This window comes from Pseudomonas sp. GW822-FHT03F08, assembly GCF_058801265.1.
In genome coordinates, this window is record NZ_JBXANC010000008.1 from 1 (window position 1) to 230,021 (window position 230,021).

The following is a 230,021-nucleotide window of genomic DNA, read 5'->3' on the forward strand; positions in this document are numbered from 1 at the left end:
CGGCGGTGAAGGCGCCGGCAGTGATCAGGCCTTGTTTTTCGCCGGTAACCGACATGTACGCTGGTGTTGCCATGGGATGCTCTCCTTGCGGATAAAGTTAGGGTGCCCGGGAGGCGAAATCGCCCGGTGGGTGCCTGACTGTTATCAAGGAGCGTGCCAACATTTTCGAAGCCTCGTAAAACCGGGAGGATGGCGCTGGCAGTCATTGATTTTCGTGAAAAACGGCAGCGTTTCAGGCGAAAAGTGCGCAAGAAGTTGCGCAGTACTGCGCAACTTCTTGCGCACTTGGCTGGAGGCCAAGAGCTGCGTGGCTTGCAGCGGTTTTAAGGGGTGTTTTATTACGTACAACTGCGCAACTTCTTGCGCAGTATGGCCAAACGCCGCTTCGTCGCCTTACCGAGTCAGCACGGTGAGGCATTCTTCTATCGAACGCTGCTGCGTCTCGGCATACAACCTCAATTCATCGATGGTCGAACGCCCCAAGGCCTGTTCGAACGCCTGACGATTGGAGTGCTCGCCATAGTGCGTCTGCGCCGCATCCCCCAGGTTTGACTGAAAAATCCCCGCCGCACTGACCGGCAGGAAATCTTCGTACACCAGCGGCTCGGCTTTCACGTACCCATCGCGTAACAACGCTCGCAGCGAAACATCAGCGGGACGACTCGCCTCAAGCCCTTTGTCTGTCACGAAATAACGGAAGTACGCCAACTCCTGCTCGCGCATGCCCTCGAGGCTGTCAGGGAATTCGCCGAAGTGCTGAGTCATCAGCGCGTTGTAGCGTGAGGCGTTGGCTTCGTTGGGGAAATCGCCCAATTCATCGCGTGCCGCATTCAGCAGGCGGTCGTACAGCGCCCGGCCCTTGGGGGTCAGCGCCGCACCCCGTTGTTCGATTTCGCCGAACCGGGCGCTGTGGCTGCCGCGAGTTTGCGTCTGGTCGGTGAAGGCGATCGGCTCGTCCAGCGCCTTGAAACTGGTCTGACGCAGCAGGATCGGATGCTGCCGGCGCGGTGGCCCTTCGATCACCGCTTTGGGTGTGATGCCGTGCAGTGGCATCTGTGCCTGAACGATGTCGATGTCCAACGTACGCGGTGTCAGGTGGTTGATGTGCGGGCCCTTGAACGCGACGACATCGGCGATCAAACGATGCTGGGCGCTGAGGGTCTGGTATTGCGCGGCGGTGACGGTGGCGCTGTGGTGCCAGCGAAAAGTCTCCAGCGCCTGCAGGACAAATTCCCCGGCTTCGGATTCATTCAACCCGCCAGCGGCTTCGGCCTGCTCTATCAGACGCAACGCGGTTGGGGTGAAGATCGAACGCTGATCCAGCACCGATTGCGCGAAGGCCCGCAGCTCGGGGTCTTCAATCAACTCAAGTCGCAGCAACGAAGTGAACACCCGGAACGGGCTGACCTGTAGCGCATCTTCATGCACCGCGCGGAACGCCGTGGAGTGCACAGGCACTCCGGCAGGGGTCAGGTCGTAATAACCCACGGGTTGCATGCCCATCACCGCAAACAGGCGGGCGAGGGTGGCCAGTTCGGTCGCGGTGCCAACGCGGATTGCGCCATGGCGCTCCATGTCCAGCCGTTCGATTTCGCCGGTGCTGTGCAGTTGACGGGCGATCTGCGGCTCGCGCGACAGCACGTCGAGGTTGGTCTGTTCCACCAGTTCCATCAAGGCGCCATACAGCGGCACTTCTTCGCGGTACATGTCGGACATCGCTTTGGAGAAGCGTTGGCGGATCAGGTCGGGGCTGACGAAAGGCTGCACGGTCATGAAAAAAATTCCTGGCACGGTCACGTAAAGGATGGGGGAAAAGATCGCAGCCTTCGCCGACGCGGGCAAACGAAGAATCCTACGAACTTCATTCTGCCAACGACTGATCGTTTACCTGTCCTGACGCGAGTTCTCCCCCAGAAACTCCCGATACAAACGCGCCGTGTTCGATGGCTGCTCGACCATCGGCATGTGACCGACGCCGTCCCACACATCGACCCGCAGATTGGCGATGCCCTTGCTCCAGACCGGCACGCTGCTGACATCGATCAACCGGTCCTTGCGGCCCCAGAGCAACAGCCCCGGGCATTTGATGTCCGGGAGTTTCGGCTCCATTGGCGGACTGGCGCGGAAATCCCGGAAGATCTCTTCCAGTTCATCCCGGCGTTGTTCATAGCGCTGGGCGATGGCATCCAGCACCAGCCCCGGTACCCAGGGCGGCGAGGCCATGGTCATCGCATAGAAGCGTCGGAATTCTTCCCGGGAATTGATCAAAAACGGATTGTGCCCACGTGCCAGATGGCGCTCCATGTCGCTGGGCTCCGGCGCGGTGACGCCGGCCGGGTCGATCAAGGCCACCGAAGCGATGCGGTCCGGGTAGGTCGCCGCCAGCCACGCGGCGATGTAACCGCCCATGGAGTTGCCGATCACATGGACTTTCTCGACCCCGCAGACGTCGAGCAACTGGATCATGCGCTTGGCCTGCACCGCGATGTCGTAGCCACCGCCCGCCTTGAAGCCGGTTTCGCCGTGGCCGGCCAGGTCCGGAATGATCACTCGATACTGACTGACGAAATGCCGGGCGAAGCGCAGCCACAGGTTCTTTTCCGCGCTGTAGCCATGCAGCATCAGAATGCTGCTCGACGCTTCATAGGGCCCGCCTTGCCAGGTCGACACGGTCATTTCGGCAATCGGCACTTCAATTTTGTGCAACCGGTACAGCTTGGCCTCCAGGGCCGCGCTCAGGTCGTAGAGCCAGTGGCCGACCGCCGGGTAGCTCAACCAGCTCCAGGCCACGAAAACTGCGAGGGCGACAAACAGCAAGAGCATCGGACGTCTTCCTTGTTCAAGACAGAATGTGGTCGGCCGGTTTCAGCGCCCGGGTCAACCGGTGATAGCTGAAACTGAAGCCCGGGAACATTGCGATCACATGACCGCTCTTGCTTTGATACCAACTGTGGCAGCCGCCGGTTTTCCAGACCGTGCGCTCCATCTCCCGGTGAATCATCTGAGTGTAGGTACGTTCTGCTTCGGGGCGAACTTCGATGCTGCGCAGACCTTTGGCCTGCACGGTGCGGATGCAGTCGAGGATGTAGTTCATCTGCGATTCGATGATGAACAGCGCCGAGGTGTGGCCTATGCCGGTGTTCGGCCCGGTGACGATAAACAGGTTGGGAAAGTCCGGCAGGCTGGTGCCGAGGTAGGCGCGCGGGTATTGCGCCCAGACGTCGCGCAGTTGCACGGCGTTTTTTCCGCTGACCGGGTAGGAAATCACTCCGTCGGTGGCGTCGTAACCGGTCGACCACACGATCAGATCAACGTCGATGTGCTGGCCGTCCGTGGTGACGATGCCGGTTTCGTCGAGGCTGGCGATGCCTTGCTCGCGGCTGTGCAGCGTGACGTTGGGCCGGGTCAGCGCCGGGTAATAAGTGCTGGAGACCAGTACCCGTTTGCAACCGATGGTGAAGTCCGGCGTCAGTTTTCGCTGGAGTTCGGGATCCGTTATCTGGTGTTTGAGGAATTTCAGGGCCTGGTGCTGCACCATGTGAATCGCTGGTTTCGAATATTTGAAGGCGATGACCCGGGTTTCGAACTGCCAGTAGATCATCCAGCGCAACAGCTTGTAGGCCGGTTTCAGACCCAGCAGCCAGCGCTGGAAAGGCCCGAATTTGCGGTCGGGTCGGGGCAGCACCCAATGCGGCGTACGTTGAAAGACGTGCAGTTGCTCGACCTGCGGCGCAATGGTCGGAATCACCTGCGCCGCACTGGCGCCGCTGCCGACGATGGCCACGCGTTTACCGCGATAGTCGTAGCTGTGATCCCAATTGTTTGTATGAAAGGTCTTGCCCTGAAAGCGATCCTGTCCCGGGAAGTGTGGGACGACCGGTTGGCTCAATGGCCCGGTGGCGTTGATCAGGAACTGTGCGTAGAACGTGCCTTTGGTGCCGGTGTGTACGGCCCAACGTTTCTCGGTTTCGTCCCATTCGATGCGTTCGACGTTGGCTTGCAGTTCCACCCGGTCGCGCAGGCCGAAACGCTCGATCACATGTTCGGTGTAGTGATGCAGCTCGGCCTGTTCGGCGAACATCTGCGTCCAGGGGTAGGGCGCGAACGACAATGAATACAGGGGCGACGGCACATCGACCGCCGCGCCGGGGTAAGTGTTCTGGCACCAGGTACCGCCGAAAAAGTCCCGCCGCTCCAGCAAGCGAAAATCGTCGATGCCGGCCTTGAGCAAATTGATGGCCGCGCACTGGCCGCCAAACCCGCTGCCGATGATCAACACTTGATAGGTCTGCATGGTCCTCCTTCTTAGAGTCTTTTTTCCATTTTCTTCCTTTCATGTATAGCCAATCATTTGCCTGCCGTGTGATGGAAATGGCGGGGTATTCGGCCGCTGGCCGGTGATGGCTATTTAACGTCTCCCTGTTAGACTCCGAGCACATCCTTTTGCGGTGTACTCGAGGCCCTTATGGGAAGAACGGGAGGAAAGGGACTTTCACTGGCCAGGAGGCTTTACACATCGCGAACCCTCGGGTTGGTCCTGGGGCTTCTATGCGTGAGCGTTGCGATGTACCCGCTCGATCCGCCGACCTGGGTCTGGGCGCTGATGCTGTTCAACGGCCTGGTCTGGCCGCACCTCGCGTATCAATGGGCCCGACGGGCCAAGGTTCCGTACCACGCCGAACACCGCAACCTGCTGCTCGACGCCTTTCTCGGCGGCTTCTGGGTCGCCGCCATGCACTTCAATCCCTTGCCCAGTGCCACGACTATTTCAATGATGGCGATGAACAATGTCGCCATCGGTGGCCTGCGTTTTCTGCTGGCCGGGGCTGCTGCGCAGTTGCTTGGCGTCGGTGTCGGGCTGGTAGTGTTTGCCCCGGCCTTCATCCCCGCGACCTCTCCGGCGCAGCTCTATGCGTGCCTGCCGTTGTTGATGCTGTATCCGCTGGCGCTGGGCTGGATCTGCTTCCGCCAGGCCTACACCCTTGGCCTGCACAAGCGTGAATTGCTGGCGTTGAGCCGTACCGACAGCCTGACCGGTTTGCTCAATCACGGCGCCTGGAAGGATCAACTGGACATCGAATTCGAACGCAGCAAACGCCAGCAGACTGGCGCGGCGATTGCGCTGATCGACATCGACCACTTCAAGGCAATCAACGACACCTACGGCCATGTGGCCGGCGATATCGTCCTGCGTCAGTTAAGCAAGATGCTCAAGCAGAATCTGCGCATGGCCGATGTGGCGGGGCGTTATGGCGGCGACGAGTTTTGCGTGATCCTTCCGGACCTGCCGCTGTTCAATGCAGCGCAGGCCATGGAAGCCTTGCGCGAGCGTTTTTCCTTTCTGGTCTACGAACAGAACCCGGCGCTGAAAGTCAGCCTGAGCATTGGCCTGGCGGCACTCGATCCGGCTCACGGCGATGCAACGCGCTGGCTGAACGATGCCGATGAAGCGCTCTACGAAGCCAAGGCCAGCGGGCGCAACCGGGTGATCTGCTGCAACGATGACAAGCCGCGGCGCGAGGTATTCGATTCGGTTTGAACGGATTGGGTGTCGCATCCGGGATAGAGCCTTGGGGCGATGTCAGGTACGGTTCAGTACCCGACACGAAACAAGGATTGATTCATGACGTTCAAATTCCCTCGTTCTCTGCTGGCCGCCGGTCTCGGCCTGACCCTCTCTTTCGCAGCCGCTGGCGCGTTCGCCGAACCGCACAAACAGGTGCTGGCCGACGCCGAGCAATACAAACCCGAAGCCCTGAAATTGCTCGAACGCCTGGTCAATATCGACTCGGGCTCGGGCTATGAGCCAGGGCTCAAGCAAGTCAGCGACATCGCCATCGATGAGCTGAAAAAGCTTGGCGCAACCATTGAACTGGTGCCCAACACTCCGGAAAAAACCAACCACGTACTCGCCACGCTCAAAGGCACCGGCAAGGCGAAAATCCTGCTGATGGCGCACATGGACACGGTGTTCAAGGAAGGTTCTGCTGCCGAGCGTCCGTTCCACATCAAGGACGGCCGTGCCTACGGGCCGGGGGTGATGGACGACAAGGGCGGGATTGTCGCCGGCATTTATGCGCTGAAAATTCTCAAGAACCTCGACTTCAAGGACTACGCGCAAATCACTTTCCTGCTCGATGCCAGCGAAGAAACCGGCTCGGACGTCGCCACTGACCTGATCAAGAAAACCGCCAAACTTCACGACGTGACCCTCAATCTTGAGCCGGGCCGTCCGGCCGATGGTCTGGTGGTGTGGCGCAAGGGCAGTGCCACCGCACTGGTCGAGGTCAAGGGCAAGGCCGCCCACGCCGGCGTCGCGCCGGAACTGGGGCGCAACGCGGCGATGGAGGCGGCACACCAGATCCTGCAACTGGGCAAGCTCGGCGACGAAGCCAAGAAAACCACCATCAACTTCACTGTGCTCAAGGCCGGTGATCGCACCAACGTGATCCCGGATCAGGCCATGGCCAAGGCTGACGTACGGGCGGCGGTGCCGGAGGAATTCGACCGGATCGAGAAGGATCTGGCGCGGGTGTCGCAGGACAAGTTGATTCCCGATACCGAAGTGAAGACTTCGCTGCAACGCGGCTTGCCACCGATGCCGCAGACGCCGGAGTCGGATCGTTTGATGGCAATGGCCCAGGGGATTTACGGCGAAATCGGCCGCAAGTTGACCGAAGAAGGCAGTGGCGGGGCGGCGGATGCGAGTCTGTCAGCCGGGGTGGGCACGCCGACGCTGGATGGGTTCGGGATTGTTGGCGGCAACATTCATACGCCGGAGGAGTATGCGGAAGTGGAGAGTGTGGCGCCGCGGATTTATCTGTTGTCGCGGATGATTATGGAGCTGGCGAAGCAGTAACGGCAGCTAGCGGTTTCGCGGCGGGCGCCATGCGAGTGGACTCGTAATGGCGTCGGGCCGCTCTGCCTCTTTGTAGCGGGGTGTGAGGTTACTCTTTGACGCTCATGTATTCCTTGGCCCAGAGGATGTATTCCTCAGGCTGGGTGTAGGTGTGGGTCAGTTCGGTGGCGCTCAGGTCCGAAGCCTGGGTGAAGATCTGGCGCTGTTCGCGCAGGCTGTCGTAAGTGGCCTTGATCGCCGCGAAGTAAGCGCCGTGGCCGTCGATGGTCACGCGTACACCCAGTTCGGCCAGGCGTTTGTCGTCGCGCAGCGCCGGGTTGCCGTAGGTGACCAGCATCAACGGGACGGTCAGGTGTTCGGCGATTTGCTCGAGCTGATCGAAGTCCTGGATGCCGACCATGCAGATACCGTCGGCGCCAGCGGCCTGGTATTGGCGGGTGCGGCTGATGATTTCCTGATTCGGCAGGATGCCGGCGTTGGTCCGGGCGATGATCGCCATTTCCGAGTCGACTCGGGCTTCCAGTGCCGCGCGGATCTTGCCGACGCCTTCGGCGACCGAGATCAGATCGGTGGATTTACGGCCGAATTGTGCCGGCAGCAGGGTGTCTTCGATGGTCAGCGCGGCGACGCCGGCGCGTTCCAGTTCGACGATGGTGCGCATCACGTTCAGGGCGTTGCCGTAGCCGTGGTCGGCGTCGGCGATCACCGGCAATTGGGCGACGCGGCCGATTCGGGTGGCCTGTTCAGCGAATTCGCTGAGGGTGATCAGGGCAAAGTCCGGAGCACCCAGGACCTGCAACGAGGCGACCGAACCGCCAAGAATCCCTACTTCAAAACCCAGGTCAGCGGCGATGCGGGCGGACATCGGATCGAACACCGATGCGGTGTGATAGCAGGTGTCGGAAGCCAGCAGCTGACGGAAGTTACGGCGCAAATCTTGATGAGAAAGCCTGGTCATACGAGTTCCACCAATACAAAGGAATGGAAAGGCTTGAGCAAAGGTGTCAACGCCGAAGGTGAAAAGGCTATCACGCCAATGGGTCAAGGATCATGACGAATTAACGAGGAAGTTAACCAGGAAAACCTGTTCAGGCTTTCTTGCTGCAGGCAGAGGCGCTCAGGCCGCCACCGCCTGCTGCTGTTGATTGGGCAGCGGCACTGCCCGCACCGAGTTGCCCGGCTGCAATTGCAGGCGTTTGGCGGTGAGGCGGTCGATTACCAGAGTGCTGCCGACCCGGCGTCCCGGAGCGACTGTGATGCGGCAGTTTTCCAGACGGCGGTTGTGAATCAGCCACAGCGGCGCCTGATCGTCCGGCGCGCCAATGCTCAGGGTCAGTTCCAGGCTGTCGCGTACCGTGCGGATACTGCGGATCGGCGCCTCGATGACCGGGCCGCCGTCGAAGATGTCGATGTAGCCTTTGTGGGCGAAACCCTCGGACTGGAGAATTTTCAGTGCCGGCTCGGTGTTGGGGTGGGCCTGACCGATCACGGCCTGAGCCTGTTCGGTGAGCAGGCAGGTGTACAGCGGCTGGCGCGGCATCAGTTCGGCGATGAAGGCCTTGTTGCCCAGCCCGGACAGGTGGTCGGCGTGGCTGAAGTCCATCTGAAAGAAGTGCCGGCCGAGGCTGTCCCAGAATGGCGAACAGCCTTGCTCGTCGGCACTGCCGCGCAGTTCGGCGATCATCTTCTCGCCGAACAGGTGCGGGAATTCAGCGACAAACAGCAAGCGCCCCAATGACAGCAGGCGTCCATTGCTGCCGTGGCGCTGATCGTGGCGCAAGAACAGCGAGCACAGTTCCGATTGGCCGGTCAGTTCATTGTTGAGGAACAGCGTCGGGATCTGCCGCTGAATGCCCAGGTCCGGCGCCGAGCTGACAGTCAGCCCGACCCGATAGTTGTACCAGGGCTCACGCAGGCCGACAGCCCCGGCCAGGGCGCTGACCCCGACCACCCGCTGCTCGTCGTCCTCGAGCACAAACAGATAGTCGGCATCGGCCCGCTCGACCTGCTCGGCGAAGGCGCGTTGCGCCCAGCGTACCCGGTGGGCCAGGCGATCTTCGTTGGCAGGCAGGGTGGTGAACCCCGGCCCGGCCTGTTGCACCAGCGTCATCAACGCTGGCAGGTCGCTGACTTGGACCGGACGGACAATCATGCTGCAACTCCTTTTGCGCGCCTGCTCGGGCACTGTCGTTGGGTGAGGGCGCGGTTCACAGGGCAATCACCCGGATCGTGCTGCCAGCGCTGACATTCAGTGCTGCACAAATCGCCGGCGTAAGCGCCAAGGGCTGACCGGGCTGGTAATCCAACTCGGCGACCACCGCCCGAAAGCCATGCAGTGCATCGTTACTCACCAGATAACGACCGCGGGCATCGATCAGTGGTTCCGTTTGAACCGTGGCGGTCTGGCTCTGGGCGATCGAACGGATGTTGGCGGTGCGTGCATACAAGGTCGGGCCGGCATCGAACAGGTCGATGTAGCTGTTGGTTTCAAAACCCTCGCGCTCAAGGATGTCGAAGGCTTCCTGACCGTCCGGGTGGATGCGACCGATGCACTCCTGTGCCGCCAGCGGCAGCATCGGCACGTAGATCGGGTATTGCGGCATCAGTTCGGCAAGAAACGTACGGCTCTGCAAGCCGCACAGGCGTTCGGCCTCGACGTAGGGCAGATCGAAGAAGTGCTTACCCAGCGCATCCCAGAACGGCGAGTTGCCTTGCTCGTCGCTGTAGCCGACGATTTCGGTGATCACCGCTTCGGCAAAACGTGTCCCGTGGGCGGCGATGAACAGCAGTCGTGCCCGCGACAGCAATTCCGAGAAGGGTGTGCGTACCAGCGCCGTGTTGATGTGAAAACCGCGCAGCAGCGTGTGGCCGCTGAGGTCGTGGCACAGCGACAGTGCCGGAACGCCATGTTCGATGTTCAGTTCCCGCGAAGCGCTGGTGAAATGGCGATTGCGCAGACTGTAGAACGGCTCGTTATGGCCGGCAGTGGCGAGAATCTCCGAGCAGCCGACCAGGCGTCTGCTGTCGAGATCTTCCAGCACGAAAAAGTAATTCTCCGGGCCCTGAGCCGCTGCCTCGCTGTCGAACGAGGCGCAGGACGCGGCGATTTTTTCGCTCAGGCGCTGGCTGTCGTCCGGCAGGGACGTGACGCCCACCAGGCTGTCGCGAGCCAATTGTTGCAATTGAGGCAGGTCGTTTGGCTCGACTGGGCGTAAGACCAGCATGGATGCACTCCTGTATCAAAAGATTCGGCCCATTCGCCGAACCTGACTATCACTGTCGGTTTCCACGCGTTAAAGCGGCGGACGCCTGATTTGTTGTCAGACGCCGCTCTTTTTCTTGTCAGCCATTGCTCGGGTCAGGCAGCGCGGTACTGGCGCCGAGCTTGTTCAGGAAGAACAGGTACACCAGACCCAGGGCGATCCAGATCAGGCCGAGTTTCTGTGCATCGACGCCCATGTTGTACATGATGGCCGCGACGATGATGAAGCCGATCACCGGGCAGATCAGGTGACGGATCACCTGGCCGGACTTCTGCCGGCGCCAGTAGTAATTGATCACGGTCAGGTGCAACAGCATGAAGCCGCTCAAGGCGCCGAAGTTGACCAGCGAGGTCAGGGTGTCCACCGAGTTGATGAACAGGTAGCAGATCACCAGCGACAGCACGGCCACCAGATAGATGCTCAGGTACGGCGTGTTGTGTTTCGGGTGGACCTTGGCCAGCACTTTCGGCAGCTTGCCGTCGCGGGCCATGCCGAACAGCAGGCGCGAGACCGCCGCTTGCGAAGTGATTGCCACCGCCACGCCCCAGGCCAGGGCCGTGGCAACGCCGGTCAGGGTCGCGAGCCAGCTGCCGGCGGCAATTTCGGCGATTTCATAGAACGCGGTGTCGGCGGACTTGAAGCCCATGCCGGCGGCCAGGTCGGTGGCGATCCAGGTCTGTACGACGAAAATCGCGCCCATCACTACCAGGGTGATCAACGCCGCTTTGCCGACGCTGCGGCCCGGATCGCCCTTGATCTCTTCGGCGAGCGTGGAGATCGCATCGAAACCGAGGAATGACAGCACCGCAATCGACACTGCTTGCATCAGCAGAGCGAAGTTGAAGGTTTCCGGGTGATACAGCGGCGCCAGGGTCAACTGGCCGTTGCCGCCACCGTTGTGCAGGGCGTTCCAGGCGTAGAACAGGAAAATCCCCAGCACAACGAGTTGTGCCAGCAGGAACACGATGTTCATGCGGGCGGTGAAAGTGATGCCGCGCAGGTTGACGAACGTGGCGCTGACCAGGAACGCCAGGATGAAGCCGACCTTCGGAATGTCCGGGTACAAATGGTTGAGCGCCATCGCCGCGTAGACGTAGAGCAGTGGCGGAATCAGCAGATAGTCGAGCAGCATCAGCCAGCCGGCGATGAAGCCGACGTGTTGATTCAGGCCTCGTTGTGCGTAGGAATACACCGAGCCGGCAATCGGAAAGGCCCGGGCCATGCTGCCGTAGCTCAGTGCGGTGAAGACCATCGCCACCATGCCGATGATGTACGCCAAGGGCACCATCCCCGGTGCCTCCGCGTTGACGTAGCCATACACGCCAAACGGGGCGATGGGGATCATGAAGATCATCCCGTACACCACCAGGTCGGTCAGTGTCAGGCTACGTTTCAACTCCTGTTTGTAGCCGAACTCTTCTATTTCCATGAAGCGCAACTCCTTGTCAGCCAATCGGTCGTTTTAGTTGTTATATCGGTCCGTCGTTTACAGCGTCAGCAGTGGTTACAACAATCTTTACAGCAGGGGTGCCAGATAATTTGCCCAGCGGGAAACCGCTTCCGGGTTGCGCAGCAGGTCGTTGCGCACTTCGATCAAGACCGACTCCAGACCACGGGCATCGCCGTGCACCGGCACGGTCATGTCGCCCAGCGGGTCGATCTTGTACGGCTGGTTGCCGGCGACTTTCAGCGGATGCCGGTCGAGACCGTCGAGCAGGCGCTGGGCGTATGCCTTGGACTGACCGAACAGCACGCCGACTTCCAGTTCCCGTGGCTGGCCGTAGTACACCGGGGTGAAACTGTGAATCCCCACCACCCGCACTGGCCGGCCATCGGCCAGGCGCTCGTCGATCAGTTGTTGCAACCGGGTGTGAAACGGCTTGAACAGGCACTGGCGACGGTATTCGCGGGTGGCTTCATCGAGCTCGCGGTTGCCCGGCACCTGATAGATCTCGCTCTGCGCCGGAATGCTGTCCGGGGCATGTCGGGGCCGGTTGAGGTCGATCAACAGTCGCGAATAATTGGCGCTCAGCAGCGTGGCGCCGATCTTTTCCGACAGTTGCTCGGCCAGCTCCAGCGCACCGATGTCCCAGGCAATGTGTTCACGCGCAGCCGTGTCATCCAGGCCCAGGTTGTTCAGGGCGTCGGGGATGTAACGGCTGGCGTGCTCGCACACCAGGATCAGTGGATGCGACGAGTTTTCGCGGATCAGGTTGTAGACCGGTCGGGTGTACAACCCAAGCTCGGCGGATTCAGTACAGGCGTGCATAGTGCTCACACAGGTCAGCGGGCGAGAGCTGTTCCGTCAGCGCCAGTTCCTCGGTTTTAAGGGCGAAATACGTGTCGAGCAACGGTGCGGGCAGCGCTGCCATCAGCGCTTCGCTGCGACGCAGGCATTCCAGTGCCTGAGCCAAAGAGGCAGGCAGGGCAACGATGCCCCGCGCCTCGCGTTGTTCGTCGTTGAGTGAATCGGGGATTTCATCGGTGATCGCGTTCAGCGCCAGACGCTGTTCGATGCCCAGGCGTCCGGCGATCAGCAGCGCAGCCATCGCCAGGTGCGGCGAAGCGGTGGCGTCCATGGCGCGGAATTCCAGGTTGTACTGCTTTGCCACGGGTTTGTTGCCCAGGCTCACGGTCGGGCAGATGCGCAGCGCCGCTTCGCGGTTCTGTTGCCCGAGGCAGGCGTAGGACGCGCTCCAGTGGTGCGGCTGCAAACGTTCATATGAGACCGGCGTCGGTGCGGTGAACGCACACAGCGCCGGCAAGTAATGCAGCACGCCCGCCGCCCAGTGCTGGCCCAGGGTCGACAAGCCATTGCTGGTGCCGGCGTCGTACAGCATCGGCTGACCGGCCAGGTCGAGCAGGCTGACATGCAGGTGCACGCCGTTGCACACCGCTTCAGCAGCGGTCTTCGGTGCGAAGCTCAGGTCCAGGCCCATCTGCCGGGCGATTTCACGGGTGATCTCGCGTACGTTCACCGCGCGATCCGCCGCCGCCACGCCGAAGGTCGGGCGGCAGGTGATTTCGTATTGATGCTTGCCGTATTCGGGCAGGAACATTTCCGGCTCGACGCCGCCGGCTCGCAACGCGCTGAGCAGCCAGCCGCCGAACTCGGCGCCCTGGCGTTGTGCTTCGAGAGAGAAGGCCAGGTGTTCGGCAAACCCTGCGTGCAGATTGAATTCGTGTTCGAACGCGGCGTTGACCTGCAACCCGAGCTGGTCGCGATACCGCTCGATTTCATCGCGCAGCAGCGTGCGCGGGCAGGCGCCCCACGGGCGGCCGTCGGTTTCGCGGATGTCACCGTGGATGAAATCCAGCGCCGGGGCGGCGGCGTCCGGACCATTGCCGACCGTGACGCGGCTGGCCAGGTCGGGAATCAACCGCAGATCGCCATAGGCGCCCCACGGATTGCTCGACGCGATGATGTCCTGCGGCGTCAACGCGCTGTTGGCCGGCACCCAGCCGCAACCGGCCGCTTGATAGTGCTCCAGCTCATCGCTGGGAAACGAGCGGCCACGGGTGATACCGATCAGGTCGGTGGTGACGATGGTGGTCATCGGCAACGGCGACAAGCGTTCGCTCATGGCTGCATCTCCTGCAACCGACCGAGTACGGTGTCAGTGTCGGTGATCCAGCAGTAGCCCTTGATCGCGTTCAGGCACGCGTCGTGGCGTGCTTCGGTGTAGGTCGCGCAGGCGTCCGCCACCAGTGTCACCAGATAACCCCGGTCGGCGGCGTCGCGCACGGCCATGTCCACGCACTGGTCGGTGACGATGCCGGCGATGATCAGGTGCCGGGTTTCCAGATTGCGCAGCACGTAGTCGATGTTGGTCGAGTTGAAGACACCGGAAGAAGTCTTTGGCAGCACGATTTCGTTTTCCGCCGGGGTCAGTTCGGCGATGACCTGTGCCTGCGGGCTGCCCTTGGGCAGGTGCATGTCCGACAGTTTGTGGTCCAGCGAGCGGTCGCGACCGTCGGCGGTGAGGCTTTCGATCAGGGTGTGCAGCACGTTCTGCCGTGCGTCGCGGAAGGCGTTGAGCAAGCGCACCTGATTCGGCACCACTTGCGAGCGCGTACGATTGAGGAAGTAGGCGGCGTCCGGGCCTTCGAGGTGCGGGTCGAACTGCGGCTCAAGCCAGGCACGCTGCATGTCCACCAGCAACAGCGCAGTGTGGTCGGTGACAAACGGCAGGTCCCGCGGCGAGCGGTGGGGAAGGCTGAACATCCTTATTTATCCTCCAGCAGGTGGGTGTCGAAGTCGTTGCGCAGGGCATCGATGCCTTCCAGGCGATCGGCCAGGTCCGGGCTGCGCAGGGTCAGGCAAGCGATCAACGCTTCAACCTGGGCCAGCGCCGGGACCATGGTGTCGAACGGCGATGCCGACTCCACCGGGGCGCTGATGATCATGTCGGCCAGCTCGCGCAGCGGCGAGGCATAGATGTCGGTGAACAGCACGACGCGAGCGTTGTTGTTCTTGGCTGCATTGGCTACGCGCAGGGCCTGGGTCTGGTAGCGGCGATAGTCGAACACCAGCACCACGTCCTGGCGCTGCAGGTCGAACAGACGATCCGGCAGTTGCGCGTTGTCCTCCAGCGCAAAGCAACCGGGGCGCAGCAGACGCAAATGATTGAGCAGGTAAGTGGCCATCAGGCTGCTGAAACGCCCGCCGAAGCAGTAGACCTGATGGCGCGTGTCGAGCAGCCACTGCGCGAGAATCCGCACGTCTTCGGGTTGGGTCAGGGCCTGGGTTTCAGCCAGCAGGTTGTGGCTGTGGGCCAGATAGTGGCTCCAGGCATCGTCCTGATTCAGGTTCGAACGCGGTTGCAACAGCGTGCGCGGCGAGCGCAGGCGATGGTCCATGTCGCTGAGCAGGGCGTCCTGGAATTCGGCGTAACCGCCAAAACCGAGTTTTTTTACCAGACGCACGATGGTCGGATCGCTGACGCCGGCGTGTTCGGCCAGACGCGCCATCGGGCCGAGCCCGTTGCGCGGGTACTGATCGAGCAGGGCCCGGACGACTTTGCGCTCTGAAGGCGTAAGGTCCAGGCCGGGATCAGTAATCAGGTCTCTGAGAGGGGGCATCCGGGCTCCTGCTGGATGGGGTGTTGGATTCGCTTCACAATCCGTTAAAACAGTATTTATGTAACTCACGCTACATGTCTAGTGAATTTTCCAGGCAATTATTTCAGCCCCAAAATGGGGCGAGATGCCCGTGTAACAAGGGCTACACGTCTATCGATCGATCTTGTAGTCCATTGCCCATTGTTGTGTCAGACATTGCCGCTTTGTTTTGACAGGGCGATTGAAGGGCTTCCCCGGAACCGCCCGGTTTACGGCACAATTGCCGTCCTGTCGGCACGTTGCCGGGTGTTTTTTACCTTCTGACCGAGTGACTCATTGTGCAAGCCACCCGTTTGACCTTGATCTGTCACGCCAGAACCGTCGCACAAAAATTGGCGCGTTTTCCTACGAACGAAGCTGTTGAAGAAAGCGCTGTTGCGTCTGACTCGCTGGCCACTCGATTCGCTACGCCGCGTCGTTTGATCTGCGGCCCGGAATTGCGCACGCGTCAGACTGCCGCATGGTTCGGTCACGATGCCCAGGTGGATGAAGCATTGCGCGATTGCGACTGGGGCCGTTGGCAGGGGCAGTCGATCAAAGACTTGCAGCGAGATGAACCGGAAGCTCTGCAAGCCTGGCTCGAAGATCCCGGCGCCGCGCCCCATGGCGGGGAGTCGGTGGTGCAACTCGGCGAACGAGTGGTCGCATGGCTGGCGACCCTGCAAACCACGCCGGGTCATGTGGTGGCCGTCACGCATCCGTTCATCATGCGTGCGGCGCTGATGCAGGTCATGCAAGGCCAGGCTTTCCATAGCATCGATGTCGAGCCGCTGGCGGTGGTCGAGTTGAGTTTCTTCGGGCGCTGGCGGCTACGCTTGTCCGGCATCGACCTTGAAGGAGACCGTTCATGAAACGCTTGCTGGTCATCGGCATTGGCGCCGGCAACCCCGACTACATCACGATGCAGGCGGTGAAGGCGCTGAATCAGGTGGACGTGTTTTTCCTCATGGACAAGGGCCAGAGCAAGGACAAGCTGATCGACCTGCGTCGCGAAATCTGCGAACGCTACATCACCGATCGTACCTACCGTTTCGCCGAAGCCCACAGCCCGGAGCGCGAGCGCGGCGATGTGGACTACAGCGCCAGCGTCGATGATCTGAACCGCGCCAAGCGGCAAACCTTCGAGCGCCTGATCAATGACGAATTGGCTGACGGGCAGTGCGGCGGTTTTCTGGTATGGGGCGATCCGGCGTTGTACGACAGCACCCTTCGCATTCTCCAGGCGATTCTGGCTTCGGGGCGATGCACATTTGAATTCGACGTGATCCCGGGCATCACCAGCGTTCAGGCCCTGGCGGCGCAGCACAAGGTACCGCTGAACACCATCGGCCACTCGATTGAAATCACCACCGGCCGACGCCTGGCGGCGGGGCAGGTGAGTGATACCGACAGCCTGGTGGTGATGCTCGACGCCGAAGACTCCTACCATCAAGTGGCGGATCAGCAGACGGAGATCTACTGGGGCGCCTACCTCGGCACGCCGGACGAAATCCTCATCAGCGGCCGGCTCAAGGATGTCGCGGATGAAATCGAGCGGGTGCGCAAGGCTGCGCGGGCCGAGCATGGCTGGATCATGGACACTTATCTGTTGCGCAAGCCTTGACCTCACGACCAAAGCGCTCGCGATACACCGACGGCGGCACCCCGACCACGCTGCGAAACGCCACACGAAAGCTTTCTACCGAACGATAACCGCAGCGCTGGGCGATCTGATCAGTGTTTTGCGGTGTGCTTTCCAGCAGCTCTCGGGCTCGGGCCAGGCGCTCGTGTTGCAGCCAGGCCTTGGGGGACTGGCCGCTGGCTTCCGTGAATTTGCGCAGGAAGGTGCGTTCGCTCATCGCCGCTTCGCTGGCCAGATCACGCACTTCCAGCGGTTCGTGCAGGCGTTCGCGGGCCCACTGCATCACGCGCGACAGATCGCTGCGCGGGGTCGGGCTGACCGGGGTGGGAATGAATTGCGCCTGACCGCCGGTGCGTTGCGGCGACATCACCAGCCGTCGCGCTACCGAATTGGCCACCTGAGTGCCGAAGTCCCGCGCCACCAGATGCAGGCAGGCGTCGATCCCGGCCGCGCTGCCAGCCGAAGTAATCAATTGGCCTGAATCGACGTAAAGCACGTCCGGGTCGACATCAATGGCCGGGAAGCGCTCGGCCAGCTCCGAGGTGTAGCGCCAGTGGGTGGTCGCGCCATGCCCGTCGAGCAATCCGCTGGCTGCCAGCACAAAGACACCCGAGCAGATCGACAGCAACCGTGCGCCGCGCGAATGGGCATTGCGCAATGCTTCGAGCAAGGCTTCCGGCACCGGCGCACTGCGGTCGCGCCAGCCGGGAATGATGATGGTGCGCGCATCCGCCAACAATTCCAGACCACCATCGGCCAGCACCTGGATCCCGCCCATGGCACGCATCGGGCCTTGATCCACCGCTGCAATGCAGTGCGCGTACCACGGGAAATCGAACTCCGGCCGGGCCAGGCCGAAGATCTCCACGGCGATGCCGAACTCGAACGTACAGAGGCCGTCGTAGGCCAGGATCGCGACCAATCCAGGTGATTCAGGCATTTGGCGGAAACTTCCCGGTGAGTGTCTTGTGCGCCACTGTAGCGGCAAGCGGCGGCTCGATAAAGTCTGTTCATCCCTTCACAGACGTAGGAGCAACACAACATGCCCAGCCTGGTTCGCGAAATTCCTGCCGCCCCGTCGGCGATTGCCCTGATGCACTTCAGCAACCGTCTGACCTTCGAAACCGATTGTTCCGACGTCTTCAGCAGCCAGGAAGCCGGTGAGATCGATTTCGTGCTGGTGGACGTGCGCGGGCCGCTGGCCTTCGAGCGCGGCCACGTACCGGGGGCGATCAATATTCCGGGGCGTTTGCTGACGGCTGAACGGCTGGCGGATTACCCGACATCCACGCTGTTCGTGGTGTATTGCGCCGGTCCCCACTGCAACGGCGCCAACAAGGCAGCGGTGAAACTGGCGGCGCTGGGTTATCCGGTCAAGGAGATGATCGGCGGGGTCACCGGCTGGCTCGATGAAGGCTTCGAATTGAGTGTCGCGGCACCGCGAGCGGCAACCCATCCGATTGCCTGTGATTGCTGATATTCAGTGAGTTGCCGCCCTCGGCGGCAACTTTTATCGGCTTTGTCCTACAACCCTTGCACCGCTCTGGCGCACACTTTTCCCATGTGATGGCACTCGCCGATTTTCTATAAGTATTTGTCGCTTAAACACAATTTGCCCCGTGCGCACCGCCATAGACTGCCGGCCACTTCGGTTTCTTTGCGCTCCATAGCCCAAGGCCGAACCTGACAATCGAAAGCTGCCAATAAAAGCCTCCGCACACGGGAGTAATAAATGAAAAAGCTGGTTATGTTCGGTGCCCTGGCACTGTCGATGTTGTCCCTGACCGCCGTGGCCGAAGACGCCAAACCGATCCGTATCGGTATCGAAGCCGGTTACCCGCCATTCTCGATGAAAACCCCTGACGGCAAACTGGCCGGTTTCGACGTGGACATCGGCGATGCGCTGTGTGAGCAGATGAAAGTCAAATGCACCTGGGTCGAGCAAGAGTTCGACGGCCTGATCCCGGCGCTGAAAGTGAAGAAGATCGACGCGATCCTGTCCTCGATGACCATCACTGACGATCGCAAGAAAAACGTCGATTTCACCATCAAGTACTACCACACCCCGGCGCGCTTCGTGATGAAGGCAGGCTCCGGCGTGAAAGATCCGCTGACCGAACTCAAAGGCAAGAAAGTCGGCGTGCTGCGCGCCAGTACCCACGACCGCTACGCCACCGAAGTGCTGGTGCCGGCCGGGATCGAACTGGTGCGTTACGGCTCGCAGCAGGAAGCTAACCTCGACATGGTCTCCGGTCGTATCGACGCGATGCTGGCCGACTCGGTCAACCTGAGCGACGGCTTCCTGAAAACCGACGCCGGCAAAGGCTTCGAATTCGTCGGCCCGACCTACGAAGACGCCAAATACTTCGGCGGCGGCGCCGGTATTGCCGTGCGTAAAGGCGATACCGAGCTGGCGGAAAAATTCAACACTGCCATCAACGAAATCCGCGCCAACGGCAAGTACAAGCAAGTGCAGGACAAGTACTTCGACTTTGACGTGTACGGCCATTAATACGCCGTAGAAAAAAGTGGCCCCGTTGACGCGGTGGCCACTTTTTTTTCGCCTGTGATTTATCCTGTCAGCACATTTTCAATGCAGTCACTGTGCAGCAGCGACTACAGAATTTCCGGAGTTCCCCATGCAACGCATCGATCATGTACTGCCCTGGAGCCACTTGGGCAGCGAACGCTCCCTCAGCGTCTTTCGTTACGGCGCCGGCCCGCGCAAGGTCTACATCCAGGCCAGCCTGCACGCCGATGAGCTGCCGGGCATGCGCACCGCGTGGGAACTCAAGCAGCGCCTGAACGAGCTGGAACAGCAAGGCCGTCTACAGGGCGTGATCGAACTGGTGCCGGTGGCCAACCCCATCGGCCTCGATCAGCACCTGCAAGGCAGTCACATGGGCCGTTTCGAACTGGCGAGCGGCAAGAATTTCAACCGCTCCTTCGTCGAACTCAGCGCCCCGGTGGCCGAGCGCATCGGCGATCAGTTGGGCAGCGATGCCCTGGCCAACATCGGCTTGATTCGCCAGAGCATGGGCCAGGTACTCGACGAGCTGCCGGCCCCGGCCTCGCAACTGGAAGCGTTGCACCGTCTGCTGCTGCGCCACGCGTGCGATGCCGATGTCACGCTGGACCTGCATTGCGATTTCGACGCCGCGATCCACATTTACGCGCTGCCGCAACACTGGCCGCAATGGCAATCCCTCGCTGCACGTCTGAAGGCTGGCGTGGCGCTGTTGTGTGAAGACTCCGGCGGCAGTTCGTTCGATGAATCGTGCTCCACGCCGTGGTTGCGCCTGGCGCGGATGTTCCCGGCGGCGGCGATCCCGCCGGCCAACCTCGCCACCACCCTGGAACTGGGCAGCATGGGCGACACCCGCGTCGATCAGGCCCAGGCCAATTGCGAAGCGATTCTGGGTTTCCTCGCCGAACAGGGCTTCATCAGCGGCGAATGGCCGAAGGCACCCGATGAATGCTGTGAAGGCATGCCGTTCGAAGGCACCGAATACCTGTTCGCCCCGCACCATGGCGTGGTGAGTTTCCTGCGTAATGCCGGTGAATGGGTCGAGCGCGGTGATGCGTTGTTCGAAGTGGTCGATCCGTTGAAAGATCGCGTGACCACCGTGCGTGCCGGCACCAGCGGCGTGTTGTTTGCCATCGACCGTGGACGCTACACCCAGCCGGGTACCTGGCAGGCGAAAGTGGCGGGGCGAGAGCCGATTCGGGCGGGCAAGCTGATCAACGACTGACGACCCCCATCTTCCGGATCACAGTGTTAGGCTCTGCCCCGAACCCTGCACTGTGTGAAGGAAGGCTTATGTTGAAGGTGTTTGCTCTGTTGACCCTGCTGGCGTCCAGCGCTGTCCATGCTCAAACCTCGCTGCAAACCGATTTGCCGCTCAACTACCTGGCCCAGGCTCACCCGGATGCCGAACAGCGTCCGCTGGTGCTTTTCCTGCACGGCTACGGCAGTAACGAGGCCGATCTGATCGGTATGAAATTTCAGCTGCCCAAGCAGTACAACTACCTGTCGGTGCAGGCGCCGATGGCGTTGGGGGAAGGGCGTTTCCAGTGGTTTCGCAAGAAAGGCGACGGTGCCTACAACGGCGAGACCGATGATCTGAAGATCGCCAGCCAGAAGCTGCGAGCCTTTATCGCCGCAGCCGCGCAGAAATATCACGCCCGACCGGACAAGGTGTACCTGATCGGTTTCAGCCAGGGCGCGATGATGACGTATGAGGTGGGGCTGCGGCAGCCAGCGGTGGTCGGTGGCATCGCCGCGTTGAGCGGGCGAGTGTTGCCGGTGCTCAAGAGTGAGCTGACGTCAGAGCAACAACATCCGCCGCTGGAAATCTTCATCGGCCACGGCACGGCGGATGACCAGGTGCCTTACAGTGGCGCCACCGCAGCCAAAGAGCTGCTGGAGAAGCTGGATTACAAACCGGCGTTCCATGCCTATCCCGGCGTCGGCCACAGCATCAGCGCGGCCGAGCTTCGGGACTTGAACGACTGGTTGCAGCAACTCAACCCTTGAGGATCATTTTTCGCTGAGGATGGTTTTTACCAGCGCATCGTGACCGCTCTTGTCGCTGGCCCGGGAAATCACCTGAACCAGCGCCATGTGCGTGCCGGAACCTGCGATCAGCGTGGTATTGAGGGTCTGGCCGCCACCCTGGGTCGCGGTGCTGTCGACCTGACGCAGGCCCAGGCCGTTGCCTTTCTGGGTCAGGCTCTTTTCGCTGAGTTTGTTGAAGTCCGGCAGCGCCTTGCGCTGGGCTTCGATGAAATCGGACACGGTGCCGTCGAGGAACGCGCTGTCGTTATCCTTGACGTTGTTGCCTTCGGGAATCTGGTTTTCGGCGGTAATGACCACCGTCTTGGTCGCGTCGTTGGTGAACATCGTGCCCTTGGCACCGGTCGGGCCGGCCGGCAGCGGGTCACCGACAAAGCCTTTGGGCAGGACAAAACGGAGCTTGCCTTCGAGCATCGAGACTTTCTCGGTGACAGCCTTCTCTTTGGCCTTGGCTGCCTGAGCATTGAGGGCGCCGAAACCGGCCACCGCCGCCAGCAACAGGACGACGGCTTTCTTGCTAAGCAATGACATTCGAATCTCCGAGGGATGGTCGCGCTTGGGCGGCGATCATCCCACGGAGCATGCCCGGCACTCCAGAGCGGTTTGTCCGGGCGGGTTCAGTTCGTCGACGGCGCAGGCGCAGGTTTGGCCAGCAACTGCCGGGTGACCCCGAGCATCGCCACTGAAACGGCCACCGCCACCACGAAGCCGCCGAAGCCCAGACGTGGGACTGTCAGCGCCAACACCAGACAAAACGCCGAAAACGAATACATCCCCGTCGCCGTCGCTCGCAACAACGCAGCGGTAAACGCCGGGCCACGGGTCTGCTGGGAAAACACCGCCATCACACTGCCCAACACCGGAAACACAGCGAGCAATCCGCTCCAACGCTCGCCGACCGTGCTGGCCAGCATCGTCACCACCAGCGTCAACGCCGCGCCGGCAATCATCCGCCAGATCAGTTTGTCCGACTTCGGTGCCGGCCCACTGACCACCGGTTGAACCTTGGGAAACAGGTACGGCGCAGCAAGAAGGGCGGTTGCAGCCGCAGCCACCGAGAACGCTAGCGACGCCGGAATCAGCGACAGGATCAATGCCAGCACGGCCCAGACCGACAAAGACACAACCAGCGCCAACGGCCAGTTCGCCCGCTGCGCCACCTGCGCATACGTGACGCAAAACGCGATCATCGCAAACATGGCCGACAACGCCGCGACCGCCGATTGCGCGGCAAACGCCGGCCCTTGCTCGATGGCGAGGAAGAATAGAATCGGCCCGACCACCACCGGCAACCCCGACAGCCACCCGGCCACACTGGGCCCCCAACGCTTGCCGGCCAGGGAAATCAGCAGCAGGAAACCGGGAATCAGCAGCAGTTTGAGGATCAGCACGCAGGTGTCTCCATCGGGTCAATGAGGGCCACGTTAGCATTGTCGTTAGCGGATTGCTGCATGTGTATGCAAAACATGTATACAAAATGCTGGGCGGGATAGCCAACTATGCTCTGACTATCAGGGTTTACCGGAGTCGATGCCGCGATGAGCAGAACACCGAAGGTGTTGCGTGGGTGCTGCGGAATCGGTTTGTGGGCGCTGTTGCTGACGCCGACCTGGGCCAGTTGGCAGGACGCGGTGCCCGGCGCACAGATCATTGGCACCGGCGATTTCAGTGTGTTCGGTTTCGACATTTATAACGCCCGGTTGTGGAGTGCCGCGCGCCCGCTGGCCGATGGACAGCCCTTCGCCCTGGAATTGATCTACCGGCGCAATGTGTCTCGCGAAGATCTGGTGAAGGCCAGCGTCGATGAGATCAAGCGCCTGGCCGGATCCTCCATCAGTCCTGCGCAACTGGCGTTGTGGCAGGCCCAGATGCAGCAATCGTTCGTCGACGTTCAGGCCGGTACGCGGATAACCGGGGTGTACTTGCCGGGGCAGGGTGCACGGTTCTTCGTGGGGCAGCAGTTGCAGCACGAGATCGACGATCCGCTGTTCGCCCGGGCGTTTTTCGACATCTGGCTTGATCCCCGCACACGCAGTCCCGAGTTGCGTCAGCAATTGCTCGGCACTGCCAAACCCTGAGCGCAGCACGTCTGCTCTTGGGCACGCCGACTGAAACGTCTAAGCTGCGCCTTTCGACTTGTTTCTGGATGTGTGCGTGAAATTCAGCTTGCCCAAAATCGCCACCGCGCCGTTCTGCCCGCCGGAAGTGGCCGGCAGCGTCCCGGTGGATCCGAATGCCTCGTTCTTCAAACGCGTACTGCGTTTTGCCGGCCCGGGTTTGCTGGTGTCGATCGGCTACATGGATCCGGGCAACTGGGCCACCGCCATCGAGGCCGGTTCGCGCTTCGGTTACAGCCTGTTGTTCGTGGTGTTGCTGGCGAGTCTGGCGGGCATGGTCGTGCAATGCCTGTGTTCGCGGCTGGGCATCGCCACCGGGCGCGACTTGGCGCAACTCTCCCGCGAGCGCTACAGCACCCCGACGGCGCGGCTGCAATGGGTGCTGGCGGAAATATCGATCATTGCCACCGACCTTGCGGAAGTGCTTGGCTGCGCGCTGGCGTTCCACCTGCTGCTGGGTTGTTCACTGACGTTCGGCATCGCCCTGACCGCATTCGATACGTTGCTCGTGCTGGCCTTGCAAAATCGCGGTTTCCGGCGGCTGGAAGCGATCATGCTGGTGCTGGTGGGCACCATCGGCGTGTGCTTTTTTGTCGAACTGTTACTGATCAAACCGTACTGGCCGGACGTCGCCCAAGGCTTCAAACCGTCGTTGTCGGCCATCAGCGATGCGGCGCCGCTGTACCTGGCCATCGGCATCCTTGGCGCCACGGTGATGCCGCACAACTTGTACCTGCACACCTCGATCGTACAAACGCGGCTGATCGGCCAGGACCTAGCGAGCAAGCAGGATGCAGTGAACCTGGCGCGCATCGACACCATCGGTTCATTGGCGCTGGCGTTGCTGGTCAACGCGGCGATCCTGATTCTCGCGGCGGCAGCCTTTCATCAAACCGGGCATTCCGACGTGGTGGACATTCAGGACGCCTATCACTTGCTCGATCCGCTGGTGGGCGGCGCGCTGGCCAGTGTGTTGTTCGGCGTGGCGCTGCTGGCGTCGGGGCAGAGTTCGACCTTCACCGGCACCATCGCCGGGCAAGTGATCATGGAAGGCTACCTGAACCTGCGGATTCCCTGCTGGCAGCGGCGCCTCATTACCCGTGGGCTGGCGCTGATTCCGGCGTTCATCGGCGTGTGGCTGATGGGCGATGGCGCGGTGGGCAAGTTGCTGGTGCTGAGCCAGGTGGTGTTGAGCCTGCAACTGCCGTTTGCCCTGTATCCGCTGATTCGCATGACTAACGACAAACAGCTGATGGGGCCGTTTGTGAATCGCTTGCCGACGCGGGTTCTGGCGTGGGGACTGTTTGTGGTGATCAGCGGCGCCAATGCCTGGCTGATCCTGCAGCTGGCCGGCTAGCGGCCGAAGGCATCCACCACAAAATCAATGAACACCCGGGTCTTGGCCGGCATCAAGGTGCGGCTCGGGTAGTACAGCGATATCGCCCCGGCGTCGCACTGCCAGTCGGGCAACAGCCGCACCAGTTCACCGCGTTCTATCTGCACGCTGACATCGGGCAGCACCACCATTGTTATCCCGAGTCCCAGCAGCGCAGCCTTGCGCATGGCCATCGGGTCGTTGAGCACGATGTTCGGGTTGAGCAGGGCGCTGGCCTGTTCGCCGGCGCCGTTGTGCATCTGCCATTGGCGAATGCGCCCGGTGCGCAGGCCGCGCATGACAATGCCCTGGTGGTCGGCGAGGTCTGTCGGATGCTGGGGCAGGGCGCGTCCGGCCAGATAGGCCGGAGAGGCCACTGCCAGTATTTCAGCGGACGCCAGTCGCCGGGAAACCACGCCGGGCGTCAGCTCGAACCCGCCACCAATCGCCACGTCATAACCCTCGGCGATCAAGTCCACCTGACGATTCTCGAAATGCCATTCCGGGCGAATCAAGGGATATCGCGCCAGAAACTCCGGCAGCAGCGGCAGCATGTGATCGATGCCGAACGTCGGCGGCAGGCTGATCTTGAGCACACCCGCCGGCTCGCCGCGCTCGGTCGCCACCGTCGCAATCGCTGCCTGCAAGGCGTCGAGGTTGCCGCCGATGCTCGCCAGAAAACCTTCACCGGCCTCGGTCAGCGACAGCTTGCGGGTCGAGCGCTGAAACAGCCGAACGCCGAGGTTGCGTTCAAGAATCGCCACGTTGCGGCTGACCGCTGCCGGGGTCAGCGCCAGCAACCGTGCGGCGGCGGAGAAGCTGCCGGTCTCGGCGCTGCGGACGAAGGATTCAAGATTGGCGAGGGTTTCCATGGTTTCGACCTGATAGCGATGCTTGAAGATCATTCAAGGCATTACCGGCTAATCAAGTGGGAATGGCAAGCGCAAGATTGGTTTCGAGTCTTACCAATCTTTCTGGAGAACACCATGAGCACTATCGGAATCATCGGCGCTGGCGCCATCGGTTCAGCGTTTGCCAAAGCCTTGTCGCGTCAGGGCATCCCGTTGGTCATCGCCAACAGTCGCGGGCCGGAGACCTTGTCCGGACTGGTCGCGGAACTCGGCCCGACCGCCCGCGCCGTTACCCGTGAAGAAGCCGCTACCCAGGACATCGTGCTGGTCGCAGTGAACTGGTCGAAACTGCCGACGGCGCTGGCCGGGCTGCCGGATTTCGGCGGGCGGATCGTGATCGACGCCAACAACTCGATTGAAGCGCCGTCGTTCAAACCGGTGGATTTGCAGGGGCGGCCGTCCAGCGAAGTCTTCGCTGAGTGGGTGCCTGGGGCGCGGGTGGTCAAGGCGTTCAACCATCTGCTGGCGCGTTTGCTGGAAGCGGATCCGGCGTCGGAGGGTGGCAAGCGCGTGTTGTTTCTGTCCGGGGATGATGCGCAGGCCAAGGCTGAAGTGGGCGCGCTGATCGATCAGCTTGGTTTCTTCGGGATCGACCTGGGCGAGTTGAGCGTGGGCGCGCGACTGGTGCAGTTCCCGGGCGGGCCGTTGCCGGTGCTGAATCTGGTGAAGTTCGCCTGACGGCCGGGCAAAAAAATACCCGGTGCGACGTGAGTCGTACCGGGTTTGTTGCCAACAGGCAGTGGATGTCGTGGATCCGCCGCCCGCTGTTGAACCTCTCTTGCGCTTACGCGCGTTCCAGCGCCAGGGCCACGCCTTGACCGCCGCCGATGCACAGGGTCGCCAGACCCTTTTTCGCATCACGCTTGATCATTTCGTGCAGCAGGGTCACCAGCACACGGCAGCCTGATGCACCGATCGGGTGACCGAGGGCAATGGCGCCGCCATTGACGTTGACCTTGTCCAGATCCCATTGCAGATCTTTGGCCACTGCCAGCGATTGCGCGGCGAAGGCTTCGTTGGCTTCGATCAGATCGAGCTGGCCGATGCTCCAGCCCGCCTTGTCCAGGCAGCGGCGGGTGGCCGACACCGGGCCGATGCCCATGATCGCCGGGTCGACGCCGGCATTGGCGTAAGCGGCGATTTTCGCCAGTACCGGCAGGCCCAGGGCCTTGGCTTTTTCGGCGCTCATCAGAATGACCGCAGCCGCGCCGTCGTTCAGCGACGAAGCGTTGCCGGCGGTGACGCTGCCGTCCTTCTTGAAGGCCGGACGCAGTTTGGCCAGGGATTCGGCGGTGGTGTCGCCGCGTGGCTGCTCGTCGACCTTGAACGCCACCGGATCGCCTTTGCGCTGCGGGATCAGGATCGGGGTGATTTCATCGACAAAACGGCCGGCCTCGATGGCGGCGGCTGCTTTCTGCTGCGAGGCGGCGGCGAAGGCGTCCTGCTGCTCGCGGCTGATCTCGTATTTCTCGACCAGGTTTTCGGCGGTGATGCCCATGTGGTAATCGTTGAACGCATCCCACAGGCCGTCGCTGATCATGGTGTCGACGATTTGCGCGTGACCCATGCGCAGGCCGGTGCGCGCGCCGGGCATGACGTAGTTGGCCAGGCTCATGTTTTCCTGGCCGCCGGCGATGATCACGTCAGCGTCGCCGCAACGGATCGCCTGGGCGCCGAGGTGCAGGGCCTTGAGGCCCGAGCCGCAGACCTTGTTCAGGGTCATGGCGGGTACGGCGTGGGGCAGGCCGGCCTTGATCGCCGACTGGCGCGCCGGGTTCTGGCCGGCGCCGGCGGTCAGCACCTGGCCCATGATCACTTCATCGACCTGAGCACCGTCCAGACCGGTCTGCTCAAGCAACTGGCGGATGACCGCTGCGCCCAGATCCACGGCGGAGACGGTGGCCAGCGATCCCTGGAAACTGCCGATCGCGGTACGCGTGGCGGCAACAATGACGACGTCTTGCATTTTCGAATTCCTCACTCGGCAGCGAACTGCATTTCCGGTACGTGATCCGGGACGATCAGTTTACCAGCGGTTTTGGCGACGATTTCCTCGACGCTGACGCCAGGTGCGCGTTCCTTGAGGACAAAAGCGCCATTTTCGATTTCCAGGTACGCCAGGTCAGTCAGCACGCGCTTGATGCAACCGGCGCCGGTCAGCGGCAGGCTGCACTGGCTCAGCAACTTGGACTCACCGTCCTTGGACGCGTGGGTCATGATGACGATGATGTTGTCGGCACCGGCCACCAGGTCCATCGCACCGCCCATGCCCTTGACCAGTTTGCCGGGGATCATCCACGAGGCGATGTTGCCTTGCACGTCCACCTCGAAGGCGCCGAGCACGGTCAGGTCGACGTGACCGCCGCGGATCATCGCGAAGGACTCGGCCGAGGAAAAGATCGATGCGCCGATACGCGCAGTCACGGTTTGTTTGCCGGCGTTGATCATGTCGGCGTCGATGGTGTCTTCAGTCGGAAACGGGCCCATGCCGAGCAGGCCGTTTTCCGATTGCAGCATGACTTCCATGCCTTCGGGGATGTAGTTGGCGACCAGGGTCGGGATGCCGATGCCGAGGTTCACGTAGTAGCCGTCCTGCATTTCGCGGGCGACGCGTTGAGCCATTTGTTCGCGGGAAAGTGCCATGTTCTTGTTCTCCGTCAGCCTGGATTATTTGCGGATGGTGCGTTGTTCGATACGTTTTTCGAACGTGCCGCAAATGACCCGGTCGACGTAGATACCGGGCGTGTGGATGTGTGCCGGATCCAGTTCGCCGGGTTCGACGATTTCTTCGACTTCGACCACGGTGATCTTGCCGGCGGTGGCGGCCAGCGGGTTGAAGTTCTGGGCGGTGTGGCGGTAGATGACGTTGCCGAAGTGGTCGGCTTTCCAGCCTTTGACGATGGCGAAGTCACCGGTGATGGACTCTTCCATCAGGTACTTGCGACCGTGGAATTCACGCACTTCCTTGCCTTCGGCGACCGGGGTGCCGACGCCGGTGGCGGTGAAAAACGCAGGGATGCCGGCACCGCCTGCGCGCATTTTTTCGGCGAGGGTGCCTTGCGGGGTCAGGACGACTTCGATGTCGCCTTTGAGCAGTTGCTCTTCGAACAGTTTGTTTTCGCCCACGTAGGAGGCGACCACTTTTCTGATCTGGCGATCGGTCAGCAGCACGCCGAGGCCGAAGCCATCAACGCCGCAGTTGTTGGAGACGACGGTGAGGTCGCGGGTGCCTTTGCGCTTGATCTCGGCGATCAGGTTTTCTGGAATGCCGCACAGGCCGAAGCCGCCGGCGATCACGGTCATGCCGTCTTCAAGGCCTGCCATGGCTTCCTCGTAGGAATACACGCGCTTGTCGAAACCTGCCATATGCACCTCTTTTATTGTTTGTCGGGCGGCTGGCTAGCCGAATGGTTGGAGTGTCTCGCCGGGGGATATATTTGTTAAGTTGATTTTTAAGGTTGATTGATTGATAAAGCTCAACAATGGACTTGGTTCTCTGTTCCCACGCAGGAGCGTTGGAGCGATCAAGAAATGCTCGCCGTCGTCGGCGGGCGGATGTACAGCTTAGCCGTTGGAGCGACACGACCATGACCATCAAGCAGATGCGCGCCTTTCTCGCCGTGGCCCAGAGCCTGAGCTTTGCCGTGGCCTGTGAGCGTCTGCACCTGTCGCAATCGGCGCTGAGCCTGACCATCAAGGCGCTGGAGGAGGGGCTGGGCGGGCGTCTGTTCAGCCGCAATACGCGCAACGTGGCGCTGACCCCTGAAGGGGAATCGCTGCTGCCGCTGGCCCGGCGCCTGATCGCCGACTGGGACAACGCCGAAGACGAAATGCGCCAGCGCTTCAGCCTGCAACGGGGGCGAGTGACGCTGGCGGCGATGCCATCGTTTGCCGGCAACCTGCTGCCGCCGATCCTCAAGACCTTCCGTGCGCGCTATCCGAACGTCAACGTGACGGTCAACGACGTGATCAACGAGCAAGTGCTGGAAATGGTCCGAGATCGTCAGGTCGAACTCGGCGTGGCGTTCGAGCCGATGCAGAACACGTCGCTGACCTTCACGCCGCTTTACAGGGATCGCTTCGTCGCGGTGGTGCCACAGGATTCGCCGCTGGCCCAGCGCACCGACATCGACTGGCAGACCTTGCTGCAGGAACCGTTCATTACCCTGCAACGACCGTCCACGGTGCGGGTGATGCTTGAGGAACACTTGCAGGCCCGGGGCATGAAACTGCCGGTGGAGTTTGAAAGCCATCAACTGGCGACGGTCGGGCGAATGGTCGCCAGCGGGCTGGGCGTCAGCGCGGTGCCAGCGTTGTGCGCCGAGCAGATGCGTGAGCTGGGCGCGCGGTGTCTCACGTTGCATGAGCCGGTGGTGGAGCGGGCGATTGGCGTGTTGACGGATTCCGGGAATGAATTGTCGGCGGCGGCGCAGGCGCTTTTTGACATTCTCAAGGCTGAACACTGACCCTCGGAGGTCACGAAGTCAGGCGTTGTGTCAGAAGTGGCAATAGCTGTTCGCAGGACGCTTCAATCTTCAAATCCAGCAACTCATCCGCCCGCGTCTTGCCCAGATTGATCGCAATCAGCGGCTTGCCCCGATCCGCAATCACCCGGCACAGACGAAACGCCGAATACGCCATCAACGACGAGCCGACCACCAGCATCCCGGCCGCATTTTCCGCTGCCGCCATGGCCCGAGCCGCCGTCGGCTGCGCCACGTTCTCACCAAAAAACACCACGTCCGGTTTCATCCGTTCGCCTTCGCAATGCGGACAATGCGGCACCTGGAAACGTGCCTCGAAGGCCGGGTCGAGCAGGGTATCGCCGTCCGGCGCCTGCACGGCGTCGACACCCGCCAGATACGGGTTCTGCGTTTCCATCAATTGCTGAATCGAATCCCGCTCGCTGCGCTGACCACAATCCAGGCACAACACCCGATGCAGGCTGCCGTGCAGTTCAATGACGTCGTGGCTGCCGGCCTGATCGTGCAAGGTGTCGACATTCTGGGTGATCAGGCCGCCGATCCGGCCGTGGCTTTGCAGGCTGGCCAGCGCTTCATGAGCCGCGTTCGGTTGCGCCTGACGCACACGGGGCCAGCCGAGCATCGCTCGGGCCCAGTAGCGGCGGCGCGACTCGGGCGCCGACAGAAACTCCTGATACATCATCGGCTGTCGGCCCCGGCGCACGCCGTTGGTATCGCGGTAGTCCGGGATGCCCGACGGCGTGCTGATCCCGGCGCCGGTCAGCACCACGAAATCGCCGTCGGCCATGGCCTGTTGCAGGTAATCGAGATGTTCGTGGAGGGGGCGGTCGAGCATGGTCAGCGCTCCGCAGGCTGTGAGTGCCTTGCAGGTTAGCACTGTCAGGCGCCTCTTAAAGAGGCGCCCGGTGCCGACGTTTACTTGCGAGCCTCCAGAATCAGGTTGAACGGCGTCTGCGTCGCCCGCCGGAACTGCTTGAACCCGGCTTCACTGAACACTTTGCGCAGGCGCATCTCGCCAGCCTGCGCACCGAGCCCCAGGCCCACTTCCTGGGACAGCGAGTTCGGCGTGCAAATGAACGTCGATGCTGCATAGAACAGCCGCCCGACCGGGTTGATATTGTCGTCCAGCGTGTCGTTGGCAAAGGGCTCAACCAGTAACACCGTGCCGTCGTCCTTCAGGCAATCGTAGGCATGTCGCGCCGCGCCGACCGGGTCGCCCATGTCGTGCAGGCAGTCGAAATAGCAGATCAGGTCGTAGTCGTCGCCGGGAAAGCTTTTCGCCGTGCCCTGGAAAAACTTCGCGCGGCTGCTGACGCCGCCTTCTTCAGCACGCTGGGTGGCAACGGTGACCGAAGGTGCGTGGTAGTCGAATCCGACGAAACGCGAGTTGGGATAGGCCTGGGCCATGATCACCGTGGAAGCGCCATGACCACAGCCGACATCGGCGACCTTGGCGCCTTCTTCGAGTTTGGCCACAACGCCCTCCAGCGCCGGCAGCCATTCGGCAATCAAATGTCCTTTGTAGCCGGGGCGGAAGAACCGTTCAGTGCCGGTGAACATGCACGGATGGTGATCACCCCAGGGCAGGGCGCCATTGCCGCGCATGGCTTTGACCAGTTTGTCCTTGTCGTGGAAAAACGATGCCACCACGCCGAGGCCGCCGGCCACGTAGACCGGCGAATCTTCCTTGGCCAGGGCCATCGCCTGTTCTTCCGGCAGGCGGAATTTGCCGTCCAGGTGTTCCATGTAGCCGGACGCCGCGTGGGCGCTCAGCCATTCGCGGACCAGCCGGGAGTTGCAGGCGGTTTTTTCGGCGAGGGTTTCCGGGGAGATCGGTTGGCTGTCGGCCATGGCTTTGTACAAGCCAAGTTCTTCGCCGACGATGACATTGGCCAGCATCGCCGCGCCGCCCATGTCGTTGACCAGTTTGCCCATGAACTCGTTGAGTCTGGCCTCGTCCATGTCATGTGCTCCTGTTAAGGATCACAGTCCGGTGGTGTTGGGGGTCGAGGCATTCACCACCGGGCGGTGGTCGTGGAAACGGGCAGGGCGCCGATAGCGGCCTGCGTCCCCCTCGACTGGGTAATGATTGAGTCTAGCCGCTGTTGGCGCCGGTGGGAGCGGGCTGCGTGGATTTCGAGGCTTGTATCGTTGTATGTCGCGACGGTGCGTGGATACGGTTTAACAAGGCCCAGCAGATCGGAAGCCTGTTCCAGCGCTTTTTTGACAGGGACGCCAGCGCTGAAAGAGAGGCCAGCAAGACGACGCCTGCTGAAAAGCACGATAGGCGCACTTCCTCACGCAACACGCAGATTTTGCCTACAACTTCGACGTGACTCTATCCCATATTCTTAATCGACTCGGTCGAGGCAAGGACTTTTGAGTGCTGAAGTCTTTGTTTATCTGTGAAGTCCGAAGTCACTTCCTCGCACAGGCTGATCGAATCCGCCGAGAAATCATCCCCGCTAAAAGCCATGAACTCTGTCGTCTGCCGGGTTACTCACCGATGGTGCACGCGAGCCGAAGCGCAGAAATGAAATGATGCATTGGATGCAACGGAGAGCGAATTGACCGCCTACTTTCCACCGCTGTGCATAGACGGATCAACGTACAACTTTTCTCATCTCGAACCCTTTACGTTCACGATTCAGAGTCAATTGGCGAAGCGTGATTTACGCGTGCATGTCACTTTTTCGAATCATTGTTTCAGCAAGGGATACGATCAAGACTTACATCCGGCTGGGGAGCCAATCCTGTTCGACCATGCCCAGCGGCAGCGTAGCTTTTGCATGACCCGTTACCGCCTTTCACTGTCACTGACGCCAGTGATCAAGGGATTGAATCATCCCCAGGCGAAAGTTAGTGAAACGGCGGCGATGCGAAACTGGGCGTACTCCATCATGATTGAGGATCCGAGCGGGCCCTACCATGTCTTTTTTGAGTTGCGTCGCGCTGCCGAAGAGAAGCAGCAAGATCTCAATCTGGTCGTGGAAAGCGCTTACCACCAGACTGAAAAGCCGCCCAGGCTGTTCGGGAAAATGGGATTTATGCTGCTGTGCGGTAAGGTCTACCTTCGTCAACCGACCTCCACCAAACGCTGACACCAGAAACGAAAAAAGGCGCCAAAGGCGCCTTTTTCGATTCGGTAAAGCAGATCCAGACACCACTTACGAACCGCCTTGCGCGGTTACAGCTCTCGCTGCTGGGAAGCGCTCAATCTCATCTGGTCAGTCGCTTCGATGGGGGCAAAGCTAACGAAAACTGGCGGATACGTCAATGAATTAGTAACTCGCCGTTCACGAAGAAGTCAGCGGGTTCTGTATCACATTGTGTACAGGCTCGCCGCCGATACAAAACTCGCCATTTCCCGCGCATTGCTCACACAGCGGCGATACACCCACCGGTTTAACTGAGTCTGTCAGTCGCCACGTCCGGCGGCTCTTTTGCAGAGATCTTGCCCATGCAGATTCCCCAACCCACCTTGCAGGCCAGCGTCGGGCTCGGCCTGCGTCGCGGCTTGATGAAGGATCTTCAAGCCGCCCGCACCGGCGATTTCGACTTTCTCGAAGTCGCCCCGGAAAACTGGATCGGCGTCGGTGGTGCCCACGGTGCCGCGCTGCGTGAACTGGCCGAGCGTTATCCGTTGTCCTGCCACGGTTTGTCGTTGTCGCTCGGCGGTTCGGCGCCGCTGGACGTCGACTTCCTTCGGGAAGTCCGGGTGTTTCTCGATCATTACAACGTGCCGCTGTACAGCGAACACTTGAGCTATTGCAGCGACGACGGCCATCTCTATGATCTGCTGCCATTGCCGTTTACCGAAGAAGCCGTGCGCTACGTGGCTGCGCGGATTCGTCAGGCCCAGGACATTCTGGGCCGGCGTCTGGCAGTGGAAAACGTTTCCTATTACGCCGCGCCCCGGCAGGACATGGACGAGGTGACCTTCACCAACGCTGTGCTGCGCGAGGCCGATTGCGACCTGCTGCTGGACGTCAATAACGTCTACGTCAACTCGATCAACCACGGTTTCGATCCGCAGGCGTTTCTGACCGGGATCGAGTCGGGGCGAGTGGTCGGGATGCACGTGGCCGGGCATTTCGACGAGTCCGATACGCTGAAGATCGACACCCACGGCGCGTCGGTGAAACCTGTGGTCTGGTCGCTGCTGGCAGACGCCTACGCACGCTTTGGTGCCCAGCCGACCTTGCTCGAACGCGATTTCAACTTCCCGGCCTTCTCCGAGTTGGTGGCGGAGTTGCAGACCATTCGCCGCTTGCAGAATCAGGGAGGCCAACGTGGATAACCTTGAGCAGCAACAACGGGCCCTGACTCGCTACCTGCGCGATCCCGAGAACGAGACGCCCCCGGCCGCCATGAACGCGGCGCGGGTCAACGTTTATCGCGACCTGGTGTTCAACAATGTCTCGCAATTGTTGGGTGGGACCTTTCCCGTGCTGATCCGGATCATCGGCGATCAGCGCTGGCGCACCCTGATTCGCGGCTTTCTGCGGGACTACCGCGCGCAGACGCCGAAATTCGGTGAGATCGCCGAGGAGTTTGTCGGTTATCTCGCCTCGGAACCCGCCGTATTGAGCGCGGGCGAGTGGCCGGCGTTTCTGGTGGAGCTGGCGCATTACGAGTGGGTGGAAATGGTGTTGCAGCAGTCCGACGCCGAGCCATTGTCGGCAAGTGATCCCGCGTTGCTGGTCGAGCGGCCATTGCGGGTTTCGGCGCTGGCGTGGCCATTGGCGTATGCGTGGCCGGTGCAAATACTCAGCCCTGAACATCAGCCGTCTACACCACCGGCCCAGCCAACCTTGTTGCTGGTACGGCGTGCGGTGGATTTCAGTGTGAAGTTTTCCGAGCTGAGTCCGTTGGCGTGGCGGTTGTTGCAGCGGATTGGCGAATTTCCTGCGCTGAGCGGGCGGGCGCAGCTGGAAGGGTTGGCGATGGAGGCCGGGTTGCCGGGAACTGCGTCATTCATGGACAGCGGATTGGCGTTGCTGCGGCAGATGCATGCAGACGGTGTGATCGGAATCCACTGATCCCACAAACAAAAAAAGACCCGGGGAGCCATCGTGCTCCCCGGGTCTTTTTGTTTGTTTCAGGCCTGAAGCGGTAACTTCAGCTCCGCACACAACCCGCCACCGTCACGGTTGCTCAAATTCAGCGACCCACCGAGTGCCATCGCCAATTGTTGTGCGATGGCCAGGCCCAGCCCCGTGCCGCCAGTGCTGCGGTTGCGCGAATTTTCCACGCGGTAGAACGGCTCCATCACCTGGGCCAGTTCGTCTTCGGCGATGCCCGGCCCGCGATCCATGACTTTGATCGACAGTTCGGTGTGTTTGCGCTCGACGTGCAGTTCGGCAGCGCCGGCGAATTTCAGTGCGTTGTCGGTCAGGTTGACCAGCACGCGGCGCAGGGCGTGGGGGCGGGTGTCGATGACGGCATCGCTCTTGCCGCTCAATTGCACTTCTTTGCCCATGTCCTGATAGTCGAACACCAGGCTGTCGAGGAATGAATCCAGATTGGTGCGCCGACTTTCTTCGGTCGAGCCGTGGATGCTGCGCGCATAGGCCACGCCTTCACGCACCAGATGCTCCATCTCGCCAAGGTCGTTCCACAGTTTGTCCTTTTCCGCCGAATCGTCCATGAACTCCGCGCGCAGTTTCATCCGGGTGATCGGGGTTTGCAGGTCGTGGGAAATCGCCGCCAGCAATTGCATGCGTTCCTTCAGGTACGCGGCGATGCGCGCCTGCATGGTGTTGAACGCACGGGCGGCGTAGGCCACTTCGTTCGGGCCTTTTTCGTCGAGATTGATCGGGTGGGCGTTGGGGTCGAGGGTTTCCACCGCGTTGGCCAGGCGGGTGAGCGGGCGAATGGCGATGCGAACTGCCAGCCAGGTGCAGGCGATCATCAGCGCCAGTTGTCCGAGCAGCACCACGGGTAACCACGGCGACAGCGGCACCATCGAAGGTCGCACATCGATGGTCACCGGGCTGCCGTCGCTCAAGCGCAGGTGGCCCTGAAAGTGCTTTTTCGGCCCGGGAATGTCGGTGAAGGTCAGCGGGTAGGCTTCGCCGATGGCATCGGTGATCGAGGTGACGGCAATCGGCACGTCGCCCGGGCCGATCGGCGTGCCCGGTTCGCCTTCGCTCAGCAGGTAACCGTAGTTGTTCCGGGCCAGGCGTTCGAGCCACATCGGGCGTTCGTCGGCGGGCAGGCGGTCGAGGATCGCGATCGAGGTCGAGACGTCGGTTTCCAGGTTGCCGAGCATGGTGTTCTTCGCGCTTTCATAGCGCTCGTAATACTGCGCACCGAACGACAGCGCCTGCGCCAACAGCAAACCGATCAGGAAAATCAGCGACAACCGTGAGGCCAGGGTACGCGGCCAGTGCAGGGCAAACGTCATGCGGGGGCTCCGAGGATTTCGACCGGTAGCGAGAACACATAACCTTCACTGCGCACGGTCTTGATGTAGGCCGGTTCGCGGGCATCGTCCAGCAGGCGCTGGCGCAAACGGCTGACCAGCAGATCGATGGAGCGGTCGAACAGATCGGCGTCGCGGCCCTGGGTCAGGTTGAGCAACTGATCGCGGCTCAACACCCGTTGCGGATGATCGAGGAACACCCGCAGCAAGCGATATTCCGCACCGCTCAGGGCGACCATGGTGCCGTCGGTGTCCAGCAGATGCCGGGCCGAGGTGTCGAGCTGCCAGCGACCGAACGCCAGCAAGCGGCCGCTTTCGGTAACCACCAGGTTGGGCGGCAGCATCCGTGTACGGCGCAGTACCGCGTTGATCCGCGCCAGCAGTTCACGGGCGGCGAAAGGCTTGGTCAGGTAATCGTCGGCGCCCATTTCCAGGCCGATGATGCGGTCGGTTTCGTCATTGCGGGCGGTGAGCATCAGGACCGGCGTGGCCTTGTGTTTGCCGGCGCGCAATTCGCGGCACAGCAGCAGGCCGTCATCGCCCGGCATCATGATGTCGAGCACGATCAGGTCGACGGTGTTGGCTTCCAGGAAACTGCGCATCTGCCGGCCATCGGCGACCACGGTGGTGCGCAGGCCATTCTTCTTCAGGTAATTGCCAACCAGTTCGCGAATCTCGCGGTCGTCGTCGACGATGAGAATGTGATCGACATGATCCATGGAGCCAAACCTCTATCAAGTGGGGGAATGCCTCGCAGTCTATAGAGCCCGCGCGGGCTCGCCTGCCTGCCTTTGTATTGCAGTGTATCCGGCGCAACGACGGATACACGGGGACGCAAAATCACGATCTTTTCAGGGTTTTGTATCGCTGTGTATCCCTCGGCGGCAGAGATACGTAGCGATTTATACCCGCCATTTCCCGACACAGACGGGATACCTCGCGAGCCTTAAATGAGCTCCATCGAGGCACACCACAGCGCCTCGGCTCAATCAACGACCTACCCATTGAAGCCTTGAGGAAATCGCCATGAACAACAAATCCGTTATCGCCGCCTGCCTGTTTGCGGCCCTGAACATCTGCACCCTGTCGGCCCGCGCCGAAGCGGTTGCCGCTCCGCAAACCTACACCTACGGCACGCATCTGGACATCCAGAAAGTGATCTCGATGAAAGAGGACAAATCGATGACCTGCGGCATCGTCGACGCCCGCATGACTTACCTCGATTCGGCCGGTCAGACCCGCGTTCTCGACTACAGCAAATTTGCCGACGGCTGCGACAACCAGAACTGATCCGCCCCCAGTTAAAGGAAGACCGCCATGAACAACGTATCGCGTTTCTTGACCGCCATTGCCTTCTCGTTTGCTGGTGTTGCGGCGCACGCCAACAGTGCCGTCGAACAGAATAGCTGCGCCGGCAGCACCTGCTTTCAACTGAGCCCGTTGGCCAAGCAGGGCAGCGATGCCTTGATCGCCGCCGACGGCGCCAGCCACACGCCGCAAGGACAGATGGTTGCAGCGGACGGCTCCAGTCATACCCCGCAAGGCCAGACGGTGGCCGAAAACGGCGCCAGCCGAACCCCGCAGAGCCAATGGCTGGACAGCCAGACCGCTTAAGCCCCCGAGCGTGTCTGTCGGTCATTGGTAGACACCTGTTTTATCGGCAGACCGCCCATCCTTCAAGAGGTGAACCTCATGTTCCTTATCGCTTTCCTGGGCGGTCTGTTGACTGTCCTCAGCCCCTGCATCCTGCCGGTGGTGCCGTTCCTGTTTGCGGGCGTTGACCGCAGCCGTTCCTCGATCCTGCTGACCCTCGGCGGCATGGCCCTGACCTTCGCGGCGATTTCCAGCCTGGCGGTGGTCAGCAGCGAGTGGGTGATTCAGGCCAACAACACCGGTCGTCACATCGCGTTGGTGGTGATGGTGCTGTTCGCGCTGTCGCTGATTTCCGCGCGCATTGGTGACTGGTTGGCACGGCCATTTGTACTGCTGGGTAATCGTCTCGATCCGGATACCCGCCAGAAGGCTGGCCCCTTGGGCTCGATCATGATCGGCGTCGCCACGGGCCTGCTGTGGGCGCCGTGTGCCGGCCCGATCCTCGGCGTGATCCTCACCGGCGCCATGCTGCAAGGTGCCAATGCGCAGACCAGCCTGTTGCTGCTGGCCTACGGTGCGGGCAGTGCGTTGTCGCTGGGGACGCTGATCTTCGCCGGTCGCGGCCTGGTCAACCGGTTGAAACCGTCGATCCCGTTCACCGGCTGGTTCCGGCGCGGGGCGGGTGTTGCGGTGTTGGCGGCCGCTGCCGTGATTTCCACCGGCGCGGATAAAACCCTGCTGGCCGGCACCTCGTCCGAAGGCGTCGCCAGCGTCGAGAAAAACGTCTTGGAAAACGCGCCGAAAGTGGTCGACTACTTCATCAGCAAAGTGCGGGCGGACTCGACGGCGGAGGAGCAGGGCAAAGGCGCGATGCCGTCTCTGACCGGCGCAGTGCAATGGCTGAACTCTCCGGAACTGAGCGCCGAATCCCTGCGTGGCAAAGTGGTGCTGGTGGACTTCTGGACCTACGACTGCATCAACTGCCAGCACACGCTGCCATACGTGAAGGACTGGGAGAAAAAGTATGGCAAGGACGGCCTTGTGGTGATTGGCGTGCACACCCCGGAATACGGTTACGAGCGGATCATCGACAACGTCAAGGATCAGGTGAAGAAACTCGGCATCACCTACCCGGTGGCCATCGACAACAACTACGCGATCTGGCGCAACTTCGACAATCAGTACTGGCCGGCGCACTACCTGATCGACGCCAAGGGCCAGGTGCGTTACACCCACTTTGGCGAGGGGCGTTATGAAGCGCAGGAGCAGATGATTCAACAGCTGCTGAAAGAGGCCAAGGCACCTGCGGCCTGAACCGCGAACATCAATGGCTCACAGGTCGCGCACCATGAGCCATTGTTCGTTGTCCCAGGCCTGAAAGCGCTCCAGCACTGTCCAGCCGCGTTTTGCGTAGTAGTCCTGTTTGTTTTGCGTATGCAGGTAGAAACGCGGTAGGCCTCGCTTCTTGGCTTCCTCGGCAATTCCTTCGATCAACTTTTCTGCCAGCCCCTGACCACGAGATTCGGGACTGACCAGCACACAGGCCAGCCAAGGCTCCAGATCCGGTCGTTGCGCAAGATCTGCACGAGCCAGTGCCGCGCCACCGAGCAAGCGCTCGCCGTCCAGTGCGATCAGGCAGCGCCAATCACCATTGGTTTGCCCTTCGGCAAATTCCCGCTGCCATTCGGCCAATGGTTGATGGGCATATTCGTAGTGAAACTGGCGGTGGATCCACTCGGCGTAAGTGTCGCTGTGCTGCATGTGGTCGGCGAGCCATTCGAGGCGCAAGGACATGGTCGGATTCCGTTCTCGGGTCGGGAGCGCATGAGAGCCGATCCGCTCGCGCATTGGCAACCCCCGGCAGTGTTTCGGGACCTTTACAAAATCCCGCCATTCATCGGCGAAAGCCCGGTTTACGGGCTCTTTAGACGATTGGAGGGGACGCCGGGCGGCCTCGGCGCGATAGTGGTGGAGCAGGGTGATGTGAACCCTGTCACACATAAGAAAAGCGAGGTTGCCATGCCGAAATTCGTGATTGAACGCGAGATTCCAGGGGCCGGAAAGCTGTCGGAGCAAGAACTCAAAGCAGTGTCGAAAACGTCCTGCAACGTGCTGCGTGAACTCGGGCCGGAGGTGCAGTGGCTGCAGAGTTACGTCACTGCCGACAAGATTTACTGCGTGTACATCGCACCCAACGAAGAGCTGGTGCGCGAACACGCCCGGCAAGGGGGATTCCCGGCCAACAGCGTGTCCCGGGTGACGACCATCATCGACCCGACGACCGCCGAGTGACGCCTGATCCAACCTGTCGTGGAGCACCTGTTCATGAGTACCCCCGTTGATCTCACTGCCCTGAAGGAACGCCAGAAAGTCGCCTGGGCCAGCGGCGACTACGCCGTGATCGGCACCACCCTGCAGATCGTCGGCGAAACCCTTGCCGAAGCCTGCGACCTGCGTTGCGACGAAGAAGTGCTGGACGTCGCCGCCGGCAATGGCAATGCCACGCTGGCGGCGGCACGCCGTGGTTGTCTGGTGACGTCCACCGACTATGTCGCGGCGCTGCTGGAACGCGGCCAGGACCGGGCGCGAGCCGAACACCTGGACGTGACCTTTCAGGTGGCCGACGCCGAAGCGCTGCCGTTCGCCGATTCCAGTTTCGATGCGGTGCTGTCGACTTTCGGTGTGATGTTCGCACCGGATCAGACCAAGGCTGCGAAGGAGTTGGCGCGCGTCTGTCGCCGTGGCGGGCGGATCGGTCTGGCCAACTGGACGCCGGAAGGCTTCGTCGGCCAGATGTTCAAGACCCTCGGCCGTCATCTGCCACCGCCACCCGGTGCCCAGCCCCCGTCGAACTGGGGCGCGGAAGCCTGGTTGCATTCGCAGTTCGATGATCGCCAGTTCCAGGTGCAGGTGACTCGTCGTCACTTCAACTTCCGCTATCGCTCGGCGGCGCACTTCATCGACATCTTCCGCCACTGGTACGGGCCGGTACACAAGGCGTTCGCGGCGTTGCCGCCGGAGAGCGGGCAGGCGCTGGAAGGCGATCTGACGCAATTGATCGACGGGCTGAACCGGGCAGGACCGGAATCGATGGTGGTGCCCAGTGAGTATCTGGAGGTGGTGATTACCAAACGCTGAGCGCAAACCCGTGTGGGAGCGAGCCTGCTCGCTCCCACGGGATTTCTATTTCAGGTGCGAAGCATCAAACCACTCCAGCGCCGTGCGCCAGATGCAGATGCCGAGAAAGTACGCCGACGCCAGCAACCACAGGCCCATCACCAGTGGATTGATCACCGGGTGGTTGATCACCAGCGACAGACTGCACAGCAACCAGATCGCCGTCACCGCGATATTGATCGGCATGAAGCGGCGTACGCGGAACGGGTGCAGGAATTTCATCCGGGTGATGGTCAGCAAGGCCAGGCCGATCACGGTCAGGAAGGTGATCCACGGCCCCGGGCCGATGATGTACAGGCACAGCGCAACCACGTTCCACGCGGCGGGGAAGCCGACGAAGTAGTTGTCCTTGCTCTTCATGTTGACGTTGCAGAAGCAGAACAGCGACGACACCAGAATCAGCGACACCGTCAGCAGCAGCGTGTAGTCGGGCAGCGGAATGTAGCGATAGATGAACAGCGCCGGAATGAACACATAAGTCAGGTAATCGATCACCAGATCGAGGATCGATCCGTCGAAACTCGGCAGCACCGACTGCACGTTGACCTTGCGCGCCAGCGCGCCGTCGAGGCCGTCGACGATCAGCGCCACACCCAGCCACATCAGGCAGTGGGTCGGCTGGTTTTCCAGCAGGGCGAGGGTGGCCAGAAAGGCAGTGACCACGCCAGTCGCGGTGAAACCATGGGCGCCCCAGGCCTTGAGCCTGGCGATGTGGACGGTCGATATCACAGGGGCGTTCTCCAGAAAGTGAAGCGAGCCGGGTATCACGCTTGATTGACAAGGGTGGCGGCCAACCGGGTCGGGTTTGCAGCTATCGACCGGTCGGGCCGGGATAAGGTTCACCCTTCATGAATCTTAGCTGGCCGGGAAATTTTTTCGACGCCGAAATCGCTTCCCCTCAGCAGCGTCAGCCAAACGGTGCTGGCGCAACGCGTGCGGAGGTCTATCGTTGCCTGACGCTGTTACGCCTTTGCCTGAGGACGATGTCATGAACACCAGTGATCTGCTCGAACAACTGCTGCGAGGCCAGGCCTCGGCGGGACAACAAAGTGGCGCTTCGGCCGGCGATGGCCTGGGCGGGCTCGGCGGTTTGCTGGGTGGCCTGCTGGGCGGCGGCGGTAACAGCGGCGGTGGTTCGCCTGCCGGCGGATTGGGCGGCCTGGGTGGGCTGCTCGGCGGATTGCTCGGTGGCGGAGCCTTGGGTGGCGGGGCGCTTGGCGGCGGTACGCAGAGTCGTTCCGGCGGCACCAACTACGCGGCACTGGCTTCGCTGGGCATGATGGCGTTCCAGGCGTATCAGGCCTGGCAGCGCAGTCAGGCATCGGCGGCGCCGCAACAAACGCCACAAACCGCAGACCTGTTGGCCGGCCCGCAAGTCGAGGAACACAGTCACGCCGTGCTGCGCGCACTGATCGCGGCGGCCAAGGCAGACGGCCGGATCGACGATTCGGAAAAACACCTGATCAGCAGCGAAATCGGCCGCCACACCGACGATCCGAACCTGCAGCAATGGCTCGACGCTGAAGTCGCCAAACCGCTGGATGCCAGCGAAGTCGCGCAAGCCGCCAACAACGATCCGGCGGTGGCCGCCGAAATGTATATCGCCAGCGTGATGCTGGTGGACGACCAGCAGGACGCCGAGCGCAATTACCTGGATGAGCTGGCGGCGGCATTGCAGATCGATCCCGAATTGCAGGTGCATCTGGAGCAGCAGGCTAAAGGCACAGCCTGAAACACGTCATCACCCAAGCCCCGGGCGTTTCCATCCGTCCGGGGCTTTTTTATGCCGATTGAATTTTTCTCCGCCAGCGTCGCTCTTCTGCATAACAGGACCCGATTGCAGCCGGAGCCGCCATGAACAGGAACCTCGACGACTACAACCGCATGCGCGACTTCTCGGCAACCTCTGAACCGGCGGCGGTCAAGCGGCGGGGCAAGAAGGCTGATGCTGATCATGCGTTGCAGTTCTGCATCCAGAAGCACGACGCGTCGCACCTGCATTATGACTTTCGCCTGGAACTCGACGGTGCGCTCAAAAGCTGGGCGGTGCCCAAAGGCCCGTCGCTGGACCCCACGGTCAAGCGGCTGGCGGTGCATGTCGAAGACCATCCGCTGGATTACGCGACCTTCGAAGGCAATATTCCCGAGGGCCATTACGGCGCCGGGGACGTAATCGTTTGGGATCGCGGCGTGTGGATCCCGCTGGAAGACCCGCAGAAGGCCTATGCCGAGGGCAAGCTCAAATTCGAGCTGCAAGGCGAGAAGCTTGGCGGGGTGTGGAATCTGGTGCGCACCCACATGCCGGGCAAGCAGGAGCAATGGTTTCTGATCAAACATCAGGACAGCGCCGCCCGGCCGCAAAGCGATTACGACGTGCTGGTCGCCGAGCCGGACAGCGTGCTCAGCGAGCGTACCTTGGTCGACAAACCCAGGCTCGACGCCAGACAAGTCAAACCGCTCAAAAAGCCAGCGCGCAAGCCGGCCTCGGGAAAACTTGTTGGCGCACACAAGGCCCGGATTCCCGCGCAGTTGAAACCGCAACTGGCCACGTTGGTGGACAGTGCGCCGGCGGGAGACTGGAGCTACGAAATCAAGTTCGACGGCTACCGGATCATGGCGCGCATCGATCATGACGACGTGCAGTTGTTCACCCGTAACGGTCATGACTGGACGCACAAACTGCCGGAGCAGGCCCGGGCACTCGCCGCGCTGGGGCTGGAATCGGCCTGGCTTGACGGTGAAATGGTCGTCGCCGACGAGGCGGGTGTTCCGGATTTTCAGGCGCTGCAGAATGCGTTCGAATCCAACCGCAGCGCGAACATCATTTATTACCTGTTCGACCTGCCTTACCTCAACGGCGTCGATCTTCGCGAAGTACCGGTCGAAGAGCGGCGCGCGGCGCTGGCTACGGTGTTGAAGGCGCACAAGGATCCACTATTGCGCTTCTCCGAAGCCTTCGACGAAACCCCGGAAGCGTTGCTCAACAGCGCCTGCCAGATGCAGATGGAAGGCCTGATCGGCAAGCGTCTCGGCTCACCCTACGTGTCACGGCGCAGCAGCGACTGGATCAAGCTCAAGTGCAAGCATCGTCAGGAATTCGTGATTGTCGGCTACACCGATCCGAAGGGTTCGCGCAGTGCGTTTGGTGCGTTGTTGCTGGGTCTGCATGATCGTGACAGCGGTGAATTGCGTTATGCCGGCAAGGTCGGCACCGGTTTCAATGAGGCCACGTTGAAAAGCCTGCTTGCGCAGTTGAAGGCATTGCGGGCGAAGAAACCGGCCGTGGTCAACCCGCCGAGTGGCTTCGAGGCCCAAGGTGTGCACTGGCTGAAACCGAGCCTGTTGGCGGAAGTCGCGTTTGCCGAGATGACTCAGGACGGTTCGGTGCGCCATGCGGTGTTTCATGGCGTGCGTGAGGACAAATCGGCCCGGGACATCACTCAAGAGAGGGCCAAAACGGTGAAACAGTCTGAATCAGGACCCGGCCTGGCCAGCGGCAAGGTGCGCATCACTCACCCCGACCGGGTGATCGACGCCAGCAGCGGCACCACCAAGATGCAACTCGCCGAGTATTACGCCAGCGTCGCCGAGTGGATCCTGCCGCAACTCAAGGATCGCCCCGTGGCACTGGTGCGGGCGCCGGATGGCATTGCCGGTGAACTGTTCTTCCAGAAAAACGCCGAACACCTTGCGATCCCGGGCATCCGCACGCTGGACAAGGACGTCACCGGGCAACCGGTCATGTTGATCAACAATGCCGAAGCGCTGGTCGGCGCGGTGCAGATGAGCACCGTCGAACTGCACACCTGGAACGCCACCACGGTGGACCTGGAGAAGCCCGACCGCTTTGTTCTCGACCTCGACCCGGACCCCGCGCTGCCCTGGAAAAGCATGGTCGAAGCCACCGCCCTGACCCTGACCGTGCTGGATGAACTGGGTTTGCGGGCATTCCTCAAGACCAGCGGTGGCAAAGGCATTCATCTGGTGGTGCCGCTGATCCGCAAGCACGGCTGGGACGAGGTCAAGGATTTCAGCCATGCCATCGTCAGCCACATGGCCAAGCTGTTGCCGGAACGGTTTTCAGCGGTGTCCGGGCCGAAGAACCGGGTGGGGCGGATCTTTATCGATTACCTGCGCAACGGTCTCGGTGCCACCACCATTTGCGCCTACGCGGTGCGCACCCGCGAAGGGTTGCCGGTGTCGGTGCCGCTGTTTATCGATGAAGTGAAGACGATCAAGGGCGGCAATCAGTGGAATATTCATAACGTCCACGAACGACTGGCGGATGTCGGCGATGAGCCTTGGGCGGACATGAAGAAAACCCGGCAAAGCATCACGGCCGAGATGCGCAGGCGGGTCGGCATGAAAAAATGATCAGGTGTCGCGCAGCAAGTCGTGGGCGTTGAGCAATTGGTAGGCGACTTCCGGATGTTTTTTCAGACCACGGCGGATGGCAGCCGGAATCGATTGTTTTGTCTTGCGGCAGAGGCCCGGCAGCTCGTCGATCCTGATATCGATCCCGAGCATGGTCTTGACCACGTTGTCACCGGGGGCGATTTCCACGCGAATACCCAACTGCTCGAACATCCTGCCTTGCAGGCGTTCGAGATCGGCCAGGCTTTGCAGGTTTTCCAGCCGATCGAGCAGGCGTTTTTCCTCCTGCCGGGTCAGCAACAGGATGCGTATATCTGCGCCAGGATTTTCCAGCAGCGGATCGCGCCCGCAGTCGCAGACACCGGGAGGGCAGGGGGAGCGGATCGGGGCGGAAATCGTCATGGCCTCCATCATAGAGGCCGTTCGACGGTTTTGCCCATGGTCGCCCGGCTGCCGTCCATCGGCAGAGTGCAGAGCTGGCGACGTCGAGCGTACGGCTTACTGTGACAGGCCTTCGTAATGAACCAGGATGGCGTTGGCCAGCTCTTCATCGCTGGCATTCAGGCCGGGGTTGTCCTGGCGAACCTGTTGCAGCACCGACTCCAGATACACGCCACGAATGGCACCGCCGCTGGCGACGAAGGCGGACAGGTCGTCACGGGCCGGAATCACCATTTTGTGATCCTTGAAGGTGGAGTACAGCGACGCTGAAACACCCGCCGATGTGGCGACATCTCCCGCATCCACACGGGCGAAGGCCGATCCAAAGGGCAGGCACAGCACAAGAGACGAAACGAGTAATAAACGACGCATGACGGTGTTCCTCCAGCAGCGTAAAGCGAAAAGGAAGTTCCACATAATGTGAGAGGTGCCGCGTGGCTCGGGAGTTCCATGGGCCGGAACAAGTTGTCGGGGCTGCAAACCGAGAACTGCCGCACAGTGTTCTTTTTTACCGGATGTGACGACACACGTTGAGACGCTCTAACCCGGCGGGTTCGCGGAAATAGGCTTAACTGAAGCTTTGAAAGCGCTGTGCGGCGCGACCAGGGAGAAAATTACCGTGTCGATCAAACTGCGTTTGGTGTTGCTGATTGCGACCAGTCTGCTGACGGCGCTGATCGTGAGCCTGGTCAGTTACGTCGGCAACCAGCGGATGGCTTCGGCGGTCAGTGACAACGCGGTCAGCATGAGCGCGCTGCGCAACCACATGGAAGCCGACATGATGCACGACGCCCTGCGCGCCGACGTCTATTCGGCGATGCTCGTAGGGCTGGGCAAAAGCACCAGCACGGCGGACGAGGTGCGCAGTTCCGTCGAAGAACACGCCGCGCATTTTCGTGAGGTACTGGGCGAGAACCTGAAACTGCCGCTCGACGCCACGATCCGGGCCGCGCTGGAGCAGATCCGGCCAAGTCTCGACACTTACATCAACGCCGGCGAGCGGATTGTCGGGCTGGCGCTGGACAATCCGGACACGGCGCAACACGAACTCGGCACGTTCAGCGCCGCGTTCAGCCAGCTCGAAGAGCAGATGGCGTCCTTGAGCGAGCTGATCGAAACCAATACCCGGCAGACCAGCCAGGGCACCGAAGCGGCGATCCGCAACGCCAATATCGCCCTTGGTGTCGTGTTGATTGCCAGCCTGTTGCTGCTGTTGGTGCAGGGGCGCTGGGTGATCCTGAGCATCACCGGGCCATTGAAAGCCGCCAGCCGCATTGCTGAAAGCATTGCCCATGGCAACCTCAGCGAGCCGATCGCCGAGCCTGCGGGCAAGGACGAGGCCAGCGTGCTGATCCGCACGCTGGCGACCATGCAGCGGGATCTGCGCGACATGATCGACGTGGTACGCCGCAATGCCCACGGCGTCAGCGGCATGAGCGAGCAACTGAGCCACGGCTGCCATCAGGTGGCCGACAGCAGCCAGCAGCAAAGTACCGCCGCCGGCACCATGGCCGCTGCTGCGAGCCAGATGACCGCCAGCATCGAGGAAATCACCCGCCACGCAGAACGGGCGCTGAACATGGCCAGCCAGGCCGAGTCACTGGCGAAAAACGGCGGGCAGGTAATCCATCAAGTGGTCAGCGACATGGACGACATCGCCCGTTCCGCCCAGCAATCGGCGCAGGTGATCCGCACGCTGGATCAGGAGTCCGAAGGCATCTTCAACATCATTCAGGTGATCAAGAGCATCGCCGACCAGACCAACCTGCTGGCGCTCAACGCGGCCATCGAAGCAGCCCGGGCGGGCGAACAGGGCAGGGGGTTTGCAGTGGTCGCCGATGAAGTGCGCAGCCTGGCCGCCCGCACCAGCGCTTCAACCCAGGAAATCGCCGCAATGGTCGCGCGGATCCAGAACAGCACCCGCGAGGCGGTCAGCAGCATGGAAGCAGGTGTGGCTCAGGTCGACAAGGGCATGGCGGTCACCGCCGACGTCGAACGCGCTATCCGCGAAATCCTCGAAGCTACCCTGAACACCACGCAACTGGTCAACGACATCACCCGCACCATCGGCGAACAGAGCCAGGCCAGCAACGAAATTGCCCATCAGGTTGAGATGATCGCGGGCATGTCGGAAGGCAATAGCAAAGTGATCGGCGAGACGGCGAATACGACAGATGAGTTGTCGAGCCTGGCGGGTAGGCTGGCGCAGTCGGTGGATCGGTTTCGGTTGTGAAGGTTTTGGAGAACTCAGTCGAGCGGTGCCGGGAACCCTATTTGTAACAAGGGAGCGTCAGGATTCTGGATTGGAAGGGGCGGTCAAACGGCTGAAAGGCTCAAGCCAGAGCTGCTGATGGGGGTCATGTTCGGCCGCTGGCGGCCGATAAGTCCTTGAACAGATAAAGACTATCGAGTCGGGAACAGACGCGCGGGTTTGTCCTGACGTGATATTCTTCGCCCCACTTGGTTTGACCTAATTCAGTCTGGCGCGCTTTTCGGCGGGCCGACCGAACCCCTGTCGCTCAAGTAGCTGAAGCCAATAATGATAAGAAGTCAGTTCAGAAGGGACATATAACTGAGGTCGACGCAGCCTGTCGGCCTTGTGTGCCCACCCGTCAAAATTGAAGTGTGCCGGAACCCGCGACGCTGGCCTGAGTGTCGCGAACAAGGGGAACTCATACGTACAACAGCGGCGGGCGGAAGGCGTTTTATCATAGGTGCAACAGATGTTTAAAAAAGTGAACACAGCCTTGCTGGGGCTGGCTTTGGCGATGGGGATGTCGTCTGCCAATGCCGAAGAAGCAAAGAAAGTCGACGTTCTGCTGATCGGCGGCGGCATCATGAGCACCACCCTGGGTGTGTGGATCAATGAGCTGGAACCGACCTGGTCGATGGAAATGGTCGAGCGCCTCGACGGCGTTGCCCTGGAGAGCTCCAACGGCTGGAACAACGCCGGTACTGGTCACTCCGCACTGGCCGAACTGAACTACACCCCGGAAGACGAGAACGGCAAAGTGTCGATCCCGAAAGCCGTCGAGATCAACGAAGCGTTCCAGGTCTCGCGTCAGTTCTGGGCCTGGCAGGTTCAGCAGGGCGTCCTGAAGGACCCTCGCTCGTTCATCAACACCACTCCGCACATGAGCTTCGTGTGGGGCGATGACAACATCAAGTTCCTGAAAAAGCGCTACGAAGCCCTGCAAGCGAGCCCGCTGTTCGCCGGCATGCAGTACTCCGAAGACCCGGCTGTGATCAAGAAGTGGGTTCCGCTGATGATGGAAGGGCGTGACCCGAACCAGAAAATCGCGGCCACCTGGAGCCCGCTGGGTACCGACATGAACTTCGGCGAAATCACCCGCCAGTTCGCCGGTTACCTGCAGACCAAGCCTAACTTCAGCATGAAGCTGTCGAGCGAAGTACAGGACATCACCAAGAACGCCGATGGCACCTGGCGCGTCAGCTACAAGAACCTGAAAGACGGCACCAAGACTGAAACCGACGCCAAGTTCGTGTTCATCGGCGCCGGCGGCGGTGCTCTGCACCTGCTGCAGAAGTCCGGTATCGAAGAAGCCAAGGAATACGCTGGCTTCCCGGTAGGCGGCTCGTTCCTGGTGACCGATAACCCGGCCATCGCCGAGCAGCACCTGGCCAAGGCCTACGGTAAGGCTTCGGTTGGCGCGCCTCCGATGTCCGTTCCGCACCTGGACACCCGTGTCCTGGACGGCAAGCGCGTCATTCTGTTTGGCCCGTTCGCAACCTTCAGCACCAAGTTCCTGAAGGAAGGTTCGTACCTGGACCTGCTGACCAGCACCACCACCCACAACATCTGGCCTATGACCAAGGTCGGCATCAAGGAATACCCGCTGGTCGAGTACCTGGCCGGTCAACTGATGCTGTCGGATGAAGACCGTCTGAACGCGCTGAAGGAATACTTCCCGAACGCCAAAGCCGAAGACTGGCGCCTGTGGCAAGCCGGCCAGCGCGTGCAAATCATCAAGCGTGATGAAGCCGCTGGCGGCGTGCTGAAACTGGGCACCGAAATCGTTGCTTCGAAAGACGGCTCCATCGCCGGTCTGCTGGGCGCATCGCCAGGCGCATCGACCGCTGCACCGATCATGCTGAGCGTGCTGCAGAAAGTCTTCAAAGACAAAGTCGCTACCCCTGAGTGGCAAGCCAAGCTGCACCAGATCGTTCCAAGCTACGGCACCCAGCTGAACAACGATCCAGCCAAAGTGGCTGAAGAGTGGGCTTACACCGCCAAGATCCTGCAACTGCCAACCCCACCGGTGATTGGCCAGGCCGCAGCTCCGGCGGCAGAAGCGGCTGACAAGGCTAAAGCTCCGAAAGAAAACGCTGCACGTGACATGGCTCTGTAATTCAGACACCTGACACACAAAGCCCACTGAACCGGCGACGGTCAGTGGGCTTTTTTGTGTCCGGGTTTCAGGCCTTGGCAGCGGCCAGATAGGCCCCCAACCGCCGCCCCATTTCCTCACCCAACGCCTGCAACCCACTCAACGGCCGCACCATCACCTCGAACTCGACAATCTTCCCCTGTTCATCGAAGCGGATCATGTCGATACCCTTGAGCTCTTTCGACCCAACCTTGGCACTGAACTCCAGCACCACATTCAAACCATCAGCCGTCGCCAGTTCACGGTGATATTTGAAGTCTTCAAACACCTCGAACACGGTGTTGAGGATCATCGCGACCACCGGCGCGCCGGGGTAGGGTGTGTGGGCCATCGGCGAACGGAATACGGCTTTGGGGTCGAGCAGGTCGGGCAGGGCTTTCAAGTTGCCGGTACGGATCATCTCGTGCCAGCGGTTCAGGGATTCGGCGGCGTTGGGGTGCAGGTTCAGCTCGGACATGGTTTCACTCCTGTATTTTTGTTGTTCTTTGCGCGGCGCCCATGACTCTAGATCAAAGCGGCGTAATGGAAACCTTCTGTACCGAGCTGAATGACGACACATGAGTGGGCCAAATCCATCTGATCCGCTTTTTCCTGTTGAATCTGCATCTGTAACCATCTCAGCCATAGGCCCAAAATACCCTTGCCGTTCGGCCACACGCGACGAGCTTCATTCCGAAGCGCCCGGTGCGCCGGACATTCAGTATTCAGGAGGCCTTCATGGCTAAGATGGCGTTTTTCCTCGGCGGCTTTCTCGTGTTGACCATCATGATCGGCGTTCTGGCCACGATTTCTCCGGTCTGACGATCAGCAGTTGAGTACCGGCATGTAACGTTCTTCATGCTTTTTGAAATGGATCGGCGCTGTCGGGATTTTCTCTCCGTTCAGGAAGAGCTCCGGCAGCGTCAGGATGAAATCGTCCATTTCGCCGCTGCCCAGGGGTGTTCCGGGGGAATATAGATCCAGCTCTTTTTCACGCGCGTCGAAACCGGTTTTCAAGCGTTCGATGCTGACCTGGTACGACTTGCCATTGGCCAGTTGCACGGTGGCCATCGGCGAAGCCGCGCTGATCCACAGGGTCGGTTCGGGCGTGCTGTAGGCGGTTTTCCACTGTTCCGGTGTATTCAGGTTACGCATGTACGGGGGCGTATAAAGATACGCGTACAGGCGCACTTCGGTATCGGTGCTGTGATGATAATCAGGCCTGGTCGGCGTCCCCGGCAGCGCTGCATAGACCAACAGATGCACCCAATCGAGCTCTTCTGACTTGGTCGTGTAGCTCATTGCCTGGTGAGGGCCGGGGCACGTTCTGATCAGCAACGCGTTCTGACCGACAGTCGATTGCGGATTCAGGTAAGGGCCCGAGCTACAGGCCGAGAGCAGGGGTAGAAGCAGATAGCAGGCTAGACGTTTCAAATAATCGACTCCGTGATTGGCTGTATTCCCTTTCAAACCACCGCAGATTACCTGAAGCAGCGCCTCTGTTGCGTGTGATCTAATGCCGGGCTTTTCATCCAGCAAACGGACTTCACCCCATGGCCGAACCGCGTATCCGCGCACTTGCACTGTGTGTCTTTCAGCACAATGGCAAAATTCTGGTTAACCGCTTCCACGACCCGGTCGCAGACCAAACCTTCTACCGTCCCATCGGCGGTGGCATCGAATTTGGCGAAACCAGTCGCGAGGCCATCGTGCGCGAAGTGCAGGAAGAGTTGGGCCTTTCAATGAAAGACCTGCGCCTGCTCGGCACACTTGAAAGCCTCTTCGTCTACAACGGCAAACCGGGGCATGAGATGGTTCAGGTGTATGACGCCCGTTTCGAAGACGCGCAGGTCTACGAGCAATTGCAGATCGTCGGTCACGAAAGCGACGGCGCCCCGTTTACCGCCAGTTGGCAGGACAACTCAAGTTTCACTGAGCAATCACCGCTGGTGCCCGTCGGTTTGCAGGCGTTGCTCAAGAACGCCGCCATCCTCGATTGAGCACGCAGTCACACGATCACCCAGACAAAACCGCATTCGGTATTAGACTCCACCCACGATCTGATACCGGAAACCGTGACATGCCGGACTCCCCATGGACTCGCTGATCAACGCTGCCGGTCGCGCACTGGCGGCGGGTGATCCGTTGGCCGCGCTGAATTTTGTGGCGCTGCGCGAAGACCCTCCGGCCCTGGCCCTGCGCGGGATCGCCATGGCCCAGCTCGGCGATTTGGCGCGGGCCAAGGCATTGCTGCAGCGGGCGGTGAAAGCATTCGGCGCCAATGAGCCGTTGTCTCGGGCACGCTGCGTGGTGGCCGAGGCCGAAGTGGCACTGGCGGCGCGGGATCTGGGCTGGCCGGTGAAGGCGCTGGAGGCGGCACGGCGGGCCTTGCACGATCACGGCGACTGGCTCAATGCGGCGCACGCGCGCTATCTGCAGATTCGTCGGTTGCTGCTGATCGGGCAGTTGGACGACGCAGATGTGCTGCTCGCTGAACTCGATCCAGCACCGTTGCCGCCAGCCCTGCGCGCCGTTCATGAACTGATGACTGCCGGGATCGCGTTGCGCCGGGTGCAGGCGCACAAGGCGCAAATGGCGTTGGAACGTGCGCAACGGGCGGCTCAGTCGGCTGCCATTCCGGCATTGTCGGCGGAGATCGAGCACGCTCGGCAAATCCTCGAAGCGCCCGCTGCCCGATTGATCGTTGCGGGTCAGGTGCAAGCGGTGACATTGGCGCAGATTGAAGCGTTGTTTGCCTCGCCGACGCTGGTGGTCGATGCCTGTCGCTATAACGTTCGCGGTGCAGGAATGACGGTGGCGCTGGCCACGCGGCCGGTGCTGTTTCACCTCGTTCGGCTGCTCGCTGAAGCCTGGCCCGGGGATGTGCCCCGAGAGACACTGGTCGCCAAAGCCTTTCGATTGAAACTCGATGATGAATCCCACCGCGCCCGTTTGCGGGTCGAGATCGGCCGGTTGCGTGCAGCACTGCAACCGCTGGCCGGAATCACGGCGACTTCCCGTGGCTATGCGCTGGTTGCGCAAGACGTGGCGCTGCTGACGTTACCGCTCGAAGACAAACACGCCGCACTGCTGGCCCTGCTCGCCGACGGCGAGGCGTGGTCGAGTTCGGCGCTGGCGCTTGCGTTGGGCAGCAGCCAGCGTCAGATACAACGGGCACTGGAAACGTTGGCGGCGCAAGACAAGGTCCAGGCGTTCGGTGTCGGCCGTGCGCGGCGATGGCTGACCCCGCCCGTGCCAGGTTTCGCGACGATCTTGTTACTCCCGGTGTCGTTGGGCAATGGCTAGGCTGGACTCACCCACTCAACGAGGAAGCCAGCATGAAACACGCAAACGCAGAAATCCTTCGTGAATACGGCCCGTTCGACGGCATCGACGGTGTCCACGGCGTGACCTTCGACGGTCGGCAAGTCTGGTTCGCCAGTGACGGCCAGCTCAATGCGCTGGACCCGGCCAGCGGCGAAACCGTGCGCACGATCAAGGTCGGTGCCGATGGCGGGACCGCGTTCGACGGCAAGCACCTGTTTCAGATTGCCGACCGCCGAATCCACAAGATCGACCCGGCCACCGGGCGTGTGCTCCACACCATTCCGGCCCCCGGCGACGGCGGCGATTCGGGCATGGCCTGGGCCGAGGGCACGTTGTGGGTGGGGCAGTATCGCGATCGCAAGATTCATCAGATCGATCCGGAAACCGGGAAAATCCTCCGCACCCTCGAATCAAACCGCTTTGTCACCGGCGTGACCTGGGTCGACGGTGCGCTGTGGCATGGCACCTGGGAAGGTGATGAGAGCGAGATCCGGCGGATCGATCCAGGCAGCGGCGAGGTTCTGGAAAGCCTGACGTTGCCCGCCGGGATCGGCGTCTCCGGACTGGAGGCCGATGGCGGGGATCGCTTCTACTGTGGTGGCGGCAACAGCAGCAAGGTGCGGGCCGTGCGTCGGCCGAAGTGAGGCGCTCAAGGCGCCCCGAACAGCATCGTCCAGTACACACCGTTATCGCTGCGGGCCTCACTGGCAAAACCGGCGCCGACCTGGGTGAACATCGGGTTCATCAGGTTGGCGCAATGTCCGGGGCTGGCCAGCCAGCCGGCCATGGCCTTGCTCGGAGAACTCTGCCCGGCAGCGATGTTTTCGCCGATCTGCCGGCCACGGTAGCCGGCAGACCGGGCGCGGTCGGCTGGCATGTCGCCGTCCGGGTCCTGGTGAGCGAAGTAGTTGCCGTAGGCCATGGCCTTGCTGTGACCCTGGGCGGCGGCGCCGAGGGCCGGGTTCCAGCTCAAGGGGCGGGCGGCGGCAAAGCGCTGGCGACCGCACATTCGTGGTCGGGCACGGGCGGCGTTGACCTCGGCCAGCAAGGCTTTGCCGACGCTGCGGTTATCGCCCATGCGGCTGTCGATCACCGGACGCGCCAGTACCACTTGCCATTCACTGCGGGCGCGGCTGATGCCGATGTCGGCGTACTGCGCATCCAGCAATGCGCCGCAATGTTCATTCTGCAATTGATCAAACGCCTCTTCGGCATCCTCGGCCCCGACGATCCGGATGCTGCGCACCGCGACCGCTGCATAACCGGAGGCCTTCAGTTGCTCGCGCATCCCGCCGCCGTAGCCATAGCCGATGGGCAACGCAATGTTCTGCTTCAGCGCCAGTGGCGCCAGGCGTTGTGCCGGACGTCGGTCGCAGCGTTGCGGATGGGCACGGAGGTCATTGATGGCGGCTGCCAGTTGCCGCTCTGCGCCAGCGTGGACAGAGGGGGCGAGCAGGGGAGAAAGGATCAGCAGGCACAGCGAAACGAAGCGAGACGAACGGACGGCGTGGCGCATGGGACGCAAGGCTCTGAAAAAAGATAGCGCTGATAGGGAGTTAGCCGCGAAAGCGGCGCGAGTAGGACTGGCCTTTTTGCACTTGGTTCAGGAGGCGCCTCAGGCTTTCGCTGGTCGCCGACGAAGTGCGCAGGTGTCACTCACCGGTTCAACACATCCTTCATCCATTGCAGGTATTGCGGCCGTTCAGATATCGAGTTGTGCGCCGAGTCCTTCACCACTTTGAGCATCGCCACCCCGTCGGGGAAACTGTGCAGCAGGCGTTCGGTGCTGGCCCGTGAAACCACCTCGTCATCGCTGGCCGCCAGCAGCAGCGTCGGCACGCTGATGTGCGCCGCATATTTGCCGGACTCGTAACGATCCTTGAGCAACCACTTCACCGGCACCCACGGGTAATGCTGGACGGCGAGTTCAACGAGGCTGTTGTAAGGCGTGACCAGAATCAGCTGGGCCACCGGCCGCTGGCTGGCCAGCCGCACCGCGACACCGGAGCCGAGGCTGCGTCCAACCAGTGCAATCTGTGGATGCCGGGCATACACCTGATCGAACAGCGCCAGCGCATCTTCGGCGATCGCCGCTTCGGACGGGGAGCCGCCGCTGCCGCCAAACCCCCGATAGTGCAGCAGATACACCGCGTAGTCGGGAAACGCCTCGGCAAACGCCGGCAGATTGCGCGACACGTCCTCGGCATTGCCGCCGAAATAGATCAGCGCTTTCGCCCCGGAATGCTCACGAACACTGACGCGAATATCGGCGTCGGGCATCGCCAGCGTCATTCGCGATTCCGCCGTATCCATGGAGCCGGGCTGCGGGAAATAGATCAGCGAGCGCTGAAAAACGAACAGCGCCGCGCACAGGATCAGGTACACGGCAACGATCAAGGCGACGAGCGACATCAGGGTTCTGGACATTCGGCTAACTTTAACGGGGCGTGAAGGTGCTCAGTCGCAGTGTAGTTGAGCCTTCCCGAGTGACCGCCGCCGAACACAAGGCGCAACAGATCCATCAAGCAGAGACGCGAGCATGAGCCACACTGAGGGTTGTTCCCGCCGCCGCCTGCTCACGCTGGCTGCCGGGGTTTCGGCGGTTTTCACGTTTGACCGGGCGTTGGCCGCTGCCACGTCGCCGAGCGCCTCAGGAGGCCAGACCATGCAGACCCGCGCCATTCCTTCCAGCTCCGAGCGGCTGCCCCTGGTCGGGCTGGGTACGTATCGCGGTTTCGATGTCGCGCCCGGCGATCCGGCCTACCGGCCCTTGGCGGCAGTGCTCGACGAGTTGTTCAGAAAGGGTGGCACGCTGATCGACAGCTCACCGATGTATGGCCGCGCCGAAGAAACCACCGGCGAGCTGTTGTCGATCCACGTACCCCGTTCACCGGCCTTTCTGGCGACCAAGGTGTGGACGCGCGGGCGCGAGGAGGGCATCGCGCAGATGGAAAATTCCTTCCGTCTGCTGCGCACCGAGCGCATCGACCTGATGCAGATCCACAACCTGCTGGACTGGCAGACGCATCTGCCGACCCTGCGTGAATGGAAAGAGCAGGGCCGCATCCGTTACATCGGCATCACCCATTACACGCCCTCGGCGTACGAGGAAGTGGAAGCGGTACTGAAGGCCGAACAGCTCGACTTCCTGCAGATCAACTACGCCCTTGATGACCGGGGCGTGGAGAAACGCATCCTGCCGTTGTGCCGCGAGCGTGGAGTGGCGGTGATCTGCAATCGCCCGTTTGGCGGCGGCGAGCTGCTGGCACGGCTAAAGGGCAAACCGCTGCCGGGCTGGGTGTCGGATGTGCAGGTCAACAGCTGGCCGCAACTGGCGCTGAAGTTTTTGCTGTCGAACACGGCGGTCACCTGTGTGATTCCCGGCACCGGCAATCCGCGCTACATGGCCGACAACGCCGGCGCCGGGTTCGGGCCGATGTTGACCGATGCGCAGCGCCAGCAGTTGATTGCGCTGGTGGGTTAGCAGCGCTCGCGTCAGTCTTGCAGGTGGGGCGATGAACGGTCGCTGTCGCCCTGTGAATCATCGTTCGTTTCCCCGGTCGTATCTGCGGCTGCGCGCACCTCGCCATTTCGGTGTGGGCTGCGTTGACCGTTTCCGTCGTCAAGACCTTGGTTTTAGGGAAATTCTGAATGATGCGTGCAACAACGCTGCTGCTGACTGTTTCCGCTGCCGTATTGCTGGGCGGCTGTGTGGCGGACTTTGATGATGACTACCGACATGGCCGCCATTACGATCGTGATCATGGCCGTTACTACGATCATGATCGGCGTTGGGACGACCGCGATTACGATCGCCGCGACGGGCGTCGCTACCACCGTGACCGGGATGATGATTGATCAACGCTGGACAGGCAGGTTTTGACGGGATGGACGCAGTAGTGGCTATTCAGTAGCATCGCGGCTTTTCCCGGCCTTTCCCTCAAGGATGAACATGCCAGTCACTTCGCTCCTTCGCCGTTCTTCGGCGCTTTTCGGCTTGATGGTGTCCCTCTCGGGGCTTGGTGGTTGCGCACTGACGGGGACCTATCAGGACGCCACCGGGCCAGACGCTGCCAAGATGCGTTTCGTGGCCAACACTGACAATGCCACCGTCAATTACTTCGACGCCGAGCATTGCGACGGCCTGACCACTGGCATCCTGAACAATTTATTTGTCAGAGACAGTCCGCGGCGGGTGGGCATGACCGTGGCGCCTCCGGAAAAGGCCCGTGGTTATCTTGAAGTGAAGTTGCCGCCCGAAAAGGAAGTGTTCCTGCAGGTCAATACCCAGGTGGGCTATGGCGTGTGTGGCGCGGTATTCGGTTTCAGACCCGAGCGCGCAATGGAGTATGAACTCACCTTCGAACTCAAGGGCAACCAATGCTTGACCTTGATGCAGCGCCTGCAACGGGTTGATGGCAAGGATGTACGTACGCCCGTCACCATCAGGCGCGATGGATTTGCCGCTTGTGAGGGCCGCAGCCCGATCTTTCCGAAACCACCCGCGCTGCTGCCCGATACGCCGGAACGCACGGCGATGATGGATCGCATCATTGCCGGCAGTACGTTCGTCCGGATGACCTCCGACACGACCAGGGACAAGGTCGCAGGCAACTCGCCGGAAAAAATCGACTCACTGATCAGCGAGCGCAAGGCCAAGCTGGGCTTCAATCTGCCGGACGAATACTGGACGTTGTATCGCCAGAATCTTGAGGCGTTCGATCAGGATTTCGCCGCCAAGAAGACGCAGGTGATGCAACGCTCGACCGACGAATACCGCAAACGCCTGAGTAGCGCGGACGACAAGCAATTGAAGGCGTGGACAGGAACCGGCGAAGCCGCCAACCCCATGAACTCGGCGCCGGCGGAGCTGGAAAAAACCATGGTCATGTTCTATTTCCAGACCGACAGAGCGGTGACGGTCGAAACCATCAATCGCCACCTCGACCGTATGGCGAAAATGGAGCAGCAGTACGACGTCTGCTCGCGCTACGCCGATTGCTGGAAGCGTTGATAGTCCGTCTGCGCTGACAAAAAAAGCCCACTGAGCCTAATCGGCCAGTGGGCTTTTTCATGGCCGTTCCTCAAGGGAACAGCAGGTACAGCGATTAAAAATGAGCGTTCGCCCGGACGCTGGATCGCGCAGGCACGGAGGCCTCGATGTCCAGCAAATGGGTGGCGAGTATGTCGCTCAGAAAGCGGAACTGATCGTTGAGGCCCACCACTTCATTGCTGAAATGATTACTCGCGGCGGGCATCAGCAGATCTTCGAAATCTTCGTTGAACACCAGCGGCTGTGTCTTCAGCGACACCACGTGCTGGTCGTAATAGTTGTTGCCGAAGACCGGGAAACTCACGGCGAGGGTGACGGTATGACTCATGATGTGAACTCCTCGTGGTGTTTGTCTCGGATGGGTAAATCCTGCGCCAGACGCGTTTGATGCGGAAGGCAATCGTCGTAATGGTGAACATCGACGTCAGTGATGGTTGGGAAGAATGTTGAAATCGCCCGCCAGAATTGCAGCCCCCTACAACCGGACAAACGGCTAAAACCCGCACCTATACTCAAACCATTACCTCCAGATCTGATCCACAAAAGGACACCGCCACCGTGAACCTGCGTGCGCTGATCGTCGCCGCACTGATGTTGCTGGCCGGCTGCGCGACGACGGCGCGGGGCCCGGCGAGCGCGCCGCCGGTGGTGGTTTCACCGGCCACCTGGCAGCAGATCGACCGGGACATCGTTACGGCTTCCCGACAGTCCACCGAGCAGGTCAAGGTTTTCGCTCGCGGTTCAATGGAACATTGGCGCATTCGCGTCTATGAGCAAACTGAAGAAAAATTCATCCCGTGGTTCAGCAGCTACTGGACCCAGGAATGGCTGTCGATGAAGGTCAGTTGGTACACCATCAGCGCCGGCGGTGAGCAGGATGCTTCGTCCAAACGCCTGGCCGCCTATTTGCTGGAGCAGTATCAGGAGCGAGTCCTGGCGCCCGTCGCGGCGGAAATCGACCCGGACGCGATCCTCGGCCAGTCCACCGCGTTCTACGCGCAATTGATGGCGCAGCAGATGCCGGTCATCGCCCAGCGCTACGGCGTGCCCATTGCCCAGCTCAACGGGCACTTGCAGAAAATCCCCGCCATTGCCCTCGGCCCGCCGCCGGCCCGGGATGCCTCGCTGTATCAGATCGTCAGCACTGAACCGCTGAACACCTTGCCGGCCTACGCGGCGTTGATTGACAAGATCCACATCGAAGGGGGGGCCAAGGGCATCGCCTCGACCGACGCGGGCATGGCCCCGGTGGCCAAGCGCGCCAGCCAGCGCATGGAAGCGGAAATGGCCCCGCGTGGCGCCGCCAGCGCGGTGGCGGCGGCGGCCGGCAAACTCGTCGGCGGGCTGATTTCGGCTGGTGTGGCAGGCATCCGCGCAATCCTCCAGGCCAGTGATCGTCCCGACAGCGAAGCGCTGATCCGCAGCAGTCTGGGCAACACCTTCGACAAGGCCTGGCTGAAGCTGGTGCAGAACCCGACCACCGGCGTGATGGCCGGTACGCTGCACATGGCGGCGCAGGTCGAAGGCAATCTGGGCGGGGGCGATGAACCGTCGGTCGGCTTGGGCGCCACTCCTGTCGAATGGCGGCCGCCTGAGTCGACTACTCAGCAGATCGACCCCTAAACCCGCAGGAGAACGACCATGGCTTACATCGATGTTTTTGTCGCACCCGTGCCGAACGCCAATCGCGAACAGTACAAAAAACACTGCGAAATCGCCGAGAAACTGTTCAAGGAGTACGGCGCCATGGAGGTGGTGCAAGGCTGGGGCGATGATGTGCCGGACGGCAAGGTCACCTCATTCCCGATGGCGGTGAAACTCAAGGACGGCGAAACCGTGTCGGCCGGTTGGCTGGTCTGGCCAGACAAAGCCACCCGCGACGCCGGCATGGGAAAAATGATGGAAGACCCGCGCATGCAACCGGACGTCAATCCGATGCCGTTCGATGGGCAGCGGATGATCTTCGGTGGCTTCAAGAACATTCTTGAGTCTTGAGGCATATCTGCCGGATCACTCCGCCGACGGGGTGATCCGGCAGCCTTTGCGGTTGCGAATCTGCTCGTCCGTCGGCCGCTCGCGAACAAACTCGAAACGCGGCTCACCCTCGCTGTAATGCACCAGCCAACCCCATTCCAGCTCGTTTTCATCCTGCCCCGGGTTCGGTGGCCGAGCCCACCAGGGTTCTTTACTGAGGATCTCGCGCATGACGCCCTCCGGTTGATGGCAATCGTTGAACTATAAACCCCACGCCAAGAGTCGCCAGGAATGGCCGTGTAGAATCGACGGATCAACATCGACAAGGGAGCGGGGCCATGACGGATGACAAGCACGGCGAACAACCGTTCAAGCGGCTGTTCTTCGCCCTCGACTGCCCGCCGGCGCAGCGCAAGGCGATTGCCCAATGGCGCAGCGAACTGGGGCTTAGGACCGGTAAACCGGTGCCGGCAGACAATTTCCACCTGACGCTGCTGTTTCTCGGCGCGGTGCCGTTGGCGCAGATAGGAGAAGTCTGTGAGGCGGCGTCCAAAGTGAGTACGCCGGGCGAGGCGCTGAGGATTTCGCTGGATCGCTTGCAGGTCTGGCGCCGCGCCGGGGTGTTGTCGCTGGCGCCGGAGCAGGCACCGCAGGGATTGCTGCGACTGGTGTATGCACTGGAGCAGGCGATGTTGCCGTTTGGCTTTGAAGAGACGACGCGTGAGTATCGTCCGCACCTGACACTGGCCCGCGACTATCGCGCGCCGGAACCGGAATCCGCCACGCCGCCGGAGTTCTTCCTGCGGGCCGAGCGCTTTGCATTGTTCGAATCCCACAAGGGCCGTTACCGCGCACTGGCCGATTGGCCGCTGATCTGAGCCCACAAAAAAAGGCGCCCGAGGGCGCCTGAATTCACCTGAACCGAGGAAGCCAGGTGAGGCCGTTCAGAGCAGGGGGCAGCGGTGGTAAGGCGCTGCGTGAACGGAAAACGATGTGTGTTTATTTGCCGAGCTTCACCCGGGTCCAGCCCCGGGTCATGATCCGTTGCGTGGAAATCGGTTGATCCGGCACCGCATACAGCGTGGCCATCACTTCCTGCGACGGGTACGAGCCCGGGTCGTTGCGGATCGCTTCGTCCACCAGCGGTGTCGCCGCCGAGTTGGCGTTGCTGTAACCGTTGCTGTTGGTGATCTCGGCGATGATGTCCGGACGCATCAGGAAGTCCATGAACAGGTAAGCGTTCTCGACGTTCGCCGCGTCGCGCGGGATGGCGACCATGTCGTAGAAGCTGCCGGCACCTTCCTTGGGAATGCTGTAGTCGATCACCACGTTGTTGCCCGATTCCACCGCGCGAGCCTTGGCCTGCAACACGTCACCGGAGTAACCGACCGCCACGCAGATGTTGCCGTTGGCCAGGTCCGAGATGTATTTCGACGAGTGGAAGTACGCCACGTTCGGGCGAATCTTCATGAACAGCGCCTCGGCTTCCTTGATGTGCGCGGTGTCCTTGTCATTCACCGGATAGCCCAGATAGTGCAGGGCAGCCGGGATCATTTCGGTCGGTGAATCGAGGAAGCTGATGCCGCAGGCTTTCAGCTTCTCGGCGTTCTCCGGTTTGAACAGCAGGTCCCAGGAGTTGGTCGGCGCGTTCTTGCCGAGCACTTCCTTGACCTTGGCCGGGTTGAAACCGATGCCGATCGAGCCCCACATGTACGGGAACGCGTGGGCGTTGTCCGGATCACTGGCGGAGGCGTTTTTCAGCAGCACCGGGTTGAGGTTTTTCCAGTTTGGCAGCTTCGATTTGTCCAGGGTCTGATAGACCCCGGCCTTGATCTGCTTGGCCAGGAAACTGTTGGACGGCACCACGATGTCGTAGCCGGATTTACCCGCGAGCAGACGCGCCTCGAGGGTTTCATTGCTGTCGAACACGTCGTAGGTCACGCGGATGCCGGTCTCGTCCTCGAACTTCTTGACGGTGTCCGGGGCGATGTAATCCGACCAGTTGTAAACGCGCAGCACCTTGTCGTTGGCCTGGGCGCCTGTGGCGATTGCGCCCAATAAGGACAGTGTCAGCAGAGTCCTGCCAAACATTTTCATCGGTGAAACTCCATTCTTTTTATTCAAAAGCTTTTAAGCAAAAGCGCAAAGCCGTAAAACGCGACGGCCCTAGGCCGTCGCTGCCACTCGTTGAGGTTGCGGTTGCTGCCACGATTCGTTGGCGGTCTGATCCATGGCTTCCTGAATCGCACGCTTGCGGTTGGCTTCTGCCTTGCGGCCGAAGTACCAGACCAGGAAGGTCACCAGCGACACCGCCAGCAGGATCAGGCTGGCCACGGCGTTGATCTCGGGCTTAACGCCCAGACGCACGGCCGAGAACACTTCCATTGGCAGGGTGGTGGAACCAGGCCCGGAGACGAAGCTCGCCAACACCAGGTCATCCAGCGACAGGGCGAACGACATCATGCCGCCCGCCGCCAGCGACGGCGCGATCATCGGGATGGTGATCAGGAAAAACACCTTGAACGGTTTCGCACCCAGATCCATCGCCGCCTCTTCGATCGACAGGTCCAGCTCGCGCAAGCGGGCGGAGACTACCACCGCCACATAAGCGGCACAAAACGTGGTGTGGGCGATCCAGATCGTGACGATGCCACGCTCCTGCGGCCAGCCGATCAGTTGCGCCATCGCCACGAACAGCAGCAACAGCGACAGACCGGTGATCACTTCAGGCATTACTAGCGGCGCGGTGACCAGACCACCGAACAGCGTGCGACCCTTGAAGCGCGTCACGCGGGTCAGCACGAACGCGGCGAGGGTGCCCAGCGCCACGGCGGCAATCGCGGTGTAGCAGGCGATTTCCAGCGAGCGCACCACTGAGCCCATCAGTTGGGTGTTATCGAGCAGGCCGACATACCACTTCACCGACCAGCCACCCCAGACCGTCACCAGTTTCGAGGCGTTGAACGAGTAGATCACCAGAATCAGCATCGGCAGATAGATGAACATCAGGCCGAAGATCAGCATGAACTTTGAAAATCCGAAGCGTTTCATCCCCGTGCCTCCATCTCTTTGGCCTGGCTGCGGTTGAACAGCAGAATCGGCACAATCAGGATCAACAGCATCACCACCGCCAGGGCGGACGCCACCGGCCAGTCGCGGTTATTGAAGAACTCTTGCCACAGCACGCGACCGATCATCAGGGTCTCCGGGCCACCGAGCAGTTCCGGGATCACGAACTCGCCCACCACCGGAATGAACACCAGCATGCAGCCGGCGATGATGCCGTTCTTGGCCAGCGGCACGGTGATTTTCCAGAAGTTGTTGAAGTTGCTCGAGCCCAGATCCTGCGCGGCTTCCAGCAAGCTGCCGTCGTGCTTCACCAGGTTGGCGTAGAGCGGCAGCACCATGAACGGCAGGTACGCGTAAACCACACCGATATACACGGCCGTGTTGGTGTTGAGGATCTCGATCGGGTGATCGGTGAGCCCGGTCCACATCAGGAACGCGTTGAGCAGACCGTTGTTGCTGAGGATGCCCATCCACGCGTAAACGCGGATCAGGATCGCGGTCCAGGTCGGCATCATGATCAACAGCAGCAGGACGTTTTGCGCTTCCTTGCTGGCCTTGGTGATCGCGTAGGCCATCGGGAAACCGATCACCAGGCACATCAGCGTGCTCAGTGCCGCGACCTTCAGCGAACCGAGGTAGGCCGACAGGTACAGCTCGTCTTCGCCGAGCATGGTGTAGTTGCCGATGTTCAGGAACAGCTGGAATTTCTGCTCGGCGTAGGTGTAGATCTCGGTGTACGGCGGGATCGACAGCGCGGCTTCCGAGAAACTGATCTTCATCACCAGGAAGAACGGCAGCATGAAGAACAGGAACAGCCAGATGAACGGGATGCCGATCACCAGTTTTCGCCCGCTGGGCACCAGGCGCAGGAATTGCTGATTGAAGGTTCTCATGAGCGCAGTACCACGCCGCTGTCGTCTTCCCACCAGACGTAGACCTTGTCGTCCCAGGTCGGACGCGCGCCACGGCGTTCGGCGTTGGCCATGAACGACTGGACGATCTTGCCGCTCGGCAACTCGACGTAGAACACCGAGTGGCCGCCGAGGTAGGCGATGTCATGCACCTTGCCTTCGGACCAGTTGTAGCGGGTCTCTGGCTTGATCGTGCTGACGAGCATTTTTTCCGGGCGGATCGCGTAGGTGATCGACTTGTCCTGCACCGAGGTGCTGACGCCATGACCGACGTAGATCTTTTGCTGCAAGTCCGGGCTGTGAATGATCGCGTGACCTTCAAGGTCCTCGACCACGGTGCCGTCAAAGGCGTTCACGTTGCCGATGAATTCGCAGACCATGCGGCTGACTGGCGCTTCATAAATGTCGACCGGGCTGCCGATCTGGGCGATCCAGCCCAGGTGCATGATCGCGATGCGCTCGGCCATGGTCATGGCCTCTTCCTGGTCGTGGGTCACCATCACGCAAGTCACGCCGACGCGTTCGATGATCTCAACCAGCTCAAGCTGCATTTGCGAGCGCAGTTTTTTATCCAGTGCGCCCATCGGTTCGTCGAGCAGCAACAGCTTCGGACGCTTGGCCAGGGAGCGGGCGAGGGCCACGCGCTGACGCTGGCCGCCGGACAGCTGATGCGGGCGGCGCTTGGCGTATTGGGTCATGTGTACAAGACGCAGCATTTCTTCGACGCGGGCGTCGATTTCGCTGGTCGGCAAACGGTCCTGCTTGAGGCCGAAGGCAATGTTCTGCGCGACAGTCATGTGCGGGAACAGGGCGTAGGACTGGAACATCATGTTGATCGGCCGCTCGTACGGCGGCATGTCGGTGATGTCTACACCGTCGAGCAGAATGCGTCCTTCAGTCGGCCGTTCGAAACCGGCGAGCATGCGCAGCAGGGTCGATTTGCCCGAGCCGGAGCCGCCGAGCAGGGCGAAGATTTCGCCCTGATGGATCTCCAGGGACACGTCGTCCACAGCGGTGGTTTCGTCGAACTTCTTGGTGACTCGATCGACTTTCACCAGAACCTTTTTCGGTTGCTGATGACCTTCAAGAGCCTTCCTGTAAGTGCTGGAGGCGTTTGCCATGTGAAACTCCCAACAGGTTTCAGTCGCCGGGCCAACGCGGCCTGGCTTAAGAGTGGATTGCAGACCCGCACCGTGCGGGTTGTTCGGCGCCGCCGTCCTGGCTGCCGGGTGGTGCTTTTTGTTTTCGCGGTGTGTTGCTGATCGCGGATGACGGATGCGCAGGTGCGCAGCCGCCGACCCCGCGGGGGCAGTAAACGGTTTTGCAATCGTTGGGTGGCGTCAGCGCTGGTTGCGTCGCGCCGCACGCTGGCGGCAAGCCTCGCCGAATGCCTGGAAAATCCGCAGGTAGTTCGGGTTGTCCAGCACCTGCCATTCCGGGTGCCATTGCACGCCGAGGGCAAAGGTCGGGCTGTGCTCCACCGAGACCGCCTCGATCAGGCCATCCGGCGCCACGGCTTCGGCGCGCAGGCCGGGAGCGAGGCGGTCGATGCCCTGACTGTGAATCGAGTTGACCTGGAATTCACCCGGCAGCTCCAGCGCTTCGAACACGCCACCGGCCAGCACCGTCACGGCGTGGGCCGGGGCGTATTGCACGGCGACATCCGGGCTGTCGGCTTCGCGGTGATCGAGCATGCCCGGCAACTCATGCACCTTCTGGTGCAGGCTGCCGCCGAACGCCACGTTCATTTCCTGGAAACCCCGGCAGATGCCGAGTACCGGAACGCCCGCCGCGATGGCTGCACGTAATAAAGGAAGGGTGGTGGCATCCCGCGCCGGATCGTGATCCGTGCCGGGAGCGCTGTCCGGGCCCTGATAGTGGAAAGGTTCCACGTTGGACGGCGAGCCGGTCAGCAACAGACCGTCGAGCTGACCCAGCAGGTCTTCGATTTCAGTCAGTTTGCCAAGGGATGGAATGACGACGGGCAACCCCAGCGCCGCAACGCTGACAGCGCGAACGTATTTGTCGCCGCTGATGTGGTAGGGGTGCAGGCCAATCTGTTTGACGCACGCAGTAACGCCGATCAATGGCTTGAATGCCATTTTTATTCACCTCGAAGTTTGACACTTGAACGAGCTTTTCCGGAGCTTAGCCTCGTTGATTTTAATTAACAACTCCCATGTAAAAAATTCTAAACGCCGTTCATCAAATCTTCATCAAGACCGGGGCTCTGGCACCTGCGTTGGCACGAGAGTGTTAAAAAAAGCCCGAAAAATAAACGCTGAGCGGCCATGTGTTCGCTATTGACTTCACTTTGCCGTTCGGGTTGACTGGCTCGGCGAAACAGCAGTGAACATAATAATTAACAGCTAAATAGGTGCATCATGTCGGTCCCTCTGCGTGCCGTTCAACTCAACGAAGCAAACGCATTCCTTAAGAAACATCCTGAGGTTTTGTACGTCGACCTTCTGATTGCAGACATGAACGGTGTGGTGCGCGGCAAGCGCATCGAGCGCACCAGTCTTCATAAGGTTTACGAGAAAGGCATCAACTTGCCGGCCTCGCTTTTCGCCCTCGACATCAATGGCTCCACGGTGGAAAGCACTGGCTTGGGCCTGGACATCGGCGACTCCGACCGTATCTGCTACCCGATCCCGGGCACCCTGAGCATCGAGCCTTGGCAGAAGCGCCCGACCGCACAACTGCTGATGACCATGCACGAACTGGAAGGCGAGCCGTTCTTCGCCGACCCGCGTGAAGTGTTGGCCAACGTGGTGCGCAAGTTCGACGAAATGGGCCTGACCATCTGCGCCGCGTTCGAACTCGAGTTCTATCTGATTGACCAGGACAACGTGAACGGCCGTCCGCAATCGCCGCGTTCGCCAGTCTCCGGCAAGCGTCCGGTATCGACTCAGGTTTATCTGATCGACGATCTCGACGAATACGTCGACTGCCTGCAAGACATCCTCGAAGGCGCGAAAGAGCAGGGCATTCCTGCCGACGCCATCGTCAAGGAAAGCGCCCCGGCGCAGTTCGAAGTCAACCTGCACCATGTTTCCGATCCTGTTAAAGCGTGCGACTACGCCGTCCTGCTCAAGCGTCTGGTGAAGAACATCGCCTACGACCACGAGATGGACACCACCTTCATGGCCAAGCCGTATCCGGGCCAGGCGGGCAACGGTCTGCACGTGCACATTTCGATTCTGGACAAAGAAGGCAACAACATCTTCGCCAGCGAGGATCCCGAGCAGAACGCCGCGCTGCGCCACGCGATCGGCGGTGTGCTGGAGACCCTGCCTGCGCAAATGGCGTTCCTGTGCCCGAACGTCAACTCCTATCGTCGCTTCGGCGCGCAGTTCTACGTACCGAACTCGCCGAGCTGGGGCATCGACAACCGCACCGTGGCCGTCCGCGTGCCGACCGGTTCGGCAGACGCCGTGCGCATCGAGCACCGTGTGGCCGGTGCCGACGCCAACCCGTACCTGCTGATGGCTTCCGTTCTGGCCGGTATTCACCACGGCCTGACCAACCAGATCGAGCCGGGCGCCCCGGTTGAAGGCAACAGCTACGAGCAGAACGAACAGAGCCTGCCGAACAACCTGCGCGACGCCCTGCGTGAGCTGGACGACAGCGAAGTCATGGCCCGCTACATCGACCCGATGTACATCGACGTGTTCGTCGCGTGCAAGGAAAGCGAGCTGGCCGAGTTCGAGAACTCGATCTCTGACCTTGAGTACAACTGGTATCTGCATACCGTCTGACGCTCGAGCGTTCACCCCGCAAGCACCGCCGATTCCGTGGGAACGGCGGTCACCTCTTTCTCTGTGTGAGTCACCCCCATGACCATGACCCGCAACGACTGGGAACAACGCTTCCAGTCCCTGACCCTCGAATCCCGCGCCTTCATCAACGGCGAATACCGCCCGGCCATCAGCGGCGACACCTTCGAATGCCTGAGCCCCGTCGACGGCCGTTTCCTGGCCTCCGTCGCCAGCACCGATGAAGCCGACGCCAACCTGGCCGTCGAAGCCGCACGCCAATCCTTCAACTCCGGCGTGTGGGCCAACAAGCCCCCGGCCGAGCGCAAGCGCATCCTGATCCGCTTCGCCGATCTGATCCTGCAACACCAGGAAGAACTGGCGCTGCTCGAAACCCTCGACATGGGCAAACCGATCAGCGACTCGATGAGCATCGACATTCCGGCGACCGCCAACGCGATCCGCTGGAGCGCCGAAGCGATCGACAAGATCTACGACGAAGTCGCCGCCACCCCGCACGATCAACTGGGTCTGGTGACTCGCGAGCCGTCCGGCGTGGTCGCGGCCATCGTGCCGTGGAACTTCCCGCTGATCATGGCCAGCTGGAAATTCGCCCCGGCGCTGGCGGCGGGTAACTCGTTCATCCTCAAGCCTTCGGAAAAGTCGCCGCTGACCGCGATCCGCATTGCGCAGCTCGCACTGGACGCCGGTATTCCGAAAGGCGTGTTCAACGTCCTGCCAGGCTTCGGCCACACCGTCGGCAAGGCGCTGGCGCTGCACATGGACGTCGATGTGCTGGCCTTCACAGGCTCCACCGCGATTGCCAAGCAACTGATGATTTATGCCGGCCAAAGCAACATGAAACGCGTCTGGCTCGAAGCAGGGGGCAAGAGCCCGAACGTGGTGTTTGCCGACGCACCGGACTTGCGCGCGGCAGCACAAGCAGCGGCCGGCGCCATTGCGTTCAACCAGGGCGAAGTCTGCACCGCCGGCTCGCGCCTGCTGGTGGAGCGTTCGATCCGCGAGCAATTCATCCCGCTGCTGGTGGAAGCGCTGCAAGCGTGGAAACCGGGCCACGCCCTGGATCCTGCGACCACCGTCGGCGCCGTGGTCGATCAGCGTCAACTGGACAACGTGCTGCGTTACATCAGCATCGGTCGGGAGCAGGGCGGCGAGCTGATCGCCGGCGGCCATCGCACCCTCGAAGAAACCGGCGGCAGCTACGTCGAGCCGACGATTTTCGACGGCGTGACCAACGCCATGACCATCGCCCGCGAAGAAATCTTTGGCCCGGTGCTGTCGCTGATCACCTTCGACACCGTTGAAGAAGCGCTGCACATCGCCAACGACAGCATCTTCGGCCTCGCCGCCGGGGTCTGGACCAGCAACCTGAGCAAGGCCCACACCTTCGCCCGTGGCCTGCGCGCCGGCAGCGTGTGGGTCAACCAGTACGACGGCGGCGACATGACTGCGCCGTTCGGTGGCTTCAAACAGTCGGGCAACGGTCGCGACAAATCGCTGCACGCGTTCGACAAGTACACCGAGCTGAAAGCGACCTGGATCAAGCTCTGACTCTTTTACAGCGGTGGTCGCCTGCAACCGGCGACCCTCGGAGAATAAAAAAATGAAACAACAACACGTGAACAGCTACTACGCCGCCACCCGCAACGAAGTGATCGATTTCCCGATCCTCGAAGAATCGGTGGAGTGCGATGTCTGCATCATCGGCGCCGGCTACACCGGCCTGTCTTCGGCACTGTTCCTGAGCGAAGCCGGCTACAAGGTGACGGTACTGGAAGCGGCGAAAGTCGGCTACGGCGCCAGCGGTCGCAACGGTGGCCAACTGGTCAACTCCTACAGCCGCGACGTCGACGTGATCGAAGAGCGCTACGGCGACAAGACTGCCGAAATTCTCGGCAGCATGATCTTCGAAGGCGCCGACATCATCCGTTCGCGCATCAAGGAATACGACATCAAGTGCGACTACCGCCCGGGCGGTATTTTTGCAGCGATGAACAACAAGCAACTCAAGGGACTCGCTGAACAAAAACGTAGCTGGGAACGTTACGGCAATAAAAACCTGAAGATGCTCGACGCCGCGGACATCCGCCGAGAGGTCGGCTCCGACGCTTACGTCGGCGGCCTGCTGGACATGCAGGGCGGTCACATCCATCCACTGAACCTGGCCCTCGGTGAAGCTGCGGCCATCGTGCGTCTGGGCGGCAAGATCTACGAGCAATCCGCTGCCGTGGAAATCAAATACGGCGAGCCTAACGTCGTGCGCACCGCCAAAGGTCAGGTCCGCGCCAAGTACCTGCTGATCGCCGGCAACGCCTACCTGCCGCAAGGCCTCGACAACCGCGTGACGGCCAAGAGCATGCCGTGCGGCTCGCAGATCTGCGTCACCGAACCGTTGACCGAGAAACAGGCCCGCAGCCTGATCACCAACAACTACTGCGTCGAAGACTGCAACTACCTGCTCGACTACTACCGCCTCACCGCCGACAACCGTCTGCTCTACGGCGGTGGCGTGGTCTACGGCGCCCGTGAACCGGACGACATCGAAACCCTGATCCGCCCGAAGATCCTCAAGACCTTCCCGCAGCTCAAGGACGTGAAAATCGACTACCGCTGGACCGGCAACTTCCTGCTGACCATGTCGCGCATGCCGCAATTCGGCCGCATCGAGAAAAACGCCTACTACATGCAGGGCTACAGTGGCCACGGCGTCACCTGCTCGCACCTGGCCGGCAAGCTGATCTCGGAAATGATCCGCGGCGACGCCGAACGCTTCGACGCCTTCGCCTCGCTGCCACACATGCCGATGATCGGCGGCCGCACCTTCTCCGCGCCGCTGACTGCCCTCGGCGCCGTGTACTACTCGCTGCGCGACCGTTTCGGCATCTGATTTACCTCGCCGGCGGCGGCCCCCAAAAGGGCGCTGCCGGCTTTTTCATGTGCCGTCCATCGAACCTGCTGAGCAACACCGACAAACGTGATTTAATAGCCGCCTTTCACGGTTCCGGGACACGGGAGCAACGTGATCCGCGCGACCTGCGCGGCACCCGCCACCCACCCCCATTACCCTTAAGTCGTTCTCACATAAGGCTGTCATGGATACGGGTTCTCGACTCAAACTAGTACGCGAAAGCTACAAACTCTCCCAGCGCGAGCTGGCCCGGCGTAGCGGCGTGACCAATGCCACCATCTCCCTGATCGAACAGAATCGTGTCAGTCCTTCCGTCAGCTCACTGAAAAAGCTGCTCGAAGGCATCCCGATGTCCCTGGCCGACTTCTTCACCTTCGACCAGCCCCCCCGCGAACACCAATACGTCTTCCGCGCCAACGAACAACCCGACCTAGGCCGCCACGGCCTGCGCCTGCTGCTGATCGGCGCCTCGGTCCCCAGCCGCCAGATGCGCTTGCTGCGCGAGCAGTACGCACCGGGTGCGAGTTCCGGGGAAGAGCCGATTGTTCACGCGGAAGGCGAGGAGTGTGGGTTGGTGACCCGTGGCACCGTGGAGTTGACGGTGGACGGGCAGGTGAGCGTGTTGAGTGCGGGGGATGGGTACTATTTTCCGACGACGCTGCCGCACAAGTTCCGGAATATCGGGGCGGATGAGGCTGAGATTATTAGTGCGAATACGCCGGCGAATTTTTGAGTGTCACCGATTAAAGAGCCGAGGGAGAGTTGCACTCTAAGTATTTATGTACTTTGAGATGTTCGTTTTACAAGGTGCAGCCCTGATAGACTTGACGTGAAGGCGATGTGCTACTACTTTGAGGGAGGAACGGTCACTATCAACTCTGGAGTGGTAACTATGCAGGCAGCATTAAAAAAACTCGGTGTTAAATTCTTGTGGCATTTTACCGATGAAAAAAATTACAAATCTATCTCTGAAAATGGTTTGCTTTCATGGAAAGAAATCAAGCGTCGTGAAATAGAAGCTTCTGCACCTGGTGGGAATAAGTGGAGTCATGACGCAGACGAGATGGCGGGTGTTGATGACTACGTCCATCTCGCCTTTTCGCAACAACACCCAATGTTACATGTCGCACAGAAAGAAGGTCGGATCACGAAGCCGATATGGCTAAAAATTGATTTGGACGTGTTGAACTTTGCAGGTGTCAAATTCACAAATGCAGTTTCAAATAAATCTGGTGTTCCATTGTTGGATAATGAACAGGCCAAAGATCAAGTGGACTTGACAGGCTTGTTTACTTTTTTAGATTTTAGAGCAGATGGAAATCAGGAGCGGAAGCGAGCTGCTGAAAAGAGCGAGATATTAGTCCCTAAGATGATATCCCCAAAAAATATCCTAGGTTTTGTTGATGGCTAATCGTCCAATATTTATTGCGACCTCTATGCCCGGACGCTTTGTTCAAGAAGTGTCCTTGGCTTTTGCGTGGAATCCGGGTTTTTCAGTTACTCAGAAGAAAAAAAATATTGTCGCGCTTCATGAGGCAGCAAGGGAAAAAGGGTTAACTCCAATTTTGGAAGTTTCCACAAAATCTGAAGAGTTGCTAGGGCAACGATTAAGTGCCTTTAGTTTAAGGTTGGATACACCTGTTGGTGAAATAACCATAGAATCTGCGTTTCAAGGAAGTAAGGTTTTTGAGGGAGGAGGGCCTTATAGGGATTTATATACGCTAGATAGCAGGGCAGCTAAAACAGATGATAGGTTGAGGAGTTCGGGGCGTTTAATAGGGTTCGATTTTTTTGGGCAAAGATGGCCCCTCGAGCCAAAGACATCCTTTTATGATTGGTTGTATTTGACGGCGCTTAGGCCTCATAAAGAGTTTCTGAAAAGGCTTTATCACTACAAAGGTTTTTCTGATATTGAGTTTAATCCAGAGCGCTCTATAAATTGCCAGGCAAGGACTTGTGCGCTGTTGGTATCTTTGCTCAAACTAGGCTTGCTTGATAATGCATTGTTGTCGCAAGAGGGTTTTATATCGCTTGTGAAGTCGGACTCCTATAGTCAACCTCACTCTAGTTCCCCGGTGCAGCAAACATTTATTGATGATTGACAGAAAGGTGACCAGAAAAGGTGACAGATTTTTTATAGATCTGTCATCTTTAAGTTTCTTACTTTAATTACCATGTAAGGCTTTTGTTCTTGGCTTCAAAATTTTTCTTATACATCATCCATATAGTGCTGTAATTGCACATGTCAATTTTCTCGCAGTAGTCATGAATCACTGTGTTCATTATTTTTCGATCAGTGGCTTTAGTCGCTTCTTTGAAGGAGTCAAGATTTTTCTTTTCCATCATGCGAAGAGTGCTTTCCTGACACATGTCGATTTTTTCGCAGTAGTCCTTCCTCACCGTTGCGGTGATGGAGTCAATGACCTGTTGTTTCTGTGCTTCTGAACCGTCGAAATCCATCGGATTGAGAATTGTCGCGGCGGAGCAAGAAAATGAGCTGAAGAGTGTCAGAATGAAGAGCAATTTTTTCATGGAGATATCCTTTCCTCGTCTACTGTTGCCGTGATTGTCGCTGATAAGGATCGAAGATCCTCAGTACACCGATCAATTGCCGGATGTCAGAGTGCCACTAAGTTTTTGTCAGTGGAAGACGTTCAGACCAAAGTCGCTAGCCGTTGGAGCCTCAGCCGATTTTGTGACTGAGTTTTTACTCCGACCCATCCAAGGGACTAAAAAACCGCGATATCGCGGTTTTTTATGGTTTCAAAGGGGGCAGAGCGCTTGGGTCAGGATTGAATTGCTCGTTGCCCAATTACCCGAAATACATCCCTCACGTCCTGCACCAAGATTCTCGCGATCGTGGTGACGGTGCTGATGTCGTGTTCGGAATGGTCGGGGAGGCTGGTGCAGGCCATGAGATCTAGATATTTGAGGACTGCCTCGAGGCGTTCGGATGCGCAGGCATCTAGGTCACTTAAGGGGGCTTCGGCATTAATCAGCAGGACAGGGTGATCCGAAGCCGGATAGGACATGTGAGCGCAGTAGTAGAGCGGTTTTTTGTTCGCCATGGTGCTAATCCTTTAATGAGAAGAATTGCCACCGTCCTGCTGCGAAACAAAATGGGTGGCAGCTATGCGCGGGTTCGCAGACCGGAGGACTAACACCAAGACCCGGCAGACCCGAAGGTCTCCCACGCACAACCGCCATAAAATTTGCGCAGCCGGGAGTCGGCCGCGCCAGACGGAACAGGGTGTCAATCTTAAGGGCTGCGAAACCCTATCGCCAAATTCGTTCAGCGACAGACCCACTCTAGGTACCGATCCCCACTGTCGCAATCCGCCTGTAGGACGTGAAATCACCACTCGTGGCCAGAGAGTTCACTCCTGTTCGGCGGCGCGACTGGCGTAAATCAAGGGCTACAGCGTGTCAGGGGAAAATGACTTGCCAGGTTTCGACCCGCTTCGCCTCCCCGCAAGAACAAGCTCCCTCACCACGCAGGGTAATTTCCTACGCCGTTTTCAGATCAAAAAAATCATCACGCATTCCCGCCCCGGAACTTTCCCCAAAACCGATGTCAATTTGATGGCGTGTCGCGACGCTCATTCATCGGCTCAAGCAGTGCCAGGCTGTTTCCTGGTCGACCAAGGAAGTGTGTGATGAGACTAGTGCTTGCGATGTTGTTGATGTTCAGCGGATACACGTTTGCCGGGTGCGCCAGCATCAGTGACAGTGATCAGCGGGCCTATTGCGAAGCCAGAGAGAAGGGCAGCAGTTGTTCGTACATCCACGACTCTGATTTGCGTTCGGCCTGTGATGCTGAAGTGAACGGTAGATCCTGCTCGTACATCGCCGACACTGACCAACGTGACTACTGCAACGCCAAGAAGAACGGCAGCAGTTGCTCGTACATCCATAACTCGGATCTGCGCGCGGCGTGCGAGGCGGAGCTGAAGGGCTATTCCTGTTCATACATCAGCGACAGTGACCAGCGCGCCCTGTGCAATGCCAAGCAGAGTGGCAGCAGTTGCTCGTACATCAGCAATTCCGATCTACGCAACGAGTGCGAAGCCATGAAGCGCTGATTTGAGGGTGCTTCGCGAGACTCATTTCAATCGGATTAAACAGAGCCAGTCTGCTGACTGGAATACCAAGGAAGCGTGTGATGAAGAAAATACTGGCGATGTTGTTGATGTTTGCCTTTGCCGGCCATGCCTTTGCTAGCTGCATGAACATCAACGATCCGGATCAGCGCAGATATTGCGAGGCCAAGTCCGGCAGTGGCAGCTGTAACGACATCAACAATACGGACCTGCGCAGGATGTGCGATGCGGAAAAAGGCAGTGGTAGTTGCAACTCGATCAATGACGGGGATCAACGTCGTTACTGCGAGGCCAAAACCCGTGGCGGCAGTTGCAACAGCATCAACGATACGACTCTGCGCAGAATGTGCGATGCAGAAACAGGAGGCGGTAGCTGCAACTCGATCAATGACACGGATCAGCGTCTTTTCTGTGAGGCCAAAACCCGTGGTGGCAGTTGCAACAGTATCGGCAGCCAGGATCTGCGTAATCAGTGCGAAGCGATGAAGCGTTGATTGGGTGTGATTGCGTCAACCAGTGCCAGTCTGTTTACTGGTAAGCCAAGGAAGCGTGTGATGAAGAAAATACTTGCGATGCTGTTGATGTTTGCCTTCGCCGGCCATGCCTTCGCTGGCTGCTCGGGCATCAACGATCAGGATCAGCGCAGATATTGCGAAGCCAAGTCCGGTAGCGGCAATTGCAGCGGGATCGGCAATCAGGATTTGCGCAGGATGTGCGAGGCAGAAACTGGCCATGGCAATTGCAGCGGCATCAACGATCAGGATCAGCGCAGATATTGCGAAGCAAAGTCCGGCAGTGGTAATTGCAGCGGGATTGGCAGTCAGGATCTTCGAAGAATGTGTGAAGCAGAGACAGGAAGCGGCAATTGCAGCGGTATCGATAATCAGGACCAGCGCCGTTTCTGTGAGGCCAAAACCGGAAACGGCAATTGCAGCGGCATTGGTGATCAGGACCTGCGCCGTCAGTGTGAAGCCATGAAACATTGATCGATTGGCTTACCCCAAACGCAAAAAGGGACACCCAACGGTGTCCCTTTTTTGTGGGCGACTGAAACGGAATCCCCGGACTACCCGGTCAAACCTTTCACTTGCCACAACCCGGTTCATCGCCAAAGGTTCCCCCCATCCGCACCACGTCGTAGACTGCGAAACAAGTTGTAACGCCTCTCCCACGGACGGAACCGCGCATGATTCAGATCGGCAGCCGCAACAACGCCCCCACACCGCAGCACAAAACCCAGGACATCTATATCTTCAGCATCGACCTGTCCCGCCCGACAACGCCGTTCTGCTTCGAGCAATCGATCGGCGGCGGGCATGCCAATCAGGGTGGTGCGCGGTGGTTGGCGCTGGATGAGCTGGAGGCGTGGCCGGGCGAGTGGCGGGAGCATTTGAAGAAGGCCAACTGCGCCTGGGTGGCCGACTTGATGGACGCTCATCCGGCGGCGGATCAGGCTGATCTGGTTTCGCTGATCCTCCAGCAATACGCCGAGCCGGCGCAGCCAACCGGCCGTTTGCAGGCGATTGGCCGTTGGCTCAAACGCAACATTCACGTTGGCGGTCGGTACGGCGTCTAACCCGAGGAAACGCCCATGACTCAGACTCTGGAACGCGCCATCGCCATTGCCGCCACGGCCCACGCCGGGCAGGTGGACAAGGGCGGTGCGCCGTACATTTTGCATCCGCTGAAAGTCATGCTGCGCATGAGCAGCCTGGAAGAGCGCATCGTCGCGGTGCTGCACGATGTGGTCGAGGATTGCGGCATCAGCCTGGAAGATTTGCGCAAGGAAGGCTTCAGCGAAGCCGTGCTGTCAGCAATCGAATCGGTGACCAAAGTGCCCGGTGAATCCTACGAGGACTTCATCGAGCGCGTCGCGCAAAACCCGATCGGGCGAGTGGTGAAACTGGCGGATCTGGAAGAGAACAGCGATCTGTCGCGGATTGCCTCGCCGAGCTGGGAGGATCTGGAGCGGATCGAAAAGTATCGGCGGGCGATCGGACGGTTGCGCGCCTGATCGCGTTTTGAATCAAATAATCATGGATGAAGAGAGCGGCAGATGGCACGAATTGATTTGAATGTCCCTTTCGCTGAAAAGGATCAAGCCAAACTTCTTGGTGCACGTTGGGATCCTCGAGTGAAAACCTGGTATGTGCCAGAAGGTACGAGCGCGGAGGCTTTTGCGCGTTGGGTGCCACAGTTGACTGCGTTTGGTTTGGAGCATGAGCCGGAATTTCATGTGCGCTCACCGTATTATTTCATCTTGCAGTCGGCAACAGAATGTTGGAAATGCTACTGCCTGACTCGTGTTTTCTCATTCAGGCTTCCAGAAGAACACGAGCAGTTCGAGTTTGCCGAAGAGGACGAAGAAACCGACTTCTCACTGGAAAGCGGACTTGGCTATTGGGTATGCGATGGATTCCGGGCTGGATTGTCCGATGTGCTCACCTTGTCGCCTTCAGTCATCAAACAGCTTCGTACCTATACCACTCGCTATCAGCCTGATTACAGCCAAAAGGCGGGAATGGTTTATTACATGAATCACTGCGAACACTGTTCTGCCAAACTGGGTGATTTCTACATGCACAGCGAGCCGGGAGGTGCGTTTTTCCCAATGTCTCCAGATGCAGCAAGTGCGATGACCTTGCATTTGGTCAGGGAACGATTCGATGGCAACGGCAGCCTGGGATGGTCCACCGAAGACTTCGTAGATTTCATGCAACTCAAAAGCTGTTGACTGCACGCGTATTGCTCGTTCGGCAGTGACTTGCCTTTCTGGTGTCAGGCACTGCATGAGAAAACGAATCACGATTGCGTCCTTTCGACTATTGGAGAGTTGATGAAATCCATTCTGTGTCTGTTGATCGCTGCCGGATTCGGCGCGCTGTTGCAGTTCGAAGGCGTGCCCCACGGTTTGCTGTTGGGCTCGATCCTTGTCACCGCACTGGCTGCTACCAAATTTGGCTTCGCACCCAGAACCCCCTATGGCCTGGGTTACATCCAGGTCACCCTCGGCATTGCCACAGGCTTGATGTTCGAGGCCTGGGACAGTGCGACCGTCTCGACGATGTTGCCAAGCCTTGGTCTGTTGCTGCTGTGCCTGACAGTACAAGTGGCGCTGTCCGCCTGGTGGCTGGCGCGCGGCGCAGGGTGGAATCGCACCGACGCCTTGCTGGCGGTGTATCCGGGGGCGCTGGCGGCGGTGTTTGATTTGCTGGAATCGCATCAGGCGTCGAGCAAAGTCATCATCGTGCACCTGATTCGGCTGCTGCTGATCACTGTGCTGGTGAGTTTGCTGATTCCCGGTCAGGCAGTGGTTGCCGTGGCCGAGGTTGATCCGCTATCCACGGGCATGGCGTTGACTGTGCTCTCGCTGATTATTTCGAGCATCGTGGTCGGGCGATTGCTGCTGGCGATTGGCGTACCGGCACCGTTCATGTTGACGGCGATTATCCTGACCGCCGTGTTCTTGAAATCGGGATGGCTGCATGGTTTTCACATGCCGGACTGGAGTTTGAATCTGGCGGCGTTGATTCTCGGGGCGCGGATCGGCTCACGGTTCCAGGGCCTCGGCTTTGCGGAACTGGCCCGTCATGGCCGCACGGCGTTGGTTTCGGTGGGTTTGATGATTCTAGTCGCAGCGGGATTCGCCGAAGTGGCGGCGCGATTGCTGGGCAGTGATGCGTTGTCGCTGTGGCTGGCGTACATGCCGGGAGCGATCGAGACCATTGCCATCGTGGCATTTGGTGGCGGGTTGAACGTGGTGTTTATCCTGACTCACCATCTGGTGCGGATGGTGGTGCTGCACTTTGCGCCGGCGTTGTTGGTGCAGGTGCGTAGAGCGCGGGAAGAGGTGTGATTTGTGCGTCGTTCACTTATTTGTGTCTTGAGGTAGGTCATGGGGTCATGGGTTCGGTGCAAATGTGATGAGCTGGTTCACAAAAACTGGTTTTGCGGGACGGGTGTATCTCTGGTGGCTTCAGAGGATGCGCTTGATCTGCCGGATGGAAATCAAATGTCCGCCAATCAACTCGTCGACAAGCTGTTTGCAGAGTCCGACATGCTTCTCAAATGCTTGAATTGCGCTCGGATCATTTTGTTGAACGAGCGGGGCGGGGAGTTTGTCGTCAAGTTCTTCGCGCCCGAAGAAGATTGATCTGTTGTGACGTGATTGTGAGCCTGGGCTGCCTGGCAGCCGACAGGAAAACTCGAGATAAGGCAATTGGAGGTGCGCCGTAAATCCTTCACTACGTGAAGGCGGTGCCCGCGTAAATCACGCGTGCCCTAACGCAATCGCAAACGACACGACGATCATGCACGCAAACGCAAAATTGAGATTCATGGGGTGTTCATCCTGAGCCTTATTGAAGTGGTGCCATTGTGAACAGGCCCGCTGCAAAGAAAAAATTCGGCTTCATGATTTCAATGATCGAAACAATTGATACCAGCCGGTTTGTGTTTGCCTGAGGCTTTGGTTAGTCTCGGTAAACCTGCAACTACAAGCACAAACAGGCATAACCATGCACGATCATTCCGTTGCCGAGCTCCCCTCCCTGCGTCGGCAGAAAATCCTCCTGATTCTCGAACGTGACGGCAAGGTCATGGCTTCCGAGTTGAGCCAGCACTTTGCGGTGTCCGAAGACACCATCCGCCGCGATCTGGCCGAGCTGGACAACGCCGGGCTGGTGCAGCGAGTGCACGGTGGGGCGCTGCCGCGACCGAAGGATACCGGCAAGGATTACTTCACGCGGATCAGTGAAACCGACGAGGTGAAAACCAGTCTCGCGCAACTGGCGGCAGGCAGGGTGAAGAATGGTCAGATCGTATTGTTCGATTCCGGCACCACCACCTTGCAGATCGCCCGTTCGCTGCCCTTGGATATCTCGATCACGGCTGTGACCACGTCACCGATGACGGCGATCACCCTGGCTGAATACAAGGGCATCAAAGTGATTCTGGCGGGCGGGCAGCTCAACCTGGCGACGATGTCGGTCAGTGGCCACGAAACGGTGCGACTGCTGCAAAGCATCAAGGCGGATGTGCTGTTTACCGGGGTTTGCGCGATTCATCCGGAAGTGGGGCTGAGCTCGCTGTATTTCGATGAAGTGCCGGTGAAACAGGCGTTGTTCGACAGTGCGGCGCAGGTGATTGCCGTGACCACGGCGGACAAGCTGGGGGCGGTGGAGCCGTTCGTGGTTGCGCCGTGCAATCGGGTGCATACGTTGATCACCGAGCGGCACCTGGCGTCGGGCAGTGCCGAGGATTACCGGCGGTTGGGGATTGAGGTGGAGCAGTTGCAGGACTGACGTTTTGGAGCGAAACAAAGGCCCCACCGCTCGCGATGGGGCCCGTTCAATCAGCGCAGTTTTTCCAGCATCTGGTAGTACCACATGCCGGCGGCCAGCATCGGATTCCCCAGCAGATCCCCCATCGGCACCCGAATGTGCGAGCACGCGGCAAACGTGTCGAACTGCTGCATCTGCCCGGTGATCGCCCGGCTCATGATTTCGCCCATGATGTGGGTCGTGGCGATGCCGTGGCCAGAGTAGCCCTGGCAATACCAGACGTTGTCCGAAAGCTTGCCCAGTTGCGGAATGCGGTTGATGACGATGCCCATCGCGCAGCTCCACTGGTAGTCGATCTTCACCCCCTTGAGCGCCGGGAAGGTTTGTTCGATGCACGGCCGCAGTTCGCCGGCGATGTCCCTTGAGTCCTTGCCGCTGTAGTTGGCGCCGCCGCCGAACAGCAGGCGGCCGTCGGCGGTGAGGCGGTAGTAGTCGAGGACGAAACGGCAGTCGTACACGGCGAGGTCTTCGGGGTTGATCTGTTTGGCCAGATTCCCCAGTGGTTCGGTGGTGACGATGCCGCCCATGGCCGGGAAGATCTTGCCCTTGAGCTGACCCGGTTCGAGCTTGTGGTAGACGTCGCCGGCCAGCAGCACCTGATTGGCGTCGATCCGGCCGTGGGCCGTGCGAACACCCGGGCTGTCGCCGTGAATGATCTCCAGCACTTCGCTGTTTTCGAAGATCAGTGCGCCGAGGCTTTCCGCTGCCCGTGCCTCGCCGATGCACAGGTTGAGTGGGTGCAGGTGCATGTTGCGGGTGTTCTTGATCGCGCCGTGATAGAGCTCGCTTTGCAGCAGATCGCGCACCTGGCTGCGGTCGAGCAGGCTGACCTCATCGCCCATGCCTCGGCGTACGGCCTCCTCGTAGTCGCTGCGCAGACCGGCCATGTGGCTCGGCTTGTACGCCGCGTGCAAATGGCCGTGCTTGAGGTCGCAATCGATTCCGTATTTCTCGACCCGTTGCTGGATGATTTCGTGCCCGCGCCAGCGCAGGTGCCAGATGAAGTCGTCGACTTCATCGCCCAGCGTATTGCGCATTTGTTTGCGCATCGCGCCGTCGCCGGAGAGGCTGCCGGTGACCTGGCCGCCGTTGCGCCCGGTGGCGCCCCAGCCGATCTTGTGGCTTTCGACGATGGCGACTTTCAGGCCTTTTTCGGCCAGTTCGACGGCGGTGGCGACGCCGGTGAAACCGCCGCCAATGATCACCACATCGACCTTGTGCCGACCTTGCAGGGACGGGTAGTCGGTGTCGCGGTTGAGGGTGGCGGTGTAGTAGGAATTGCTGCGTTCAGTCATGTCGGTATCCAAGGCAAAAAGAGGAAGAACGGATCAGGCTTCGGTCAGGTACCAGCGCCAGTCCTGCTCACCCACTTCGGCCATGAACTGCCGGTATTCCGCACGCTTCACTGCCAGATACACCCCGAGAAACGCCTGCCCCAGTGCATCACGCGCCCACACCGATTGTTCCAGCGCCGTGAGCGAGGTCAGCCAGTCGGTCGGCAGCAATTCTTTCGCCTGCGCATAGCCATTGCCTTGCACCGGTTCGCCCGGATCGATGTCTTCTTTTATGCCGCGATGAATGCCCGCCAGGATCGCCGCCGCTGCCAGATACGGGTTGGCATCGGCGCCGCAGATGCGGTGTTCGATGTGCCGGGTGTTGGCCGGGCCGCCGGGCACGCGCAGGCTGACGGTGCGGTTGTCGACGCCCCAGGTCGGCGCCAGTGGCGCGTAGCTGTTGGCCTGGAAACGACGGTAGGAGTTGGCGTTGGGGCAGAACAGCAGCAGCGAATCGAGCAAGGAGGCGAGCATCCCGCCAATCGCCGTGCGCAACAGCGGCGTGCCGGCCGGGTCTTCGGAGGCAAACAGATTGCGCCCCTCGGCATCGGCGAGGCTGACGTGCATGTGCATGCCGGTGCCGGCCAGGTGATCGAACGGCTTGGCCATGAACGTCGCCTGCATCCCGTGCTTGTGCGCCACGGCTTTGACCAGCCGCTTGTAGCGAACCGCTTGATCCATCGCCTCCAGCGCATCGCCGTGTTCGAGGGTGATTTCCACCTGACCCGGTGCGTATTCCGAGATCGCCGTGCGCGCCGGAATGCCGTGCAGTTTGCAGGCGCTGTAGAGGTCGGCGAGGAATGGTTCGATCTGCTCCAGCTCACGCAAACCGTAGACCTGCGTGTGCCTCGGTCGACCGCCGTCGGCATCCAGCGCCGGTTGCGGACGACCGTTGTGATCGCGTTTGGCGTCGAGCAGATAGAACTCCAGTTCGCAGGCCATCACCGGGTGGTAACCCTCGGCTTTCAAGCGGTCGATCACGTTGATCAGCAAGTGACGCGGGTCGGCAATGCTCGCCGGCATGCCTTGTTCCGGGTGCATGCTGACCTGCACCGCAGCCGTCGGAATCTGCCGCCACGGCAGGCGTACCAGACTGCCTTCCAGCGGGTAGGCGCGACAGTCGATGTCGCCGACGTCCCACACCAGACCGGAATTTTCCACGTCCTCGCCGTGCACGGTCAGGCCGAGGATGGTGCTCGGCAGCGGGCGACCGCTTTCGTACACGGCGAGCAGTTCTTCGCGGTGCAACAACTTGCCGCGGGGCACGCCGTTGGCGTCGAGGATGAACAGCTCGATCATGTCGATGTCGGGGTTTTGATCGAGAAAATGACGGGCGTCTTCAATGGCTGCGAATTTCATAATCACTCACGATGGCGCCGCACAGGCGCGCAGATTCGGGCCGGACGCAGCTCGGCAATAGGCGCGGGCGTCCTGGCAGGGATATCGAAAAAAGAGGGGGACTGTCGCGGTTTTTAACGGCGCGATCAGACGGACAGGCAGATATCCGGCGGGCGTGCGGAGTGACGCAGCTTGGAACGGCTCAGGGCCATTGGGAGATTGACGATGCGATTCATGCGCGGCCCCTGTGAAGGAGGGCGCACAGTGCAGAGACGTTCAACGATTCTGATTGTTGTAGTGACGTGCTCATGACGCGTGTTTCCGTTGGCGGAAAACGTCGGCGGCGGGAGTGTCCCGCCATGCCGGTGTGGCTGGATAGTAAGGGGGAACTCCCGGATAAGTAAACGCCTGATTCCGGAGGGCGTGGCGAGCCCCCGGTTCAGCGCAACAGGTGAAACCCCAGCCCGACGAGGGCGCAAACGATCAACACCTCGATCACCCCGCGCTTGAAAACAAACAGTGCGAGGGTTGCCGCCAGTGCGAGCAACAGCGCAAAAAAGTCAGGTTGCCCGGCAAACCCCTGGGGCCAGAACACGTGGTAAGCAAAGAAACACGCCAGATTGAGGATCACCCCGACCACGGCGGCGGTGATCGCAGTCAGCGGTGCGGTGAACTTCAGTTCGTTGTGGGTCGACTCCACCAGCGGTCCGCCGGCGAAGATGAACAGGAACGAAGGCAGAAAGGTGAACCAGGTCACCAGCGTCGCCGCCAGCGCGCCGGCGGCAAACGCATGTTCCGGGCCGAACGTCGGTTGCACGTAAGCCCCGACGAACCCGACAAACGCCACCACCATGATCAGCGGCCCCGGCGTGGTCTCGCCCAGGGCCAGGCCGTCGATCATCTGCGTCGGCGTCAGCCAGCCGTAATGCCCGACCGCGCCTTGATACACATAGGGCAGCACCGCGTAAGCGCCGCCGAACGTTAGCAGTGCTGCTTTGGTGAAGAACCAGCCCATCTGCGTGAAGGTGCCGTTCCAGCCGAACAGCGCGGTCAGCAGCGCCATCGGCAGGCACCACAGCAACGCACCGACCAGCACCAGACGCAGCAGCCTCGGCAGGCTGAACCGTGCATGTTCGGGCGTTGGCGTGTCGTCATCGATCAGTGCCGGGCCGAAGGATTTTTCGCTGCCACGATGACCGCCGTGGTTGAACCGCTGCGGCGCCCAGCGTCCGCCGAAATACCCGATCAATGCCGCACCAAGCACGATCAGCGGGAACGGTACGTTGAAGGCGAAAATCGCCACGAACGCTGCTCCGGCAATCGCCCACAGCCAGCCATTCTTCAAGGCCCGCGAACCGATGCGATGGGCCGCGTGCAACACAATCGCGGTCACCGCCGGTTTGATCCCGTAAAACACCCCGGCCACCACCGGCACGTCGCCAAGCGCAATATAAATCCAGGAAAGGGCAATCAGGATCAGCAGCGACGGCAGCACAAACAGCGCCCCGGCCAGCACGCCGCCGCCCGTGCGGTGCAGCAGCCAGCCGATGTAGGTCGCCAGTTGCTGGGCCTCGGGGCCGGGCAGCAACATGCAGTAGTTGAGCGCATGCAGGAAGCGCCGCTCGGAGATCCAGCGCCGACGCTCCACCAGTTCCTGATGCATGATCGCGATCTGCCCGGCCGGGCCGCCGAAACCGATGCAGCCGAGCTTGAGCCAGAAGGGCCAGGCCTGGCGCAGGCTGACAGGCTGGGGGCGGGGCAAATCCTCAGGGGGCGTTGTGCTCAAGTGCGGCTCCACGTTCGAATCGTCGGGAACCGCTATCTAATCAGGCTTTTGTTGCATCCGACAGTGCCCCGTCAGGCATGCGCCAGACTCCATCGAAACGCCGCATTCTGATCACTTTCCCGCGCCTCAACCCAATGCGAGCCCTCAGGCGTGGTCTCACGCTTCCAGAACGGGGCGCGGGTCTTGAGCACGTCCATGATGAACGCGCAGGCCTCGAATGCCGCATGCCGATGTTTGCTGCTGACGCCGACAAACACGATCGGCTCGCTCACCGACAGCGCGCCGACCCGATGCACGATATCCACCGCCAGCAGCGGCCAACGATCGCGGGCCTGTTCGGCTATCTGTTCCAAAGCCTTCTCGGTCATGCCCGGATAGTGTTCGAGGAACAGTTCGTTAACCGTTTGGCCGACATTCAGATCACGCACGTAACCGATGAAATTCACCACTGCGCCCACCCGTGGATTGCGTGCATGCAAATCCGCAATCAACTGACCGGCATCGAAGTTTTTGCGCTGGACTCGAACGCCCATGGCTCAACCTCCCGTGACCGGTGGGAAAAACGCGATCTCGTCGAAATCCTCGATCGCCTGATCCGGCTGGCAAAGCTCCTGATTCACCGCACACATCAGGTTGCCGGCGCCGAGCACTTCGCGCCATAAGTCGCCACGCTGCATCAGCATCTGCCGCACGTCCTCTACGCTGGCGAGGGCGCTGCTGGCCGGAATCTTTTCACCGCCCAGATTGAGCCGGTCACGGTAGCTGGCGAAGTAGTTGATCAGAATCATTGTGGGTTCTCCCATTGAAAATGGCCGGAGCGGCCGCCCTGTTTGCTCAGCAGACGGATGTCGCCGATGACCATCGCCCGGTCCACCGCTTTGCACATGTCGTAGATCGTCAGCGCGGCGACGCTGGCGGCGGTCAGGGCTTCGAGTTCGACGCCGGTCTGGCCGGTGAGGCGGCAGGTGCTGGTGATCTGTACGCGGTCCGGTTCGCAGGCCTTGAGTTCGACGTGGATCGAGCTGAGCAGCAGCGCATGACACAGCGGAATCAACTCGTGGGTGCGCTTGGCCGCCTGAATCCCGGCGATCCGCGCCACGGCGAACACGTCGCCCTTGGGGTGGCCGTTGGACTGAATCATTTGCAGGGTTTCAGGACGCATCTGCACCCAGGCCTGGGCAGTGGCTTCGCGGCGCGTCGCGGCCTTGTCGCTGACGTCGACCATGTTGGCGCGGCCCTGATCGTCGAGGTGGGTGAGGGTGTCGCTCATGGGGTTTGCTCCTGGATCGGGCTGTAGATTCGGGGGGCGTTGCGGTGCGGGACGTGGATCAGGTTCAAGCGGTGCTTGAGCGCCCAGCGCACGGTCAGCGCGGTGGGGGCGGACAGGCTGACGAGGGTGCCAAGACGGGCGCGCACCGCTTTGTGAATCAATTCAAGACTGCAACGGCTGGTGACCACGACGAAGCCCTGACGCGCATCGAGGTTTTCGAATTGCAGGGCGCCGATCAACTTGTCGAGGGCGTTGTGGCGGCCGATGTCTTCGCGGCACAGCAGCGCTTCGCCGTCGGTGTCGAAGTACAGCGCCGCGTGCAGGGCGCCGCTGCTGCGGGCCAGTTGCTGGGCTTGTTCGATGCGTTGGCGGATGCCCTCGAAATGCGCGGCCGGTGGCAACGGTGTCGGCGTCAGGATCTCCAGTTGCGGCAGCGCTTGCTCCAGGGCTTCTACGCCGCAGAGGCCACAACCGCTGGTGCCCGCCATCTGCCGGCGATGATCTTTCAGGGCCCAGAACGCACGGCTGGAAATCTGCACGTCGGCCTGGCAGGCCTGGTCAAAGTGAGTCAGACGGATGTCGTGGATATCGTCGAGGCTGTCGACGATGGCGTTGCTCAGACTGAAGCCGCGAATGAAGTCCTCGATGTTGCCCGGCGAGACCATCATCACCGCCTGATTCAAGCCGTTGTAGCTGATGGCCAATGCGATCTCCGCCGCCAGCGCCGCGTGGGACACAGGCGCATCGTCGAGGTATTCGCGGTAAGCCACTGGCGAAGGTTGTGGCGCGGGGGCGTTGGCGTCGCCCGGTTCGATGGTTTGTTCAACTTGGCACAGCATCTTGAAAGTCCCCGAAGCGCTGAAGTGAGTTCAGGCTACGGGGCAGCGAAAAGTGCGTCCAATCGCTTGTTCCGATGCAGTGATTGGATTGGTCGATCACCGCTGGCGAAGTTGAAAGCGTTGCACCGAAGTGCAACGTTTCAGGCTACTTGAGGGGGGTTAAACGGCAGGCGCCTCGATCCCGAACATCTTGCGCGCCTCGGCAAAACACTTTTCGGCAATCGCCGAGCGCGGTTCGGTCTTGCGCATCACCAGCCCCAGCGGCGCGAGTACGCTCGCATCCGGCAGGTTGATGAAGGCCAGGTGTTCGATCGGCTCTTGCAGACCACTGTCCAGCGGCATGATCGAGCAGCAGAAACCCTGGTGAATCGCCTGTAACAGTTGATAGGTCGAGTCGCTTTCCATGATCGGCTGCGGGTTGAGGCCGCGACTGCGGAAACTCAGGTCGATGGATTTGCGGTAATGCATGCCGGTGGTGATCATCCCCAGCGGCAGTTCGGCGGCGTCTTCCCAGCTCATTTCCGGGCCTTCGAAATGGAAGTGGCGGGTGTCGTAGAGCAGGCCGACGCGGGTTTCGCCGATCTCGAAGAAATCGAAATAGTTCGGGTTGACGTGATCCAGATAACACACGCCCAGGTCCAGCTGATTGTTGCCCAGGCCTTCGATGATTTCGTTGGAACTCAGCGACGACAGGCTGTATTTCAGCTCCGGATAGATCGCGGACAAACCCTGAATGTAATTGACCGGATTGAAGTTGCTCAGCGGCACCAGCCCCAGGCGCAGACTGCCGACCAGTTGCCCGCGGCAGGCGGCGGCTTCGGCGAACAACCCGTCGTGGGCGGCCAGCAGCGTGCGGGCCCAGGCCAGTACGCGTTCGCCGGCCTGGGTGAAACCTTCGAAGCGCTGGCCGCGATTGACCAGTACCAGATCCAGCTCGTCTTCCAGATTACGCAGGCGCATCGACAGGGTCGGCTGGGTGATGTGGCAACGCGCGGCGGCCTGGCCGAAGTGACGGGTTTCGTCCAGCGCGATCAGGAACTTGAGTTGTTTGATGTCCACGATGGCACCTGCTCGATTGAGAATTTTGATTGAGTATTGACGCAGATGCGTACGGCGCACGGAAAGCGCAGGGGGTGACGATCCCATTGATCGCGTTTTACGTCCAATCGGAAGCGTTGAAGAGGCTATCGAGGGTTTCGATGACGGCCGGTTTCATTGGCGCGAACGGTAGTCGAAGTTCGTAGAAAAATAGCCGATAGAGCGGGTCGATAATGCGGTTGGTTAGAGTGATTAGACAGTCTTCATAAGTGGCACTTAGGCTCTGGCCCAATTGAATTGGCGAATGCCGGAGAGTGCCATGAGTGTTAAAGCGGATGCCCTGTTTGTTCCCTTGAATATTGCCGTGCTGACGGTCAGCGATACCCGCGATTACGCCAGCGATACTTCCGGCCAGTTGTTGGTCAGCCGTCTGCTCGAAGCCGGCCACACCTTGAGTGAGCGCAATCTGCTCAAGGACGACCTGTACAAGATCCGCGCCCAGGTCGCGCACTGGATTGCCGACGACAACATCCAGGTGGTCCTGATCACTGGCGGCACCGGTTTCACCGGGCGCGACAGCACCCCGGAAGCGGTGGCCTGCCTGCTGGACAAGCAGATCGACGGTTTCGGCGAACTGTTCCGCGCCATCTCGATTCTCGACATCGGCACCTCGACCGTACAAAGCCGCGCGCTGGCGGGCCTGTCCAACGGCACGCTGGTGTGCTGCCTGCCGGGCTCCACCGGCGCATGCCGCACGGCGTGGGAAGGCATCCTCGCCGAGCAACTGGATAACCGTCACCGTCCATGCAACTTCGTTCCGCACCTCAAACCGGTGCAAGCCTGCGGGCCACGCGGATGAGCAAGGCTGCATTGATGCCGGTCGAGGACGCCCTCGACCAACTGTTGGCGATGGCCAATGAACAACGCCTGCCGGACAGCGAATCGGTGCCGCTCAATGAGGCACGCGGGCGAGTATTGGCCAGCGATCTGGTCGCCACCCTCGATCTGCCGCCGTGGCCGAACAGTGCCATGGACGGTTACGCCTTGAACCTCGCCGATCTGCACCGTCAGCCGTTGAATGTTTCGCAACGGGTCTACGCCGGGTTGGCGCCGGACGCCTTGCTGCCCGGTACCTGCGCGCGGATCTTCACCGGCGCACCGCTGCCTCCCGGCGCCAATTGCGTGGAGATGCAGGAAAACGTCGAAGTGCTGGAGGACGGCCGGGTGCGGTTTCTGCAACCGCTGAAGGTCGGCCAGAACATCCGTGCCCAGGGCCAGGAGAACCGCGTTGGCGATACTTTGCTGCGCGCCGGCAAACGCCTTGGCCCGTTCGAACTGGCGGTGGCTGCGGGGCAGGGCATGACCCATTTGCCGCTGGTGCGCCGACCGCGTGTGGCGCTGCTGTCGACCGGTGATGAGCTGGTGGAACCGGGCCAGCCGTTGCGTCCCGGCAGCATCTACAACAGCAATCGCACCTTGCTCGATCACTGGTTACGCGAACTGGGTTGCGAGGTGATCGACGCGGGTATCCTGCCGGATCGTCCGGCGCAGACCCGGCTCAAGCTTGAGCAGTTGCAGGTGGCCGCCGATCTGATTCTGACCACGGGCGGCGTGTCTGCCGGCGATGCCGATTGCCTCGGCCAGGTGCTGCGCGACAACGGCAAGCCGCTGTTGTGGAAGCTCGCGATCAAACCCGGCAAACCGTTGACGGTTGGCCATTTCGGCACGGTGCCGGTGATCGGTCTGCCAGGCAACCCGACCTCGGCGCTGGTGACGTTCGGCCTGTTGGCGCGCCCGTACCTGCTGCGCATTCAAGGCGTGGAAGAAGTGATGCCGCTGAGTTTCACCGTCAATGCCGGGTTCGACTGGCCGAAACCCGGCAGTCGCCGCGAGTACCTGCGGGTGCGTCTGGAGGGCGGGCAGGCGGCGCTCTATCCGAACCAGAGTTCCGGGGTTCTGCTCGGCGCCACCTGGGCTGACGGGCTGGTGGAAATTCCGGAGAACAGCACCTTGCGAATGGGTGATCCACTGCGTTTCATTCCGTTCAGCGAGCTGTTCTGAGCGCGATCAAAAGGTGTAGGCCACTTGCCCGGCGAGGGAGGTCTGCAGCCGACGTTCGACAATCGGGCTGTCGGCCGCCTCGTGGTTCAGGTATTGCACCGCCAGCACTGTCGAGACGCTCCATTGTTTGTCCAGAGGCAATGACCACGTCAGGTCCGCGCCGCGACTGATCAACCCGGCGCGGGCCTTGTACGCGCGGAACTGGCTGCGCGAGGCCTGCGCATCGCTGACGCCGTACCAGGTACGCATGTAGTTGCTGTCGCCAAACTGGCTGTTCAGACCGCCGACCACTTTGCCGAAACGCCCTTCGTAGAACGGCGCGCTGATGCTCAGCTTGAGGCGGTTCCAGGCCGAACCGGTGTCGTGGTCATCGTCATCCTTTTCCAGCGCATGCTCGAAGCTCGCGCCGAGAATGATCGGGCCCATGTGATACGTCCCGTCAAGCCCGATCACCGGGCGCGATTTGATCGAGCCCATGCCGTTGAGCTCGTCCGAGCCTTTGAATCCGGTCTTGCGATCCTTGCGCACGTCGCTGGCGCCGATGTAGACGCTGAGGCCGAAATCCTCTTCATCGAAACCCCAGCCCAGGCCTCGGCTAGTGTCGAGGAACACGCCGTAGGGGCTGACTATTTCGACACCCACCAATGGCGCCACCACCCGCTCATCACTGCCGCTGTAGCGCGGCGCACTGGCAGCCCCGGCGCGCAGCGTGGTGTGCCAGTCTTCGGCACGCAGCGAGTCGCCGGGCAGCAGCAGGCAAAGGGAGGTCAGGGACAGCGAGAACGTACGCAACGAAACCGGCATGGGGCACCCGAGGGAAATGTGGATGCGCCATGCTAGGCGGGGGCTGGCCGGCAATCTTTGGCAGCTTTGTCGGGAAACTGTCAAAGACTGTGAAGGCGGCTACCGGCTCAATCCCGGCCGAACGATAACGCGGTGCAACTGGACGCCCGCGAAAAGCCCGGTCAGCATGGGCGCAAAAAAGGGACCCAAACCCATGCGCCGACTACCTTCCCTGGCCGTCCTGCGAACCTTCGAATGCGCCGCCCGCCACGCGCATTTCGGCCGGGCCGCAGCGGAGCTGTGCGTCACCGACAGCGCCGTCAGCCATCAGATCCGCCAGCTCGAAGAGCAACTGGGCGTGTCGCTGTTCATTCGCGAGGGCCGGCAGATTCGCCCGACCATCGCCGCCGGGCGCCTGATGCAGAGCCTGCAACAAGCCTTCGAACTGATCGGCGATGCCTGCGACGAGTTGCGCGATCCGTCCTCGCTCGCTGTGCTGCGCCTGGCGGTCACGGCGGAGCTGGCGCAGAAGTGGCTGATGAATCGTCTCACCGATTTCTACGCGCGTTATCCGCACATCACTTTGCATCTCTACGAACAACCGATCGACGCCACCGCACCCGGCGAAGACATTGACCTGGCGATCACTTACGGCACCGGCCCGGTGGACAGCAGCGCGTATTTCGTCCGTCCGTTGCCGGCGTTGCAGTTCTTCCCGGTGTGCAGCCCCGGCCTGTTCAACCAGGGCAACCTGAAAACCCCGAAGGACCTGGCCCGGCATTGCCTGTTGCACGACGATCAGGACGGCAAGACCTGGACCGCGTGGCTGACCAGCCATGCCGGCGATTTGCGCCCGGAGCGCCAGTTGTATTTCGCCCATGCCGGGCTGGCGCTGGAAGCGGCGGCGCAAGGGCAGGGCTTGGCGATGGGCGACAACCTCACGGCGCAGGAGGATTTGCAGAGCGGGCGTCTGGTGCGACCGTTCACCTCCAGCATGACCGCGCTGGGCCAATACGCGCTGGTCTGCGAGCGGGTGCGGCTGGAGCGTCCGGCGGTGGCGCAGATGCTGGAATGGTTCAACGATCAACTGGCGGATTGATGAGTTGAATTCAACTGTTCCGAAATAATCATCGTTGGCGAGCCGACCGCTCGCGACCGTAGCCTGAGGTCATTCCCATCCCGATGACGAGGTTTGACCATGGCACGTTTGCTCGACACCACCCCGAAACAGGACGGCTTCCGTCTGCCCGGCGAATTCGAAGCCAAGTCCGGTTGCTGGCTCGGCTGGCCGGAGCGCACCGACGTCTGGCGCAACGGCGCCAAGCCTGCACAGAAAGTCTGGGTGCAGATCGTCACCGCGATCTCCCACAGCGAACCGGTGACGGTCTGCGCTTCGGCGGCGCAGTTCGCCACCGCCCGCCGCCAGTTGCCGCCGCAAGTGCGGGTGGTGGAGATGACTTGCAACGACACCTGGTTCCGCGACAGCGGCCCGTGCTTTGTGGTCAATGATCAGAGCGGTGAAGTGCGTGGCGTCGATTTTGAATTCAACGCCTACGGCGGCCTCGATGGCGGCCTCTACTACCCGTGGGACAAGGACGATCAGATCGCCAGCAAGATCCTCGAAATCGAACGTTTCGACCGTTATCGCGCGCCATTGATTGCCGAACTCGGCGGCATTCAGAGCGACGGCCAGGGCAGCATCCTCACCACCGAGCAATGCCTGCTCAACCGCAATCGCAACCAGCATCTGGGCAAGGACGAAGTGACCCGGCGGCTGACCGACTACCTTGGCGCCGAGCAAGTGATCTGGCTGCCGCGCGGTTGCAAGTTCGACGAAACCGACGGCCATGTCGATGACCTCGCGTGCTTCGTGCGCCCCGGCGAAGTGGTGCTGCAATGGACCGACAACCGTGACGATCCGCAATGGGAAATCTATCAGGAGGCCTACGACATCCTGCGCAGCACCCGCGACAGCCGTGGCCGCGAGCTGATCGTGCACAAGCTGCCGCAACCGGACGTGCTGGAGTGGACCACCGAAGAAGCCGAAGGCCTCGATCAGCAGGACAGCACCCACACCCGTCAGGCCGGCACCAAGATCTGTGCGTCGTACATCAACTACTACGCCGGCAACAGCTCGATCGTGGTGCCGTTGTTCGGTGATCGCAACGATCAGGTGGCGCTGGCGACCCTCGCCGAACTGTTCCCGCAGCACAAGATCGTCGGTATCGAAAACTCCCGGGAAATCCTGCTCGGTGGCGGCAACGTCGCGTGCATCACCATGCCGCAATACGCCGGCCAGAAAAAAGGAGCCTGACCATGGGCCTGCACAAACTGAGTAAAGCGTTATTGCTGGTGCTTGCACCCCTGTGTGTGCAGGCTGCCGAGACGGCGAAACCGGTGGTCAATCTGTATATCTGGGGCGAGTACCTGGCCCCGGACACCCTGAAGAATTTCGAGGCAAAAACCGGCATTCAGGTGGTCGCCGATCACTTCGATTCACTGGAAACCGTCGAAACCAAACTGCTCACCGGCCGCAGCGGCTACGACCTGGTGCTGACCGCCGGCCAGCACCTGTCGAGAGCCATCGAGAGCGGCGCGATCCAGACTTTGAACAAGCAGCAGCTCCCGCACTTTGCCGGGGTTGGGGACGAATTCCGCCAGCACATGGCGGTGTTCGATCCGGGCAACCGCTACGCCGGGATCTACGCCTGGGGCACTACTGGCGTCGGCTATCAGGAAGAAGCCGTGAAGCAGCGCTTGCCGGAGGCGCCACGGGACAGTTGGGCGATGCTGTTCGATCCGGCGGTGGTGTCGAAATTCGCCGATTGCGGGGTGAGCCTGCTCAACGATCCGAACGAAGTGTTCGCCGCGGTCATGAAGTACATGGGCCTGGACATCAACCGCCAGAGCCTCGATGACCTGAAACTCGCCGAGCAGCAACTGGCGAAGATCCGTCCGTACATTCGCTACTTCGACAACGACCTGAACATCAGCGACCTGGCCAACGGCAACACCTGCGTGGCGATGTCGTGGAACGGCAACGTTGCGATTGCGGCGGGGCAGGCCGAAGCGGCGCACAAACCATTCAAGTTGAATTACCGGATTCCGAAGGAGGGCACGCTGATCTGGTTCGATGCCATGGTCATTCCCAAGGATGCACCGCACCCCGAGGCCGGATTGGCTCTGATGGATTACCTGATGACGCCCGAGGTGATCGCGCCGATCACTGACACCATTCACTACGCCAACGCGATTACGGCGGCGGACGGGTTGATTGATCCTGCGATTCGTAATGATCCGGGGACGTATCCGCCGGAGGCGGTGAGGGCTTCGTTGTATAGCAAGAATGATAATGGGAAGGTGTTTAACCGGGCTTTGATTCGGGCGTTCAGTCGGTTGAAATCGGGCCTTTGAAAGCCGCCCTCACTTACGGTGAGGGCGCTTTTGGCACCCGCCACAAATACCAAGCCGCCACCGTCCGAAACGGACGCCAGCCCAACCCGATCTCAATCATCTGCTTGCGCGTCGGCTGCACCTCCAGCCCCTTCAACCGCCGATACCCCTCGCGCACACCAAAGTCATCCGCCGGCAAAATATCCGGCCGCTCCAGGCTATAAATCAGCAACATCTCCACTGTCCAGCGGCCAACCCCGCGCAGGCTGATCAAGCGTTCAATCAGCGCCTCATCCTCCATTGCCAGCGCCGTGGCGTAATCCGGCACCACGCCGTCCAGGGTCGCCTGGGCAATCCCCTGAATCGTCGCAATCTTGCCTGCCGAAAACCCGCAACCGCGCAACCGATCGAAGTCTGTCGCCAGAATCTGCTCCGGACGCGGAAACGTCTGCCCGGGAAACAACCCCACCAACCGCCCGACAATCGCATCGCCAGCCTTGGCATGCAGTTGCTGATAGGCAATCGCCCGCACCAGCGATTCATAGGGATCGCGCGCCGGATGCGGTTGATGCAGGCAAGGCCCGACCGCAGCGATGTGGCGCTGCCAGTCGGCGTCGAGGCTGGCCAGAAACTCGCTGGCCGGTTGGTAGGGATCGAGCATGGCTTACTTCAGCAGACCGTTGACTTCGCCATAGGTGAAGGCCTTGAGGTCGTGGGTATCGAGCATGCCGCTGGCGAGGAAACTTTTCACCAGTGAACCCATGGCGCCGTAGAGGAATTCGGCGATCCCGGAGCCCGCGCTCAGGCGGCGTACACCGAGGGCTTTCAGTTCTTCGGGGGAGGGTAGGCAAGCAAAACCAAGAACGTTGACCGGCAGTGATGTGCCCTTGCAGATGGCTTCGATTTCGTAGGCGGACGTCACGCCGGCGGCAAACAAACCATCGGCCCCGGCTGCCTGGTACAGCGCCGCGCGGTGCAGGGTTTCGGCGACGCGATCCTCGGCTGGCACCAGACTTTTGAGGTAAACATCGGTGCGGGCATTGATAAACAGCTTCACATCGCGCTTGTCGGCGACTTGTCGTGCCACTTCGATCTTGCGCGCCAGCAGTTCCGGCGTGCCGTTGCCGTCTTCGATATTGATCCCGACCGCACCCGCTGCGACAACCGCATCGATCACTTCGGCGACCCGGTCGAGGTCATCGGAATAACCGGCCTCGATGTCCACACTCAACGGCACCTTGATGACACGGGCAATCGACTCCACGGTGCTGATCAAACGCTCCAGCGGCAAGGTGTTCCCATCCGGATAACCGTGGGCCCAGGCCACCGCGGCGCTGCTGGTGGCGACGGCCTTGCCGCCGAGTTGCTCGACCAGTCGCGCGCCCGTGGCGTCGGCAACGTTGGTCAGGATCAGCAGGCCATCGTGGTGCAACTGGTGAAACTGTGTGTCGAGCGCGTTCATCGAGATCCCTTCTTGTCGGTTGTTCAGAAAGCCAGCGGTTGCGTCAGTTGCACGGCAGCGTTTTCCAGCCTGAGCAAAAACGCCTTGCGCGGTTGCCCACCACCATAGCCGGTCAGCGAGCCGTCCGCACCGATCACCCGATGGCACGGCACCACGATCGACAGCCGATTGTGCCCGTTGGCGAGCCCCACCGCGCGACTGGCGCCGGGTTTGCCCAGCCGTGCCGCGATGCTGCCGTAAGTGCTGGTGTGGCCATAGGGGATTTGCCGCAGTTCGCTCCAGACCTGGCGGGCAAACTCACTGCCCGGCAGGTGTAACGGCACGCTGAACTCGCTCAGCTTGCCGGCGAAGTACAGCGCCAGCTCGTTTTCGATCTGTTGCAAATGCGCGTTGTGTCCCGGCGCGACCACGTAGCCGTAGCGGTTTTGCAATTCTTCGACTTCGCGGGTCAGCGCCGGGCGGTCGAGAAACTCCAGCAGCACCAACCCGCGTCGTTCGGCCATGGCGATCATCGGCCCCAGCGGCGTGGTCAGGCGGGTGAACAATAGCGGTTCGCTGGCCGCTGCGCGTCCCGGCGTGATGTGGAACGATTTCTGAAACGCATCGCGAAAACCGCTGAGGGATTCATAACCGGAGTCGAACGCCGCGTGGTCGATGGACGTGCCTTGCTTGATCCCGCCCAACGCCACTCCGAGCCGGCGGGTGCGCAGCCACGCATGAAAGGTCATGCCAAAATGCTGCTTGAACCAGCGCCGCAGCTTCAGCGGCTCGATGCCCTCGGCGAGTAATTGCGCATCGCTCCAGCGTAGCTCCGGATCGGCGTCGACGGCTTTCAACAGCCGTTGCACCCAGTCCGGGGCGATGGCTGCAGCGTCCAGCGGTTTGCAACGCAGACAGGCGCGGTAGCCGGCGGACAGGCAGTCGTCAGCGTGGGCGAAGAACTCGACATTTTCCGGTTTCGGCTTGCGCGCCATGCAGGTTGGGCGGCAAAAGATCCCGGTGGTTTTCACGGCCGTGAAGAACACGCCTTCATAGGCAGTGTCGCTTGCGAGCATGGCGCGAACCATTTCGGCGTGAGGGGGCAGGGCAGCGGTCTGTATGTTCATGGGCCGAGGATAAAACCAGTTATTCGATGGCTCCACCGAAAAATCGACAGTGAATTTTCGGGCCGCTGCACTACAGTGATCGGGTCGCTACAACTCGGGAAATGAAGGTATGCCACCGTTCACGATTCACCACATCGATCACATTGTGCTGCGCGTTGCGGATCTGCAACGCAGCATTGATTTCTATGACCGGGTCTTCGGTGCCGAAGTGGTCAAGCGCAACGAAAAATTCGGTCTGGTGCACCTGCGTGCCGGCACGTCGATGATCGATCTGGTCGACCTCGACGGCGAAATCGGCCGCAAGGGCGGCGCCGCTGCCGGCAGCGAACGGCGCAATGTCGATCATTTCTGCCTGCGCATCGAGCCGTTCGATGAAGAGGCGCTGGTCAGCCACCTGCAATCCTGCGGCCTGACCGTCGACAAGGCCGCCACCCGTTTCGGCGCCGAGGGCAATGGCCTGTCGCTGTACTGCTTCGATCCGGACGGCAATCAGGTCGAGCTCAAAGGCCCGTCCGAAGCTTAGGCGCGTTTGGCCATCAGCAACACCGAAGCCGCTGCCGACAACAGCCCCGCGCAGCAACGGTTGAAGATCCGTTTGCCGCGCGGCTCGGCGAACCAGCGGCGCATGTGCAGGCCCATATACGCGTAGGCGCTGATGGCGATCCATTCCAGCAGCAGGAACAGCGCGCCCAGCAGCATGAATTGCGGGGTGATGGCGCGGGCCGGGTCGACGAATTGCGGCAGGAATGCGGTGAAGATGAGAATTGCCTTGGGATTTCCTGCGGCTACTAAAAACTCCTGACGTGCCAGGGCCAGAAGTCCGCTCGCCGGCGCCTTAACGGCGTCTTCAGCGGCAGGATTGGCCCGCCACAGCTGCCACGCCAGATACAGCAGATACCCCGCGCCGACAATCTTGATCCCATAGAACAACAACTCAGACGTTTGCAGCACCACCGCCAGCCCCGCCGCCGCGAGGGCGATCATCCCGGCGAACGCCAGCAGCCGACCGACACCCGCCACACAGGCGCGACGATAGCCGTAACGGGTGGCGTTGCTGACCGATAGCAGGTTGTTCGGGCCGGGTGCCATGTTCAAGGCAAAGCAGGCGGGCAGAAACAGGGCGAGGGTGGCGAGATCCATGGCGCGAGCTCCGGTGACGGGAGCGTTATTTTTATCACGATGCCGCGTACCTGCGCCCGGTACAGTCACGCAGTAGTGTCACGGTACAGGCGTTGGTGCACGCGAGAGACAAATGACTGTTTTTCTATCGGGGGCGAACGTTATCTTTACGTCGAGTCGATTCTTCGACCCGGCGATATCAAGGGTACCCAGGCATGACCTGTGAACTCAGGAGCATCAATTCAGGATGAAGTCAGTGGAAAAGTTTTTTGTTGTTGTGCTTGCAATCGGTCTGGGTGTTGCGGTCGGAGCAGTGGCCGAGCACTGGGAAATCAACCGATACCTCAAGTTCGTGCTGATCGGGCTCGCGGTCAGTGTGCCCATGCAAATCTTCAGGATGAGGCAAGGTAAAGCGGCCGGTTAAGCAATCGGACGTTTGCCCGTCAGTGATGGCAGCTTGTAGACCGCGTGACACTTGTCAACGCGGTCGAACTTTTTGCCGCCCCGCCAACTCTGAATTCGTCACAGGGTGATGGAATCGGCAGAAAAACCCATCAACCGGTCAGAAAACGCCTTGGCCGTGTAAGCTTTCGCGCCATGCTTTTCCATCCCCCCATGGCCCCAGGCGGCCCACTGTACGAGCGACTACATGCAAGCAAAGGCCCGCGAGGTTCATGTACCACCGGTGTTGCAGGATCTGCGCGCCGGCACGGCCGAACTGCACATTGCTCTGGAAAAACGCCTTCCTTTCTTCTCCGACACCCTTGATCTGCAGGCTTTCGAGCGACTGATGCGCGCCTATTACGGTTTCTATCAGCCACTGGAAAGCGCATTGCAGAACAGCGGTGCAATCCCTGCCGATTTCGATCTGATTTCACGCCTCAAGGCGCCGACCCTGCAACGCGACCTGCAAGCGTTGGGCGCAAACGACGAGGACTTTTCGATCTGCCGCCAGTTGCCCGCCATTGACTCCGCCGCCGCGTGTCTGGGCGTGCTGTATGTGTTGGAAGGCGCGACCCTCGGCGGGCAGATCCTGCGCCGGGAAATCGCTTCGCGGCTGAGCCTGGGTGCGGACAACGGCGCAGCGTTTCTGGACATCTACGGCGCAGCCACCGGTCGGCGCTGGCGCGACTTCATCGAATACCTGGGCAGTCGCTCGATGGACGCCGTCGAGCGTGAAGCCGTTGTGACGGCCGCCCACACCACATTCAGCTGTTTCGAGCGCTGGCTCGAAAGCCAGGAGGTTCTGGTATGACCCCGCAAGACAAAGAAGCCTTTGAAGAGTTGCTGGCCAATTGCGCCGACGAGCCGATCCGCTTTCCCGGCGCGATCCAGCCTCACGGGTTGCTGCTGACCCTGAGCGAGCCGGACCTTTCGATCATTCAGATCAGCGCCAACGTCGAGACTTTGCTGGCGAGCCCGGCACAAGAACTGATTGGCCAGCCACTGCAAAGCCTGATCGGCGATGCCCATGCCGCGCAGGTTCGCGAAGCCTTGCAGCAACCGGTCTTGTCCGACGCGCCGCCGCTGCATTTCCGTCTCAACGGCACCGCGTTCGAAGGCTTGTTGCACCGGCATCAGGATGTGCTGATTCTGGAGCTGGAAATCCACGTCGAAAACTTCCAGCCGCGCAACGTCGCCGGCACCGAAACCCACCTGGGGCGGATGCTTGCGCGCCTGCAAAAGGCCCAGAGCCTGCAAGCGCTGTACGACATCAGCGTCAAGGAAATCCAGGCCATGACCGGTTACGACCGGGTGCTGATCTATCGCTTCGAGGAGGAGGGCCACGGCCAGGTCATCGCCGAAGCGTCCGATCCGTCGATGGAAGTCTTCAACGGATTATTCTTTCCCGCGTCCGACATCCCCGAGCAGGCCCGCGAGCTGTACCGCACCAACTGGCTGCGGATCATTCCCAATGCCGACTACCAACCGGTGCCGCTGCTGCCCAAGTTGCGCCCGGACACCCAGACCCCGCTGGACCTGAGCTTCGCCACACTGCGCAGCGTGTCGCCGATCCACTGCCAGTACATGAAGAACATGGGCGTGCTGTCCTCGATGAGCATTTCCCTGCTCAAGGGCGACCGGCTCTGGGGCCTGATCAGTTGCGGCAACCGTCAGCCGCTGCACGTACCCCATGAGTTGCGCACGGCATGCCAGACCATCGGCCAGGTGCTGTCGCTACAGATCAGCGCGATGGAAGCGCTGGAAGTCAGCCGTCAGCGCGAAGAAAAGGTCGATGCGCTGGCGTTGCTCAATCAAGCGATGATCGATTCGCCGCAGAACGTCTTCGATGGCCTGGCCAACCAGCCACAAGTCCTGATGGCGCTGGCCAATGCCGGCGGTATTGCGATCATCGAAGACAAGCAATTGCACCGTTACGGCAACTGCCCGGAGCCGGAAGCGATTCGTGCGCTGCACAAGTGGCTGCAGGAGCGCGGCGAGCCGGTGTTTGCCAGTCATCACCTGGCCAGCGTCTATCCGCCGGCCGCGCACTATCAGCAGGTCGCCAGCGGTGTGCTCGCCATGAGCCTGCCCAAACCGGTGGACAACGGCGTGCTGTGGTTCCGCCCGGAAGTCAAAGAGAACATCAACTGGAGCGGTGACCCGCGCAAGCCGCTGGACCTGGAAAACTCCGACGCGGGCCTGCGTCTGCGACCGCGTACTTCGTTCGAAATCTGGAAGGTCGAGATGGCCGGAATTTCCACCAAGTGGAGCCACGGCGATCTGTTCGCTGCCAACGACCTGCGTCGCTCGGCGCTGGAAAATGATCTGGCCCGTCAGGTGCGCCGCGAGCAGGAAGCGGTGCGCGCCCGTGATGAGCTTGTCGCTGTGGTTTCCCACGATCTGCGCAACCCGATGACCGTGATCTCGATGCTGTGCGGCATGATGCAGAAGGCTTTCAGCTCAGACGGGCCGCACACTTCGCGACGCATATCGACCGCCATCGACACCATGCAACAAGCCGCCGGGCGCATGAACACGTTGCTGGAAGACTTGCTCGACACCTCGAAAATCGACGCCGGGCGCTACACCATCGCGCCGCAGAAACTCGACGTTGCGCAGATGTTCGAAGAAGCCCAATCACTGCTCGCGCCACTGGCGCTGGACAAGGATATCAGCATTTCGTTCGAGGCCGATCCCGATCTGAGCATCCATGCCGATCCTGAGCGACTGTTTCAGGTGCTGTCGAATCTGGTCGGCAACGCGATCAAGTTCACGCCGCGTCTGGGCACGGTCGATGTGCATGCCAAGTCAGTCGGTGACGATATTGTCTTCACGGTACGCGACAGCGGCGAAGGCATCCCCAAGGATCACTTGCCGCACGTGTTCGACCGCTACTGGACGGTGAAGGAAGGCAATCCGAACGGCACCGGGCTGGGCCTGTACATCACGCAGGGCATCGTCGAGGCCCATGGCGGGCGGATTGTTGCCGAGAGCGAGCCGGGACAGGGCAGCGAATTTCGCTTCACCGTGCCACGTCTGGACTGAGTACCGGCTCGCGTCGGGTGGCCTGCAACAGGGCCACCCATTCGGCGGCGAATCGATGGCAATCGCCGGGCCAGCGCGCCGTCAGCAATTGGCCGTCGCGCACCACAAATCCCGCGTGGGGTGACTGCGCGCAGTCTCGCTTGGCGATGAGTGGGCCGCGTATGAAATCGGCCTTGCTGGCCAGTGCGGTTTTCACTTCTGCCTCGACCGTCTGTTTGTAGGTGCGGTAGTAGCGCCCCAGCCAGAACGAGGTCATCAGCCACGCCGGCAGCTCCATGGTTGCCGCGAGCAACGCGGTGACCTTGCGCCCGAACAACACCGAGCGCCCGGTTTCGGGGTCGAGCGTCCGGGCCAGCAACAACACGCCATGACACACCGCTGCCACGGGTTTTTCAGCCTTGAAAAATTGCAGGGCGATCTGCCGGGCCTGCGTGGACTCCAACAGCGTGCGCATCCCTTTGGCATGACCGCCGGGAATCAATAAACCGTCGAACCGGGTCGTGTCGACATCGGCATACGCCAGCGGTTGGCGAAACGCTTCGGATTCGATCATCTGCGTATAACTGTCGAGGTCGGCCTTGCGCGTCATCAGCATCGAACTCAACAGACCGAACCCGATGTCCACCAGCCGCGGGTCGGCGTGGGCGGGCAAGCCTTGCGGGGTGGCAAAACGCACCTCGATGCCCGCGTTGCGCAATGCCTGCCAGGGCACGCTGCTTTCGGTGGGGTCGTAATCGGCGGCGGGCAGCAGAATCAGAATCATCGAGGGCAGACTTCCAGTCGAGAGTGGTCGCAGAGCTACAGCGTAGTGGGTCTACGGATACGGGGGTAATTTCGTTCAATACCGCCGGGTGGTGTGCTGGCTACTGTGAGCGCCTTGTTCCTCGATTTGAAGCAGGTGTGCGATGAGTCTGATTGTGTCGATGGCGGCGTTTGCCCTGGTCGCGTCCATTACCCCGGGGCCGGTGAATATTGTGGCGTTGAGTTCGGGTGCGCAGTTCGGTTTTCGTGCCAGCCAACGGCATGTGGCGGGGGCGACGCTGGGGTTTGTGTTGTTGCTGGTGTTGATGGGGCTGGGATTGCATGAAGTGCTTACGCTGTGGCCGTCGCTGACCCGCGTGGTGCAACTGGCCGGGGTGGCGTTTCTGTTGTTCATGGCCTGGAAACTGGCCACCGATAACGGTCAGTTGAATACGGGAGAATCGGGGAGGGCGCCGTCGATGCTCTACGGCGCGGTGATGCAATGGCTCAATCCCAAGGCGTGGCTGGCCTGCGTGGCGGGGATGGGTGCGTTCGTGGCCGATGGCGAGGCTCGGCTGGTGTGGCAGTTTGCGGCGGTGTATCTGGTGATCTGTTATCTGTCGGTGGGGTGCTGGGTGTATGCCGGGACGTTTCTGCGCGGCTATCTGGGCAACCCGACGGGGATGCGTTTGTTCAACCGGGTGATGGCGCTGTTGTTGGCAGTGAGTGCGGGGTATCTGTTGCTGCCGTAAGCGTGGCAGGCGTTGGGTTTAAAGGTGTTTAAGGATGCGTCCGGCAAGCCACAACACCTTGCGCCATTGCCTACGCATCCGCCAGAATCCGCCGGCTTGTGGGCCTTGGGGCCGGGTTCTATCGTGTGTCGGTCGCTGACGAATCAGCGATCGGGTTTCGCAGCCCGGATCAATCAAGGCGCCCAGCGCGTCGTTTCCGTTCAGCTTTTTTGGCTGATCGCGTAATGGCGGTTGTGCGCGGGATACCTTCGGGTATGCCGGGTTCCTTGATTCCCGGTCTGCGAACCCGCGTACAGCTGCCACCTCCTTTCGTTTCGCAGCGAACCGTGGCAGCTCCATCAATCAGGGAGTTCACCATGATCAAACCAACGCCAAACCCGCCTGAAACCGACCCGACCTCGCCCTACGAAACCCTCGATTCCAAGAAATTCCACGAAGCCGCCGACCGCGCGCTCGATCACTACCTCAATCCGTTCCTCCCCAGAAAGCCGCTGCTCAAACCCAACTCCCGCTACCTCATCGCCCCCGGCATCGCGAACGAAGAACTGCTGGCCGACGCCTGCGAAACCCTGACCTCGGCCAAAACCATGGCCAGCGATTTCGCCGGGATGCTCGACGCGCCGCAGCGGCATGTGCTGTTGGGGATTGCGCAGTTGATCATGCTGGGGGAACTGGCGGTGAATCGGGTGCTGGATAATCTGGAAGTGAAGGCTGAGACGCCGCTGTAGCCTGAGCATATAGAAACCCGCCGTCCCGATTGATCTGGACGGCGGGTTTTGTCATGTCACTTCCAGCTTTATGGCTGCATAACTGAAAAGCAAGTTCTCAGGCGCAACCGTTGGTCGAAAGCCTTCCTCGACCTGTCAGATCTGACAGTAGCCAAATCCCCCCTTTAATCGCTCAATAACTCCACCGCCCACATCCTTCGGCAGGAGCCCCCGTCATGCTCGTCCAACCCAAAAAAGCCATCGGCACACTCGCGTTGCTCGACCCAGACATCCCCGGCGCCAAGCTGCTGCCGACCGGTGAATGGGCCATCAACCGCGCCGCCGCACTGCTCAACTTCCCCACTCAGGGTCTCAAGGTGCAGATCCCGGTCTGGTCAAACAAGAACCTGGGCGACAAAGTCGAGCTTTTGCTCAATAACCAGGTGGTCGATCAGCAAACCGTCACCCAGGATGCCGAAAAGACCCAGCGCGCTACCTTGTTCGTCGCACCGGGCCGTTTTCAGAGCGGCACGTGGGATCTGTCCTATCGGGTGACGCGCGTCAACCAGGCGCCAGAGCTTTTTGCTCCACCGTTCAAACTCTTGGTCAAACTGGAAATCCCCGCCGGCCAGGACACCGATCCCGGGCAGGGGCACTCCAACCTGCACATGGAGTTCAGGCCGCCGGAAATTGTGCAGGACGGTGTCGACAAGGATACCGCCGAAAACGGCGTGGACGTTCTGGTCGTGGCCAAACCCGGCAGCGGCTCCAACCTTCCGTACCCCGACATCGCCGTCGGCGATGTGATCAGGGTGAGCTGGGGCGGCAGCATTGTGCCGTCGGATCCGGTTATTCAGGCGCAGATCGACGACCCGCTGAGCAACCCTATCGTCATCCACATCAGCAAGGATGTCGTCCTTGCAGTCGGCGATTCCGGGAGCGAAGGGCTGGCGGTGTCGTTCTTCGTCAGAGACTTTGCTGACAACGACTCCGAAGACTGGTGCAAGGAAACGCGCATCGTCGTCGACACCGGCAACTCGCGGCTGGAAGCGCCGATTCTTGAGCAGGCTGACGGGAGCGAACTCGACGTCGATCAGTTGGATAAAGAGCAATTGTTGCTCCAGGTCTTTGCTGCCTCACCCGTCGATTTCAAAAAGGGCGACACCATCATCATGCACTTGCAGGGCACCACCCTCGACAGCGAAAGCGTCCAGGTCGTTGCCCGCCAGACCATCGACAAAAACCCACCGCTGGTGGTCGAGGTGCTGATGGACAACGACGGTGCCCGGGCATTGGCAAAAAACCAGGGGGTGTTTTTCTACGAAGTTGAGCGCAATGGCAACATCGAGAATCGCTCAAAAGGCCGCTTCATCAACATCATCGGCGAACTGACACGCCTGGCAGCGCCCAAAGTCGAAAGTGAGGAGGGAGGAACGCTGAATCCAGACCTGTCGGGCGTGATCGTCCGCATCCCCTACGATCCGCTGATCACCCCGGACAACGCCATTGAAATCCACTGGAGCATTACCCGTTCGGACGGCACCGTTTTCGAGCCAGAGCTGGACTGGATCTTTCCGACCCAGCAGGAGGCCGATGACCCCGATGGTTTCATCGTCGTCATTTCAGACCCCGTGTACCTGAAAGACGGCGAAGGCGGCACCCTGCTGGTGTGGTACGACGTGCTCAGCGAAGGCGAGAACGGCGAGATCGTTCGCAGGCCTTCCCCGCCAGCCTCGCCATTGAATATCGGCGAGCCGAGGCTTGAGCTGGTTCCGGCCATTCTGCTCGGTGAAAAGGACGGTTCGTTTGAACCCAGCAGCCTGCCCAACGGCATCAGCGAAGTCACCTGCCCCAACCCGGTCAACAACCCGACCCTGCCCAAGGATGTGGTGGTCTGGCAATTGTATGATGCCCAAGGTGTGCTGCTGTTTACGGACAACAAACCCCTCAACGCACTGAGCGCCGGCAAGCCCGTGAAATTTCCTCTCAATGCGGCGTTTGTGCAGCAGTATTTTGAGGCTCATCGCGGTGAACAGTTGAGTATCCGCTATCACATCGTTCGGGATGCGGCGGGCAAGACCAGTTATTCGAATCCGTTGGTGTTTTACATTGGCGTCATCGATATCACGACGTTCGATAATGACAATTGGAATGACTGGGTGCCGACCACCCCAACTGACTGGGAGTTTGTAAGCATCGGCACGGACCGGCGGGCAAGAAACCGTACTTCTACCAACCAGTCCGATGGTGTGGTTTTGAGCAAGTCATGTGGTGGATTGAGTGTGGGGAAAACGTATTCTTTTTCGATTGAGCATGCTCGCACTCAAACCGCCCACGCGGTACCACGCCTTGCTCTTTCCGCAGGTGGCCAAACAATCGCAGGGCCCGTAGATATTGATCAACTTACCCTCCAAACCCTATCCGGGACTTTTACTGCCTCGGCAGTCTCAGTAGAGTTGGCCGTTGTAAGTGATGTCGCTTCTGGATACGGAAACGACTACGAACTTTCCAGCATAAAGGTCATTAAACTCTCATAGCCTGCAATAAGTCGGAAGGAAAAAGGGGACGTATGATCCTGTCCCCAAACACAAAAGCCTCCCTTCTGTTCAACAGGGAGCGCGGGGTATCGTCTTTCGGTATGGCCAGCTTCTTGCTGAAGCAGTAACCGGGGACGTATTTATTTACCTACGGCAAAGTCATGACCAGTGACTTTGCCGATTTCCCTAACGGCCCGCAGTAATGCGGGCCGTTTTTGTTTTCACCCCCGATACTGCCCCGGCGTCGCCGCCAGATGCTGCTTGAACGCTCGTTGAAAATGCGCCTGATCGGCAAATCCCGCTTCCAGCGCCACATCCGCAATCAATTGCCCGCGTCGCAAACACTCGCGAGCGAACTGGATGCGCTGGTTAACCAAAAACGCATGGGGTGTCATGCCGAAGTGCAGTTTGAAGGCGCGAATCAGGTACGACGGTGACAGTTCGGCAGCGACGCAGATGTCGTCGAGGCTGAGCAGGTCGGTGCAGTGCTGGCGGATGAAGTCGGCGGCGCGTTCGAGTTTGAAGTTCGGCTCGCGCAACGGAGGTTCAATCGGGTTCAGGCGCAGTTGCAGGTCGCTGAAAAACTCCACCGCTGCGCTCTGTTTGCGCAGCACGTCTTGCTGATCGTCGACCAATACGGCGTACAACGTATTCAAGTCGCGAAACAGGCGAGCATCATTCAAGTGGGTATCGGAAAACCGCCGGAACTCCAGTTCCGCACTGAACCCCAACTGATGCTGCAGATCTGTCAGCCACGGCGTTTCCACATACAACATCAAATACGACCACGGCTGATCGTCGATCGGGTTGCACGCGTGCACGTCCCTCGGGTTCATCAGCACCACGGTGCCGGCCGCCACTTCGAACGATGATTGCTCATGCACATAAGTGCTGCGCCCGGCGATGATCGCGCCGATGGAAAAGTGCGCGTGGGAGTGCCGTGAGTAGCAGACCTCACGCCCATCGGCGATGGCCCGGGCCTCGATGAAGGGCAGGGCGTCGTCGCGCCAGAAGCGCGGGGCTTGTTCGGGGTTCTTGGCGGCGGCTTTCATTTTTGGGGTTCTCGGCAGGCCAGTGCCCGAGTGTATTAGCTCTGGCCGGCGAAGGCTCGTTCGAGTTCGGCGATGTCGAGTTTTTTCATCCCGAACATGGCCTGCATCGCCCGTTGGGCCTTGGTCTGGTCGGCGTCGGTCATCATGTGCATGAAGGCCACCGGCACGATCTGCCAGGACACGCCGAACTTGTCCTTGAGCCAGCCGCACTGTTGGGCTTCCACTGGGCCGCCGGCGGACAGGTTGCCCCAGAAGTGGTCGACCTCTTCCTGGGTCTGGCAATTGACCTGAAACGACACCGCTTCGTTGAATTTGAACACCGGCCCGCCATTGAGCCCGGTGAAGCTGTGGCCGTCGAGTTCGAAACTGACGGTCATCACCGAGCCTTCCGGGCGGCCGTGGAATTCCTGGCCGACCTTGCTGTAATGGGTGAGGGCGGTGATTTTCGAATGATCGAAGATCGAGCAGTAGAACTTGGCCGCCGCCTCGGCCTGATCGTCGAACCACAGGCAGGGCGTCAGCTTCTGAAAGCGTTGCATGGCAGTCATCCTCGGCAGGTTAGACACGCTGGATTAATAGCGTAGTCAGTCCGAAGCGGGTCGTAGGCGCCATAGATCGACAAGTGCGCCCAAAAACGTTTGTCGTTAGACTTGCCGCCCCGATTTTGCCGCAAGGACGCTCTGCATCATGGTTGCCTCTCGTACATGGGTTTTTTTCTGCCTGTTTGCCGCCGCGTCGGCCAGTGCCGAACCGTTGAGCTGTCAGCTCTCGGATCCGGCAAACAGGTACAGCGTCGATGTGACCATCGAGCATCCACCGACGCAGAACTTCGAGCCAGTGGCGGCGCAAGTCATCCTGCGCGACAAGTCCAATGGCGAAGTGTTGCAACGAATCGACACGGCCGATGCCGTCGACCTGGTTCCGCTCAACGATTCAGCCAAGGCCTTGCGATGCGACGAGCAACGTCTGGTGGTGTTTGGCGACTTCAATTTCGATGGACACCAGGATCTGGCGATCCGCAACGGTAACGACGGTGGCTACGGCGCGGCGTCCTACGACGTCTATCTGTTCGATCCGTCGAGCCCGGTGCTGGTGCCGAACAAGGCATTGTCGGCGCTGACTCGCGAACCGTATCTGGGATTGTTCGAAGTCGATGCCGCCGCTCGCCGCCTGATCACTCACGCGAAAAGCGGTTGCTGCTGGCGCCAGAGCCGTACCTGGCAGGTGCAGAGCAATTCGCCGGTCAAGGTGACCGAAACCATCGAGGTGGCACAGCGGCCGTCCGAAGGCAGCCCGCTGATGCCGGCGGGTTACACCGACGTCACGCAGCGGGAATTGAAGGACGGCAAATGGCTGGAGCAGCGTCGCCTTGAAGGGCCAGTAGGTGAAGCGCCGGTGATGCTGCGGGGCAAGCTTGACGGCAAGATCGCATTCGAGCTGTGGTGGCAGATGCTGGGTGGCGTCTACATTGGCGAGGTTCGTTACACGAAAACGGGCAATGGCCAACCGATCCGGCTGGTGGGCGAGACCTACGATGACGGAGCCGTGTTGCTGCATGAGCTGGATGCCCAGGGCCGTGTCACCGGCGACTGGTACGTGGCAGGTGAGCCTGATGAGCACGGCTTTCAGGGCGGAACATGGCACGACGGCGACAAGTCTCTGATCTTCGAAGCGCGACCGACGGCGTTCCGGGTTGCACCGCAAAAGTTTCAGACGCCCACAGGCGAACAGCGTGAAGGACGTTACGTGATGATGGCGTCGGATGAGCGATCGGCGTGGCTGACGATCAAAATCGTGCCGGCCACCGAGAAGGGCGCGGGTGAGCAGGCGTTGATCCAGATGGCCGTGACGCAACCGGGCAAACCACCCCGTCAGGAGAACCGGCAGTGGCCGTTGCAGGCGGGCAATCTGGTGATCGGTCAGGACCAGATCGCCGAGCCGCTCTATCGTTTGCGCCTGCTCGACGGAGCGGTGCAAGTGGAGGGTGCCGGTGAGTTCTCTGATTTCAGAGGGGCTTACGCAAAGCAGCCTTGAAGGCGATTGGTGTCTTTATGACAAATATTGAAGTCAATATGACTCTTTTTGGTTCGAGTCATATTGACTTCCTATGGCTTATCTAGCTGATTTTTAACGATAAAAAATCTGGCACAAGAGTTGATACATCAATCGTACAAACTGATCCGCTCAGGAGTACGAAACATGTTCACTGTCTTCGAGAATCCGCTGAACGTTCTGCACCTGTCGAGCAAAGTGCTCGTTGCCGGTCTGGTCATGTTGCTGGCCGGAATCTACGGCGCTTATCTGTATCAGGGCCCTATGCCGATTGCGTTGCTGGTAGCGATGCACGCCATGACCATCGTCGGCCCGACGCTGCTGAAAATCGGCTACGTGATGCGGCTCCTGTCTCAATATCGGCTGGGGCGGACTCACGCCGCCGTGGTGGCTTGAACATGCGCAGACTCGCGGCGGCGCCAGTGTTCAGCCTGGGCTTTCGGCCGCTGTTTCTGGCCGGGGCCGGATTCGCCGCTCTGGCGGTGCTGATCTGGGGTCTGTGGCTTTACGGCCACTGGTTCGATCTGCAACCGGCGGGCGGCATGCTCGCCTGGCATCGGCATGAGATGCCGTTCGGTTTCGCGGCCGCAATCGTTGCCGGGTTTCTGCTGACGGCGGTGCCCAACTGGACCGGGACTCCTGGCGTGCGCGGCGAGGCGTTGATCGCTTTGGTGTCGGTCTGGCTGCTCGGGCGAGTGGCCTGGTGGCTGCCGTTGCCGACAGGGCTGATCCTTGCGCTGCAATGGGGTTTTCTGCCGCTGCTGGCGGTGATGCTGGCGCGGGATCTGATCGCCGCGCGCAAACGCGACAACTACCCGATTGTGCTGGTGCTCGCGCTGATAGCGGGTTGTCAGGCACTGACCTTGATTGGCCTGTTCAACGATGACGCCGGTTTGCAGCGCCAAGGCGTGCTGGGCGCGTTGTGGCTGATTGCGGCGCTGATGACTGTGATCGGCGGACGGGTGATTCCGTTCTTCATCCAGCGAGGCCTGAACCGTCCGCCGGCGCCGGCCGCCCATCCGTTGCCCACGCGGTTGCTGTTGATTGGCAGTCTGCTGACGGCGATCACGTTTGCGGCGGGTCTTAACGATGTGCCCCGGCCGTGGCTGGCAGCACTGTTTGCGCTCACCGGCAGTTTGCAAATACTGCGGCTGATCCGCTGGCATGATCGCGGGATCTGGCGCGTGCCGCTGCTTTGGTCGTTGTACCTGGCTTACGGCTGGATGGCATTGGCAACCTGGGCCATGGCGGCGTGGCATCTGGGGCTGCTTGGCCAGCAAAGCCTGGCGACTCATGCGCTGGCCGTTGGCGGTGTCGGTGGCTTGATTCTGGCGATGATTGCGCGGGTCAGCCTCGGTCACACTGGCCGGTTGTTGCAGCCACCGAAAGCCGTGGTGCTGGGTTTTGCGCTGGTGCTGATCGCGGCGGGTTGTCGGGTGTTGCTGGTGCCGTTTTCGAGTCTTGGCCTCGGCTTGTCTGTGGTGCTCTGGTGTGCGGCTTTTATTCTGTTCTTACGGCATTACACCGGGATTCTGCTCAAGCCAAGGCTGTAGCGTTTCATCCGCGGCGCTCGGCTATCATCAACAACGACTGTGGCACAGGGCTTTGCGGATGTTGTGGCTCGCGCAGACTGCTCAACTGAAATCCGGCCATGTCCAGCGCATTCAGCCAACTGGACAAGGTGCGGAAATACCACGGCATCGGTCGCCATTGGCCCTTGAATCCATCGAAGGTTTCCTCCCGCCAGCCATCCTGATAATCACCCGCTGCCACCGACCACGGATGCAGCGTCTGGATCACCAGCGCACCGCCGGGCACGAGCAGGGTGTTCATGGCGGCGAGCAGCGGGATGATGTCCTGATGCAGCAGGGAAAAGTTGGCGCAGATCAGGTCGTAGTCGCGGCCGATGTCGACTTTCGTTTCTACCAAATCTTCATAGCTGGCGACCTGTACCGGTGAAGATCCTGCCGCTTGCGCAGCCTCGATCAGCGTCGCATCACCGTCCACGCCGACCGCTTCGATCCCGCGCTCTGCCAGCGCCCGCAACAGCCAGCCTTCGCCGCATCCCAGATCGAGCACGCGCTCGGGTTGGCGCCCCATGATTGCCAGCAGAATGGCCTGATCGGTGACCTGCCGACGGCTCTCGATAGCGCCGCTGCGTACGGCTTCGGTCCAGGCCCGGGCGTTGTGGTGCCAGCTCTGGAGGAGGGTGGATTCAGGCGTGGACATGGCGAACTCCGAGGATGCGGGTGCAGGCAAGGATAGGTCAGGTGTAGTCGGCCAGACGAATCCGGTTGCGACCGCCACGCTTGGATTCGTAGAGCGCGCTGTCGCCCTGTTCGATCAGTGCCGTGAGGCTGGCCGGCGGCTGATCGAACACCTTGGCGCCGATGCTCAGGGTGACCGCTTGCGGGGTGACGTAAGTCTGCGAAGTCATCTGCTGAAACTGCTCACGCAACGCGCTGCCCAGCACCATGATCTGTTCGTGGGACGCATCGCCCAGCAGCATCACGAATTCGTCACCGCCCAGCCTTGCCGCCAGTGCGCCCTTGGGCAGCACCGCGCGGATCATTTCGCTGAGGGCGATGAGCAGCCGGTCACCAGCGGCATGGCCGTACAGGTCGTTGATCAGTTTGAAGTTGTCGATGTCGATCAGCAGCAGGGCGCCGGGGCGAGTGCTGGATACTTGATCGAGCAGGCGCGGCGCGCGGACTTCGAGGGCGCGGCGGTTGTACAGCGCGGTCAGCGGATCCCGGGCGGCCAGTTCGGCGATCTGTTTTTCCCGGCGGTAGCGCTCGGTGCCGGTCATCGACAGCGCGATCAGCATGATCGCCATCGCGCCTTCGACCAGAGAAATCTGAATGATCTCGCCGCGCAGCGACGCCAGATCGATCAGCGTGCCCGGAATCACCGCGATGATCGCCTTGGTGAAATAGAACGCGCCGTGGATCAGCAGTACATAGCGCAGTTGCACCGCACCGATGCTCAGCGACTTGCCGTGAGGGCGCAGCAACAAACTGGCCCGCAGCATCAACAAGGCAATCAGCAGTGAGTTGGCCATCAGCATGATCTTCGACCACGACGGATCTTCCGGTAACAGAAGCAACGACAGCCAGAGCAGGAACATCAAGTACCAGGCCCGCGACAACTGTCGCTGAGTAAACCGTGCAACGCCCAACAGAAACAGCCAGTGCGCAACCACCAGCAAGCCGTTGGCGAACCAGATGCCGATCAGCGGATAGCCGTTGGCGCGCAGCAGGGCCAGGCTCGAACCGACGGTGATGGTGGCGAAACCGGCGCTCCAGAACAGCAGGGAAGGTTCGCGGATGCTGCGCCATTCGACCGCCAGATACAGGGCGGCCGCCGCGGCCAGGGCGGTGGAAATGGTGAGCATCGTGAGGGGATCGAGCGCCATGAACGAACGGGTCTGCCTGGATAGTGGTATTGGGCCACGATTGTAAGCGTTCGCCCATTGGGCTGCTATTTTCACTCACCGGTTATTCCATTTTCAGGCGAGGTGTTCCATGGACCGGTTTACTGGCGGTTGTCTGTGCGGCGAGGTGCGGATCGAGGCGTCGGGGCGACCTTACCGTGTCGGGATTTGTCACTGCCTCGATTGCCGTAAGCACCATGGGGCGCTGTTTCATGCATCGGCGATCTTTCCCGAGGATGCGGTGGCGATCAGCGGCGAAACCCGGGACTATGCCGGGCGACATTTCTGCCCGCGCTGCGGGTCGTCGGTGTTCGGCCGCAGCGGCGATGAAGTCGAGGTGAATCTGGGCGCGCTGGATGCGCCCGATCAATTGCAGCCGACTTACGAACTCTGGACGGTGCGTCGCGAGTCGTGGCTGCCGGCGTTTCCATTGGCCAGACACTATGTGGGTAATCGCGAGGCAACGGGGAGAACCGAAGAGTAGCCGGGGGCAGGTATCGCACCTGACCCCGGCCAATAAAATCAGCCGCGAATAAAGGCCAGCAGATCCGCGTTGATCGTTGGCGCTTCTGTGGTCGGCATCCCGTGAGGGAAGCCCGGATAAATCTTCAGCGTGCTGTTCTTCAGCAATTTCGCTGACAGCACACCGGCGTTTTCATAGGGCACGATCTGGTCGTCATCGCCGTGCATCACCAGCACCGGGATCGAGATGCTTTTCAGGTCGGCGGTGAAGTCGGTCTGCGAGAAAGCAACGATCCCGTCGTAGTGGGCCTTGGCGCCGCCCATCATCCCTTGGCGCCACCAGTTCAGGACTACGGCCTCCGAAGGCTTGGCCCCGGGCCGGTTGTAGCCATAGAACGGACCGGCCGGCACATCGTGATAGAACTGCGCACGATTGGCCGCCAGTTGGGCCTGAAGATCGTCGAACACCGACTTTGGCAGGCCGCCCGGATTACTTTCGGTTTTCACCATCAGCGGCGGCACCGCGCTGATGATTGCGGCTTTGGAGACCCGATCCTCGCCATGCCGGGCGATGTAATGGATGACTTCGCCGCCACCGGTGGAATGGCCGACATGCACGGCTTTTTGCGTTCCCAGATGATTGACCACCGCCGCCACATCATCGGCGTAGTGATCCATGTCGTGGCCGTCCCAGACCTGGCTCGAACGCCCGTGACCCCGTCGATCGTGGGCCACGACCCGGAAGCCCTGGGCGAGGAAGAACAGCATCTGCGCATCCCAGTCGTCCGCGCTGAGCGGCCAGCCGTGATGGAAATGGATCACCGGGGCGTCTTTCGGACCCCAGTCCTTGTAGAAGATCTCGACGCCGTCTTTCGTTGTGACATAGCCCATGTTCGCTACTCCTGAAAAATGCGGAACGGAAACGTGAAGGGGTGAAGACAAGCGTTATGAACTCTAGGATTGAAGTGCACTTTAAGGTCAAGCAAGTTCCGAACGGTCATCGCTGGCGTGAATGGTGGGGCATAGCCGTTGTGCGCTTGACCTTAAAGTTTGGTTGAACCTTAGAGTGGCGCTGACCGGCCACCTGCCGGGCCACTCATCGAGAAAGGTCAGCGAACATGAGCAAGCGCTTTACAGAAGTCGAATTCGGATCGCACAGGGTCGAGGTGCTGGAGGGCGGCTACTACGACCGTTTTCGTATGAACCCCAATCTCGACGAAGTGGCCCGGGACAAGGCTGCCGGCAATATCGACTTCTTCCGGCGCATTCCCAAGCAGCAGGTCGCTTCGAGAGTCGGCCCGACCTGGGCGCCGAACTTCTATTACCGTTCCGGCAGCGTGCAGTTGCTGTTCCTGGCGCCGCTGGACCGTCTGCGCGCTACCTTGCCTGCGCCGCTTGAACCGCTGCGGGCATTTCCCGGTTATGGGCTGGTGGCGCTGACATTTTTCTCCTACTCGGTTTGCGACAACGATCCGTACGACGAAGTCTCCGTGGCGATTGTCGTGCGTCGCCCCGGCGCCCGTGGCTCCCACGCGCTGGAACTGATGGACGCCATGCGTCGGCGCAGCTTCACTGCCCATGTGCTGGCGCTGCCGGTGAACACCGAAATCGCCCGGGTGCGCGGCGTGCACGGCTATCAACTGCCCAAGTGGCGCGCCGACATCAACGTGAACATCGGCACCAGCGTCAGCGCCCGTATTGACGGGCCCAAGGGCCTGCCGGACCTGGTCCTGAAAGCGCCGCTGCCGACCCTGAAAAACGTTACGCCGCAATCGCGCATGAGCACCGCCACCATGATTCATCAGGTCGATGGCCTGTGGCATCAGAGCGTGGTGCAGAGCAACACACTATCCTTTGCCCAACGCCTGTTTCCGCGCGATGTGCAGCTGGATCGCAACGGCGGCCCCCTGAGCCAGTTGCTCGATGGCCTCGGAGCTACGCGGATCCTGCGCCTGGACGTGATCAAGGACGCCCAGATCGTGCTCAACCTGCCCGTGCCGCTGACGGCGTTCGGTCAGGTCGGTGTCACCCCAAGAGAGGCTGCCAAATGACACGTCGAATCCTGCACGTCGTGACCAATGTCGCCCACTATGTCGACCCGACCGAACCCACCGGGTTATGGCTCGGGGAGTTGACCCATGCCTGGCAGGTGTTCGCGGAAAAAGGCTTCGAGCAGCGACTGGTCAGCCCCAGGGGCGGGCGGAGTCCACTGGAGCCTCGGGCATTGAAGTGGCCGATGCTCGACCGCTCGGCCAAGGCCTGGCTGAACGATCCGGCGAGCATGGCGCTGCTGGCGAACACCGCCAGCCCGGAGCAGATCGACAGCGCGGATTACGACGCCATCTATTTCACCGGCGGGCACGCGGTGATGTGGGACTTTCCCGACGACCCCGGCCTGCAACGGCTGACCCGGGAGATCTTCGAGCGCGGCGGGATCGTTTCGTCGGTCTGTCATGGTTATTGCGGGTTGCTCAATACGCGGTTGTCGGACGGCAGCCTGCTGGTGGCGGGGCGCAAGGTCACCGGTTACTCGTGGATGGAAGAAGTGCTGGCCGGTGTCGCGAAAAAAGTGCCGTACGACTCGGAGCAACAGATGAAGGATCGCGGGGCGCGCTACGAAAAGGCGTTTCTGCCATTCACCTCGAATGTGGTGACCGACGGCAAACTGGTGACCGGACAGAACCCGCAATCGGCCAAAGCCACGGCGCAACAAGTAGCCGCGATGCTGTAGATCCATGACCGGTGGTCGCGGCGGCTGGTCGTCGGGGCAAAATGCGCTTAGCTGAAAGGGATAAGCCGAGGCGTGCACGGCATCGAATGCTGTCGCAACGCCCCTTCAGAACACCGTGAGTCTGAGGAAATCCCCGATGCTGACCTTGAACATCAATGGCAAGGATCAGGAGCTCGATGTCCCCGCGGACATGCCGTTGCTCTGGGTTCTGCGCGACGTCGCGCACCTGACAGGCACCAAGTTCGGTTGCGGCATGGCCCAGTGCGGGGCCTGTACCGTGCATGTCGATGGCGCACCGCTGCGCGCCTGCATCACGCCGGCCACCGCCGTCGCCCACGGCCAGAAAATCCTCACCATTGAAGGTCTTTCGACCGACGGCTCGCACCCGGTGCAACAGGCCTGGGCCGAACTGGACGTGGTGCAATGCGGCTACTGTCAGTCCGGGCAGATCATGTCCGCCGCCGCGTTGCTGGCGAAAATCCCCAAACCCACCGACAGCGATATCGATCAGGCGCTCTCCGGCAACATCTGCCGTTGCGGCACGTATCCAAGAATCCGCGCAGCGGTCAAACGTGCCGCCGACATTGGCTGAGCGAGGGGAGGTGAGTGATGAACAGTCCTGTATCCCGTCGCGGATTTCTCAAGGGCAGTGCCGTGCTTGGCGGTGGTCTCGTCGTGGCTTTCGTGGTGCCCGGTGGCAACCGGTTTGCCACAGCGGCGGAAAATGAAGGCAAGGCATTTGCGCCGAACGCGTTCCTGCGGATTGCGGCGGACAACAGCGTCACCGTGCTGCTCGGCCATTCGGAAATGGGCCAGGGCATCTGGACCGGCCTGACCATGCTGATCGCCGAAGAGTTGGACGCCGACTGGTCGAAGATCCGCGTCGAGCACTCGCCGGCCTCGGCTGCCGATTACGGCATGCCGGCGTTTGGCGGGATGCAGATCACCGGCGGCTCCACTTCAACCTGGATGGAATTCGACCGTTACCGACTTGCAGGCGCTACGGCGCGGCAGATGCTGATCGAGGCGGCGGCCAAGCGTTTCAACGTGGCACCGTCGACGATCCGCACCGAATCCGGCGTGGTGATTGCCGGCGACAACCGCGCCACTTACGGCGAACTGGCGGACGCCGCCGGGCAACTGCCGGTGCCGGATCCGAAGTCGATTACCTTCAAGGAAGCCAAGGACTGGAAAGTCATCGGTAAACCCACCAAACGCCTCGACACCCCGGAGAAAATCACCGGCCGCGCCAAGTTCGGCATGGACGTGCAGTTCGACGGATTGATGACTGCCATGGTTGCCCGGCCTCCGGTGTTCGGCGCCAGCGTCAAATCCTACGAAGGCGCGCAGGCGCTGGCCGTTCCCGGCGTGCACAAAGTAGTGCAGGTGCCGACCGGCGTGGCGGTGATCGCCGATCATTACTGGGCGGCGAAACTGGGGCGCGATGCGCTGAAGGTTGACTGGGATCTGGGGCCGCACGCGGATCTCAGCAGCGAAAAACTGCTGGAGAGTTTCCGCAAACTGGCCGCCACACCGGGCATTTCCGCCAGTCAGGCCGGCGATGCCAAGGGCAGCTTTGGCAAAGCAGCGAAGAAAATCGATGTCGAGTACAGCGTGCCTTATCTGGCTCATGCGCCGATGGAACCGCTGAACTGTACGGTGAAGATCAGCGCCGACAAGTGCGAGATCTGGACCGGCACCCAGTTTCAGACGCTGGACCAAATGGTCGCCGGCAAGATCACCGGGCTGAAACCGGAGCAGGTGGAGATCCATACCGAATTCCTCGGCGGTGGTTTCGGTCGGCGGGCCAACCCGACTTCGGATTTTGTCGCCGAAGCGGTGCAAGTGGCCAAGGCCGCCGCGATGCCGGTGAAAACCGTGTGGTCGCGGGAGGATGATATCCGGGGCGGTTATTACCGTTCGGCGTTTTTGCATCGGGCCAGGATTGGGCTGGGAGCCGATGGCATGCCGCTGGCGTGGCAGCATGTGCTGGTCGGGCAGTCGATCATGGCCGGCACCATGCTGGAAAAAACCATGGTCAAGAACGGCGTCGATCAGACGTCGGTCGAGGGTGTGTCTGACAGTCCGTACATTACAGGCCTCGCCAATCATCAGGTCGATCTGCATTCGCCAACCACCGGGATCAACGTGTTGTGGCTGCGCTCCGTGGGTCATAGCCACACGGCGTTTGTCATGGAATCGCTGATCGATGAAATGGCCGCGGCGGCGGGCAAGGACCCGGTGGAGTACCGGCGAACCTTGCTCAAGGATCACGCCCGGCATCTCGGCGTGTTGAATCTGGCGGTGGAAAAGGCCAACTGGAAAGCGCCGCTGCCGGACGGGCATGCATTGGGCGTGGCGGTGCACGAGTCGTTCGGCAGCTACGTCGCGCAAGTCGCCGAGGTGTCGCAGGACAATCTGAAGATTCGCGTTCACCGCGTGGTGTGCGCGGTGGATTGCGGGATTGCGGTCAACCCGCAGAGCATCGCGGCGCAGATGGAATCGTGCATCACTTTCGGCCTGGGCATGGCGTTGCACAGCAAGCTGACGCTCAAGGACGGACACGTCGTGCAGTCCAACTATCACGACTATCAAGTGCTGCGCCTGAACGAGATGCCGGTGGTCGAAGTGCACATCGTGCCGAGCACGGACAAGCCCGGCGGCATCGGCGAGGCCGGTGTGCCGCCGACTGCACCAGCGGTGGCCAACGCGGTGTTCGCCCTGACCGGGCAGCGCCTGCGGGAACTGCCGCTGCAACTGTCGGGGGTGTGAGATGAAACGACATCTGTTGTTGGGCGCTGTGATGCTGGTCGGGCTGGGCGGCTATGCCTCGGACCTGTTCGCCGACGATCAGGAGGCCTTGAAAGCCTTCGGCACGGTGCAGAAAGTCTTCCAGAGCCCGCGCTGCCAGAACTGCCACATTCCTGGCGATTCGCCGTTGCAGTTCGACGCCGGCACGCCCCACGCGATGAACGTGGTGCGCGGCATGGACGGCAAGGGCGCCGCTGGTTTGCCGTGTGCCACCTGCCACGCCGAAAGCAATCCGCCGGCCAGTTATGGCCCCCACGCGCCACCGGGTGCGCCGCACTGGAGCCTGCCGCCGGCCTCGCACAAGATGGCCTGGATCGGCCTGCCGCCGGATCGCTTGTGCGCGATGATCAAGGACCGCAGCAGCAACGGCGACCGGGACTTCGCCGCGCTGATCAAGCACGTCAGCGAGGACAAACTGGTGCTCTGGGGCTGGAATCCCGGGCCGGGGCGGCAACCGGTGCCGGTGCCCCACGACATCTTCGTCAGTCAGTTCAAGCTCTGGGCGGACGCGGGTGGGCCGTGTCCGGTGGCCGGCGGATGAGCATTTGAGTCATCGCCAATCAGGGCTACGCTGAAGGTCACTGATAACAAGGGAGTGTGTGATGCTGGTGCCAGGCAAACCCGTCAATGAAGCGGCTCGAGTGCAAGCGCTGTATGGATTGAACCTCCTCGATTCCGCCCCCGAAGAACGCTTCGACCGCCTGACCCGTCTGGCCAGGCGCCTGTTCAACGTACCGATCGCGCTGGTGACGCTGGTGGACAAGGATCGGCAGTGGTTCAAGTCCTGCGTAGGCCTGGACGCGACCGAAACCCCACGGGACGTTTCGTTCTGCGGCCATGCGATTCTCAAGGATGAATTGCTGCTGGTGCCGGATGCCCGTCAGGACGTGCGTTTTCACGACAATCCTTTGGTGATCGGCGACCCGAATATCCGCTTCTACGCCGGTTATCCGCTGACCGTGCCCAACGGCAACAAGATGGGCACCTTGTGCCTGATCGACACCCGACCCCGCGAACTCGATGACGAAGAGCGCGACTTGCTGCGCGATCTCGCCGGGATGGCGGAGCAGGAGCTGATGGCCGTGCAGATGGCGAGCATGGACGAGCTGACGCTGTTGTCCAACCGACGCGGGTTCATGATGCTGGCCCAGCATGCGCTGGATGCCTGTGCACGGATGGGCAAGCCGGCGACGCTGCTGTTTTTCGACCTCAACGACTTCAAGCAGATCAACGACCTCTATGGCCATGCCGAGGGCGACAGTGCGCTCAAGACCTTCGCCGATGTGTTGCGCATTGCCTTTCGCGAAAGCGACGTGGTCGGGCGGTTGGGCGGCGATGAGTTCGTGGCGTTGCTGACCGGTTCCAGCCACATCGAAACCACGGCGATCATGGCGCGCCTCAAGGAAATCCTCGAAGAGCGCAATGCCACGTTGCATCGGGGTTATGCGATTCGCTTCAGTGTCGGGCAGATCGAGTACGACCCACGGCGGCATGACACCGTGGATAAACTGCTGGCGGATGCGGATGGGGCGATGTATGCCCACAAGCAAGCCCTGAAGCGAATCTGACGCTTATTTGGCAAACAACTGCCCGATGTCCTTGAACGCCTTGAACTCCAGGGCGTTCCCGCAGGGGTCGAACAAAAACATCGTGGCCTGTTCGCCCACCAATCCCTGAAAACGAATCCCCGGCTCAATCACGAACCGCGTGCCCAGTGATTTCAGGCGCTCGGCCAAGGCGTGCCATTCCTCCATCCCCAGCACCACACCGAAATGCGGCACCGGGACGTCGTGTCCGTCCACGGCGTTGGTGTGAGCGGCTTCCTGCGAGGCATTTTTCGGCGCCAAGTGAATCACCAGTTGATGGCCGAAGAAGTTGAAATCGACCCAGTGATCGCTGGAACGACCCTCTTCGAGGCCAAACACTTCACGGTAAAAATGCCGGGCGGCGGCGAGGTCATACACGGGAATGGCCAGATGGAAGGGGCTGAGTGGCATGGAGTTGGTCTCGATCAACGGTTGGGTGAATCCAGTCTAGCGCTGTGCATTTCGATTGAAAGACGATAGTTTTTGCGCCGAGCTCAAATTATTTCGATCAGTCGAGGTGCCCATGCTGCGTGAACTCAAGACCTTTCTGGCGGTGGCGCAGCACGGCACGTTTGCTGCGGCGGGCCTGCATGTCGGCCTGACGCAATCGGCGGTCAGCGCGCAGATCCGCAATTTGGAACAGACTTTGGGTGTGTGCCTGTTTGATCGCACCGGCCGTCAGGCAATTCTCAATCCGGCAGGGCAGCGTGCGGTGCCGTTGGCGCAGGAAATGCTCGCCACCTTCAGCCGCATGGCGATCAGTGAGGACGCCAGCGAGTTTCGCGGCGAGCTGAGAATCGGCGCCGTGGCGACCGCACAGACCGGGCTGTTGCCTCAGGCCTTGCTGCGCTTGCGCCAACAGGCACCGGGCGTGGAGCCGAAACTGGTGCCGGGTGTGTCGTTGAACCTGCTGAGCCAGGTGGATGCCGGGGAAGTCGATCTGGCGATCATGATCAAGCCGCCGTTCGAATTGCCCAAGGAGCTGTCGGCGCAAGTGATGCGGCGCGAGCCGTTCGTGCTGATCGTGCCGCCCGGCGTCGAGGGAAACGATCCGCTGCAACTGCTGGTCGAGCATCCTCACGTGCGTTATGACCGCAACTCGTTTGGTGGACGGCTGGTGACGCGGTTTCTGCGTGAGCAGCGGATAGATGTCCAAGTAGCGCTGGAGCTGGATGAGCTGGAAGCGATCGTGAAGATGGTCGAGTGCGGGCTCGGCGTTTCGTTGCTGCCAAGAGCCGGATTGTGGCTGGAGCATCCGCTGAAGGTGAGGGTGATCGAGTTGGGTGAGCTGACGTTCTACCGCGAGATGGTGCTGCTGCAGCGTTACAGCCAGCGCCGTCAGCCGATTCAGCAGTTGTTCGCCTGTTGCCTGGAATCGCAGGCATGAAAAAGCCCGCCAATCGGCGGGCTTTTTATCGGCAGCGCGAAGATTACTCTTCGATGTTGCCCATGGCGGTGGTGTTGAAGCCGCCGTCCACGTACATGATTTCACCGCTGATGCCCGACGCCAGGTCGGAGCACAGGAAGGCGCCGGCGTTGCCGACTTCTTCGATGGTGACGTTGCGGCGCAGTGGGGTTTGCGCTTCGTTGGCGGCCAGCATCTTGCGGAAGTTCTTGATGCCCGAAGCTGCCAGGGTGCGGATCGGACCGGCCGATACGCAGTTGACGCGGGTGCCGTCCGGGCCCAGGGAGCCGGCCAGGTAACGGACGCCGGCTTCCAGCGAAGCCTTGGCCATGCCCATCACGTTGTAGTTAGGCATGGTGCGCTCGGCGCCCAGGTACGACAGGGTCAGCAGGCTGCCGTTGCGGCCTTTCATCATTTCGCGACCGGCCTTGGCCAGGGCCACGAAGCTGTAGGCGCTGATGTCGTGAGCGATGCGGAAACCTTCGCGGGTGGTGGCTTCGGTGAAGTCGCCATCCAGTTGGTCACCCGGTGCGAAGCCGACGGAGTGCACGATGCAGTCCAGGCCGTCCCACTTCTTGCTCAGTTCTTCGAAGACCTTGGCGATTTCTTCATCGCTGGCCACGTCGCACGGGAAGCACAGCTCAGGGCTCGAGCCCCAGCCCTGTGCGAATTCTTCGACACGACCTTTCAGTTTGTCGTTCTGATAAGTGAAGGCAAGCTCAGCGCCCTCGCGATGCATGGCGGCAGCGATGCCGGATGCGATGGACAGCTTGCTGGCGACACCGACGATCAGTACGCGCTTACCGGCGAGAAAACCCATGTGTTGCTCCTCTTTCAGGTTATTGCGCAGTGGCTGGTGCCAGAAAAGCGGCTTCCAGCAACTGCTGTGTATACGGATGTTGAGGAGCGGCAAAGATTGCTTGCGCGTCTCCCTGTTCGACCACTTGGCCATGCTTGACCACCATCAACTGGTGGCTCAGCGCTTTCACAACAGCCAGATCATGGCTGATGAACAAATACGTCAGGTTGTACTTGGCTTGCAGTGAACGCAACAGCTCCACCACTTGCCGCTGCACCGTCCGGTCGAGCGCCGAAGTCGGCTCGTCCAGCAGGATCAGCGCCGGTTTGAGCACCAGGGCCCGGGCAATGGCGATACGCTGCCGCTGCCCACCGGAAAATTCATGGGGGTAGCGGTGCCGGGTTTCCGGATCCAGACCTACCTCCTTCAATGCCGCAATAATCGCCGCTTCCTGCTCGGCGGCGGTGCCCATCTTGTGGATCCGCAGGCCTTCGCCAACGATGTCGCTCACGCACATCCGCGGGCTCAGGCTGCCAAACGGGTCCTGAAACACCACCTGCATCTCCCGACGCAACGGGCGAACCTCGTTCTGCGTCAGGCAGTCTAGCTGCTTGCCTTCAAAACGGATCGCGCCTTTGCTGCCGATGAGCCGCAAAATCGCCAGGCCCAGAGTGGACTTGCCGGAACCGCTTTCTCCCACGATCCCCAGGGTCTGACCCTGAGGCAGGCTGAAATTGATGCCGTCCACTGCCTTGACGTGATCCACCGTGCGCTTGAGCAGGCCTTTCTTGATCGGGAACCAGACTTTCAAGTCCTCGACCTGCAACAGCGGCGCCCCGATTTTATTGCTCGCCGGGCCTCCGCTGGGCTCCGCCGCCAGCAGCTCCCGAGTGTACGGATGCTGCGGAGAACGGAACAGTTCTTCGCACGATGCCTGTTCGACGATGCAACCGCGCTGCATGACACATACGCGATGCGCAATTCTTCGCACCAGGTTCAAATCGTGACTGATCAGTAGCAGCGCCATGCCCAATCGAGCCTGCAATTCCTTGAGCAGGTCGAGGATTTTCAGCTGAACGGTCACGTCCAGCGCGGTGGTCGGTTCGTCGGCGATCAGCAGTTCCGGCTCGTTGGCCAGCGCCATGGCGATCATCACCCGCTGGCGCTGACCGCCGGACAATTCGTGGGGCAGGGCCTTGAGGCGCTTTTGCGGCTCGGGGATGCCGACCATCTCCAGCAATTCCAGGGTGCGCTTGGTCGCGACCTTGCCGGTCAGGCCCTTGTGGATACCGAGCACTTCGTTGATCTGCTTTTCGATCGAGTGCAGCGGGTTGAGCGAGGTCATTGGCTCCTGGAAGATCATCGCGATCCGGTTGCCGCGGATGTGGCGGATGGTCTTTTCGCTCAGCTCCAGCAGGTTCTGCCCGGAATAGGTGATGCTGCCCGCCGGATGCCGTGCCAGCGGGTAGGGCAGCAGGCGCAGGATCGAGTGCGCCGTCACCGACTTGCCCGAGCCGGACTCGCCGACCAGGGCCAGGGTTTCGCCGCGCTTGATGTCGAAGCTGACGCCCTCGACCACTCGGTGCGAGCGCTCGCCCGTGCCGAATTCGACGGCGAGGTCGCGCACTTCGATCAGATTGTCCTGATTCATTTCACTTCCTCGGGTCGAAGGCATCGCGAGCGGACTCGCCGATAAACACCAGCAGGCTCAACATCAGTGCCAGCACCGCAAACGCGCTCATCCCCAGCCACGGCGCCTGCAGGTTGGATTTGCCCTGGGCCACCAGCTCACCCAGCGACGGGCTGCCGGCCGGCAAGCCGAAACCGAGGAAGTCCAGCGCGGTGAGGGTGCCGATGGCGCCGGTCAGGATGAACGGCATGAAGGTCATGGTCGAGACCATGGCGTTGGGCAGAATGTGGCGGAACATGATCGCGCCGTTCTGCATCCCCAGCGCCCGGGCCGCACGCACGTATTCGAGGTTGCGTCCGCGCAGGAACTCGGCGCGCACCACGTCCACCAGACTCATCCACGAGAACAGCAGCATGATCCCCAGCAGCCACCAGAAATTCGGCTGGACGAAACTGGCGAGAATGATCAGCAGGTACAGCACCGGCAAGCCCGACCAGATCTCCAGGAAGCGCTGGCCGGCCAGATCGACCCAGCCGCCATAGAAACCCTGCAAGGCCCCGGCGATCACACCGATGATCGAACTGAGCACGGTCAGTGTCAGGGCGAACAGCACCGAAATCCGGAAACCGTAGATCACCCGCGCCAACACGTCGCGGCCTTGATCGTCGGTGCCCAGCAGGTTGTCCGCTGACGGCGGGGCAGGGGCCGGGACTTTCAGGTCGTAGTTGATGCTCTGGTAGCTGAACGGAATCGGTGCCCACAGCACCCACGCGTCCTTGGCCTTGAGCAGTTCGCGGATGTACGGGCTCTTGTAGTTGGCCTCCAGCGGGAATTCGCCGCCGAAGGTGGTTTCCGGGTAACGCTTGACCGCCGGGAAGTACCAGTTGTTGTCGTAGTGCACCACCAGCGGCTTGTCGTTGGCGATCAGTTCGGCGCCGAGGCTCAGGCCGAACAGGATCAGGAACAGCCACAGCGACCACCAGCCACGCTTGTTGGCCTTGAACAGTTCGAAGCGCCGGCGGTTGAGAGGGGACAGGTTCATCTCAATGCTCCCGGCTGGCAAAGTCGATGCGCGGATCGACCAGGGTGTAGGTGAGGTCGCCGATCAGTTTCACCACCAGCCCCAGCAGGGTGAAGATGAACAGGGTGCCGAACACCACCGGGTAATCGCGGTTGATCGCCGCCTCGAAACTCATCAGGCCGAGGCCGTCGAGGGAGAAGATCACTTCCACCAGCAGGGAGCCTGTGAAGAAGATGCCAATGAACGCCGACGGGAACCCGGCGATCACCAGCAGCATCGCGTTGCGGAACACATGACCGTAGAGCACGCGGTGACGGGTCAGGCCCTTGGCCTTGGCGGTGACCACGTACTGCTTGTTGATTTCGTCGAGGAAGCTGTTTTTGGTCAGCAGGGTCATGGTCGCGAAGTTGCCGATTACCAGCGCGGTCACCGGCAGCGCCAGGTGCCAGAAGTAATCGAGGACCTTGCCGCCCAGGCTCAACTCGTCGAAGTTGTTCGAGGTCAGGCCGCGTAAAGGAAACCAGTCCAGATAACTGCCACCGGCAAACACCACGATCAACAGGATCGCAAACAGAAACGCCGGAATCGCATAACCGACGATGATCGCCGAACTGGTCCAGACGTCGAAATGGCTGCCGTGTCGCGTGGCCTTGGCGATCCCCAGCGGGATCGACACCAGGTACATGATCAGCGTGCTCCACAGCCCCAGCGAGATCGATACCGGCATCTTCTCCTTGATCAGGTCGATGACCTTGGCGTCGCGGAAGAAGCTGTCGCCGAAATCCAGTCGGGCGTAGTTCTTGACCATGATCCACAGACGTTCCGGCGCCGACTTGTCGAAACCGTACATGTGCTCGATTTCCTTGATCAGCGCCGGGTCCAGGCCTTGCGCGCCGCGATAGGCCGAGCCGGCCACCGACACTTCGGCGCCGCCGCCAGCGATGCGGCTGGTGGCGCCTTCGAAGCCTTCGAGCTTGGCGATCATCTGTTCCACCGGCCCGCCGGGCGCGGCCTGGATGATCACGAAGTTGATCAGCAGAATGCCGAACAGGGTCGGGATGATCAGCAACAGTCGCCGAAAAATATACACCAGCATCTGATTACTCCGTGCCCACAGGGTCGGCTTGCAGTTGGGTTTGCACTTCTACCGCGGGTTTCGTGTCGGGTTTGACCCACCAGGTGTTAATGCCGATGTCGTACTTGGGGGAGACTTTCGGGTGGCCGATGTGGTTCCAGTACGCCACGCGCCAGCTCTTGATGTGCCAGTTGGGGATCACGTAGTAACCCCATTGCAGCACACGGTCGAGCGCGCGGGCGTGGGCCACCAGGCTTTTGCGCGAATCGGCGTTGATCAGGTTCTCGACCAGATGATCGACCACCGGGTCCTTCAGGCCCATCGAGTTGCGGCTGCTCGGCTTGTCGGCGGCGGCGCTCATCCAGAATTCGCGTTGCTCGTTACCGGGTGAGTTGGACTGCGGAAAGCTGCCGACGATCATGTCGAAGTCCCGCGAACGCACGCGGTTGACGTATTGCGAGACGTCGACGCGGCGGATCACCAGATCGATGCCCAGGTCGGCGAGGTTGCGCTTGAACGGCAGCAGCACCCGCTCGAATTCGGTCTGGGCCAACAGGAATTCGATGACCACCGGTTTGCCGGTGGCGTCGACCATTTTGTCGTCGACGATCTTCCAGCCGGCCTCTTGCAGCAATTGATAGGCCTCACGTTGTTGCAGGCGAATCATGCCGCTGGCGTCGGTCTTCGGGTTCTCGAAGGCTTCGCTGAACACCTGCGCCGGGAGCTGGCGGCGGAACGGATCGAGGATCGCCAGTTGATCGGCGTCCGGCAGGCCGGTGGCGGCCATTTCCGAGTTCTCGAAGTAGCTGCGGGTGCGCACGTAGGCGCTGTTGAACAGTTGCTTGTTGGTCCATTCGAAGTCGAGCAACAGACCCAGCGCCTGACGCACGCGAACGTCCTGGAACACCGGGCGACGCAGGTTGAAGACGAAGCCTTGCATGCCGGTCGGGTTGCCGTTGGGGATCAGTTCCTTGACCAGTCGGCCCTCGGTGACGGCCGGGATGTTGTAGGCGTTGGCCCAGTTTTTCGCGGTCATTTCCAGCCAGTAGTCGAACTGCCCGGCCTTCAGCGCTTCCAGCGCGACGGTGTTGTCGCGGTAATAGTCGGTGGTCAGCACGTCGAAGTTGTAGAAGCCGCGATTGACCGGCAGGTCCTTGCCCCAATAATCCTTGACCCGCTCGTAACGCACCGAGCGTCCCGCCTTCACTTCGGCGACCTTGTACGGGCCGCTGCCCAGCGGGATTTCCAGATTGCCCTTGTTGAAGTCGCGACTGGCCCACCAGTGTTTCGGCAGCACCGGCAACTGGCCAAGGATCAGCGGCAGCTCGCGATTGTTGTTGTGTTTGAACTTGAACAGCACCGTGAGCGGGTCTTCGGCGACGGCTTCTTCGACATCGCTGTAGTAACCGCGAAACATCGGCGAGCCTTCTTTGGTCAGGGTCTCGAAGCTGAACACCACGTCTTCGGCGCGCACCGGGTGACCGTCATGGAAGCGCGCTTCGGGGCGCAGGTAGAAGCGCACCCAACTGTTGTCCGGGGCCTTTTCGATCTTGCTGGCGATCAGGCCGTATTCGGTGAACGGCTCGTCGAGGCTGTGCTTGGTCAGGGTGTCGTAGATCTGCCCGACATCGTCCGCCGGCACACCTTTGCTGATGAACGGGTTGAGGCTGTCGAAGCCGCCAAAACCGGCCTGACGGAAGATCCCGCCCTTGGGCGCGTCGGCGTTCACGTAATCGAAGTGCTTGAAGTCGGCGGGGTATTTCGGCGGCTCGTTGTACAGCGTCACGGCGTGTTGCGGGGCGGCGCAGGCCAGCCCGGCGAACAACAGGCCGCAAGCCTGCACGAGCAGGGTGCGAACGGCGTTCATTGACCTTTCTCCGAAGATTTCAGCCACCACGCGCTCAGGCCCAGGGTGTAGGGCGGCGTGCTGACGAAGGCGAACCGGTTGCGGTACGCCAGGCGGTGATAATTGAGGTACCAGTTGGGAATGCTGTAGTGCTGCCAGAGCAGCACACGGTCCAGGGCCTTGCCGGCGGCGACCTGTTCATCGCGGGTGCGTGCGGCGAGCAACTGCTCAAGCAGATGATCGACCACCGGGTTGGCGATGCCCGCGTAGTTCTTGCTGCCCTTGACCCCGACCTGGCTGGAATGGAAGTACTGCCACTGTTCCAGTCCCGGGCTGAGGGTCTGATTGAGGGTCATGAGGATCATGTCGAAATCGAATTGATCCAGACGTTGTTTGTACTGGGCGCGATCCACGGTGCGCAGGCGCGCGTCGATGCCGATGCTGTTGAGGTTTTCAATGTACGGCTGGAGGATCCGCTCAAGGTTCGGATTGACCAGCAGCAGTTCGAAACTCAGCGGTTGGCCGGCAGCGTTCTGCAAGCGCTGGCCATTGAGCTTCCAGCCAGCCTCGGCCAGCAATGCGAGGGCCTTGCGCATGGTTTCACGGGGAATGCCGCGCCCGTCGGTCTGCGGCAGCGTGAACGGCTCGGTGAACAGTCGGGCCGGCAATTGATCCTTGTACGGTTTGAGCATCAGCCATTCGTGACCGACCGGCAGACCGCTGGCGCTGAATTCGCTGTTGGGGTAGTAACTGGTGGTGCGCTTGTAGGCGTCGCTGAACAGCGCGCGGTTGGTCCACTCGAAGTCGAACATCAGGCCCAACGCCTCACGAACCTTCACCTCGGCGAAAGTCGGGCGGCGGGTGTTCATGAACAAGCCCTGGCTCTGGGTCGGGATCTGGTGCGGGATCTGCGCCTTGATCACATCGCCACGACGGATCGCCGGGAAGTTGTAGCCGTTGGCCCAGTTCTTCGCCTGATGCTCGATGTAGATGTCGAACTCACCGGCCTTAAAGGCTTCGAAGGCCACGTCGCTGTCGCGGTAGAACTCGACTTCCATGCGATCGAAGTTGTACTTGCCGCGATTGACCGGCAAATCCTTGCCCCAATAATCCTTGACCCGTTCGAACACCAGTTGCCGCCCCGGCGTCACCGAGGTGATGCGGTACGGCCCGCTGCCCAGCGGCGGCTCGAACGTGGTGGCCTTGAAGTCGCGACCTTTCCAGTAATGCTGGGGCAGCACCGGCAACTCGCCCAGACGCAGGATCAGCAACGGGTTGCCCGAGCGCTTCATCACGAAACGGATGCGTTGCGGGTTGAGGATGTCGACCCGCAACACTTCCTGAAGGGCGGTGCGATACAGCGGATGACCTTCCTTGAGCAACAGGCGATAGGAGAACGCCACGTCGTAGGCGGTGATCGGCGTGCCGTCGTGGAAACGTGCTTCCGGGCGCAGGTTGAACACCACCCAGCTGCGGTCTTCGCTGTATTCCACCGATTGAGCGATCAGGCCATAGCTGGAGGCCGGTTCATCGCCGGAAGGCGAATACTGGCCGGTGCCGACCATCAGCGGCTCGTTCAGCTCGTTGATGCCGTATTGCAGGAAATTCGGGGTGGTGACCGGGCTGGTGCCCTTGAAGGTGTAGGGATTCAGCGTATCGAAGGTGCCAAACGCCATCACCCGCAAGGTGCCGCCCTTGGGCGCTTGCGGGTTGACCCAGTCGAAGTGGGTAAATCTGGCCGGGTACTTGAGCGTGCCGAACTGCGCATAACCGTGGCTTTCGGTGATCGTCGCGCTGACGGGGGAGCTCAAGGCCAGGCTGATCAGGAGCAGGAGGAGGGGACGCTTCAAGTCAGATCCGATCCAGGCGGCTTGGGCTTTGTGGGCCGTACAGTAACAGCTTGTATGGACAGGAAAAAGACAGGGGGTTAATGCGCGCTTAATTGTGGGAGTCGCTGGCGGCGAAGGCAAAAAATGACAGGCAAAAAAAGCCCCTGAAATTCAGGGGCTCTTTATCAGTGCGGCTGGTAAACCGTGAGCATTTGCCCAGGCTTGAGCGCCTTGCCGGCGCCCGGGTTCCAGCGCTTGAGATGCTGCATCTCGACGTTGAAACGCTTGGCCACCACGTACAGCGTGTCGCCTTGCTTGACCTTGTATTGGGTCTGTTTCTGGTTGTCGGTCTTGCTGCTGGTCTTGCTGTTGGCGGCCAGCACCGTGTTGATGCGTCCACCGCTGGTGTTGCGGGCCGGCGTGCGCTTGGTGGTGTCCTGCATGACCAGGGTCTGGCCGACCTTGAGGTTTTTGCCGGTCATCTTGTTCCAGCGTTGCAGGTCCTTGACGTCGACCTTGTTGGCCTTGGCGATGGACGCGAGGTTGTCACCGCGTTTGACCCGGTAGGCACGCTTGAGCTTCGCGACTTCGGTCGGATCGGCGCCTTCGAAGACCGGTTTCAGCGAGCGAGGGCTGATCAGTTCTTCAGGACGCATGGTCTGCAGGCTGGCGGTCAGCAGTTGCGCCTTCGAGGTCGGCACCAGCAGGTGCTGCGGGCCGTCGATGGTGGTGCGCTGCTTGAAGGCCGGGTTGAGCTGGAACAGCTCGTCTTCGTCGATGTTGGCCACTGCGGCGACCTTGGACAGGTCCATGCGCTGGTTGATTTCGACGACCTGGAAATACGGTTCGTTGGCGATCGGGTTGAGGTTCACCCCGTAGGCTTCCGGCGACAGTACCACTTGCGACAGCGCCAGCAGTTTCGGCACGTAGGCCTGGGTTTCCGCCGGCAGCGGCAGGTTCCAGTAGTCGGTCGGAAGACCCAGTCGCTCGTTGCGTTCGATGGCGCGGCTGACTGTGCCTTCGCCGGCGTTGTAGGCCGCCAGGGCCAGCAGCCAGTCACCGTTGAACATGTCGTGCAGACGGGTCAGGTAATCCATCGCTGCCGTGGTCGAGGCAGTGATGTCGCGACGGCCGTCGTAGAAGCGGGTCTGGCGCAGGTTGTAGTAACGCCCGGTGGAAGGGATGAATTGCCAGAGACCCACAGCATCGGCCCGGGAATAGGCCATCGGGTTGTAGGCGCTTTCAATCACTGGCAGCAGCGCCAGTTCCAGCGGCATGTTGCGTTCTTCGAGGCGCTCGACGATGTAATGAATGTAGAGGCTGCCGCGTTCCCCGGCGTTCTCGAGAAAGGAAGGGTTACTGGCGAACCACAGGCGCTGTTGCTCGATGCGCGGGTTCACGCCCAGGCCTTCCTGGAGCTGGAAACCACCGCGCATGCGTTCCCAGATGTCCTGGGGCACCTGCGGGCTGGGCTTCTCGGACAACCAGATGGGCTTCTGCTTGGCTCGCGCAGCAATGTTCGGCGTATGGGTCGCTTCAGTCTGCGGAGCATGGCTGGAACAGCCCGCCAGCGTGGCGGACACAGCCACCGCGATGGCTTGCGCCAGGCGGGTCAATGCGTCTGAATTGACGGACTTACGTATGGATGACGACATTGGCTGGAAGTAAGTTCCGGGCAAAAATGTCGGGGGATTCTAGAAAGCGCACCCCCTGCGGTCAACCATTCAGAGTTTTTGTACCAAGTGGTGAACGGCTTAGAACTTATCTTTCCAAGCCCGCAGAGCCGCAAAAACCTCACTCGGCGCCCGGTTTTGAGCGCCATTCCGTTCGTCCACTTTTTGTTTAACTAATGTTTCACCGGTACGCAAAAACGGGTTTGTGAGCTTTTCCAGGGCCAGGGTCGAGGGCAGGGTCATGACGCCGTTCTGCCGTTGCTGGGTGACTTTTTCCAGACGGGCGGCAATGTTCGGGTTGCCCGGTTCCACGGCGGCGGCAAATTTCAGGTTGCTCAGGGTGTATTCGTGAGTGCAGTAGACCAGCGTGTCCTCGGGCAGCGACGCCAGACGTCCCAGCGAGTGGTGCATCTGCTCCGGTGTACCTTCGAACAACCGGCCGCAACCGGCGGCGAACAGGGTGTCGCCGCAGAACAGCAGGCCGTGGTGGTAATAGGCGATGTGCCCCAGGGTATGGCCGGGAACGGCGTAGACATCGAAATCCCAGCCGAGCACGCGCACCTTGTCGTTGTCCTTGAGGGCTACGTCTCGCCCCGGAATGCTTTCGCTGGCCGGCCCGTAGACCGTGGCATCGGTTGCCTTCTTCAGCGTTTCGACGCCGCCGACATGATCATGGTGATGATGAGTGATCAAAATATCGGCGAGCACCCAGCCCGGATGCGCAGCGAGCCATGCCTGCACAGGGGCGGCATCCCCCGGATCGACCACCGCGCAACGCTGGGTGGCATGATCCTGTAACAACCAGATGTAGTTGTCGGTGAAGGCGGGCAGGGCACTGATCTGTATCATCTTCGGATTCGCCAAGCAGGTAACATTGGCGCATCTTAGAGGTTCCTGGCGTGTTGGAGAATGCAATGATCGATAAAGCGTTCGCTCAGGCCGATCCTGACTGGCTCGCCCTGATCGGTGCGGCCCGTGAGTGGCTGTCCGGCCCCCTCGGGCAATTTCTGCTGGACGAAGAGCGCCGCATGCTCGAAGACGAGCTCGGCCGGTTCTTCGGCGGCTATCTGGTGCATTATGGCCCGTCCGCCGAAACGCCGCCGTCGGCGCCGCAGGTGCAGCGCAACGTGCGGCTTGGCGCGCCATTGCCCGGTGTCGAGATCGTCTGCGAGGAACAGGCCTGGCCGTTGAGCGAGCACGCCGCCGACGTGGTGGTGTTGCAGCATGGCCTGGATTTCTGCCTGTCGCCCCACGGTTTGCTGCGTGAAGCGGCCAGCAGCGTGCGCCCCGGCGGGCATCTGCTGATCGTCGGCATCAACCCCTGGAGCACCTGGGGCCTGCGTCATGTGTTCGCTCATGACGCCTTGCATCAGGCGCGCTGCATCTCGCCGTCACGGGTCGCCGACTGGCTCAACCTGCTGGGCTTCGCGCTGGAGAAACGCCGCTTCGGGTGCTATCGTCCGCCGCTCGCGTCACCCAAGTGGCAGGCCCGTCTGGCCGGCTGGGAACGCAAGGCCGGCGACTGGCAACTGTCGGGCGGCGGCTTCTATCTGCTGGTTGCGCGCAAGATCGTGGTCGGCCTGCGTCCGGTGCGCCAGGAGCGCCGCGAGCCGATGGGCAAGCTGATTCCGCTGCCGATGGCCAAGGTCAATCGCCGCCGTATCGAACCGTAAACCTTCTTTTATTTGTGGCCGGGTCTGTCCCGGCCTCGGCCATCGTCGATCCGTGATCGACGGGGCAACGCATTTTTTCTGGATAGATTGGCATGAGCGAAAGCGTCGATAGCGTAGAACTGTTCACTGATGGCGCCTGCAAGGGCAACCCCGGCCCCGGCGGCTGGGGCGCCTTGCTGGTGTGCAAGGGCGTCGAAAAGGAACTGTGGGGCGGCGAAGCCAACACCACCAACAACCGCATGGAACTGCTCGGCGCGATCCGTGGCCTCGAAGCCCTCAAGCGTCCATGCGAAGTGCTGCTGGTGACCGACTCGCAATACGTGATGAAAGGCATCAACGAGTGGATGGCCAACTGGAAGAAGCGCGGCTGGAAAACCGCCGCCAAAGAGCCTGTGAAAAACGCCGACCTGTGGAAAGAGCTGGACGAGCAGGTCAACCGCCACAAAGTCACCTGGAAGTGGGTGCGCGGCCACATCGGCCACCACGGCAACGAACGCGCTGACCAGTTGGCCAACCGTGGTGTGGATGAGATTCGCGGCTACAAGCAGGACTGATCAGAGCATCAAAATGGCGCCGGCCAGTTGCAGGTCGGTGGCGGGCAGTTCCGGCAACAGGCTGCGAATCCGCTGGAACGCCGCTTCCATCTGCGCGCCGCGAATGTCCCCGTTGCTGGCAACAAAGGCCGCTGCATCATCCTTGGCGGCCAGCACGATTTTGTCGTCCTTGAACGAACCGCTGGTGCCTTTGCTGGAGCTGAGCGTAAGGCTCAGGGTGATGTCGGTGCTGATGACGAAGCTGGTGGCGTGGGCGTCAGCCATCAGCAAACAGCCGCCGAGCAATAAAATCCGTGCAGTCTTCATGAGGTACTTGAGTCCGTGAGAAACAAGCCGCGCACGCTAACAAGCCGGTTTGCCCCAGACTTTATGAACATTGCTAATGATTGTTAAAAACTGCATGAGCGCCGATCAACTGGCGGTGGGCGACGCGCCCCAAGGGCGTGTTAACATCGCCGCTTTTGCACGATTGACCCGTTGAGAGCTGAACACTGATGGCCACCAGATCCGTTGTACTCGATACCGAAACCACCGGCATGCCGGTGACCGATGGTCACCGGATCATTGAAATCGGTTGCGTCGAGCTGATCGGTCGGCGCCTGACGGGCCGGCACTTTCACGTTTACCTGCAACCGGACCGCGAGAGTGACGAAGGCGCGATTGGCGTCCACGGCATCACCAACGAATTTCTGGTCGGCAAGCCGCGTTTTGCCGAAGTGGCCGATGAGTTCTTCGAGTTCATCAACGGCGCGCAACTGATCATCCATAACGCGGCGTTCGACGTTGGCTTCATCAACAACGAATTCGCGCTGATGGGTCAGCAGGATCGTGCCGATATCACGCAACACTGCTCGATCCTCGACACCCTGATGATGGCCCGGGAACGTCACCCGGGTCAGCGCAACAGCCTCGATGCCCTGTGCAAACGCTACGGCGTCGACAACTCCGGCCGTGAGCTGCACGGCGCATTGCTCGACTCGGAGATTCTCGCCGACGTCTACCTGACCATGACCGGTGGCCAGACCAGTCTGTCGCTGGCCGGCAATGCCTCCGACGGCAACGGGACCGGTAACGGTGCGGATAACTCCGCCACCGAAATCCGCCGTTTGCCGGCGGATCGTCAGCCGGGGCGGATCATTCGCGCCACCGAAGCCGAGCTGGCCGAACACCAGGTGCGCCTGGAAATCATCGCCAAGTCGGCCGGCGCCCCGGCGCTGTGGACTCAGCTGCTGGAAGCCGAAGCCCAGGCGTAAAGCACAAAGGATCGTCCGAACGCCCTGGCCGCGTTCGGACGATCCTTTGTTTTTGGCAGTACTGACAACTGGCCACCCTCGCCACATCCGCTCCGACCCTCTACCCTGAGGACATTGGCAGATCACTCTCCGCCGCCTCAGGACACTGAGCCCCATGTACAAAGATCTGAAGTTCCCGGTGTTGATCGTCCACCGCGACATCAAGGCCGATACGGTTGCCGGCGAACGCATTCGCGGCATCGCCCATGAACTGGAGCAGGAAGGTTTCAGCATCGTTTCGGCCACGGATTACGCCGAGGGCCGGCTGGTGGCATCGACTCATCATGGTCTGGCGTGCATGTTGATCGCCGCCGAAGACGCGAGCACCAATTCCCATTTGTTGCAGAACATGGCCGAACTGATCGGTCTGGCCCGGGTGCGGGCGCCGGACTTGCCGATCTTTGCGCTCGGTGAGCAGGTCACTTTGGAGAACGCCCCGGCCGATGCCATGGCCGAGCTCAATCAGTTGCGCGGCATTCTGTACCTGTTCGAAGACACTGTGCCGTTTCTGGCCCGACAGGTCGCACGGGCGGCGCGTAAATATCTGGACGGGCTGTTGCCACCGTTCTTCAAGGCGTTGGTGCAGCACACCGCCGATTCCAACTATTCCTGGCACACCCCCGGCCATGGCGGCGGCGTTGCGTATCACAAAAGCCCGGTAGGGCAGGCGTTTCACCAGTTCTTCGGTGAAAACACCCTGCGTTCGGATTTGTCGGTGTCGGTGCCGGAGCTGGGTTCGCTGCTCGATCACACCGGGCCGTTGGCCGAGGCAGAAGCAAGGGCTGCGCGCAATTTCGGCGCCGATCACACCTTTTTCGTGATCAATGGCACCTCGACCGCCAACAAGATCGTCTGGCATTCCATGGTCGGGCGCGACGATCTGGTGCTGGTGGATCGCAACTGCCACAAGTCGGTGTTGCATGCGATCATCATGACCGGGGCGATTCCGCTGTACCTGTGCCCGGAGCGCAACGAGCTGGGGATCATCGGCCCGATTCCGCTGAGTGAATTCAGCCGCGAATCGATCCAGGCCAAGATCGACGCAAGCCCGCTGACCAAGGGCCGCGAGCCGAAAGTCAAACTGGCGGTGGTCACCAACTCCACCTATGACGGCCTCTGTTACAACGCCGAACTGATCAAACAGAGCCTGGGCAACAGCGTCGAAGTCCTGCACTTCGACGAAGCCTGGTACGCCTATGCGGCGTTTCACGAATTCTTTGCCGGACGCTACGGCATGGCCACCTCGCGCAGCGCCGACAGTCCGCTGGTGTTCACCACCCATTCCACACACAAATTGTTGGCGGCGTTTAGCCAGGCTTCGATGATTCATGTGCAGGACGGCGGTGCGCGGCAACTGGACCGTGACCGGTTCAACGAAGCGTTCATGATGCACATCTCGACGTCGCCGCAGTACAGCATCATCGCCTCGCTGGACGTGGCCTCGGCCATGATGGAAGGCCCGGCCGGTCGTTCGCTGCTTCAGGAAACCTTCGATGAAGCCCTGAGCTTTCGCCGGGCGCTGGCCAATCTGCGTGGGCACATCGACGCCAACGACTGGTGGTTCTCGATCTGGCAGCCGCCGGGTGTCGAGGGCATCGATCGGGTGCAGACCGAAGACTGGCTGCTGAAACCCGAAGCGGACTGGCACGGCTTCGGCGAGGTCAGCGATGACTACGTGCTGCTCGATCCGATCAAGGTCACCCTGGTGATGCCAGGCCTGACCGCTGGCGGCGCGCTGAGCGACAAGGGGATTCCGGCGGCGGTGGTCAGCCGTTTCCTCTGGGAGCGCGGGCTGGTGGTGGAGAAAACCGGGCTGTATTCGTTCCTCGTGCTGTTCTCGATGGGCATCACCAAGGGCAAGTGGAGCACGCTGTTGACCGAACTGCTGGAGTTCAAGCGCAGCTACGACGCCAACGTCAGCCTCGACACCTGCCTGAAGTGTGTCGCCCAGGAAGCCCCGGCGCGCTATCGCGGCATGGGCCTGCGCGATCTGTGTGATCAGCTCCACGCCTGTTACCGCAGCAACGCCACCGCCAAACACCTTAAACGCATGTACACCGTGCTGCCGGAAATCGCCATGAAACCGGCCCATGCCTACGATCAACTGGTGCGCGGCGAAGTCGAGGCGGTGCCGATCGATGAGCTGGACGGCCGGGTCGCGGCTGTGATGCTGGTGCCGTATCCGCCGGGAATTCCGTTGATCATGCCCGGCGAACGTTTTACCGAATCCACTCGGTCGATCATCGATTACCTGAAATTTGCCCGCACGTTCGATGCGAGTTTTCCGGGATTCGTGGTCGATGTGCACGGACTGCAACACGAAGATGAGGGCAATGGACGGCACTACACCGTCGATTGCGTCAAGGAATGAGGGCGTTTCCCAGTATGCAACCGGTCATGAATCCAAAATACCCAGGGCTGTCGGTGCGCGTCGCCGACGATGGCTTTGCCGCTTATATCTGGGGCAGCGATTTCAGTTTCGAGGTCGCGGCCTATGGCGCGGCCGAAATCGGCAAGCCCGTCGCGCAGTGGAGCGTGACGCCCATCGTGCCGTACCGCAAGTGCTACGGCATCGATCCCGAGGAGTTCAGCAGTTTTCGCGATGCCGCCGACAGTGCGATTTTCATGGCGTATCTGGAAGATCAGCCAGTGGGGCATCTGGTGATCAGCACCAACTGGAACGGTTTTGCTCACATCGATGAACTGGCGGTGCATGCGCCGGCTCGGCGTCACGGTGTGGCCAAGGCATTGCTGGATGTGGCGCAGTTCTGGAGCCGCAAGAAAAAACTGCCGGGGATCATGCTCGAGACCCAGAACAACAACCTCGGTGCCTGTCGTTTATATGAGCGTTGCGGTTATGTGGTCGGTGGCATCGACCATTTGCGTTATCGCGGGATCGACCCGAACACCGCCGAAGTGGCGTTGTTCTGGTATCGAATATTCGATAATCCGCTGGAAAACCTGGTCAGCTCGCCAGCATCGCCGCGGCTTGTTCCGTGACAATGCCGAGCAGGGTCTGGACGGATGTTGGCGGCGTTGCGTGTTTGAAGGTCAGCGCATAAAGACTGATCGGCACCGCCGGTGACAGCGGGCAGACATCGAGGCCGCCGGCGCGGGCACCCAGTGCGGTGAACGGGTCGACGATGGCCAGACCTTCACCAGCCTCGACCATGCTGCGCATCATCTGATGGGTCTGCACCCGGGTCTGGATGCTCGGCGCCGGGCGCAAGGCCTGAAGCTTGTGCTCCAGCGCCGGGCTCAACGGGTCCTGGCCTTCGAGGCCGACCATCGCCTGGCCTGCCAGGTCCTGCAGCGAAATGTACTTTTGCTTCGGTTGCAGCCAGCCGTGGGGCGCGAGCAATTGCAGCTTGCCTTGCGCCAGCACCTGGCAATCGATATCGGGGTGTTCAGGGTCGTGCAGGCTCAGGCCCAGATCGCTCTCGCGCAGCAACAGGCTGCGAACGATGTGGCGGGTGGGCTCGCTGAGCAGGGTGCAGGGGACGTCCGGAAGTCGTCGGCGCAATGCGGCGAGGCTTTGCGGCAACAGCTGCTGTGCCAGCGGCGGGGTGCCGATGATTCGCAGAGGCGGGGCGAGGTATTGCTTGAGGCTGCTGGCCAGCCGTTGCACTGGCTCCAGCGCGTCATAGATGTGGGCGATTTCGACTTGCAGCGCACGGGCTTCGGCCGTGGCCTGAAGCCGTCCGCGTACGCTGGCGAACAGCATGAACCCCAGCTGACTCTCGGCTTCGCGCAACCGCTCCTCGACATCGCCCGTCGGCAATTGCAGCCATTCGGCGGCGGTGCCCACGTGACCCGTCTGTAAAAGCGCCTGAATCACCTCGATATGACGTAAACGCATGCGTGAAGTCCATGTCCGGCCGTTGGGGTCAGTGGCTGAATCCTACCCCAACTCGGCGCGGATGACTTCTGCTCATAACAGTCGGTTATGAAGCGACAGTCGGCTCGGGTTCGCGAATCAACGTGATGCCCGACTGAACCAGCAGGAACTCGTTGTCATCGACTTTGTTGACGCGATCGCCAATCGCCAGTTTGTAGGTTGTAACGGGCTCCATGCCGGTGAAACCGTCTGCCGACGGGTTGGATTCCTGGAACTCATGCACGGAATAAACGCGGCCTTCCGCATCTCTTGCATGGAACTGACCGACGAGTACTGCTGCCATCTGCTTAGAACCTCTGGAGATAAAACGCTTGATTTGCGGCTTGGTAGACCGTCATCGAGCTCGGTAAGTTTTCCTACAGGAAAAAAATAATCCGGACGCGGGAAATATCCCTCGTCGTCTGGTGGAATCGTCGCCGGATCATCTATAACTACAGGCTCCTCCCACGGACAGTCGAGAGTCTTCACATGAGCAATGTCTATAACGTCGCTGTAGTCGTCGGCAGCCTGCGCAAAGCCTCGATCAATCGCAAGGTCGCCCTGGCGCTGGCGGAACTGGCGCCGGCCAACCTCAAGCTGAACATTGTCGAAATTGGCGATCTGCCACTCTATAACGAAGACATCGACGGCGATTCACCGCCGGCAGCCTACAGCACTTTCCGTCAAAAAGTGGGTTCATCCGACGCGGTGCTGTTTGTCACACCGGAGTACAACCGTTCGGTACCAGCACCGTTGAAGAACGCGATTGACGTCGGCTCGCGGCCTTATGGCAAGAGTGTCTGGGGCGGCAAGCCGGGGGCGGTGATCAGTGTTTCTCCGGGTGCCATCGGCGGTTTTGGCGCCAACCAGCATTTGCGCCAGTCCTTCGTTTTCCTCAACGTGCCGTGCATGCAGCAGCCAGAAGCCTATCTGGGCGGTGCCGGCACCGCGTTCGATGAGGCGGGCAAGTTGAACGAGTCGGTCAAACCGTTCCTGCAAAGTTTCATCAACGCCTATGGGCAGTTTGTGGAACAGCACAAGAAAGTCTGAAGCCTTCCATTCCGCCCCAGGCCATGATCGGTCACGCCTCGATGGTGTTTGCATCGGGGCGCATGGCCTGTGACGTTTGCGCCCCCGCCACTCTACGCAGCAGGAATCCGAGCGATGCAAAGTCCGATCACTGTCACGCGACTGGTGACCCGTAAAAGTGCACTCGACCAGAGCCGAATCGAGCAGGAACAGCGCAGTTCAGTGGCGGCGGACGGCGAGGTGATCCTGAAAGTCGATCGTTGCGCCCTGACCACCAACAATATTTCCTACGCTGCATATGGCGATTCGATGCACTACTGGGCGTTCTTTCCGACAGGACTGGCTGAATGGGGCCACATTCCAGCCTGGGGTTTCGCCGATGTGATCGCTTCCAGCGTCGAAGGCGTGGCGGTCGGCGAACGGTTTTATGGTTACTTGCCGCTGGCCAGTCATGTCTGGGTGCGCCCCGAGCGGGTCACCGGGCGTGGTTTCCATGACGGCACGGAACACCGGCAGACGCTGAGCTCGGTTTACAACCAATACACCCGCTGCAGCAAAGACACGTATTACCGCCCGGCAACGGAAAACCTGCAGATTCTGCTCAAGCCGCTGTTCTTGACGTCATTGTTGTTGGCGGATTTCCTTCAGGACAATCAGTTCTTCGGCGCAAGCCGTGTGGTGATTTCCAGTGCTTCAAGCAAAACCGCCTACGGCACGGCGGTGTGTCTGGCCGGCCATCCGACGCTCGAATGTGTGGCATTGACGTCGGCCGGTAACAAGGCCTTTGTCGAAAGCCTGTGCTGCTATGGCCGGACGGTGTCTTACGCAGAGTTGTCGGAGCTGGCCAATGATCGTCCGACGCTTTATGTGGATTTTTCCGGCGACCCGGGTTTGCGCGAGCGGGTGCATCAGCATTTCACCGGTCACCTCGTCTACAGCTGTTTTGTTGGCTCATCGCACACCACCGATGAAGCAGAACTGGGCGCCGTCGAAGGGCTGCGACCGGTGTTTTTCTTTGCCCCGATCCAGATTCGCAAGCGCAGCGTCGAATGGGGAGCGGAGCGCGTGAACCGGTACGTCGGCGAAGGTTTGCAGCGGTTTTATCGACAGGTCAGCGCACCGACTGACCCTCTGTTGCAGGTCGTGGAGAGTTACGGCCTTGAGGCGGCACAGAGCGTGATTTCTCGTCTGTTTCATGGTCATATCGCACCGGTGGAGGGGCACGTGATTCGACTGTGAGTTGACGGACGGGCAGGGTGCGCTTCCTCGATACCCATTCTGCCCCTGATCGAAGGTCGCTCTGCATGCTCACGGCTTCACTGATTTTCCTGCTGACCATCACCCTGGTGATCTGGCAACCCAAAGGCCTCGGGGTCGGCTGGAGTGCGACGTTCGGCGCGATTCTGGCGCTGATCTTCGGCGTAGTGCACCTGAGCGATATTCCGCTGGTATGGCAAATCATCTGGAACGCCACCGGCACTTTCGTGGCGCTGATCATCATCAGCCTGCTGCTCGACGAAGCGGGGTTCTTTGCCTGGGCTGCGTTGCACGTGGCGCGGTGGGGGCGGGGCAGCGGGCGCAAGCTGTTTGCCTTCATGGTGTTGCTCGGTGCGCTGGTATCGGCACTGTTCGCCAATGACGGCGCGGCGCTGATCCTCACGCCCATCGTGATTTCCATGCTGCTGGCGCTGCGGTTTTCCCCGGCGGCGACCCTGGCGTTCGTCATGGGCGCCGGTTTTATCGCCGACACCGCGAGCCTGCCGCTGGTGGTGTCGAACCTGGTCAACATCGTCTCGGCCGACTTTTTTCACATCGGTTTCAATCGCTATGCGGCGGTGATGGTGCCGGTGAACTTCGTCAGCGTCGCGGCCACGCTGGCGGTGTTGTTGTGGTTTTTCCGCCGCGACATTCCGGCAGCCTACGATCCCGAACAGCTTGAGCACCCGGAGACGGCCATTCACGACAAGGCCACGTTCTACGCCGGTTGGGCGGTGTTGCTGATTTTGCTGGTGGGCTGTTTTGCCCTGGAACCGCTGGGCATTCCGATCAGTGCGATCTCGGCCGTGTGCGCGGCGTTGCTGCTGGGCATCGCCGCTCGCGGGCACAAGATCTCCACGCGCAAGGTGATGAAAGAGGCACCGTGGCAGATCGTGATTTTCTCGCTGGGCATGTATTTGGTGGTCTACGGACTGCGCAATGCCGGGCTCACGGATCATCTGGCCGGCTGGCTGGATGTCTTTGCCGGGTACGGCGTGTGGGGCGCAGCCATGGGCACTGGTGTGCTGACGGCGTTGTTGTCGTCGATCATGAACAACCTGCCGACGGTGCTGATCGGGCTGTTGTCGATTGATGCCAGCCAGGCGACCGGTGTCGTGAAAGAGGCGATGATCTACGCCAACGTGATCGGCAGCGACCTGGGGCCGAAGATCACCCCGATCGGCAGTCTGGCGACCTTGCTCTGGCTGCATGTGCTGGAGCGCAAGGACATCCGGATCGGCTGGGGGTATTACTTCAGGGTCGGGATTGTGCTGACGGTGCCGGTGTTGCTGGTGACGTTGGCCGCGCTGGCGCTGCGGTTGAGCGTCTAACTCTGCCCGGGCACGTTCGGCCACAGATCCGAAACCAGAAACAACCGCTCGGCCTCTTCCCAGTCACCCCGGGCATTTTCGGTCAAGCGCACCATTAACTGCGCCGGGGCCAGCGGTTCGAGTTCATCGAGCCAGGCCTGTAAATGCTCGTGGCTCCAGGTCTGATCCGCCGGGTAATGCGCCGGCGCCAGCCACGCATGGCGGGGCAGGGGTTGCCAGCGTCCGGCCGGGCGCTGGGCGACAAATGCCGGCCAATCCTTTTGATGCAACCAGCTGCCGCGCAGGTGCTGCGGATGGGCGCCGTTCGGTGGTTCGGATTGCCCGGGCCATGGATACAGCAGATAACCGCCCAGCCACAACTGCGCACTGAACGTTCCGACATCCAGCGCCGCCAGCGCTTCGCGGCTTTCCGGGCGGGCGGAGATCGGCAACTGGTGTTCGCTCAGGTGGGCCAGTTTGCGGTCCAGTCGATCATGGCAACCCGGGCCGAGCCACTGCGCCGGATCACGGCCGTCGCCGTTCTGCGGGCCGAGGTAGAGTTTTATCGCCAGCTCCAGGTGATGCACGCCGTCGCGGTCGCGCAGCAGCATGTCGAGTTCGCCGAGGGTGTGCCCCTCGCGGCGGATCGGCAGGTTGGCGGCGATCAGTTCGATCCCCGGCGCATGCTCGACGGCGAACTGCCAGAGCCGTTCGTAATACAGGCCCAGACGCCGGGTGCGGGCCTGGGACAGCCAATGGAGCAGGCCGTAGCTGTCGCGGTCGAGTTCATGCAGCCAATGCGCGAGCCGTTCGGGATCGCGCACCCAATCGCTCCCGGCCAGCGGGTGGCGTTGCGGCCACGGTGTGGCGGCGAGCATCGGCGGGGCGAGGATCACCCACGCCAGATCGCGCACCTCCGGGTGACGCAACTGGTGGGGCAACTGGAGCAAATCGGGAAATAGGATCATCTTGCGAGCATAGCCTCAAACACGGTCGCCCCCTCGGGGCTGAAAGGATTTTGTCTATCCGGCGCTTTCGCCCATAATCGTCGTTTTCGCCGTTGCAGCCCCCCCGCAGGAGTCCCATGGAGCAATTTCGTAATATCGGCATCATCGGTCGCCTGGGCAGTTCCCAGGTGCTGGATACCGTCCGCCGACTGAAACGGTTTCTGCTCGATCGTCACCTGCACGTGATCCTCGAAGACACGATCGCCGAAGTCCTGCCCGGTCATGGCCTGCAAACTTCCTCGCGCAAGATGCTCGGCGAAGTCTGTGACATGGTCATCGTCGTCGGCGGTGACGGTAGCCTGCTCGGCGCCGCCCGGGCGCTGGCCAAACACAATATTCCGGTACTGGGCATCAACCGTGGCAGCCTTGGCTTTCTGACCGATATACGTCCCGATGAGCTGGAAGTCGAAGTCGCCAAGGTGCTCGACGGCCATTATCTGGTGGAAAACCGCTTCCTGCTGCAAGCCGAAGTCCGCCGCCACGGCGAAGCCATTGGCCAGGGCGACGCGCTGAACGACGTGGTGCTGCACCCCGGCAAGTCGACGCGAATGATCGAATTCGAGCTGTACATCGACGGGCAGTTCGTCTGCAGCCAGAAAGCCGACGGCCTGATCGTCGCCACACCGACCGGTTCCACGGCGTATGCGCTGTCGGCCGGTGGCCCGATCATGCATCCCAAGCTCGACGCCATTGTGATCGTGCCGATGTATCCCCATATGTTGTCCAGCAGGCCGATTGTGGTCGATGGCAACAGTGAGCTGAAAATCGTCGTGTCCAAAGATATGCAGATTTACCCGCAAGTTTCCTGTGACGGGCAGAACCACTTCACCTGCGCGCCGGGCGACACCATCACTGTCAGCAAGAAAGCGCAGAAGCTGCGGCTGATCCATCCGCTCGACCACAACTATTACGAAGTGTGCCGTACCAAGCTCGGCTGGGGCAGCCGCTTGGGGGGTGGAGGCGAGTGATGCTCGATCCCGCGCGTGGTTACGACCTGATCGGTGACGTGCACGGTTGCGCTCTGACCCTTGAGCACCTGCTCGACCGGCTCGGCTATCACAAACAGGCAGGCGTCTGGCGGCACCCCTCGCGTATGGCGGTGTTCGTCGGCGACATCATCGACCGCGGCCCGCGGATTCGCGAGGCGCTGCACATCGTCCACGACATGGTCGAGGCCGGTCAGGCGCTGTGCATCATGGGCAACCACGAGTTCAACGCGCTGGGCTGGAGCACGCCGGCGCCTCCGGGCAGCGGCAAGCAGTTCGTGCGTGAACACACGCCGCGCCATGCTCGTCTGCTGCACGAAACTCTGACTCAGTTCGAAGACCATCCCGGCGACTGGCACGACTTCCAGCAGTGGTTCTACAAACTGCCGCTGTTCGTCGACGCCGGACGCTTCCGGGTCGTGCATGCCTGCTGGGACGCCGGTCTGATCGAGCCGTTGCGCGCGCTGTTCCCCGATGGCTGCATCGATGAACACTTCCTCCAGGCGTCGGCCGTGCCGGGCAGTTTCGCCTGCACCGTGTTCGATCGCCTGCTGCGCGGCACCGACATGCGCCTGCCCGATGGCCTGACCATGACCAGCGGCGACGGCCTGGTGCGTTCGTTCTTCCGCACCAAGTTCTGGGAAGACGATCCGCAGACCTACGGCGACATCGTGTTCCAGCCCGACGCCTTGCCGGAACCGGTGGCGCAGAAGCCGTTGACGTCCAGCGAAAAGAATTCCCTGTTGCGCTACGGCGTCGATGAGCCTTTGCTGTTTGTCGGCCACTACTGGCGCAGCGGCAAACCGGCGCCGATCCGCCCGAACCTCGCGTGCCTGGATTACAGCGCCGTGCTCTACGGCAAACTGGTGGCTTATCGTCTGGATCAGGAAACCCGCCTTGATCCGCATAAATTTGTCTGGGTCGATGTCGAGCGGCCGGAGGTGCTGCGATGAGCGCGGTAGCGGTATTGCGTCTGCCATTGGCGGCGGACCTGAGCGGTTTCGTCAAACTGCTGCAACGGATGCAGGTGCCTCACCGCGTCAGCGAAGAGTCGGGCGAGCAGGTGCTGTGGGTGCCCTCGGAAATCAGCGACGACGTGCGTTCGCTGTATGAGCGCTTCCCGGCAGGAGACCCCGATCAGCAACTGGATATTCCGGTGGCGCCGACGTTCAAGCGTCCGAGCTTCGCCGAGCAACTGAAACATGCCAAGGCCACCGGGTTCATTCTGTTGCTGAGTCTGCTGGTCGGCGGGCTGACGTATCTGGGCGACAACCTCGACACGATGCGCTGGCTGACCTTCCTCGATTTCCGCGTAATCGGCGACTACATCCACTTCACGCCATTGGCCGACAGCCTGGCGGCGGGGCAGTGGTGGCGTCTGTTCACGCCGATGCTGATTCACTTCGGCATCCTGCACCTGGCCATGAACGGCATGTGGTACTGGGAACTGGGGCGGCGCATCGAGTCGCGTCAGGGCAGCGTCAACCTGATCGGCCTGACGTTGCTGTTCAGCCTGGTGTCGAACTATGCGCAGTTTGCGTGGAGCGGCCCGAGCCTGTTCGGCGGTCTGTCCGGCGTCCTTTACGGGTTGCTCGGTCACTGCTGGATCTTCCAGCTGCTGGCGCCGAACCCGGCCTATCGCCTGCCGCGCGGCGTGTTGGTGATGATGCTGGTGTGGTTGCTGGTGTGCATGTCCGGGCTGATCTCGATGATCGGTTTCGGCGAAATCGCCAACGCCGCCCACGTCGGCGGGTTACTCATCGGATGCTTCACCGGTTTGTTGGGCGGTTTGTATAACCGCCGTAAACTGGCCGCCTGAATTTTTTGGATAAAGAGCACGGAGACCCTGATGTCCTCTTTTAACGACCTGATCAAGAACATCACCCCGGATATCTACCAGAGCCTGAAACTGGCCGTAGAGATCGGCAAATGGTCCGACGGCGGCAAACTCACCGCCGAGCAGCGTGAACTGTCGTTGCAGGCGATGATCGCCTGGGAAATGCAGAACCTGCCCGAGGAAGAACGCACCGGTTACATGGGCCCGCAGGAGTGCGCGTCGAAGTCGATCGAAGTGCCGAACATCCTGTTCAAGTCGGACGCCATCCATTGATCGAGATTGGCCGCGGTGCAATCAGCAAAATGTCGGCGCGCCTGGACGGGCCGAACGTGCAATACGCGTTTCGTCTGGATGACGTCGAGGTGCCGGTCAACCCGTTGATCGGCACGACGGTGCGTCTGGAATATCTGGGGGCGATTCACTGCACCCATTGCGGGCGCAAGACCAAGACCAGTTTCAGTCAGGGTTATTGCTACCCGTGCATGACCAGACTGGCCCAGTGCGACGTGTGCATCATGAGTCCGGAGCGCTGCCACTTTGACGCCGGTACCTGCCGGGAACCGGAGTGGGGCGAGAAGTTCTGCATGACCGACCACGTTGTCTACCTGGCCAATTCGTCGGGGATCAAGGTCGGCATCACCCGCGCCACCCAGCTGCCGACCCGCTGGCTCGATCAGGGTGCCAGTCAGGCGCTGCCGATCATGCGCGTCGCCACGCGGCAGCAGTCCGGTTTCGTCGAAGACCTGTTCCGCAGCCAGGTGGCCGACAAGACCAACTGGCGCGCCTTGCTCAAGGGCGACGCGGCGGCGGTGGATCTGGCACAGGTGCGCGATCAGTTGTTCGACAGCTGCGCCGAAGGTCTGCAAGGCTTGCAGGAACGTTTCGGTCTGCAGGCGATTCAGCCGGTGACCGACGTCGAGCCACTGGAAATCCGTTACCCGGTCGAGCAGTACCCGGCCAAGATCGTCAGCTTCAACCTGGACAAGAACCCGATTGCCGAAGGCACGCTGTTGGGGATCAAGGGTCAGTACCTGATCTTCGACACCGGCGTGATCAACATTCGCAAGTACACGGCCTATCAGCTCGCCGTGCATCAATAAGGACTTCAGCATGCGCACCGAACAACCGAAGATGATTTACCTGAAGGACTATCAGGCGCCCGAGTACCTGATCGATGAAACACACCTGACCTTCGAGTTGTTCGAGGACCACAGTCTGGTCCACGCGCAACTGGTGATGCGCCGCAACCCGGCCCGTGGCCCGGGCCTGCCGCCGCTGGTGCTCGATGGCCAGCAGCTGGAGTTGCTCTCGGTGACCCTGGCAGACCAGGAACTGAGCGCTGACGATTACCAACTGACCGAGAACCACCTGACCCTGCAGCCGGCCAGCGAAACCTTCACGGTCGACACCAGCGTCAGGATCCACCCGGAAACCAACACCGCACTGGAAGGCCTGTACAAGTCCGGCACGATGTTCTGCACCCAGTGCGAGGCCGAAGGCTTCCGCAAGATCACCTATTACCTCGACCGCCCGGACGTGATGAGCAAGTTCACCACCACCGTGGTCGCCGAGCAGCACAGCTATCCGGTGCTGCTGTCCAACGGCAACCCGATTGCCAGCGGCCCCGGCGAAGACGGCCGGCACTGGGCGACCTGGGAAGACCCGTTCATGAAACCGGCTTACCTGTTCGCGCTGGTGGCGGGTGACTTGTGGTGCGTTGAAGACAGCTTCACCACCATGACCGAGCGCAACGTGGCGCTGCGCATCTATGTCGAGCCGGAAAACATCGACAAGTGCCAGCACGCCATGAACAGCCTGAAGAAGTCGATGCGCTGGGACGAAGAGGTCTACGGTCGCGAGTACGATCTGGACATCTTCATGATCGTCGCCGTGAACGACTTCAACATGGGTGCCATGGAGAACAAAGGCCTCAACATCTTCAACTCCAGCGCCGTGCTGGCCCGCGCCGAAACCGCCACCGACGCCGCGCATCAGCGGGTCGAGGCGATCGTCGCCCACGAATACTTCCACAACTGGTCGGGCAACCGCGTGACCTGCCGCGACTGGTTCCAGCTGTCGCTGAAGGAAGGCTTCACCGTATTCCGCGACGCCGGTTTCTCTTCCGACATGAACTCGGCCACGGTCAAGCGCATTCAGGACGTGGCGTACCTGCGTACCCATCAGTTCGCCGAAGATGCCGGCCCGATGGCCCACGCCGTACGCCCGGACAGCTTCATCGAGATTTCCAACTTCTACACCCTGACCGTGTACGAAAAGGGCTCGGAAGTGGTCGGCATGATCCACACCCTGCTGGGCGCCGAAGGCTTCCGCAAGGGCAGCGATCTGTACTTTGAACGTCATGACGGCCAGGCCGTGACCTGCGACGACTTCATCAAGGCCATGGAAGATGCCAACGGCGTCGACCTGACCCAGTTCAAGCGCTGGTACAGCCAGGCCGGTACGCCGCGTCTGGCGGTGAGCGAGTCGTACGATGCCGCCGCGAAAACCTACAGCCTGACCTTCCGCCAGAGCTGCCCGGAAACCCCGGACAAGGTTGAAAAACTGCCGTTCGTGATCCCGGTGGAACTGGGTCTGCTCGACAGCAAGGGCAATGAAATCGCCCTGCGTCTGGCTGGTGAAGCCTCGGCCCAAGGCACTACCCGAGTGATCTCGGTAACCGAAGCCGAGCAGACTTTCACCTTCGTCGACATCGCCGAACAGCCGCTGCCGTCCTTGCTGCGTGGTTTCTCGGCGCCGGTGAAACTGAGCTTCCCGTACAACCGCGACCAGTTGATGTTCCTGATGCAGCACGACAGCGACGGTTTCAACCGCTGGGATGCCGGTCAGCAACTGTCGGTGCAGGTGCTGCAAGAGTTGATCGGCCAACAGCAGAAGGGCGAAAGCCTGGTGCTCGATCCACGTCTGATTTCCGCTCTGCGCACTGTGCTGGCTGACCAGACGCTGGATCAGGCGATGGTCGCGGAAATGCTCTCGCTGCCAAGCGAGGCGTACCTGACCGAAATCAGCGAAACCGCCGATGTCGAGGCGATCCACACCGCTCGCGAATTTGCTCGTCAGCAACTGGCGGACAACCTGTTCGAAGCCCTGTGGCAGCGTTATCAGGCCAACCGCGAGCTGTCGAAAAAGACCCCGTACGTGGCCGAAGCCGAGCATTTCGCCCGTCGCGCGCTGCAGAACATCGCGCTGTCGTACCTGATGCTCAGCGGCAAGCCAGAAGTGCTGGCGGCAACACTGGAGCAGTTCGACGCCTGTGACAACATGACCGAGCGCCTCACCGCGCTGGCGGTGCTGGTCAACTCTCCGTTCGAAGACGAGAAGGCCAAGGCGCTGGCCAGTTTCGCCGAGCACTTCAAGGACAACCCGCTGGTCATGGATCAATGGTTCAGCGTGCAGGCCGGCAGCACCTTGCCGGGCGGTCTGGCACGGGTCAAAGCCCTGATGCAGCACCCGGCGTTCAACATCAAGAACCCGAACAAGGTGCGTGCACTGGTCGGTGCCTTCGCCGGGCAGAACCTGATCAACTTCCACGCGGCGGATGGTTCGGGCTATCGCTTCCTCGCGGATCTGGTGATCGAGCTGAACGGCTTCAACCCGCAGATCGCTTCGCGCCAATTGGCGCCGTTGACTCGCTGGCGCAAGTACGACAGCGCTCGTCAGGCGTTGATGAAAGCGGAGCTGGAGCGGATTCTGGCGTCGGGTCAGTTGTCCAGCGATGTGTACGAGGTGGTCAGCAAAAGCCTTGCCTGAAGTCTTTTCAGGGCAATAAAAAACGCCGCTCAATGAGCGGCGTTTTTGTGGGTGGGTAAAAAGCCCTTATGGGCGCAAATCAAACCGATCCAGGTCCATCACCTTCGCCCACGCGGCAACGAAGTCGTTGACGAACTGTTCCTTCGCATCGGAACTGGCATACACCTCCGCCAGTGCGCGCAGTACCGCGTTGGAACCGAACACCAGATCGACCCGGGTTGCCGTCCATTTCACGCCGCCGGTCTTGCGATCGCGACCTTCGAACTCATCCGCCGCTTTGGACGTTGGTTTCCACTCCACGCCCATGTCCAGCAAGTTGCGGAAGAAGTCGTTGGTCAGGGTGCCGGGTTTGTCGGTGAACACCCCGTGCTTCGTCTTGCCGACGTTGGTGTCCAGCACGCGCAGGCCACCGACCAGTACCGTCAGTTCCGGCGCCGAGAGCGTCAGCAGTTGTGCCTTGTCGATCAGCAACGCTTCGGCCGGTACGCGGTAAGTGTTGGCGGCGTAGTTGCGGAAGCCGTCGGTGTGCGGTTCAAGGAAGCCGAACGACTCGACGTCGGTCTGCTCCTGAGTCGCATCGGTACGGCCGGGCGAGAAGGGCACTGTGACCGAATGCCCGGCGTTTTTCGCCGCCTGTTCGACCCCGGCATTGCCGGCCAGCACGATCAGGTCCGCCAGCGAGACTTTCTTGCCCGACGCCCCGGCGTTGAACTCGTTCTGAATGCCTTCGAGGGCTTTGAGCACCTTGTCCAGTTGTTCGGGTTGGTTGGCCTGCCAGAAGCGTTGCGGTGCCAGACGCAGACGTCCGCCGTTGGCGCCGCCGCGTTTGTCCGAACCACGGAAGGTGGACGCGGACGCCCAGGCGGTGGAGACCAGTTCCGAAACGGACAGCCCCGACGCCAGCACTTTGCCTTTCAGTGCCCTGATATCGCTGTCGTCGACCAGTGGATGGTTGGCCTCGGGGATCGGGTCTTGCCACAGCAACTCTTCCTGTGGCATTTCCGGGCCGAGATAGCGTGACAGCGGGCCCATATCGCGGTGGATCAGCTTGTACCAGGCGCGGGCGAAGGCGTCGGCCAGTTGATCGGGATTGGCCAGGAAGCGCCGTGAGATCTTCTCGTAGGCCGGGTCGAAGCGCAGGGCCAGGTCGGAGGTGAGCATGGTCGGGTCGATGCGCTTGTTCGGGTCATGAGCATGGGGAATGGTGCCGGCCCCGGCGCCGTTTTTCGGTTTCCACTGGTGGGCGCCGGCCGGGCTCTTGGTCAGTTCCCACTCGAAGCCGAACAGGTTTTCCAGGTAGTTGTTGCTCCATTGGGTCGGGGTGGTGGTCCAGGTCACTTCCAGGCCGCTGGTGATGGTGTCGCCACCCTTACCGGTGCCGAAGGTGCTTTTCCAGCCCAGGCCTTGTTCTTCCAGGCCGGCGGCTTCCGGTTCCGGCCCGACGTTATCGGCAGGGCCGGCGCCGTGGGTCTTGCCGAAGGCGTGGCCACCGGCAATCAGGGCGACGGTTTCTTCGTCGTTCATGGCCATGCGGGCGAAGGTTTCGCGGATGTCTCGGGCCGAGGCCACCGGATCGGGATTGCCTTCGGGGCCTTCCGGGTTCACGTAGATCAGGCCCATCTGCACGGCGGCGAGCGGGTTTTCCAGATTGCGTTCGCCCTGGTTGGTGCGGCTCTGTTCATGGCCGTGCTCGGCGGGTTCGGCGACGAGGGTGCCGTCGCCCGGATCCTGCATGGCTTCGGGGTGTTTGCCGTAACGGGTGTCACCGCCCAGCCATTTGTTTTCCGAACCCCAGTAGACGTCTTCGTCCGGCTCCCACACATCGGGCCGGCCGCCGGAGAAACCGAAGGTCTTGAAGCCCATGGATTCCAGCGCGACGTTGCCGGTGAGGACGATTAGGTCGGCCCAGGAAATGTTGCGGCCATATTTCTGTTTGATCGGCCACAGCAGGCGCCGGGCCTTGTCGAGGCTGACGTTGTCCGGCCAGCTGTTGAGCGGGGCGAAGCGTTGCTGGCCGGAGCCGGCGCCGCCACGGCCGTCAGCGGTGCGATAGGTGCCGGCGCTGTGCCAGGCCATGCGGATGAAGAGCGGGCCGTAGTGGCCGAAGTCGGCAGGCCACCAGTCCTGGGAGTCGGTCATCAGCGCCGTCAGGTCGCGTTTCAGGGCCTGGAAATCCAGGCTTTTGAAAGCCTTGGCGTAGTCGAAGTCCTGGCCCAGCGGATCGGAGGCGGGCGAGTGCTGACTCAGGATTTTCAGGTTCAGTTGATTCGGCCACCAATCGCGGTTCGTCGTGCCACCGCCGGCGGCGTGATTGAACGGGCATTTCGATTCATTTGCCATGTTCGGGTCCTTATCAGGTCTTCTGCGGCCGGCTCGTGCCGACTTCGGATTAGTAAGGCTAGACCCGACTGGGAATGTCAGCTAATAGGCCGACTATTGGTGCCTGATAGGTAAAGTCTTTTACCGGTTGCTTCGACGGATTTGCTACTACGCTGATATCAGCAAGACGCAGCGCGGTTCGGGACACCCGACGTGATGACCAGGAGGTTCGCATGATGCTCTCTGCCCGTCCTTTGATCGGCCCACCGGGGATATTCCGGGTCTGGGTGGGTGCCTTTGGCGTAATCAATCCGCCGGTTCCCCGATTCACCATCGACGGTACGCCGGCTGCGACGGTGGGCCCGGCGGTGTTCTTCGAGGTGCGCGACAAGCAGCGCCAGGCCGGTTCCGGCAACAGTCCAGCCAATCATCAGGGCGTTTTCGAGCTGCAATCGCCGGGGGCCGGGGATCATGTGGTGGTTGTCAGCCTGGCGGGAGAAACGTCGTCCGTTCGCTTGCGGGAGATGCCCGCCCGGGTGACCGAACCGTTTGCCGGCGGTTTCACAATGCTGCTGGCCTCCTGTTATTACCAGAAGAACGACAAAGGCGCGCTCGCCAGCCTGCAATCGCGCCTCAAATCGCGCCCGGACATGGTGTTGCTGGCCGGTGATCAGGTGTACCTGGATTTGCCGCTTCACGAAGACCTTCCGGGAAACGAACCGGCGCTCTCACGGATGCTGGGCGACAAGTACGCTAAGCACTGGCTCTCGAGGGAAAAGCAGATCAACGGACTGGACCCGCTGTTGCAACTGGCGCCCACGGCCTGCATTCCCGACGATCACGAATACTGGAACAACGCGCCGCATTTCTCGCCCTGGCTGCCTTGCACCTATACCGCGCAGAGCCGGCAGATGCTCGCCAGTGCCGGGCGCAATCTGTATGAGGACTTTCAACTGGGCGGTGACCCCGCATCCCATCAAGGCGCGCAGCGAATCGAGGTCGATCCGCTGCGCATGATTTTGCTCGACACCCGTTCGGATCGCGATCCGGGCGGGGCTTACGATGGCCGGTACGGTTTGATGAGCAAGGCCACCGAAGACGATCTGGTGCAGTGGCAAAACGACCTGCTGAACGATCACCGCGCCGGCAAACTGACCATCGGCGTACTGGCCGCCGGACAGACGCTGTTTTCCAAGGCGCCGCCCTGGTACTCCGAATGGGCGGACTCGGATCTGCAGAGCTACGCGCAGTTCGGCATCATCCTTCGAGTGCTGCGCACGGTCTGCGAGGCGGGCATCCCGGTGGTGTTTCTCAGTGGCGATGTGCATTACAGCACCATCTCCAGAGCAACCTGGACCAAGACCGGACAGGAATGCCTGTTTGAAGTGGTCAGCTCGCCGGTTTGCCAGATCGATGGACCGCCGACCAAGGCCGACCCACCGGTTACGGATCTGGACGCCAAACGCTTCCAGACGAAATGGGTCGACCATTACTCAGGCAACGTCGTCCTGACGATCAACTTTTTGCGGGGAGGTGGCAGTGTCGACATGAACATCACCTTGTACCCGCTGGATGGCGGCAACCTGTCGCCTCGCGCTCTGGAGACGATTCGTCTCACCCCTCGGCATTGACCACGTTTTGCACAGGTTCGACTCAAGAGGTAAAAACCATGTTGAAAAATCGCAGTGGAAGCGGACGCAACCCGGAGATCGTCGAGCAGGAGCGCCGCCGGAGTGAGAGTAACGATGGGTGGCTGGAGCGTGCGTTCAAGGACCTCGGCCAGCCGGATCTGAAGAAAACCACCTTGCTCGTGCTGGCCGGGGGCAAGGATCAACTGGCCACGCGGGTGCGCATTGCCCAGTCGGCCCTGCGTAATGACCGGTTGCCGTCCTATTGGTCCGACTGCTTTCTGCTCAAGATCAAGGATGACGGCTTGTCAGGCGCCAAGGTCTTTCACGTGCCTTTGATCCAGCCGGCCAGACCGTTCGCGACCGAGCGCAACGGTGTGGTGGAGGAAGATCTGGCGTTTCTGTCGAACAAGGACGAATGGCCGAATTTGGCGTTGCTGGCATTTCCGGTCGATCAGCGCGACGTGGTGTCGAAGCTGAAAAGGTTCATGATCGATCGCAACAGCCTCGATGCCCTGGAGCACATTCTCAAATGGCTGGCGTATGCCTGGGGTGTTTCGCGAACCCCCAATCCGGTGCACGAAGACATGGGTTTCCCTTCGGCGTGCATGCTGGAGGTGGCGTTTTCCGCCGCTCAACTTGACCTGACGCCGGGCCTGGCTTCAAAGGTTTCCTGCCCCGAAGCGATCTGGAGCACGGCCTGTTACTGGCAGAAATACTACGAGCAGAGTCGTGGCGCGGTGCCTTTGGGAAGGTACGTGATCGGGCACACCTACGACATTGATGACGGCAGACCGAAAAGGGGGAAATGACCGGGTGCTCCTTTGGAAGACCCGTGCTTGAGCGGTTGTTGTAAGCATTGAGGCAAGAATCGTGATGGTCATTGGAAATGTTATTGTATAACATAAAAATGATTTCATCTGATCGATGTCACTGACCTGTCCGTGTGGCAGTGGCATCGATCCTTACTTTTCTGCCTTACGGAATTTAGAAATGCCTTCCCGTTTTCCCTCTTTCCAGCCAAGCCTGTTGGCGTCTGCGTTGCTGATCGCATTGCCCGCATTCGCCGCCGAACCCCTCGAACTGCAACCGCAAGTCATCACCGGCAATCCGCTGGGCAGCCAGAGCCTGGCTTCGCCCTCGACTGTGTTGAGCGGCGATGAGCTGACGCTGCAGCAGAAGGGCAGCCTGGGCGAAACCCTGAACAAACAGCCGGGCGTGTCGTCGTCCTACTTCGGGCCGGGCGCCAGTCGCCCGATCATTCGCGGGCAGGACGGCGACCGCATTCGCATTCTGCGCAACGGCGTCGGCGCGCTCGACGCCTCGTCGCTGTCCTACGACCACGCGGTGCCACTGGATCCGGTCAACGTCGAACGCATCGAAATCGTCCGTGGCCCGGCCGCGTTGCTCTACGGCGGCAGCGCGATTGGCGGGGTGGTCAACACCTTCGACAACCGCATCCCGACCGAAGCCATCGACGGCATCCACGGCGCCGGCGAGCTGCGCTACGGCGGCGCCGACACCACCCGCAGCAGCGCGGGGAAACTCGAGGCCGGCAACGGCCAGTTCGCCTTGCACCTGGACGCCAGCGCCCGCGAGTTCAATGACCTGAAAATCCCCGGCTACGCCAAAAGCAGCCGCGAACGGGCGGGCGACGATGGCGATTCCAGCAAGCATCGTCTGGCCAATAGCGACGGTCGTCAGGACGGCGGCGCGGTGGGCGGGTCTTACACTTGGGACGACGGTTATGCGGGGCTGTCGTACAGCAATTACGACTCCAATTACGGCTCACCGGCCGAAGACGACGTGCGGATTCGCATGCAGCAGGAGCACTACGCGTTCGCCTCGGAAATCCGCAACCTCGACGGCCCGTTCAGCTCGGTCAAGTTCGACGCCGGCTACACCGATTACCAGCACCGTGAGATCGAGGGCGGTGAGGTGGGCACCACGTTCAAGAACAAGGGCTACGAAGCGCGGGTCGAAGCCCGGCACCAGCCGTTGGGGCCGTTCAACGGGGTGATCGGCGCACAGGTCAGTCGCAATGAATTCTCGGCGCTGGGTGAAGAAGCCTTCGTGCCGCAGACCGACACCAACGCCGGTGCACTGTTCGTTCTGGAAGAGCTGCAAGCCACGGATCGTCTGCTGTTCACCCTTGGTGGTCGCCTGGAGCACACCACGGTCGACCCGGACGCCAAAGGCAACGAGCGTTTCGCCAATGCCGACCGCTCCAGCAGTTTCACCGCCGGCAGCCTGTCGTCCGGCGCGGTGTACACACTGACGCCGATCTGGTCGGTCGCCGCCACACTGGGCTACACCGAACGGGCGCCGACGTTCTACGAGCTGTATGCCAACGGTGCCCACGTCGCGACCGGTACGTATGAAGTCGGGGATGCGGGCCTGTCGAAGGAAAAAGCCGTCTCCAGCGATCTGGCGCTGCGTTTTGACAATGGCACGCACAAGGGCAGCGTGGGCGTGTTCTACAGCCACTTCTCCAATTACATCGGCTTGCTCGGCACCGGGCGTACGCTCAATGACGAAGGGGAAGAGGACGCGGGCGGAATTCCCGAATACGCCTATTCCGGTGTCCGTGCGCGCTTCAGCGGTATCGAGGCCCAGGATCGCTGGCAGCTCGGCGAGAGCGCCTACGGCAAGTTCGCGCTGGAATTGTCGGGCGACTACACCCGCGCCAAGAACCTCGACAACGGTCAGGATCTGCCGCGCATTGCGCCGCTGCGGTTGAACACCGGTCTGCTCTGGGAGCTGGATCGCTGGCAGGCGCGGATCGATGTGGAGCACGCCAGCTCCCAGCATCGGGTGCCGGACAATGAAAGCAGCACCGATGGCTACACCACGCTGGGTGCGAATGTGGGGTATCACTTTGATGTCGGCCAGAGCAAATGGCTGGCCTTCGTCAATGCCGAGAACCTGACCAACCAGACTGTGCGCTACGCCAGCTCGATCCTGCGCGACATTGCGCCGGCAGAAGGGCGAAGCATTCAGGTCGGGCTGCGCACCACGTTCTGATCGTTCCCCGCGATCTTGCGCCAGCGTCCCGCGAACCGCGCGACGCTGGCGTCGACATCAGCTCGACTGAGCGGTGTCGTCTTCCGGGAGTTCCTCCCGCAGATCCTGTTGCCCCGGCAGCTCGGTGATCACGCTGAAATCCGTGACCTCCACCGCCCCCAGCCCATAACCCAGCAAATGGAACGAGAAGGCCTTGCGCGGTTGCGGGTTGTCGAAGCTGAAATCCATTTCCAGCGGCTGGTCCGCCGTGGCGACCATTTCCGAAGGCAGGCCGAGTTGCACGTCCTGTTCGAACTCCTTGGCCTTGAGCTGGATGTACGCCGCCTGCTGCGGATCCATCGAGCGCACGGTCAGACGCACGCGGGTGTGCGAGCCCTTGGGCATTTCCAGGTATTGCGCGCCGATCAGGTTGTCGGCCCAGTCATCCTTGATCTGAGCTTGCAGCGGGATGATGTTGTCGCTGCCGAACTGATAGCGCTGGTTCAGCGGGGTGCGCAGCAGCGACAGGTCCAGCGCATCGGCGCGGGCCGCAATCTGACGGGCATTCTGGCCGCTGGCATTGCCCTTGAATGTCGCGCTTTCAGCGATGAAACCTTCGCTGGCGTAAGCGCGGCAACGTCGCGGCATGTCGCATTCGGTCAGGATGCCGTGGCCGTCGTGGTAGCGCAGCTTGCCGTTGGTGAACGACATGATTTCGCGCCCGGTGTCGTAGTCGCGAAACAGCGAGCGGCCGCTGAGTGCGGCGGGCACCGGCAGGTCAAAGTAGTCGAGAATCGATGCGCTCAAATCGACATGTCCGTAGACCCCTGCGTTCAGGTAGGGCAACTGGGCCTGTTCCGGCGCCAGGGTCAGGTTGAATCCCCAGGACGACGCCAGGCGCACTCCATCGATGCCATGGGATTCGTCCGACGTGATCACCACCAGCGTGTCTTTCAACACGCCCTGACGTTCGAGACCGCTGAGGAACTGGTCCAGGGCGTCGTCCAGATAGCCGACGGCGGCTTGTTTCGGCGTGTCGTAGCGTTGCAGGTAATCTTCCGGAGCGGAGTAGGGCTGATGGGTGCCGACGGTCAGCAGGGTCAGCATCCACGGCTTTTTCTGTTTCTTCAGTTGGCCGACGTAACCCAGCGCGCCTTCGAAGAACGCCTTGTCGTCCTTGCCCCACGGGAATTCCAGGTAGTTGGCGTTGGTGAACCACTCAAGGCCATGGGTCGCATCGAAGCCGATGTGCGGCATGATCTTGTCTTTGGCCATGAAGCGCAGGCCGGCGCCTTGCAGGTAGTGAGTGCTGAAGCCGTTCTGGCGCAATTGGGCCGGCAGGCAGGCCTGGTTGCGTTCGTTCTGGGTCAGCATTTCCACGCCTTTGGGCGTGCCGTTGTTCAACTTGTCGTAATCGCCGCAGAGCATGGCGTACAGGCCGCGAATGGTCTGGTGCGTGTGCAGCACGTAGTCCGGCGTGTTCATGCCGCGCTCGGCCCAGCGGCTGAGCTTGGGCATCAGGTCTTCCTGATAATGGCTGCCGATCGCCTCGCGATTGGCGCGGATGTAGGCGCCGGGAATGCCCTCGACGGTGACGATCAGGACATTGCGCGCCTGACCTTTGGCTGCCAGTAACGAGTGACCATTCAGGTCGAGGTCGGTGAGTCCGGCCATCGAGGGCGCTGGTGCTTCGCTGCCACCTTCCAGCCATTCCTCGGCCTGCATTTGTGCGTCGGCGACCTGCGCGGCGAGCAACTGATGCGGCAGGTTGTACAGGCGCCATGGGTCGGCGTCGCTCGGCGAAAGGTTTTGTGCGCCCCAATGGGCGGCGAACAGCAACACCGGTGCCGTCCACGCCGCGCGGGGCAGGGCCGGGGCGGGAGTCGCGCGGTTTGCCCACTGCGTCGCCAGCCACAGCAGCAGGGCCAGCAGCAATGTGCCGGCCACCGCCGGATGGGCAAAACCGCCGCCGGTGGAGTTCTCCACGAATTGCGGGTCGATCAGGTAATGCAGGTCCTGGGGATTGGGCAGGCGCCCGACCGCGCTGACCAGTTCAGCTGTCGCCACTGCCAGCAAGCCCCAGAACACCAGCACCGGCAGCCCCAGCCACCACGGCCGGCGATGCAGCAGGACCACCAGCAGGCTGCCGATGGCCAGGTCGGAAAGATAGCCGAACAGGCTCGACCAGCCGAGTGCCGCACGCAGGCACACCGGTACGATCAGTACCAGAAAAACCAGAGAGAGAAGACGGGCGTCGGGGTGCCGAAGCCGTTGAAAAAGAGCGCTCACAAAAAAGACCTTCCAGCCATCAAACCTTCATAAAAGTGTGCGCGATGATACCAAGGGTGGGCTGTCTGATCGCCCTTTTAAACGCGAAGCTGATCCGCTGTCGAACGGCTGTGCGATCACGGCGAAATGCCTGAGGCCCAGACCTGCGTTCATGTCAGGGGTGGCGGAAGGCTTTTTCCGGCGTACCGGAGCAGGGGATTAATTGTTTCAGGCTGTTTATTACGCCTTTGATCCCTTTCAGCTGCATTTGCGAAACGTTGCGATTTACAATGCCCGACCTCTGATGGAGACCTGCCTCCGTGGATGTCCTCACGCAACTCAACGCTTATCTGCACCGACTGCTGATCGAGCCGGTCGCCGAGCAGTTCTTCGGCCTGTTCGATCTGAACGGTCGTATCGGCGTGGCGTTTATCTTCACGTCCTATTGCGTGGCCTATGGTCTGTTCCGCTACAGAAAATCCCGAGGCCTGACCGAGGCCCCAACCTTCTGGCAGTTCCTTGGCGGCGGTCGCGTGCATGGGCATCGCTCGGCGTGGCTGGATTATCGCTACTACTTCATCAAGGGCATTCTGCGGGTCGCGCTGGTGTTGCCGGTCGTGGCGCTGGTCGATCCGCATATTCTGCGCTCGGGCGATTACGTGCAGTTTTTTAACCGGCTCTGGGGCGCCCGCGAGCAGGTCTCGGATCATCCCTCGATCGCATTGTTTTACGGCCTCGGCGTATTTGTGTTCAGGGACTTCCTGCACTACTGGATTCACCGCGCCTTTCATTCCCGTTTTCTGTGGGAATTTCATAAGGTCCATCATTCGGCACCGGTGCTGGTGCCGGCCACCGCCAGCCGCATTCACATCGTCGAATCGATCTTCGAACGAGTCGTCATCACCGCCGGCCTTGGCGCTTTTGCCGGCGTGGTCTGGTATGCCTGTGGCGGGGAGGTCAGCCGCTACACGCTGTTCGGCGTGACGTGGCTGGCACTGATCATCAACAGCCTGGGGGCCAATCTGCGGCACAGCCATGTCTGGCTGTCGTTCGGGCCGAAGGTCGAACACGTGCTCAACAGCCCGGCCCAGCACCAGATCCACCACAGCGACGCGCCGCGACATTTCAACAAGAATTTTGCAATCAACCTGTCGCTGTGGGACTGGATGTTCGGCACGTTGTACGTCACCACTTCAAAACCCGAAGTCTTGCGCTTCGGCACGGGCGAGCAAGACCGCACGCGTTATCTGACGCTGTACAGCCTGATCGTCACGCCGTTTGTGGACACCGCGAAACGCTTGTCGTCGAACGCCGACGGGCTCAGAACCAGGTTCAACCAGCGTACGCCATGAGGGCTTCGCCGAAGGCCTGCGGGGTCGGGTTTTGCGGCCAGCTCGGCAGCCCCTCGGGCAGCGTCAGCCAAGGTTGTTTGTGACTGACCCAGATGTGTGCCATCGGTTGCAGTGAGCGGCTTTCATCGAGCGTGCCGGCGCGCAGAACGCTCATCCCCGGTGCGGCCGTGGTGGTGTTGCACAGACGCGTATGGCAGACACTGCACAGCTGATGTTCGGCGTGTTGCCCATTGAGATCGTAGGCATAAGTGGCCAACGGTCCGGTCAGCGTCAGGGCGTCGGTGGGCAGCAGGGCATGCAGTGCAAAGGCACTGCCGCTCCAGGTCTGGCAATCCGTGCAATGGCAGGCGTAGATGGCCGGCGGCACTTCGGTGTTCAACTGATAACGGACGGCACTGCAGCGACATTGGCCGGTGAGTGTCATGGGCAAGGCTCCTTCAACTGCGGGTTCGATGCCGGGCGCAAGGCCCGTGCGGTATGCTCGCGCAGCATGCCGCAGACCCCGGTGAATGAACATCGGCCAAAACTGCCCAACCGCTCACAGGAAATGTATGAACGCTCCACAACTTCATTGGGAAACCCAGCGCGCCTTTCTCGCGGTACTGCGCACCGGCAGTCTGTCGGGCGCCGCGCGCTTGCTGGGCATTGCCCAGGCCACGGCACGGCGGCGGATCGAGGCGCTGGAGCAGAGTGTCGGCGTCAGCCTGTTCATTCGCTCACCCTCGGGGCTGTTGCCGACCGAGACTGCCAGGGAGTTGATCGGTCACGTCGAAGCCATGGCCCTGGCCGCCAATGCTTTCAACCGCGCCGCTTCCGCTGACGTGGCGCAAACCAGCGGCACCGTGCGCCTGACCGCCGGCAAGCTGTTGGGCGTCGAGATCCTGCCGCCGATGTTGCGCCGCCTGCGTCAGCAACACCCGCAATTGGCGCTGGAATTGAACGTGTCGAATCGTCTGCAAACCCTCTCACAGCAGGAGGCCGACGTAGCCGTGCGCATCCGCCGTCCGACCGAAGCTTCGGTGGTAGCGCGCAAGGTCGGCGATCTGCACGTGGGCCTCTACGCCACACCCGAATTGCTGGCGGAGCAGGGCGTGCCTGAAACGGCTGAGGACTTGCGCCGGTTTCCGCTGATCGGCCCGGATCGTCATGGGGGCGAGATCGAGTTTCTATGTGCGCGCGGCTTCGATTGTTCGGCAGAGCACACGGCCATCCGCACCGATGATCATCTGGCGCAATGGGCGGCGTTGCGCGCGGGTCTGGGGATTGGCGTGAGTTTTCGGCAACTGGCCCAGCGACATGGACTGGTGCGAGTCCTGCCCGGTCAGGTGGACTTTACGGTGGATGTGTGGATTGCAATGCATCAGGACATGCGCCGGGTGCAACGGGTTTCAGCGGTGTTCGATGGCTTGGGAGCGGACTTGCAGGTTTTTCTGGAAGCCTGATTTTCAGATGATATCAATATGCGATAACGGTATTTAAATTTCGTTTTTTATAGCGATAGAGTCCGGCCTCACAGATTTCCCAGAAAATCACTGCGAGGTTGTCATGGCCCTACCGTTCAAACGTTCTGCACTGACGCTGCTGGCGGCTTCGTTGGCTGGCGCTCTGCTCGGCAACACTGCTCAAGCCGAAGGCAAGATCAGCATCGCCCAGCAATTCGGTATCGGTTATCTGATTCTGGATGTGGTGCGCGATCAGCACCTGATCGAGAAGCACGGCAAGGCTCAGGGGCTGGACATCAAGGTCGACTGGAACAGCATTTCCGGCGCTACCGCCATGAACGAAGCGCTGCTGACCGGATCGCTGGATGTGGTCTCGGCCGGCGTGCCACCGATGCTCACTGTGTGGGATCGCACCAAGGGCAAACAGAACGTCAAGGCCATCGCTTCGCTGGGCTCGATGCCCAACTACCTGCTGACCAATAACCCGAACGTGAAAACCCTCCAGGACTTCAGCGACAAGGATCGCATCGCCGTGCCGGCGGCGGGCGTGGGTTTCCAGTCCCGCACGCTGCAGATCGAAACGGCCAAAGAATTCGGTAATGACCAATACAAGAAATTCGACGACATCTCCGTCAGCCTGCCGCACCCGGATGCCACGGCCGCGTTGATCGCCGGCGGCTCGGAAATCAACGCACATTTCTCCAGTCCGCCATTCCAGTACCAGGCGTTGCAGAATCCCAACGTGCATAAAGTGCTGAGTTCCTACGATGTGCTCGGCGGCCAGGCCACCTTCAACGTGCTGTACACCACGGAAAAATTTCACGACGAAAACCCGAAAACCTACAGGGCGTTCTACGACGCACTGGTCGAGGCCGAGCAGATCATCAAGGCCGACAAGCCTGCGGCCGCACAAGCTTACATTCGTGTTGAACAGTCGAAGTTGCCGTTGGCGCTGGTGGAGAAAATCGTTACCGATCCGGAAATCGATTTCACCGTGGTACCGCAACGCACCTACATATATGCAGAGAAGTTGCAGGAGCTGGGTGTGCTGAAAAACAAGGCGGACAGCTGGAAGGATTATTTCTTTGAAGAGGCGCATGGCGGGGCGGGGAGTTGAACAGTCGTCATTTGTGAACAGTCCGCCCGGCAGCCTGTGCTGACGGGCGGACTTTTCGTATCAACTCACCGAGTCATCAAAGATGCTCTCAATCGGCATCTCGAACGCCCGGGCAATCTGGAACGCCAAAGGCAGGCTCGGGTCGTAGCGTTCGTTTTCAATCGCATTGATGGTCTGGCGCGAAACGTTCAGACGTTCGGCCAGATCCACCTGTGACCATTTGCGCTCGGCGCGCAGTTCCTTGAGGCGGTTCTTCATTGGTAGCGGCGCCGGGCGATGCGCAGGCCGATCATCCACATAGCGCCCATCACCGGCCAGACCCACAACCACGGGATATGCGGGGCGCCCACCGTTTCCAGAAAACCGTAAGTGAAGGTCAGCAGGGCCGATGCGGCGAATGCAAAGCCGAGGGCTTCGAACTGGATACGCAGATACATTTCGTCGAGACGTCGCATGTCGCGTACGACCGTCCAGCAGAACAAGCCGACCGGAATCATCGGCATCAGCACGATGACGCCGCGCAGGTAAGCGTTGGCATCCGCCAGATAAATCAACGCGAATTGCGATGCCAGCAGCACCACTGCGTACAGAACCATTGCCGCAGCCATCTCTCGGTTGAATCGGTTCATGTCCAAACTCCTATGTAAAAGACGCTTTACATAGTCGCTTAAGATATTTCCGATGTAAAGCATGCTTTCCATAAGGGTCGTGCCCGATAACTTCTCTGCATTCATTGGCCGGATAACGAAGGCGGTTGCCCGCACGTCCGCTGCCCGGGTGAGCAGTAAACTCGCGTCTATAGTGAGAGGGCTGTGTGAAACGGGTTGGCGCACCTCAAGGCTGCGACGGGAGGCGCCGAGTGAACAATCTGCTGTTATTCATTCAGGAGATCGCCATGAGCCAGATCGAAAAAGTCCTCTACACCGCAAAGACCCACACCACCGGCGGACGTGACGGGGCGTCGCGCAGTTCCGACGGGATTCTCGATGTCAAATTGTCGTCCCCCGGCTCCAACGGCGGTGGGACCAATCCGGAACAACTGTTCGCTGCCGGCTGGTCGGCGTGCTTCATCGGCGCGATGAAAGCGGTGGCGGGGCAGCAGAAAATCAGCCTGCCAGCGGACCTTGCGGTGGATGCCGAAGTAGACCTGGGCACCAACTCGGGAGGGTATCTGTTGCAGGCACGGCTCAAAGTGAGCCTGCCGGGCATGGAACGCGGCGCGGCGCAGCAACTGGTGGATGCGGCGCATCAGGTGTGCCCGTACTCCAAGGCCACGCGCAACAATATCGAAGTCGAGTTGAAACTGGTCTGACATCCAGATGCAAACGGGGCGGCATGATCGTCGATCATGCCGCCCCGTTGGTTTTTTGAAGCCGTAAATCTGTCAGTCAGCGATCAATGCATCTTGCTGTGATCGTGGCCTTCCATGTTGGTCAGCGAGCGCACCGGCGCCTGGACTTCGATGGCTTGTTTCTCGCCCTTGGCGTTTTCGACGGTCAGGGTCAGCGGCACGTTGTCGCCTTCCTTCAGTTGACCGTTCAGGCCCATCAGCATCACGTGGTAGCCGTTCGGATCGAACTTCACAGCCTTGCCGGCCGGCAGGTCGACCGAGTTGACCGGGCCCATGCTCATCACGTCGTTCTTCATGGTCATTTCGTGGATCTGCACGTCCTTGGCCACCGGCGATGCGACGCTCAGCAGCTTGCTGTCGCTGTCGGCGGTGACGGTCATGAACGCGCCGCTGGCCGACTGGCTTGGCACGGTTGCACGCACCCAGGCGTCATCGACCTTGGTCTGCGCCGAAGCCTGGAAAGCCAGACCCAGCAGGGACAGGCCCAGAGCAGCACGTTTGATGTTGTTCAGAAAAGGGTTCATCAGCAGACCTCCATGACGGTAAGCAAGTCTTCCGTACACTCTTGTGCAGAAAGCGATTGGGACAGACCCACGCGCAGGTTGCCGCGGGTGTCGTAGACATAACTGGTAGACGTGTGCGACAGGGTGTAGGTGTCGCCGGCAGGGACTTTTTCGTAGAAGACGTCGAATTCCTTGGCGGTGGCCTTGGTTTCCTCAAGGGTGCCGTACAGGGCGACGAAGCTCGGGTCGAAGGTCTTGACGTAGGCGTCGAGGATTTGCGGCGTGTCGCGTTCCGGGTCGAGGGTGATGAACACCACTTGCAGGATGTCGCCATCCTTGCCCATCAGCTTCTTGATTTTTGCCGCGCGGGCCAGTGTCGTCGGGCAGACGGCCGGGCACTGGGTGAAACCGAAGAAGATCATCGGCATCAGGCCGCGAAAGCTCGACAGCGACACGGTGTTGCCTTCGGTGTCCTTGAGCTTGAAGGTGCGTCCGAGGATCTTGTCACTCAGATCCTTGCCGTACTTGTACGACAGTTGGCCACGGGTGTCGCAGCCGGCGAGCAGGCCCAGACCAAGCACGCCCATTCCCGCAAGCACCTTGCGGCGAGTCAACAAAGCCGTCATCTAATACCGCCCTTTGCAGCCCGCCGGTCAGCAAGACAGGCGGGGGGTTAACCGTAAAAGCGGCGCATGATACCAAAATGAACCGCCAGGTCGGTTTTTGATCACCAACCAATGTCGGATCGGGCGACAAAAGGTGTAAGAAAACATGACCTGCGGTTATTGCGGCGACGGTTCAACCGGGCTCCAGCTGCCGCCCAGCGCGGTGTACAGGTTCACTTGCGCCACCAGTTGCGCCAATCGGTCAGTGATCAAGCCCTGCTGGGAGCTGAACAGCGAACGCTGGGCATCGAGGAACGTCAGGCTGCTGTCGACGCCGGTCTGATAGCGGTGCTGCGCCATGTCGTAATAGTCCTGGGTCGCCTGCACCAGATCACGCTGGGCCTGGAGTTGTTGCTGGTAGGTCTGGCGCGCCGCGAGTCCGTCGGACACTTCCTGGAAGGCGGTCTGAATGGTCTTTTCGTACTCGGCGACGCTGATGTCCTTCTGCAATTTCGCGTAATCCAGACTGGCGCGCAGGCTGCCGGCATTGAAGATCGGCAGGTTGATCTGCGGCTGGAACGTCCAGGCGCCGGAACCGCCCTTGAACAGCCCCGACAGGTCGCGACTGGAAGTGCCGGCGTTGGCGGTCAGGCTGACACTGGGAAAGAACGCCGCCCGGGCCGCGCCGATATTGGCATTGGCCGCCTTGAGCTTGTATTCGGCCTGGAGAATGTCCGGCCGGCGCTGCAGCAGATCCGACGGCAACCCGGCCGGTACTTGCGCCACCAGATCACTGTCCAGCGGACGTGCCGGCAGGGTCTCGGGGACCGGTGCGCCGACCAACAGTGTCAGGCTGTTCAAGTCCTGGGCGACCTGGCGTTGATAGCGGGCGAGGCTGGCGCGGGTGCTGTCGACGCTGGTCTGTGCCTGGATCTGATCCAGCGCCGAGGACTTGCCGGCCTCGCGGTTGCGCGTGGTCAGGCGCAGGCTTTTCTCGTCGGCGGCGAGGGTTTCTCGGGCCAGGGCCAGCAACTCCTGGTCGGCGCGCCAGGTCAGGTAGGCATTGGCGACGTTGGCCACCAGGCTCAGTTGCGCACTGCGCCGGGCTTCTTCGGTGGCCAGCCAGCTCATCAACGCCTGATCGCTGAGGCTGCGCACCCGGCCGAAGAAATCCAGTTCGTAGGCGCTGATGCCAAGGTTGGCGGAGTAGGTCGACGTGATCGCCGCTTTGGTTTTGGTCACGCTCGCCGGCACCCGCTGGCGCAGTTCGTTGGCATTGGCCGAGACCGCCGGCAGCAGATCGGCGCGCTGAATGCGGTACTTCGCCTGGAACGCCTCGACGTTCAGCGCGGCGACCCGCAAGTCGCGGTTATTGATCAGCGCGCTCTCAATCAACTGTTGCAACGCCGGGTCATTGAACAATCCGCGCCAGTCCTCGACCGCGCTGGTGGCCTGGGTTGGCGCAGGGTAGGCGGGGCCTTTCGGATACTGCGCCGCACTGGGCGACGCGGGCTGCTGGTAGTCGGGAATCAGCGAGCAGCCGCCCATCAGCAACGCCATGGACAGCAGGGAGATCGGCAACCTGGACATCAAACAGCCTCGTTCACGAATGAGAGCGGGCGCCGGGCGCCCATGATGAGAGACACGCCGGATCAGGCCCCGGCCATCCATTTCGCCAGACCGTGACGACCACTGACCCCGAGCTTGGCGGCCGCGCGCTTGAGGTAGGTCTCGACCGAGCTGTTCTTGACCCGCAACCGCTCGGCCATCTGCGGCACGGTGCCGCCGGTCAGCAAGCCCAGGCAGACTTCCTTCTCGCGCACTGACAGGGTGATGTCGCCCAGCGCCAGGCGTTCGTCGAACACCTGTTGCAACGGTGTCTGCTCCTGATCGGCCTGGAGCGGGCGCGGTTGTCGGGCGACGATTTGCCGACGGATCTGCGCGTGACGCTCGATCAACGGCAGCAGGGTGTCGGACAGGCTTTTGAGAAACGACAGTTCCGGCAGGGAAAACACCCGGTGCGTGTGAGGGCGACAGAACGAGATGACACAGCGGCGGTTGGAGGTGCGTGACACCAGATTGCACTGATGGACGCTGCGGTGCGGGTGTCGTTGCTGCAGCGAAGCTTTGAGTTGAATCAGCAGCGAGTCATTCATCTCGATCATCTTCTGCAACAGCGGATGATCGTCCTGGCATTGCAGGGGATCTGGGGGCGGGAAGGTATCCGGCAAACCGGCGCTGCCCAATGCCTTGATCTCGACCACGCTGGCCTCGCGCTCGTCGAGTGTCCATTCGCTGAGATCCACCCGGTTGACCGGCACCAGGGTGTCGACCAACTGAAACATGTTCGTGGCGAAACGCTCGTTCCCCGTGCTGGCGATCAACTCGCCCAGCTGCCAATAGAAGTGCGGGTTGTCCATGTTGCGAAGACTGCCGGTCAGATTCATATCCTTGTCATCCTTGATTTAAAGCCATTGCCGAATCGTCTGCCGTGCATGCACCTGTGAAGCCGCCACCCAATCATTTCTCCTTGAAATCGATCTGGAGCGGGATTTAAGCCTATGCATTTGTCCTACGTCTGTAGGGGAAAACGGGGACACAAAGTGCCACTATTTCCGGATTAATGGCGCCACGTTTCTGTCAGTCCTAGGGTGACAAGCCTGTAGGACGTGACTGTACGGTCTAGTGGAAACCCCGAAAACCGGGGTTCAGAGCGCCGTTTCCCAGCATTGCGAAGTCGTAGTCAGCGCAGGTGGATGGCGATTGTCCTACAGGATTTTCAGTCATTTCTTTCCGAACTTTTGGTGGGATGGCCGGCCAGTCGAGGCCTGTCAGCCCGCAGGGCAGGGCAAAGAGGGGGGAGTTGTCCGGGTTTCACGTGTCATGCGGGTTTCGGGGCCGATGCTTGAATACGCGCCAAATCACATGAGACGGATCTTATGAACCAATTTGCTGCCGATGCGGCGGACGGTCTGTCCGCGATTTCCGAGGCCTTCCCGCTGACTGCCGCCCAGAGCGACATCTGGCTCGATCAACTGCGTCAGGGGGATTCACCGCTGTACAACATCGGCGGCTACGTCGAGCTGACCGGTCCACTGGATCCGGCGCTGATGCAAGCGGCTCTGGAAGGTCTCGTGGCCCGGCACGACGCCATGCGCACGATTCTGTTGCCGGGCGCCGGCCAGCACGGCTTGCCCCTGCAGCGCTTTGCGCAGTCCTTGCCGGCCCCGATGCCAATCCATGACGTTTGCGCGCAGCCCGATCCACAGTCCGCGGCGCGCAGGCTGATTCAGGAACGCATCGAGCAGCCGTTCACGCTGGACGGCGGGCCGTTGTTCCGGTTTCTTCTGATCCGTCTCGATGCCGATCATCATTGGCTGTCGATCCTCGCCCATCACCTGATCGTCGACGGCTGGGGTTTCGGCGAGATACTCAAGTCGCTGGACGAGATCTATAACGCGCTGGCGCTTGGGCAACAGCCGCCGGACTCGGCACCGTCCTATGTTGATTTCATCCATGACGATGCGCGTTATTACGAGTCGGCACGCTATACCCACGACCGGACGTACTGGCTGGACAAGTACCGCAACCTTCCCGAGCCGTTATTGCTGCCCCGATATCAGGAACGCTTTGCCGGTGCCCCGGCCCCGACCCGGATTTTCTCTCAGGCTTTTCCCGCACGACTGCACGAACGCATGAAGTACGTGGCTCGCGAATACGGCGGGTCGGCGTTCCATGTGTTGCTGGCAGCCTTGCACGTGTATTTCAGTCGCACCGCCCAGCGTGACGAATGGGTGGTGGGGGTGCCGCTGCTCAACCGTTCCGGTGCCCGGTTCAAGTCCACGCTCGGGCTGTTCACTCAGGTCAGCGCAGTGCGGATGGGGTTTGGCCGGGCGTTGTCGTTCGGTCAGTTGATCACGGCGATCCGCGACGAATTGAAGCGCGATTTCCGCCATCAGCGTTTTCCGCTGAGCGAAATGAATCGTGCATTGGGCCTGCTTCGCGAGGATCGCTCCCAACTGTTCGAACTGACGGTGTCCTATGAGCAGGATGTTCACGAGTACCGCTACGGCGAGGCTCAGGCGCGGGTCATCAAGGTCTCGAACCACGAGGAGGGCACGCCGCTGGCGGTGCATTTGCTCAGCACCCTCAACAACGACAAAGACAGTTTGTACATGGTCTACAACGAAGCCTATTTTGGCGCCGATGAGATCGAAGCGCTGTCCGGGCGCCTGTTGCTGGTGCTGGAGCAGGGCCTGGAGAATGTTGACCTGGCGCTGGATGATTTCAATCTGAGCCTGCCAGTCGAATCGGCGTTGCTGCAGCAGTGGAATGACACGCGCGCGGATTACCCCAACGAGTTGACCATCCATCAGCGCATCGAAGCGCAAACGGCGGCGCGGCCAGAGGCGGTGGCCGCAGAGTTTCAGGGACAACGGCTGACCTATGCCGAGCTGAACCGAAAGGCCAACGCCCTGGCCCATCACTTGATCGGGCTCGGTGTACGGCCCGATGACCGCGTGGCGCTGGTCGCCCGCCGAGGGCTGGACACGCTGGTCGCGCTGCTGGCGATCCTCAAATCCGGCGCCGGTTACGTGCCGGTTGATCCGGCCCATCCTGCGGAGCGCTTGAGCTATTTATTGCGCGACAGCGCTCCGGTCGTCGTCTTGACCCAGCGCGATCTGCGCGAACGGCTGCCGGTGCTGAATGTGCCAGTGATCGACATTGACCCGCGCATCTGGCCGGTCAACGATCTCAACCCCAAGGTCTCGGGCCTGGCCACCGCGCATCTGGCCTACGTGATCTACACCTCCGGTTCCACCGGCCAGCCCAAAGGCGTGATGGTCGAACATCAGACCCTGTCGAATCTGGTCGACTGGCACTGCTCAGCCTTCGATCTGTGCACCGGTCGCCACACCTCGAGCCTCGCCGGCTTCGGTTTCGACGCCATGGCCTGGGAAGTCTGGCCCGCGCTGTGTGCCGGCGCGACCCTGCACCTGGCGCCGTCCCGCGACGGGGGTGAAGACATCGACGCGCTGCTCGATTGGTGGCGTGCGCAACCGCTGGACGTGAGCTTCCTGCCAACGCCGATTGCCGAATACGCGTTCAGTCGCCACCTTGAACACCCGACCTTGCGCACGCTGCTGATCGGCGGTGATCGCCTGCGTCAGTTCAATCGCGAGCAGACGTTCGAGGTGATCAACAACTACGGCCCGACCGAGGCCACCGTGGTTGCCACCTCGGGTCGAATCGAACCGGGTCGGACGCTGCACATCGGCAAACCCGTGGGCAATGCCACGACCTATCTGCTGGATGACCGACAGCGTCCGGTGCCGATTGGTGTGGCCGGTGAGCTCTACGTCGGTGGTGCCGGTGTGGCCCGGGGTTACTTCAACCGTCCGGAGTTGACTGCCGAGCGCTTTCTCGACGACCCGTTCAGCACCCGGCCCGACGCGCGGATGTACCGCACCGGCGACCTCGCACGCTGGCGCCCGGACGGCAACATCGAATACCTGGGCCGCAACGACGATCAGGTGAAAATCCGTGGCGTGCGCATCGAACCCGGCGAAATCGAAGCCGCGTTGAGCAGTCATGAATCCGTGCGCGATGCGGTGGTGCAGGTGCGCGACGGGCAGTTGTTGGCCTGGTTCACCGAACGCCAGCCGCTGGACATCACGCAACTGCATGCCCATCTGCAAACCCGTCTACCCAGCGCAATGCTGCCATCGGCCTACGTGCGCCTGGCAGTGCTGCCCCTGACGGCCAACGGCAAGCTGGATCGCCACGCATTGCCGGCGCCGGGGCCGGAGGCGTTGATCCGCCGCGAATATGAAGCCCCGCAAGGTGACGTCGAAATCCTCCTGGCGCAGATCTGGGCCGAGGTGCTGCAAGTCGAAAAGGTCGGGCGTCACGATCACTTCTTCGAACTGGGCGGGCACTCGTTGCTGGCGGTCAACCTGATCGAGCGCATGCGTCAGCTCGGCATGAGCAGTGATGTGCGCGTGTTGTTCGGCCAGCCGACGTTGGCGGCACTGGCCGCGTCGGTGGGCACTGGCCGAGAGGTCGAAGTGCCGGCCAACCGCATTCCGCCGGGCTGCACGCAGATCACCCCGGACCTGTTGCCGTTGGTAGAACTGGATCAGACCACTCTCGACCGGATCATCGCCACGGTGCCGGGTGGGGCGGCCAACGTGCAGGACATTTATCCGCTGGCGCCGTTGCAGGAAGGCATCCTCTATCACCACATCACCGCCGCGCAGGGCGATCCGTACCTGCTGCAATCGCAGCTGGCGTTCGACAGTGTCGAGCGGGTCGAGGCCTACGCGGTTGCATTGCGTCAGGTCATGGCGCGGCACGATATCCTGCGCACCGCCGTGGTCTGGGAAGGCTTGACCACACCGGTGCAGGTGGTCTGGCGCGAAGCTGAACTGCCGGTGCAGGAAATCACCCTCGATCCGGCCGAGGGCGATGTCCTCGCGCAACTGCACGCGCGTTTCGATGCCCGGCGTTATCGCATCGACGTCAGTCAGGCGCCGCTGATCCGGCTGATGTATGCACGCGACCCGGCCCACGGGCGGATCGTGGCGATTCTGTTGTTCCACCACCTGGCGCTGGATCACATCGCGCTGGAAGTCTTGCGTCATGAAATGCGCGCCAACCTGTTGGGGCTGAGTGAACCGTTGCCGCCGGCGGTGCCGTACCGCAATTACGTGGCGCAGACACGACTGGGCGTCAGCGAGCAAGAACACGAAGCGTTTTTCCGCGAGATGCTCGCCGACATCGACGAGCCGACGTTGCCGTTCGGTTTGCAGGACGTGCAAGGCGACGGTCGCGGCATCGACGAAGCCGTGCGATCGCTTGCGCCTGAACTGGACCGGCGCTTGCGCCTTCAGGCGCGGCAGGCGGGTGTCAGCGTGGCCAGCCTGATTCACCTGGCCTGGGCGCAGGTGCTGGCGGCGACGTCGGGGCAGGAACATGTGGTGTTCGGCACAGTGTTTATGGGCCGTATGCAGGGCGGTGAAGGCGCGGACCGCGCGCTGGGGGTGTTCATCAACACCTTGCCATTGCGGGTGGACATGGACCGGGGCGCGCGCGATGCGGTGCTGCTCACCCACGCCCGACTGACCGACTTGCTCGGGCACGAACATGCGTCACTGGCGCTGGCCCAGCGTTGCAGCGGGGTCGCGTCACCGGCGCCGCTGTTCAGTGCGTTGCTCAACTATCGACACACTGACCTTGAGGCGCAGGAAGCGGCGTCGGACCAAGCCTGGCAAGGCATCCAGACCCTGGAGAACGAAGAACGCACCAACTACCCGATGACCTTGAGTGTCGATGATCTGGGTAGCGCCTTGCAGATCACCACGCGGACCCTGATCAGCATCGGCGCCCAGCGCATCGGCGACTATGTGCAGACTGCGTTGCAGGCGCTGGTGGATGCCCTGGAGCAGACACCACAACAACCGCTGAATCGCTTGCCGATTCTGCCGTCGGCAGAGCTCGAGCAACTGCTGGTCGGGTTCAATGCCAGCGAAGTCGATTGCCCGCTCGATCAGCCGCTTCAGGTGCTGTTCGAACAGCAGGCGCAACGCAGACCCGACGCCATTGCCTTGCAGGCCGGGGATCAACAGCTGACGTATCGCCAATTGAACGAGCAGGCTAACCGTCTGGCGCATCATCTACGCGAGCACGGCGTGCAACCCGATTCTCGGGTGGCGATCTGTGTCGAGCGCAGCCTGGACCTGGTGATCGGCCTGCTCGGCATTCTCAAGGCCGGCGGTGCGTATGTGCCGCTGGACCCGGACTATCCGCTGGAACGCCTGCACTACATGCTGCAAGACAGCGCGCCGGTCGCGGTGCTGGTGCACGAAGCCACCCGCAGTCTGCTGGGCAATTCGGGCGTGCCGGTCATCGATTTCGACCGTTGCACCTGGCAGGACGCGTCGGCCGATAACCTGCACGTACCGGGTTTGAGCGCTGCGAACCTGGCCTACATGATTTACACCTCGGGCTCCACCGGCACGCCGAAGGGCGTGATGATCGAACACCGAAGCGCCTGCAACATGGTGCACTGGGGCTCGCAGATCAGCCCGCCGACCGAGCACGGCGCGCTGTTGCAGAAGGCGCCGTTCAGCTTCGACAGTTCGGTGTGGGAGATTTTCTGGCCGCTGTGTTCCGGCCTGCGGCTGGTGCTGGCGCGTCCCGACGGCAACCGCGATTCGGCGTATGTGACCCAGGTGATTCGCGAACGACAGATCACCGTGGTCAAGTTCGTGCCAGCGCTGCTGCAACAGTTCGTCGAACAGGACGATGTCAGCCAGTGCACCAGCCTGACCGACGTGCTCAACGGTGGCGGCGAACTGACCGCCGCACTGGCCCGGCGTGTCCGCGAGCGCCTGCCATGGGTGCGTCTGCATAACGTCTACGGGCCGACCGAAACCACGGTCGACAGCACCGGCTGGACGCTTGAACCCGATCAATCGGTACCAGAGGCCGTAGTGCCAATCGGCAAGGCCCTGAGCAACACCCGGCTCTATGTGCTGGACGCCCACGATCAACCGGTGCCATTCGGCGTCAGCGGTCACCTGCACATCGGCGGGGTCGGGGTCGCGCGGGGGTATCTGGGGTTGCCGGACATGCAGGCCGAGCGCTTCATCGACAGCCCGTTCGTGGCCGGTGATCGCCTGTACCGCACCGGCGATCTGGTGCGCTACCGAGCGGATGGCAATCTCGAATTCCTTGGGCGCAACGACTTCCAGGTCAAGCTGCGTGGCCTGCGTCTGGAACCGGGGGAAATCGAAGCGCGGCTGATCGAGCACTCGGCTGTGCGTGAAGCGGTGGTGCTGGTGCGGGACGAGCGGCTGGTGGCGTATTTCACCGTGCGTGAAGGATTCGACGCGCCCAGCATCGAAACCTTGCGCGCCCATGTGCTGGAGCGCTTGCCGGAGTACATGGCGCCGGGCGCTTACGTGAAGCTCGATGCGTTGCCCCTGACCCCCAACGACAAGGTCGATCGCAAGGCCTTGCCGGCACCGGGGGCAGAAGCGGTGCTCAGTCGTCGTTACGAGGCGCCCGAAGGCGAGGTCGAGATCAGGCTGGCGCAGATCTGGGCCGAGGTGCTGCAACTGGAGCAGGTCGGGCGCAACGACCACTTCTTCGAACTCGGCGGGCATTCGTTGCTGGCGGTCAGTCTGGTGGCGCGCATGCGTCAGGCCGGGCTGCACGTCGATGCCCGGACGCTGTTCAGCCAGCCGACCCTGGCTGCGCTGGCGGCTCAGACTTCGGCGCAGTCAACGCAGGTGGAAGTCCCTCAAACCACCATACCGACGCTCAATCGCAAACGCCGGCTCTGAGCGACATCGGCGCCGATTCGCGGTTCCCGCGGATCGGCGGCCATGACTGGTCGGTCACGGGTCTTGTCCCCGCTTCCCATGTCAGACACCCAAGCCCCGATGTTTTAGCTTTTCCGGGCTGCGCGTGGCCGCACGGATTCGCCGCTGCGCGCTCCTTTTTCCCGAATTTACAGCAGGTTACCCCCATGCAATTTCGCGAGCTGATGGCTGTTATTTCCACCCATGCGATCCGCCTTCAACAGGACGATGAAGACCTGGTCATTCTGGGCAACGACGACGCGCTGGACGACGCGTTGTGGGACAGCCTCGCCAAGCACAAGGCGCAATTGCTGGAACTGGTGGCGAGCCACGGTGGCGACTGGTCGAGCCCGGCGCTGCGCATCACCCCGGACATGCTGCCGCTGGTAAAACTGGATCAGCCGGCCATCGACCGCATCGTCGCCACCGTGCCGGGTGGCGTGGCGAATGTGCAGGACATCTATCCGCTGGCGCCGCTGCAGGAAGGCATGCTGTATCTGCACCTCGCGGCCGGCGAAGGTGATCTGTATGTGCAACAGGCGCAGTTCACCTTCGACAATCACCAGCGCCTCGACGCATTTGCCCAGGCGTTGCAATGGGTGATCGACCGTCACGACATTCTGCGTACCTCGTTTGTCTGGGAACGTCTGGACGAGCCGGTGCAAGTGGTCTGGCGCCAGGCACCGCTGGTCTGCGAAGAGGTGCAGCTCGACACCTCCACGGATGTGTTCAGCCAGTTGCAGGCGCGCTACGACGCCCGTCACTTGCGCCTCGATCTGCAACAGGCGCCGCTGCTGCGCTTGGTCTATGCACGGGATCCGGCGCAGGGACGGATCGTCGCGTTGCTGCTGTTCCATCACATGATCATCGACCACGTTGCACTGGACGTGGTGCGCCGGGAAATCCAGGCCTGGCTGCAAGGGCAGACTGAGCTCGTGGCGCCGGCGGTGCCGTTTCGCAATCACCTGGCGCGGGCGCGCATGGCCCTCGATGAACAGGCCCACGAAACGTTCTTCCGCGAGATGCTCGGTGACATCGACGAACCGACATTGCCGTGGGGCCTGCAGGATGTTCACGGCGGCGGACAGGATTTCGAAGACGCACAGCTCAGACTCTCTGACGATTTGAACCTGCGACTGCGCACGCAAGCGCGGCAACTCGGCGTGAGCGTGGCGAGCCTGATGCACCTGGCGCTGGCGCGGGTATTGGGCCAGTTGTCCGGGCGCACCTCGGTGGTGTTCGGCACCGTGTTGCTGGGGCGGATGGAGGCGGGCGACGGTGGCGAGCAGGCGCTGGGCATGTTCATCAACACCTTGCCGCTGCGGGTCGATGTCGGCGCGCAAAGCGTTTACGACGGCGTGCTCGCCACACACCGACGGCTGAGCGCCTTGCTCGCCCACGAACAGGCGTCGCTGGCATTGGCCCAGCGTTGCAGCGCGTTGAGCGCGCAGACACCGTTGTTCAGCGCCATGCTCAATTACCGTCACAGTGCTGTCGGTGATGTCGCCGAGGTGATCGAACTGGCCCCCGGCGTCCAGGTCCTGAGTGGCAAGGAACCGACCAACTACCCGCTGACCTTGAGCGTCGATGATCTGGGCAGTGGTTTCCGGTTGTCCGCCATCGCCCCGACCGGTATCGGTGCCGAGCGGGTCTGCGGCTATGTGCAAACCGCACTCGACGCCTTGCTGAACGCTCTGGAACAGTCGCCCGAGACGCTGATCAACCAGTTGCCGATTTTGCCAGCGCACGAGCGGCAACAATTGCTGGTGGGTTTCAATGACAGTCGCGTCGAGTTCGATCTGGAACAGACCGTTCATAGCCTGTTCGAGGCTCAGGTCGAGCGCACGCCGCAAGCCATCGCGTTGCAGGCCGATGAGCTGTCACTGACGTACTTTGAGCTTAATGCGCGGGCCAATCGCCTGGCTCACCGATTACGTGAGCTGGGTGTCGGGCCGGACACGCCGGTGGCGATCTGCGTCGAACGCGGGCCTGAACTGGTGATCGGCCTGCTGGGCATTCTCAAGGCCGGCGGCGCTTATGTGCCGCTGGATCCAGCCTACCCGGCGGAACGTTTGAACTACATGCTCAAGGACAGCGCCCCGGTGGCGCTGCTGGCGCACGGCGCGACCCGGGCGATGTTCGAGGCGGGCGGCGTGCCGTTGCTCGATTTCGATCAGGATCACTGGCAGGACTACCCCGATCACAATCCTCAGGTGCCGGGCCTGAACGCTTCGAACCTGGCCTACGTGATCTACACCTCGGGTTCCACCGGCACGCCGAAAGGGGTGATGGTCGAGCACCGTGGCCTGGGCAATCTGCTTCATTGGAGTTCGCAGGTGTGCCCGCCCGTGGCGGACGGCGCCCTGTTGCAGAAAACCCCTTACAGTTTCGACGCTTCGGTCTGGGAGCTGTTCTGGCCGCTGACGGCCGGCCTGCGACTGGTGCTGGCACGTCCCGATGCGCACTTCGAACCAGCGTATCTGACGCAAGTAGTGCGCGAGCAGCGCATCAGCGTGATCCAGTTCGTCCCGGCGTTGCTGCAACAGTTCCTCGACGTGGAAGACGTCAGCCAATGCACCAGCCTTACGGATGTTTTCTGTGGCGGCGGTGAGCTGACGCCAGCGTTGGCCCGCCAGGTGCGCGAGCGTCTACCGCAGGTTCGCTTGCATAACGTCTACGGCCCGACCGAAACCACCGTCGACAGCACGGTGTGGACGCTGGAGCCTTCGATGCCCGTGCCGGAAGCGCTGTTGCCCATCGGCCGACCGGTCAGCAACACCCGTTTGTACATTCTCGACGAACAACGGCAACCGCTGCCGCTGGGCGTGGCCGGTGAGCTTTACATCGGCGGCGTGCAGGTGGCGCGCGGCTACTTGAACCTTGCATCGCTCACCGCCGAGCGTTTCCTCGACGATCCGTTCAGCGATCAGCCGAACGCGCGGCTGTACCGCACCGGCGACCTGTGCCGCTATCGGGCTGATGGCAACCTTGAATACCTCGGTCGCAACGACGATCAGGTAAAGATTCGCGGCTTGCGTATCGAGCTCGGGGAAATCCAGGCACGGCTGATTCAACTCGATACCGTGCTCGCCGCCGAAGTGCTGGTGCGCGAAGACGTGGCCGGCGATCCACGGCTGGTGGCGTACTACACCGGTGAGCCGCTGGACATCGGCGAACTGCGCGGCCATCTGCTGGAGCAGTTGCCGGATTACATGGTGCCGACGGCGTTCGTCCATCTCGACGCCATACCCCTGAGCCCCAACGGCAAACTCGACCGCAAGGCCTTGTCGGCCCCGGATCAGAGCGGCCAGTTGCTGCGCAGGTACGAGGCGCCTGTAGGTGATGTGGAGTGTCGCATCGCCGAGATCTGGCAGACCTTGCTGAATGTCGAGCAGGTCGGGCGCCATGACAATTTCTTTGAACTGGGCGGCCATTCCCTGTTGGCCGTGAAGCTGGTCGAGCGCATGCGCCAGCAGGAATTGAACTGCGATGTGCGGGTACTGTTCGGCCGGCCGACCGTGGCGGGATTGGCGGCAACCCTGGGCGCGTCGTCCGGTGTTCAAGTACCGGTCAATCGCATCACCCCTGACTGCCAACACATCACGCCCGACATGCTGCCCCTGGCCTCACTCGATCAGGCCGGCATCGACCGGATCGTGGAAAGTGTCCCCGGTGGCGTCGCCAACGTGCAGGACATCTATGCGCTGGCGCCGTTGCAGGCGGGGATTCTGTATCACCACATGGCCGCGACTGCCGGTGATCCTTACGTGTTGCAGGCGCAATTCGTGTTTGACGGGATCAAGTCGATCAAGGCCTTTGTGCGCGCCGTCAACGTGGTGATCGCGCGCCACGACGTCCTGCGTTCCAGCGTGGTCTGGGAAGGCCTCGAAGAGCCGGTGCAAGTGGTCTGGCGGGCGGCGCCGCTGGCGCTTGAACGAGTCGATGCCGACCCGCAGGACGGCGACGTGCTGCAACAAATGCAGGCGCGTTTCGACCCGCGTCACTATCGTCTGAATCTGGGCCGCGCACCGATGATGCGCTTTGCTTACACCGAGGACCCGCAGCAACAACGCTGGGTCGGCATTCTGTTGATGCACCACTTGATGCTCGATCACACCGCGCTGGAAGTGCTGGTGAGCGAGATGAACAGCGTGCTGCACGGCCACGCCGCCGAACTGGCGACCCCGGTGCAGTACCGCAACTATGTGGCACAGGCACGGCTTGGCGCGGATGCCGAGGCGCACGAAGGGTTTTTCCGCGACATGCTCGGCGACATCGATGAGCCGACTCTGGCGTTCGGCGTGCAGGACGTGCATGGCGACGGCAGCGCGGTGGTCGACAGCCAACTCACGCTGGACACCGCGCTGGCCTTGCGTCTGCGCGAGCAGGCACGGTGGCTCGGCATCAGCGTGGCGAGTCTGGCGCACCAGGCCTGGGCGCAGGTACTGGCGCAGCTTAGCGGCCGGGACGAGGTGGTGTTCGGCACGGTACTGCTGGGCCGGATGCAGGGCGGCGAGGGCGCCGACCGGGCGTTGGGCCTGTTCATCAACACCTTGCCGCTGCGGGTCAGCGTGACCGCCACGGCGGTGCGCGACAGTGTGCTTGCCACCCATGAACGGCTGGCGCAATTGCTCGCGCATGAGCAAGCGTCACTGGCATTGGCCCAGCGTTGCAGCGGGGTTTCCGGTGCGTTGCCGCTGTTCGGCACGTTGCTCAACTATCGCCACAGCGCACCGCAGGCTGCGGGGCTGACGCTGGACGGCATTGAATTGCTCAGCTCCCGCGAGCGCAGCAACTATCCGCTGGTGGTCAGCGTCGATGACCTTGGCGAAGGTTTGCGTCTGAGTGTGCAAGCGGTGCCGGGCATCAATGGCGCGCGAATTTGCGAGTACATCAACATTGCCTTCGACAGTCTGGTGCAGGCGCTGGAGCAGACGCCGCAACTGAGCGTCGATCAACTGTCGATCCTGCCGCCGAATGAGCGGCGGGAATTGCTGGTCGGGTTCAATGCCACCCAGCGGGATTACCCGTCGGGTTCGACGGTTCATGGTCTGTTTGAACAGCAAGTGAAACTGCATCCGCAAGCTGTGGCGGCGGTGCATGGCCACACAACGCTGACGTATGAGGAACTGAATCAACGGGCCAACCGACTGGCCCATTATCTGATCGGGCAGGGCGTGCAGCCGGGCGACCATGTAGCGATCCTGCTGCCGCGTTCGCTGGAGTTGTTGGTCGCGCAACTGGCCATCGGCAAATGCGCGGCGGCTTATGTGCCGCTGGACATCAACGCGCCGGCCGAGCGTCAGGCGTTCATGGTTGAAGACTGCGGGGCGAAAGCGCTGCTGACCTTCAGCACTGAAACGATTGATTACGCAGTGCGCCGAATCGATCTGGATGCGCTGCCGTTGGACGCGCAACCGACGCATAACCCGGACCTGCCGCAATCTCCAGAATCCGTGGCCTACATCATGTACACCTCCGGCTCTACCGGCACGCCGAAAGGAGTGATGGTGCCGCATCGGGCGATCGGTCGACTGGTGATCAACAACGGCTATGCCGATTTCAACCCGCGGGATCGCGTGGCATTCGCCTCCAACCCGGCGTTCGATGCCAGCACCATGGACGTCTGGGGGCCGCTGCTCAACGGCGGGCGAGTGGTGGTCATTGATCACGCGACCTTGCTTGATCCGCACGCATTCGGACAGGAATTGGCGACTTCGGGCGCCACGATTCTGTTCGTCACCACCGCGCTGTTCAACCAGTACGTGCAGTTGATTCCCGAGGCATTGAGGGGCCTGCGCATCGTGCTCTGCGGTGGCGAACGCGCCGACCCGGCCGCCTTCCGCCGCTTGCTGGCCGAGGCGCCGGATCTGCGCATCGTTCACTGCTACGGCCCGACCGAAACCACCACCTATGCCACGACGTTTGAAGTGCGCGAAGTGGCAGAAGATGCCGACAGCGTGCCAATTGGCGGCCCGATCTCCAACACCCAGGTCTATGTACTCGATGCCCGCCAGCAACCCGTGCCGATGGGCGTCACCGGCGAGTTGTACATCGGTGGGCAAGGCGTGGCGCTGGGCTATCTGAATCGCCCGGACCTGACCGCCGAAAAATTCCTGCAAGACCCGTTCAGCGAACAACCGGGCGCGTTGTTGTACCGCACCGGCGACCTCGCTCGCTGGCTCGCGCCGGGGCAACTGGAGTGCATCGGTCGCAACGACGATCAGGTGAAAATCCGCGGTTTCCGCATCGAACTGGGGGAAATCGAAAACCGCCTGCTGAACTGCGAAGGGGTCAAGGAAGCCATCGTGCTGGCCCGCCAGGACGGTCAGGAGCCGTTGCGTCTGGTGGCGTATTTCACCGCCGAAGAGGGCATCGACAGCGCCAGCCTGCGCGAACAATTGCAAGCGCGCCTGCCGGAATACATGGTGCCCTCGGCCTGGGTACAACTCGACGCCTTGCCGCTGAACAACAACGGCAAGGTCGACCGCAAAGCCTTGCCGCTGCCGGATCCGAGTGCCTGGCTCAGCCAGGCATACGAAGCCCCGCAAGGCCCGGTGGAAACCGCGCTGGCGCAGATCTGGGCCGATGTCCTGAAGCTGGAAAAGGTCGGTCGCCACGACAACTTCTTCGAACTGGGCGGCCATTCGTTGCTGGCGGTGAGCCTGATCGAACGCCTGCGCCGGATCGGCCTGAGCACCGACGTGCGCGTGCTGTTCAGTCAACCAACCCTGGCAGCATTGGCAGCGGCGGTGGGTAGTGGCCGCGAGATCGAAGTGCCGGCCAATCGCATTCCTGCTGATTGCACCCACATCACCCCGGACCTGCTGAGCCTGACCGAGCTGGATCAGGCCAGCATCGACCGGATCGTCGCCAGCGTGCCGGGCGGTGCTGCCAATGTGCAGGAAATCTACCCGCTGGCGCCGTTGCAGGAAGGCATCCTTTATCACCATTTGAGTGCTGAGCAGGGCGACCCGTACCTGCTGCAATCGCGGCTGGCCTTCGACAGTGTCGAGCGTCTGCGCACCTTCACCGACACCTTGCAGCAGGTCGTCGCCCGCCACGACATCCTGCGTACCAGCGTTGTCCACGAAGGCCTGGCGATTCCTCATCAAGTGGTGTGGCACCACGCCGAACTGGTGGTGCAACACGTAACGCTGGATCCGGCGCAGGGCGACATCCTCGAGCAGTTGCACGAGCGCTTCGATGCCCGTCACTACCGCCTCGACATCAGCCAGGCACCGCTGCTGCGCATGGTCTATGCCGAGGACCCGAAACAGCAGCGCGTGGTGGCGATCCTGCTGTCCCATCACCTGATCCTCGATCACACCGCGCTGGAAGTGATCGTCGAAGAAATGCGCGATGTGATGTTCGGTGAGATCGACCACCTTTCGGCACCGATTCCCTATCGCAATTACGTCGCCCAGGCACGCTTGGGGCTCAGCGAGCATGAACACGAAGCGTTCTTCCGCGACATGCTCGGCGACATCGATGAGCCGACCCTGCCACTCGGTCTGCGGGACGTGCAGGGCGACGGTCACGGTGTCGAGGAAGCGCTACAACCGGTGGCTGCCGAACTCAACGGGCGTCTGCGTGAACAGGCGCGGCAACTGGGCGTGAGCGCGGCCAGCCTGATGCACCTGGCCTGGGCGCAAGTGCTGGGCGTGCTGTCGAACCGGCGCGACGTGGTGTTCGGCACGGTGATGATGGGGCGGATGCAGGGTGGCGATGGTGCCGACCGGGCGCTGGGGGTGTTCATCAACACCTTGCCGCTGCGCATCGATGTCGGCGCCAGCGCGCGCGACGGGGTCAAGGCGACTCACGCACGACTGACTGCGTTGCTGGGGCATGAACATGCTTCGCTGGCACTGGCCCAGCGTTGCAGTGGTGTCGCGGCGTCGTCGCCGTTGTTCAGTGCCTTGTTCAACTACCGTCACAGTGCCCCCGCGCAACAGTCGCAGCACGGGCAGGGTATCTGGGAAGGTGTGCAGAAACTTGGCGGTGAAGAACGCACCAACTACCCGTTGACCCTGAGCGTGGACGATCTGGGCGAAGGGTTTGCCTTGTCGGTTCTGGCGGTCAGCCAGATCGGCGCGCAACGGATTTGCAGTTACATGCACACCGCACTGGAGCAACTGGTGCAGGCACTGGAACAGACGCCGCAAAAGCCGCTGAACCGTTTGCCGATCCTTTCGACCGCGGAACTGGAACGTCTGGTCGACGGCTTCAATCCTCCGGTCACGGCCTATCCCCGTGGCGCAACGATTCACGCAATGGTCGAGGTTCAGGCCGAGCGCAATCCGCATACCCTTGCCGTGATTCAAGGTGCGCAACAGCTGACCTACGGTCAGCTCAATCAGCGCGCCAACCAACTGGCCCATCATTTGATCGGCCTCGGCGTGCAACCGGACGACCGCGTTGCGCTCTGCGTGCGTCGCGGCCCGCAAATGCTGGTCGGGATGCTGGCGATTCTCAAGGCCGGCGCCGGTTATGTACCGGTGGATCCGGCGCATCCGGTGGAACGCATCGCCTACCTGTTGCAGGACAGCGATCCGGTGGCCGTGCTCGCACAGGCTTCGACCCGGGAGCTGCTGGGCATGATGCCGGTGATCGATCTGGACAGCGACGCCTGGCAACACCTGCCCGACAGCAACCCGAAACTGCCGTACCTGACTCCGGCGCACCTGGCCTACGTGATCTACACCTCGGGCTCCACTGGCCAGCCAAAAGGGGTGATGGTCGAACACGCCACCCTGGAAAACCTCGTGCACTGGCACGCCGAAGCCTTCGACCTGCACGCCGGCAGCCACACCGCCAGCGTTGCCGGGTTCGGTTTCGATGCGATGGCCTGGGAAGTCTGGCCGGCGCTGTGCGTCGGTGCGACCATGCACCTGCCGCCGGAATCGGTGAGCAATGAGCATCTGGACGAACTGCTCGACTGGTGGCGAGCGCAGCCGTTGCAAGTCAGCTTCCTGCCGACTCCGGTGGCCGAATACGCCTTCAGTCACGAGCTGCAACACCCGACCCTGCGCACGTTGCTGATCGGCGGCGACAAGCTGCGCCAGTTCAACCGTGCGCAAACCTTCGCAGTGATCAACAACTACGGCCCGACCGAGGCCACGGTGGTCGCGACGTCCGGCCCGGTGGAAGTCGGCCAGCCGCTGCACATCGGCCGGCCGATGGCCAACGCTCGCATCTATCTGCTTGATGACCAGCAACGTCCGGTGCCGGTGGGCGTGACGGGCGAGTTGTATGTGGCCGGCGCCGGTGTGGCCCGGGGTTACCTGAACCGTCCCGATCTGACCGCCGAACGCTTCCTCGCCGACCCGTTCAGCGACCAGCCGCAGGCACGGATGTACCGTACCGGTGACCTCGCACGCTGGTTGGCGGACGGCAACATCGAATACCTGGGCCGCAACGACGATCAGGTAAAACTGCGCGGCGTACGGGTTGAGCTGGGGGAAATCGAAGCGGCGCTGGCCAGTCATCCGGCGGTGCAGGACGCGGTGGCGCTGGTGCGCGACGGGCAGTTGCTGGTGTGGTTCACCGAGCGTGCGCCAGCCGAGATCGAAGCCCTGCGCAATCATCTGCAAACGCTTCTGCCGCAAGCCTTGATCCCGGCGGCTTACGTGCGACTCGACGCCTTGCCGCTGACCACCAACGGCAAACTCGACCGCAAGGCCTTGCCGGAACCGGATCAGAACGCCTGGCTCAGCCGTGAATACGAAGCCCCGCAAGGCCCGGTGGAGACTGCGTTGGCGCAGATCTGGGCCGATGTCCTGAGGCTGGAAAAAGTCGGTCGCCACGACAACTTCTTCGAACTGGGCGGCCATTCGCTGCTGGCGGTGAGCCTGATCGAACGCCTGCGCCAGATCGGCCTGAACACCGACGTGCGCGTGCTGTTCAGCCAGCCAACTCTGGCTGCACTGGCCGAAGCGGTAGGCAGCGGTCGCGAAATCGAAGTGCCGGCCAACCGCATTCCTGCTGATTGCACCCACATCACCCCGGACCTGCTGAGCCTGGCCGAACTGGATCAGCCGAGCATCGACCGGATCGTTGCCACGGTGCCCGGCGGCGCTGCCAACGTGCAGGACATTTATCCACTGGCGCCGTTGCAGGAAGGCATTCTTTATCACCACTTGAGCGCGGAACAGGGTGACCCGTACCTGCTGCAATCGCGGCTGGCCTTCGACAGCGTCGAGCGGGTCGAGAACTTCGCGACGGCGCTGCGTCAGGTCATGGCGCGCCACGACATCCTGCGCACGGCGGTGATCTGGCAGGAACTGGCCGAACCGATGCAAGTGGTGTGGCGTCAGGTTGAGCTGCCGGTGCAGGAGATCGTGCTCGATCCGGCGGATGGCGACGTCCTCGATCAGTTGCACGAGCGTTTCGATGCCCGTCACTACCGCCTCGACATCAGTCAGGCACCCTTGCTGCGTCTGGTGTATGCCCGTGATCCGGCCCACGACCGGGTGGTCGCGATGTTGCTGTTCCACCATGTCGTGATGGATCACACCGCGCTGGACGTGGTGCAGCACGAAATGCTCGCCTGCCTGCAAGGGCGCGAAGCCTCGCTGGGCGCGGCCGTGCCTTACCGTAACTACGTGGCGCAGGCGCGGCTGGGTGTCAGCGAGCAGGAGCATGAAACGTTCTTCCGCGACATGCTCGGCGACATTGACGAGCCGACCCTGCCGTTCGGCATGCAGGATGTACAAGGTGACGGTCGCGACATCGAGGAAACGCAACAGGCCCTGACCGCCGCCACCGGTCAGCGTTTGCGCAGCCTCGCGCGGCAACTGGGCATCAGCGTGGCCAGCCTGTTCCACCTCGCGTGGGCGCAGGTGCTGGCGGCGACGTCCGGGCAGGAGCGCGTGGTGTTCGGCACGGTGCTGATGGGCCGGATGCAGGGCGGCGAGGGGGCCGACCGGGCGTTGGGGATGTTCATCAACACCTTGCCGCTGCGGGTCGATCTGGGGGCAACCCCGGTGCGCGAAGGGGCTCGGGCGACACATGCGCGGCTCAGTGCGCTGCTCGGTCATGAACACGCTTCGCTGGCGCTGGCCCAGCGTTGCAGCGGCGTGGGCGCGCCGTCACCGCTGTTCAGTTCGATGCTCAACTACCGCCACAGCGCCGACGAGGCGCAACAGCAAAACGTGCGTCAGGCCTGGCAAGGCATCGAGACCCTGAGCAGTGAAGAACGCACCAACTATCCGTTGAGTCTGGGCGTCGATGATCTGGGCAATGGGTTCGTCCTCACCGCCATGACTCCAGCGAGCATCGGTTCGCAGCGTATCTGTGACTACATGCAGACCGCGCTGGAGAAACTCGCGGATGCCCTGGAACAAGCCCCGGATCAGCCGCTGAATCGCTTGCCGATCCTTGAAGGCGCAGAACGTCAGCAGGTGCTGTACGACCTCAACGTCACCGGCACCGCAGACGATCTGGAGCAAACCGTTCACGCGCTGTTCGAGGCGCAAGTGCAGTGCACGCCGCAAGCCATCGCGTTGCAGGCCGGTGAACGGCAACTGACCTACGCCGAACTCAACACACAGGCCAACCGTCTGGCCCATCACCTGAGCGAACTGGGCGTGGGGCCGGATGCGCGGGTGGCGATCTGCGTCGAGCGCGGGCTGGAACTGATGGTCGGTCTGCTCGGCATCCTCAAGGCCGGCGGCGCCTATGTGCCGCTGGACCCGGCATACCCGGCGGAGCGTCTGGATTACATGCTCAAGGACAGCGCGCCGGTGGCCGTGCTGGTCCATGGGGCGACTCGTGAGTTGCTGGGCGAGAGCACTGCGCTGGTGATCGATCTGGATCAGGATCACTGGAAGTTCAACCCGGATGACAACCCGCAAGTGCCGGGCCTGAGCGCTTCGAACCTGGCCTACGTGATCTACACCTCCGGTTCGACCGGTGCGCCGAAGGGCGTGATGGTCGAGCATCGCGGCGTGGGCAATCTGTTGCACTGGAGTTCGCAACTGTGTCCTGCCGTGACGGACGGCGCCTTGTTGCAGAAAACCCCGTTCAGTTTCGATGCCTCGGTCTGGGAGCTGTTCTGGCCGTTGAGCGCCGGGCTGCGCCTGGTGCTGGCGCGTCCTGACGGGCACCGCGAGCCGGCGTATCTGGCGCAGGTGATTCGCGAGCAGCGGATCAGCGTGATCCAGTTCGTGCCGGTGCTGTTGCAACAGTTCCTCGAGCAGGACGACGTCAGCCAGTGCAGCAGCCTCACCGATGTGTTCTGTGGCGGCGGAGACCTGACGCCAGCGCTGGCTCGTCTGGTTCGTGAGCGTTTGCCGCAGGTGCGTTTGCACAACGTCTACGGCCCGACCGAGGCCACGGTCGACAGCACGGTGTGGACGCTGGAGCCTTCGATGCCGGTGCCGGACAGCGCGTTGCCGATCGGGAGGCCGATCAACAACACTCGTCTTTATGTACTCGACGCCGCCGAACGGCCGGTGCCGATGGGCGTCATCGGTCAATTGTTCATTGGTGGTGCCGGGGTTGCGCGGGGCTATCTGGGGTTGCCGCAGTTGATGGCGGAACGGTTTATCCCGAGCCCGTTCGTGGCCGGCGATCGGCTGTACGCCACGGGCGACCTGGTGCGCTACCGCGCCGATGGCCAGCTCGAATTCATCGGGCGCAACGACTTCCAGGTCAAACTGCGTGGCCTGCGCCTGGAGTTGGGTGAAATCGAAGCGCAACTGCTCAGCCATCCAGCCCTGCGTGAAGCCGTGGTGCTGGTGCGTGAGGAGCGTCTGGTGGCGTACTTCACCTGGCACGTCGAGGCCGGGCAACCGGGGATCGAGGCATTGCGCGAACACTTGCTCGCATGCTTGCCCGATTACATGGTGCCGTCAGCCTTTGTCGCGCTCGACAGCCTGCCGCTGAGCCCCAATGGCAAGGTGGATCGCAAGGCGCTGCCGGCCCCCGGTGCCGAGTCGGTGCTGGTGCGTGAGTATGAGGCTCCGCTCGGCGAGACCGAAATCGCCCTGGCCCGGTTGTGGGCCGAAGTACTGAAGGTGGAGCGGGTCGGACGTCACGATCACTTCTTCGAACTGGGCGGTCACTCGCTGCTGGCGGTGAGCCTGATCGAGCGCATGCGCCAGATCGGCCTGAGCACCGATGTGCGGGTACTGTTCAGTCAGCCGACCCTGGCCGCGCTGGCTGCGGCTGTGGGCAGCGGTCGCGAAATCGAAGTGCCGGCCAATCGCATCGCAGCCGATTGCACCCGCATCACCCCGGACATGCTGACGCTGGTGACACTGGATCAGGCCGCCATCGAGCGCGTCGTGTCCAGCGTGCCGGGTGGCGCTGCCAATGTGCAGGACATCTATCCGCTGGCGCCGCTGCAGGAAGGCATTCTTTACCATCACTTGAGTGCGGGAGAAGGCGATCCGTACCTGCTGCAATCGCGGCTGGCGTTCGACAGCCTTGAACTTCTGCAGCGTTTCCGTGCGGCGTTGCAACACGTCATCGACCGCCATGACGTTCTGCGCACGGGCGTGGTGTGGGAAGGCTTGAGCGTGCCGGTGCAGGTCGTGTGGCGCCAGGCTGAACTCGTGGTGCAGGAGGTCCTGCTCGATCCAGCGGCAGGCGACATTCTTGAGCAGTTGCATGCCCGGTTCGATGCCCGGCATTACCGCCTCGACATCGCCCAGGCACCGTTGCTGCGACTGGTGTACGCCCGCGATCCGGCACACGGCCGGGTGGTGGCGATGCTGCTGTTCCATCACATCGTGCTCGACCACACCGCGCTGGAAGTGGTGCGCCATGAAATGCAGGCGTACCTGCGCGGGGCGGATGAGCCGTTGCCGGCGGCGGTGCCGTACCGCAACTACGTGGCGCAGGCGCGTCTGGGCGTCACGGAGCAGGAGCATGAGGCGTTTTTCCGCGACATGCTCGGCGACATCGACGAGCCGACCCTGCCGTTCAGCCTGCGCGATGTGCGCGGCGACGGACGTGGCATCGAGGAAGTGCAGCAGGCGCTCGACAACGGCCTGAACCTGCGCCTGCGCAGTCAGGCGCGGCAGATGGGCATCAGCGTGGCCAGCCTGTTTCACCTTGCCTGGGCCCAGGTATTGGCGGCGACCTCCGGGCAGGACAATGTAGTGTTCGGCACTGTGTTGATGGGCCGGATGCAGGGCGGCCAGGGCGCCGACCGTGCACTGGGCATGTTCATCAACACCTTGCCGTTGCGGGTCGATCTGGGCGAGACCCCGGTGCGCGAGGCGGTCAAGGCGACGCATCAGCGTCTCACCGCGCTGCTGGGGCATGAGCATGCTTCGTTGGCACTGGCCCAGCGTTGCAGCGGGATTGCGGCGCCGTCGCCGTTGTTCAGCGCGATGCTCAACTATCGACACAGCCACGGTTCAGAGCATTCGGACAGTGTGGTTCAGGCCTGGCAGGGCATCGAGACCCTGAGCAGTGAAGAGCGCACCAACTATCCGCTGAGCCTGAACGTCGATGACCTGGGCAACGGTTTCTCGCTGATTGCCATGGTGCCGGCGGACATCGGCGCGCAGCGGATTTGCGGTTACATGCAAACGGCGTTGATGGCGTTGGTGGAGGCGCTGGAGCAGGCGCCGACGCAGGCGATGAATCGCTTGCCGATTCTTGAGGGAGCAGAGCGGCAGAGGCTGTTGTTCGATTTCAACGCCACCGCCGTAGATTACGACCTTCAGCAAAGCATCCATGGTCTGTTCGAAGCGCAGGCCTTGCGCACGCCGCAGGCTGTGGCGGTGCTCTCAGGCGAACAGCGGCTGAGCTATGCCGAGCTGAACGCTCGGGCCAACCGTTTGGCCCAGCACCTGCGCGGACTGGGCGTTGGCCCCGATGCGCGAGTGGCGATCTGCGTCGAGCGCGGGCTGGAAATGGTGGTCGGGTTGCTGGCGATTCTGAAGGCCGGTGGCGGTTATGTGCCGCTGGATCCGGCGTATCCGCTGGAGCGTCTGGCTTACATGCTGGAGGACAGCGAGCCGTCGGCGGTGTTGGTGCAGGGTTCGACTCGCGGGTTGTTGGGTGAGGTGTTGGTGCCGGTGGTCGATCTGGATCACCAGAATTGGCAATCACTGTCGTCCGATAACCCTTCGGTCGATGGACTGACCCCGCAGCACACGGCTTATGTGATCTACACCTCCGGCTCCACCGGCCAACCGAAAGGCGTGATCAACGAGCACAGCGGGGTGGTCAACCGCTTGCTGTGGATGCAGGACGCTTATCGCCTGACGGCTGAAGATTCAGTGCTGCAAAAGACGCCGTTCAGCTTTGACGTGTCGGTGTGGGAATTCTTCTGGCCGTTGATGACCGGCGCCCGACTGGTGATGGCGCGTCCGGGCGGTCACAAGGATCCGCTGTATCTGAGTGAAGTGATCGAGCGCGAACGCATCACCACGCTGCACTTCGTGCCGTCGATGCTCGACGTGTTCCTCGCTCACGGTGACACCGCACGTTGTAACGGTTTACGTCAGGTGATGTGCAGCGGTGAAGCGTTGCCGGGCAGTCTGGTGCGGCGCTTCAAGCAGCAATTGCCAAACAGTGGTTTGCATAACCTTTACGGCCCGACCGAAGCGGCCGTGGACGTCACGGCGTGGGATTGCGCCGGCCCCATCGACACCACGCCGGACAACACCCCTATCGGCAAACCGATCGCCAACACCCGTATGTACATCCTCGATGCCCAGCAGCAACCGGTGCCGCAAGGCGTGGTCGGCGAGCTGTACATCGGCGGGGTACAAGTGGCTCGCGGTTACCTGAATCGTCCTGAACTCAGCGCCGAACGTTTCCTTCAGGATCCATTCCAGCCGAACGGCCGGATGTACCGCACCGGCGACGTCGCCCGTTATCTGGCCGATGGCAACATCGAATACCTGGGCCGCAACGACGATCAGGTGAAGATCCGTGGCCTGCGCATCGAACTCGGTGAAATCCAGTCTCGCCTGACCGACATCGGTGGCGTGCAAGAAGCGGCGGTGCTGGCCCGAGAAGATGTGCCGGGAGACAAACGCCTGGTGGCCTATTACACCGGCGCACGACTGGAAATCGACGTGCTGCGCGGTCACTTGCTCGAGCACCTGCCGGATTACATGGTGCCGGCGGTATTCGTGCACCTGGATGCGCTGCCACTGAGCCCCAACGGCAAACTCGACCGCAAGGCACTGCCGGCACCCGATCAAGCGTCTGTGATCACTCGCGAATACGAAGCCCCGGTCGGCGAAGTGGAAACTCTCCTCGCCGGGCTCTGGGCCGAATTGCTCAACGTGGAACGGGTAGGGCGGCACGACAACTTTTTTGAACTGGGCGGACACTCATTGCTGGCGGTCAGTCTGATCGGCCGGTTACGTCAGGAAGGCATGGAAGCCGAAGTCAGGGCGTTGTTCGAACAACCGACCCTGGCCGGTTACGCCGCAATTACGGAAAGAATGGAGATCGTCCTGTGAACGTGATCGAACTGTTGGCAACACTCAAGGCTAAAGACATCCAGTTGGCGGTCACCGACGACCAGTTGCGCGTACAGGGCAACAAACAGGCGCTGAGCGATCCGGCGGTGCTGGCGCTGTTGCGCGAGCACAAACCGGCGCTGATCGAACTGATCAAGGCCGGGCAATATTCAGCGACCAAGAGCGGTCAGGTCGACGTGCCGGCCAATGGCATTGCACCCGGCACCACGCGCATCACCCCGGCGATGCTGACCCTGGCCGAACTCGATCAGGTGGCCATCGACCGTCTGGTCGCCGACGTGCCGGGCGGCGCGGCCAATGTGCAGGATATCTACCCGCTCGCACCGTTGCAGGAAGGCATTCTTTACCACCATGTCAGCGCCACGCAGGGTGATCCCTATGTGATGCAGGCGCATTTCGCCTTTGCCGATCGCGGGCGCTTGAGCGCTTTTGTCCAGGCTTTGCAGGCTGTGATCGATCGCCACGACATCCTCCGTACGGCGGTGGTCTGGGAGGGGCTGGATACGCCGCAGCAAGTGGTCTGGCGTGAGGCCGAATTGCCGGTGGAAGAGATCGATGCCGAAGGCGATGCGCTGGCGTACTTGCACGAGCGTTTCGACGCCCGGGAATTCCGTATGGACGTGAGCCAGGCGCCAATGATGCGTCTGGCCCATGCGTGGGACGACGCCGGGCAACGGGTGGTCGCGACGCTGCTGTTTCATCACATGGCGCTGGATCACTCGGCGCTCGACGTGGTGCGCCATGAGATGCGTGCGTTCCTCACGGGGCAGGGCCGTCTGCTGGGGCGGCCGGTCGCGTTTCGTGATTACGTGGCACAGGCGCGGCTGGGCGTCAGTGAAACCGAGCACGAGGCGTTCTTCCGCGACATGCTCGGCGATATCGACGAGCCGACCTTGCCGTTCGGCTTGCAGGATGTGCAGGGTGACGGCCACGGCATCACCGAGCTGAGCGTGCCGGTCGAACCGGCCTTGGGGCAGCGTTTGCGGGGGCAGGCGCGGCAGCTCGGGGTGAGCGCGGCCAGTCTGTTTCACCTGGCCTGGGCGCAGGTGCTGGCCACGCTTGCCGGCAAGCAACGTGTAGTGTTCGGCACAGTGTTGATGGGCCGTCTGCAAGGCGCCGAGGCCACCGACCGGGCGCTGGGCATTTTCATCAACACTTTGCCGGTGCGGGTGGACGTCGACACCCAGAGCGTGCGCAACGCCGTGCAGGCGACCCACGCGCGCCTGACCACGCTGATGCGTCATGAACACGCGCCGCTGGCGCTGGCCCAGCGCTGCAGCAGCGTGGCTGCGCCGACGCCGCTGTTCAGCACCTTGCTCAATTATCGCCACAGCCATGGCGCGGCATCGGCGAGTGCACAAACCCTGTCCGCATGGGAAGGCATCACCACCCTGCACTCGGAAGAGCGCACCAATTATCCGCTGACCCTGAGTATCGACGACCTGGGCGACGCCTTCAGCCTCACCTTGCTCGCCACCACTGAGGTCGATCCGCAACGGGTGTGCGATTACATGCTCGGTGCCCTGAGCGGTCTGGTGTCCGCGCTGGAGCAGGCACCGGATTCGCCGATCAGCCAGGTGCCGATCCTGCCGGACGCCGAGCGCGAGCAGATCCTGCGCGGCTTCAATGCGACCCAGGCCGACTACCCGCAAGGGCTGACCATTCATCAGCGTTTCGAGGCGCAAGTCATCGAGGGGCCGGAAGCGGTGGCGGCGGTGTTCCTCGGTGAACAAGTGACCTATGCCGAGCTGAACCAGCACGCCAATGCACTGGCCCATCATCTGATCAGCCTCGGCGTTCGCCCCGATGATCGCGTGGCCATCGTCGCCCGCCGAGGGTTGGATACGCTGGCCGGGCTGCTGGCGATTCTCAAGGCCGGAGCCGGCTACGTACCGGTTGACCCGGCGCATCCCGCCGAACGCTTGAGCTATTTGCTCAGCGACAGCGCCCCGGTGGTGGTGCTGACCCAGAGCGATCTGCGTGATCGACTGCCGACGCTGGACGTCCCGGTGATCGACCTCGACCGCCGTACCTGGCCACTGAGTCTGGCCCTCGATCCGCAGGTGCCGGGGCTGACCACAGAGCATCTGGCCTACGTGATCTACACCTCGGGCTCGACCGGTCTGCCCAAGGGCGTGATGGTCGAACACCGCACCCTGTCCAACCTCGTCGACTGGCATTGCGGCGCGTTCGATCTGTGCGCCGGCCGCCACACTTCAAGCCTTGCCGGGTTCGGCTTCGACGCCATGGCCTGGGAAGTCTGGCCGGCGCTGTGTGCCGGTGCGACTCTGCACCTGGCCCCGACCCGCGACGGCAACGAAGACATTGATGCCTTGCTCGATTGGTGGCGCGCGCAGCCGCTGGATGTGAGCTTTTTGCCAACGCCGGTGGCCGAATACGCCTTCAGTCAAAACCTCGAACACCCGACCTTGCGCACGCTGCTGATCGGCGGGGATCGCTTGCGGCAGTTCAGCCGTCACCAGCATTTCGACGTGATCAACAACTACGGCCCGACTGAAGCCACGGTGGTGGCGACCTCGGGCAAGGTCGAGGCCGGGCAGACGCTGCACATCGGTCGGCCAGTGAGCAATGCCACGGTCTATCTGCTGGATGAGCAGCAACGTCCGGTGCCCATCGGGGTGGCGGGGGAGTTGTATGTCGGTGGCGCCGGGGTTGCCCGGGGTTATCTGAATCGTCCCGAGTTGACGGCCGAACGCTTTCTCGACGATCCATTCAACAGCGGGCGCATGTACCGCACCGGTGACCTGGCGCGCTGGCAGGACGACGGCACCCTCGAATACCTGGGACGCAACGACGATCAGGTGAAAATTCGCGGCGTGCGCATTGAGCTGGGCGAGATTGAAACCCGGCTCAACCAGCTTCCCGGTATCCAGGAAGCGGTATTGCTGGCCCGCGAAGATGAACCCGGCCAGCCGCGGCTCGTCGCCTATTACACCGAACAGGCTCAGGTCGAACCGCAACCGGTGGCTGAGCTGCGCGCCTGCCTGCTGGCGCAATTGCCCGAGTACATGGTGCCGTCGGCGTTCGTGCGACTGGATGCGCTGCCGCTGACCGCCAACGGCAAAGTCGACCGTAAAGCCTTGCCGGCGCCGGACCGCGCGGCGCTGTTCACCCGTCATTACGAAGCACCGCAAGGCGAACTGGAAACCGCGTTGGCGCGGATCTGGGGGGAAGTGCTGCAGGTCGAACGTGTCGGGCGGCGGGACCACTTCTTCGAGCTGGGTGGCCACTCGCTGTTGGCAATGCGCATGGTGTCTCAGGTTCGCCAACGCCTGGGCGTCGAGCTGGCGCTCAGTGAACTGTTTGCCAATGCCGAGCTGTCAGCGGTCGCAGAAGTGCTGGCCCAGGCCGGGCGCAGTTCGCAACCGGCGATGGTGCCGGTGCCTCGTGACGGCGCGCTGCCGCTGTCGTTCGCCCAGCAACGGCTGTGGTTTCTGGCGCGGATGGAAGGGGTCAACACCGCCTACAACATTCCGCTGGGCCTGCGCCTGCGCGGTGATCTCGAGGAGGCGGCGCTGCAACAGGCACTGGCCCGGATCGTTGATCGCCACGAAACCCTGCGCAGCCGTTTTGTCCCGCACAACGATGACGTGCAGGTGATGATTGCGCCGGTCGACAGCGCAGTGCTGCTGCAGGTCGAAGATCTGCGTCAGCATCCACACGCCGACGAAGCCTTGCAGGCGTTGATCCGTGAACAGGCCTCGACCCCGTTCGATTTGCAGAACGATCCGTTGATTCGCGGGCGTCTGGTCCGGCTGGCCGACGATCACCATGTGTTGCTGCTGACCTTGCACCACATCATCTCCGATGGCTGGTCGATGGGCGTGCTGACCCGTGAACTGATGGCGCTGTATCAGGCCTACAGCCATGGCGAGGCCGATCCGCTGCCGCCACTGGCGCTGCAATACACTGACTACGCGACCTGGCAACGGCGCTGGTTGAGCGGTGAAGTGCTGCAGCGTCAGAGCGATTACTGGCAGCAGAATCTGGCGGGCGCCCCGACCTTGCTGGTGCTGCCGACCGACCGTCCGCGTCCGGCGCAACAGGATTACACCGGCAGCAGCGTCGAGTTCCGGCTCGGCGAACCGCTGAGCGCCGCACTCAAGGCGCTGAGCCAGCGGCACGGCGTAACGATGTACATGACGATGGTGAGCGCCTGGGCACTGTTGCTCAGTCGTTTGTCCGGCCAGTCAGACGTTGTGATTGGCTCGCCGATTGCCAACCGTGGCCGCGCGGAAATCGAAGGGCTGATCGGGTTGTTCATCAATACCCTGGCCCTGCGCATCGACACGTCAGGCGGTCTCAGCGTCGAGGCGTTGCTGGCCCGGGTCAAGGCTTGCACGCTGCAAGCCCAGGCCCATCAGGATCTACCCTTCGAGCAGGTGGTGGAAGTCACCCGGCCGGCGCGCAGTCTTTCCCACAGTCCGTTGTTCCAGACCACCCTGAGCTGGGAAAACAGCGTGGGGCCGGATCTGGCGCTGGGTGATCTGGCGCTGGAAAGCGTGGCCGGTCCGGCTCGGTTTGCCAAGTTCGACCTGTCACTGACCCTGGGTGAAACCCGCAGCGGAATTCGCGGAGCGCTGGAATACGCCACGGCGTTGTTCGATGAATCGACGATCCAGCGTTATGTCGGCTACTTCCAGCAACTGCTGCATGCAATGGTCACCAACGATCAGGCGGAGCTGGAACAGCTCGATATGGTTCAGGCCCACGAGCGTGAACAGTTGCTCGTCACGTTCAACGACACGCACACGGCGTTTGTGTCGGGGCTGACCATTGCGCAGCGATTCGAGGCACAAGTGATCGAGCGGCCCGAGGTGGTTGCGGCGGTCAGTCAGGGGCAGGCGTTGACCTTTGGCGAGCTGAACCGACAGGCCAACACTCTGGCTCATCACCTGATCGGGCTGGGCGTTCGCCCTGATGATCGCGTGGCCATCGTCGCCCGGCGCGGGCTCGACACACTGGTCGGGCTGGTGGCCATTCTCAAGGCGGGGGCCGGTTATGTGCCGGTGGATCCGGCGCACCCGGCGGAGCGTTTGCACTACCTGCTGAGCGACAGTGCGCCCGTGGCGGTGCTGTGCCTGAGTGATTTGCGTGAACGCTTGCCGGCGCTTGATGTACCGGTGATCGATCTGGATTTGCGTACCTGGCCGGACAACGGGACCGGCAATCCGCAGGTGCCTGGCATGACCAGCGAACACCTGGCCTATGTCATCTACACCTCGGGCTCCACCGGTTTGCCCAAGGGCGTCATGGTCGAACACCACACCTTGAGCAACCTCGTCGATTGGCATTGCAAGGCGTTCGACCTGTGCGCCGGGCGCCACACCTCGAGCCTCGCGGGATTCGGCTTCGACGCCATGGCCTGGGAAGTCTGGCCGGCCTTGTGTGCCGGCGCGACCCTGCATCTGGCACCGGCCCGTGACGGCAGCGAAGACGTGGACGCGTTGCTCGACTGGTGGCGCGCACAGCCGCTGGACGTGAGCTTCTTGCCGACACCGGTGGCCGAATACGCCTTCAGCCAGAACCTCGAACATCCGACCCTGCGAACACTGCTGATTGGCGGCGACCGTCTGCGTCAGTTCAATCGTCAGCAGTCGTTCGATGTGGTCAACAACTACGGCCCGACCGAGGCCACGGTGGTCGCCACCTCGGGCATTGTCGAGGCGGGGCAGGCGCTGCACATCGGCAAACCGATCGCCAACGCGACGGTGTACCTGCTCGATGAACAGCAGCGCCCGGTACCTGTCGGCGTGGCGGGTGAGCTTTATGTGGGCGGCGCCGGTGTGGCCCGGGGCTACCTGAATCGTGCGGACCTGACCGAAGAACGGTTCCTGCGTGACCCGTTCAACCACGGCCGGATGTACCGCACGGGTGACCTGGCGCGCTGGCGCGCCGACGGCTCCATCGAGTACCTGGGGCGCAATGACGATCAGGTGAAAATCCGCGGCGTGCGTGTCGAACTGGGCGAAATCGAAACCCGCCTCAATCAGTTGCTCGGCATCCAGGAAGCGGTGCTGGTGGCCCGCGAAGACGAGTCCGGCCAGGTGCGGCTGGTGGCGTATTTCACCGAGCAGGCACAGGTCGAGCCGTTGGCCGTGGCCGAACTGCGGGCGCACCTGTTGACCCAGTTGCCGGAATACATGGTGCCGGCGGCCTTCGTCAGGCTCGACGCGCTGCCGCTGACCGCCAACGGCAAGGTTGACCGCAAGGCCTTGCCAATGCCGGATCGCAGCGCTCTGTTCACCCGCGACTATCAAGCGCCGCAAGGTGAACTGGAAACCACCCTGGCGCAGATCTGGGCCGAAGTGCTGCAGGTCGAGCAGGTTGGACGTCAGGATCACTTTTTCGAACTGGGCGGCCATTCGTTGCTGGCGATGCGCATGCTGTCTCAGGTGCGCCAGCGGCTGGGGGTGGAACTGACGCTCGCTGAGCTGTTCGCCAATGCCGAGCTGTCAGCGGTCGCCGAGGTGCTGGCCCAGGCCGGGCGCTGCACGCAACCGGCGATCATGCCGGCGCCGCGTGACGGCGCGCTGCCGTTGTCGTTCGCTCAACAACGGTTGTGGTTCATGGCGCAACTGGAAGGCGCCAACACCGCCTACAACATTCCCCTCGGCCTGCGCCTGCGCGGTCGCCTCGACGAAACCGCTCTGCAACGAGCACTGGCGCGGATCGTTGAGCGTCACGAAACCCTGCGCAGCCGCTTCGCCCAATTCAACGATGAAGCCCAGGTGCTGATCGCGCCGCTCGACAGCGGTGTGCTGCTGCGGGTCGAAGATTTGCGCCACCACCCGCAGGCCGATGACGCCTTGCTCGCGCTGATTCAGGGTGAAGCCTCGGGGCCGTTCGATTTGCAGGACGACCCGTTGATTCGCGGGCGTCTGGTGCGACTGGCCGATGATCATCATGTGTTGCTGCTGACCCTGCACCACATCATCTCCGATGGCTGGTCGATGGGCGTCCTGACCCGCGAATTGATGGCGCTGTATCAGGCGTTCAGCCATGGCGAGGTCGATCCGCTGCCGCCGCTGGCATTGCAGTACACCGATTACGCCGTGTGGCAGCGCCGCTGGTTGAGCGGTGAAGTCTTGCAGCGTCAGAGCGATTTCTGGCAGCAGACCCTGGCCGGTGCGCCGGCCTTGCTGATGCTGCCGACCGACCGTCCACGCCCGGCCCAGCAGGATTACGCCGGCAGCAGTGTCGACATCCGGCTGGATGAGCGTTTGAGCGCCGGGCTCAAGGCGCTGTGCCAACGCCACGGCGTGACGCCTTACATGGCGGTGATGAGTGCGTGGGCGATGTTGCTCGGTCGCTTGTCCGGCCAATCGGACGTAGTGATCGGTTCGCCCGTCGCCAATCGCAACCGGGCGGAAATCGAAGGGCTGATCGGGTTGTTCGTCAATACGCTGGCCGTGCGCCTCGACACTTCGGGCGCGCTCACCGTCGAGGCGTTGCTGGCCCGGGTCAAGGCCCGCACCCTTGAGGCGCAGGCCCATCAGGACCTGCCGTTCGAACAGGTGGTGGAAATCACCCGGCCGGTGCGCAGCCTGTCACACAGCCCGTTGTTCCAGACATTGTTGAGCTGGGACAGTGGCAGCGGTGCGACGCTGGCTCTCGGTGACCTGACGCTGGAAGGTGTGGCCGAGCCGAGCCATTTCGCCAAGTTCGACCTGTCGCTGACGTTGGGCGAGGCCCAAGGCGTGATCCGGGGTTCGCTGGAATACGCCACGGCGCTGTTCGATGAATCGACGGTTCAGCGTTATGCCGGTTACTTGCAGCAGTTGCTGCGGGCCATGGTCAGCAACGATCAGGCGTTGCTGGAGCAGGTCGATGTGCTGGCGGAGGATGAGCGTCGGCACTTGCTGCATGACTTCAATGCCACTGACGTTGATTACGATCTGGAGCAGAGCATCCACGGTCTGTTCGAAGCGCAGGCCTTGCACACGCCGCAGGCTGTGGCGGTGCTTTCCGGCGAACAGCGGCTGAGCTATGCCGAGCTGAACGCTCGGGCCAACCGTTTGGCGCATCACTTGCGCGGACTGGGCGTTGGCCCGGATGCGCGGGTGGCGATCTGCGTCGAGCGCGGGCTGGAGATGGTGGTCGGGTTGCTGGCGATTCTGAAGGCTGGCGGCGGTTATGTGCCGCTGGATCCGGCGTATCCGCTGGAACGTCTGGCTTACATGCTGGAAGACAGCGCGCCGTCGGCGGTGTTGGTGCAGGGTTCGACTCGCGGGTTGTTGGGTGAGGTGGCAGTGCCGGTGGTCGATCTGGATCACCAGAATTGGCAATCACAGTCGTCCGATAACCCTTCGGTCGATGGACTGACCCCGCAGCACACGGCTTATGTGATTTACACCTCCGGTTCCACCGGCCAACCGAAAGGCGTGATCAACGAGCACAGCGGGGTGGTCAACCGCTTGCTGTGGATGCAGGACGCTTATCGCCTGACTGCTGAAGATTCAGTGCTGCAAAAGACGCCGTTCAGCTTTGACGTGTCGGTGTGGGAATTCTTCTGGCCGTTGATGACCGGCGCCCGACTGGTGATGGCGCGTCCGGGCGGCCACAAGGATCCGCTGTATCTGAGCGAAGTGATCGAGCGCGAGCAGATCACTACGCTGCACTTCGTACCGTCGATGCTCGACGTGTTCCTCGCCCATGGCGAGACCGCGCGTTGCCACGGTTTGCGTCAGGTGATGTGCAGCGGTGAAGCGTTGCCGGGCAGTCTGGTGCGGCGCTTCAAGCAGCAATTGCCGGGCAGTGGTTTGCACAACCTGTACGGCCCGACCGAAGCGGCAGTGGACGTTACCGCATGGGATTGCGCCGGGCCGTTGGAGCTAACGCCAGACAACACGCCCATCGGCAAACCAATCGCCAACACCCGCATGTACATCCTCGATGCCCAGCAACAACCGGTGCCGCAAGGCGTGGTCGGCGAGTTGTACATTGGGGGTGTGCAGGTGGCGCGCGGTTATCTGAACCGTCCTGAACTCAGCGCCGAACGTTTCCTTCAGGATCCATTCCAGCCGAACGGCCGGATGTACCGCACCGGCGACGTCGCCCGTTATCTGGCCGATGGCAACATCGAATACCTGGGCCGCAACGACGATCAGGTGAAGATCCGTGGCCTGCGCATCGAACTGGGCGAAATCCAGTCACGCCTGACCGACATCGGCGGTGTGCAGGAAGCGGCGGTGCTGGTCCGCGAAGACGTGCCGGGAGACAAACGCCTGGTGGCCTATTACACCGGCGCCCGTCTGGAAATCGACCTGCTGCGCAGTCAACTGCTGGAGCACCTGCCGGATTACATGGTGCCGGCGGTATTCGTGCACCTGGATGCGCTGCCGCTGAGCCCCAACGGCAAACTCGACCGCAAGGCCTTGCCGATGCCGGATCAGGCCTCGGTGATCACTCGCGAGTACGAAGCGCCCGTCGGCGAGGTGGAAATTCTCCTCGCAGGGTTGTGGGCCGAACTGCTCAAGGTGGAGCGAGTAGGGCGCCACGACAACTTCTTCGAACTGGGCGGACACTCGCTGATGGCCGTCAACCTGGTGGCGCGGATGCGTCACGTCGGGCTGACGGCTGATGTGCGTGTGCTGTTCAGCCAGCCGACGCTCGCCGCACTGGCCGCCGCGGTCGGCGATGAGACGGAGAGCGAAATCCCGGCCAACCGGATTGCACCGGACTGCAAACACATCACCCCGGGCATGCTGCCACTGGTTGCACTGGATCAGCCCGCCATCGACCGCATCGTCGCCAGCATTCCCGGCGGCGCAGCGAACGTGCAGGACATTTACCCGCTGGCGCCGCTGCAGGCCGGCATCCTGTTCCATCACTTGTCGGCACCCCAGGGCGATCCGTATGTGTTGCAGGCGCAGTTCGCCTTTGCCAATGAGTCACGCCTGAGGGTGTTTGCCGAAGCCTTGCAGGCCGTGATCGAGCGCCATGACATCCTGCGCACGTCGCTGTTCTGGGACGGTCTGCAAGAGCCGGTGCAAGTGGTCTGGCGTCAGGCGTCGCTGGTGTGTGAAACGGTGGAGCTGGATGCTGGCGAAACTGATGCACTCGATCAGTTGCGCAGTCGGTTCGATACCCGGCAATACCGCATGGCCGTCACACAGGCGCCATTGATGCGAGTGGTGCACGGCTGGGACGCGGTCAATCGGCGCGTGGTGGCGCTGCTGCTGTTCCATCACCTGGTCATGGACCACATTGCGCTCGAGGTTCTGCGCCACGAGATGCAGGCAGTCCTGCTCGGCCAGGTGCGGCAACTGGCCGAACCGGTGCCTTATCGCACCTATGTCGCCCGTACTCGCTCGGGGCTGAGCGAAGAGGAACATGAGACGTTCTTCCGTGACATGCTCGGCGATATCGACGAACCGACCCTGCCGTATGGCCAGAGTTCTGTCGCGGACAGCGGTAACGGGCATGCGCAGCGGCTGCTGAACACTGCGCTGAGCCAGCGGGTCAGGGCCAAGGCCAGGCGCCTGGGCATCAGCGCCGCCAGCCTGATGCACCTGGCCTGGGCCAGCGTGCTGGGGCAACTGTCGGGGCGTGAAAACGTGGTGTTCGGCACCGTCATGCTCGGCCGGTTGCACGGCGGTGAAGGTGCCGAACGGGCGCTGGGCGTGTTCATCAACACGCTGCCGTTGCGCATCGATCTGGACGGGCAATCGGTGAAAGAAGCGGCGCTGGCAACCCATCAGCGCTTGAACCGCTTGCTGCATCACGAACACGCGCCGCTGGCGCTGGTGCAACGTTGCAGCGCCATGGCCCCGGGGTCGCCGCTGTTCAATGCGTTGTTCAATTACCGCCACAGTGGCGGCGGGGGCACGCCGTCCGACGAGGTCGTGGCGGCGTGGCAGGGCATGCAGTTGCTCGATGCCGAAGAACACAGCAACTACCGCCTGAGCCTGAGCGTCGATGACCTGGGCGAAGACTTCAGCCTGACCGCGTTGGCCACGTCCGGGATCGACGCCGAGCGGATCTGCGACTACATGGATCTTGCCGTCGACAGCTTGTTGCAGGCGCTGGAGCGGACGCCGCAACTGGGCATTGATCAGTTGTCGATCCTGCCGCGGGATGAGCGGCGGCAATTGCTGGTCGAGTTCAATGCCACTCAACGGGATTACCCGGCGACGTTGACGGTTCATCGTCTGTTCGAACAGCAGGTGACGAAGCATCCGCAAGCGGTGGCAGCCGTGCATGGTGCGCTATCGCTGAGCTACTTTGAGTTGAATGAGCGGGCCAATCGCCTGGCCCATCACTTGATCGGCCAAGGTGTGCAACCGGGCGATCACGTGGCGATCCTGCTGCCACGCTCGCTGGATCTGCTGATCGCGCAACTGGCCATCGGCAAGTGCGCGGCGGCGTATGTGCCGCTGGACATCAACGCGCCGGCCGAGCGTCAGGCGTTCATGGTCGAGGACTGCGGGGCGAAAGCGCTGTTGACCTTCAGCACTGAAACGGTTGATTACGCCGTACGCCGGATCGATCTGGATGTGCTGAAGCTTGATGCGCAACCGACGCACAACCCCGACTTGCCACAGTCCTCGGAATCGCTGGCCTACATCATGTACACCTCCGGCTCCACCGGCACGCCGAAAGGAGTGATGGTGCCGCACCGGGCGATCGGTCGACTGGTGATCAACAACGGCTACGCCGATTTCAATCCGCAGGACCGTGTGGCGTTTGCCTCCAACCCGGCATTCGATGCCAGCACCATGGACGTCTGGGGGCCGCTGCTCAACGGCGGGCGCGTAGTAGTGATTGATCACGCGACCTTGCTTGATCCACTTGCGTTCGGGCGTGAACTGGCCAACACCGGTGCGACGATCCTGTTCGTCACCACCGCACTGTTCAACCAGTACGTGCAACTGATCCCCGAGGCCCTCAAAGGCCTGCGCATGGTGTTGTGCGGTGGCGAACGCGCCGATCCGGCGGCCTTCCGCCGCTTGCTGGCCGAGGCGCCGAACCTGCGCATCATCCACTGCTATGGCCCGACCGAAACCACTACATACGCGACTACTTTCGAAGTGCGCGAAGTGGCGGACGATGCCGACAGCGTGCCGATTGGCGGCCCGATCTCCAACACCCAGGTCTATGTACTCGATGCCCGCCAGCAACCGGTACCGATGGGCGTCACCGGCGAGTTGTACATCGGCGGGCAAGGCGTGGCGTTGGGTTACCTCAATCGCCCGGACCTGACCGCCGAGAAATTCCTGCAAGACCCGTTCGGCGATCAACCGGGCGCGTTGCTGTACCGCACCGGCGACCTCGCACGCTGGCTCGCGCCGGGGCAACTGGAGTGCATCGGTCGCAACGACGATCAGGTGAAGATTCGCGGCTTCCGCATTGAACTGGGGGAAATCGAAAACCGCCTGCTGAACTGCGAAGGGGTCAAGGAAGCCATCGTGCTGGCCCGTCAGGACGGTCAGGAGCCGCTGCGTCTGGTGGCGTATTTCACCGCCGAAGAGGGCATCAACAGCGCCAGCCTGCGTGGTCAATTGCAAGCACGTCTGCCGGAATACATGGTGCCGTCGGCCTGGGTGCAGCTCGACGCGTTGCCGCTGAACAACAACGGCAAGGTCGACCGCAAGGCGTTGCCAGTTCCGGCGCAGGACGCACTGCTCAGTCGTACCTATGAAGCCCCGGCCAATCCGCTCGAGGAATCTCTGGCGCTGTTGTGGGCCGAGGTGTTGCAGGTCGAGCAGGTTGGTCGTCACGACAACTTCTTCGAGCTGGGCGGGCATTCGTTGCTGGCGATTCGTCTGGTCAACCTGATGCAACAGAACGGCCTGGAGGTGACGCTGGCCGAGCTGTTCCAGCACGCCAGCATCGAGTCGCTCGGCACGTTGCTCAGCCAGCGCACAGGCGCAGAGCAACAGGATGACGGGCTGGTCGTGGTGCGTGCCGGTGGCGCAGACACGCCGTTGTTCCTGATGCATGAGTTCAGCGGGATGGACGCTTACTTCCCGGCGCTGGGCCTGCATATCGAGGGCGATTTCCCGATCTACGGGCTGCCGGGCATTCCGTTCGGCAAGGCACCGCTGCGCACCATGGAATGTATGGCGGCGCGCATGGTGGAGATCATCCGTTCGGTGCAGCCGCGAGGGCCTTATCGTCTGGCCGGCTGGTCGTTTGGCGGGGTGCTGGCCTATGAAGTGGCGATGCAGTTGCTCGGCATGGATGAGACGGTAGCGTTCGTTGGCCTGATCGACAGTTTCGTGCCGCGCCTGACCGATCAGGGCAAGGCGCGCTGGAGCGACGAGCATGCGCACAAGCGCCAGTTGTTGCAGCACTGCACGATGTACCAGGCCTCTCTTGGTGACGCGGGACAAGCCGCACTGGCGCATCTGGCGGTGTTGCAAACCGAGTTGGAGCAGATCGACATCCAGCCGCTGTTGCAGCGCTGCCGGGAGGAGCAATTGCTGCACCCGGACATGGCCGCCGCCGCGCCTCAAGACCTCTGGCACTACCTCGACCGCGAGGTCGCCCACGGGCATGCACTGGCGCATTACCGGATCAATCCATTGGGTATCCCGTTGCATCTGTTCCGGGCGCAGGAGCATCCGACAGAGCTGTTTCGTCGTCATCCGACCCTGGGCTGGGCGGACGAGGTGCCGGCCACGCTCCTGCATTGCATCGACGTGCCGGGCGATCACCAAAGCATGATGCAGGCGCCGCATGTGCATGTGCTCGGTCAGGCGCTGAGTCAGGCATTGCAGGCGTCGGCGATGGTCGAATCCCGGGCGTATCAGCCGTTGTTGACGATCCAGACCGGCTACACCGGGCATGCGCCGATTTTCTGTGTGCCGGGGGCCGGTGACAGTGTCACCGGGTTTATCCATCTGACCGAGGCGCTGGGGCCGGAGTGGCCGATTTACGGGCTGCAACCCCGAGGCCTAGACGGCGCGACGGTGCCGCACAGTCGGGTCGAAAGTGCCGCCACGTTCTACCTGCGGGCGCTTGAGCAGTTGTACCCGCAAGGGCCGGTGCATCTGATCGGGCATTCGTTCGGTGGCTGGGTGGCGTACGCCATGGCGGCGCAGTTGCAGGCTGCGGGGCGCGAAGTGGCGTCCCTGACCCTGATCGACAGCGAATCGCCGGGCGGCAGCAGCGTGGTGGGCAAGCCTTACACCACCACGGCAGCGCTGCTGCGACTGATCGAGTCGCTGCAACTGTCCAGCGGCAAGTCTTTGGGCATCGATGCGCTGGCCTTCGCCGAAGCTGACGACACCACGCAAATGCGCCTGCTGCATGACGGGATGGTGCACGCGGGTGTGCTGTCTGAACGTGCGTCAACCGATGCGATGCAGGGCCCGGTGCGCACGTTCGCCACCGCGCTGCGCACGGTCTATCGACCGGCTCTGGCCTACACCGGGCCGGTGCGCCTGGCGCTGGTGGACGACCCGACGCTGGACGCCTCGGGCAATCAGCGCGAACAGGTTGCAATGCTCGAAGGCTGGCAGCGCGAGGCCAGGGATCTGGCGGTGTGGTACGGCCCTGGCAACCACTTCACGATTCTCAAGGCGCCCAACGTCTTCAGTCTTGCGGCGTGGTGGCATGACGGGTTGACGGTGGCGGCTGGCCAAGTGTTGTCCTGATTGAAGTCTTTATCCTGGAACCCGGCGATTGGCCGGGCTCAACCCTGAACGGAATTGTGGTCATTTATGGAACAGTCGAAGTTGCGCAAAGTCGGTCTGGGAATCGCGTTGACGCTGGTGGCCGGGTTGGTGTTCTACACGGTGCAGGCGCCGGCCGAAGCACCGCAATACCTGACCGCCACGGTCGAACGCGGTGACATTGAAAACGCGGTGCTGGCCACCGGATTGCTGGAGGGCATCAAGCAGGTGGACGTCGGTGCCCAGGTCTCGGGGCAGTTGAAGTCGCTCAAGGTCAAGGTCGGCGACAAGGTCAAGAAAGGCCAGTGGCTGGCGGAGATCGACCCGTTGGTGCTGCAGAACACCCTGCGTCAGGCTCAGGTCGATGAGGAAAACCTGCAAGCCCAGCGCCGGGCGACTCAGGCTCAGGTCAGGCAGACCAAGGCGATCTACGAGCGTTATCAGAATCTGCAGGAGGACGCCTCGATCTCGCGGCAGGATTTTGAAACCGCGCAATCGAACTACGAAGTGCAGCAAGCCAATCTGTTGTCGCTGGATGCGCAGATCAAGAGCGCGCATATCCAGATCGACACGGCCAAGGTCAACCTGGCCTACACGCGGATCATCGCGCCCATCGACGGCGATGTGGTGGGTATCGTGACTCAGGAAGGCCAGACCGTCATCGCCAACCAACTGGCGCCGATCCTGCTGAAACTGGCGGATCTGGACACCATGACCGTCAAGGCTCAGGTGTCAGAGGCGGATGTCATACACATCGCGCCGGGGCAGGAGGTGTATTTCACCATTCTGGGCGAGGACAAACGTTATTACGGCAAGCTGCGCGGCACTGAACCCGCGCCGCAGAACTTCCTCGAAACCCCGCCCGCCGGCACGCCGAAACAGAACACGGCGGTGTTCTACAACGCGCTGTTCGAGGTGCCGAACCCTGATCACCGCTTGCGCATTTCCATGACGGCCCAGGTGCGGGTGGTGCTCGACACCGCCAAATCGGTGTTGACGATTCCGGTGGCCGCGTTGGGCCCGCGCAACAACGATGGCAGTTTTCCGGTGCGGGTGCTGGACGCCAAGGGCCAGGCGCAGTCGCGCAATGTGCAGACCGGGATCAACAACAACGTCAAGGTGCAGGTCAACGGTGGTCTGGCCGAAGGCGACCGGGTGGTGATCGGTGATCCGGTGTCGAAAGTGGCAGGGGCATGAGCATGACCGAACCTCTGCTGCAACTGACCGGCATCAGCCGCAGTTTCACCGCGGGCGACCGTGAATTTCTGGCGCTGAAGAACATCGACCTGACGATCAATGCCGGGGAAATGGTGGCGATCATCGGTGCCTCGGGCTCCGGCAAATCAACCCTGATGAACCTCCTCGGCTGCCTCGACTACGCCACGGCCGGCAGCTACAAGATCAACGGCCGGGAAACCCGCGACCTGGATAATCAGGCGCTGGCCGAACTGCGCCGCGACTATTTCGGTTTCATCTTCCAGCGCTACCACCTGCTGCCGCATCTGAGTGCGATGCACAACGTCGAAATGCCGGCAATATACGCCGGCACACCGGAACCGCAGCGTCATGCCCGGGCCCGTGAGCTGCTGGCACGGCTGGGGCTGGAAGGGCACCTGACTCATCGTCCGAGCCAACTGTCGGGCGGTCAGCAGCAGCGCGTCAGTATCGCCCGGGCCTTGATGAACGGCGGCGAAGTGATCCTCGCCGATGAACCGACCGGCGCACTCGACACCACCAGTGGCAAAGAGGTGATGCGTATTCTGCTGGAGCTGCACGCCGCCGGGCACACGGTGATTCTGGTGACCCACGACCCCAAGGTCGCGGCCAACGCCGAGCGCATCATCGAAGTCAGCGACGGCGAAATCCTCAGCGACCGCCGCAACGAGCGCGACACCACGGCGCTGACCAATGAGGACGCAGTGCCGCCCAAGTCCACGGCGGCGCGGCGTCTGGTGGCCAGCCTCGGGTTGTTCAAGGAAGCGTTCAACATGGCCTGGGTCGCGCTGATCTCCCATCGGATGCGCACCTTGCTGACCATGCTCGGGATCGTCATCGGCATCACCTCGGTGGTGTCGATTTCGGCCATCGGCGAAGGGGCCAAGCGCTATGTCTTGAAAGACATCCAGGCCATCGGCAGCAACACCATCGATATCTATTCCGGCACCAGTTTCGGCGATAGCCGTTCGGCGGCCATCGAAACCCTGGTGCCGGCGGATGTGACGGCGCTCAATCAGCTCTACTACGTCGACAGTGCCACGCCGGTGGTCGGGCGCAATCTGTTGCTGCGTTACCGCAATATCGACCTCGATGCGCAGGTCAACGGCGTCAGCGATCTGTACTTCCAGGTGCGCGGGATCAAGATGGAGTCGGGCATCCCGTTCAGCGAAAGCGATGCAAGGCGTCAGGCGCAAGTGGTGGTGATCGATCACAACACCCGCCATCGATTGTTCGGCGAAGGGGTTGATCCGCTGGGGCAGGTGATCCTGATCGGTAACCTGCCGTGCACCGTGATCGGTGTGGCGGCGGAGAACAAGAACATCTTCTCGTCGAGCAAGTCGCTCAACGTCTGGGTGCCCTATGAAACCGCCGCCGGCCGACTGTTGGGCCAGCGTTACCTGGACAGCATCAGTGTGCGGATCAAGGACGGCCAGCCGAGCAAGGTGGTGGAAGACAACGTCAACAAGCTGATGCTGCAACGCCACGGCACCAAGGATTTCTTCACCAATAACCTCGACAGCGTGATGCAGACCGTACAGAAAACCAGCCGCTCTCTGGCCTTGTTGCTGTCGCTGATTGCGGTGATTTCACTGGTCGTGGGCGGCATCGGCGTGATGAACATCATGCTGGTGTCGGTCACCGAGCGTACCCGTGAAATCGGCATCCGCATGGCGGTCGGGGCTCGGCAGTCGGACATTCGCCAGCAGTTTCTGGTGGAGGCGGTGATGGTCTGCCTGCTGGGTGGCGCCATCGGTATCTCGTTGAGTTACGCCATCGGCCACCTGTTCTCGCTGTTCATCAAGGAATGGGAAATGGTGTTTTCGCTGACCTCGGTGCTCACTGCTGTGCTTTGCTCGACCCTGATCGGTATCGTGTTCGGCTTCGTGCCGGCGCGCAATGCGTCGCGGCTCGATCCGATCGAGGCGTTGGCCCGGGATTGAAACGGGCGCAAAAAAAACCGCCGTCCTTTGCAGGAGGGCGGTTTCGTTACAGGCGTGTGAACCGTCAGGCCGCGTTCGACGGGCCGCAGGCTGCGGGGCAGTCCTTTGGCGAGTACATCCAGCGCATCAGCGAGTGACGGCCGCTGATACCCAGTTTGATCGCGGCGCGTTTGAGGTAGCTCTCCACGGTGTTGACCTTCAGTTGCAACTGCTCGGCCAGTTCTGGCGCGGTGCGCCCGGCGAGCAGGCCGACACACACTTCCATCTCGCGGTTCGACAGGCTCAGCCCCAGTTGCTCCACGCGCTCGCAAAAGCGCAGGCGCAGGGTTTCCAGGCCCAGCAGGGTTGAATCCGATTGCTCCTGAGATTGTCCCTGGGCGTCAGTGTTCGCCGGTTGCAGGGCGTTGATGTGTTTCTCGACCATCGGCAGCAGCACTGGAGAAATGTCCTGCAACAAACTGCGCTCGTGGGCGGAAAAGCGTTTTGACGGGCCGCATCGGTAGACCGATATCACATAGCGGTAACCGTCCTTGCGCCGGGTCAGATGCAATTGCGAGGCGTCGGTGACCGTCGAGGGTTCGGGAGTGGGCAAATCATTGGCACTCGGCAGAGTGCTCAACTCGGAATACACCGTTTCAGCCAGCAAGGATGCTTCCTTGACGCATTCGGGCTCACTGCGCGGTTGTGCGCGTCCGACCGGTTCCACGCGCATCTGCCGGATGTGCGTGGCGTCCACCGCCAGTTGGGTCAGGATCAGGTCGTGCAGCATCCGTGGGAAATGTCGGCTGCCAGTGCTGGCGATGACCTTGCCAATGTGAGGAAACAGCTGTGAGTTCATGTCGTTCATCCATGAGTTGCAGTGTGGTACTCGTGTTCCTGAACCACCGGAAAACAGCTCCATGCCCGGCGACAGCGAATCAGGAAATTGGATCCTATCCTAGTACAACGTTTCAGCGACGGTTTAATGAAGGGGCTATTAGCTCATAACTGACGGTGAGGGGGATGTCGGGATGACAGGTGTCAGCGAAATGTCTTACAGCTGAGTAGGGATGTTTTTATAAAAATCATACAAGTGACAGTATTTAAAAACAAAAAAAGCCCGTTTCAGCCGAAGCCAAAACGGGCTTTTTCCCTCATAGACAACCGTTACTTCAGGTTGTCAAAGTGGTCTCGCAGGAACTCGTAAAAGCGAAACGCTTGAAACGATCTCCATACGAGGCTCAGCGTACGCAGCAAAAGCTTCATACGTTTTGGCCTCCAGGTCGGGGGCCAAACCTCCAGCGCACTTACCGGACCATGTGTGCCTTCGGACATAAATGTCAGTTCTGTCCATGAGGCGGCCGGTTGTGATCCCTCCGAGCCATCATTCCGGCACGGGTGCAAAACCGTGTCGAAGGGCATGAAACCGATATGGTTCCAGCCAAACCTCACAGATGTACTGGCGAGTGAGCGCCGGCATATTAACCTGTCTTGTGGCGGGATTTTGAGGATCCTGGATATAGATTCGGTATGTTTTGTAATTCGTTATTTCTGTCAGTATGTTTTGGGATGGTAAACGTCAACCAACGTCTTCCTTGTCTTCGGATAGCACGCAAAATAACGTTGCAACGAAGAAAAAAGATTAATAGTATTCCGGCACGTCAGTTCTGTCCGTGAGACACAACAGGCCCCAGCCGCAAACTGAGGCCTACCGAAAAACCGCCCCGCAAAGGTGGTTTTTTTTCGCCCATCGTTTGCCCCCCGCCAGCAATCCTACGCCTCGCTCACCAAGGGCAACCCTGCATCCACCAGCTCGATCCAGTGCTTGACCTGCGTGCGTCCCGCACCGTCGAGGTGGGCCTGGCAGCCGATATTGGCGGTGGCGATGATGTCCGGATGACCGCTTTCCAGGGCGTTGAGCTTTTGGTCGCGCAGTTGCCGGGCCAGCGCCGGTTGGGTTATCGAATAGGTGCCCGCCGAGCCGCAGCACAGATGGGCGTCCGGCACGGTCGTGAGGTTGAAGCCCAATCGGGTCAGCACCGACTCCACCGCGCCGCCGAGTTTCTGCGCGTGTTGCAAGGTACAGGGGCAGTGGAAAGCCAAGCGCTGATCGGCATGAATACCTAGGGACTCGAGCGGTTCCTCACGCAACACTTCCACCAGATCTTTCGCCAGCGCACTCACGGTTTTCGCCTTTTCGGCATAGGCCGGATCGGTGCACAGCAAGTGTCCGTAATCCTTGATGAACGCGCCGCAACCGCTGGCGGTCTGCACGATGGCTTCGGCGCCTTGTTCGATGGCCGGCCACCACGCATCGATGTTCTGGCGGGCGCGGTCAAGTCCGAAGGCCTGGGCGTCGAGGTGATAGTCCACGGCGCCACAACAGCCGGCATTTCGCGCCGGTGTAATGCTGATCCCCAATCGATCCAGCACCCGTGCTGCCGCCGCGTTGGTATTGGGCGACAAACCCGGTTGCACGCAGCCTTCGAGCATCAGCACCTGGCGGGCATGCCGGGTTACCGGGCGGGGTGCGATTGTAGAGGTGCTGCGCGGCAGTTTGGCTTGCAGGGTATCAGGCAACAGCACACGGAAGATCTGGCCAGCGCTGACCAGTCCTTTGAACAGTCCGGGATTCGGTGCCACACCACGCAAACCTGCCCGCAACACACGTTGACCAATGGGGCGCGGCACAGCGGCATCAACCACGGCGCGGCCGATGTCGAGCAGGTTGTGATAGTCCACGCCCGAGGGACAGGTGGTTTCGCAATTGCGGCAGGACAGGCAACGATCCAGGTGCAGCTGGGTCTTGCGGGTAACTTCGTTGCCTTCCAGCACCTGTTTGATCAGGTAGATGCGACCCCGTGGGCCGTCGAGTTCATCGCCGAGCAACTGATAGGTCGGGCAGGTCGCGTTGCAGAAGCCGCAGTGCACGCAAGTGCGCAGGATGCTTTCGGCTTCTTCGGCGCGAGGCAGTTGCCGGGCTTCTTCGCTGAGAGTGGTTTGCATGGCTCAAAGCTCCGCGTACAGGCGACCGGGATTGAAGATGCCCTGAGGGTCGAGCTGTTGCTTGAGGCGACGGTGATAGTGCAGAAGGGCGGGCGGCAGCGGATGGAAAGGCGCGTCGATCAAACCATGGCTGTAGCAGGTCGCATGCCCGCCAACAGCCGAAACCACCTTGCGAATCAGTGCCGCCTCGGCTCCTGATTTGAGCCAACGCTGGGCGCCGCCCCAGTCGAGCATTTGTACACCGGCCAGGGCCAGCGGCGGGGTGTTGTTTGGCACCGACAGGCGCCACAGGGGCTGGTCCTCATCAAAAAAGTCCAGGCGCTGTTCATTCAGATCTGACCAATAAGCGCTATCGAGCATTTCACCACCGAGACGATCACGGGCCGCCGCCACCGAGCCTTCGCCACCCTCCAGACGCAAGTGCAGATGCTGCCCATCGTGGCAGGCGGCGCTGATCGGCAACGGCTGTTGGCCCCATTCAGCCAGGCGCTGCAAGGCCCGCTCGCTGTCCATTTCCAGGCTGATGCTCAGGCACTCACGCGGTTTGGGCAGGACCTTGAGCGAGACTTCGGTAATCACCCCCAGCGAGCCGTAACTGCCGGCCATCAGCCGCGACAGGTCATAACCGGCGACGTTTTTCATGACTTCACCGCCAAAGCGCAGATGCTTGCCGTGGCCGGTGATGATCCGCGTGCCGAGTACGAAATCCCGCACCGACCCCGACCACGGGCGCCGCGGGCCTGACAGTCCGCTGGCGATCATCCCGCCCACCGTCGCGTCGTCGGCGAAGGCCGGTGGTTCGCACGGCAACATCTGTTGTGAAGCGTTCAGCACCGCCAGCAGTTCGGCCAGTGGAGTGCCGCAACGCGCGGTGATCACCAGTTCGGTCGGGTTGTAGCTGACAATCCCGCGATGGGTACGGGTGTCGAGGATTTCTCCGGCAACGATCCGCCCCAGAAACGCCTTGCTGTTGGCGCCCTGAATCCGCAGTGGCGTGGCGTCCTGCAATGCCTGATTGACCTGATCGAGCAGCGCGATGCTGTCGTCGACATCCTTTTCTCGGACCATCAGAAACGCTCCAGCTCGGGGAAGGGCAATTGTCCGGCGTGAATATGCATGGCGCCGAACTCGGCGCAGCGGTGCAGGGTCGGGATGTTCTTGCCCGGATTGAGCAGACCGCCGGGGTCGAACGCGGCTTTGACGGCGTGGAACAGGGTCAACTCGTCGTTGTTGAACTGTGCGCACATCTGGTTGATTTTCTCCCGGCCCACGCCGTGCTCGCCGGTGATGCTGCCGCCGACCTTCACGCACAACTCAAGGATTTTGCCTCCCAGGGTTTCGGCGCGTTCAAGCTCGCCCGGTTGATTGGCGTCGAACAGAATCAACGGGTGCATGTTGCCGTCGCCGGCATGGAACACGTTGGCCACCCGCAGGCCGTATTCGGCGGACAACTGCGCAATGGCTTGCAGCACGCCGGGCAGTTCGCGGCGCGGGATGGTGCCGTCCATGCAGTAATAGTCCGGCGACAAACGGCCCACGGCCGGGAAGGCGTTCTTGCGTCCGGCCCAGAAACGCACGCGCTCGGCCTCGTCCCTGGCCTGACGCACTTCGGTCGCGCCGGCGTTCTCCAGCACTTGGCGGACGCGGATGCAGTCATCGTGGACGTCGGCTTCGACGCCATCGAGTTCACAGAGCAAAATGGCTTCGGCGTCCACCGGGTAGCCGGCGTGGATGAAGTCCTCGGCGGCGCGGATGGCCAGGTTGTCCATCATTTCCAGGCCTCCGGGAATGATCCCGGCGGCGATGATGTCGGCCACGGCGCGGCCGGCGTTTTCCACGGAGTCGAATGCGGCCAGCAAGACTTTGGCCGTCTGAGGTTTGGGCAGCAGTTTGACCGTGACTTCGGTGATGATGCCCAGCAGGCCTTCGGAACCGGTGAACAACGCCAGCAAGTCGAAACCGGGGGAATCGAGCGCATCGGAGCCGAGCGTGAGGTGTTCGCCCTCGACGGTCAGGATCTCGACCTTGAGCAGGTTGTGCACGGTCAGGCCGTACTTGAGGCAATGCACGCCGCCGGCATTTTCCGCCACATTGCCGCCGATGGAGCAGGCAATCTGCGAGGACGGATCCGGCGCGTAATACAGACCGAACGGAGCGGCCGCCTGGGAAATCGCCAGATTACGCACCCCGGGCTGAACCCGTGCCGTGCGGGCGGCCGGGTCGATGTGCAGGATGTTGTTGAAGCGTGCCATCACCAGCAGCACGCCTTTCTCCAGAGGCAACGCCCCGCCGGATAACCCGGTGCCTGCACCCCGGGCCACCACCGGCACGTTTCTCTCATGACAGATTCGCAAAATACCCTGCACCTCATCGAGATGCCGGGGCAGGACCACCAGCAACGGCGCGGTGCGGTAGGCGGACAAACCGTCGCATTCGTACGGTGCGAGATCCTCGCGCTGATGCAGGACTTCCAGCGTCGGCCACTGGTTGTGCAGTGCCTGCAACAGCGCCGCTTTGTCGACGTCCGGCAGGGCGCCGTCGACCTGCTCGTCGTAGAGAATGTTCATGAACGATGGGTGCCCCTTGGTTTTTGTTATCGGGTGCGGGTTGCGTGGGTTGCTCAGCCCAGATCAGCAGCCTCATGTCGTTCCGGTACCTGGCTCGCTTCATCGCCCCAGGTCCGGTTGACGCGCTGCCCACGAATGACCGCAGGCCGGTTGGCGATCTCCTCGGCCCAGCGCTGGACATGAGTGTATTCATGAGCCGACAGGAACTCGGCCGCCCCGTACACATTGTTGCGCACCAGTTGCCCGTACCACGGCCAGACCGCGATGTCGGCGATGGTGTAGTTGTCACCGGCAAGATAAGGGTTTTCAGCCAGGCGCCGGTCGAGCACATCCAGCTGACGCTTGGTTTCCATGGTGAAGCGGTTGATCGGGTATTCGAGCTTGTCCGGCGCGTAGGCGTAAAAATGCCCGAAACCACCACCCAGGTAGGGCGCCGAGCCCATTTGCCAGAACAGCCAGTTCAGGGTTTCAGTGCGACCGGCGATGTCGCTGGGCAGGAAGGCGCCGAATTTTTCGGCGAGGTAAAGCAGGATCGAGCCGGACTCGAAAACCCGGATGGCCGGCTCCACGCCACGATCCAGTAGCGCCGGGATCTTGGAGTTCGGATTAATCTCGACAAAGCCGCTGGAAAATTGATCGCCTTCGCCGATGCGGATCAACCAGGCGTCGTATTCGGCCCCGGTGTGCCCCAGCGCCAGCAACTCCTCGAGCAGGATGGTGACCTTGACGCCGTTGGGCGTGGCCAGCGAATACAGCTGCAACGGGTGCTTGCCGACGGGCAATGCCTTGTCGTGGGTCGGCCCGGCAATCGGGCGATTGATGTTGGCGAACTGGCCGCCGGACGGCGCGCTGTGTGTCCAGACCTTGGGTGGTACGTAAGGCGTTTTGCTCATGAAGCGAACCTCATCGTCAACTGCTGAATGGGCGTGAGCCGGCAGAAAAAAACGACCGGCTCCTGACGAACAGAACACCACAGAAGGGCATTTGAATTCCACCCTGTTGCCCGATCAACGCCTTATATCGTTATTCGATTCGCGGATGCTGCTGCGCCAGATGCTCGCGTTTGGCTTGCAGTTCGGCGATCTCGGCGTCGATGTCTTCGATCTTCTGTTCGATGTTGTCGTGGTGCTCCTGCAACAGCTCCCGCGCTTCCTCTATGTCGGAAGCCGCCGGTGCCGCGCCTCGCAGAGGTTTGTTCGCGGTTTCTTTCATCGTCAGCCCGGTCATCAGTCCGATCACGGCAGTCACCATCAGATAGTAGGCGGGCATGTACAGGTTCTGGGTACCTTCCACCAGCCAGGCCACGACGGTCGGGGTCAGGCCGGCGATCAGTACCGAGACGTTGAACGCCCCGGCCAGCGCGCTGTAACGGATGTGGGTCGGGAACATCGCTGGCAGCGTCGAGGCCATGACGCCAATGAAGAAATTGAGCAGCACGGCCAATATCAGCAAGCCCGAAAAGATCAGGCCGATCTTGCCGCTGTTGATCAGCATGAACGCTGGAATCGCGAGGATGAACAGACCGACACTGCCGCAGATGATGAAGGGACGACGGCCGATCTTGTCGCTGATGAAGCCGATCGCAGGCTGAACGAACAGCATGCCGACCATGATCGCGATGATGATCAGCACCCCGCGATTTTCGCTGTAGTGCAGGTTGTGCGACAGGTAACTCGGCATGTAGGTGAGCAGCATGTAGTAGGTGACATTGGTCGCCGCCACCACGCCGATGCAAGTCATCAGGCTGCGCCAGTGCTTGGTCGCGACCTCCTTGAACGACACTTTCGGGCCGCTGGCCAGACCTTCGCGGTCGCCTTGTTCAAGCTTCTCGACGTGTTGCTGGAACGCCGGGGTTTCTTCGAGCGCGTGGCGCAGGTAGAGCCCGATCATGCCCAGCGGGAGGGCGAGGAAGAAGGGCAGTCGCCAGCCCCATTCCTGGAATTTTTCTTCGCCGATGATCGTGGAAATCAACACCACCACACCCGCGCCGAGGACGAAACCGGCGATGGAGCCGAAGTCCAGCCAGCTGCCGAGGAATCCACGTTTGCGATCCGGTGCATATTCGGCAACGAAGATCGAGGCGCCGGTGTATTCGCCGCCGACCGAAAACCCTTGAGCCATTTTCGCCAGCAGCAGAAGGATCGGCGCCCAGATACCGATCGAGGCATAGGACGGGATCAACCCGATGGCAAAGGTGCTGAGCGACATGATCACGATGGTCGCCGCCAGGACTTTCTGTCGTCCGTACTTGTCACCCAGTGCGCCGAAGAACAGACCGCCCAGCGGCCGGATCAGGAAAGGCACCGAGAAGGTCGCCAGTGCAGCGATCATCTGCACACCGGGATCGGCACCGGGGAAAAACACCTTGCCGAGCACGTAGGCAACGAAGCCATAGACGCCGAAGTCGAACCACTCCATCGCATTGCCCAGCGCTGCTGCCGTAATGGCTTTGCGCATCTTGGCGTCGTCGACAATGGTGATGTCTTTCAGTCGGATCGGGCTGACGCTTTCCTTTGATTCCATGGGATTCACTCTGCATCTGATCTGTCTTTATGCAAACCGGTAAACCCGGAGAGGCTTGGGCCAGAGCGGTTTGCCGTGACCGATGCCATCTCCTTGATGGCACGGCTTCTTTCAGATCAGATACAAGTGGACACGAAAAAATTCACCACTGATTTCGTTTTTTGCCGATGAAAGAATTGTGACGCGATCCTGTGCGCAATTGCGCCGGACTCACGCCAAGTCGCTGTTTGAACGCACTGGTCATGTGTGCCTGAGAGTTGAAGCCGCAGGCGAGGGCGATCTCCGACAGGCTGGCCGTGGAGTCGCGCATCAATGCGCGAGCCCGGGCCAGGCGTCGGTCGATCAGGTAGCTGTGGGGGCTTTTGCCGGTGGCCTGCTTGAAGGCACGAATGAAATAGCCTTCGGACAATTCCAGCAGTTGCGCCATGGTGTGAAGGCCGAGCGGGCCGTCCAGGCCGGCGTCGATGAACTCGTCGAGCAGGCGCATTCGGCTGCCGGTCATCGAGCCTTGGGTCGACGGCGTGTCTTTGCCTTCGGCGCGCTCGGCCAAGGCGAGCGCCCAGGTTTCCCAGTCATCGTCCACTGAGGCATTCAACAACGCACGGCGCATTCGCGAGGCGAGGTCAATGGCCTGCGGGTCGATGCGATTGTTGAACGCCTGCTCACCTGCCAGCGCGATGCCGTCGGTGCGGACCACCCGCAGGTATTCGCCGCCCATGGGTGACTCGGACATCACATCACAGCCGACGGGTACGAACGCCAGACCATTGGGCATGGCATCGAAGGGGCGCACCCGGTCGCTGCCGATCGCGTGCACGCCGCGCTGGCTGTCGAAGGCAAAACCGATTGCCGACTGCGCTGCCACATAGCGCGTCGCGTAGGCGGCACCGGGCAGCAATTCGATCGCCCACGGGCCGGCCTCGATACGACGCACCGGTTCGGGGACGACGGCTGGCTGCTGGCGGTTTCGATGGCTCATGAGCGCCATAGTAGTGAAGTGCGGACGCAAAAGTCAGGTCAGTTTTTTGAAAGCCGACGTGATGTGCCTGTGCCTAGACTGAGTGACGCCCAAGGAGATTTCCATGCACACATTCACTCGCGAAGACATCGAACACGCTGCCCGCCAGGTTTACCAGGTGATGCCGGCCACCGCTCAGTATCGCTGGCCGTTGCTGGCCGAGCGGCTGGGCTGCACGGTGTGGGTCAAGCACGAAAACCACACGCCGACCGGCGCGTTCAAGGTGCGCGGCGGCATCACCTTCATGCACTGGCTGCGGCGTGAACATCCCAACGTCAAAGGCATTGTCTCTGCGACGCGCGGCAATCACGGCCAAAGCCTGGCGCTGGCGGCGCAAGCGGTAGGGCTGAAGGCATTGATCGTGGTGCCGCAGGGCAATTCGCTGGAGAAGAACAATGCCATGCGCGGCTTTGGCGGCGAAGTGGTCGAGTACGGGCGTGATTTCGATGAGGCCCGTGAGGAAGCGGCGCGTCTGGCGCTGGAGCATGGACTCTATCTGGTGCCGCCGTTCCACACCGAACTGGTCAAGGGCGTGGCGACTTATGCGCTGGAGTTGTTCAGCGCGGCGCCGGATCTGCACACCGTCTACGTGCCGATCGGTTGCGGCTCAGGTATCTGCGGCGTGATCGCCGCGCGTGATGCGCTGGGGCTGGATACCCAGGTGGTGGGCGTGGTGTCCACGGAAGCGGCCGCCGCCAAGTTGTCCTTCGAGGCGAAAACGATCTGCGAGACCGCCTCCGCCAATACCTTTGCCGACGGCCTGGCCGTGCGCAAACCGATTGCCGAGGCGTTCGATATCTACGGCGCCGGCGCAACAAGGATCGTCGCGGTCAGCGAGGACGAAATCGCCGAGGCGATGCGCGTGTATTACACCGACACCCACAACCTCGCCGAAGGTGCTGGCGCGGCTGCGTTGGCGGCACTCATTCAGGAACGGGAAAGGATGCAGGGCAAAAAGGTCGGGGTGATCCTGTCGGGCGGGAACATCGACCGGTCGGTGTATGCGCGGGTGATTGGTTGACCAATGACGGCTGGCTGCGTGGCACGGTTTTTCCGCTTGTGATTGGTCCTGACTACCCCTTATAAGATCGGCTTTCACTTTCGATATGAAAAGGGTGTCACGCATGAGCAATGCCTGGAACGAAGGTTATTTCACGGACGAGGGCTACACCTACGGGTATAGCCGGGAGATCAATCCGGTTTTCCAGCGTTATTGTTTGTTGCTGCGTGGTTTTGCCACGCTGGAGAGTACCGACGGTTATCACTGCGAATTGGGTTTTGGCCAGGGTGTCTCGATCAATATCCATGCGGCAGGCAATCCGGGCGGCTACGTCGGCACGGATTTCCATCCCGGGCAGGCAGCCCATGCCATTGCGCTGGCAACCGACTGGGGCAGTGATGCCCGGCTGTATGACGACAGCTTCGAGCAACTGCTGGCCCGCCATGACCTGCCACAGTTCGACAGTATCAGCCTGCACGGCATCTGGACCTGGGTCAGCCGTGACAATCACAAGTTGATCGTCGAGTTTGTCCGTCGTCATCTCAATCCGGGCGGTCATGTGTACATCAGCTACAACTGCTTCCCGGGCTGGTCGCCGCTGGCGCCACTGCGTCAGTTGTTCAGCCTGCATGACCGCTTTGCCACGCAAACTTCTGCGCGGCCGGAGCAGCGGATCGACGCCGCGCTGCAATTCTCCGAAGCCCTGCTGGCTGCCAACCCCAACTATGCCAACTCGGCGCCGAATCTGGACGCCAAGCTCCAGAGCATCAAAGGCCAGAATCGCCAGTACGTCGCCCATGAATATTTCAACCGCGACTGGAATTGCATGTACTTCACCGACGTGGTCGATGCCCTGGCACCTGCCAAACTCGATTACGCCACAACCGCCGTGCCGCTGGACTCGGTGGACCCGCTCAACCTGAGCGCCGAAGGCATGGACTTTCTGGAAGGCATCGAGCACCCGATCATGCGCGAGCAAGCGCGTGATTACTTCGTCAACCAGAACTTCCGCCGGGACCTTTACATCCGCGGCGCGAACAAGCTGTCCACCAGCGAGCACCGCGAGCGCATGCTCAGTACCCGCTTTGCCCTGTTGCAACTGGCCGACAGCGTAGCGGGCAGCGTCACGGGGCCCGCAGGCTCAGCCACGTTGCAGGCGGAAATTTACGGCCCGGTGCTGGATGCGCTGGCGGACGACGCGTATGTACCGAAAACCTTGCGCCACTTGCTGGAAGCCTCGCCTTCATTGAGTTATGGCGATCTGGTGCAGGCGATCAACGTGTTGATCGGTATGGGCGCCGTGGCGCCATGCCAGAGTGAAACGGCCGAGAAACTGGTGCAGACAACCTGCAACACCCTCAATCTGCAACTGTGCAGACGCTCGCTGTTCGATCACAAGATCCAGGTCCTGGCCAGCCCGGTGACCGGTGGTGGCGTGACAGTCAGCCGTTTCCAGCAACTGTTCCTGATATCGATCAAACAAGGCAAAAAGCACCCGGCCGAGTGGGCGCTTCTGGCGTGGGGCATCATCGGCGGCCAGGGTGAAGGCCTGCTCAAGGACGGCAAGGCCCTCACGACTGCCGAAGAAAACATTGCCGAACTGACCGAGCAGGCCGAGGCATTTGCCGAGCAATCGCTGGTCATTCTCAAGGCCCTGAAAATCGTCTAGCGGCAAAAAAGTCTTTTGGGGTCCGGTTTTTTCATCGAACCGGCCGATCAGCGAACAGTTCATCGAGGGCCTGACACGCCGTTGCTGCGCCTTCGATGGACTGCTTGTATCCTGCGCGGCCCGGGACATACGGTCGCTGTTGTTGCCCCGGTCCGACAACGGCCGTGACGGAAAACGGACTTTCCAAAAGGTACTGATGTGAAGCGTGATACCCACCTCGTGATGCTGTTGCTGTTGATGATCGGCTGCTCCCTGGCGTCGCTGACCATCTGGAAGGTGCTGGGCTCTCGGGAGCGCGCGCTGGACGAGGTGAACGTCCACGGGTTGAACCTGACCCAGGCGCTGGCGACCTATTCCGAAGGCATCGTCCGACAGAGCTCGCTGCTCTTGCTCGGGCTCGTCGAGCGTCTGGAAATCGAGGGCAGCGGCCCCGCGCAGATCGAACGGTTGAATGCGCTGGTCAACCGTCAGCAGCCGCTGATGCCGCAGCTCAGTGGCATCACCGTTTACGATAATCGCGGCCACTGGCTGATGTCCTCCAACCGACCGATTCCGGCCGGGGTCAACAGCAGTGACCGGGACTATTTCATCCATCACCGTGACGATCCTTCCCGCGAGCCCTTCATCGGCCCGCCCATCCGTAGCCGCTCGAATCAGGAGTGGGTGATTACTGTCAGCCGCCGCTTCAATGACGCGCGCGGAGAGTTCGCCGGTGTGGTGGCGGTCACCCTGGGGGTCGAGAACTTTCTGCGACTGTTCGGCAAGCTCGATGTGGGGCAGGAAGGCGCCATCGGTCTGTCCTACACCGACGGTACGCTGCTGGTGCGATATCCCTTCCGCGAACAGGACATGGGGCGCAATTTCTCCAAGTCGCCCATTTATGCGAAGTACCTGGTGGACCAATCGGTGGGCACCGCTTCCTTCACGTCCAGCCTCGACGGGGTGGAGCGGCTCTACGCGTTTCGCAAGAGTGAAAAGCTGCCGCTGATCACCACGGTCGCGCTCGGCAAGCGCGAAGCATTGGCGGCGTGGCGACTGGAGGCGCTGCTGTCGATCGTTGTGGTCGCATCGTTGCTGGGGCTCACTGGCGTGATCGGCTGGTTTCTCATTCTCGATATACGTCGGCGGACTCAGGTGGAAGGGGAGTTGCGGCTCACTCAACAGCAGTTGCTCGGATCAAACCGGCAGCTGGAGTTGCTGGCGATGAAGGATGCGCTGACCGGCCTCGCCAATCGCCGCTGTTTCGATGAAACATTGGCCATGGAAGCGCGCCGGGCTCAGCGGGACGGGGTTTCGCTGGCCTTGCTGATGATCGATATCGACTACTTCAAGCTGTTCAACGATTCCCAGGGGCATGTTGCCGGGGACGCCTGCCTGCAACGGGTGGGGAAAGTACTTGAGACCTGTGTGCGGCGACCGTCGGATCTGGTGGCGCGCTACGGCGGGGAAGAGGTGGCGATCATCATGCCCGACACCGATGGCGAGGGGGCGGCGGTCGTGGCGCAACTGATTCTGGAGCGACTGACGCAAGAAAACATTGCTCATCCGGCGAGCCCGTTCGGTCGGGTGACGGTCAGTATCGGCGTCACCGCGGCGGCCGGTCCGCAACTGGCAGTGGTACAAGCGCTGATCGAGACGGCAGATCAGGCGCTGTACCAGGCGAAGACCACAGGGCGAAACCGGATGGCAAGGAAAGCTCCCGGCGACAGTTCCCGTTCACCACTGCCAGTGTGAGCGGTGCTGAACGGGCGGGCGTTGCGCCTTACCGATAATCGGCAGTCATCACGCGTACTCGGGGTAGTCCACATACCCTTCGGCATTGCCACCGTAGACCGTGGCCGGATTCAGTGAATTCAGCGGCCAGTCATTGGCGATGCGCGCAGGCAGATCCGGGTTGGCCATGAACGGACGGCCGAAGGCCACGAAATCCGCCAGCCCGGAATCGAGCAACTGCGTACCGGATTCTGCGGTGTAACGGCCGGCGTAAATGATCGCGCCGCTGAAGGTGTCGCGCACTGCCTGGCGGAACGTGAGTGGCATCGCCGGGGCATCGTCCCAGTCGGCTTCGGCGATGGACAGATAGGCAATGCCCACGTCCTGCAGCACCTTGATCGCTTCGATGTAAGTGGTGTGCGGATCTTCCTCGACCATGCCCAGGTAGGTACGCGCCTCGTCGGTGGTGGTGAACAACGGGGCGAAGCGCACACCGACTTTTTCACGACCGATGCACTCGGCAACACCGGACACCACTTCACGCAAAAAGCGCAGGCGATTGTGCAACGAGCCGCCGTACTGGTCGGTACGCAGATTACTGTGGGCCGAGATGAACTGGTTCACCAGATAGCCGTTGGCGCAGTGCAGTTCGATCCCGTCGAAACCTGCTTCCATGGCATTGCGCGCCGCCTGAATGTACAGCTGAACCAGTTCCTGCACTTCATCGGTGGTCAGTGCGCGCGGGGCGGACGGTGGCACCAGCGCGCCGGCGCCGGGCGCGGTTTCGATGAATACGCTGACCCGGTCGGTGGCCACCGCAGAGGCCGATACCGGCGCGGCACCGTCGGGTTGCAGAGCTGTATGGGACACGCGCCCCACATGCCAGAGCTGGGCGAAGATCACGCCCTCTCTGGCGTGCACTGCTTCAGTGACTTTGCGCCACCCGGCAATCTGCTCGGGTGTGTGAATGCCCGGTGTCCAGGCGTAACCCTGGCCCCGGGGTTCTATCTGGGTGCCCTCGGTCACCAGCAGACCGGCGCCCGCGCGCTGCTGGTAATACTCGGCCATCAACTCATTGGCTACGTTGCCCGGCTGTGTGCTGCGCTGGCGGGTGAGGGGCGGCAGGACAATGCGGTTTTTCAGGGTGTGACGACCCAAAGTGGCGGGTTTGAAGAAACTGCTGTGATTCATGGATGTGCCTTGATCGGAGTTTATTAGACCAGTCGACTAGTTGTCGGGGCCAAAAAAAGACGCCGTGCAACACGCGCACGGCGTCCGGATTGATGACGGCTGAAAGCGTCAGCCGAGCAGCTTCAACAGTTTCTCGGCGACGGCCGTAGAGCTGGCGGGGTTCTGGCCGGTGACCAGTTTCCCGTCAGTCACCACGTGCACCTGCCAGTCGGCGACTTTGGAATAACGTGCGCCGAGGCGCTGGAACTCGTCTTCGACCAGGAACGGCACCACATCCGTCAGACCGACCGCCGCTTCTTCAGAGTTGGTGAAGCCGGTGACGTCACGATCCTTGACCAAGGCTTTGCCGTCAGCGCCGAGCACATGCCGCAGCACGCCGGGGGCGTGGCAGACGAAACCATGAGGCTTGTTGCTGCGGGCGAAGGCTTCGATCAAGGCAATCGAATGCTTGTCTTCGGCCAGATCCCAAAGCGGGCCGTGGCCACCTGGATAAAACACTGCATCGAAATCTTCGGCGCTGACTTCGGCCAGGCGCCCGGTGTTCGCCAGCGCCTGTTGGGCGATCGGATCCTTGCGGAATCGATCGGTCTCGGCGGTCTGTGCGTCGGGTTCGTCGCTTTTCGGATCAAGCGGTGGCTGGCCGCCGGCAGGGGAAACCAGCGTGATATCGGCGCCGGCGTCCTTGAAGGCGTAGTAGGGCGCGGCGAATTCTTCGAGCCAGAAGCCGGTTTTCTTGCCGGTGTTGCCGAGCTGATCGTGGGAAGTCAGAACCATCAAGATTTTCATAGAGCACCTTGGGTGGGTCGGGTGTCATGGCTGTGCGAGGAATTCGCACGCAATCAACACCGGGGAGAAGGTTGGTCGGGGCGCAGCATAGGTTCCAATTAGACCAGTCGTCTAGTAATTTTTTATCCGCATGTTTTTCATGGACCGGTGTGGCAAACTCCCGTTCCTTCGAGTTAAACGACTGGTCTATTGCCTGGTAATCTGCGCCCCGATGAAACCGACCTACGACGACACCCGCCAACACCTGCTCGACACCGGCCACCGGATGATGGCCGAAAAGGGCTTCACCAGTGTCGGCCTGAACGAGATCCTGCAAACCGCCGGTGTGCCCAAGGGCTCGTTCTATCACTACTTCAAATCCAAAGAGCTGTATGGCCAGGCGCTGCTCGAGGACTACTTCGTCTGTTACCTGGCCGACATGGAACGACGTCTGACGCTGCCCGACCTGAATGCCCGCGAGCGACTGATGGATTACTGGCAGGGCTGGCAGGACCACTGCACGCTGGAAGGGCACGGTGACGAGTGTCTGGTGGTGAAGCTCAGTGCCGAGGTGGCCGATCTGTCCGAAGCCATGCGCCTGACCTTGCGCGATGGCGCCGAGCGCGTGGTGGCTCGCATCACCACTTGCATCGAGCAGGGCCAGGCCGATCAATGCCTGCCCGACGGCGATGCCCGGCAACTGGCGGAAACCCTGTATCAGCTTTGGTTGGGGGCCAGTTTGTTGAACAAGTTGCAACGGACCGGGCAGTCGCTGGCGACATCGATGGCGACTACGAAGCGACTTTTGGGCGCTTGAGGCTGCGGTTCAAAGCCCGCGACTGTTTCTGATCAGCTCATATGCTCGCCTGACCAGCGGGTTCACGGTGTTCGGCCGGATCCACAAGTGATAAGTCACATCCGGCAGCCTTGGCAAGCCATCGGTTTCCCCCAGAACCCGCATGTCCGGGCCAAGCATTTCCATGCTGCGCGGGGTGACCCCCAATCCTGCGCGAGTGGCAGCCTTGATGCCAATCAGGTTCGACGCCAGATACGCCTGGCGCCAGGCAATGTTGGCACGCTCCAACGCCTCAAGTGCGTAGCGCCGGTAGATGCTCGGCTCATCCACCAGAATCAGCGGCAGCGGTTCGCCGGGGTTGTGGATGTATTGCGCCGAACAGATCCACCACACCGGCGAAGTACGCAGGGCGAAGCCTTCGAGGGTCGGGTCTTCGCGGGTGGAAATCACCATGTCGACCTTGCCCCGGTGCAGATCGTCCATCAGAAACGGGCTGCGCCCGACATCGATTTCCAGGCGCAGGCGTGGTGCCGAGCGGGCGATGTGGCTGAGGATCGGCGGCAGAATGGTATCGGCGATGTCGTGGGGCGAACCGATGCGCAACACACCACTCAAGCTGCTTTCGCGCAGAGAACTCAAGGCGTCGTCGTTGAGCGACAGCATCTGTCGCGCGTGCCGCAACAACTGCAAGCCGGGTTCGGTGAGGTGTTTTTGGCGGCCACGTTTCTCGAACAGACTGACCCCGACCTGTTGCTCCAGCCGCTGTATATGCTGGGTGACGGACGCCTGCGTGCGCGCCAGGTGCACGCCGGCTTCGGCAAAGCTGTGGTGATCGACCACGGCAATGAACGTGCGCAGCAGTTCGAGATCCAGCGTTGACATGGCTCTGTTCCAAGAGGTTTTTACATCAGCAGTGTAAACATAATCATAAAGAATCGTTATGTATTGCAGCTGGTTTTGTTGGGGGGTAAGTCAAGAGGCCCAGTAAAACAGGTGATTTTCGAGTTCTTTGCTCGTTTGAAGCTCTGCAAGTTATAACGATATTAGATCTTTGCATTTCCGTTGGTACACCGCGAAACCTACGATGCCCCCCTGTCAGGTCGGAAGACGCCGATCATTCAAGAAGGGGAAGTCCATGTTGCCCAAGCACACGTTTGTAAAACGCCTATTGCCTGTGATGTTGGGTGCCGTGGTTTCCATGGCGGGAGCCGGAGCCCAGGCTGACGCGACACTGGACAAGATCGAGCAACGCCACGTACTGGCGGTCGGCGTGTTGCTCTCGGGCGGTCCTTTCGGCGGTATCGATCCCGCCACTCAGCAGCCGCGTGGCCTCAACGTCGAACTGGCGCAAGAACTGGGCAAGCAGCTCGGCGCAGAGGTGCAGCTGGTGCCGGTGCTGCCGGCCAACCGCGTGCAGTTTCTGCAACAGGGCAAGGTCGATCTGCTGATCGCCAACATGGAATGGACCGCCGAGCGCGGCGAGATTCTCGGCTTCGTGCCGACGCCGTTCTATCGTGTGGGCGGCACGGCCGCCGTGCTCAAGGACAGCAAGATCACTCGCTGGGAAGACCTCAAAGGTCAACCGGTGTGCACGTCCCAGGGCAGCAGTTACGTCAAACCGCTGACTGAACTGGGCGCCGAACTGAAAGCGTTCAAAAGCTCTTCCGAATCCTTGCTGGCGCTGCGTGGCAATAACTGCGTGGCGGCGGTGCATGACGCCACGCTGATCAACCCGCTGATCGCCGACAATGCCGAATGGCAGGGCTATCGTGCCCTTGCCCCGGAACTCAATCCGGCGCCGTCGGTGATCTGGACCCGTCGCGGTGAAAGCGACACCCAGGCCCGGCTTGATCCGATCATCAAGCAACTGCACCGCAGTGGCTGGCTGATCGAGGCCCAGACCCGCAACCACATCACGCCCGCGTCTCCTGCGCTGGTCGAACTGCAAAAACAGTTTCAAGCCAACGGCGCCTGACTTTCCTTTTTATCGATTTCCCGCAACCGTCGTCCTGGACGACGGTTGCCTGAGGCCGGCGTGCATGAATCATTATTTTCTCTTTAAAGACCTGATCAACGCGTCAGTGCAGCAGGTCGTTCGCACGTGGAGCGAACCATGACTCACTGGCTTGAGCTTTTCGTCCACTGGACCGCCGGGCTGGGCCTCAACTACAGCTTTGTTCTCGATGCCTATCAGCGCGGATCCCTCGGGCAAGGTGCGCTGACCACCGTGCTGCTGTGCGTATTCACCATCATTGGCAGCTTGCTGGCGGGCGTCGGACTGGCGGCGATGCTCACGTCAGGCAAACCCTGGCTGGCGACACCGGCCCGAATCTTTGTCGAAGTCACCCGCAACACGCCGACACTGGTACAGCTGTATTGCGCCTTCCTGGTGCTGAACATGCTGCTGACCCAGGCCGTCGGTGCGGCGAATCCGCTGACGCCATTTGCCTGGGTGGTGATCGTGATTTCCCTGCACAAGGGGGCGTTTCATGCCGAAGCGCTGCGTGCCGGCATCGAAGCGGTGCCGACCGTGACGCTGGAAGCGGCCAGCTCACTGGCCTTCAGCAGTCGGCAGTTGCTGTGGAATGTGCAGTTGCCGCTGGCCCTGCGTTTTGCCCTGCCATCGCTGATCAACAACCTGATCGATCTGGTGAAGATGACCGCCGTGGCCTCGGCCATCGCCGTGGGCGACATCACCTACGCGGCGATCATGATCTGGACCCAGAGCGACAACGTGCTGGAGTTGATGATCCTGATCCTGAGCTTTTTCGGCCTGCTGAGTTTTATCGTCAATTGCGTGGGGCGCTACCTGGAAGCGCGCCTGAGGATGCCCGGTTATGGCCATTGAATCGTCCGTCAGCGTGATGACGACCTTGCCGCGCAAGCACCTCGGCAAGCTGTTGGCGCTGATTTTCCTGGGTTTGGCGTTGCTGTATTTCGGTGCGCAGAGCCCGGTGTTCAAGGCCTTGGTGCAGTGGTCGCCGGCGCTGGCTGCGGGGTTCGCCCGGAATATTCTGATCAGCCTGGTCGCCATCGCGCTGGGGTCGCTGCTGGGGTTGTTGGTGGGCGCGCTGGCCCTGTCACCGTTGCGCTTGACGCGTCTGCCGGCGCAGATCTGGGTGCAGGTGTTCCGTAATGCGCCGTGGCTGGTGCTGATCTATTTCACCACTTATGTGTTCCCGTTCGAGATTCACGTCGCCGGCGTTTACCTGCCGTTTCCGGACTGGGTCAAGGTCACCATCGGTCTCGCGCTGCCGGCCAGCGCCAACATCGCGGAAATCTTCCGCGGGGCCGTGGCATCGATCCCGGCCACCCAATGGGAGGCGGCGCGCTCACTGGCGTTCACCCGTGGACAGATTTTCCGCTCGATCATCCTGCCGCAGTGCTTCAAACGCATGCTGCCGCCGTGGATGAACCTGTACGCGGTGATCACCATGGGCACGGCGCTGGCTTCGCTGGTGGGCGTGCATGACGTCATCGACACCGCGCAGATCGCCAGCAACACCGTGAACATGACCGGGTTTACCGTGGTGATTTACCTGAGCCTGCTGGTGTTGTTCTTCGCCTATTGCTACCCGATTTCCCGACTCACCCGACGCCTGGAGCGACGTTATGCCTTCTATTGAAACCGTCGGCGAGCC

196 protein-coding genes and 2 pseudogenes (1 of these 198 running past the window's edge) are annotated in these 230,021 nt (G+C 61.5%); 105 read left to right on the top strand and 93 right to left on the bottom strand.

Annotation, left to right across the window (positions count from 1 at the left end):
- From AC1RME_RS20265 to AC1RME_RS20280, 4 genes and pseudogenes are all read right to left on the bottom strand, one after another.
- Positions 1 to 73: pseudogene (locus AC1RME_RS20265) on the bottom strand (Hcp family type VI secretion system effector); the annotation flags it as partial.
- A gap of 320 nt (positions 74 to 393) precedes the next feature.
- Positions 394 to 1,773: a 2-oxoadipate dioxygenase/decarboxylase HglS gene (gene hglS / locus AC1RME_RS20270; protein ID WP_493091662.1), complete on the bottom strand. Its 1,380-nt coding sequence runs from the start codon at positions 1,771 to 1,773 to the stop codon at positions 394 to 396.
- A gap of 111 nt (positions 1,774 to 1,884) precedes the next feature.
- A complete protein-coding gene (locus tag AC1RME_RS20275) occupies positions 1,885 to 2,823 on the bottom strand; it encodes an alpha/beta fold hydrolase (RefSeq protein WP_102619566.1) in 939 nt (312 codons plus the stop codon).
- Between the two features lie 16 nt (positions 2,824 to 2,839).
- Entirely contained in the window at positions 2,840 to 4,294 is a 1,455-nt protein-coding gene (locus AC1RME_RS20280; RefSeq protein ID WP_493073481.1) for a flavin-containing monooxygenase, read from the bottom strand.
- Between the two features lie 171 nt (positions 4,295 to 4,465).
- Between AC1RME_RS20280 and AC1RME_RS20285 the strand changes: the two genes are divergently transcribed.
- Together AC1RME_RS20285 and AC1RME_RS20290 are read left to right on the top strand one after the other, a co-directional pair.
- Positions 4,466 to 5,539 (top strand): diguanylate cyclase, encoded by a 1,074-nt coding sequence (locus AC1RME_RS20285; RefSeq protein ID WP_096822911.1) that lies wholly within the window; start codon positions 4,466 to 4,468, stop codon positions 5,537 to 5,539.
- An 84-nt stretch (positions 5,540 to 5,623) separates the two neighbouring features.
- Positions 5,624 to 6,859: a M20/M25/M40 family metallo-hydrolase gene (locus AC1RME_RS20290; RefSeq protein ID WP_096822910.1), complete on the top strand. Its 1,236-nt coding sequence runs from the start codon at positions 5,624 to 5,626 to the stop codon at positions 6,857 to 6,859.
- Positions 6,860 to 6,947: 88 nt separating this feature from the next.
- Here AC1RME_RS20290 and AC1RME_RS20295 read toward each other — a convergent pair whose 3' ends face one another.
- The 8 genes from AC1RME_RS20295 to AC1RME_RS20330 form a co-directional block, all read right to left on the bottom strand.
- Positions 6,948 to 7,817 carry an isocitrate lyase/PEP mutase family protein gene (locus AC1RME_RS20295; protein WP_096822909.1) on the bottom strand — a complete coding sequence of 290 codons (870 nt, stop codon included), beginning with the start codon at positions 7,815 to 7,817 and terminating at the stop codon, positions 6,948 to 6,950.
- A gap of 159 nt (positions 7,818 to 7,976) precedes the next feature.
- A complete protein-coding gene (astA, locus tag AC1RME_RS20300) occupies positions 7,977 to 9,011 on the bottom strand; it encodes an arginine N-succinyltransferase (protein ID WP_096822908.1) in 1,035 nt (344 codons plus the stop codon).
- Positions 9,012 to 9,066: 55 nt separating this feature from the next.
- Entirely contained in the window at positions 9,067 to 10,083 is a 1,017-nt protein-coding gene (locus tag AC1RME_RS20305; protein WP_493091663.1) for an arginine N-succinyltransferase, read from the bottom strand.
- Between the two features lie 118 nt (positions 10,084 to 10,201).
- Positions 10,202 to 11,551, bottom strand: a complete 1,350-nt coding sequence (locus AC1RME_RS20310) for an APC family permease (RefSeq protein WP_085733174.1) — start codon at positions 11,549 to 11,551, stop codon at positions 10,202 to 10,204.
- Between the two features lie 87 nt (positions 11,552 to 11,638).
- Positions 11,639 to 12,391 (bottom strand): N-formylglutamate amidohydrolase, encoded by a 753-nt coding sequence (locus AC1RME_RS20315; RefSeq protein WP_493091664.1) that lies wholly within the window; start codon positions 12,389 to 12,391, stop codon positions 11,639 to 11,641.
- Entirely contained in the window at positions 12,375 to 13,706 is a 1,332-nt protein-coding gene (locus AC1RME_RS20320; protein WP_493091665.1) for a type I glutamate--ammonia ligase, read from the bottom strand. The genes AC1RME_RS20315 and AC1RME_RS20320 overlap by 17 nt, the downstream gene beginning before the upstream one ends.
- On the bottom strand, positions 13,703 to 14,347 hold the full coding sequence (locus tag AC1RME_RS20325; protein WP_007956245.1) for a cysteine hydrolase family protein: 645 nt from the start codon (positions 14,345 to 14,347) through the stop codon (positions 13,703 to 13,705). The genes AC1RME_RS20320 and AC1RME_RS20325 overlap by 4 nt, the downstream gene beginning before the upstream one ends.
- Positions 14,348 to 14,349: 2 nt before the next feature.
- Positions 14,350 to 15,204: a MurR/RpiR family transcriptional regulator gene (locus AC1RME_RS20330; RefSeq protein ID WP_493091666.1), complete on the bottom strand. Its 855-nt coding sequence runs from the start codon at positions 15,202 to 15,204 to the stop codon at positions 14,350 to 14,352.
- 317 nt (positions 15,205 to 15,521) lie between these two features.
- Between AC1RME_RS20330 and AC1RME_RS20335 the strand changes: the two genes are divergently transcribed.
- Together AC1RME_RS20335 and cobF are read left to right on the top strand one after the other, a co-directional pair.
- On the top strand, positions 15,522 to 16,094 hold the full coding sequence (locus tag AC1RME_RS20335; protein ID WP_493091667.1) for a histidine phosphatase family protein: 573 nt from the start codon (positions 15,522 to 15,524) through the stop codon (positions 16,092 to 16,094).
- Entirely contained in the window at positions 16,091 to 16,846 is a 756-nt protein-coding gene (gene cobF / locus AC1RME_RS20340) for a precorrin-6A synthase (deacetylating) (protein WP_493091668.1), read from the top strand. The genes AC1RME_RS20335 and cobF overlap by 4 nt, the downstream gene beginning before the upstream one ends.
- On the opposite strand, the gene ftrA is transcribed toward cobF, so the two are convergent.
- Positions 16,815 to 17,804: a transcriptional regulator FtrA gene (gene ftrA / locus AC1RME_RS20345; RefSeq protein WP_096822900.1), complete on the bottom strand. Its 990-nt coding sequence runs from the start codon at positions 17,802 to 17,804 to the stop codon at positions 16,815 to 16,817. The two genes, cobF and ftrA, sit on opposite strands and share 32 nt — an antisense overlap.
- A 102-nt stretch (positions 17,805 to 17,906) precedes the next feature.
- Here ftrA and AC1RME_RS20350 point away from each other — a divergent pair, with 102 nt between their 5' ends.
- The 4 genes from AC1RME_RS20350 (at position 17,907) to AC1RME_RS20365 (ending at position 21,401) form a co-directional block, all read left to right on the top strand.
- On the top strand, positions 17,907 to 18,341 hold the full coding sequence (locus AC1RME_RS20350; RefSeq protein WP_096822899.1) for a rhodanese-like domain-containing protein: 435 nt from the start codon (positions 17,907 to 17,909) through the stop codon (positions 18,339 to 18,341).
- Positions 18,342 to 18,596: 255 nt separating this feature from the next.
- The gene (locus AC1RME_RS20355) at positions 18,597 to 19,376 is read left to right on the top strand and encodes an ABC transporter substrate-binding protein (RefSeq protein ID WP_011333505.1); all 780 of its coding nucleotides are present in this window, start codon (positions 18,597 to 18,599) and stop codon (positions 19,374 to 19,376) included.
- Positions 19,377 to 19,503: 127 nt separating this feature from the next.
- Positions 19,504 to 20,616 carry a succinylglutamate desuccinylase/aspartoacylase family protein gene (locus AC1RME_RS20360; RefSeq protein ID WP_096822898.1) on the top strand — a complete coding sequence of 371 codons (1,113 nt, stop codon included), beginning with the start codon at positions 19,504 to 19,506 and terminating at the stop codon, positions 20,614 to 20,616.
- Between the two features lie 68 nt (positions 20,617 to 20,684).
- Positions 20,685 to 21,401 (top strand): alpha/beta hydrolase, encoded by a 717-nt coding sequence (locus tag AC1RME_RS20365; protein ID WP_493091669.1) that lies wholly within the window; start codon positions 20,685 to 20,687, stop codon positions 21,399 to 21,401.
- Between the two features lie 3 nt (positions 21,402 to 21,404).
- Here the strand turns inward: AC1RME_RS20365 and AC1RME_RS20370 are convergent, their stop codons facing one another.
- On the bottom strand, positions 21,405 to 21,971 hold the full coding sequence (locus AC1RME_RS20370; protein WP_096822896.1) for a DcrB/PsbP domain-containing protein: 567 nt from the start codon (positions 21,969 to 21,971) through the stop codon (positions 21,405 to 21,407).
- 86 nt (positions 21,972 to 22,057) lie between these two features.
- Positions 22,058 to 22,831: a hypothetical protein gene (locus tag AC1RME_RS20375; protein ID WP_096822895.1), complete on the bottom strand. Its 774-nt coding sequence runs from the start codon at positions 22,829 to 22,831 to the stop codon at positions 22,058 to 22,060.
- Positions 22,832 to 22,978: 147 nt separating this feature from the next.
- Here AC1RME_RS20375 and AC1RME_RS20380 point away from each other — a divergent pair, with 147 nt between their 5' ends.
- On the top strand, positions 22,979 to 23,518 hold the full coding sequence (locus AC1RME_RS20380; RefSeq protein ID WP_096822894.1) for a chalcone isomerase family protein: 540 nt from the start codon (positions 22,979 to 22,981) through the stop codon (positions 23,516 to 23,518).
- 76 nt (positions 23,519 to 23,594) lie between these two features.
- Entirely contained in the window at positions 23,595 to 24,914 is a 1,320-nt protein-coding gene (locus AC1RME_RS20385; protein WP_493073468.1) for an Nramp family divalent metal transporter, read from the top strand.
- Here AC1RME_RS20385 and AC1RME_RS20390 read toward each other — a convergent pair.
- A complete protein-coding gene (locus tag AC1RME_RS20390; protein ID WP_096822916.1) occupies positions 24,911 to 25,804 on the bottom strand; it encodes a LysR family transcriptional regulator in 894 nt (297 codons plus the stop codon). The two genes, AC1RME_RS20385 and AC1RME_RS20390, sit on opposite strands and share 4 nt — an antisense overlap.
- An 18-nt stretch (positions 25,805 to 25,822) precedes the next feature.
- On the opposite strand from AC1RME_RS20390, the gene AC1RME_RS20395 reads away from it, so the two are divergent.
- Positions 25,823 to 26,521: an NADPH-dependent F420 reductase gene (locus tag AC1RME_RS20395; protein ID WP_141401806.1), complete on the top strand. Its 699-nt coding sequence runs from the start codon at positions 25,823 to 25,825 to the stop codon at positions 26,519 to 26,521.
- Positions 26,522 to 26,627: 106 nt separating this feature from the next.
- Here AC1RME_RS20395 and AC1RME_RS20400 read toward each other — a convergent pair whose 3' ends face one another.
- The 3 genes from AC1RME_RS20400 to AC1RME_RS20410 are packed head-to-tail and all read right to left on the bottom strand — an operon-like array spanning position 26,628 to position 29,209.
- A complete protein-coding gene (locus tag AC1RME_RS20400; RefSeq protein ID WP_007956270.1) occupies positions 26,628 to 27,809 on the bottom strand; it encodes an acetyl-CoA C-acetyltransferase in 1,182 nt (393 codons plus the stop codon).
- An 11-nt stretch (positions 27,810 to 27,820) separates the two neighbouring features.
- Positions 27,821 to 28,486, bottom strand: coding sequence for a CoA transferase subunit B (locus tag AC1RME_RS20405; RefSeq protein WP_085648845.1), 666 nt, complete (start codon positions 28,484 to 28,486; stop codon positions 27,821 to 27,823).
- A gap of 24 nt (positions 28,487 to 28,510) precedes the next feature.
- Positions 28,511 to 29,209, bottom strand: coding sequence for a CoA transferase subunit A (locus tag AC1RME_RS20410; RefSeq protein WP_085698663.1), 699 nt, complete (start codon positions 29,207 to 29,209; stop codon positions 28,511 to 28,513).
- Positions 29,210 to 29,430: 221 nt separating this feature from the next.
- On the opposite strand from AC1RME_RS20410, the gene AC1RME_RS20415 reads away from it, so the two are divergent.
- Positions 29,431 to 30,309, top strand: a complete 879-nt coding sequence (locus AC1RME_RS20415) for a LysR family transcriptional regulator (protein ID WP_096822891.1) — start codon at positions 29,431 to 29,433, stop codon at positions 30,307 to 30,309.
- A gap of 10 nt (positions 30,310 to 30,319) precedes the next feature.
- On the opposite strand, the gene AC1RME_RS20420 is transcribed toward AC1RME_RS20415, so the two are convergent.
- The 3 genes from AC1RME_RS20420 to AC1RME_RS20430 form a co-directional block, all read right to left on the bottom strand.
- The gene (locus AC1RME_RS20420) at positions 30,320 to 31,162 is read right to left on the bottom strand and encodes an NAD-dependent protein deacetylase (protein ID WP_096822890.1); all 843 of its coding nucleotides are present in this window, start codon (positions 31,160 to 31,162) and stop codon (positions 30,320 to 30,322) included.
- 80 nt (positions 31,163 to 31,242) lie between these two features.
- Positions 31,243 to 32,289, bottom strand: coding sequence for a class I SAM-dependent methyltransferase (locus AC1RME_RS20425; RefSeq protein WP_096822889.1), 1,047 nt, complete (start codon positions 32,287 to 32,289; stop codon positions 31,243 to 31,245).
- 53 nt (positions 32,290 to 32,342) lie between these two features.
- Complete coding sequence (locus AC1RME_RS20430) at positions 32,343 to 32,609, bottom strand: DUF3077 domain-containing protein (protein ID WP_176504908.1); 267 nt, start codon at positions 32,607 to 32,609, stop codon at positions 32,343 to 32,345.
- Between the two features lie 285 nt (positions 32,610 to 32,894).
- On the opposite strand from AC1RME_RS20430, the gene AC1RME_RS20435 reads away from it, so the two are divergent.
- The 3 genes from AC1RME_RS20435 to AC1RME_RS20445 all read left to right on the top strand — a co-directional run bounded on the left by AC1RME_RS20435 (position 32,895) and on the right by AC1RME_RS20445 (position 35,369).
- Positions 32,895 to 33,428: a YjaZ family protein gene (locus AC1RME_RS20435; RefSeq protein WP_096822915.1), complete on the top strand. Its 534-nt coding sequence runs from the start codon at positions 32,895 to 32,897 to the stop codon at positions 33,426 to 33,428.
- A 359-nt stretch (positions 33,429 to 33,787) separates the two neighbouring features.
- Positions 33,788 to 34,627, top strand: coding sequence for an HvfB family MNIO-type RiPP peptide maturase (locus tag AC1RME_RS20440; protein ID WP_096822888.1), 840 nt, complete (start codon positions 33,788 to 33,790; stop codon positions 34,625 to 34,627).
- A complete protein-coding gene (locus tag AC1RME_RS20445) occupies positions 34,620 to 35,369 on the top strand; it encodes an HvfC family RiPP maturation protein (protein ID WP_096822887.1) in 750 nt (249 codons plus the stop codon). The genes AC1RME_RS20440 and AC1RME_RS20445 overlap by 8 nt, the downstream gene beginning before the upstream one ends.
- Before the next feature lie 59 nt (positions 35,370 to 35,428).
- Here AC1RME_RS20445 and AC1RME_RS20450 read toward each other — a convergent pair whose 3' ends face one another.
- Positions 35,429 to 36,736, bottom strand: coding sequence for a sensor histidine kinase (locus AC1RME_RS20450; protein WP_096822886.1), 1,308 nt, complete (start codon positions 36,734 to 36,736; stop codon positions 35,429 to 35,431).
- Positions 36,733 to 37,473, bottom strand: a complete 741-nt coding sequence (locus AC1RME_RS20455; RefSeq protein WP_085708690.1) for a response regulator — start codon at positions 37,471 to 37,473, stop codon at positions 36,733 to 36,735. The genes AC1RME_RS20450 and AC1RME_RS20455 overlap by 4 nt, the downstream gene beginning before the upstream one ends.
- A gap of 307 nt (positions 37,474 to 37,780) precedes the next feature.
- Here AC1RME_RS20455 and AC1RME_RS20460 point away from each other — a divergent pair, with 307 nt between their 5' ends.
- The 3 genes from AC1RME_RS20460 (at position 37,781) to AC1RME_RS20470 (ending at position 39,661) form a co-directional block, all read left to right on the top strand.
- Positions 37,781 to 38,044, top strand: a complete 264-nt coding sequence (locus tag AC1RME_RS20460) for a DUF2790 domain-containing protein (protein ID WP_096822885.1) — start codon at positions 37,781 to 37,783, stop codon at positions 38,042 to 38,044.
- A gap of 27 nt (positions 38,045 to 38,071) precedes the next feature.
- Positions 38,072 to 38,368 carry a hypothetical protein gene (locus tag AC1RME_RS20465; RefSeq protein ID WP_096822884.1) on the top strand — a complete coding sequence of 99 codons (297 nt, stop codon included), beginning with the start codon at positions 38,072 to 38,074 and terminating at the stop codon, positions 38,366 to 38,368.
- A 78-nt stretch (positions 38,369 to 38,446) separates the two neighbouring features.
- The gene (locus AC1RME_RS20470; protein ID WP_096822883.1) at positions 38,447 to 39,661 is read left to right on the top strand and encodes a cytochrome c biogenesis protein DipZ; all 1,215 of its coding nucleotides are present in this window, start codon (positions 38,447 to 38,449) and stop codon (positions 39,659 to 39,661) included.
- An 18-nt stretch (positions 39,662 to 39,679) separates the two neighbouring features.
- Here AC1RME_RS20470 and AC1RME_RS20475 read toward each other — a convergent pair whose 3' ends face one another.
- Entirely contained in the window at positions 39,680 to 40,141 is a 462-nt protein-coding gene (locus AC1RME_RS20475) for a GNAT family N-acetyltransferase (protein WP_096822882.1), read from the bottom strand.
- Positions 40,142 to 40,366: 225 nt separating this feature from the next.
- Here AC1RME_RS20475 and AC1RME_RS20480 point away from each other — a divergent pair, with 225 nt between their 5' ends.
- Positions 40,367 to 40,639 carry a DUF4242 domain-containing protein gene (locus AC1RME_RS20480; protein ID WP_096822881.1) on the top strand — a complete coding sequence of 91 codons (273 nt, stop codon included), beginning with the start codon at positions 40,367 to 40,369 and terminating at the stop codon, positions 40,637 to 40,639.
- A gap of 33 nt (positions 40,640 to 40,672) precedes the next feature.
- Entirely contained in the window at positions 40,673 to 41,485 is an 813-nt protein-coding gene (locus tag AC1RME_RS20485) for a class I SAM-dependent methyltransferase (protein WP_096822880.1), read from the top strand.
- Between the two features lie 45 nt (positions 41,486 to 41,530).
- Here AC1RME_RS20485 and pcsA read toward each other — a convergent pair whose 3' ends face one another.
- Positions 41,531 to 42,253 (bottom strand): phosphatidylcholine synthase, encoded by a 723-nt coding sequence (gene pcsA, locus AC1RME_RS20490; protein ID WP_096822879.1) that lies wholly within the window; start codon positions 42,251 to 42,253, stop codon positions 41,531 to 41,533.
- Between the two features lie 259 nt (positions 42,254 to 42,512).
- Between pcsA and AC1RME_RS20495 the strand changes: the two genes are divergently transcribed.
- Both AC1RME_RS20495 and ligD read left to right on the top strand, forming a co-directional pair.
- Positions 42,513 to 43,256 carry a tellurite resistance TerB family protein gene (locus AC1RME_RS20495; protein ID WP_096822878.1) on the top strand — a complete coding sequence of 248 codons (744 nt, stop codon included), beginning with the start codon at positions 42,513 to 42,515 and terminating at the stop codon, positions 43,254 to 43,256.
- A 122-nt stretch (positions 43,257 to 43,378) separates the two neighbouring features.
- On the top strand, positions 43,379 to 45,898 hold the full coding sequence (gene ligD, locus AC1RME_RS20500) for a DNA ligase D (RefSeq protein WP_096822877.1): 2,520 nt from the start codon (positions 43,379 to 43,381) through the stop codon (positions 45,896 to 45,898).
- Here ligD and AC1RME_RS20505 read toward each other — a convergent pair whose 3' ends face one another.
- Both AC1RME_RS20505 and AC1RME_RS20510 read right to left on the bottom strand, forming a co-directional pair.
- The gene (locus tag AC1RME_RS20505; RefSeq protein WP_085733146.1) at positions 45,899 to 46,300 is read right to left on the bottom strand and encodes a hypothetical protein; all 402 of its coding nucleotides are present in this window, start codon (positions 46,298 to 46,300) and stop codon (positions 45,899 to 45,901) included.
- 96 nt (positions 46,301 to 46,396) lie between these two features.
- Positions 46,397 to 46,711 carry a DUF2388 domain-containing protein gene (locus tag AC1RME_RS20510; protein WP_096822876.1) on the bottom strand — a complete coding sequence of 105 codons (315 nt, stop codon included), beginning with the start codon at positions 46,709 to 46,711 and terminating at the stop codon, positions 46,397 to 46,399.
- A 247-nt stretch (positions 46,712 to 46,958) separates the two neighbouring features.
- Between AC1RME_RS20510 and AC1RME_RS20515 the strand changes: the two are divergent.
- From AC1RME_RS20515 to mqo, 3 genes and pseudogenes are all read left to right on the top strand, one after another.
- A pseudogene (locus AC1RME_RS20515) lies at positions 46,959 to 47,717 on the top strand (MCP four helix bundle domain-containing protein); the annotation flags it as partial.
- Positions 47,718 to 47,846: 129 nt separating this feature from the next.
- Positions 47,847 to 48,572 (top strand): methyl-accepting chemotaxis protein, encoded by a 726-nt coding sequence (locus tag AC1RME_RS20520; protein WP_371858303.1) that lies wholly within the window; start codon positions 47,847 to 47,849, stop codon positions 48,570 to 48,572.
- A 490-nt stretch (positions 48,573 to 49,062) separates the two neighbouring features.
- Positions 49,063 to 50,709: a malate dehydrogenase (quinone) gene (gene mqo / locus AC1RME_RS20525; RefSeq protein ID WP_096822874.1), complete on the top strand. Its 1,647-nt coding sequence runs from the start codon at positions 49,063 to 49,065 to the stop codon at positions 50,707 to 50,709.
- 67 nt (positions 50,710 to 50,776) lie between these two features.
- Here the strand turns inward: mqo and AC1RME_RS20530 are convergent, their stop codons facing one another.
- Both AC1RME_RS20530 and AC1RME_RS20535 read right to left on the bottom strand, forming a co-directional pair.
- A complete protein-coding gene (locus AC1RME_RS20530; RefSeq protein WP_192560412.1) occupies positions 50,777 to 51,205 on the bottom strand; it encodes a nuclear transport factor 2 family protein in 429 nt (142 codons plus the stop codon).
- Between the two features lie 347 nt (positions 51,206 to 51,552).
- Complete coding sequence (locus tag AC1RME_RS20535; protein ID WP_493091670.1) at positions 51,553 to 52,266, bottom strand: hypothetical protein; 714 nt, start codon at positions 52,264 to 52,266, stop codon at positions 51,553 to 51,555.
- Between the two features lie 14 nt (positions 52,267 to 52,280).
- Here AC1RME_RS20535 and AC1RME_RS20540 point away from each other — a divergent pair, with 14 nt between their 5' ends.
- The 3 genes from AC1RME_RS20540 to AC1RME_RS20550 all read left to right on the top strand — a co-directional run bounded on the left by AC1RME_RS20540 (position 52,281) and on the right by AC1RME_RS20550 (position 54,698).
- On the top strand, positions 52,281 to 52,727 hold the full coding sequence (locus tag AC1RME_RS20540) for an NUDIX hydrolase (protein WP_096822871.1): 447 nt from the start codon (positions 52,281 to 52,283) through the stop codon (positions 52,725 to 52,727).
- Between the two features lie 94 nt (positions 52,728 to 52,821).
- The gene (locus AC1RME_RS20545; protein ID WP_493091671.1) at positions 52,822 to 54,033 is read left to right on the top strand and encodes a helix-turn-helix domain-containing protein; all 1,212 of its coding nucleotides are present in this window, start codon (positions 52,822 to 52,824) and stop codon (positions 54,031 to 54,033) included.
- A gap of 32 nt (positions 54,034 to 54,065) precedes the next feature.
- Positions 54,066 to 54,698: a Vgb family protein gene (locus tag AC1RME_RS20550; protein WP_493091672.1), complete on the top strand. Its 633-nt coding sequence runs from the start codon at positions 54,066 to 54,068 to the stop codon at positions 54,696 to 54,698.
- A gap of 5 nt (positions 54,699 to 54,703) precedes the next feature.
- On the opposite strand, the gene AC1RME_RS20555 is transcribed toward AC1RME_RS20550, so the two are convergent.
- Both AC1RME_RS20555 and AC1RME_RS20560 read right to left on the bottom strand, forming a co-directional pair.
- A complete protein-coding gene (locus AC1RME_RS20555; RefSeq protein WP_493091673.1) occupies positions 54,704 to 55,570 on the bottom strand; it encodes a CAP domain-containing protein in 867 nt (288 codons plus the stop codon).
- A gap of 140 nt (positions 55,571 to 55,710) precedes the next feature.
- Entirely contained in the window at positions 55,711 to 56,481 is a 771-nt protein-coding gene (locus tag AC1RME_RS20560; RefSeq protein WP_493091674.1) for an alpha/beta hydrolase, read from the bottom strand.
- 112 nt (positions 56,482 to 56,593) lie between these two features.
- Between AC1RME_RS20560 and AC1RME_RS20565 the strand changes: the two genes are divergently transcribed.
- From AC1RME_RS20565 to AC1RME_RS20575, 3 genes are all read left to right on the top strand, one after another.
- Positions 56,594 to 57,538, top strand: a complete 945-nt coding sequence (locus AC1RME_RS20565; RefSeq protein ID WP_493091675.1) for an aldo/keto reductase — start codon at positions 56,594 to 56,596, stop codon at positions 57,536 to 57,538.
- Positions 57,539 to 57,705: 167 nt separating this feature from the next.
- Positions 57,706 to 57,912 (top strand): hypothetical protein, encoded by a 207-nt coding sequence (locus tag AC1RME_RS20570; protein ID WP_096822865.1) that lies wholly within the window; start codon positions 57,706 to 57,708, stop codon positions 57,910 to 57,912.
- A gap of 94 nt (positions 57,913 to 58,006) precedes the next feature.
- Positions 58,007 to 59,068 (top strand): hypothetical protein, encoded by a 1,062-nt coding sequence (locus tag AC1RME_RS20575; RefSeq protein WP_273540989.1) that lies wholly within the window; start codon positions 58,007 to 58,009, stop codon positions 59,066 to 59,068.
- A gap of 94 nt (positions 59,069 to 59,162) precedes the next feature.
- Here AC1RME_RS20575 and AC1RME_RS20580 read toward each other — a convergent pair whose 3' ends face one another.
- Positions 59,163 to 59,435, bottom strand: a complete 273-nt coding sequence (locus AC1RME_RS20580; protein WP_096822863.1) for a hypothetical protein — start codon at positions 59,433 to 59,435, stop codon at positions 59,163 to 59,165.
- A 230-nt stretch (positions 59,436 to 59,665) separates the two neighbouring features.
- On the opposite strand from AC1RME_RS20580, the gene AC1RME_RS20585 reads away from it, so the two are divergent.
- Both AC1RME_RS20585 and AC1RME_RS20590 read left to right on the top strand, forming a co-directional pair.
- A complete protein-coding gene (locus AC1RME_RS20585) occupies positions 59,666 to 60,730 on the top strand; it encodes a hypothetical protein (protein WP_096822862.1) in 1,065 nt (354 codons plus the stop codon).
- Between the two features lie 18 nt (positions 60,731 to 60,748).
- Entirely contained in the window at positions 60,749 to 61,102 is a 354-nt protein-coding gene (locus AC1RME_RS20590) for a DUF1428 domain-containing protein (protein ID WP_493091676.1), read from the top strand.
- A gap of 15 nt (positions 61,103 to 61,117) precedes the next feature.
- On the opposite strand, the gene AC1RME_RS20595 is transcribed toward AC1RME_RS20590, so the two are convergent.
- On the bottom strand, positions 61,118 to 61,312 hold the full coding sequence (locus AC1RME_RS20595) for a hypothetical protein (RefSeq protein ID WP_096822860.1): 195 nt from the start codon (positions 61,310 to 61,312) through the stop codon (positions 61,118 to 61,120).
- 107 nt (positions 61,313 to 61,419) lie between these two features.
- On the opposite strand from AC1RME_RS20595, the gene thpR reads away from it, so the two are divergent.
- Positions 61,420 to 61,959, top strand: a complete 540-nt coding sequence (gene thpR, locus AC1RME_RS20600) for an RNA 2',3'-cyclic phosphodiesterase (RefSeq protein WP_493091677.1) — start codon at positions 61,420 to 61,422, stop codon at positions 61,957 to 61,959.
- Between the two features lie 121 nt (positions 61,960 to 62,080).
- Here the strand turns inward: thpR and AC1RME_RS20605 are convergent, their stop codons facing one another.
- The 5 genes from AC1RME_RS20605 to AC1RME_RS20625 all read right to left on the bottom strand — a co-directional run bounded on the left by AC1RME_RS20605 (position 62,081) and on the right by AC1RME_RS20625 (position 67,163).
- Positions 62,081 to 63,178 (bottom strand): polyamine ABC transporter substrate-binding protein, encoded by a 1,098-nt coding sequence (locus tag AC1RME_RS20605; protein ID WP_096822858.1) that lies wholly within the window; start codon positions 63,176 to 63,178, stop codon positions 62,081 to 62,083.
- Between the two features lie 69 nt (positions 63,179 to 63,247).
- Complete coding sequence (locus tag AC1RME_RS20610; protein WP_011333555.1) at positions 63,248 to 64,132, bottom strand: ABC transporter permease subunit; 885 nt, start codon at positions 64,130 to 64,132, stop codon at positions 63,248 to 63,250.
- Positions 64,129 to 65,010, bottom strand: a complete 882-nt coding sequence (locus tag AC1RME_RS20615; RefSeq protein WP_176504909.1) for an ABC transporter permease subunit — start codon at positions 65,008 to 65,010, stop codon at positions 64,129 to 64,131. Before AC1RME_RS20615 ends, AC1RME_RS20610 begins: the two co-directional genes overlap by 4 nt.
- Positions 65,011 to 65,039: 29 nt before the next feature.
- Positions 65,040 to 66,182 (bottom strand): polyamine ABC transporter ATP-binding protein, encoded by a 1,143-nt coding sequence (gene potA, locus AC1RME_RS20620; protein WP_096822856.1) that lies wholly within the window; start codon positions 66,180 to 66,182, stop codon positions 65,040 to 65,042.
- 219 nt (positions 66,183 to 66,401) lie between these two features.
- Positions 66,402 to 67,163 carry a gamma-glutamyl-gamma-aminobutyrate hydrolase family protein gene (locus AC1RME_RS20625; RefSeq protein ID WP_007957108.1) on the bottom strand — a complete coding sequence of 254 codons (762 nt, stop codon included), beginning with the start codon at positions 67,161 to 67,163 and terminating at the stop codon, positions 66,402 to 66,404.
- A 282-nt stretch (positions 67,164 to 67,445) separates the two neighbouring features.
- On the opposite strand from AC1RME_RS20625, the gene AC1RME_RS20630 reads away from it, so the two are divergent.
- From AC1RME_RS20630 to AC1RME_RS20655, 6 genes are all read left to right on the top strand, one after another.
- On the top strand, positions 67,446 to 68,822 hold the full coding sequence (locus AC1RME_RS20630) for a glutamine synthetase family protein (protein WP_493091678.1): 1,377 nt from the start codon (positions 67,446 to 67,448) through the stop codon (positions 68,820 to 68,822).
- A gap of 78 nt (positions 68,823 to 68,900) precedes the next feature.
- Entirely contained in the window at positions 68,901 to 70,391 is a 1,491-nt protein-coding gene (locus AC1RME_RS20635; RefSeq protein WP_493091679.1) for an aldehyde dehydrogenase, read from the top strand.
- A gap of 52 nt (positions 70,392 to 70,443) precedes the next feature.
- On the top strand, positions 70,444 to 71,727 hold the full coding sequence (locus AC1RME_RS20640) for an NAD(P)/FAD-dependent oxidoreductase (RefSeq protein WP_096822853.1): 1,284 nt from the start codon (positions 70,444 to 70,446) through the stop codon (positions 71,725 to 71,727).
- Positions 71,728 to 71,932: 205 nt separating this feature from the next.
- Entirely contained in the window at positions 71,933 to 72,481 is a 549-nt protein-coding gene (locus tag AC1RME_RS20645; protein ID WP_011333561.1) for a cupin domain-containing protein, read from the top strand.
- Positions 72,482 to 72,640: 159 nt separating this feature from the next.
- Positions 72,641 to 73,159, top strand: a complete 519-nt coding sequence (locus AC1RME_RS20650; protein WP_493091680.1) for a DarT ssDNA thymidine ADP-ribosyltransferase family protein — start codon at positions 72,641 to 72,643, stop codon at positions 73,157 to 73,159.
- On the top strand, positions 73,152 to 73,850 hold the full coding sequence (locus AC1RME_RS20655) for a DarT1-associated NADAR antitoxin family protein (protein ID WP_493091681.1): 699 nt from the start codon (positions 73,152 to 73,154) through the stop codon (positions 73,848 to 73,850). The genes AC1RME_RS20650 and AC1RME_RS20655 overlap by 8 nt, the downstream gene beginning before the upstream one ends.
- Positions 73,851 to 73,917: 67 nt before the next feature.
- Here AC1RME_RS20655 and AC1RME_RS20660 read toward each other — a convergent pair whose 3' ends face one another.
- Both AC1RME_RS20660 and AC1RME_RS20665 read right to left on the bottom strand, forming a co-directional pair.
- A complete protein-coding gene (locus AC1RME_RS20660) occupies positions 73,918 to 74,280 on the bottom strand; it encodes a hypothetical protein (RefSeq protein ID WP_493091682.1) in 363 nt (120 codons plus the stop codon).
- A 254-nt stretch (positions 74,281 to 74,534) separates the two neighbouring features.
- Positions 74,535 to 74,816, bottom strand: coding sequence for a fructose-bisphosphate aldolase (locus tag AC1RME_RS20665; protein ID WP_273538556.1), 282 nt, complete (start codon positions 74,814 to 74,816; stop codon positions 74,535 to 74,537).
- Between the two features lie 588 nt (positions 74,817 to 75,404).
- Between AC1RME_RS20665 and AC1RME_RS20670 the strand changes: the two genes are divergently transcribed.
- On the top strand, positions 75,405 to 75,830 hold the full coding sequence (locus AC1RME_RS20670; RefSeq protein WP_102621935.1) for a hypothetical protein: 426 nt from the start codon (positions 75,405 to 75,407) through the stop codon (positions 75,828 to 75,830).
- Positions 75,831 to 75,910: 80 nt separating this feature from the next.
- A complete protein-coding gene (locus AC1RME_RS20675) occupies positions 75,911 to 76,342 on the top strand; it encodes a hypothetical protein (protein ID WP_096820485.1) in 432 nt (143 codons plus the stop codon).
- A 15-nt stretch (positions 76,343 to 76,357) separates the two neighbouring features.
- On the opposite strand, the gene AC1RME_RS20680 is transcribed toward AC1RME_RS20675, so the two are convergent.
- Complete coding sequence (locus AC1RME_RS20680) at positions 76,358 to 76,831, bottom strand: hypothetical protein (protein ID WP_493066105.1); 474 nt, start codon at positions 76,829 to 76,831, stop codon at positions 76,358 to 76,360.
- A 203-nt stretch (positions 76,832 to 77,034) separates the two neighbouring features.
- Here AC1RME_RS20680 and AC1RME_RS20685 point away from each other — a divergent pair, with 203 nt between their 5' ends.
- The 6 genes from AC1RME_RS20685 (at position 77,035) to AC1RME_RS20710 (ending at position 81,151) form a co-directional block, all read left to right on the top strand.
- The gene (locus tag AC1RME_RS20685; protein WP_493073435.1) at positions 77,035 to 77,424 is read left to right on the top strand and encodes a hypothetical protein; all 390 of its coding nucleotides are present in this window, start codon (positions 77,035 to 77,037) and stop codon (positions 77,422 to 77,424) included.
- Positions 77,425 to 77,439: 15 nt separating this feature from the next.
- A complete protein-coding gene (locus tag AC1RME_RS20690; protein ID WP_493073434.1) occupies positions 77,440 to 77,862 on the top strand; it encodes an HD domain-containing protein in 423 nt (140 codons plus the stop codon).
- Between the two features lie 42 nt (positions 77,863 to 77,904).
- On the top strand, positions 77,905 to 78,582 hold the full coding sequence (locus tag AC1RME_RS20695) for a DUF5710 domain-containing protein (RefSeq protein WP_096820489.1): 678 nt from the start codon (positions 77,905 to 77,907) through the stop codon (positions 78,580 to 78,582).
- 102 nt (positions 78,583 to 78,684) lie between these two features.
- A complete protein-coding gene (locus AC1RME_RS20700) occupies positions 78,685 to 79,704 on the top strand; it encodes an AbrB family transcriptional regulator (protein ID WP_096820490.1) in 1,020 nt (339 codons plus the stop codon).
- A 156-nt stretch (positions 79,705 to 79,860) separates the two neighbouring features.
- Positions 79,861 to 80,001 carry a hypothetical protein gene (locus tag AC1RME_RS20705; protein ID WP_176504845.1) on the top strand — a complete coding sequence of 47 codons (141 nt, stop codon included), beginning with the start codon at positions 79,861 to 79,863 and terminating at the stop codon, positions 79,999 to 80,001.
- A 364-nt stretch (positions 80,002 to 80,365) separates the two neighbouring features.
- Positions 80,366 to 81,151 carry a DeoR/GlpR family DNA-binding transcription regulator gene (locus tag AC1RME_RS20710; RefSeq protein ID WP_096820491.1) on the top strand — a complete coding sequence of 262 codons (786 nt, stop codon included), beginning with the start codon at positions 80,366 to 80,368 and terminating at the stop codon, positions 81,149 to 81,151.
- A gap of 50 nt (positions 81,152 to 81,201) precedes the next feature.
- On the opposite strand, the gene AC1RME_RS20715 is transcribed toward AC1RME_RS20710, so the two are convergent.
- The 8 genes from AC1RME_RS20715 to AC1RME_RS20750 all read right to left on the bottom strand — a co-directional run bounded on the left by AC1RME_RS20715 (position 81,202) and on the right by AC1RME_RS20750 (position 88,816).
- Complete coding sequence (locus AC1RME_RS20715) at positions 81,202 to 82,485, bottom strand: NAD(P)/FAD-dependent oxidoreductase (protein WP_096820492.1); 1,284 nt, start codon at positions 82,483 to 82,485, stop codon at positions 81,202 to 81,204.
- A gap of 33 nt (positions 82,486 to 82,518) precedes the next feature.
- Positions 82,519 to 83,883 carry a glutamine synthetase family protein gene (locus AC1RME_RS20720; RefSeq protein ID WP_493073429.1) on the bottom strand — a complete coding sequence of 455 codons (1,365 nt, stop codon included), beginning with the start codon at positions 83,881 to 83,883 and terminating at the stop codon, positions 82,519 to 82,521.
- Positions 83,884 to 84,301: 418 nt separating this feature from the next.
- The gene (gene chrA, locus AC1RME_RS20725; protein ID WP_493091683.1) at positions 84,302 to 85,648 is read right to left on the bottom strand and encodes a chromate efflux transporter; all 1,347 of its coding nucleotides are present in this window, start codon (positions 85,646 to 85,648) and stop codon (positions 84,302 to 84,304) included.
- Positions 85,649 to 85,719: 71 nt separating this feature from the next.
- Complete coding sequence (moaE, locus tag AC1RME_RS20730) at positions 85,720 to 86,181, bottom strand: molybdopterin synthase catalytic subunit MoaE (protein WP_493091684.1); 462 nt, start codon at positions 86,179 to 86,181, stop codon at positions 85,720 to 85,722.
- A gap of 3 nt (positions 86,182 to 86,184) precedes the next feature.
- Positions 86,185 to 86,436, bottom strand: coding sequence for a MoaD/ThiS family protein (locus AC1RME_RS20735; protein ID WP_096820496.1), 252 nt, complete (start codon positions 86,434 to 86,436; stop codon positions 86,185 to 86,187).
- Positions 86,433 to 86,918, bottom strand: coding sequence for a cyclic pyranopterin monophosphate synthase MoaC (gene moaC / locus AC1RME_RS20740; RefSeq protein WP_085698780.1), 486 nt, complete (start codon positions 86,916 to 86,918; stop codon positions 86,433 to 86,435). The genes AC1RME_RS20735 and moaC overlap by 4 nt, the downstream gene beginning before the upstream one ends.
- The gene (gene fdhD / locus AC1RME_RS20745; protein WP_493073425.1) at positions 86,915 to 87,757 is read right to left on the bottom strand and encodes a formate dehydrogenase accessory sulfurtransferase FdhD; all 843 of its coding nucleotides are present in this window, start codon (positions 87,755 to 87,757) and stop codon (positions 86,915 to 86,917) included. Before fdhD ends, moaC begins: the two co-directional genes overlap by 4 nt.
- 159 nt (positions 87,758 to 87,916) lie before the next feature.
- Positions 87,917 to 88,816: a LysR family transcriptional regulator gene (locus tag AC1RME_RS20750; protein WP_096820498.1), complete on the bottom strand. Its 900-nt coding sequence runs from the start codon at positions 88,814 to 88,816 to the stop codon at positions 87,917 to 87,919.
- A 298-nt stretch (positions 88,817 to 89,114) separates the two neighbouring features.
- Here AC1RME_RS20750 and moaB point away from each other — a divergent pair, with 298 nt between their 5' ends.
- Together moaB and AC1RME_RS20760 are read left to right on the top strand one after the other, a co-directional pair.
- Positions 89,115 to 89,654: a molybdenum cofactor biosynthesis protein B gene (gene moaB / locus AC1RME_RS20755; protein WP_065260324.1), complete on the top strand. Its 540-nt coding sequence runs from the start codon at positions 89,115 to 89,117 to the stop codon at positions 89,652 to 89,654.
- Positions 89,651 to 90,856 (top strand): molybdopterin molybdotransferase MoeA, encoded by a 1,206-nt coding sequence (locus tag AC1RME_RS20760; RefSeq protein WP_096820499.1) that lies wholly within the window; start codon positions 89,651 to 89,653, stop codon positions 90,854 to 90,856. Before moaB ends, AC1RME_RS20760 begins: the two co-directional genes overlap by 4 nt.
- A 6-nt stretch (positions 90,857 to 90,862) precedes the next feature.
- On the opposite strand, the gene AC1RME_RS20765 is transcribed toward AC1RME_RS20760, so the two are convergent.
- Positions 90,863 to 91,660 (bottom strand): MipA/OmpV family protein, encoded by a 798-nt coding sequence (locus AC1RME_RS20765; protein WP_493066116.1) that lies wholly within the window; start codon positions 91,658 to 91,660, stop codon positions 90,863 to 90,865.
- Between the two features lie 193 nt (positions 91,661 to 91,853).
- Between AC1RME_RS20765 and AC1RME_RS20770 the strand changes: the two genes are divergently transcribed.
- From AC1RME_RS20770 to AC1RME_RS20780, 3 genes are all read left to right on the top strand, one after another.
- Positions 91,854 to 92,738: a LysR substrate-binding domain-containing protein gene (locus AC1RME_RS20770; protein WP_493091685.1), complete on the top strand. Its 885-nt coding sequence runs from the start codon at positions 91,854 to 91,856 to the stop codon at positions 92,736 to 92,738.
- Between the two features lie 99 nt (positions 92,739 to 92,837).
- Positions 92,838 to 93,953 (top strand): agmatine deiminase, encoded by a 1,116-nt coding sequence (aguA, locus tag AC1RME_RS20775; protein ID WP_096820502.1) that lies wholly within the window; start codon positions 92,838 to 92,840, stop codon positions 93,951 to 93,953.
- A gap of 2 nt (positions 93,954 to 93,955) precedes the next feature.
- Entirely contained in the window at positions 93,956 to 95,053 is a 1,098-nt protein-coding gene (locus tag AC1RME_RS20780; protein WP_493073422.1) for an extracellular solute-binding protein, read from the top strand.
- A 13-nt stretch (positions 95,054 to 95,066) separates the two neighbouring features.
- Here AC1RME_RS20780 and AC1RME_RS20785 read toward each other — a convergent pair whose 3' ends face one another.
- Genes AC1RME_RS20785 through AC1RME_RS20795 form a run of 3 tightly spaced genes read right to left on the bottom strand, consistent with a single transcriptional unit; the run spans position 95,067 to position 97,600 of the window.
- Positions 95,067 to 95,693 (bottom strand): DNA-3-methyladenine glycosylase family protein, encoded by a 627-nt coding sequence (locus AC1RME_RS20785; protein ID WP_096820504.1) that lies wholly within the window; start codon positions 95,691 to 95,693, stop codon positions 95,067 to 95,069.
- Between the two features lie 3 nt (positions 95,694 to 95,696).
- Complete coding sequence (locus AC1RME_RS20790; RefSeq protein ID WP_493091686.1) at positions 95,697 to 96,494, bottom strand: isocitrate lyase/PEP mutase family protein; 798 nt, start codon at positions 96,492 to 96,494, stop codon at positions 95,697 to 95,699.
- A 23-nt stretch (positions 96,495 to 96,517) separates the two neighbouring features.
- Complete coding sequence (locus AC1RME_RS20795) at positions 96,518 to 97,600, bottom strand: bifunctional transcriptional activator/DNA repair enzyme AdaA (protein ID WP_493091687.1); 1,083 nt, start codon at positions 97,598 to 97,600, stop codon at positions 96,518 to 96,520.
- Positions 97,601 to 97,709: 109 nt separating this feature from the next.
- Between AC1RME_RS20795 and AC1RME_RS20800 the strand changes: the two genes are divergently transcribed.
- Positions 97,710 to 98,123, top strand: a complete 414-nt coding sequence (locus tag AC1RME_RS20800; RefSeq protein WP_493091688.1) for a VOC family protein — start codon at positions 97,710 to 97,712, stop codon at positions 98,121 to 98,123.
- Here the strand turns inward: AC1RME_RS20800 and AC1RME_RS20805 are convergent.
- Entirely contained in the window at positions 98,120 to 98,740 is a 621-nt protein-coding gene (locus AC1RME_RS20805) for a LysE family translocator (RefSeq protein WP_096820508.1), read from the bottom strand. The two genes, AC1RME_RS20800 and AC1RME_RS20805, sit on opposite strands and share 4 nt — an antisense overlap.
- Before the next feature lie 235 nt (positions 98,741 to 98,975).
- Here AC1RME_RS20805 and AC1RME_RS20810 point away from each other — a divergent pair, with 235 nt between their 5' ends.
- From AC1RME_RS20810 to AC1RME_RS20820, 3 genes are all read left to right on the top strand, one after another.
- On the top strand, positions 98,976 to 99,143 hold the full coding sequence (locus tag AC1RME_RS20810; protein ID WP_176504846.1) for a hypothetical protein: 168 nt from the start codon (positions 98,976 to 98,978) through the stop codon (positions 99,141 to 99,143).
- 225 nt (positions 99,144 to 99,368) lie between these two features.
- Positions 99,369 to 99,974 carry a biliverdin-producing heme oxygenase gene (locus AC1RME_RS20815; protein ID WP_493073415.1) on the top strand — a complete coding sequence of 202 codons (606 nt, stop codon included), beginning with the start codon at positions 99,369 to 99,371 and terminating at the stop codon, positions 99,972 to 99,974.
- Positions 99,971 to 102,208, top strand: a complete 2,238-nt coding sequence (locus AC1RME_RS20820; RefSeq protein ID WP_493091689.1) for an ATP-binding protein — start codon at positions 99,971 to 99,973, stop codon at positions 102,206 to 102,208. The genes AC1RME_RS20815 and AC1RME_RS20820 overlap by 4 nt, the downstream gene beginning before the upstream one ends.
- Here AC1RME_RS20820 and AC1RME_RS20825 read toward each other — a convergent pair.
- Positions 102,186 to 102,971 (bottom strand): type 1 glutamine amidotransferase domain-containing protein, encoded by a 786-nt coding sequence (locus tag AC1RME_RS20825; RefSeq protein ID WP_493091690.1) that lies wholly within the window; start codon positions 102,969 to 102,971, stop codon positions 102,186 to 102,188. The genes AC1RME_RS20820 and AC1RME_RS20825 overlap by 23 nt on opposite strands.
- 142 nt (positions 102,972 to 103,113) lie before the next feature.
- Between AC1RME_RS20825 and AC1RME_RS20830 the strand changes: the two genes are divergently transcribed.
- The 3 genes from AC1RME_RS20830 (at position 103,114) to AC1RME_RS20840 (ending at position 106,945) form a co-directional block, all read left to right on the top strand.
- Positions 103,114 to 103,701, top strand: coding sequence for a LysE family translocator (locus AC1RME_RS20830; protein WP_493091691.1), 588 nt, complete (start codon positions 103,114 to 103,116; stop codon positions 103,699 to 103,701).
- A gap of 356 nt (positions 103,702 to 104,057) precedes the next feature.
- Complete coding sequence (locus AC1RME_RS20835) at positions 104,058 to 104,429, top strand: DUF6124 family protein (RefSeq protein WP_493091692.1); 372 nt, start codon at positions 104,058 to 104,060, stop codon at positions 104,427 to 104,429.
- 215 nt (positions 104,430 to 104,644) lie between these two features.
- Complete coding sequence (locus AC1RME_RS20840) at positions 104,645 to 106,945, top strand: hypothetical protein (protein ID WP_493091693.1); 2,301 nt, start codon at positions 104,645 to 104,647, stop codon at positions 106,943 to 106,945.
- A 221-nt stretch (positions 106,946 to 107,166) separates the two neighbouring features.
- Here the strand turns inward: AC1RME_RS20840 and AC1RME_RS20845 are convergent, their stop codons facing one another.
- Positions 107,167 to 107,997, bottom strand: a complete 831-nt coding sequence (locus tag AC1RME_RS20845; protein ID WP_493091694.1) for an AraC family ligand binding domain-containing protein — start codon at positions 107,995 to 107,997, stop codon at positions 107,167 to 107,169.
- Between the two features lie 35 nt (positions 107,998 to 108,032).
- On the bottom strand, positions 108,033 to 108,536 hold the full coding sequence (locus tag AC1RME_RS20850; RefSeq protein ID WP_273540876.1) for a VOC family protein: 504 nt from the start codon (positions 108,534 to 108,536) through the stop codon (positions 108,033 to 108,035).
- Positions 108,537 to 108,684: 148 nt separating this feature from the next.
- Here AC1RME_RS20850 and AC1RME_RS20855 point away from each other — a divergent pair, with 148 nt between their 5' ends.
- The 3 genes from AC1RME_RS20855 (at position 108,685) to AC1RME_RS20865 (ending at position 111,602) form a co-directional block, all read left to right on the top strand.
- Positions 108,685 to 110,031, top strand: coding sequence for an FG-GAP repeat protein (locus AC1RME_RS20855; protein WP_493091695.1), 1,347 nt, complete (start codon positions 108,685 to 108,687; stop codon positions 110,029 to 110,031).
- 165 nt (positions 110,032 to 110,196) lie between these two features.
- Positions 110,197 to 110,445, top strand: coding sequence for a transmembrane sensor/regulator PpyR (locus tag AC1RME_RS20860; protein WP_493091696.1), 249 nt, complete (start codon positions 110,197 to 110,199; stop codon positions 110,443 to 110,445).
- Positions 110,446 to 110,447: 2 nt separating this feature from the next.
- Positions 110,448 to 111,602, top strand: coding sequence for an NnrS family protein (locus AC1RME_RS20865; protein ID WP_493091697.1), 1,155 nt, complete (start codon positions 110,448 to 110,450; stop codon positions 111,600 to 111,602).
- 4 nt (positions 111,603 to 111,606) lie between these two features.
- On the opposite strand, the gene AC1RME_RS20870 is transcribed toward AC1RME_RS20865, so the two are convergent.
- Positions 111,607 to 112,278, bottom strand: coding sequence for a class I SAM-dependent methyltransferase (locus AC1RME_RS20870; protein ID WP_493091698.1), 672 nt, complete (start codon positions 112,276 to 112,278; stop codon positions 111,607 to 111,609).
- A gap of 37 nt (positions 112,279 to 112,315) precedes the next feature.
- Positions 112,316 to 113,464 carry a GGDEF domain-containing protein gene (locus AC1RME_RS20875; RefSeq protein WP_493091699.1) on the bottom strand — a complete coding sequence of 383 codons (1,149 nt, stop codon included), beginning with the start codon at positions 113,462 to 113,464 and terminating at the stop codon, positions 112,316 to 112,318.
- A gap of 109 nt (positions 113,465 to 113,573) precedes the next feature.
- Here AC1RME_RS20875 and AC1RME_RS20880 point away from each other — a divergent pair, with 109 nt between their 5' ends.
- Complete coding sequence (locus tag AC1RME_RS20880) at positions 113,574 to 113,966, top strand: GFA family protein (RefSeq protein WP_192560457.1); 393 nt, start codon at positions 113,574 to 113,576, stop codon at positions 113,964 to 113,966.
- A 38-nt stretch (positions 113,967 to 114,004) separates the two neighbouring features.
- On the opposite strand, the gene AC1RME_RS20885 is transcribed toward AC1RME_RS20880, so the two are convergent.
- On the bottom strand, positions 114,005 to 114,835 hold the full coding sequence (locus tag AC1RME_RS20885; protein WP_493073404.1) for an alpha/beta fold hydrolase: 831 nt from the start codon (positions 114,833 to 114,835) through the stop codon (positions 114,005 to 114,007).
- Positions 114,836 to 115,062: 227 nt separating this feature from the next.
- Between AC1RME_RS20885 and AC1RME_RS20890 the strand changes: the two genes are divergently transcribed.
- The 6 genes from AC1RME_RS20890 to AC1RME_RS20915 all read left to right on the top strand — a co-directional run bounded on the left by AC1RME_RS20890 (position 115,063) and on the right by AC1RME_RS20915 (position 121,054).
- Entirely contained in the window at positions 115,063 to 115,995 is a 933-nt protein-coding gene (locus AC1RME_RS20890) for an acetoacetate decarboxylase (RefSeq protein ID WP_493091700.1), read from the top strand.
- Positions 115,992 to 116,675, top strand: a complete 684-nt coding sequence (locus tag AC1RME_RS20895; RefSeq protein ID WP_096820523.1) for a type 1 glutamine amidotransferase domain-containing protein — start codon at positions 115,992 to 115,994, stop codon at positions 116,673 to 116,675. The genes AC1RME_RS20890 and AC1RME_RS20895 overlap by 4 nt, the downstream gene beginning before the upstream one ends.
- 136 nt (positions 116,676 to 116,811) lie before the next feature.
- Entirely contained in the window at positions 116,812 to 117,267 is a 456-nt protein-coding gene (locus AC1RME_RS20900; RefSeq protein ID WP_493091701.1) for a (2Fe-2S)-binding protein, read from the top strand.
- A 17-nt stretch (positions 117,268 to 117,284) separates the two neighbouring features.
- Positions 117,285 to 119,447, top strand: a complete 2,163-nt coding sequence (locus tag AC1RME_RS20905; RefSeq protein ID WP_493091702.1) for a xanthine dehydrogenase family protein molybdopterin-binding subunit — start codon at positions 117,285 to 117,287, stop codon at positions 119,445 to 119,447.
- 1 nt (position 119,448) lies between these two features.
- Entirely contained in the window at positions 119,449 to 120,027 is a 579-nt protein-coding gene (locus AC1RME_RS20910; RefSeq protein WP_096820525.1) for a hypothetical protein, read from the top strand.
- A gap of 61 nt (positions 120,028 to 120,088) precedes the next feature.
- On the top strand, positions 120,089 to 121,054 hold the full coding sequence (locus AC1RME_RS20915; protein ID WP_096820526.1) for a GGDEF domain-containing protein: 966 nt from the start codon (positions 120,089 to 120,091) through the stop codon (positions 121,052 to 121,054).
- A gap of 3 nt (positions 121,055 to 121,057) precedes the next feature.
- Here AC1RME_RS20915 and AC1RME_RS20920 read toward each other — a convergent pair whose 3' ends face one another.
- Positions 121,058 to 121,483 carry a VOC family protein gene (locus AC1RME_RS20920; RefSeq protein WP_192560461.1) on the bottom strand — a complete coding sequence of 142 codons (426 nt, stop codon included), beginning with the start codon at positions 121,481 to 121,483 and terminating at the stop codon, positions 121,058 to 121,060.
- 112 nt (positions 121,484 to 121,595) lie between these two features.
- Here AC1RME_RS20920 and AC1RME_RS20925 point away from each other — a divergent pair, with 112 nt between their 5' ends.
- Positions 121,596 to 122,459, top strand: a complete 864-nt coding sequence (locus tag AC1RME_RS20925; RefSeq protein ID WP_493091703.1) for a LysR family transcriptional regulator — start codon at positions 121,596 to 121,598, stop codon at positions 122,457 to 122,459.
- A 43-nt stretch (positions 122,460 to 122,502) separates the two neighbouring features.
- Here the strand turns inward: AC1RME_RS20925 and fabI are convergent, their stop codons facing one another.
- The 8 genes from fabI to gloB form a co-directional block, all read right to left on the bottom strand.
- Positions 122,503 to 123,297 (bottom strand): enoyl-ACP reductase FabI, encoded by a 795-nt coding sequence (fabI, locus tag AC1RME_RS20930; RefSeq protein WP_003202751.1) that lies wholly within the window; start codon positions 123,295 to 123,297, stop codon positions 122,503 to 122,505.
- A 19-nt stretch (positions 123,298 to 123,316) separates the two neighbouring features.
- A complete protein-coding gene (locus AC1RME_RS20935) occupies positions 123,317 to 124,927 on the bottom strand; it encodes an ABC transporter ATP-binding protein (RefSeq protein ID WP_102621893.1) in 1,611 nt (536 codons plus the stop codon).
- Between the two features lies 1 nt (position 124,928).
- Positions 124,929 to 125,948: an ABC transporter permease gene (locus tag AC1RME_RS20940; RefSeq protein ID WP_102621892.1), complete on the bottom strand. Its 1,020-nt coding sequence runs from the start codon at positions 125,946 to 125,948 to the stop codon at positions 124,929 to 124,931.
- A gap of 1 nt (position 125,949) precedes the next feature.
- Positions 125,950 to 127,023 (bottom strand): microcin C ABC transporter permease YejB, encoded by a 1,074-nt coding sequence (locus AC1RME_RS20945; protein ID WP_493091704.1) that lies wholly within the window; start codon positions 127,021 to 127,023, stop codon positions 125,950 to 125,952.
- A gap of 4 nt (positions 127,024 to 127,027) precedes the next feature.
- Positions 127,028 to 128,869 (bottom strand): extracellular solute-binding protein, encoded by a 1,842-nt coding sequence (locus tag AC1RME_RS20950; protein WP_493066138.1) that lies wholly within the window; start codon positions 128,867 to 128,869, stop codon positions 127,028 to 127,030.
- A complete protein-coding gene (locus AC1RME_RS20955; RefSeq protein WP_096820532.1) occupies positions 128,866 to 130,698 on the bottom strand; it encodes an extracellular solute-binding protein in 1,833 nt (610 codons plus the stop codon). The genes AC1RME_RS20950 and AC1RME_RS20955 overlap by 4 nt, the downstream gene beginning before the upstream one ends.
- Before the next feature lie 164 nt (positions 130,699 to 130,862).
- On the bottom strand, positions 130,863 to 132,332 hold the full coding sequence (locus AC1RME_RS20960) for a transglycosylase SLT domain-containing protein (protein ID WP_096820533.1): 1,470 nt from the start codon (positions 132,330 to 132,332) through the stop codon (positions 130,863 to 130,865).
- Between the two features lie 99 nt (positions 132,333 to 132,431).
- Positions 132,432 to 133,199, bottom strand: a complete 768-nt coding sequence (gene gloB, locus AC1RME_RS20965; RefSeq protein WP_493091705.1) for a hydroxyacylglutathione hydrolase — start codon at positions 133,197 to 133,199, stop codon at positions 132,432 to 132,434.
- Between the two features lie 65 nt (positions 133,200 to 133,264).
- On the opposite strand from gloB, the gene AC1RME_RS20970 reads away from it, so the two are divergent.
- Complete coding sequence (locus AC1RME_RS20970; protein ID WP_011333614.1) at positions 133,265 to 134,023, top strand: methyltransferase domain-containing protein; 759 nt, start codon at positions 133,265 to 133,267, stop codon at positions 134,021 to 134,023.
- 92 nt (positions 134,024 to 134,115) lie between these two features.
- A complete protein-coding gene (rnhA, locus tag AC1RME_RS20975) occupies positions 134,116 to 134,577 on the top strand; it encodes a ribonuclease HI (protein WP_096820534.1) in 462 nt (153 codons plus the stop codon).
- On the opposite strand, the gene AC1RME_RS20980 is transcribed toward rnhA, so the two are convergent.
- Positions 134,578 to 134,883, bottom strand: coding sequence for a DUF2388 domain-containing protein (locus tag AC1RME_RS20980; RefSeq protein WP_096820535.1), 306 nt, complete (start codon positions 134,881 to 134,883; stop codon positions 134,578 to 134,580).
- Between the two features lie 188 nt (positions 134,884 to 135,071).
- Between AC1RME_RS20980 and dnaQ the strand changes: the two genes are divergently transcribed.
- The 3 genes from dnaQ to AC1RME_RS20995 all read left to right on the top strand — a co-directional run bounded on the left by dnaQ (position 135,072) and on the right by AC1RME_RS20995 (position 138,869).
- Entirely contained in the window at positions 135,072 to 135,830 is a 759-nt protein-coding gene (gene dnaQ / locus AC1RME_RS20985) for a DNA polymerase III subunit epsilon (protein ID WP_096820536.1), read from the top strand.
- A gap of 154 nt (positions 135,831 to 135,984) precedes the next feature.
- Entirely contained in the window at positions 135,985 to 138,240 is a 2,256-nt protein-coding gene (locus tag AC1RME_RS20990; protein ID WP_102621889.1) for an Orn/Lys/Arg family decarboxylase, read from the top strand.
- Between the two features lie 14 nt (positions 138,241 to 138,254).
- The gene (locus AC1RME_RS20995; protein ID WP_096820538.1) at positions 138,255 to 138,869 is read left to right on the top strand and encodes a GNAT family N-acetyltransferase; all 615 of its coding nucleotides are present in this window, start codon (positions 138,255 to 138,257) and stop codon (positions 138,867 to 138,869) included.
- On the opposite strand, the gene AC1RME_RS21000 is transcribed toward AC1RME_RS20995, so the two are convergent.
- Positions 138,835 to 139,728, bottom strand: coding sequence for a LysR substrate-binding domain-containing protein (locus AC1RME_RS21000; protein WP_102621887.1), 894 nt, complete (start codon positions 139,726 to 139,728; stop codon positions 138,835 to 138,837). The two genes, AC1RME_RS20995 and AC1RME_RS21000, sit on opposite strands and share 35 nt — an antisense overlap.
- An 85-nt stretch (positions 139,729 to 139,813) precedes the next feature.
- Positions 139,814 to 140,050 carry a hypothetical protein gene (locus tag AC1RME_RS21005; protein WP_085733066.1) on the bottom strand — a complete coding sequence of 79 codons (237 nt, stop codon included), beginning with the start codon at positions 140,048 to 140,050 and terminating at the stop codon, positions 139,814 to 139,816.
- A gap of 185 nt (positions 140,051 to 140,235) precedes the next feature.
- Here AC1RME_RS21005 and AC1RME_RS21010 point away from each other — a divergent pair, with 185 nt between their 5' ends.
- The 3 genes from AC1RME_RS21010 to AC1RME_RS21020 all read left to right on the top strand — a co-directional run bounded on the left by AC1RME_RS21010 (position 140,236) and on the right by AC1RME_RS21020 (position 143,363).
- The gene (locus AC1RME_RS21010) at positions 140,236 to 140,796 is read left to right on the top strand and encodes an NADPH-dependent FMN reductase (RefSeq protein WP_096820540.1); all 561 of its coding nucleotides are present in this window, start codon (positions 140,236 to 140,238) and stop codon (positions 140,794 to 140,796) included.
- A 114-nt stretch (positions 140,797 to 140,910) separates the two neighbouring features.
- Positions 140,911 to 142,014, top strand: a complete 1,104-nt coding sequence (locus AC1RME_RS21015) for a DUF2855 family protein (protein ID WP_493091706.1) — start codon at positions 140,911 to 140,913, stop codon at positions 142,012 to 142,014.
- A gap of 65 nt (positions 142,015 to 142,079) precedes the next feature.
- On the top strand, positions 142,080 to 143,363 hold the full coding sequence (locus tag AC1RME_RS21020) for an arsenic transporter (protein ID WP_273536029.1): 1,284 nt from the start codon (positions 142,080 to 142,082) through the stop codon (positions 143,361 to 143,363).
- Here AC1RME_RS21020 and AC1RME_RS21025 read toward each other — a convergent pair.
- Positions 143,360 to 144,310, bottom strand: a complete 951-nt coding sequence (locus AC1RME_RS21025; protein ID WP_273536031.1) for a DUF1853 family protein — start codon at positions 144,308 to 144,310, stop codon at positions 143,360 to 143,362. The genes AC1RME_RS21020 and AC1RME_RS21025 overlap by 4 nt on opposite strands.
- A 116-nt stretch (positions 144,311 to 144,426) precedes the next feature.
- Here AC1RME_RS21025 and AC1RME_RS21030 point away from each other — a divergent pair, with 116 nt between their 5' ends.
- The 6 genes from AC1RME_RS21030 to pepN are packed head-to-tail and all read left to right on the top strand — an operon-like array spanning position 144,427 to position 150,940.
- The gene (locus AC1RME_RS21030) at positions 144,427 to 145,317 is read left to right on the top strand and encodes an NAD(+) kinase (RefSeq protein WP_085733063.1); all 891 of its coding nucleotides are present in this window, start codon (positions 144,427 to 144,429) and stop codon (positions 145,315 to 145,317) included.
- Complete coding sequence (locus AC1RME_RS21035) at positions 145,314 to 146,288, top strand: metallophosphoesterase (RefSeq protein WP_371858325.1); 975 nt, start codon at positions 145,314 to 145,316, stop codon at positions 146,286 to 146,288. Before AC1RME_RS21030 ends, AC1RME_RS21035 begins: the two co-directional genes overlap by 4 nt.
- Positions 146,285 to 147,154: a rhomboid family intramembrane serine protease gene (locus AC1RME_RS21040; RefSeq protein ID WP_096820545.1), complete on the top strand. Its 870-nt coding sequence runs from the start codon at positions 146,285 to 146,287 to the stop codon at positions 147,152 to 147,154. Before AC1RME_RS21035 ends, AC1RME_RS21040 begins: the two co-directional genes overlap by 4 nt.
- A 30-nt stretch (positions 147,155 to 147,184) precedes the next feature.
- Entirely contained in the window at positions 147,185 to 147,445 is a 261-nt protein-coding gene (locus tag AC1RME_RS21045; protein ID WP_007956913.1) for a YeaC family protein, read from the top strand.
- A complete protein-coding gene (locus tag AC1RME_RS21050) occupies positions 147,442 to 148,272 on the top strand; it encodes a DUF2797 domain-containing protein (protein ID WP_192560472.1) in 831 nt (276 codons plus the stop codon). The genes AC1RME_RS21045 and AC1RME_RS21050 overlap by 4 nt, the downstream gene beginning before the upstream one ends.
- A 10-nt stretch (positions 148,273 to 148,282) precedes the next feature.
- Positions 148,283 to 150,940 (top strand): aminopeptidase N, encoded by a 2,658-nt coding sequence (pepN, locus tag AC1RME_RS21055; RefSeq protein ID WP_096820547.1) that lies wholly within the window; start codon positions 148,283 to 148,285, stop codon positions 150,938 to 150,940.
- Positions 150,941 to 151,006: 66 nt separating this feature from the next.
- Here the strand turns inward: pepN and katG are convergent, their stop codons facing one another.
- A complete protein-coding gene (katG, locus tag AC1RME_RS21060) occupies positions 151,007 to 153,280 on the bottom strand; it encodes a catalase/peroxidase HPI (RefSeq protein ID WP_493091707.1) in 2,274 nt (757 codons plus the stop codon).
- A gap of 212 nt (positions 153,281 to 153,492) precedes the next feature.
- Between katG and AC1RME_RS21065 the strand changes: the two genes are divergently transcribed.
- From AC1RME_RS21065 to AC1RME_RS21075, 3 genes are all read left to right on the top strand, one after another.
- On the top strand, positions 153,493 to 154,890 hold the full coding sequence (locus tag AC1RME_RS21065) for an alkaline phosphatase D family protein (RefSeq protein ID WP_096820549.1): 1,398 nt from the start codon (positions 153,493 to 153,495) through the stop codon (positions 154,888 to 154,890).
- 38 nt (positions 154,891 to 154,928) lie between these two features.
- On the top strand, positions 154,929 to 155,699 hold the full coding sequence (locus AC1RME_RS21070; protein WP_096820550.1) for a hypothetical protein: 771 nt from the start codon (positions 154,929 to 154,931) through the stop codon (positions 155,697 to 155,699).
- Between the two features lie 181 nt (positions 155,700 to 155,880).
- On the top strand, positions 155,881 to 157,911 hold the full coding sequence (locus AC1RME_RS21075; protein WP_493073387.1) for a TonB-dependent receptor: 2,031 nt from the start codon (positions 155,881 to 155,883) through the stop codon (positions 157,909 to 157,911).
- A 57-nt stretch (positions 157,912 to 157,968) separates the two neighbouring features.
- Here the strand turns inward: AC1RME_RS21075 and AC1RME_RS21080 are convergent, their stop codons facing one another.
- Positions 157,969 to 160,179 carry an LTA synthase family protein gene (locus AC1RME_RS21080; protein WP_493091708.1) on the bottom strand — a complete coding sequence of 737 codons (2,211 nt, stop codon included), beginning with the start codon at positions 160,177 to 160,179 and terminating at the stop codon, positions 157,969 to 157,971.
- 299 nt (positions 160,180 to 160,478) lie between these two features.
- Between AC1RME_RS21080 and AC1RME_RS21085 the strand changes: the two genes are divergently transcribed.
- Complete coding sequence (locus AC1RME_RS21085; protein WP_493091709.1) at positions 160,479 to 161,510, top strand: sterol desaturase family protein; 1,032 nt, start codon at positions 160,479 to 160,481, stop codon at positions 161,508 to 161,510.
- Here the strand turns inward: AC1RME_RS21085 and AC1RME_RS21090 are convergent.
- Complete coding sequence (locus tag AC1RME_RS21090) at positions 161,491 to 161,934, bottom strand: GFA family protein (RefSeq protein WP_493091710.1); 444 nt, start codon at positions 161,932 to 161,934, stop codon at positions 161,491 to 161,493. The genes AC1RME_RS21085 and AC1RME_RS21090 overlap by 20 nt on opposite strands.
- Positions 161,935 to 162,061: 127 nt before the next feature.
- Here AC1RME_RS21090 and AC1RME_RS21095 point away from each other — a divergent pair, with 127 nt between their 5' ends.
- The gene (locus tag AC1RME_RS21095; protein ID WP_096820555.1) at positions 162,062 to 162,952 is read left to right on the top strand and encodes a LysR family transcriptional regulator; all 891 of its coding nucleotides are present in this window, start codon (positions 162,062 to 162,064) and stop codon (positions 162,950 to 162,952) included.
- 103 nt (positions 162,953 to 163,055) lie between these two features.
- Positions 163,056 to 164,069 carry an ABC transporter substrate-binding protein gene (locus AC1RME_RS21100; protein ID WP_493091711.1) on the top strand — a complete coding sequence of 338 codons (1,014 nt, stop codon included), beginning with the start codon at positions 163,056 to 163,058 and terminating at the stop codon, positions 164,067 to 164,069.
- A gap of 60 nt (positions 164,070 to 164,129) precedes the next feature.
- Here AC1RME_RS21100 and AC1RME_RS21105 read toward each other — a convergent pair whose 3' ends face one another.
- Both AC1RME_RS21105 and AC1RME_RS21110 read right to left on the bottom strand, forming a co-directional pair.
- Positions 164,130 to 164,327: a helix-turn-helix transcriptional regulator gene (locus tag AC1RME_RS21105; RefSeq protein WP_096820557.1), complete on the bottom strand. Its 198-nt coding sequence runs from the start codon at positions 164,325 to 164,327 to the stop codon at positions 164,130 to 164,132.
- Positions 164,324 to 164,698, bottom strand: coding sequence for a hypothetical protein (locus AC1RME_RS21110; protein WP_096820558.1), 375 nt, complete (start codon positions 164,696 to 164,698; stop codon positions 164,324 to 164,326). Before AC1RME_RS21110 ends, AC1RME_RS21105 begins: the two co-directional genes overlap by 4 nt.
- 266 nt (positions 164,699 to 164,964) lie before the next feature.
- Here AC1RME_RS21110 and AC1RME_RS21115 point away from each other — a divergent pair, with 266 nt between their 5' ends.
- Positions 164,965 to 165,381, top strand: coding sequence for an organic hydroperoxide resistance protein (locus tag AC1RME_RS21115; RefSeq protein ID WP_493091712.1), 417 nt, complete (start codon positions 164,965 to 164,967; stop codon positions 165,379 to 165,381).
- Between the two features lie 83 nt (positions 165,382 to 165,464).
- Here AC1RME_RS21115 and AC1RME_RS21120 read toward each other — a convergent pair whose 3' ends face one another.
- The 4 genes from AC1RME_RS21120 to AC1RME_RS21135 form a co-directional block, all read right to left on the bottom strand.
- Positions 165,465 to 165,944, bottom strand: coding sequence for a copper chaperone PCu(A)C (locus AC1RME_RS21120; protein WP_493091713.1), 480 nt, complete (start codon positions 165,942 to 165,944; stop codon positions 165,465 to 165,467).
- Positions 165,944 to 166,549, bottom strand: a complete 606-nt coding sequence (locus AC1RME_RS21125) for an SCO family protein (protein ID WP_096820560.1) — start codon at positions 166,547 to 166,549, stop codon at positions 165,944 to 165,946. The genes AC1RME_RS21120 and AC1RME_RS21125 overlap by 1 nt, the downstream gene beginning before the upstream one ends.
- 156 nt (positions 166,550 to 166,705) lie before the next feature.
- Positions 166,706 to 168,118, bottom strand: coding sequence for an efflux transporter outer membrane subunit (locus tag AC1RME_RS21130; protein WP_493091714.1), 1,413 nt, complete (start codon positions 168,116 to 168,118; stop codon positions 166,706 to 166,708).
- A 62-nt stretch (positions 168,119 to 168,180) separates the two neighbouring features.
- The gene (locus AC1RME_RS21135; RefSeq protein ID WP_096820562.1) at positions 168,181 to 168,975 is read right to left on the bottom strand and encodes a helix-turn-helix transcriptional regulator; all 795 of its coding nucleotides are present in this window, start codon (positions 168,973 to 168,975) and stop codon (positions 168,181 to 168,183) included.
- Between the two features lie 492 nt (positions 168,976 to 169,467).
- Here AC1RME_RS21135 and AC1RME_RS21140 point away from each other — a divergent pair, with 492 nt between their 5' ends.
- The 5 genes from AC1RME_RS21140 to AC1RME_RS21160 all read left to right on the top strand — a co-directional run bounded on the left by AC1RME_RS21140 (position 169,468) and on the right by AC1RME_RS21160 (position 210,153).
- Positions 169,468 to 175,878: an amino acid adenylation domain-containing protein gene (locus AC1RME_RS21140; protein ID WP_493091715.1), complete on the top strand. Its 6,411-nt coding sequence runs from the start codon at positions 169,468 to 169,470 to the stop codon at positions 175,876 to 175,878.
- 185 nt (positions 175,879 to 176,063) lie between these two features.
- Positions 176,064 to 192,332 (top strand): amino acid adenylation domain-containing protein, encoded by a 16,269-nt coding sequence (locus AC1RME_RS21145; protein ID WP_493091716.1) that lies wholly within the window; start codon positions 176,064 to 176,066, stop codon positions 192,330 to 192,332.
- Positions 192,329 to 206,977, top strand: a complete 14,649-nt coding sequence (locus AC1RME_RS21150; RefSeq protein WP_493091717.1) for an amino acid adenylation domain-containing protein — start codon at positions 192,329 to 192,331, stop codon at positions 206,975 to 206,977. Before AC1RME_RS21145 ends, AC1RME_RS21150 begins: the two co-directional genes overlap by 4 nt.
- Positions 206,978 to 207,043: 66 nt before the next feature.
- Positions 207,044 to 208,192 (top strand): macrolide transporter subunit MacA, encoded by a 1,149-nt coding sequence (gene macA / locus AC1RME_RS21155; RefSeq protein ID WP_102622127.1) that lies wholly within the window; start codon positions 207,044 to 207,046, stop codon positions 208,190 to 208,192.
- Positions 208,193 to 208,194: 2 nt separating this feature from the next.
- Complete coding sequence (locus tag AC1RME_RS21160) at positions 208,195 to 210,153, top strand: MacB family efflux pump subunit (RefSeq protein WP_096820567.1); 1,959 nt, start codon at positions 208,195 to 208,197, stop codon at positions 210,151 to 210,153.
- A gap of 64 nt (positions 210,154 to 210,217) precedes the next feature.
- On the opposite strand, the gene AC1RME_RS21165 is transcribed toward AC1RME_RS21160, so the two are convergent.
- The 7 genes from AC1RME_RS21165 to AC1RME_RS21195 all read right to left on the bottom strand — a co-directional run bounded on the left by AC1RME_RS21165 (position 210,218) and on the right by AC1RME_RS21195 (position 219,216).
- Complete coding sequence (locus AC1RME_RS21165) at positions 210,218 to 210,991, bottom strand: helix-turn-helix transcriptional regulator (protein WP_493091718.1); 774 nt, start codon at positions 210,989 to 210,991, stop codon at positions 210,218 to 210,220.
- 914 nt (positions 210,992 to 211,905) lie between these two features.
- On the bottom strand, positions 211,906 to 213,138 hold the full coding sequence (glcF, locus tag AC1RME_RS21170; RefSeq protein WP_493091719.1) for a glycolate oxidase subunit GlcF: 1,233 nt from the start codon (positions 213,136 to 213,138) through the stop codon (positions 211,906 to 211,908).
- Positions 213,139 to 213,141: 3 nt separating this feature from the next.
- Positions 213,142 to 214,206, bottom strand: a complete 1,065-nt coding sequence (glcE, locus tag AC1RME_RS21175) for a glycolate oxidase subunit GlcE (RefSeq protein ID WP_493091720.1) — start codon at positions 214,204 to 214,206, stop codon at positions 213,142 to 213,144.
- The gene (glcD, locus tag AC1RME_RS21180) at positions 214,206 to 215,705 is read right to left on the bottom strand and encodes a glycolate oxidase subunit GlcD (protein ID WP_493091721.1); all 1,500 of its coding nucleotides are present in this window, start codon (positions 215,703 to 215,705) and stop codon (positions 214,206 to 214,208) included. Before glcD ends, glcE begins: the two co-directional genes overlap by 1 nt.
- A 53-nt stretch (positions 215,706 to 215,758) precedes the next feature.
- Positions 215,759 to 216,598, bottom strand: coding sequence for a glutathione-dependent disulfide-bond oxidoreductase (gene yghU, locus AC1RME_RS21185; RefSeq protein ID WP_493091722.1), 840 nt, complete (start codon positions 216,596 to 216,598; stop codon positions 215,759 to 215,761).
- A 130-nt stretch (positions 216,599 to 216,728) separates the two neighbouring features.
- The gene (proP, locus tag AC1RME_RS21190; RefSeq protein ID WP_192560490.1) at positions 216,729 to 218,228 is read right to left on the bottom strand and encodes a glycine betaine/L-proline transporter ProP; all 1,500 of its coding nucleotides are present in this window, start codon (positions 218,226 to 218,228) and stop codon (positions 216,729 to 216,731) included.
- A gap of 142 nt (positions 218,229 to 218,370) precedes the next feature.
- Positions 218,371 to 219,216, bottom strand: a complete 846-nt coding sequence (locus AC1RME_RS21195) for a helix-turn-helix transcriptional regulator (protein WP_493091723.1) — start codon at positions 219,214 to 219,216, stop codon at positions 218,371 to 218,373.
- Between the two features lie 94 nt (positions 219,217 to 219,310).
- Here AC1RME_RS21195 and AC1RME_RS21200 point away from each other — a divergent pair, with 94 nt between their 5' ends.
- From AC1RME_RS21200 to AC1RME_RS21210, 3 genes are all read left to right on the top strand, one after another.
- A complete protein-coding gene (locus AC1RME_RS21200; RefSeq protein WP_192560492.1) occupies positions 219,311 to 220,267 on the top strand; it encodes a threonine dehydratase in 957 nt (318 codons plus the stop codon).
- 103 nt (positions 220,268 to 220,370) lie between these two features.
- Positions 220,371 to 221,915, top strand: a complete 1,545-nt coding sequence (locus AC1RME_RS21205) for a methyltransferase regulatory domain-containing protein (protein ID WP_493091724.1) — start codon at positions 220,371 to 220,373, stop codon at positions 221,913 to 221,915.
- Positions 221,916 to 222,113: 198 nt separating this feature from the next.
- Positions 222,114 to 223,649, top strand: a complete 1,536-nt coding sequence (locus AC1RME_RS21210; protein WP_493091725.1) for a sensor domain-containing diguanylate cyclase — start codon at positions 222,114 to 222,116, stop codon at positions 223,647 to 223,649.
- A gap of 48 nt (positions 223,650 to 223,697) precedes the next feature.
- Here the strand turns inward: AC1RME_RS21210 and AC1RME_RS21215 are convergent, their stop codons facing one another.
- Complete coding sequence (locus AC1RME_RS21215; protein WP_493066163.1) at positions 223,698 to 224,819, bottom strand: alkene reductase; 1,122 nt, start codon at positions 224,817 to 224,819, stop codon at positions 223,698 to 223,700.
- A 108-nt stretch (positions 224,820 to 224,927) separates the two neighbouring features.
- Positions 224,928 to 225,605, bottom strand: coding sequence for a type 1 glutamine amidotransferase domain-containing protein (locus tag AC1RME_RS21220; protein ID WP_493091726.1), 678 nt, complete (start codon positions 225,603 to 225,605; stop codon positions 224,928 to 224,930).
- A 211-nt stretch (positions 225,606 to 225,816) separates the two neighbouring features.
- On the opposite strand from AC1RME_RS21220, the gene curR reads away from it, so the two are divergent.
- On the top strand, positions 225,817 to 226,401 hold the full coding sequence (gene curR / locus AC1RME_RS21225) for a TetR family transcriptional repressor CurR (RefSeq protein ID WP_096820579.1): 585 nt from the start codon (positions 225,817 to 225,819) through the stop codon (positions 226,399 to 226,401).
- A 9-nt stretch (positions 226,402 to 226,410) separates the two neighbouring features.
- Here the strand turns inward: curR and AC1RME_RS21230 are convergent, their stop codons facing one another.
- Complete coding sequence (locus AC1RME_RS21230; RefSeq protein WP_096820580.1) at positions 226,411 to 227,262, bottom strand: LysR substrate-binding domain-containing protein; 852 nt, start codon at positions 227,260 to 227,262, stop codon at positions 226,411 to 226,413.
- A gap of 253 nt (positions 227,263 to 227,515) precedes the next feature.
- Between AC1RME_RS21230 and AC1RME_RS21235 the strand changes: the two genes are divergently transcribed.
- From AC1RME_RS21235 to AC1RME_RS21250, 4 genes are all read left to right on the top strand, one after another.
- A complete protein-coding gene (locus AC1RME_RS21235) occupies positions 227,516 to 228,355 on the top strand; it encodes a transporter substrate-binding domain-containing protein (protein WP_096820581.1) in 840 nt (279 codons plus the stop codon).
- Between the two features lie 138 nt (positions 228,356 to 228,493).
- Positions 228,494 to 229,228 (top strand): amino acid ABC transporter permease, encoded by a 735-nt coding sequence (locus AC1RME_RS21240; RefSeq protein ID WP_273535787.1) that lies wholly within the window; start codon positions 228,494 to 228,496, stop codon positions 229,226 to 229,228.
- Entirely contained in the window at positions 229,218 to 230,006 is a 789-nt protein-coding gene (locus tag AC1RME_RS21245; RefSeq protein ID WP_096820583.1) for an amino acid ABC transporter permease, read from the top strand. The genes AC1RME_RS21240 and AC1RME_RS21245 overlap by 11 nt, the downstream gene beginning before the upstream one ends.
- Positions 229,993 to 230,021: the 5' portion of an amino acid ABC transporter ATP-binding protein gene (locus AC1RME_RS21250; RefSeq protein ID WP_096820584.1), read on the top strand. Its footprint extends 808 nt past the window's final position; 29 of the gene's 837 nt are visible here — the first part of the coding sequence; it begins with the start codon at positions 229,993 to 229,995; the stop codon falls past the right edge of the window. The genes AC1RME_RS21245 and AC1RME_RS21250 overlap by 14 nt, the downstream gene beginning before the upstream one ends.

Bases quoted from the DNA above. Each gene is read 5' to 3' on its own strand.
- hglS (WP_493091662.1), bottom strand. From the start codon at position 1,773: ATGACCGTGCAGCCTTTCGTCAGCCCCGACCTGATCCGCCAACGCTTC.
- AC1RME_RS20275 (WP_102619566.1), bottom strand. From the start codon at position 2,823: ATGCTCTTGCTGTTTGTCGCCCTCGCAGTTTTCGTGGCCTGGAGCTGG.
- AC1RME_RS20280 (WP_493073481.1), bottom strand. From the start codon at position 4,294: ATGCAGACCTATCAAGTGTTGATCATCGGCAGCGGGTTTGGCGGCCAG.
- AC1RME_RS20285 (WP_096822911.1), top strand. From the start codon at position 4,466: ATGGGAAGAACGGGAGGAAAGGGACTTTCACTGGCCAGGAGGCTTTAC.
- AC1RME_RS20290 (WP_096822910.1), top strand. From the start codon at position 5,624: ATGACGTTCAAATTCCCTCGTTCTCTGCTGGCCGCCGGTCTCGGCCTG.
- AC1RME_RS20295 (WP_096822909.1), bottom strand. From the start codon at position 7,817: ATGACCAGGCTTTCTCATCAAGATTTGCGCCGTAACTTCCGTCAGCTG.
- astA (WP_096822908.1), bottom strand. From the start codon at position 9,011: ATGATTGTCCGTCCGGTCCAAGTCAGCGACCTGCCAGCGTTGATGACG.
- AC1RME_RS20305 (WP_493091663.1), bottom strand. From the start codon at position 10,083: ATGCTGGTCTTACGCCCAGTCGAGCCAAACGACCTGCCTCAATTGCAA.
- AC1RME_RS20310 (WP_085733174.1), bottom strand. From the start codon at position 11,551: ATGGAAATAGAAGAGTTCGGCTACAAACAGGAGTTGAAACGTAGCCTG.
- AC1RME_RS20315 (WP_493091664.1), bottom strand. From the start codon at position 12,391: ATGCACGCCTGTACTGAATCCGCCGAGCTTGGGTTGTACACCCGACCG.
- AC1RME_RS20320 (WP_493091665.1), bottom strand. From the start codon at position 13,706: ATGAGCGAACGCTTGTCGCCGTTGCCGATGACCACCATCGTCACCACC.
- AC1RME_RS20325 (WP_007956245.1), bottom strand. From the start codon at position 14,347: ATGTTCAGCCTTCCCCACCGCTCGCCGCGGGACCTGCCGTTTGTCACC.
- AC1RME_RS20330 (WP_493091666.1), bottom strand. From the start codon at position 15,204: ATGCCCCCTCTCAGAGACCTGATTACTGATCCCGGCCTGGACCTTACG.
- cobF (WP_493091668.1), top strand. From the start codon at position 16,091: ATGAAACGCTTGCTGGTCATCGGCATTGGCGCCGGCAACCCCGACTAC.
- ftrA (WP_096822900.1), bottom strand. From the start codon at position 17,804: ATGCCTGAATCACCTGGATTGGTCGCGATCCTGGCCTACGACGGCCTC.
- AC1RME_RS20350 (WP_096822899.1), top strand. From the start codon at position 17,907: ATGCCCAGCCTGGTTCGCGAAATTCCTGCCGCCCCGTCGGCGATTGCC.
- AC1RME_RS20355 (WP_011333505.1), top strand. From the start codon at position 18,597: ATGAAAAAGCTGGTTATGTTCGGTGCCCTGGCACTGTCGATGTTGTCC.
- AC1RME_RS20360 (WP_096822898.1), top strand. From the start codon at position 19,504: ATGCAACGCATCGATCATGTACTGCCCTGGAGCCACTTGGGCAGCGAA.
- AC1RME_RS20365 (WP_493091669.1), top strand. From the start codon at position 20,685: ATGTTGAAGGTGTTTGCTCTGTTGACCCTGCTGGCGTCCAGCGCTGTC.
- AC1RME_RS20370 (WP_096822896.1), bottom strand. From the start codon at position 21,971: ATGTCATTGCTTAGCAAGAAAGCCGTCGTCCTGTTGCTGGCGGCGGTG.
- AC1RME_RS20380 (WP_096822894.1), top strand. From the start codon at position 22,979: ATGAGCAGAACACCGAAGGTGTTGCGTGGGTGCTGCGGAATCGGTTTG.
- AC1RME_RS20390 (WP_096822916.1), bottom strand. From the start codon at position 25,804: ATGGAAACCCTCGCCAATCTTGAATCCTTCGTCCGCAGCGCCGAGACC.
- AC1RME_RS20395 (WP_141401806.1), top strand. From the start codon at position 25,823: ATGCTTGAAGATCATTCAAGGCATTACCGGCTAATCAAGTGGGAATGG.
- AC1RME_RS20400 (WP_007956270.1), bottom strand. From the start codon at position 27,809: ATGCAAGACGTCGTCATTGTTGCCGCCACGCGTACCGCGATCGGCAGT.
- AC1RME_RS20405 (WP_085648845.1), bottom strand. From the start codon at position 28,486: ATGGCACTTTCCCGCGAACAAATGGCTCAACGCGTCGCCCGCGAAATG.
- AC1RME_RS20410 (WP_085698663.1), bottom strand. From the start codon at position 29,209: ATGGCAGGTTTCGACAAGCGCGTGTATTCCTACGAGGAAGCCATGGCA.
- AC1RME_RS20415 (WP_096822891.1), top strand. From the start codon at position 29,431: ATGACCATCAAGCAGATGCGCGCCTTTCTCGCCGTGGCCCAGAGCCTG.
- AC1RME_RS20420 (WP_096822890.1), bottom strand. From the start codon at position 31,162: ATGCTCGACCGCCCCCTCCACGAACATCTCGATTACCTGCAACAGGCC.
- AC1RME_RS20425 (WP_096822889.1), bottom strand. From the start codon at position 32,289: ATGGACGAGGCCAGACTCAACGAGTTCATGGGCAAACTGGTCAACGAC.
- AC1RME_RS20440 (WP_096822888.1), top strand. From the start codon at position 33,788: ATGCAGATTCCCCAACCCACCTTGCAGGCCAGCGTCGGGCTCGGCCTG.
- AC1RME_RS20450 (WP_096822886.1), bottom strand. From the start codon at position 36,736: ATGACGTTTGCCCTGCACTGGCCGCGTACCCTGGCCTCACGGTTGTCG.
- AC1RME_RS20455 (WP_085708690.1), bottom strand. From the start codon at position 37,473: ATGGATCATGTCGATCACATTCTCATCGTCGACGACGACCGCGAGATT.
- AC1RME_RS20460 (WP_096822885.1), top strand. From the start codon at position 37,781: ATGAACAACAAATCCGTTATCGCCGCCTGCCTGTTTGCGGCCCTGAAC.
- AC1RME_RS20465 (WP_096822884.1), top strand. From the start codon at position 38,072: ATGAACAACGTATCGCGTTTCTTGACCGCCATTGCCTTCTCGTTTGCT.
- AC1RME_RS20470 (WP_096822883.1), top strand. From the start codon at position 38,447: ATGTTCCTTATCGCTTTCCTGGGCGGTCTGTTGACTGTCCTCAGCCCC.
- AC1RME_RS20475 (WP_096822882.1), bottom strand. From the start codon at position 40,141: ATGTCCTTGCGCCTCGAATGGCTCGCCGACCACATGCAGCACAGCGAC.
- AC1RME_RS20480 (WP_096822881.1), top strand. From the start codon at position 40,367: ATGCCGAAATTCGTGATTGAACGCGAGATTCCAGGGGCCGGAAAGCTG.
- AC1RME_RS20485 (WP_096822880.1), top strand. From the start codon at position 40,673: ATGAGTACCCCCGTTGATCTCACTGCCCTGAAGGAACGCCAGAAAGTC.
- AC1RME_RS20495 (WP_096822878.1), top strand. From the start codon at position 42,513: ATGAACACCAGTGATCTGCTCGAACAACTGCTGCGAGGCCAGGCCTCG.
- ligD (WP_096822877.1), top strand. From the start codon at position 43,379: ATGAACAGGAACCTCGACGACTACAACCGCATGCGCGACTTCTCGGCA.
- AC1RME_RS20505 (WP_085733146.1), bottom strand. From the start codon at position 46,300: ATGACGATTTCCGCCCCGATCCGCTCCCCCTGCCCTCCCGGTGTCTGC.
- AC1RME_RS20510 (WP_096822876.1), bottom strand. From the start codon at position 46,711: ATGCGTCGTTTATTACTCGTTTCGTCTCTTGTGCTGTGCCTGCCCTTT.
- AC1RME_RS20520 (WP_371858303.1), top strand. From the start codon at position 47,847: ATGGCCGCTGCTGCGAGCCAGATGACCGCCAGCATCGAGGAAATCACC.
- mqo (WP_096822874.1), top strand. From the start codon at position 49,063: ATGTTTAAAAAAGTGAACACAGCCTTGCTGGGGCTGGCTTTGGCGATG.
- AC1RME_RS20530 (WP_192560412.1), bottom strand. From the start codon at position 51,205: ATGTCCGAGCTGAACCTGCACCCCAACGCCGCCGAATCCCTGAACCGC.
- AC1RME_RS20540 (WP_096822871.1), top strand. From the start codon at position 52,281: ATGGCCGAACCGCGTATCCGCGCACTTGCACTGTGTGTCTTTCAGCAC.
- AC1RME_RS20545 (WP_493091671.1), top strand. From the start codon at position 52,822: ATGGACTCGCTGATCAACGCTGCCGGTCGCGCACTGGCGGCGGGTGAT.
- AC1RME_RS20550 (WP_493091672.1), top strand. From the start codon at position 54,066: ATGAAACACGCAAACGCAGAAATCCTTCGTGAATACGGCCCGTTCGAC.
- AC1RME_RS20555 (WP_493091673.1), bottom strand. From the start codon at position 55,570: ATGCGCCACGCCGTCCGTTCGTCTCGCTTCGTTTCGCTGTGCCTGCTG.
- AC1RME_RS20560 (WP_493091674.1), bottom strand. From the start codon at position 56,481: ATGTCCAGAACCCTGATGTCGCTCGTCGCCTTGATCGTTGCCGTGTAC.
- AC1RME_RS20565 (WP_493091675.1), top strand. From the start codon at position 56,594: ATGAGCCACACTGAGGGTTGTTCCCGCCGCCGCCTGCTCACGCTGGCT.
- AC1RME_RS20570 (WP_096822865.1), top strand. From the start codon at position 57,706: ATGATGCGTGCAACAACGCTGCTGCTGACTGTTTCCGCTGCCGTATTG.
- AC1RME_RS20575 (WP_273540989.1), top strand. From the start codon at position 58,007: ATGCCAGTCACTTCGCTCCTTCGCCGTTCTTCGGCGCTTTTCGGCTTG.
- AC1RME_RS20580 (WP_096822863.1), bottom strand. From the start codon at position 59,435: ATGAGTCATACCGTCACCCTCGCCGTGAGTTTCCCGGTCTTCGGCAAC.
- AC1RME_RS20590 (WP_493091676.1), top strand. From the start codon at position 60,749: ATGGCTTACATCGATGTTTTTGTCGCACCCGTGCCGAACGCCAATCGC.
- AC1RME_RS20595 (WP_096822860.1), bottom strand. From the start codon at position 61,312: ATGCGCGAGATCCTCAGTAAAGAACCCTGGTGGGCTCGGCCACCGAAC.
- thpR (WP_493091677.1), top strand. From the start codon at position 61,420: ATGACGGATGACAAGCACGGCGAACAACCGTTCAAGCGGCTGTTCTTC.
- AC1RME_RS20605 (WP_096822858.1), bottom strand. From the start codon at position 63,178: ATGAAAATGTTTGGCAGGACTCTGCTGACACTGTCCTTATTGGGCGCA.
- AC1RME_RS20610 (WP_011333555.1), bottom strand. From the start codon at position 64,132: ATGAAACGCTTCGGATTTTCAAAGTTCATGCTGATCTTCGGCCTGATG.
- potA (WP_096822856.1), bottom strand. From the start codon at position 66,182: ATGGCAAACGCCTCCAGCACTTACAGGAAGGCTCTTGAAGGTCATCAG.
- AC1RME_RS20625 (WP_007957108.1), bottom strand. From the start codon at position 67,163: ATGGCATTCAAGCCATTGATCGGCGTTACTGCGTGCGTCAAACAGATT.
- AC1RME_RS20630 (WP_493091678.1), top strand. From the start codon at position 67,446: ATGTCGGTCCCTCTGCGTGCCGTTCAACTCAACGAAGCAAACGCATTC.
- AC1RME_RS20635 (WP_493091679.1), top strand. From the start codon at position 68,901: ATGACCATGACCCGCAACGACTGGGAACAACGCTTCCAGTCCCTGACC.
- AC1RME_RS20640 (WP_096822853.1), top strand. From the start codon at position 70,444: ATGAAACAACAACACGTGAACAGCTACTACGCCGCCACCCGCAACGAA.
- AC1RME_RS20645 (WP_011333561.1), top strand. From the start codon at position 71,933: ATGGATACGGGTTCTCGACTCAAACTAGTACGCGAAAGCTACAAACTC.
- AC1RME_RS20650 (WP_493091680.1), top strand. From the start codon at position 72,641: ATGCAGGCAGCATTAAAAAAACTCGGTGTTAAATTCTTGTGGCATTTT.
- AC1RME_RS20655 (WP_493091681.1), top strand. From the start codon at position 73,152: ATGGCTAATCGTCCAATATTTATTGCGACCTCTATGCCCGGACGCTTT.
- AC1RME_RS20660 (WP_493091682.1), bottom strand. From the start codon at position 74,280: ATGAAAAAATTGCTCTTCATTCTGACACTCTTCAGCTCATTTTCTTGC.
- AC1RME_RS20665 (WP_273538556.1), bottom strand. From the start codon at position 74,816: ATGGCGAACAAAAAACCGCTCTACTACTGCGCTCACATGTCCTATCCG.
- AC1RME_RS20670 (WP_102621935.1), top strand. From the start codon at position 75,405: ATGAGACTAGTGCTTGCGATGTTGTTGATGTTCAGCGGATACACGTTT.
- AC1RME_RS20675 (WP_096820485.1), top strand. From the start codon at position 75,911: ATGAAGAAAATACTGGCGATGTTGTTGATGTTTGCCTTTGCCGGCCAT.
- AC1RME_RS20680 (WP_493066105.1), bottom strand. From the start codon at position 76,831: ATGTTTCATGGCTTCACACTGACGGCGCAGGTCCTGATCACCAATGCC.
- AC1RME_RS20685 (WP_493073435.1), top strand. From the start codon at position 77,035: ATGATTCAGATCGGCAGCCGCAACAACGCCCCCACACCGCAGCACAAA.
- AC1RME_RS20690 (WP_493073434.1), top strand. From the start codon at position 77,440: ATGACTCAGACTCTGGAACGCGCCATCGCCATTGCCGCCACGGCCCAC.
- AC1RME_RS20695 (WP_096820489.1), top strand. From the start codon at position 77,905: ATGGCACGAATTGATTTGAATGTCCCTTTCGCTGAAAAGGATCAAGCC.
- AC1RME_RS20700 (WP_096820490.1), top strand. From the start codon at position 78,685: ATGAAATCCATTCTGTGTCTGTTGATCGCTGCCGGATTCGGCGCGCTG.
- AC1RME_RS20705 (WP_176504845.1), top strand. From the start codon at position 79,861: ATGTCCGCCAATCAACTCGTCGACAAGCTGTTTGCAGAGTCCGACATG.
- AC1RME_RS20710 (WP_096820491.1), top strand. From the start codon at position 80,366: ATGCACGATCATTCCGTTGCCGAGCTCCCCTCCCTGCGTCGGCAGAAA.
- AC1RME_RS20715 (WP_096820492.1), bottom strand. From the start codon at position 82,485: ATGACTGAACGCAGCAATTCCTACTACACCGCCACCCTCAACCGCGAC.
- AC1RME_RS20720 (WP_493073429.1), bottom strand. From the start codon at position 83,883: ATGAAATTCGCAGCCATTGAAGACGCCCGTCATTTTCTCGATCAAAAC.
- moaE (WP_493091684.1), bottom strand. From the start codon at position 86,181: ATGGGCGTTCGAGTCCAGCGCAAAAACTTCGATGCCGGTCAGTTGATT.
- AC1RME_RS20735 (WP_096820496.1), bottom strand. From the start codon at position 86,436: ATGATTCTGATCAACTACTTCGCCAGCTACCGTGACCGGCTCAATCTG.
- moaC (WP_085698780.1), bottom strand. From the start codon at position 86,918: ATGAGCGACACCCTCACCCACCTCGACGATCAGGGCCGCGCCAACATG.
- fdhD (WP_493073425.1), bottom strand. From the start codon at position 87,757: ATGCTGTGCCAAGTTGAACAAACCATCGAACCGGGCGACGCCAACGCC.
- moaB (WP_065260324.1), top strand. From the start codon at position 89,115: ATGAGTGTTAAAGCGGATGCCCTGTTTGTTCCCTTGAATATTGCCGTG.
- AC1RME_RS20760 (WP_096820499.1), top strand. From the start codon at position 89,651: ATGAGCAAGGCTGCATTGATGCCGGTCGAGGACGCCCTCGACCAACTG.
- AC1RME_RS20765 (WP_493066116.1), bottom strand. From the start codon at position 91,660: ATGCCGGTTTCGTTGCGTACGTTCTCGCTGTCCCTGACCTCCCTTTGC.
- AC1RME_RS20770 (WP_493091685.1), top strand. From the start codon at position 91,854: ATGCGCCGACTACCTTCCCTGGCCGTCCTGCGAACCTTCGAATGCGCC.
- aguA (WP_096820502.1), top strand. From the start codon at position 92,838: ATGGCACGTTTGCTCGACACCACCCCGAAACAGGACGGCTTCCGTCTG.
- AC1RME_RS20780 (WP_493073422.1), top strand. From the start codon at position 93,956: ATGGGCCTGCACAAACTGAGTAAAGCGTTATTGCTGGTGCTTGCACCC.
- AC1RME_RS20785 (WP_096820504.1), bottom strand. From the start codon at position 95,693: ATGCTCGATCCCTACCAACCGGCCAGCGAGTTTCTGGCCAGCCTCGAC.
- AC1RME_RS20790 (WP_493091686.1), bottom strand. From the start codon at position 96,494: ATGAACGCGCTCGACACACAGTTTCACCAGTTGCACCACGATGGCCTG.
- AC1RME_RS20795 (WP_493091687.1), bottom strand. From the start codon at position 97,600: ATGAACATACAGACCGCTGCCCTGCCCCCTCACGCCGAAATGGTTCGC.
- AC1RME_RS20800 (WP_493091688.1), top strand. From the start codon at position 97,710: ATGCCACCGTTCACGATTCACCACATCGATCACATTGTGCTGCGCGTT.
- AC1RME_RS20805 (WP_096820508.1), bottom strand. From the start codon at position 98,740: ATGGATCTCGCCACCCTCGCCCTGTTTCTGCCCGCCTGCTTTGCCTTG.
- AC1RME_RS20815 (WP_493073415.1), top strand. From the start codon at position 99,369: ATGCAAGCAAAGGCCCGCGAGGTTCATGTACCACCGGTGTTGCAGGAT.
- AC1RME_RS20820 (WP_493091689.1), top strand. From the start codon at position 99,971: ATGACCCCGCAAGACAAAGAAGCCTTTGAAGAGTTGCTGGCCAATTGC.
- AC1RME_RS20825 (WP_493091690.1), bottom strand. From the start codon at position 102,971: ATGATTCTGATTCTGCTGCCCGCCGCCGATTACGACCCCACCGAAAGC.
- AC1RME_RS20830 (WP_493091691.1), top strand. From the start codon at position 103,114: ATGAGTCTGATTGTGTCGATGGCGGCGTTTGCCCTGGTCGCGTCCATT.
- AC1RME_RS20835 (WP_493091692.1), top strand. From the start codon at position 104,058: ATGATCAAACCAACGCCAAACCCGCCTGAAACCGACCCGACCTCGCCC.
- AC1RME_RS20840 (WP_493091693.1), top strand. From the start codon at position 104,645: ATGCTCGTCCAACCCAAAAAAGCCATCGGCACACTCGCGTTGCTCGAC.
- AC1RME_RS20845 (WP_493091694.1), bottom strand. From the start codon at position 107,997: ATGAAAGCCGCCGCCAAGAACCCCGAACAAGCCCCGCGCTTCTGGCGC.
- AC1RME_RS20850 (WP_273540876.1), bottom strand. From the start codon at position 108,536: ATGCAACGCTTTCAGAAGCTGACGCCCTGCCTGTGGTTCGACGATCAG.
- AC1RME_RS20855 (WP_493091695.1), top strand. From the start codon at position 108,685: ATGGTTGCCTCTCGTACATGGGTTTTTTTCTGCCTGTTTGCCGCCGCG.
- AC1RME_RS20860 (WP_493091696.1), top strand. From the start codon at position 110,197: ATGTTCACTGTCTTCGAGAATCCGCTGAACGTTCTGCACCTGTCGAGC.
- AC1RME_RS20865 (WP_493091697.1), top strand. From the start codon at position 110,448: ATGCGCAGACTCGCGGCGGCGCCAGTGTTCAGCCTGGGCTTTCGGCCG.
- AC1RME_RS20870 (WP_493091698.1), bottom strand. From the start codon at position 112,278: ATGTCCACGCCTGAATCCACCCTCCTCCAGAGCTGGCACCACAACGCC.
- AC1RME_RS20875 (WP_493091699.1), bottom strand. From the start codon at position 113,464: ATGGCGCTCGATCCCCTCACGATGCTCACCATTTCCACCGCCCTGGCC.
- AC1RME_RS20880 (WP_192560457.1), top strand. From the start codon at position 113,574: ATGGACCGGTTTACTGGCGGTTGTCTGTGCGGCGAGGTGCGGATCGAG.
- AC1RME_RS20885 (WP_493073404.1), bottom strand. From the start codon at position 114,835: ATGGGCTATGTCACAACGAAAGACGGCGTCGAGATCTTCTACAAGGAC.
- AC1RME_RS20890 (WP_493091700.1), top strand. From the start codon at position 115,063: ATGAGCAAGCGCTTTACAGAAGTCGAATTCGGATCGCACAGGGTCGAG.
- AC1RME_RS20895 (WP_096820523.1), top strand. From the start codon at position 115,992: ATGACACGTCGAATCCTGCACGTCGTGACCAATGTCGCCCACTATGTC.
- AC1RME_RS20900 (WP_493091701.1), top strand. From the start codon at position 116,812: ATGCTGACCTTGAACATCAATGGCAAGGATCAGGAGCTCGATGTCCCC.
- AC1RME_RS20905 (WP_493091702.1), top strand. From the start codon at position 117,285: ATGAACAGTCCTGTATCCCGTCGCGGATTTCTCAAGGGCAGTGCCGTG.
- AC1RME_RS20910 (WP_096820525.1), top strand. From the start codon at position 119,449: ATGAAACGACATCTGTTGTTGGGCGCTGTGATGCTGGTCGGGCTGGGC.
- AC1RME_RS20915 (WP_096820526.1), top strand. From the start codon at position 120,089: ATGCTGGTGCCAGGCAAACCCGTCAATGAAGCGGCTCGAGTGCAAGCG.
- AC1RME_RS20920 (WP_192560461.1), bottom strand. From the start codon at position 121,483: ATGCCACTCAGCCCCTTCCATCTGGCCATTCCCGTGTATGACCTCGCC.
- AC1RME_RS20925 (WP_493091703.1), top strand. From the start codon at position 121,596: ATGCTGCGTGAACTCAAGACCTTTCTGGCGGTGGCGCAGCACGGCACG.
- fabI (WP_003202751.1), bottom strand. From the start codon at position 123,297: ATGGGTTTTCTCGCCGGTAAGCGCGTACTGATCGTCGGTGTCGCCAGC.
- AC1RME_RS20935 (WP_102621893.1), bottom strand. From the start codon at position 124,927: ATGAATCAGGACAATCTGATCGAAGTGCGCGACCTCGCCGTCGAATTC.
- AC1RME_RS20940 (WP_102621892.1), bottom strand. From the start codon at position 125,948: ATGAACCTGTCCCCTCTCAACCGCCGGCGCTTCGAACTGTTCAAGGCC.
- AC1RME_RS20945 (WP_493091704.1), bottom strand. From the start codon at position 127,023: ATGCTGGTGTATATTTTTCGGCGACTGTTGCTGATCATCCCGACCCTG.
- AC1RME_RS20950 (WP_493066138.1), bottom strand. From the start codon at position 128,869: ATGAACGCCGTTCGCACCCTGCTCGTGCAGGCTTGCGGCCTGTTGTTC.
- AC1RME_RS20960 (WP_096820533.1), bottom strand. From the start codon at position 132,332: ATGTCGTCATCCATACGTAAGTCCGTCAATTCAGACGCATTGACCCGC.
- gloB (WP_493091705.1), bottom strand. From the start codon at position 133,199: ATGATACAGATCAGTGCCCTGCCCGCCTTCACCGACAACTACATCTGG.
- AC1RME_RS20970 (WP_011333614.1), top strand. From the start codon at position 133,265: ATGATCGATAAAGCGTTCGCTCAGGCCGATCCTGACTGGCTCGCCCTG.
- rnhA (WP_096820534.1), top strand. From the start codon at position 134,116: ATGAGCGAAAGCGTCGATAGCGTAGAACTGTTCACTGATGGCGCCTGC.
- AC1RME_RS20980 (WP_096820535.1), bottom strand. From the start codon at position 134,883: ATGAAGACTGCACGGATTTTATTGCTCGGCGGCTGTTTGCTGATGGCT.
- dnaQ (WP_096820536.1), top strand. From the start codon at position 135,072: ATGGCCACCAGATCCGTTGTACTCGATACCGAAACCACCGGCATGCCG.
- AC1RME_RS20990 (WP_102621889.1), top strand. From the start codon at position 135,985: ATGTACAAAGATCTGAAGTTCCCGGTGTTGATCGTCCACCGCGACATC.
- AC1RME_RS20995 (WP_096820538.1), top strand. From the start codon at position 138,255: ATGCAACCGGTCATGAATCCAAAATACCCAGGGCTGTCGGTGCGCGTC.
- AC1RME_RS21000 (WP_102621887.1), bottom strand. From the start codon at position 139,728: ATGCGTTTACGTCATATCGAGGTGATTCAGGCGCTTTTACAGACGGGT.
- AC1RME_RS21005 (WP_085733066.1), bottom strand. From the start codon at position 140,050: ATGGCAGCAGTACTCGTCGGTCAGTTCCATGCAAGAGATGCGGAAGGC.
- AC1RME_RS21010 (WP_096820540.1), top strand. From the start codon at position 140,236: ATGAGCAATGTCTATAACGTCGCTGTAGTCGTCGGCAGCCTGCGCAAA.
- AC1RME_RS21015 (WP_493091706.1), top strand. From the start codon at position 140,911: ATGCAAAGTCCGATCACTGTCACGCGACTGGTGACCCGTAAAAGTGCA.
- AC1RME_RS21020 (WP_273536029.1), top strand. From the start codon at position 142,080: ATGCTCACGGCTTCACTGATTTTCCTGCTGACCATCACCCTGGTGATC.
- AC1RME_RS21025 (WP_273536031.1), bottom strand. From the start codon at position 144,310: ATGATCCTATTTCCCGATTTGCTCCAGTTGCCCCACCAGTTGCGTCAC.
- AC1RME_RS21030 (WP_085733063.1), top strand. From the start codon at position 144,427: ATGGAGCAATTTCGTAATATCGGCATCATCGGTCGCCTGGGCAGTTCC.
- AC1RME_RS21040 (WP_096820545.1), top strand. From the start codon at position 146,285: ATGAGCGCGGTAGCGGTATTGCGTCTGCCATTGGCGGCGGACCTGAGC.
- AC1RME_RS21045 (WP_007956913.1), top strand. From the start codon at position 147,185: ATGTCCTCTTTTAACGACCTGATCAAGAACATCACCCCGGATATCTAC.
- pepN (WP_096820547.1), top strand. From the start codon at position 148,283: ATGCGCACCGAACAACCGAAGATGATTTACCTGAAGGACTATCAGGCG.
- katG (WP_493091707.1), bottom strand. From the start codon at position 153,280: ATGGCAAATGAATCGAAATGCCCGTTCAATCACGCCGCCGGCGGTGGC.
- AC1RME_RS21065 (WP_096820549.1), top strand. From the start codon at position 153,493: ATGATGCTCTCTGCCCGTCCTTTGATCGGCCCACCGGGGATATTCCGG.
- AC1RME_RS21070 (WP_096820550.1), top strand. From the start codon at position 154,929: ATGTTGAAAAATCGCAGTGGAAGCGGACGCAACCCGGAGATCGTCGAG.
- AC1RME_RS21075 (WP_493073387.1), top strand. From the start codon at position 155,881: ATGCCTTCCCGTTTTCCCTCTTTCCAGCCAAGCCTGTTGGCGTCTGCG.
- AC1RME_RS21090 (WP_493091710.1), bottom strand. From the start codon at position 161,934: ATGACACTCACCGGCCAATGTCGCTGCAGTGCCGTCCGTTATCAGTTG.
- AC1RME_RS21095 (WP_096820555.1), top strand. From the start codon at position 162,062: ATGAACGCTCCACAACTTCATTGGGAAACCCAGCGCGCCTTTCTCGCG.
- AC1RME_RS21100 (WP_493091711.1), top strand. From the start codon at position 163,056: ATGGCCCTACCGTTCAAACGTTCTGCACTGACGCTGCTGGCGGCTTCG.
- AC1RME_RS21105 (WP_096820557.1), bottom strand. From the start codon at position 164,327: ATGAAGAACCGCCTCAAGGAACTGCGCGCCGAGCGCAAATGGTCACAG.
- AC1RME_RS21110 (WP_096820558.1), bottom strand. From the start codon at position 164,698: ATGAACCGATTCAACCGAGAGATGGCTGCGGCAATGGTTCTGTACGCA.
- AC1RME_RS21115 (WP_493091712.1), top strand. From the start codon at position 164,965: ATGAGCCAGATCGAAAAAGTCCTCTACACCGCAAAGACCCACACCACC.
- AC1RME_RS21120 (WP_493091713.1), bottom strand. From the start codon at position 165,944: ATGAACCCTTTTCTGAACAACATCAAACGTGCTGCTCTGGGCCTGTCC.
- AC1RME_RS21125 (WP_096820560.1), bottom strand. From the start codon at position 166,549: ATGACGGCTTTGTTGACTCGCCGCAAGGTGCTTGCGGGAATGGGCGTG.
- AC1RME_RS21130 (WP_493091714.1), bottom strand. From the start codon at position 168,118: ATGTCCAGGTTGCCGATCTCCCTGCTGTCCATGGCGTTGCTGATGGGC.
- AC1RME_RS21135 (WP_096820562.1), bottom strand. From the start codon at position 168,975: ATGAATCTGACCGGCAGTCTTCGCAACATGGACAACCCGCACTTCTAT.
- AC1RME_RS21140 (WP_493091715.1), top strand. From the start codon at position 169,468: ATGAACCAATTTGCTGCCGATGCGGCGGACGGTCTGTCCGCGATTTCC.
- AC1RME_RS21145 (WP_493091716.1), top strand. From the start codon at position 176,064: ATGCAATTTCGCGAGCTGATGGCTGTTATTTCCACCCATGCGATCCGC.
- macA (WP_102622127.1), top strand. From the start codon at position 207,044: ATGGAACAGTCGAAGTTGCGCAAAGTCGGTCTGGGAATCGCGTTGACG.
- AC1RME_RS21160 (WP_096820567.1), top strand. From the start codon at position 208,195: ATGACCGAACCTCTGCTGCAACTGACCGGCATCAGCCGCAGTTTCACC.
- AC1RME_RS21165 (WP_493091718.1), bottom strand. From the start codon at position 210,991: ATGAACTCACAGCTGTTTCCTCACATTGGCAAGGTCATCGCCAGCACT.
- glcF (WP_493091719.1), bottom strand. From the start codon at position 213,138: ATGCAAACCACTCTCAGCGAAGAAGCCCGGCAACTGCCTCGCGCCGAA.
- glcE (WP_493091720.1), bottom strand. From the start codon at position 214,206: ATGGTCCGAGAAAAGGATGTCGACGACAGCATCGCGCTGCTCGATCAG.
- glcD (WP_493091721.1), bottom strand. From the start codon at position 215,705: ATGAACATTCTCTACGACGAGCAGGTCGACGGCGCCCTGCCGGACGTC.
- yghU (WP_493091722.1), bottom strand. From the start codon at position 216,598: ATGAGCAAAACGCCTTACGTACCACCCAAGGTCTGGACACACAGCGCG.
- proP (WP_192560490.1), bottom strand. From the start codon at position 218,228: ATGGAATCAAAGGAAAGCGTCAGCCCGATCCGACTGAAAGACATCACC.
- AC1RME_RS21195 (WP_493091723.1), bottom strand. From the start codon at position 219,216: ATGGCGCTCATGAGCCATCGAAACCGCCAGCAGCCAGCCGTCGTCCCC.
- AC1RME_RS21200 (WP_192560492.1), top strand. From the start codon at position 219,311: ATGCACACATTCACTCGCGAAGACATCGAACACGCTGCCCGCCAGGTT.
- AC1RME_RS21205 (WP_493091724.1), top strand. From the start codon at position 220,371: ATGAGCAATGCCTGGAACGAAGGTTATTTCACGGACGAGGGCTACACC.
- AC1RME_RS21215 (WP_493066163.1), bottom strand. From the start codon at position 224,819: ATGAATCACAGCAGTTTCTTCAAACCCGCCACTTTGGGTCGTCACACC.
- AC1RME_RS21220 (WP_493091726.1), bottom strand. From the start codon at position 225,605: ATGAAAATCTTGATGGTTCTGACTTCCCACGATCAGCTCGGCAACACC.
- curR (WP_096820579.1), top strand. From the start codon at position 225,817: ATGAAACCGACCTACGACGACACCCGCCAACACCTGCTCGACACCGGC.
- AC1RME_RS21230 (WP_096820580.1), bottom strand. From the start codon at position 227,262: ATGTCAACGCTGGATCTCGAACTGCTGCGCACGTTCATTGCCGTGGTC.
- AC1RME_RS21235 (WP_096820581.1), top strand. From the start codon at position 227,516: ATGTTGCCCAAGCACACGTTTGTAAAACGCCTATTGCCTGTGATGTTG.
- AC1RME_RS21240 (WP_273535787.1), top strand. From the start codon at position 228,494: ATGACTCACTGGCTTGAGCTTTTCGTCCACTGGACCGCCGGGCTGGGC.
- AC1RME_RS21245 (WP_096820583.1), top strand. From the start codon at position 229,218: ATGGCCATTGAATCGTCCGTCAGCGTGATGACGACCTTGCCGCGCAAG.